We start from the raw sequence: 230686 nt of genomic DNA on the forward strand, positions 1-230686 counted from the left end.
CCCTTCCCATCCCGAACAGGACCGTGAAACAACTTTGCGCCGATGATAGTGCTGCAACCAGTGTGAAAGTAGGTTATTGTCAGGCTTGTTATTCGAAAAAACCCCTTCCGGTGACCCGGTTGGGGTTTTTTTACGTCTGGTGGTTTTGCTGGGATGAACCCCAACGGCAAGGGCTGGGGGCAGACGGGGACGCCGAGTTCCCCGTATAGCCGCTGGTGCAATCATGCTGGCTGGTGTGGGGGCTGACCCCGGGGATATTTCATGGTGTACAGACGAAAAAAAGCAGCGCTGCGCGCTGCCTTTTCATTCCAGCTTCGATCGATCAGAAGTGGTAAGCCGCTTTGATGTTCAGGAAGTTCACGCCGGTGTTCGGCTTTTTGTAGCCGCCGTTCGAGAAATGCTGGATCTTCATGCCGACTTCCCATTTATTGTTGAACACGTAGCCAACGCCGACGTGGTCGCCAAACTGGAAGTGGGTCGACAAACGGTAGGTTGCATTGTCATACAGTTTCGACAGCAAATGCACGCCGATGCCGCCTTCTGCATAGAAACCCTTTTTATCGTCGCGTTCAAAGCGGAATACCGGGGTGAAGCCGATATCGTACAGATTCTGCTTTGCACCTTCGACGTTTTGGTAGCGGTTGGCTTGCCATGCGCCAGCATTCGCGTCCCAGTAGCCGCTCAGGTGCGTACCGTTCGATTGGAACCAGCGTTGGCTCCAGTCGGAAGTGACGCCGGCGCGTACCATCTGGGTTTGCGTGCCGGTGGCGAATTCGCCGTAGACCGAGTCGATCAGCTTGTCGTCGGACGCGAAGGCGGCATGGCTGGCCAGCAAGGCAGCGCCTAGTGCCAGGGATTTTAATGCTTGATTCAGGTAGGACATATATTCTTTCATCGTAAAATTAGCCATCGGTGCGCACTAACCATCGGTAGTGCGCCGCTGATTGTAATGAAATTATCAAATATAGAAACCATTATTACTTAAGGCAATAGGATCTACAGTGACATTTTCTACAAAGATCGCCTTCTTGGGTATAGGTCTGATGGGCGAACCGATGGCGCGCCGTTTGCTGCAAGCTGGCTATTCTGTCACAGTTTGGAATCGCACGCAGAGCAAGGCCGAATCGTTGTTATCTTGTGATGCTCTACTTGCTAACACCTTGATGGATGCGGTCTCCGGGGCCGATATCGTGATCTCGATGCTGGCGGCAGGGCCTGTTGTCGAACAAGCCATCATGGCTGCCTTGCCGGCGCTGGCGGCCGATACTTTGTGGGTCGACATGAGCTCGACCAGGCAAGTTGAAGCTCAGCAATTTCATGCACTTTTGGTAGCGCAAGGCTATGGTTTTGTCGATGCGCCCGTCTCCGGTGGCGTGGCTGGCGCGCAAGCGGGAACCCTGGCCATCATGGCCGGTGGTAGCGCTGCCGATTATGCGCGCGTGGAAGCGATCCTGGCGGTGATGGGGCGGCCTACCCTGGTCGGCCCGGCCGGCAGTGGCCAGGTGGCCAAGCTGTGCAATCAGCTGATCGTAGGCGCTACCTTGAATATCGTGGCGGAAGCCTTGTTGCTGGCGCAAGCGGCGGGCGCCGATCCGGCCGCGGTGCGCACGGCAATACGCGGTGGCTTTGCTGAAAGCCGCATCCTGGAAGTGCATGGGCAGCGCATGCTTGAGCGTAACTTTGTTCCCGGTGGCCAGGTGAAAACCCAGCTCAAGGATATGCGTAATATTCTGGATGCGGCTGCCGCCGCCCAGCTCAGTCTGCCTGTCACGCAATTGGTGACGCAGCGCTATGAAGCGCTTGCCGAAAGCCACGCGCTGGCTGACCATTCGGCGGCTTTGCTGGCCCTGGAAGCATTGAATCCGGGCCAGCGTCTGGGGAGTGGCCCGGATAAACTGAGTTAGCGCATTCTAGTCTTGCGGCAAGCTCTCTTCGACCAGCTTGACCCAGAAACTGGCGCCGATCGGCAACAGATTGTCATTGAAGTCGTAGCTGCCATTGTGCAGCACGCATGGGCCCAGGCCGTGGCCGCCATCGCGGTGGTCGCCGTCGCCATTGCCGATGAAAATGTAGCAGCCAGCCTTTTCCTGCAAGAAGAAGGCGAAATCCTCCGCGCCCATGGTCGGTTCAACCTTGTCGTTGACTTTGTCGGCGCCGACCACGGCCTTCATGACTTCCACCGCAAACGCGGTTTCCTTGGCGTGGTTGACCAGCGGCGGATAGTTACGTTTGAACTTGAACTCCACTTCCGCACCAAAAGCGGCGGCCGTGTGGATGGCGATTTCGCGCATGCGCTCTTCGATGAGGTCCAGCACGGGCGTGGTAAACGTGCGCACGGTGCCGATCAGGCTGGCGTCGTCGGGAATCACATTGGTGGCGCTGCCGGCATGGATTTGCGTGATCGATAGCACCGCCGTATCGAGCGGGCTCTTGTTGCGGGTGATGACGGTTTGCCAGCTTTGTGCGATTTGCACGGCCACCATCACCGGGTCGATACCCTTGTGCGGCTGAGCCGCATGGGCGCCCTTGCCTTTGACGGTGACATAGAATTCGTTGCTGGAGGCCATCATTGGCCCTTCCACCACGCTCAGGGTACCTGTTTCAGCGCCTGGCCAGTTATGCATGCCGTAGATGGCATCCATGGGGAAGCGGGTAAACAAGCCGTCGTTGATCATTTCACGCGCGCCGGCGCCACCTTCTTCGGCTGGCTGGAACACCAGGTAGACGGTGCCGTCGAAATTGCGGTGCTGTGCCAGGTGATAAGCGGCGCCCAGCAGCATTGCCGTATGGCCGTCATGGCCGCAAGCGTGCATCTTGCCTGGATGGCGCGAGGCATGCTCAAAAGTATTAATCTCCTGCATGGGCAAGGCATCTATATCGGCACGCAGGCCGATGGCGCGCTTGGAACTGCCATTCTGGATAATGCCGACCAGACCGGTGCGCCCCAGGCCACGCACGACGGGGATGCCCCACTCCGTCAGCTTGGCGGCGACGACGTCAGAGGTACGCTGTTCTTCGTAGCACAGCTCGGGATGCGCGTGCAGGTCGCGGCGGATACGTTGCAGCTCGGATTGAAACGCTATGATAGGGTCCACCAGTTTCATCGAATTCTCCTGTGTATGCAGGCACGCAACTGTGTATGGCGCACCGGGGCTGGCATATTTGATCGAAAACATGCGCGGCCAATGGGGCATTGTAGCCCGTGTTCGCTTTTTAAATCCAGCGTGTGCAGAGTCCGCTATGAGGATATCTGCAAGCACGTGGAAATCGTTTACAGTATTACCTTCCTCTCACGTTTTTTGATTGCACCATGACCACCACCCAAGTCCGCGCCACTTGCCCGCTAGACTGTCCCGATACCTGCGCCTTGCTGGTGACGGTGACCGATGGCGTGGCCACGGCAGTCAAGGGCGATCCCGACCATCCGACCACGGCTGGCGTGCTGTGCACCAAGGTGTCGCGCTTTACGGAGCGCACCTACCATGCTGACCGCTTGCTGACCCCGCTGCGCCGGGTGGGCAAGAAAGGCGAGGGCAAGTTTGAAGCCATCAGCTGGGAAGAAGCACTGACGACCATTGCTGCGCGCCTGAAACCCATCGCAGCGCGGGCGCCGGAAGCGATCTTGCCCTACAGCTATTGCGGCACCATGGGGCTGGTGCAGGGCGAATCGATGTCGTCGCGTTTCTTTAACCAGCTCGGTGCATCGTTGCTGGACCGCACCATCTGCGCTTCGGCCGGCGCCACAGGTTACCGCTACACGGTGGGCGCCAGCATCGGCACGGACATGGAGCAGTTTCAGAACGCCAAGTTGATCATTATCTGGGGTGGCAACCCGATTGCATCGAATTTGCATTTCTGGATGCGGGCGCAGGAAGCGAAACGCAATGGCGCCACCCTGATCGCGATCGACCCATATCGTTCATTGACGGCCGAGAAATGCCACCAGCATATCGCCTTGCTGCCTGGCACCGATGCGGCGCTGGCCCTGGGCTTGATGCATGTGCTGATCGCCGAAGAACTGGTCGACCATGACTATATTGCCCAGTACACCCTGGGCTACGAACAATTGGCACAGCGCGCCGCCGAATGGCCGCCCGAACGCACGGCAGAGGTTTGCGGCATCAGCGTCGCGGAAGTGGTGGAACTGGCGCGCTTGTATGGCCAGACGGCGCGCAGCGGCGAGGGCACCGCCATCCGCACCAATTACGGCGTACAGCGCGTGCATGGCGGCGGCATGGCCGTGCGCAATATCGCTTGCCTGCCCGCATTGACGGGCGCCTGGCGCCATGCGGCCGGTGGCATACAATTATCGAGCTCGGGATCTTTCCCCATCCAGCGCAAGGCCTTGCAGCGCCCGGATTTGTTGAAAGGCACGCCACGCACCATCAATATGAGCACCATCGGTGACGATTTACTCAAGACCAGCTCGCCCAGGTTCGGCCCGCAAATCGAAGCCGTGATTGTCTATAACTCGAATCCGCTGGCTGTGGCGCCGGACTCATCCAAAGTGGCGCAAGGTTTTGCCCGCGAAGATTTATTTACGGTGGTGCTCGAACATTTTCAGACGGACACCGTTGATTACGCCGACATTGTCTTGCCGGCCACTACGCAGCTGGAACATATCGATGCGCACGCCACCTATGGCCATCTGTATATGATGGCCAATAACGCGGCTGTGGCGCCGTTGGGCGAGGCCAAGGCGAATACGGAAATTTTCCGCCTGCTGGCGCAACACATGGGTTTTGATGACCCTTGCTTCCAGGAAAGTGATGATGCGCTGGCGGCCCAGGCTTTTGATGCGGGCGATGTGCGCGCCGTGCATTTCGACTGGGAATCGCTGAAACGGACAGGCTGGCAAAAACTGGCCATGCCCGATGCGCCGTTTGCCGAAGGCGGTTTTCCCACGCCATCGGGGCGCTGCGAGTTTTATTCCGAGGCGATGGCGCAGGCGGGGCTTGATCCCTTGCCTGCCTATATTGCGCCGTATGAATCGCCGGCCAGCAATCCTGCGCTGGCGGCCCGTTATCCGTTGGCGATGATTTCGCCGCCAGCCCGCAATTTCCTGAATTCCACCTTCGTCAACGTGAAAAGCTTGCGTGCCTCGGAAGCCGAACCGCATCTCGATATCCACCCCGATGACTGCATGGCGCGCGGGATTGTGGCTGGCGACATGGTGCGCATCTTCAATGACCGTGGTTCGTTTGTGGCCAAGGCCAGGGTTACGGATAAGGCGCGTAAAGGGCTGGTGGTGGGCTTGTCCGTCTGGTGGAAAAAGCTGGCCAGTGACGGCAAGAACGCCAATGAAGTCACCAGCCAGCGCCTGACCGACATGGGCCGCGCGCCCACCTTTTACGATACGCTGGTGGAAGTGGAAAAGGCGGTGGCCTGAGATGCGCCGCGCGCTCGGTTTGCCTGTCGCGCTTGCGCTCTGCCTGAGCCTGGGCGGCTGCACGCAATTGCGCTACTACACCCAGGCGGCGCAGGGGCAATATTCCTTGTGGTCCAGCGCACGCCCCGTCGATGATTGGATGAAAGACCCTGCCACCGATCCCCGCCTGAAGGCGCGGCTGGCCAAGGCGCAGCAGATACGCCGTTTCGCCGTCGATGAACTGGGCTTGCCCGACAATGGCAGCTACAAGAATTATGCTTCGCTGCAACGGTCCTTCGTGCTGTGGAATGTGGTGGCCACGCCAGAGCTGTCGCTCAAGCCGCTGCAATGGTGTTTTCCCATTGCCGGCTGCGTCAATTACCGCGGTTATTACAGCAAGGATGATGCGTTGGCCTATGCCGAAACCTTGCGTGAACAGCATTACGATGTGCAGGTAGGGGGCGTGCCCGCGTATTCCACTCTGGGCTGGTTCGACGATCCTCTGCTATCGACCTTTATCAATTACAACGATGCCGAACTTGCGCGCATGATCTTCCATGAACTTGCGCATCAGGTCGTTTATGTGCAGGGCGATTCCGCTTTCAATGAATCGTTTGCCGTTGCCGTGGAAGAAGCGGGTGTGCAGCGCTGGCTGGCCCACGAAGGCAGTGATGCCATGCGCGACGACTACGCCCGGTATGCGGCGCGGCGCAAGGAATTCCTGGCGCTATTGCTGAAGTACCGGGGGCAACTGGAAACGGCTTACGCCAGCGATGCCAGCGATGTCGAGAAACGCGCGCGCAAGGCGCAGGTGTTTACGGGCTTGAAGGCCGAATATCAGGTTTTGAAACAAAATTGGGGCGGTTATGCCGGTTATGACCGCTGGTTCGAACAGCCTTTGAGCAATGCGCACTTGGCTTCCGTCGCTACCTACAATGATTTCTTGCCAGCCTTCGAAAAATTGCTGGAAGAAAAAAAGAACTTTCGTGCTTTTTATGCTGCAGTGCACACAATGTCTCTGTTGGACAAGCCCGAGCGTCGGCGCGTGCTGCAGCAATTGTCCAGCCCGTGACCCGTAAAGATTGTTGTATATGCCAAGCCGGCATATTGTACTAGGCCGTATTTTTCATGCTGCAACGCAGCACAAAATGCCTCTGGAATACATACTCAAATACCGTTGAAAGCGCTTGCATGGAAGCGCCGCGCCCGATAGCATCGCGTTAGTAGCATAGAGCAATTGCTCTTTAGAATGCTCAATGACTGCAGGACACTAGAATCCGCAGCAATAATCCGCGCCGGCAATGTGCGCCGGCTACACCAACGATTATTCGAGACAAGAGGCACAGGATGGACAAAATTTGGCTGAAGTCGTATCCCCCCGGCGTTCCCAGTGACATCAATCCTGATCAATACCGCTCCTTGGTGCACTTGCTGGAAGAAGCGTTTCAAAAGTATGCAGACCGTAACGCTTATGTCTGCATGGACAAATTCCTCACCTATGCCGAACTCGAACTGTATTCGCGGCAACTAGGCGCCTTTCTGCAAAGCCGGGGACTGAAAAAAGGCGCGCGGGTCGCCCTCATGATGCCCAATGTGCTGCAGTATCCGGTGGCCATTGCCGCCGTGCTGCGCGCCGGCTACACGGTGGTCAACGTCAACCCTCTTTACACGGCGCGCGAACTCGAGCACCAGCTCAACGATTCGGGCAGTGTAGCGATCATCGTGCTGGAAAATTTTGCCCATACCGTCGAGCAAGTGCTGAGCAAGACGGCCGTGAAACATATCATCGTCGCCACGATGGGGGACATGCTGGGCGGCTTGAAAGGGACGATCGTCAATTTTGTCGTACGCAATGTCAAGAAGATGGTGCCCGCGTATTCCTTGCCGAACGCCATGCGTTTTAACAGTGCTTTGTCGCTCGGCAGCCGCATGAAGCTGACGCCCGTCGACGTCACGATCAATGACGCTGCTTTCCTGCAATACACGGGTGGCACCACGGGCGTGTCGAAAGGCGCAACCTTGAGCCACCGCAACGTGATCGCCAATGTGTTGCAAACGGAAGCCTGGTCAGGCGCGGCGCTGGATCCGAACAGCAAGGAGCAACTGACCGTCGTATGCGCCTTGCCGCTGTACCATATCTTCGCGCTGACGGCGTGCGCGCTGTGGGGCACGCGCGTGGGCGCCCTGAATATTCTGATCCCGAATCCGCGTGACATTCCTGGCCTGATCAAGGAACTGGACAAGTACACATTCAACTTGCTGCCGGCGGTCAACACCCTCTACAACGCGCTGGCCAATCATCCCGATTTTGCCAAGCTCGACTTCTCGGGCTTGAAGATCGCCAATGGTGGCGGCATGGCGGTGCAGCAAGCTGTCAACGACAAGTGGCAACGCATCACGGGCGTGTCCATTATCGAAGGTTATGGCTTGTCGGAAACGTCACCCGTTGCCACCTGCAACCGCGCGGACAGCACGCAATTTACGGGCAGCATAGGTTTGCCTATCCCGTCGACCGAGATTGCCATCCTCGATGACGATGGTCAGGAAGTACCGCTGGGCCAGACGGGCGAAATCGCCATCCGTGGCCCGCAAGTCATGTCCGGTTACTGGAACCGTCCGGACGAGACGGCCAAGGTGATGACGGCCGACGGTTATTTCAAATCAGGCGATGTGGGCATCATGGATGAACGCGGCTTTGTGAAGATTGTCGACCGCAAGAAAGACATGATCCTCGTTTCCGGCTTCAATGTGTACCCGAACGAAGTGGAAGGCGTGATCGCGGCCCATCCTGGCGTACTCGAGTGCGCTTGCATCGGCGTGCCGGACGAACATTCGGGCGAGGCCGTGAAAGTGTTTGTGGTGCGCAAGGATCCCAACCTGACCGTGGCCGACTTGATGGCGTACTCCAAGGAGCAGCTCACCGGCTATAAACGGCCGAAATACATTGAATTCCGTGAGGAATTGCCGAAGACCAACGTCGGCAAGATTTTACGCAGGGCCTTGCGCGATGAACCCAAGGTGGCAGTCGCAGCATAGATCAGCAAGTGACATTGCAACAGTACCGGGTGCGCCAAAGTGGCGCCCTTTTATACAGATAAAGATGAGGCAAGATGGACAAGATTTGGTTGAAGTCGTACCCGGACAGTGTGCCGGCAGAGATTGATTGCACGCAATACCGTTCCGTGACGCATTTGCTGGAAGAGTCGTTCCAGAAATATGCTGACCGCAACGCGTTCGTTTGCATGGACAAGTTCATGACGTACCGCGAGCTGGACAAGCTATCCCTGCAAATGGGCGCCTGGCTGCAAAGCAAGGGCTTGCAACCGGGTGCGCGCGTGGCCATCATGTTGCCGAACGTCTTGCAATACCCGGTGGCAATGGCAGCGATTCTGCGTGCCGGCTATACCGTGGTCAACGTCAACCCGCTGTACACGCCGCGCGAATTGCAGCACCAGCTGACCGATTCGGGCAGCGAGGTGATCATCGTGCTGGAAAACTTTGCCACCACGGTGCAAGAGGTGTTGCCGCACACGCAAGTCAAGCATGTGATCGTTGCCACCATGGGCGACTTGCTGGGCGGTTTGAAAGGCACCATCGTCAATTTCGTCGTGCGCAAGATCAAGAAAATGGTGCCTGCGTTTTCGCTGCCGGGCGCCATCAGCTTCAACAAGATGCTGTCTGAAGGCGCCGGCATGACCTTGACGCCAGCTAACCAGGGCCACGACGATATCGTCTTCCTGCAGTACACGGGCGGCACCACGGGCGTGTCGAAAGGCGCCATGCTATTGCACCGCAACGTGATCGCCAACGTACTGCAAAACGAGGCATGGATTTCGCCCGTGATGACCCGCGAAATGCGCGCCACCTCGATGGGTTTCGTGTGCGCCTTGCCGATGTATCACATCTATTCGCTGACGGTCAGCGCGCTGATGGGCATGCGCCTGGGCGGCTTGAACTTGCTGATCCCGAACCCGCGCGACATTCCCGGTTTCGTGAAGGAATTGGCCAAGCACAAGATCGTCGTCTTCCCGGCCGTCAATACCTTGTATAACGCCCTGCTGAACAATGCCGACTTCGCCAAGCTCGATTTCTCGAGCTACAAAGTATGCAACGGCGGCGGCATGGCCCTGCAGCGTAATGTGGCCGAGCGCTGGCTGAAGGTCACTGGCTGCCCCTTGATCGAAGGTTATGGCATGTCGGAAACGTCACCGGTGGTGACGGGCAACCGCGTCGATATCACGGAATTTACGGGCACCATCGGTTTGCCTATTTCGTCGACGGAAGTGATCATCGTCAATGATGATGGCGTGGCGGTGGCGCTGGGTGAACCGGGCGAGATCGCCGTGAAAGGGCCGCAAGTGATGGCCGGTTACTGGCAGCGCCCCGATGAAACGGCCAAGTCGATGACGTCTGATGGTTTTTTCAAGACGGGCGACGTGGGTATCATGGATGAGCGCGGTTACGTGCGTATCGTCGACCGCAAGAAAGACATGATCATCGTGTCCGGCTTCAATGTGTATCCGAATGAGGTGGAAGACGTGGTGGCGTCCTGCCCTGGCGTACTCGAGTGCGCCTGCATCGGCGTGCCGGACGCCAACTCGGGTGAAGCCGTGAAAGTATTTGTCGTACGCAAGGATCCTAACCTGACGGTAGAGCAGATCCGCGAGCACTGCAAACATGAATTGACGGCCTACAAGAAACCGAAGTACATCGAGTTTCGCGATGAATTGCCGAAGACCAACGTCGGCAAGATCCTGCGCCGTCAATTGCGCGATGAAAAGAAAGCTGCTTAATTCACTGGTAATACTCTGTCCGCCACCAAACGCCTGTTTGGCTGGGCGGGCAAGCCGAAGCAGGGACGCAGCCACCACACCTTGCTGATCAGTAGCGAGGTGCCCAGCCAGTACACCATCACCGTCCCCGTCAGTATCAGCAGCGGTTCCAACACCGGGCCCAGCTTCAATGGCACCAGCCAGTAGGCCAGCAGGATGATGGCGCTCTGGTGCAGTATGTACCAGGGAAACACGGCTTGCCGCGCCCATGGCAGCCAGGCAAATGGCCGGTTCAATAGCGTATGCGACCAGCCCAGGATGGTGCAGATGGCTAGCCACATATACAGGTTGCGCATGGGCCAGGAGCCCAGCGACGCCCAGGTCAGCAAGTGTTCCGAATGGATCTTGTCAAAAAACATATATGCGGCAAACGCGCATAGTCCCAAGACCAGGGTATGCCAGCGCAGACGTGCCAGTTCCATCCACAGCCCCTTGTCATTGCCCAGCCACCAGCCATATAAAAACATCGTGAAGTAGATGGCGTGCGCGTACCAGTCATGCACCACCGCATGGGTTTCCGGATAGCGCATCCTCAATAACACCATTGCTGCCAGCGTAGGCAGGGTTGGCAAGACCAGCAGACGCCAGCCGCGTGGGCGCTGGAACATGGCTTGCATGCGGTCCAGCAGCGGCAATTACGATGTCGGTGCGTGGTGGCGCGAACTGCCGTATGAGTATCTGAAAGATGTGCGCTCTTATTTCGAGGTCTTGCTGGTGCTGGGTTTTTATCGCTTGTTACTGATGCGCTGGCAAGGCGAGGCGAGCTTGCTGGGGGAACCCGACGAAGGGCCAGCCGTGGAACCGGTGCAGCAGCCTGAACGTTTCCTGGTGCGCAAGCTGGGCAAGGATTTTTTGTTGCCAGCCTTTGAAATCGAATGGATACAGGCTTGGGGCAACTATGTAAACCTGCATGTGCGCGGGCATGATTATCCGCTGCGCTCGACCATGGCCGCCATCGAGCGGCGGCTCGACGGCAAGCGCTTCGTGCGCGTGCACCGCAGCTACATCGTCAACCTCGATTTCGTGCAAACGATCACGCCACTGGAATCGGGCGATGCACGCGCCAGCCTGCGGACGGGTGGTGAAGTGCCGGTCAGCCGGCGTTATCGCGATGCCTTGAAAAACCTGTCGATGGCTTCTTAGCCACGCTGCAAGCCTGGCTTGCCGTCGTGCACCGTAAAGCTGGCCAGGGTAGCGATGTTCGATGCGCTATCGCGCACATTGTCCAGGCCCAGGAACAGCGTCGTGGTTTTCTCTGGCGTGATGTTGAGCAACATGTAACCACGCTTGTCACTGCGCCCGTAGCGGATATGCGGGTTCATCGCCACGTACTCGGCCGTGCGCGCTTGCGGGCGCGAGCTGGACGTGATCGAGGTGCCGCAAAATTCGGTGGCGATCACGGGATTGTCGCGGCTGGCTGGCCGCATGGCGTCCTGGCTCAGTTCGGTGGCATAAAAAGTGTGTACATCGCCCGACAATACCAGCGGATTGCGCGCGCCGCTGCTCTGCAAGCTATTCAATAAATGCTGGCGCGCCATCGGATAGCCATCCCAGCCATCGGTCCAGATCCGCTCGTCGCCGGGCCGCAAAATCGGCACCTGGCTCGACTGCGCCATCAAGGTTTGCTGGGCCAGGATATTCCAATGCGCGGGAGATTTGTCCAGCCCGGCTTGCAACCAGCGCTGCTGCTCTTCGCCCAGCATGGTGCGTTCCGGTTTCAGCAGATCGGGGCAACTGCGCGTGGTGACGGAATTCGAGCCACCGCGCCCTGGCCGTGCGCAAGCGTGGTGGGCGCGGTATTGCCGGTCGTCCAATACATGGAAGCGGGCCAGGCGGCCCCAGTCATAGCGCTGGTAGATGCGCATGTCGACGAAGCCGCGCCGGCCCAGCGGCAGCAGGCGTAGCGGCATGTGTTCATAAAACGCCTGGTAGGCAGCCGCCCGGCGCTCCATGAAATTTGGCGTGAGCAATTCGTCGCGGTCATTCGCGTAATCATTGGACACTTCATGGTCGTCCCAGGTGACGATCCATGGTGCAGCTTCATGCGCACCCTGCAGGTCGAGATCGCTCTTGTATTGCGCGTAGCGGGTGCGGTATTCATCGAGGGTAAAACTTTCGTTGCTACGCACGGCCCGGGCCGGGTGTTGCAGCTGATACGGGCCCCACTCATAAATATAGTCGCCCAGAAACGCCACCAGGTCGGGTGCGGCGGCCGTAATATGCCGGTGCGCGGCATAGGCGCCAAATTCCCAGTGCTGGCAGGAAGCCACCGCCAGTTTCAAGGAGCCGGGCAGGGTATCGGGGACAGGCGCCGTGCGCGTACGGCCCACCGGGCTGACGGCGTCGCCAAGCATGAAGCGGTACCAATACCAGCGCCCGGGCGCCAGCCCACCCACGTCGACGTGCACGCTGTGCGCCAGTGTTGGCGTGGCTTGTACCGATCCTCGCGCAACGATGCGCCGAAATGCTTCATCGTCGGCTATCTCCCAGCGTACGCTCAAGGTGATGGCTGGCGTGGCGCCGACATGCAGCGGGTCGTAGCAGATGCGTGTCCAGAGCACCACGGCGTCGGGTAGGGGAGAACCGGAGGCCACGCCCAGCGCAAACGGATAGCCGGCGCCATTCAGGCGTGCCGCCGCGCTGGCGCTGGAACCGGATAGTGCGCCGCCTGCGGCCGCCAGCGCGGCGATGCGTGCCGTGCTGAGCAAAAAGATGCGGCGCTGGCTATCCACGGCAGAAGCGGGGGATTAGTGTGATAGCAGGGTTTCGATAGGCGGCACTTTGCGCGGCTTGCGGTCTGAATCGGTAGCGACGTAGGTCAGGGTGGCTTCCGTGACTTTCACCGTACACGCCTGCAAGCGGTTGCGCTCGGCATATACTTCCACGTTGACGGTGATCGAGGTATTGCCTACCTTGACGATATCGGCGTAGAAGGAGAGTAAATCGCCGACGAACACGGGGTTTTTGAAGACGAAGGAGTTGACGGCTATCGTGGCTACGCGGCCGTTGGCACGCCGCGTGGCTGGCAGCGAACCGGCGATATCGACTTGCGCCATGATCCAGCCACCGAAAACGTCGCCGTAAACATTGGCGTCCGATGGCGCGGGCATCATGCGCAGTTCAGGCATTTTGCCAGCGGGCAGCCCGGAGGCGAGGCAGTTATCGGGGCGGGCGGGGGAGGTACTCATCGTTTATTCTCATGAAAGGCTACAATTGCCCCGATTGAACCATAAAAAGCCAACCTTCGCCATGCGCCGCTCCCCGAATACCTCTCCTACTCGCCCGCCAGCTAGCGCCAGCCGCAGCGATTTTTCCACCATCAAGACCCTGCTGCCGTATCTATGGGTCTATAAATGGCGTGTCCTGCTGGCGCTGCTCTGTCTGGTGGGGGCCAAGCTGGCCAACGTGGGCGTGCCGCTGGTGCTGAAAAAACTGGTCGACGCCATGACCATCACGGCTGCCCATCCGCAGGCGCTGCTGGTGTTGCCCGTCAGCTTGCTGGTGGCGTATGGCTTGCTGCGGCTGTCGACCACCTTGTTTACGGAATTGCGCGAATTCCTGTTTGCCAGGGTTACGCAGCGCGCCGTGCGCACCATCGCGCTGCAAGTTTTCCGCCACTTGCATGCCTTGTCGCTGCGCTTTCATTTGAACCGCCAGACGGGCGGCATGACGCGCGATATCGAGCGCGGCACGCGCAGCGTCGGTTCGCTCATTTCCTACACCTTGTTCAATATCTTGCCGACCCTGGTGGAAATCACTCTGGTGCTCGGCTACCTGGTGCTGCATTACGACATCTGGTTTACCGTCATTACGGCGGTGGCGCTGGTGTCGTATATCGCGTTTACGGTGCTGGTGACGAATTGGCGCACGCATTTCCGCCGCACCATGAATGACCTCGATTCGAAGGCAAATACCAAGGCCATCGATTCGCTGATCAACTATGAAACGGTGAAGTATTTCGGCAACGAAGATTACGAGGCGCAGCGCTACGACGAAGGTTTGAAACGTTATGAAACGGCGGCCGTGAAATCGCAGACATCCTTGTCGCTGCTTAACACGGGCCAGTCGCTGATCATCGCCACGGCCGTTACCTTGATTTTGTGGCGCGCCACGGTTGGCGTGATCGCAGGCAGCATGACCCTGGGCGACCTGGTGCTGGTCAATGCCTTCATGATACAGCTGTATATTCCGCTCAATTTCCTGGGCGTGATTTACCGCGAAATCAAGCAAAGCCTGGCCGATATGGAACGTCTGTTTTCGCTGCTCGATGAAAACCGCGAAATCGCCGATGCACCCGATGCTGCGCCGTTAGTCACGCGCGGTGCAGCCGTGCGTTTCGCCCATGTTGATTTCCACTATGAAGCCAAGCGGCAAATCCTGTTCGATGTGGATTTCCAGATCGCCGCCGGGACTACCACGGCCGTGGTTGGCCACAGCGGTTCGGGCAAATCCACCCTCTCGCGCTTGCTGTTTCGCTTCTATGAAGTCGATGGCGGCAGCATCACCATCGATGGCCAGGACTTGCGCCACGTTACGCAGGATTCCTTGCGCGCCGCCATCGGCATCGTGCCGCAGGATACGGTGCTGTTCAACGACACCATCGAATACAACATCGCGTATGGCAAACCGGGCGCCAGCAAGGAAGCCATCGTGGCGGCGGCCAAGGCCGCGTCCATCCACGACTTCATCGAGAGCTTGCCTGATGGCTACAACTCGATGGTGGGCGAGCGCGGCTTGAAACTGTCGGGCGGTGAAAAACAGCGCGTGGCGATTGCCCGTACCTTGCTGAAAGACCCGGCCATTCTGATCTTCGATGAAGCCACTTCGGCGCTCGACTCCAAGGCGGAGCAGGCGATCCAGTCGCAGCTCAAGGAAATCGCCAAGGACCGCACCACGCTGGTGATTGCGCATCGCTTGTCGACGGTGGCCGACGCCCAGCAAATCCTGGTGCTCGACCATGGCCGCATCGTCGAGCGCGGCACGCATCCGCAACTGCTGGCCGCCGATGGCTTGTATGCGCAGATGTGGCAACGCCAGCAGGCGAGCCAGGATGAGGAGCAGGACGAGTTGATTGAACTGCTGTCTACCAAATAACAGTCGGAAAAATGCCACAGCAGCGGCGATGCGCATCAGCGTATCGCTGCTATTTGTCACGCAATCAAGGAAAACGGTTAGTCTTACGATAAAAATGAAATAAAATTAATGCCATTGGTGGCGTCTGCACCAGCGTTGTTTCGTACGGGGTTCACCCCGGTTTGTCCGTCCAGGAGAATGAATGAAATTAACCAGAATAGTCGCCACTGTGCTCAGCATTGGCGTCCTCAGCAGTATGTCAGCCGCTAATGCACAGGACTTGACGGGCACCTTGGCCAAGATCAAGAAAGCCGGTTCCATTACCCTCGGCGTACGTGACGGTTCCGTGCCGTTTTCCTACCTCGACGATAAACAGCAATACCAAGGGTATTCGATCGACCTGTGCATGAAGGTCGTCACGGCCCTGCAAAAACATCTGGGGCTGAGCCAGCTCAAAGTGGTGATGAATCCTGTTACTTCGGCCAACCGTATTCCCTTGATTGCCAACGGCACCGTCGACCTTGAATGCGGTTCGACGACGAATAATCTGGAACGCCAGCAGCAGGTAGCGTTTGCGCCCACCATGTTTGTGATCGGCAACCGCATCCTGTCGAAAAAGACGGCCAATATCAAGACCCTGGAAGACTTGCGCGGCAAGACCCTGGTCGCCACGGCCGGCACCTCGACCGTCAAGCAGATGACGATCTTGAACAAGGAAAAAAACCTGGGCATGAATATCGCCATCGCCAAGGACCATCCTGAATCATTTTTGATGCTGGAAACGGGGCGCGCGGTGGCCGAAGCGAATGACGACATTCTGCTGGCTTCGCAAGTGGCCAACTCGAAAAATCCCAATGATTATGAGATCACCAAAGAAGCGCTGTCGGTAGAACCGTACGGCATCATGCTGCGCAGAAACGACCCAGCCTTCAAGAAGGTGGTCGACGATGCCTTGATCCGTTTGTACAAGAGCGATGATATCAACCGCATCTACGCCAAGTGGTTTACCTCGCCGATTCCACCCAAAGGCATCAACCTGAACTTCCCCATGCCGGCGCAATTGAAGGCTGTGTTTGCCAATCCGACCGACTCCGGCGACCCGGCCGCCTATGCCGCCGTGCCGGAAGCGCAAAAGACCTCGGACAAAAAGAAAAAATAAACACGCTGCCTGCAAAACCGGGAGGCGCAAGCCTCCCGTTTCATTTGCAGGGACATCTTGCGCTGCATGAGAAGGAAAAGCATGAATTATCATTGGAATTGGCATATCTTCGGGGAGATGTCGCCCGATGGCGTGCACACCTATATGGACACCCTGTGGGCCGGCTTGACGTGGACCCTGGCCACGGCTGGCGCGGCCTGGATCATGGCGCTGATCCTCGGCATGGTGATCGGCACCGTGCGCACTTTGCCGAATAAATGGATCGTCGGCCTCGCCAATGCTTACGTCGAATTGTTCCGCAATGTGCCGCTGCTGGTGCAAATGTTTTTATGGTATTTCGTGATGCCAGAATTGTTGCCGGCGGAGCTGGGCAACTGGGTCAAGTCGCTGCCCAACGCACCGTTTGTGACGGCGGTGTTATGCCTGGGATTTTTCACGTCCTCGCGCGTGGCCGTGCAAGTGACGGCCGGCATCGAGGCGTTGCCGCGCGGGCAGAAACTGGCCGGTACGGCACTGGGCTTGACCCTGCCGCAAACCTATCGTTTCATCTTGTTGCCGATGGCGGCGCGCGTGATTTTGCCGCCCCTGACCAGCGAGTTTTTGAACATCATCAAGAACAGTTCTGTGGCGCTGACCATCGGCCTGGTGGAGCTGACGGCCAGCGCGCGCGCCATCCAGGAATTCTCGTTCCAGGTTTTCGAGGCGTTTTCGGCAGCCACCATTATCTATGTCGTCGTCAACCTGGCAGTCGTTGTGTTGATGCAGCTGATTGAAAAAAAGGTGGCGATTCCCGGTTTTGTGGTCGCGGGTAGCAGGACAGGAGGACACTGAGATGTTCGCCAATTTCGACTTCGATGTCATCTCGCGCTCGTGGGTGTATCTGTTCAAGACCGGCATGGTCTTCACCCTGCAACTGACCGTGCTGGCCATGCTGGGCGGCATCGTGCTGGGTACTGCACTGGCACTGATGCGCTTGTCCGGCAACCGTATCGTCTCGGGTGTGGCGGCCAGCTACGTCAACCTGATACGCTCGATTCCGCTGGTGCTGGTGATCTTCTGGTTTTACTTTCTGGTGCCGTATATCGCTGCCTGGATCATCGGCGCTGCCGAGCCGGTAAAAGTGGGGGCGTTTTCTTCTGCGCTGATCACCTTCATCATGTTCGAGGCGGCCTATTATTGCGAAATCATGCGTAGCGGCATACAGTCCGTATCGCGTGGTCAGGTATGGGCAGGGCAGGCGCTGGGCATGAATTACCGGCAAACCATGGCCAGTATTGTGCTGCCGCAAGCATTTCGCAATATGATCCCCGTGCTGCTGACGCAGACCATCGTGCTGTTCCAGGATGTGTCGCTGGTGTACGTGCTGTCGATTCCCGATTTCGTCGGCGCCGCTTCGAAGATCGCACAGCGCGACGGCCGCCTGGTGGAGATGTATGTGTTTGTCGCCGTCGTGTATTTCGTGCTGTGCTATGCGCTGTCGTGGCTGGTGAAACGCCTGCAGAAACGCGTGACCATCATTCGCTAAACCGGAAAGAAAGAGCAAGATGATAGAACTGAACAATGTAAGCAAATGGTATGGCCAGTTCCAGGTGCTGACCGACTGCAGCACCAACGTTGCCAAGGGCGATGTGATGGTCATTTGCGGCCCGTCCGGTTCCGGTAAATCGACCTTGATCAAGACCGTCAATGGACTGGAACCGATACAGCAGGGGCAGATCGTCGTCGATAACACCACCGTCAATGATCCGAAGACGAATCTGTCGAAACTGCGCGCGCGCATCGGCATGGTGTTCCAGAACTTTGAACTGTTTCCCCATTTGTCCATCCGTGACAACCTGACCATCGGCCAGATCAAAGTGCTGGGGCGCAGCAGCGATGAAGCCAACGCCAAGGGCTTGCAATACCTGGACCGCGTGGGTTTGCTATCGCAGCAGGACAAGTTTCCAGGCCAGCTGTCGGGCGGCCAGCAGCAGCGGGTGGCAATTGCGCGCGCGCTGGCGATGGACCCGATCGCCATGCTGTTCGATGAGCCGACCTCGGCGCTCGATCCGGAAATGATCAACGAAGTGCTCGACGTGATGGTGGGCCTGGCGCAGGATGGCATGACGATGATGGTCGTCACGCACGAAATGGGTTTTGCCCGGCGCGTGGCCAACCGCATCGTCTTCATGGACCAGGGCAAGATCATCGAAGATTGCAGCAAGGATGACTTCTTCAATACCACGCGCTCGGACCGTGCCCGTGATTTCCTGGCGAAAATTATCCACTGATTTCGCTGTCTTTCCAGCTTGAAAAACGGCCGGCGCACACCGGCCGTTTTGCCGTCTGGACCACGCTTGTGCTTGGCTTGCCGCAAGCGCAGGCCAGCTAATCGGCTTTACGCTCACTCTCTAACATTCTTTTCTTCCTTTTTATACTAATAAAGGTATAATTTATGAAGATTATCCACAAACCGCTGGTCTGGGTAGGCGCCACCAAGAAAGAATTGATGGCCTTGCCATTGGAGATACGCGCGTTTTTCGGCCACGCGCTGGATCTGGCGCAACGCGGAGACAAGCACGACAGCGCCAAGGTATTGCATGGTTTTGGCTGTGCCGGGGTGCTGGAAATCGTCGAGGACGATGCAGGTGGCACTTACCGGGCCGTCTATACGGTGAAGTTCGAGGAAGCGGTGTTCGTATTGCACTGTTTTTAAAAGAAGAGCAAGAGCGGCATTGCGACGCCCAAGCAAGAGATGGCTCTGGTGCGGGCCCGCTTGCATAGCGCACAACTGTGGATCGAGGAGTTAAGACATGAAAAAACGCATCGTTGATGGCATCGAGTTTGAACCATCCAGCGGCAACGTGTTTGCCGACCTGGGCCTGCCCGACGCTGAAAAACTGCAAATCAAGTCCGGCCTGGTGGGGGAAATCCGCAATGCCATGCGCAAACTGGAGCTGACGCAGGAAGAAGCCGCACGGCGCATGGGCATCGTGCAGCCGAAAGTGTCGGGCATGCTGCGTGGCGATTTCTCGGGTTTGTCGGAACGCAAGCTGATGGATTGTTTGAACCGTCTCGGCTACGACATCGAGATCCGCATCAAACCTGCCAAAAATGCCATCGGACACCTGAAACTGGCCCTGGTCTAGGCATCGGGGTCATGGGTACGGCGGCCCGGTGACTGGTAAAATGGCGGTATCCGCAATGACAGCCTAAGAGCAGCCGCCATGTCCACACCCGAGCAAACCCCTGACAGTATCACCATCACCCGTCCAGACGACTGGCATTTGCATTTGCGCGATGGCGCCACCATGGCCAGCGTGCTGCCGCACAGCGCGCGCCAGTTCGGCCGCGCCATCGTCATGCCTAACCTGAAGCCGCCTGTCACCACCACGGCCGACGCCATCGCCTACCGCGAGCGCATTTTGGCTGCCGTGCCGGCAGGCGTGCAGTTCGATCCGCTGATGGTGCTGTACCTGACGAACAACACCTCGCCCGATGAAATTCGCCGCGCCCAGGACAGCGGCGTGGTGCAAGCCGTGAAACTGTATCCGGCCGGTGCCACCACCAATTCCGACCTCGGCGTGACGGATTTGAAAAACTGCTACAAGGTGCTGGAAGTGATGCAGGAAGTGGGCATGCCTTTCCTGGTGCATGGCGAAGTGACGGACCCTGAAATCGATATTTTCGACCGCGAAGCCGTCTTCATCGAACGTGTGATGCGTCCGTTGCGCAGCGCCTTCCCGGCCCTGTCGGTAGTGTTCGAGCACATCACCACCAAGGACGCGGCGCAGTACGTGGCCGAGGCGGAAGGTCCGATCGCCGCTACCATCACGGCCCATCACCTGCTGTACAACCGCAACGAGATTTTCAAGGGCGGCATTCGCCCCCACTACTATTGCCTGCCTATCCTGAAGCGCGAAGAACACCGCCTTGCGCTGATGACGGCAGCCGTCAGCGGCGATGAGCGCTTCTTCCTGGGCACCGATTCGGCGCCGCATGCGCAGGGCGCCAAGGAAATGGCCTGCGGCTGTGCTGGCTGCTACACGGCCTTGCACGCGATGGAACTGTATGCCGAAGCGTTTGAACGGGCAGGCGCGCTCGATAAGCTCGAAGGTTTCGCCAGCTTCCACGGCCCGGCCTTCTACGGCCTGCCGCGCAACACGGACACCATCACCTTGAAGCGCGAAAGCTGGACCTTGCCAGCATCGCTGCCGATGGGCGACAGCCATGTCATCCCGCTCAACGCAGGCGAGCAAATCAACTGGAAGATGGTGTAAGGACCGATGCTGCCATCGATAGACTGGACCCGCCCCTGGTATGCCTCGGTGCTGCCGGCGCGGGGCCGGCTGGACCTGCAGCGCGACACGGTGATCACCGCGCTCAACCTGCAGGCGCGCGCGCTCGATTTGCGCAATCCCGCTGGCTTGCCGCTGGGCTTCGTGCCGCAAAGCGATTTGCCCGAAGGCGTGGCGTATGAAGAATTCATCGGCGCCACGGGTGGCGTGCCCACGCGCGACAATCTGCACGATTTTTTCAATGCGCTCGTATGGCTGACTTTTCCCCTTATCAAACGGCAGTTGAACGCCTTGCAGGCGGCGCAGATCGCCCTGTCCGGCGTCGGTAAATCGCGTGGACCGGCGCGCGATGGTGCCACGATTTTTGATGAAAATTCTGCCTTGCTGGTGCTGCGTGACAGCGACGCTGGCCGCGCATTGGAACAGGCTTTGCGCGGGCATGACTGGCGCAGCGCTTTTATTGACCAGCGCGACAAATTTGCAGCAGGCGGCGACGCCGAAGTCTGGCTGTTCGGTCACGCGCTGATGGAAAAACTGGTGACGCCCTACAAGGCCATCACCGCGCATACGCGCGTGGTTTTTGCTGGCGACGCCTATTTTGCACTGGACTGCGCCGCACGGCGCACCTGGCTCGATCAGCGTGTAGCGCAAGACCTCGCGCAGCAAGGTTTGAGCACGGCAGATTTTACCCCCTTGCCCGTGCTGGGCCTGCCCGGCTGGTGCGATGGGCAGGACGATGATTTTTATAACGATACGGCGGTGTTCAGGGCGAAACGCAAGTCTTGATCCGTCCAATTAAAACAAGCCGCGCAGCGGCGACAGAACCGGGGAGACAGGCATGGATAAAGTGATACGCTGGGGTATTCTTGGCACGGGCAAGATCGCTCGTGCGATGGCAGAAGGCTTGCGCGATGCGCCGGGTGCGCAACTGGTGGCGGTGGCTTCGCGCAGCAGTGATGGCGCCCAGGTTTTCGGCGCCGAATTCGATATCGAACATCGCCATGCGTCTTACCAGGCGCTGGCCGACGATGTCAACGTGGACGTGATCTACATCGCCACGCCGCACACCCAGCACGCAGAAAATGCCCTGATGTGCCTAGCCGCAGGCAAGCATGTTGTGTGCGAAAAACCGTTCACCATGCATGCGCGCCAAGCGCAAGCCGTGGTGGCGCTGGCGCGCGAGAAAAAGCTGTTTTTGATGGAAGCCATGTGGAGCCGCTTCCTGCCGGCCGCGCAGGAAGCCAAACGCATCATCGCCAGCGGCGAGATCGGTCTGGTGCACCAAATACAGGCCGATATCGGCTTTGTGGCCACCTTCCCGCCCGAACACCGCATGTTCAACCCTGACCTGGGCGGCGGCGCCTTGCTCGACGTCGGCATTTATCCCTTGTCGATGGCGGCCTTCTTTCTTGGCCCCGTGTCGCAAGTGCAGGCACTCGCTGAAATGGGCGCCACCGGCGTCGATGAGCAAGTGGTGTTTTCACTGCGTCATGCAGGCGGCGGCACTTCCTCGTGCGCCTGCAGCGTGCGTACGCTGACGCCGACGGAAATGACGATTTCCGGCTCGCTGGGCCGCGTCCGCTTGCCGAACCGTTTTTATCGGCCGGACCATTTGATCGTCGAACCGATGGATGGTGAACGCCGGGTGATCGATACGCCGTTTACCGGCAATGGTTATACGCATGAAGCCATCGAGGCCATGCGCTGCATCCGCGCCGGCCTGCTGGAAAGCCCCATCATGCCGCACGATGAGAGCGTGGCGCTGATGGCCAATCTCGACGCCATGCGCGGCCAGATCGGCCTGGTCTACAGCGCCGACCAGGCTTGAACGGAGCGATGATGACCACACTCTCTAGCCGTCCCAGCCTGAAAACAGTGTTAATCGCCAGCGGCGTCGTGCTGACACTCGCCATGGGCGTGCGCCATGGCCTGGGCTTCTGGATGCAGCCGATTTCTTTAGCCCATGGCTGGACGCGCGAAACCTATTCGCTGGCGCTTGCCATGCAAAACCTGATGTGGGGTGTATTCGGCCCGTTTGCCGGCATGGCCGCCGACCGCTACGGCACCATGCGCATCGTCATTTTCGGCGCCTTCAGCTATATGGCGGGTTTGTTGTGGATGGCGCTCGTGACCCAGCCCACCTTGTTCATCATCGGTTCGGGCGTCTTCATCGGCCTGGCCCTGGCGTGCACGGCGTTTGGCGCCATCAGCGGCATCGTCGGCCGTAGCGCGCCGCCCGAGCAGCGCTCCTGGGCTTTCGGCATTTCCTCGGCGGCCGGCTCCTTCGGCCAGTTCCTGATGATGCCGGTCGAACAGCAGCTGATTGCTGCAGTGGGCTGGCAATCCGCGTTTTACGTGCTGGCCGCGCTGGTGGTGCTGGCGATGGTGCCGATGGCGTTTTATTTGCGTGAGCCACCCGTCACGCATGGCGCCGGGCCGCAGCAAAGCGTCGCATCTGCATTTGGCGAAGCGGTCGGCAACCGCTCGTTCTGGCTGCTGCTGACCGGGTATTTCGTCTGTGGTTTCCAGCTGGTGTTCATCGGCGTGCACTTGCCCGCCTACCTGAAGGACCAGGGTTTGATCAATCCGAATATCGCCGTTACCGCGCTGGCGCTGATCGGCTTGTTCAATATTATCGGTTCCTACTATGCGGGCAAGCTCGGTGGGAAAATCGCCAAGCGCCATCTGCTGTCGGCCATTTACGTGATCCGTGCTGCCATCATTGCGCTCTTCCTGCTGGCGCCCGTGTCAGCGTGGTCGGTGTACCTGTTCGCTGCCGGCATGGGGTTGTTGTGGCTGTCGACCGTGCCGCTGACGAATGGCATCATCGCCGGCATCTTCGGCGTGAAACACCTGTCGATGCTGGCTGGCTTGGTGTTCTTTTCGCACCAGGTGGGCAGCTTCCTGGGCGCCTGGCTGGGCGGGTATCTGTATGAACAGCAAGGTAGCTACCACGTGGTCTGGATGATCACCATCGGCCTGGGTCTCCTGGCCGCGCTGATCAATCTGCCCATCGATGAACGAGCCGTCAAGCGCGGCGCGGTGGCTGCATAATGGCAAGCAGGCGCGTCTGGTTATGGCGTGTGATTGGCGCTGTACTGCTGGCCGTGATTTTCATGGCGTATCTGCGGCCGGACTTCATGTTCGACCTGGCGAACCGGCTGTGGCTGTGCATGTAAGGCGGGTCGTTCAGACCTTCAAAAACTCTTCCTTGTTGCCCAGCCAGCGCGCCAGATGCGTTTCCACCACGGCGGCGCTGGCGGGCGAGCTGTCGTGCAGCAGGTCGTGGGCCACGTCGCGCGCCTGGTCGACCAGCCATTGGTCTGTTTCCAGGTCGGCGAAGCGCAGCATGGCCTGGCCGGACTGGCGCGCGCCGAGAAATTCGCCGGGGCCGCGGATTTCCAGGTCGCGGCGGGCGATTTCAAAGCCGTCCGTGGTTTCTCGCATGGTCATCAAACGCTGGCGCGCCACGCCGCCCAGTGGTCCCTGGTATAGCAGCAAACAGACGCTGGCCGCCGAACCGCGGCCCACGCGCCCGCGCAGCTGGTGCAGCTGCGACAAGCCGAAACGCTCGGCGTGTTCGATCACCATCAGCGAGGCATTGGGTACGTCCACGCCCACCTCGATCACGGTGGTGGCCACCAGCACGTGCAAGTGGCCAGCGATGAAGGCGTCCATCACTTCCTGTTTTTCCGCCGGTTTCAGCCGGCCGTGCACCAGGCCCACCTGCAGCGCGGGCAGGGCTTCGGCCAGCATCATGTAGGTGTCGGTCGCCGTTTGCAGCTGCAGCGCTTCCGATTCTTCGATCAGCGGGCAAACCCAGTACACTTGCCTGCCTTCCAGCGCGGCCGCATACACGCGGGCGATCACTTCGTCGCGCCGGTTCTGGTCGATGGCGCGCGTGACAATCGGGCTGCGGCCGGGCGGCAGCTCGTCGATCACCGACACTTCCAGATCGGCGTAATAGGTCATGGCCAGGGTGCGCGGGATCGGCGTGGCCGACATCATCAGCTGGTGCGGCACGGCCGCGCTGTCGCCCTTGTTGCGCAGGGTCAGGCGCTGGCCCACGCCGAAGCGGTGCTGCTCGTCGACGATCACCAGGCCCAGTTTGGCGAACTGTACGTTATCCTGGATCAGCGCATGCGTGCCGATCACCAGCTGCGCTTCGCCCGATTCGATCAGGGCCAGCGCCGCCGTCTTTTCCTTTTTCTTCAGGCTGCCCGTCAGCCAGGCTACTTTCACGCCCAAGGGTTCCATCCAGGCGGCGATCTTGCGGAAATGCTGTTCTGCCAGGATTTCGGTGGGCGCCATCAGCGCGGCCTGAAAGCCGCTGTCGATCGCTTGCGTGGCCGACAGGGCCGCCACCACCGTCTTGCCGCTGCCGACATCGCCCTGCAGCAGCCGCTGCATCGGGTAGGGCTGGCGCAGGTCGGCGCGGATTTCATCGAGCACGCGTGCCTGTGCACCCGTCAGCTTGAACGGCAAGGCTGCCTGGAACGTTTGCGACAGGGCGCCGATCACGGGTAGGGCGGCCGCCCCTTTCGAGCGGCGCGCGCGCTGGGCGCGTTTCAGCGACAGTTGCTGGGCCAGCAGTTCATCGAACTTCATGCGTACCCAGGCCGGGTGCGAGCGGTCCATCAGTGCGCTTTCATCGATAGCTTGCGGCGGATAGTGCAGCAGGCGCACGGCGGCCTGGAAGGGCGACAGCTGCATCTCGCGCAGCAACTGGTCCGGTAAAGTATCTTGCCAGTCGATGCGGCGCATGGCGTCGGCGATCTCGCGCCGCAAGACGTGCTGCGACAAGCCTTCGCCCGACGGGTACACGGGCGTCAGGGCGGTCGGCAGCGGTGCTCCCTCGTTGACGACCTTGTAGGTCGGGTGCACCATTTCTGCGCCAAAGAAGCCATGTTTGAGTTCGGCCCTGGCCCGCACACGCGTGCCTTCGGCCAGTTGCTTGACCTGGCTGCCATAAAAATTCATGAAACGCAGCAGCAGATTGCCCGTTTCATCGGCGATGGTTACCAGCAATTGCTTGCGCGGCTTGAAATTGACTTCGCACTTGGTGACCACGCCTTCGACCTGCCACGATTCGCCGCCGTGCTGGCAGGCGTCGCGTATGGTGTAAACCTTGGTCTCGTCTTCATAGCGCATCGGCAAGTGCAGCACCAGGTCCATATCGGTGCGCAAGCCCAGTTTTGCCAGCCGGCTTTCCGTAGTGACCACCTTTTTGGCGGCTTTCGGCTTGGCGGCGGGCTTGGCTGCGGGGGGAAGGTCGGGCTTAGGATCGGACTTAGAATCGGGCATATGCAAGGTTTTGGCGCCGCTAGCGTAAAATAGAGGGTTGTCCGGCACATCCCTGGCGTACCGCGATCAGATGATCTTGCGGCTGATTATTGTAATGCCTGTATAGGCACACAGTATAGTGCCAGATGGTCAGTTGCGCATTTCTAATCATTTTCACGTACTTTTTGAAGCAAAACGCATGTATTCGCTCTCCGATTTCGATTTCAATTTGCCGCAAGAAAACATTGCGCAAACTCCGTTGGCCGAACGCAGTGCGTCGCGCCTCTTGCATCTGGACGGCGAGACCCTGGTGGACCGCCAGTTTGCCGACATCGTCGGCCTGCTACAGGCGGGCGACCTGCTGGTGATGAACAACACCCGCGTGCTCAAGGCGCGTTTCTTTGGCGTCAAGGAAAGCGGCGGCAAGATCGAGGCGCTGGTCGAGCGCGTGCTCGATGACCGCACTGTGCTGGCCCAGGTGCGCGCCTCGAAATCGCCGCCACCGGGCTGCCGCATCCGCCTGGCCGACGCCTTCGATGTGACGGTAGGCCAGCGCGCCGGCGAATTTTTTACCCTGCACTTCGATGCCGATGTGTTTGAACTGATCGAGGCGCATGGCCGTTTGCCGCTGCCGCCGTATATCGAGCACGATGCGGATGAATTCGATGAAACGCGTTACCAGACGGTGTTCAATAAAGTGCCGGGCGCCGTGGCTGCGCCGACGGCCGGCCTGCATTTCGACCAGGCCCTGCTCGACCAGCTGAAGGCCAAGGGCGTCAATTTCGCCTATGTGACCCTGCACGTGGGCGCCGGCACCTTCCAGCCCGTGCGCACCGAAGTGCTCAGCGAACACAAGATGCATACCGAGTGGTACACCCTGCCGCAGGAAACCGTGGACGCCGTACGTGCCGCGCAACTGGCAGACCGCGACGTGGTGGCAGTCGGTACCACCAGCCTGCGCGCGCTGGAATCGGCTTCGCAAACGGGGCAACTGGTGGCTGGCAGCGCCGATACGGCCCTGTTCATCACGCCTGGCTACGCGTTTAAAACCGTCACGCGCCTGATCACCAACTTCCATTTGCCGAAATCGACCCTGCTGATGCTGGTGTCGGCCTTTGCAGGCTACGAGCCGATCCGCAGCGCCTACGCGCATGCGATCGCACAAAACTACCGTTTCTTCAGTTATGGCGATGCGATGCTGCTGACCACGCAATCGCGTTCTCCGCTCCCGTTTCCGCTGAATTTAAACTCTATCGCTTGAACCCGACAAAATAAGAAAGAAACCGCATGCTCGAATTTACCCTACTCAAGACTGACACGAGCGGCCTGACCAATGCACGCCGTGGCACCTTGAAATTGAACCATGGCGTCGTGCAGACGCCGATCTTCATGCCAGTGGGCACTTACGGCTCCGTCAAAGCCATGTCGCCGCTGGAACTCAATGAGATCGATGCGCAGATTATTCTTGGCAACACTTTTCACCTTTGGTTGCGTCCAGGCAACACCGTCATGGAGAAATTCGGCGGCTTGCATGGTTTCATGGGCTGGAACAAGCCGATTCTGACCGATTCCGGTGGTTTCCAGGTGTTTTCGCTGGGCGCCATGCGCAAGATCACGGAAGAGGGCGTGTATTTCAATTCGCCGATCAATGGCGATAAACTGTTCTTGTCGCCAGAAGTATCGATGCAGGTGCAGCGCGTCTTGAATTCCGACATCGTCATGCAATTCGACGAATGCACGCCGTATGAGATTCAAGGCCGTCCGGCCACCATCGAAGAAGCGGCGAAATCGATGCGCATGTCCCTGCGCTGGGCGCAGCGCTCGAAAGATGAATTCCACCGTGGTGAAAATCCGAATGCGCTGTTCGGCATCGTGCAGGGCGGCATGTATGAAATGCTGCGCGACGAATCGCTGGCCAAGCTGGAAGAGATTGATTTCCCTGGCCTGGCCATCGGCGGCCTGTCCGTTGGCGAGCCGAAGGAAGACATGATGCGCATGCTGGCCCACGTCGGTCCGCGCCTGCCTGCCAACAAGCCCCATTATCTGATGGGCGTGGGCACGCCGGAAGACCTGGTGGCCGGAGTTTCGAACGGCATCGACATGTTCGATTGCGTGATGCCGACCCGCAATGCCCGTAATGGCTGGCTGTTTACCCGCTTTGGCGACATCAAGATCAAGAATGCCAAATACAAGGAAGACCAGGCGCCGCTCGATGAAACCTGCAGTTGCTACGCCTGCCGCAATTTCTCGCGTGCTTACCTGCATCACTTGCACCGCTCCAAGGAAATTCTCGGTGCGCGCTTGAATACTATCCATAATCTGCATTACTACCTGGACTTGATGCGTCAGATGCGTGAAGCGCTCGATGAAGACCGTTTCCATGCATTTACCCTGCAATTCCATGCGGAACGGGCCCGTGGCGCCTGAGTTAATAGCAAGGCAATGATAATTTAGTATCAAGTTGACGCTTGGTGAGGGCGAGAAAGCATTGCATAATGCATTTTTAGCCCCATTTAAAGCTGCCATGCCTGCAAATAAGGGTATGGCGTAATAAGCCAATGCTAGAATACAGCGCTATTTTTCAAACTGATTAGAACTGGAGTCACCGTGTTATTCATTTCCAACGCTTACGCGCAAGCCCCTACCGAAGCCCTGGGCCTCGGCGGCAACCTGACCAGCTTCCTGCCGCTGGTATTGATGTTCGTGGTCATGTATTTCCTGATGATCCGCCCACAGCAAAAACGCGCCAAAGAGCAAAGGGCAATGATGGACGCGCTGGCCAAGGGTGACGAAGTCGTGACCGCCGGCGGCTTGCTGGGCCGTGTTGTCAAGGTCGTCGACACCTATGTCACCATCGAAGTGGCCAGCGGCACCGAAGTTCTGGTGCAAAAAAGCTCGATCACCACTTTGTTGCCAAAAGGTACCCTGAAGGCACTGTAATTCTTCGCTGTCCTTACGTTTCCATTGCTATCGTAATGACTGACCAGGGCGGCCATCCGCCGCCCTACGCGACGCCTCCGACGCTCAACACTGAACGCTGAATCAATATGAATCGCTACCCTGCCTGGAAATACATCATCATTGCCGTCGCCTTGTTCCTGGGCGCACTGTACACGGCACCCAATTATTTCGGTGAATCACCGGCACTGCAAGTGACCAGTGCCAAGTCGACTGTCAAAGTGACGAGCGATCTGACGGCGCAAGTCGAGCAAATATTGACGAAAGAGAATGTCAACTCGGAAGGTGCAACCTTCGACGGCGTTGGCAACCTCGCTTCGGTGCGTGTGCGCTTCGCCGATCCCGATACCCAGTTCAAGGCCAAATCGGTATTGGAAAAAGATCTGAATACAGATCCTAGCGATCCGACCTATGTGGTCACGGTCAACTTGCAAGCCAATACCCCGAAATGGATGCAAAAACTGCATGCCTTGCCGATGTTCCTGGGCCTGGACTTGCGTGGTGGCGTGCATTTCCTGATGCAGGTCGACAGCAAAGCTGTATTGACCAAAAAAGTACAAGGCATCCAGTCCGGCGCGCGCAGCCTGTTGCGTGACAAGAATATCCGTCACGCCGGCATTGCACGCGTGGGCGACAATATTGAAATCAGCTTCCGCGACGCCGATACGCGTCTGAAAGCCAAAAACCTGCTGTCCGACCAGATGCAAGACCTGGTATTTGCCGACGCAGGCGATGGCAGCGACTTGAAACTGATCGTCAGCCTGAAACCGGCCGCCCTGAAATCGACGCTCGACGAAGGTGTGAAACAAAATATCTCGACCTTGTCCAAGCGCGTTAACGAACTGGGCGTGGCCGAACCGTTGATCCAGCAGCAAGGTGCGGACCGCATCGTGGTGCAATTGCCTGGCGTGCAAGATGTGGCCCGCGCCAAAGCCATTATCGGCCGCACGGCTACGCTGGAAGTACGCCTGGTCGATGAAACCATCGTGCCTGGTACCGAACTGTCGAGCGCGATCCCGTTCAACTCGGAATTGTTCACCGTCGGCAAGGGCGTCCCTGTGGTGCTGTCGAAAGACGTGATCCTGACGGGCGACTATATTTCCAGCGCTACGGCCAGCTTCGACCAGAACCAGCAAGCGGCCGTATCGATTGACCTGAACGGCGACGGCGGCCGCAAGATGCGTGAAGCGACCCGCGAACGCGTGGGCAAACGCATGGCCATCGTGCTGTTCGAAAAAGGCAAGCCTGAAGTCCTGTCGGTCGCGACCATTCAGCAAGAACTCGGTTCGCGCTTCCAGATCACCGGCATGGGCGGCGCTGAAAACGCCAATGAACTGGCGCTGCTGCTGCGTTCGGGCGCGCTGTCGGCACCGATGACGGTCATCGAAGAACGCACCATCGGACCGCAACTGGGCGCTGAAAACATCGCCAAGGGCTTGCATTCGACCATGTACGGCTTCCTCGCGATCGCTGTGTTCATGATCATCTACTACATGATGTTCGGCGCCTTCAGCGTGCTGGCCCTGGCTTGCAACCTGTTGCTGCTGATCGCCTTGCTGTCGATGATCCAGGTGACCCTGACCTTGCCAGGTATCGCCGCGATTGCGCTGGCGCTCGGTATGGCGATTGACGCCAACGTGCTGATTAACGAACGTATCCGCGAAGAGCTGCGTGCCGGCAGTACGCCGCAGGCCGCCATTTCGGCCGGTTTCGACCGCGCCTGGGCCACGATTCTGGATTCGAACGTGACTACCCTGATCGTCGGCGTAGCCTTGCTGGCCTTCGGTAGCGGTCCGGTGCGCGGCTTTGCCGTGGTGCACTGCCTGGGTATCCTGACCTCGATGTTCTCCGCCGTCTTCGTGTCGCGCGGCGTGGTCAACCTCTGGTATGGCCGCAAGAAAAAGCTGACCACGCTGTCGATCGGCACGGTCTGGGTGCCTGGCATCACCGGCAAGTAAGCCACCAGCCAGACTCACTCAATAGCGTCAAAGCGATAGCGTCCGGTGGCACAGCCACCGGACGCACAGAACAGAATACAGAGGATTTCATGGAATTTTTCCGGATCAAAAAAGATATTCCCTTCATGCGCCATGCGTTGATTTTCAACGTGATTTCGGCCCTTACCTTTGTTGCCGCCGTATTCTTCCTGGTGCACAAGGGCTTGCACCTGTCCGTGGAATTTAAGGGCGGCACCGTGATGGAGGTCAAGTACCCGAAAGCGGCCAACCTCGAAGGCATCCGTAACACCCTGATCGGCATGGGCTACGAAGAGCCGGGCGTGACCAGCTTCGATACGGCGCGCGACGTGATGATACGCCTGCCGGTAGAAAAAGACGTCAGCGCCGCCAACACCTCGCTGCGCGTCTTCGACGCCCTGTGCAAGGCTGAAAACGGCACCACCAAGGGTATCGATACGGTGACCGACAAAGGCGAGCACGTCGTCAAGAACGCTTGTCTGGATGCGGCCGGCAATGAATCGGTCGACCTGCAGAAAGTGGAATTCGTCGGCCCGCAAGTGGGCGAGGAACTGGCGCAAAACGGCTTGAACGCACTGGTGATGGTGATCATCGGCGTGATGATTTACCTGGCCATCCGCTTCGAGTGGAAATACGCAGTCTCCGCCATTTTCGCCAACTTGCATGACGTGGTCATCATCCTGGGCTTCTTCGCCTACTTCCAGTGGGAATTCTCGCTGACGGTGCTGGCGGCGATCCTGGCCGTGCTCGGTTACTCGGTCAACGAATCGGTGGTTATTTTTGACCGTATCCGTGAAAACTTCCGCAAGCAGCGCAAGGCAACCGTGCATGAAGTGATCGATAACGCGATCACCAGCACCATTTCGCGTACCATCATTACCCACGGCTGTACCCAGATGATGGTGCTGTCGATGCTGTTCTTCGGCGGCCAGACCCTGCATTATTTCGCCGTGGCGCTGACGATCGGTATCTGCTTCGGTATTTACTCGTCGGTGTTCGTCGCTGCTGCCATCGCCATGTGGCTGGGTGTGAAGCGCGAAGACTTGATCAAGCCGGTCAAGGAAAAAGATGAAACCGACGGCGCCGTAGTCTAAGCGCTCGAGGCCATAGCGATGCCGCCCCGCGCAAGCCGGGCGGCATTTTTTATTCAGAACACCTAACAAAATCTACTGCGCGTCGGGATAGGCGGCCTGCGATGCTCACCGCCTCGGCGGGCCCGTACTTCGTACGGCTCCGCTTCTCAGCCACCTCTGCCTTCCGCTCGCTACGATTTTTTAGGTGTTGTAAGTAATCAGGAAGCGAGCGTTTCATGAGCCGTAGCGGCCGTTTATTTCTGCTGATGGATGCCATGCGCGGCAAACGCGTGCCGGTGACGGCTGCCGCGCTGGCGCAGCAACTGGGCGTATCGGAGCGCACCATTTACCGCGATATCCAGACCCTGGCCGAATTGGGCGCGCCGCTGCAGGGCGAGGCGGGCATCGGTTATGTGCTGCGCCGGGGAGCTTTCCTGCCGCCGCTGATGTTTGGCGCCGACGAACTCGAAGCCTTGGTACTGGGCGCCCGTTGGGTGCGGCGCCAGGGCGATGCGGGGCTGGCGCAGGCCGCCAATAATGCGCTGGCCAAGATCGCCGCCGCTTCACCCAGCGATTTGCGCGACAGCATGGCGGGCACCAGCTTGTGGGTGCCGCTGGGCCGGCCCGCCGATGGCAGCGAGGTGGCCGACCGCTTTGTGCAGCCGGTCCGCGAAGCCATCCGCCACGAGCAGAAAATCACCCTCGGCTATGCCGATGAGCACGGTGCAGCCACCGAGCGCACCGTGTGGCCATTTGCCCTGGCGTATTTTGAAGGCAAGCGCTTGCTAGCTGCCTGGTGCGAATTACGCGGCGACTACCGCCACTTCCGCATCGACCGTATTGCCAGTGTGGCCAGCGTGGACAGCTGCGAGCGTTATCCCACGCGCCGCCATGCGCTCTTGAAGGTTTGGCGTGATAAATATGACATTAAGCCGGAGGATTGAAGTGACTGACAAAAACTGTCAGTCCCAGATTCTACAATGGCCTTTTCTACACAGACCGGTGTGTGCGTCATGCCTTTGTATCACCACCGCATGTCTGCCATATCTGCGCAACAGTCCCCGACGCTTACCTGGCGGGGCGTGAATGGCTGTGCGGCGATAGCTTGAGCCTGGCTGATTTTGGCGTGGCCGCGCCGTTGATGTACAGCGAGCGCCTCAACTTGCCGCTGGCGCAGTACCAGCATCTGCTGGCCTGGCAAGCAACGAAAGCGACCCCGATTCCAGCATGAATGTATGCGCTAAGTGTGCCAACGCACGGAGACGGCCGTTTGGCGCGCATAAGATAGGGCTGTCTCTTTCAGGACATCCCTAGCTTTGGACTTTACCCGCTTTCGAGCGGGTTTTTTTTGTCTTCAAATCGGAGCTTATAGGCTTGAAAGTTTGATAAGTGCGCCACATGTGGATCGCACCTTCATTCAAGCCGGAATGCCATGTTCACGCCACGCCACCCCAAACCGCTGTTGAGTACCCGCGCTATCGCCACGCAAGTCGTCCAGCAACAGCAGCGGACCAAGGCGGTGGACAAGCATGTGCTGATCGTGGAGACAGTCAAGCCGGTACCAGCGCCAGTACCGTCCAAGGATGAGCTAAAGCCAGATTAGTGCATCAGCACTTTGAGCAGCGATTGCACCTCGTCGTCCGACTCGGCCAGGATACTCGACAAGGTGGCGTCGTCGCCGATCACGCAATCGATGCTACGGGCGGCGCGGGCGGCCCGCACGGCGATGGCGGCCGGGCTTTCATTGAGGGGGGAGGCGACCGGCGCCAGGTCGTTGGCCAGCAGCAGGGTGTCGCCCAGCGATTCGGGGGGAATCGCGCGCAAGCCTTCCCATAGCGAGGTGATGGCCTGCATCACGGCTTCCGGCACTTTCAATTTGGTCAGCACGCCATGGCCGATCGCTTGTTCGCCGTGTTCGACCCAGTCATGCGGGTCGCCGTCCAGAATGCCGGGAAACTCGGCTGCGCGCGACAGCAGATAAAAGCCGCCCACTTCATGCACGATGCCGGCAAACAGCGCCGTATCCGGGTCGACTTTGGTCACACGGCGCGCGATCACTTGCGACAGCGCCGCCACGTGGGCCGTATGCTCCCACAACTGGTTGGCCTTGGCCTGCAGCAGCGGGTCGCTGATGGTGCTGCCCAGCTGGCGCACGATCAGCGAGGCCACCACCGATTGCAAGGTGCGCACGCCGAGGCGCTGCACGGCATTGCGCACGCTGGTGATTTCATTGCCCGAACGGTTGAACGCCACCGAATTGGCGATCGCCACCGTACGCGCGGCCAGCAGCGGGTCGGCCTGCACCAGCTTGGCTGCCGCCTCGATATGGCAATCGGGATCGGCCAGCGCCTGCTGTAATTTCAGCGAGGCATCCACATTGGCAGGGAAGGTCAGCTCGCCACGAGCAGCTTGTGCGGCGATGCTTGTAAAGGCGTCGAGTCTGTTCATTGAAAAAATTATACTCGCAATATTTCTTCACAGAACTTTTTAAATGTGATCTTTTCGCAAACAGCCTGTCCGCAGGCAGTAACTGCCCCGTTAACGAAAAAATGGGCATGCCGCGCTCAGCACGGGATGCCCATTTTTGCAGTATTACTATTTTTGTTGCTATTTAGTTAGCTTCGCTGAAGATTGCGTCGCAGCCTTCGACCAGTTCGTCGCTGCCTTCAAGCTCATCCGTCAGGCCCAGGTCGAACAGTTCTTCGACGGCGTTCATGAAGCTGTTGTGTTTGGTTGCACCGATCAGGCGGTAGATTTCGCCATCTTCATTGCGCACGCCGATGATCAGTTTTTCCTGGCGTACCAGTTCCGGCGTGCTGGCGTTGAGCAAGAGGTTGCCGATGATGTGTTTATCGAAATGTGCCGGTTTTTTGCCGTCGAGCAGGGTGGTTTTCAACTTGGTTTCCTTTGTCTTGTTTGAATCTGAGTCTGTTTGATACGTTGTCAGCTACGGCTATTGGCGATAGCATGTTTCAGTCCCGCCAGGGTTGTTTCCAGGCGGACAAAGTCGTCTTCTGTGTAGCCGGTAAATAAACCCTGACCTTGCTTGGTCAGCTTGGGGAAGACCTCGTTAAACAGGCTTTCACCCTCGCAGCTCAGGCGCACGAAGTATAAGCGCTTGTCGCGCGTACAGCGCTTCCTGACGACTAATCCCTTTTGCTCGAGCCGGTCGACCACACCCGTCAGCGTGCCCTTGGTGATCAGGGTTTTCTGGCCCAGTTCCTTGAAGGACATGCCGCTGGTGTTGCCCAGCGTGGCGATGATATCGAATTGTGCATGCGTCAAGCCATACCCGCGCACGAAGTCGCTCGCAAAGCGTTCGAAGTCTTGCATGCATTCGGCCAGCAGCCGGATACTTTTTAAATATCGTTCACCCATAGGCCATGATTATATCCTTCCGCCCCGTTTTTTTCCGGGACACCCGGCCGCGCGTATGACGGGTATGGCAATCAAGAACTCCGTGGTCCAAAATGGTGCGAACCCGAGTATCATAGCCGGACCCTAGCCATTGCCCCGACCTGCCCCTGCCGATGTCCTTCGCTAACCTTGCCCGTATCGGCCTCGACAAACCTTTGCGACTGTTGCTGATCCATGCCGGCGATGCCGAATCGATCACCTGGGCGGGTCTGGTGCAGCCGCTGCGCCTGTGCGCACGTGCGTTGGGGCCGGACGCGCTGCAACTCGATATCCGCACGCCGGAGCAGGTAGCCGGGCAGGGCGGCAACTGGCATATCGCGCTGCTGGTGGCCGATGAAACGGAAACGCCCTTGCGTCCTGAACTATGCCGGGCCGTGATCGAACGCTGCCGTTCGGCGCCGTTCTGGGGCGGCGTGGGCGCGGCCGTGCTGTGGCTGGCCGACGCGGGCGTGATGGATGGCGTGCGGATCGCCTTGCCCTGGGCCTTGTACGCCGACGCGGAAGCCAAGGCCGAACGGGCCATCTTGACACCGCATCTGTTCGATATCGATGGCCCCCATATCACCTGCTGCGGTGGCGCGGCCAGCATCGACTTTGCCCTGACCCTGATCGAGACCGTGTTTGGCGCCGACGTGCAGGCGCTGATCAAGGAAGCCTTGTGCGTGGACAAGGTGCGCGGCAAGGAAGAGCGCCAACGCGTAGCCTTGCAAGCGCGTTTCGGCCTGCTGCAGCCGAAATTGTCGGAAGCGGTGACCTTGATGGAAGCCAATATTGAAGAGCCCTTGTCGACGGACGACATCGCCAGTCTGGTGGGCTTGTCGCGGCGCCAGCTGGAGCGGCTGTTCAAGCAATACCTGGGCAGCCTGCCGTCGCGCTACTACCTGGAGCTGCGGCTGCAGCGTTCGCGTCAATTATTGCTCGATACACATTATTCCATCGTGCAAGTGGGACTGATGTGCGGTTTCTCGTCGGGATCGCACTTTTCCACGGCCTTTGGCACCTTGTTTGGCAATACGCCGCGCGAGGAGCGGCAAAGAAAGCTGATGCCGCCCATGTGAAGCCGTGATCAATTGTGAAAATCCTTGTCGCAGATTCAAAAGAGTTTTAGCATCCCGCTTTTTATAATGCCGTACACGCGTAGCTGTCGTAGCTGCGGGAGTACCTAACATACTGATGGGGAAATGCTATGAATGCCAAGCTTGATTCGACCGTAACCGCGCGCCCAGTCACCCGGGAAACCTTTGACCAGTTCCTGGTGCCTACCTACGCTCCCGCCGCCATGGTGCCGGTGCGTGCCGCTGGCCTGGACCTGTGGGACCAGGCCGGCAAGCATTACCTCGATTTCACTTCCGGTATCGCCGTGACCAGCCTGGGCCACTGCAATCCGGTGCTGGTCGATGCCTTGACCAAGCAAATCAACTCGCTGTGGCATTTGGGCAACGGCTACACCAATGAGCCAGTGCTGCGCCTGGCGCAAGCGCTGACGGAAGCGACCTTCGCCGACCGCGCGTTTTTCTGCAATTCCGGCGCGGAAGCCAATGAAGCAGCCCTGAAACTGGCGCGCAAATATGCGCACACCAAGTTTGGCGCGCATAAATCGCGCATCATCTCGTGCTTCAGCTCCTTCCACGGCCGCACCCTGTTCACGGTGTCCGTTGGCGGCCAGGCCAAGTACACGGAAGGCTTCGAGCCGCTGCCGCAAGAAATCAATCACATCGCCTACAACGATATCGAAGCAGCGCGCGCCGCCATCGGTGACGACGTCTGCGCGGTGATCGTCGAGCCAGTACAAGGCGAAGGCGGCGTGGTGCCTGGCAATCCAGAATTCCTCAAAGAGCTGCGCGCCCTGTGCGACAAGACCGGCGCCCTGCTGATTTTTGACGAAGTCCAGTGCGGCATGGGCCGCACCGGCGCCCTGTTCGCCTACATGGGTTATGGCGTCACGCCAGACATCCTGACGGCTGCCAAGGCCCTGGGCAATGGTTATCCTATCGGCGCCATGCTGACCACCGAAACCCTGGCGCAAACCCTGGCCGTCGGCACCCACGGCACCACCTATGGCGGTAACCCGCTGGCCGCTACCGTAGCCCTGAAAGTGCTGGAAACGATCAACACGCCAGCCTTTTTGGCCCGCGTCAAGGAAGCCAGCGTGGCCACCATCGCCATGCTGCAAGGCTTGATCACGGACTACCCGCAAGTGTTCTCGGCCGTGCGTGGCAGTGGTTTGCTGCTGGGCCTGGTTGTCAGCGATACCTATAAAGGCCGCGCGAAAGACATCCAGAAAGCCGCTGAACTGCAAGGCTTGATGGTGCTGATCGCCGGCATGGACGTGGTGCGCCTGGCGCCAGCCCTGATCGTCTCGGACGAACAGATCGCTGAAGCGGGCCGCCTGCTGCGCGCCGCCGTGGAAAGCCTGATCAAGGCGTAAGCCCTGATCCTCAAGTGATAACACCGGCCCGCAGCCTGAGTTACCTGGCTGCGGGCCGTCTTGGTTTTGCCTCAGTATCATCTGCATTGAAGGAGTATCCATGTATGTTGTCCGTCCGGTAGAAATTGCGGATATCGCAGCCCTTGAAGCGCTGGCCGCGGTAACCATGCCGGGTGTCCATACCCTGCCGAAGACGCGCGAGAAAATCGCCGCCTCCGTCGAGCGCTCCATCGCCTCGTTTGCCGCCCACGTCGACATCCCCAGCGAAGAGTCGTATCTCTTCGTGCTTGAATCCCTGCTCGACAAGAGCATTGCCGGCACGGCCGCCATCTTTGCCTCGGCCGGTTCGAACGGCACCTATTTTTCCTTCCGCAACGACGTTATCCAGCAAGTCTCGCGCGACCTCAATATCAGCCACAGCGTACATGCGCTGACACTGTGTTCCGAGTTGACGGCGTACTCGCAGCTGTCCGGTTTCTTCGTGCGCAATATGGACCAGGCAGGCCTGGAAGCGGCCTTGCTGTCGCGCGCGCGGCTGCTGTTTGCCGTCCTGGCGCCGCACCGCTTCGGCGACCGCTTTTTCGTGCCGCTGGCCGGCATCACGGATAGCGATGGCCAGTCACCATTCTGGGATGCGCTGGGCCGCAAGTTCTTCCAGATGGATTTCCTCGATGCCGAAAAAGTCATCGGCGGGGCGCGCAACCGCACCCTGATCGTCGAACTGATGCCGCATTACCCCGTGTATGTGCCGCTGCTGCCGGGCGACGCGCAAGCAGCCATGGGCCAGATCCACCCGAGCGGCGAACTGGCCTTCAATTTGCTGACAGAAGAAGGCTTTGAAGCGGACGACTATATCGATATTTTCGATGGCGGTCCTATTTTGCAGGCCCACAAGAATTCACTGCGTTCGTTTACCGGTTCGCTCACGCGCCGCGCCGTGCTGGGCGCTGCGCCCAGCCGCACGGGCTTGAAAGTGAACTATGCGATCGCTTCCGGCGCCGAGCGCAATTTCCGCGCCGTGACGTTTACGTGCGATGCGCTCGAAGCGCAGGACACGGTCGGCTTGCCGGCCGAATTGCTCGAAGCGCTGGCGGTGTCCGCCGGCGACAGCGTCATTTGCGTACGCATCTAAGGGAGACATCTTATGCTAGTAGTACGCGCCATCAACGCCAATGACCTCAATGCCCTGTACGACCTGGCCAGCCAGGTCGGCACCGGCATGACCACCCTCAAGCCAGACATGAAAATGCTGGGCGACCGCCTGGAAATCGCCTGCGCCTCGTTCGCCGAAACCATCCCTGTGCCCCAGCGCGACTATATGTTCGTGATGGAAGACACCGACACGGGCCGCCTGGCTGGCGTGTGCGCCATCAAGGGCGCGGTCGGCCTGGAAGAGCCGTTTTATAACTACCGTATCGGCACCCTGGTGCATTCCAGCCGTGAGCTCGACGTGTTTACGCGCATGGAAACGCTGTACCTGTCGAATGACCTGACGGGCAGCACCGAACTGTGTTCGCTGTTTTTGCACCCGGACTACCGCAGCGGCAACAACGGCAAGCTGCTGTCGAAAAGCCGCTTCCTGTTCATCGCCCAGTTCCCGCAGCTGTTCACGGAAAAGCTGATTGCGGAAATGCGCGGCTACCAGGCGCCGGACGGCAGCTCGCCGTTTTATGAAGGCCTGGGCCGCCACTTCTTCAAGATGGATTTCCACCACGTCGATGACTTGACCAGCCTGGGCAAAAAATCCTTCATCGCCGAACTGATGCCGCGCCAGCCCATGTACGTTGCCTACCTGCCCGACGAAGCGCAGGAAGTGATCGGCAAGGTCCATCTGAGTACGGCGCCGGCGCGCCGTCTGCTGGAACAGGAAGGCTTGCACTTCGAAGGCTATGTCGATATTTTCGACGCCGGTCCCGTGCTGCAGGCGCGCGTGTCGGAATTGCGTGCCATGCGCGACAGCATGCCTGCCGTGCTGACTGACGCTGTAGCGCTGTCTGATGATGCTGAAGCCGAACCCTATCTGGTATCGAATACCGATTTACAGGATTTCCGCATGATCGTCACGAACGCGTATCCGCACGGCGGCAAGCTGACCTTGTCCGACGATGAACTGCAGCTGCTGCGTTGCCACCATGGCGACACCGTGCGCACCTTGTCACTCAACCCGAGGAAGAATCCCCATGCCTGATCTCAATAGCACGCAATCGAACTTCATCAACGGCGCCTGGCTGCCAGGCAGCGGCCGCGAACTGGTCACCATCGACCCATCGAATGGCAAGCAGACCTGGGCCAGCCTGGAAGCGACACCAGCGCAGGTGGAACAGGCTTGCCAGGCTGCCCGCGCCGCGTTTGAAGGCTGGGCCGACACGCCGGTGGAGGAGCGCATCGCCATCTGCGTGCGCTTTCGCGACCTGCTGAAGGAACATGCCGAAGAACTGGCGCTGCTGATCTCGGAAGAAGTGGGCAAACCGCTGTGGGAATCGCGCACGGAAGTGGCTACCATGGCCAACAAGATCGATATCTCGGTGCAGTCGTACAACGCGCGCACTGGTGTCACGCAAAGCAAGATCGCCGATGGCGACGCCGTGCTGCGCCACCGCCCGCATGGCGTGTTCGGCGTGTTCGGTCCGTATAACTTCCCCGGCCACCTGCCCAATGGCCATATCGTGCCAGCCCTGATCGCCGGTAATACCGTTGTCTTCAAGCCCAGCGAATATGCGCCGCGCAGCGCCGTGAAAACGGTACAGCTGTGGCAGCAGGCCGGTCTGCCGAATGGCGTAATCAACCTCGTCAACGGCGGGCGCGACACGGGCGTAGCCCTGGGCGCGCAGCCTTTGCTGGACGGCGTGCTGTTTACCGGTTCTTGCCAGACGGGCGTCAGCCTGCACCGTCAGTTCGGCGGCCAGCCGGGCAAGATGCTGGCGCTGGAAATGGGCGGCAATAATGCGCTGGTCGTGTGGGATATCAAGGACGTGGACGCCGCCGTGCACCACGCGATCTTTTCCGCTTTCGTTTCAGCCGGCCAGCGTTGCACCTGCGCGCGCCGCCTGGTAGTACAAGACAATGCAGCCGGCGCCGCCTTTGTGGCGCGCCTGGTGGAAGTAGCGGGCAAGCTGGGCATCGGCGCTTCCGACGCCCAGCCGCAGCCGTTCATGGGCCCTGTGGTGTCAAGCGCCGTGGCTGCGCGCCTGGTGCAGGCGCAAGCCGATATGGTGGCCAAGGGCGGCGTCAGTTTGCTGACTATGCGCCAGTTGAATCCGCAGGCGGGTTTTGTCACGGCTGGCATCGTCGACGTGACCAACGCCGCCGGCATCCCTGACGAAGAGTGGTTTGGCCCCTTGCTGCAAGTGATACGCGTGGCCGATTTCAAGACTGCATTGACAGTGGCGAACGCCACCGAATTTGGCCTGGCGGCTGCCTTGCTGTCCGATGATCCCGCCCTGTGGCAAACCTTCCAGGTACGCGCCCGCGCCGGCATCATCAACTGGAACCGCCCAACCACGGGCGCGGCCAGCACGGCGCCATTTGGCGGTATCGGCAAGTCGGGCAACCACCGTCCGAGCGCCTATTACGCGGCCGATTACTGCGCTTACCCGGTCGCTTCGATCGAGAACGGCGCACTGGAAATGCCGGCCAAGCTGTCGCCCGGCCTGAATTTTTAAGCTTTAAGTTAGGTTGATAAGGAATACCCATGCACAGCACGCGCGAATACAACTTTGACGGCCTGGTCGGCCCATCGCATAACTATGCGGGACTCTCGTTCGGCAACGTGGCCTCGTTCAGCAATGTGAAAAGCGCTTCGAATCCGAAGCAGGCCGCCTTGCAGGGCCTGGCCAAGATGCGCGCGCTGGCTGCGCGCGGTTTTGCGCAAGCCTTGCTGCCGCCGCAGGACCGGCCCAATTTCCGCCTGCTGCGCAGTATCGGTTTCACGGGTAGCGACGCCGAAGTGCTGGCGCGTGCCTACAAGGAGTCGCCGGTGATCCTGGCGTGCGCGTATTCCGCTTCGCCCATGTGGACCGCCAACGCCGCCACCGTCAGCCCGTCGGCCGACACGCAGGATGGCCGCGTGCATTTTACGGCCGCCAACCTGAATAACAAATTGCACCGCGCGTTCGAGCACGGACAATCGGCCCGCAGCCTGCGCGCCATTTTCAAGGACGAACAGCACTTTGCCGTGCACGATGCGCTGCCATCGACGCCTGCCTTTGGCGACGAAGGCGCGGCCAACCATACGCGCCTTGGCGCGTCCCACGGCGCGCCATCGGTGGAACTGTTTGTGTATGGCCGCGTGGAGTTCGACCCGTCGGCGCCGTCGCCGAAACGCTATCCTGCCCGCCAGACCCTGGAAGCATCGCAAGCCGTGGCGCGTTTGCATGGCCTTGATACGAAGCGTACCGTCTACGTGCAGCAAAATCCCGACGTGATCGACCAGGGCGTATTCCATAACGACGTGATCGCCGTCGGCAATGGCAATGTGCTGTTCTACCATGAGCAGGCGTTTGCCGATGAAGAAGCCAGCCTGTCGCAGCTGCACCGCGCCGTGGCGGCCACTGGCGCCGAACTGCAGGCGCTGCGCGTGGACACGGGCCAGGTGCCGATCGCGGACGCCGTCAGCAGTTATCTGTTCAACAGCCAGCTGTTGACCAAGGACGATGGCAAGATGGCGCTGGTGATTCCGCAGGAATGCCAGGAAAACAAGGCTGTCTCGCGTTATCTGGACGGCCTGGTGGCCAGCGGCGGGCCGGTCGATGAATTGATCCATTTTGATCTGCGCCAGAGCATGCGCAATGGCGGTGGCCCAGCGTGCCTGCGCCTGCGTGTGGCGCTGACGGAAACAGAAGCGCGCGCCATGCACCAGGGCGTGATCATGACGGAAACGCTGTACCATCGCCTGGTGGCCTGGGTCGAGCAGCATTACCGCGATCACCTGGAACCGAGCGACCTGGCCGATCCACAACTGGCGCTGGAAGTGCATGCGGCGCTTGAAGAATTGACGATCATCCTCAACTTACCGGGATTGTATGATTTGTAGGCGATAGAAAAAAACAGAAGAAATCAGGGACAGACTATTCGTAGCACAGACAGAATTGGACGGGCGACCCCCGTCTCTTAACAGCGCTGCCGCCCAGCCACAAGCCCGAACGACAGCGTTGGACATTCACATGACCGTAATGGAGATGCAAGATGAATCAAACGCCACAAGATTTGCGCACACAAACGCTGGAGCTGGTGACTAAGGCCGGCAATGCGGCCGCACCGGTTGTACAACTGGTACAAGCCTGGCTCGACTCGCTCGACGCCGAAGACCTGGCCGATATCGCGCCCGAAAGCCTGGCGCCCGTACTGGTCGACGGCTTCACGCAGGCAGCGCAGCGCACCGGCAGTGGCTGCCAAATCGCGACCTTGCGCTATGCCGATGGCCGTGGCGGCACGGCGAGCGCCTTGCTGATCCTGAACCAGGACATGCCTTACCTGGTCGACTCCATCGTCATGGCCATGCGCCGCCAGCACCTGGCCGTGCGCGGCGTGATGAATACCGTGCTGCCGGTGCGCCGCGCGGCCGACGGCAAGGTGGAAGCCGTGCGCCAGGCTGGCGATCCGCTCGAATCGTATGTACTGTGTTTGCTCGATGAAGAATTGTCGCCAGAAGCCTTGGCTGCGCTGGTTGCCGCAATCGATCTGGTGGCGCGTGACGCCGCCATCGTGCGCCGCGATGCCGGCGCCATGAGCGATCGCCTGGCGTCTGTCGCCGCTGCCCAGCATGGTGAAGAAGGCGCGGAGGTGGCGGCCTTCCTGGAGTGGGCGCGCGGCGGTGGTTTCGAAGTCTTCGGTTATGCCTATTACCGCGTCAAGCCGGGCGTGCGCGAACTGGAACGCGATATCCCCAGCCGCGTCGGCGTGCTGCAGGATACAGCCCACCCCGTCTACGGCAGCTGCCTGGCGAATATTCCCGGCGATTTCGATACCCTCTCCAAGCGCGAGTCGGCGCTGTCCATCGTCAAGGCCGACGTGGCCGGTACCTTGCATCGCGACCAGCAGCTGGACTTCATCGGCGTGCGCGACACCGATGCGCAAGGAGCGATTTTGGGCGAGCATTGCTTCGTCGGCTTGTTTACCCGCGCCGGCAATTCCACCCCGCTGGCGGCGCTGCCATTTGCACGCGGCCGCGTGGCCAAGGTATTGAGCCTGGCCGGCGTGCGCCAGCAAGGCTTCCGCGCTGAAAAATTCCGTGAAATCCTTGAATCGCTGCCGCGCACCGAAGCGCTGGAAGCAGACCTCGACTGGCTGGCGCAAGTGTGCGGCGCCGTCGTCTCGCTGTACAAGCAGCCACGCACCAAGGTCTTTGCGCGCCGCGACGTGTATGCGCGCCACCTGAACGTGCTGGTTTACCTGCCGCGCGAGCGCTATAGCGCCAGTGTCGCCTCCAGCCTGGCCAAGGCCCTGCAACGCAGCTCGGGCGCGACCCACGTCAGCACGCAAACGCTGGTGGCCGACGGTCCGCTGGCGCGCGTTTACCTGATCGCCCACGCGGCGCGCTACCCGCTGGACCTGGAAACGGATATCGAACAACCGCTGCTGGGCGTGCTCGATGGCTGGCACAATGGTTTCTCTGCCGTCGCCGACGCCGTGCCCGACGTGGCGCTGCGCACCCGCTTGCGCAAACTGTGCGCCACCTTGCCGCTCGATTATGTGGCCGCCACCGCGCCCGCCGTGGCGGTGCGCGACCTCGACACCATCTTGCGCAATGGCGATCCGGCGCATATTTCGGCGCGCATCGAGACGGGCGACATCACGACTATCCGCCTGTACTCGGCCAACAGAGTGCCATCGCTGTCGACCATCTTGCCAGCGCTGCATAACGCAGGCGTGGCGATCGACCGCGAACAAACCTATTCAATTTCGTCCAGCGATGGCACGCGCTACTACGTCACCAGCCTGACGGTCGATGCCGCCAGCGCCGCCAAACTGGCGCAGCCGGAGGTCGTGGCCGTGGCGCAGGAATTGTTTGCCGCCCTGTTCAACGATAGCGCCGAAGACGGCCGCCTGAATGGCCTGGTCATCGAAGGCGGCTTGTCGACGCGCGAAGTGCAGCTGGTGCGCGCTTATACGAGCTACTGGCGCCAGACGGGCAGCCGCTTCTCGGTGCGCTACATTGCTGAAAGCCTGCGCAAGCAACCGGCCCACGTCAAGGCTTTGGTCGACGCTTTCCTGCAGCGCTTCAATCCTGCGCTGCCGGGCGAGCAGCACGCCGCTGCGCTGGCGTCGCTGGCTACCATCAAGGCTGGCCTGCCATCGATCAACCATGCAGATACCGAAGAAATCCTCGGCGCGCTGGCCGATTTGATGAGCGCCACCTTGCGTACCAACTACTTCCAGAATGATCAACAAGGCGACAAGATCATCTTCAAGTTCGACACCAGCAGCCTGGCGCTGGTGCCGGAACCGCGTCCTTACCGTGAAATCTTTGTCTTCTCGCGCCGCTTCGAAGGCGTGCACCTGCGCGGCGGCCCGGTCGCGCGTGGCGGCTTGCGCTGGTCTGACCGCATGGAAGACTACCGCACCGAAGTACTGGGTCTGGTGAAAGCCCAGATGGTGAAAAATGCCGTCATCGTGCCAGCCGGCGCCAAGGGCGGTTTTGTCTGCAAGATGATGCCGCAGGACGCCGTGCGTGAAACCATCGCGGCCGAAGGCGAAGCCGTCTACCGCCTGTTCATTTCCAGCCTGCTGGAAGTGACCGACAACCGTTCCTTGGGCAATATCGTGCCCCCAAGCGACACGGTCTGCTTCGATGAAGCCGACCCTTACCTGGTGGTGGCGGCCGACAAGGGCACGGCGACCTTCTCCGATATCGCCAACGGCATCGCCGTGCAGCGCGGTTTCTGGCTGGGCGACGCATTTGCCTCGGGTGGTTCGAACGGTTACGACCACAAGAAACTGGGCATCACGGCCAAGGGCGCATTCGAAGCGGTGAAACGCCACTTCTATGAAATGGACCACAACCTGAACACCACCCCGATCACCATGGTCGGCGTGGGCGACATGTCGGGCGACGTGTTCGGCAACGGCGTGCTGCTGTCGCGCCAGCTGAAACTGGTGGCCGCATTCGATCACCGCCATATCTTCCTTGATCCGACACCGGACGTCGCCGTCTCGTTTGCAGAACGCGCGCGCCTGTTTGCCTTGCCGCGTTCTTCGTGGGACGACTACAACAAGGAGCTGATCTCCGCTGGCGGTGGCGTGTACCCACGTTCGGCGCGCACGATCGCGCTGTCGCCGGAAATCCGCGCTGCGCTCGATATCAGCGAAACCTCGCTGGCGCCCGAAGAACTGATGCACCGCATCCTGAAGGCGCCGGTGGACCTGTTCTACAACGGTGGTATCGGTACTTATATCAAGGCGTCCACGGAAAGCCACGCGCAAGTGAAAGACCGTGCGAATGACCATATCCGCGTCAACGGCAATGAGCTGCGCGTGAAAGTGGTGGCCGAAGGCGGCAACCTCGGCGCGACCCAGGCGGGCCGTATCGAGTTCGCGCTGGCGGGCGGCCGTATCTTTACCGATGCGATCGACAACTCGGCCGGCGTGGATTGCTCGGACCATGAAGTCAACGTGAAGATCTGGCTGGACGTGGAAGTCAACGCCGGCAAGCTGTCCGAAGCGGACCGCAACCGCGAGCTGTATGCGATGACGGACGACGTGGAACGCCTGGTCTTGCGCGACAACACGCAGCAGACGCATTTGCTGGTGCGCGAACTGCAGGCGCAAAGCGAAAGCGCGGTGCAGGATGGCTACGCTGCCCTGATCGCCAGCCTGGAAGAAGAGGGCGCCCTGTCGCGCGAGCTGGAGCAGCTGCCATCGGTGGCTGAACTGGCACGCCGCAAGCTGGACAACCGTGGCTTGACCACGCCGGAACTGGCGGTGGTGATCGCCAACGTGAAGAACCGCTACAAGCGCATCCTCTCCAGCCTGCCGTTGACGGATGAAACCTGGGCCGCGCCAGTCCTCACGCCATACTTCCCATCGTTGCTGGTGGCGACCCGTTCTGCGCTCGATCACCCGCTGGCCAACGCCATTCTGGCGACCGTGCTGGCCAACGAAGTGGTCAACCGCTGCGGTCCATTGATGCTGCGCGAGCTGGCGGCAGAACATGGCGTGGAAGAGTCGTCCGTGATCCTGGCCTGGGGCCAGGCCTGGGTGGCCTTGAACCTGGCGCCCGTGTTTGATGCGCTCGATGCGGACGCCTTGACGATTCCACGCGCCGTGTCGATCAAGGTCGATGCACAAACGCGCGCGCTGCAGCAAACCATGATCGCCGGCGTGCTGGCGATTCCGGCCGAACAATTGCGTGGCGCCGGCCTGGCTGAGCTGACCCGTCTGTTTGGTGCGGAAGCCAAGCGTGACTTGCTCAAGGCCGTCGGCATCAAGTCCGAGGCTGCGCTGGTGCCAGGCTTGAACCCGGCCTTCGTGCAAGCGTGGGATGCGGTCGATGCGCTGGAAGTCGTTGCCGGTTTCCTGTTCCCTGCGCTGTCGGTGCAACGTCCGGCCTCGATGGACCTGGCGGCCTTTTTGCAAGTGGGCCTGGCCCTGCGCAGCCAGGCCGGTATCGATACCCTGGAGCGTGGTTTGAAGCTGGCTGCGTCCGGTAAATCGCAGGAACAGTTGCGCAGCTATGCGCAGCAAGCCCTGCGCCGCACCCAGCAGCGTCTGTTGACGCAGGTGCTGGCCAGTGCTGGCGCTGGTAACGCAAGCCAGGCTGTCGATGCGGTGACCGGTGCGCTGGGTTTGTCGGCGTATGTGGCGGCGACGGAGCTGGAGCAAGCGATGCTGGACGTCTGGACCTTGTCCGAGGCGGTCAATAAAGTCACGACGGAAGCGGCCGTGTAATGACGCAAGACGCTTTTGAAGGTGCACAGTCTGGCAGCTTGCCGCCGGCCGTGCAGGCGCTGGCCGAAGCAGACTTCAGCGCCGTGGCGCGGCTGTTTGCCGACGCCGGCTTCGCCGTGGCCCTGCCGGCACCGGGCATGCTGCAGGTTAAGCATGCCAGCGCCGATCTGAACCGCGCCAGCGTGGCGGTCTCGGTCGGCGTGCATGGCGACGAGACGGGGCCGATCGAAGTGCTGGCCTATTTGCTCGATGCCCTGTCGCGCGATGCGTCTGCGCTGGCCGTCGACTTGCTCGTTTGCGTGGGCAATGTCGATGCGATCCGGGCTGGCAAGCGTTTTATCGATGCCGACTTGAACCGCATGTTCCGTCCCGTGCGTGGTTCGCTGGCCAGCGCGGCGGAAGCAGCGCGTGCCGACGACATGATCGCCGCCACCAGCGCGTTTTTCAACGGGGCCGGTCCCGTACGCTGGCACCTGGATCTGCACACGGCCATACGGCCTTCCGTGTATCCCACGTTTGCCATCGTGCCAGACCTGGTGCCGGACGTGGCCAAGGCACAGCTGATCGACTGGCTGGGCCAGGCGGCCATCGGCGCCATCATCATGAATCCGCAGTCGGCTGGCACTTACAGCTATTACTCGGCCGAGCATTTTGGCGCAGCCGCCAGCACAGTGGAACTGGGCCGCGTGGGCACTTTGGGACAGAATGATTTGTCGCTGTTCGATGAAGTGTCGCGATCGCTCGATGGCTTGCTGCGCGGCGCCCCTGCGCAGCCCATCAAGGCGGCTCCCCATGTGTTCAAGGTGGCGCAGGAAATCATCAAGCATAGCGATGATTTCCGCATGGCTTTTGACCGCAACACGCAAAATTTCACCTCTTTACCGCAGCATGCGCTGATCGCCAGCGATGGTGATGTGACTTATACGGTCAAGCATGCGGAAGAGCTGGTGGTATTCCCGAATCCTGACGTGCGCGTGGGCTTGCGTGCAGGCTTGATGGTGGTGCGCGTTTCCTGATTTTCTTGCGTTTGATTGGCACATGGCGCCGGCCGGGGTAACCCGCCCGGCGCTTTTTCATGGCAAAAATGCTTTTTGGAAATAATTGTGCATCAGTCAATCGTGCGTGGTTTAGAATATTTCTCTTTTGAAAACTTCCAAATTCATCATGTTGAAACGCTTATTGACTGCACTCCTGTGCCTGACCCTTTCCAGCCTGGTGGCGGCGGCCCCGCCTGAGGAGGCCGCGCCTGCAAAGACCATGACTGCCGAGCAGTTTTTAGCGCAGCTACACTTCCAGCGCGGCAAGATTACCTTGCCTGGCGGCATAGCCACCCTCGACTTGCCTGCCAATTTCCGTTATCTGTCGCCGACGGACGCCGAGAGCGTGCTGGTCGATGCCTGGGGCAATCCACCTGGCTTCCATTCCTTGGGCATGATCGTGCCTGCCGGCATTAGCGTACTCGAGCGCGAAAGCTGGGGTGTCATTGTCACCTATGAAAAGGAAGGCCATATCAAGGATGACGATGCAGACAGCATCAAGTACGACGAGCTGCTGAAGGATATGCAGGCGTCCGTGTTGGACGGTAACGCCGAGCGCAAGAAGCAGGGCTACCCCGGCATGCAACTGGTGGGTTGGGCGGAAAAGCCCAGTTATGAGAAACAGTCGCACAAGCTGTACTGGGCCAAGGACCTGAAGATCGATAGTGGCGAACATTCGCTCAATTACAACGTGCGCGTGCTGGGCCGCGAAGGCGTACTGAATTTGAATGCGATTGCCAGTATTCAACAGATCGAGGCTATCAAGAAGGAAATGAAGCAGGTGACGGGCTTTACGGAATTTACGGAAGGCAACCGCTATACGGATTTCGACAGCAAGACAGACAAGGTGGCCGAGTATGGCCTGGCGGCACTGGTGGCTGGTGGCGTGGCCAGCAAGCTGGGATTGTTTGGCAAATTGCTGGCGCTGCTGCTGGCCTTCAAAAAGGCCTTGATACTGATTGTGGTCGGTGCGGGTGCGGCCATCGTCAAATTCTTTGGCAGCATCTTCAAGAAGAAACAGCCAGTCCAGCCTGAACAGCGTGAGCAGCCTGTACGGGAAGACAAGGTCAACCTGGACAAGTAAGCGCGCGTGCCTGTGCACATGGTGTCGGGTACACTGGCTCATCATCAATTCTGAGGAGTCAGCCATGTCCGTATCCATGTATCAGGCAACCGTCCCCGTATTTATCCGTGGCTTGCGCGTGGTATCAAACTTGCTGGAAAAGGCGCAATCGCATGTCGAAGAAGGGGGCATCGTGCCCGAGATCGTATTGGGTGCGCAGCTGGCGCCCGATATGCTGGACTTGACGGCGCAGGTGCAGCGCGCCAGCGATACCTCAAAACTGTCCATCGAGCGCCTGAGCGGCGTGGCCGCACCCAAGTTCGAAGATAACGAAGTCTCGTTCGAGCAATTGCAGGAACGGATCGCCAACACCATTGCGTATATCGAGAGTGTCAATGCAGGCCAGCTGGCCGGCAGCGCCCAGCGCGAGGTGGTGCTGAACTGGAGCGATGAAGGCAAGAAGTTCTCGGGCGACGATTACCTGCTCAGCTTTGCCTTGCCCAACTTCTATTTCCACGTATCTATCATCCACGCCATCCTGCGCAGCAATGGCGTGGCGATCGGCAAGCTGGACTTTTTAGGTCCTTACGACTGACCTTCAAAAACCGTAGCGAGCGGCAACGAGTTGTGGCTGAGAAGCGCACCCGTGCGGAGGCACGGGGAGCATCGCAGGCAGCAAATCGCGCCGCGCAGTAGGTTTTTAACGCTGCGGTTGTTGCACTTCGTTCTGCACAGCATTGCCCAGCATGCCGCCGCCGATCACACCGGCAACCGTCGCCAGCGCCTTGCCGCGGCCACCGCCGACGTGGTTGCCCAGCAAGCCACCGATGACGGCGCCAGCGCCAATGCCCACATAATTCGGTTGTGCCGGCGCTTGTGCCTGCACTGGCTGCTGCTGGCGCACCGGTTCGCGGTAGCCATTGTCATCGTTATAGACAGGGGCTTGCGCCACTTGCGTATGGTGGACTACTCTTTTGTGTACCACTGGCGCTGGTTCGGGTGCCACTTGCGCGACCACTGGCGCCGCGACAGGCGCTGGCATTGGCGCCGCCAGTGCCGAGGCGCTGGCCGGTGTCATGGCGGCCACGTCGGCAGGAATGGCTGAGGCTGGCGCGGTGGCGCTATGCGAACTAGGCAGCCAGCCGGCCATGGCGGCGACGCCGACCAGGCTGGCGACGATGACGGAAACGGCAGCGCCGGCCACCAGTGGGTGGATGCGGCTGGCGGTAGCGGTGGTGGCGACGGTGGTATTCATATGCTTTCCTCGGGTGTTGTTGTTATTGATGTGCTCAGATTAACGGTACTGTTTCCGCCAAGCTAGGTGCGCGCCTGTATCAGACGTAAGCAGGTGTAAGTTCCTGCGCTCCCACCAGCTTTGATAAAGCGCAGTAAAATCAAGCCTCCCCCATGCCGGAGTCATCCATGAGCCAGTTATTCACGCCCTACGCCCTCGGGCCCTTGCCGGTGGTCAACCGCATTGCCATCGCGCCCATGTGCCAGTATTCGGCCGAAAATGGCAACGCCACCGATTGGCATATGATCCACCTGGGCCACTTGGCGCTGTCCGGTGCGGGCTTGCTGATGACGGAAGCGACGGCTGTTTCACCGGAGGGGCGCATCTCGGCCGATGACCTGGGCTTATGGTCGGACGCCAACCAGGCTGCCTTGGGCAAAGTAGTACAGGCGATCCGCCGCCACTCGACTATGCCATTGATCGTGCAACTGGGCCATGCTGGCCGCAAGGCGTCGAGCCGCGCGCCATGGCAGGGCGGCGCTTGCGTACATTTGTCCGAGGGGGGCTGGCAAACGGTGGCGCCGTCGGCGATAGCCCATGCACCTGGCGAAACGGTGCCCATCGCGCTCGACGAAATGGGCTTGCTGCAAGTAAAGGGCGCTTTCGTTGCCGCCGCGCAGCGCGTGCAGGCGCTGGGCATCGAAGGCATCGAATTGCATGCTGCCCATGGTTATCTGCTGCATCAGTTTCTTTCACCGCTATCCAATCATCGCAGCGATGCCTATGGCGGTAGCCTGGAAAACCGCATGCGTTTCCCGCTGGAAGTGCTGGAAGCCGTGCGTGCGGCCGTGCCGGCCAGCGTGGCGGTGGGCGTACGCATTTCCGCCACCGACTGGGTAGACGGTGGCTGGGAGATCGAACAAAGTGTCCGTTTTACGCAAGAGGCCAAACGCCTGGGCGCTGATTTCATTCATGTTTCCAGCGGCGGTATTTCGCCGCAGCAGAAAATACCGCTGAGTCCTGGCTATCAGGTGGCGTTTGCCGAACGCATCAAGCGCGATGCGGGTTTGCCCACCATCAGCGTGGGCTTGATCACGGAAGCGCAGCAAGCCGAAGATATTATCGCCGGTGGCCAATCCGATATGGTGGCGCTGGCCCGCGCCATTTTGTTCGACCCGCGCTGGCCCTGGCATGCCGCTGCCCAGCTGGGTGCACAGGTGCAGGCGCCACCGCAATACTGGCGCTCGCAGCCCCGCGAATTGAAAGACCTGTTCGGCGACACGACCCTGGGCCAGCGGTGAACGGGCCAGCTCTGCTACACTAATGTTTCTTTACTTCATACTTTCAGGACGAATCGACATGCGCCATTGATACTGCCGTGCTGTGCACGGCCCAGCCCTTCCCGCCAGCACTAGCTGCTGTACGGGTTCGCTTGCCTTGTACCAGGAGTATTCATGTCTGCAGTATTACAACTCGACCGTCTTTCCCACGTCTTGCCCGATGGCAGGACTTTGTTTTCCGATCTGCAATTTACGTTTGCCCCACACCGTATCGGCCTGGTCGGCGATAACGGCGTGGGCAAGAGTGTGCTGGGCCGTTTGCTGGCGGGCCAGCATGGCGGCATGCATTATGTGCCGCAAGATCTGGCCCCTGAACATTACCCAACGGTTGCGGCCCTGGCTGGCGTAGCCACTGTGCTGGCCGCGCTGTCACGTATCGCTGACGGTTCGCTTGATCCTGACGATTACGCGCTGGTGGGCGATCGCTGGGATGCCGCGACCCGCTTGCGGCAGGCGCTCGACGAGATTGACTTGCCTCATGTCGGCCCTGATACCGCTACGGTGAATCTCAGCGGTGGCGAACGCCAGCGCATTGCCCTGCAAGGAGCATGGTTGTCGCAGGCCGATTGGCTGCTGCTTGATGAACCGAGCAACCATCTCGATGCGCAGCAGCGTGGCCGCCTGCTGGCGCAGATGGGGCGCTGGCCGCGTGGCTTGCTATTGATCAGCCACGACCGCAGCCTGCTGGTCCATGTGGACGAGATCGTTGAATTGTCGGCCCAGGGCTTGCGCAGCTACGGCGGCAATTACGATTTTTACGCGCAGCAGCGGGCGCTGGAGCAGGCCGGTTTTGCCGTTGCCTTGCAGTCGGAAAAAGCTGGCGCCCGCCGCGCCCGGCGCGAAGCGCAGCAGCAGGCGGAACGCCAGCAAAAAAGAGTGAGCCGCGGTGAGCGGGAAGGGCGGGAAGGCAATCAAAGCAAGCTGCTGCTGGACGCGAAAAAGGAAAAAAGCCAGGCTAGCCAGGGCCGGCTGCGGCTGCGCGCGCAGCAAGCAGAGCAAGAGCGCCGCATCAAAGTAATGGAGGCCAGTGCCCGCTGTGCGCCGGATGCTGAGCGCTTGCTGCTGGCGCCCGACAGTGTGGTGCCGAACGGCAAGCTGATGTTGGAGTTGTCTGATCTCGTCTTGCCGCATGGATCAACGCAGCCTTTGAACCTGATACTCAGCGGTCCGTGCCGGCTGGCCGTGAGGGGAGACAATGGCAGCGGCAAATCGACCTTGCTGCGCGTGATCGCCGGGCAACTGGCGCCAGCCAGTGGCGAGCTGCGTTGTCATGCGCGGCTGGCCTGGCTGGACCAGCATGCGGGCGGCTCTGATGGCGGCTTGAGCGCTATTGCGCGCCTGCAAGCACGCAATAGCCTCCTCAGTGAAGGTGAATTGCGCACGCGGCTGGCGCTGCTGGGTATCAACGGTGCGCGCGCCACCGTGCCCAGCCGTTTGCTCAGTGGCGGCGAGCGCATGAAAGTGGCGCTGGCGGCGGAACTGTACGCGCAGGCTCCGCCGCAACTGTTATTGCTCGATGAACCCGATAACCACCTGGACCTGGCCAGCTTGCAAGCCTTGGCCCAAATGCTGCGCTTATACCGGGGCGCCTTGCTGGTGGTGTCGCACGACCAGGCATTCTTGCAGGAATTGCTACTCGATGATGGGAGTATCCATTTATTGAAATAACAATTTAATCAAAAAATTAAGCTGTTATAAAGCAACAGTATGATGCGTGTATACGTGCTGGATACGCTTTGATTATCGGTATAATCCACTGAATAACCGAATCTATTTGTGAACTAAAACTGGCGGTTCACCAATATGATGTTATTTAGTATTGTACGGTTGTCATTTATATTGTTTCTTGGAGAAATAGCATGTCGTTTTACGAAAAACTCAAAGCCCTCAACATCGAATTGCCAGTCGTTGCCGCGCCAGCTGCCGCGTATGTGATGCATGCGCGCACGGGCAACACCGTGTTCCTGTCCGGCCACCTGGCCAAGAAGGATGGCAAGATCTGGGTCGGCCAATTGGGCAAGGACGTGACCACCGAAGAAGGCAAAGTGGCCGCCCGCGGCATCGCGATTGAATTGATCGCTACCCTGCAAGACGCTTGCGGCGGCGACCTGAACAAAGTCAAACGCATCGTCAAGGTCATGAGCCTGGTCAATTCCACCTCCACATTCACGGAACAGCACCTGGTTACCAACGGCGCTTCGGAACTGTTCGTGGAAGTGTTCGGCGACAGCGGCAAGCATGCCCGTTCCGCTTTTGGCGTAGCGCAAATCCCATTGGGTGCATGCGTTGAGATCGAACTGATCGCTGAATTGGCTGAATAAGTACATATCTGACCTGACGGTCTGACTACGCGCCGGCGATCACCCGCCGGCCAGCCGCCCATTCTCCCCTGCAAGAGCGGAACCGCCACGGGGGCGGGTGCGTCGGCGCATCGAAAAATCACGGAGACACGGTAATGAAAACGAGTGAACACAGCTTGCACCGCGGCCTGGGCGAGCGGCAGATACGCTTGATGGCGCTGGGCGCCGCGATCGGCGTGGGCCTGTTCCTGGGCTCGGGCAATGCGATCAAGATGGCCGGTCCCGGCATCATGCTGTCCTATATTATTGGTGGCGCGGTGATCTTCATGATCATGCGGGCCCTGGGTGAAATGGCCGTGCACAATCCCGTCGCTGGCTCCTTCAGCCGCTATGCGCAGGATTACCTGGGCCCTTTGCAAGGTTATCTGACGGGCTGGAACTACTGGTTCCTGTGGCTGGTCACTTGCATCGCGGAAATTACCGCAGTCGCCATTTACATGAGCATCTGGTTCCCCGGCGTGCCGCACTGGATCTGGGCCCTGGCCGCCCTGGCTTCCATGGGCGCCATCAACCTGCTGGCCGTGAAAGCCTATGGTGAATTCGAATTCTGGTTTGCCCTGATCAAGGTCGTCACCATCGTGCTGATGATCATTGGCGGCGCCGGCATGATCATCTTTGGTTTCGGCAACGGCGGCGTGGCGATCGGTATTTCCAACCTGTGGACGCACGGCGGCTTCTTCCCGAATGGCGCGCAAGGCGTGCTGATGTCCTTGCAGATGGTGATGTTTGCCTATCTGGGCGTGGAAATGATCGGCTTGACGGCTGGCGAAGCGGCCAATCCGAAAAAATCGATTCCTGACGCCATCAATTCCGTGTTCTGGCGCATCCTGATTTTTTATGTCGGCGCCTTGTTCGTGATCCTGTCCATTTACCCATGGAATGAAATCGGCACCACCGGCAGTCCTTTCGTGATGACGTTTGAACGCCTGGGTATCAAGACGGCGGCCGGTATCATCAACTTCGTCGTGCTGACGGCAGCCTTGTCGTCGTGCAATGGCGGCATCTTCAGCACGGGCCGCATGCTGTACAACCTGGCGCTGCAAGGCCAGGCGCCGAAGGCGTTTGCCGAAACCACCAGCAGCGGCGTGCCGCGCCGGGCCATCATGGTGTCCGTGCTGGCGCTGCTGGTTGGCGTGTTGCTGAACTACCTGGTGCCGGAAAAAGTGTTTGTCTGGGTCACCTCGATTTCCACCTTCGGCGCCGTCTGGACCTGGGGCGTGATCCTGGTAACGCAGATGCAGTTCCGCAAAACCTTGAGCCCGCTGGAAATCAAGAACCTGGCCTTCCGCATGCCGTTCGCGCCGTATGGTTCCTGGATTTCGCTGGCTTTCCTGGCCCTGGTGATTGGCTTGATGGCGTATTTCCCCGATACCCGCGTGGCCCTCATCATCGGCCCAGCCTGGCTGATCCTCTTGACCGTGCTGTACTACGCTCTGGGCTTGAAGCCGAAAGACTTGCGCGATGAAGTACGCGATGAGGTGCCACAAGGTTACGAGGCAGGCTGGCCGCCCGCTGATGCACCGCAGCACAAAAAATAAGCATATCTGAATAGTCATGTCCGGGCGCGCCCCTGCTTTTGCAGCGGCGCGCTTTTTCATTTCTACTCAGCAATATTGTCATCCTTTTGTTGCGCCGGCCCCGTTTGTCGTGGGCAGCCAGCGTTGTATCCATACATCAAAGTTCTGTTTGGCTGGATCGGCGAAAGCCCTATAATCGCTTAGTTTTGAAAATGGACACGATGTTTCCAGCTTTTTGGCAGACAGGGCCGGAATGCCAAATCGTGCGTTTTCAGTGGTCATGCCGATGAGCATGTCTGATGTTGTAAGTCCCATAAGAAGAAGGATGTCTAGTGAGCCAAACCCTGGTCCAGAAACTCTGCCGCACCAAGCCGATCGATACCACGGTCGACCATGGTGAAGGCCTCAGCAGCAGCGGCCTGAGCCGCTCCATCGGCCTGTTTTCCCTGACCATGATCGGCGTGGGCGCCACCATCGGCACGGGTATTTTCTTTACCATGGTGGAAGCCGTGCCCAAGGCGGGGCCATCGGTCATCCTGTCTTTCCTGATCGCCGCCGTCACGGCTGGCCTGACAGCCTTGTGCTATGCGGAACTGTCGTTTCGCATCCCGGCATCCGGTTCTTCCTACTCGTTTGCCTACGCCACCGTCGGCGAATTCCTGGCTTTCATCATGGCCGCCTGTCTGTTGCTGGAATATGGCTTGGCGGGCAGTGCGGTGGCCATCGGCTGGTCGTCCTACCTGAATAATTTCCTGCAAAACGCCTTCGGCTGGCATATTCCGGAAATGCTGCGTTCGCCGATGATCATATCCGGCCCGCATGGCGTGGAATTTAATTTCGGCCATATCAACCTGCCGCCCATCTTCCTGATCGCCATGTGTGGTTTCCTGCTGTTGCGCGGCGCCAAGGAATCGGCCCTGATGAATGCCATCATGGTTTTGATCAAACTGGCCATCCTGATCTTTTTTATTGTCATCGCGTTTTCCGGTTTCAACGCCGATAACTTCTTCCCATTTTTCAATGCCGACAATAGCAAGGGCTTTGCCGGCATGACGGGCGTGACCGCGGCGGCCGGCACCGTGTTTTTCTCGTTTATCGGCCTCGATACGGTGGCCACGGCCGGTGATGAAGTGAAAAATCCCCGGCGTAATGTGCCGCGCGGCATCCTTGGCGCTCTGCTGATCGTCACCGTGTTTTATCTGCTGGTTGCCGTAGCGGCGCTGGGCGCGCAACAGGCCAAACTGTTTGACGGCCAGGAAGCGGGCCTGGCGGTGATCTTGCAAAACGTGACCGGCCAGGCCTGGCCTGCGCTGGTCTTGTCGGCTGGCGCCGTGATTTCCGTCTTTAGCGTGACCCTGGTGACGATTTACGGCCAGACGCGCATCCTGTTCGCCATCAGCCGCGACGGCCTGATTCCGAAATCGTTCCAGAAAATTCATCCGCGCACCCTGGTGCCGGTCAGCAATACCATCATGGTGTGTCTGGTGGTGGCCGTGGTGGCCGGCACGGTCGACGCTACTTATCTGTGGGATATGGTCAGTATCGGCACCCTGACCGCCTTCATGGTGGTGTCGATTGCCGTACCCGTGCTGCGCCACAAGCAGGGCAGCAACCGCATCGAGGGCTTCAGCGTGCCGTTCGGCCCGTATGTAATCCCTGGCCTCAGCGTGCTCGCTTGCCTGTATATCATGCGCGATTTGCCGCACACCACGTTTGTGGTCTTCAGTGTGTGGATGGCCGTCACGGTCGCCATCTACTTCCTGTACAGCATACGGCACTCGCATCTGGGCAAAAAATAAATATGCTGTGTAGTTCCGAAACCGCCGCGCCTGCCGGCGGTTTTTTATTGATGACTGGAGTGATAGGATGAAAATAAGAACTTTGGCTGTATTGGGCAGTGTGTTGCTGGGCGCTACCGTACAGGCTGCGCCTGCGCAAACGCCTGTCTTGCGCGACTACCGCGCCGTGGCCTTGTCCGGCAATGGCCAGCGCATCGCCGCCATCGAAGCCAACAATGAAGTCAGCCAGCCCGGCGGCCAGCTGCAGCGCCCGCATGGCGCCATCATCGTGCGCGACGCAGCCAATGGCGCCATCGTGCAGCAATTCGACCCCTGCGCCGTTTGCTCCTACGATAAACCGAGCTGGTCGCCAGATGGCAAGCGGCTGGCCTTTATCGGCTACGATGGCAAGGTCGGCAAGGCGAGCGTGTACCTGGCCAGCCTGGAGCAGGGCCAGTCGAAAGAATTGCTGAGTGTAAAAGGCGTGGCCAGCACGGCCCGCTGGTCTCCCGATGGCAAACAGCTGGCCTTGCTGGCTACCGTGGGGGCGCGCAAGCTGGCCGGCGCGGTGGAAGCGGGCGCGCGCCAGGTGGGGGAAGTCGGTAGCGAAGATGACGCCCAGCGCATCGGCGTGGTGCCGGCTGCTGGCGGCGAGTTGCGTTTACTGTCGCCGGCCGACACCTATGTCTATGAATACAACTGGACGCCCGATGGCCGCGGTTTTGTCGCCACGAGTGCGCAAGGCAATGGCGACAGCAACTGGTGGGTTGCCAAGCTCAGCCATATCGACGCCACCACGGGCGCCTTGCGCGTGATCGCCGCGCCCGCCATGCAAATGAATGCGCCCTCGGTGTCGCAGGACGGCAAGACGGTGGCCTTCATCGGCGGCCTGATGAGCGACTTTGGTTCGGTTGGCGGCGATATCTACACAGTACCGCTGGCGGGCGGCACGCCGCGCAACCTGACGCCCGGCTATCGCGGCACCTTCAATGGTGTCGTGTGGCGCAGCAATGGTTTGCTGGCCACCGCCCTGATCGACTCACAATTGGCCGTGGTGCCGCTTGATGCACAAAGCGGCCCGGCGCAGCCAGTCTTGCTGGGCGCCATCAGCAGCGGTGCTCTTGACGGCCGCTTGTCGTTCAGCGCCGATGGCAAGCAAGCCGCCGCGGCACAGGAAGATTTTATCCATGCCTCGTATCTGGTGGCTGGTCCCTGGCAGCAACTGAAAAAAATCACCCACGATAACGAGCAGTTTGCGCCACAGGTAAGCGTACAGAATGTGGGCTGGAACAATGAAGGTTACAAAGTGCAGGGCTGGCTGCTGGGTCCGGTGAAGGTAGAGGCCGGCAAGCAATATCCGATGATCGTCAATGTGCATGGTGGCCCGGGTGCTGCAGCTTCGCCACGTTATGTGGACGCCAGTTCGCAAATCCGCGAGTTCGCGGAGAAGGGTTATTTTGTCTTCCTGCCCAATCCACGCGGCAGCTTTGGCCAGGGCCAGGCATTTACGCGCGCCAACATGGCGGACTTTGGCGGTGGCGACTGGCGCGACATCCTGACCGGTATCGATGCGGCGCAAAAAGTGGCGCCCATCGATGGCCAGCGCCTGGGGCTGATAGGCCACTCCTATGGCGGCTTCATGACCATGTGGGGCGTCACGCATAGCGAGCGCTTCAAGGCGGCCGTGGCCGGTGCCGGCGTGGCCAACTGGATCAGCTATTACGGCCAGAACGGCATCAACCAGTGGATGATTCCCTTCTTTGGCGCTTCCGCCTATGACAATCCGGAAGTCTACCGCCGCGCTTCGCCGATCGAATCGATCAAGGCAGCCAAGACACCGACCCTGATCTATGTGGGCGAGCGCGACGTGGAAACCCCGGCTGCCCAGTCGCTGGAATTCTGGCATGGCTTGCGCGCCATGGGCGTACCATCGTCGCTGTTCATCTACGACGGCGAAGGCCACGCCTTCCGCAAACCCGAGCACCAGCGCGACTTGCGCCAGCGCACTCTCGCCTGGTTTGAACGCTATTTGAAATAAATGTGTGGTTTAGCGCGACGATGTAATATGCACGATCGCAGCGCTATGGATCACGATCTTGTCCGCATCTGCCTGCAACAAGCGGATGCGGCGCTGTACCAAAGGCCAGCCCGACCATGTGCCGTCAGCACTGACCGGCGCCGGCTGGCTGGCCAGCGGTGTGCTGATACTGGCCTGCTGGTCCAGCTGTTCCAGCGCGCGCGACAGGGTAGCGCACACTTGCGTATGGCTGTGCGTCAACAAGGCATTCACCTGTGTTCCGGGCAATTCGTGCGCGTGGCGTCCCAGGATGGAGCGCAGCGCCGCTACATGGGCCACCAGCAAATAGTTTTGCACGATGAACAGGTTGATGTCTTCCACGGCCCGCTGCTTGCTGGCCGGTTCATCGAGCATGCGCACCAGCGCCGAGCTGAGCGCTGCCAGGCTATCCATCAGGCGCTTGCGCTCGATGCGGTAGGCAATATCATCGAATGTTTTTCCCTGCAATAACTCGAAACTGGCTTGCATATAGGCCAGGTTGACGTTGAGCACCTGGCGCACCAGTCTTGGCAGGCTTTGATACTCCCAGCTGGCCAGCACGAAGCTGAAGATAGTGGCCACCACCGCGCCGATGAAGGTGTCGATCAGGCGTTCCGTCACCAGGTGCGGATTGCTGGGCGCTACCAGGTGCAGCTGCAATAAAATCATCAAACTGACGGCAATCGCCGTATAGCGGTAGCGCAGATAAATGAAGGTGGGCATGGCGATGACGGCGAGGAACAGTATCGCCATCAGCACAATGTCGCTGTGGACAAAACGGATCACCAGGGCTGTCAGCACGCAGCCGATAAGGGTGCCGATGATGCGGTCGGCCCGGCGCTGGCGCGTCATGCTGAAGGTAGGCCGCAAGATGATGACGATGGTCAACACGATCCAGTAGCTGTGGGCCGCGTAGGGCAGCCAGTGGGCAATCGCCAGGCCCGCGCAGATGGCCATCGAGACGCGCAGCGCAAAGCGGAACACGGGCGATTCCATGCGCATGCTGGCAAACAGCGTAGTCAGTTCGTATTTCGGTTGCGACAGGAAGGGCGCCATGTCGGCACCGCGCCAGAAGGGCACGTGTTCGGAGACTTTCTGGCTGGCGACATGCAGTTCAGCAATCATTTTCAAGAGTGCGCGTATCTTGTTGCGCTGGGCGCGCAAGGTCGCCAGCGCTTCCTGCGCACTCTCGCCCCTGGCTTGCAGGCGGGCGATTTCCGCTTCGATCTCGGCCCATTCCTGTTCATACTGAATTTGCGCATACGAAGCGCGCTTGCGCGTGACGGCGTAAGCCACCGATTCGATATCGCGCGCGGCCTTGTAGGCCAGGTCGTGCAGCGACTTCAAGACGTCGGAGTCGGCCAGGTGCTGGCGCAGCAGCGCGTAATCGGTGTGGGTGGACAAGATCAATTCATACAGGTCCAGCATGCACACATGCACTTGCACGACGATGGCATCCTTGCTGTTCTTGTGGCTGCGCAAGATCAAGTCGCGCGACGCTTGCTGGCGGTCCGCCAATATGCTTTGGTGGCGCACCAGCTTGTTGAACTGTTCCGTCAGATTGAAGCGCGTGTCGTAGAAATCAGCCTTGATGTCGATATAGGCGGCCAGTTCAAACAGGGCTTCGGCCAGTACTTGCTGCTTGATGCGGTGGCGCAAGAACCAGGCCACGCCCATGGCGTAAGCCAGGTAAGCGAGGCCACCGAGCATGAACAGGCCCGCATGGTGCAAGGCTTGCTGCCACGTCATATGATGCTCCATCGACATGGTCATGATGAACAGGGCTGCCAGTTGCAAGGGCATCGATTTCTTGCCATATACCACCATCATGCTGGCAAAAAAGCTGACGATCACCAGCACGGCCATCAGCAGCCACGGCACTTGCGCGCATAGGCTGATCAAGAGGGTGACAGCGCTGCACAGCAATACCGAGGACAGCATTTCATTGAACTTGTGGCGCAATGGACTGGGCATGTCCATCAGGGTGGTGCACAGGGCGCCGATGCAGACCGTCATGGCGGTATCGCTGTCGCTGATGGCCAGGGTCAGCAAGGTCAGGCCGACCAGGCCGAAGGCCACCCGCAAGCCCAGGTAAAAATAGTGGCTGTAAATAAAGGTGCGTAGATTGAGTGCGTAGTGCATGGTTGACCTTGTGGGCAGGCACAAAAAGAAGCGCCGCACCGGGATCTCCGATGCAGCGCCGTGTTACCGCAAATCTGGCCCTGGTTTTACACTAGGGCAATGACTGGATAACGCCGCCATTCAGGCTCGGCGAAGCGCTGGCAATGTTCAAAGATGAAATCGAGCACGGCTTCCTGATTGCTCAGCAAGGCCGGATTAGCGGCTTTCCACTCGGCGAATTTGGCTGCCAGCGCTGGTTCGTCGCGCAGCAGTTCGGACGCCATGTCTTCGAACACATAATCGGAAAACGCTTCTTTTTTCTCCAGCACGCTATTGAAGAAGCCCCAGCGGAAGAAGCTGTCGTGCGCTTGCGGTTCCAGCGTTTCCACCGCGTAGCGGGCATTGTCCTGGTCCAGCGAAATGACGTAATCGCCAGCCTGCAAGGTGAATTGCCCTGTGCGCGCCTCGACTTCTACCTTGTCGTGGAACATATGGCCTTCATAGGCGGTGGCTCGCGTACCGACGGAAGCGATATGGTAGTAGCGCGCCGTTACCGTCTGTTCTTCGGTGATGCGGTGCATTTCAACGCCATTCCAGCGCAGGCGTTCGATCACTTCGCGCCAGGCTTGCGGCACCACATACGATTTCGGTGCTGGCACGACCACATCGGCATCGAAGCGGTTGTAATAGGCAATATCGCATTCCCACGGCTGCGAGCGGTCGTACGAGAGGCGCTGGTAGTCGCCCAGTACGCTAGGCGTGTATTTGGCGGCATAACCCTTGAAGCGGAAAGTCGACGGCTGCGCTTGATTCATTTTCCAGCTGACGGGCCAGGCTGCTTGCGTGCGGCCGGCGGCCTTGGCTTGCGCGCGCAATTGCTTGATCTGTTCGCCGTGCTGCACGGTAAACGCCATGGTGATGTCGAGCAGAGCGCGCATCGAGGCATAGCGGTCGGCAAATGGTTTGAGCATATGTGTTTCGGGCATGAAACCGATCACGTTGTGCAGGGCGGCAAAACCGGTCGAGAAGCGCGGCACTTCGAGGAATTCGGCGATGCCGTGGTCCGGGCTATCCTTGACGGGATTGACGTATGGGCAAGTCGGCCAGCCAGCTTGTTGCATCTGCGCAAAGATATGCGGCAGCATGGTGTCTTGCAGGAAGGGACCCAGGCCATTACCGAGTTTATCGGTCTGAGTGTGGATCAGGGTCATGGTGTACGGGTAGTCGGCGCCGTTCGACGTATGCGTATCGACCATCACATCAGGGTCCCAGCTGCTCAGCAGGCGGTTGAATACTTGCGCATTCAGGCTGTCGCACTTGATGAAGTCGCGGTTCAAGTCCAGGTGGCGGCTATTGCCACGGAAACCGAATTGCTCCGGCCCATCCTGGTTCACGCGCGAGGTATTGGCGCGGTTCAGGCTGCCATCGACGTTGTAGATGGGCACGAACAGCAAGACTGTCTTGCCCAGCGCCGCCAGGCGCGCCGGTTCGACGCACAGGTCGCGTACGATGGCCATGCAGGCATCGATGCCTTCCGGTTCGCCCGGATGGATGCCGTTATTGTTGAAAAAGACGGTGCGGCCTTCTCGCTTGATTTGCTCGCGGTCAAAGACGCCGTCCGCGCTGACGACGCCAGCGTGGATTGGCACGCCCGAGTCGGACAGGCCGATCTGTTCGAAATGCAGCACTTGCGGGTAGCGTGCGGCGAGTTCTTTATAGAAAGTAATGCATTCCAGCCAGGTCGTGGTCTGGTTGTGGTTACCGAGTTCGTAAGTTGTACGCAAATCTGATGGCATGGCGGTGTGATTCCGGAAGGCGTGAAAAGCGCGCTGGGTCAGCACGCCGGTAAGATGGTAATTGTAGCACCGGCCCCCGGCCTTGATGTGTGCTGGCGCTCTCTGCTGTTACTTGTGCTATGTATAGGGAATATTGACTCTGGGGGACGCCATGTGGAGCAAAGCGGTAATGGTCATGTGTTGCAGCATGCTGGCAGTGGCCGCCAGCGCCGCACCGCCAACTGGGGCCGATGGCGGCAGCGTCGTGGCGGTAGCGGACGGGGCATTGATACGCTATCGGGGCTGGCTGCTGGCGCTCGATGGCGCGCAAGCCGGTACGGCTGCCGATGTGCGCTTGCTGTCGGCCGATGGTGTGCAAGCAGCGAAGGTGGTGACGGGCAAGCTGAAGCGCGACTTGCCCGTGTGGGCGGCGGTTGAATTGGCGAAGGATGGCACACGGCTGCGTATCACCTCGTTACCCGGCTTGGGAGCCAGTCGACCTGCAGCCTTGCTGCTCGATTTTGGCGCTGGTGATTACCGCATCGTGATACCGGCCAGCAGCCTGGCGCGTCATGAACACAGTTTGCTGGCGCAACATTATCCCGGCGCCGACCTGGCCTTGCTGTTGCAAGACAGTAAGCGCGTGATGCTGCCGCTGGGCACTTCCACGCCGCAGGTGTTTGGCCAGGAGCAGGCGGCGCCCTATTTATTTTCCAAGATGAAACGTTAGGCAAAAAAAAAGCCACTCCCGCAGGAGTGGCTCAGCTTACAACCGCCCGTTGCCGGGCTTGTTGTTATTGTTGTCAGGCAATTACTCGACGCCCATTTCTTTCAGCAGATTGTCTGCGTGATCGACGTGTTTCATGTTCCACAAGATGTAGCGTAGGTCGACCTGGATCGAACGCGTGTTGGCCTTGTTGTAATCCCAGTCGGAAATGATCGAGTCCAGGGTGCCGTCGAATGCCAGGCCGATGAATTCGCCTTTCGAGTTCAGCGCTGCCGAACCGGAATTGCCGCCAGTGATGTCCAAGGTTGCCAGGTAGTCGACTGGTACGGTTTTCAGCTTGGGATCGACGTATTTACCGAAGTCCTTGGCCTTGATCGCTGCCAGTTGTTTCGCTGGTGCATTGAACTCGCCTTCGCCGGTAGCTTTTGCCACGACGCCATTGACGGTGGTAAAGGCGGTCCAGGTGGTGCCATCGGCGCCATGGTCGCGGCCGGCGACGCGGCCGAAGGTCACGCGCAAGGTGCTGTTGGCATCAGGGTAGACCGCCTGGCCCTTGCTCTTCATGTAGGCGATTTTCGCTTTCATGTAGTTGGCATAGGTTTGCTGGATCTTGCCGGCCAGTTCTTCATCTTCTGCTTCGTTTTTCAGCGAATCAGGGTACAGGGCAACAGCAGCCTGGATGAAGGTGTCGTGGCTGGCCTGGAATTCGGCTGGCGTGCGTTTCAGCCACGCTGCGCGCTCTTCCTTGTCCGCCAGTTTGCTGCCGGCATACAGTTTGTCCAGGGCAGCGGCCAGGTCGGCTTGCGACATGCCGTCCTTGATGCCGATGGCGGCGTCGAAGCTGGCGCGGCGTTGTGCTGCTGGCTCGGCGGCGTACTTGGTCAGGCTGTTCAGTACCAGCGCCTTGTCGACTTTTTCATCGTAGGTGCGCTCAACCGAAGTGATGCTCGACGTCAGGCGTGGCAGGTCGCGCGTCTGGTAGCCGGACTTGCGCTCGGTATCAGGCTTGGTGCTTTCATTGGCCAGGCGGTACAGGCTGCGCGCCGTGTTCAGCAGGCGTGGTTGCGAGTAGCCAAGGAAGAAATCGCGCTTGGTTTCAGCATCGCGCTCGGCGATCAGCTTTTCCACTTGCTCGATATCGTTCGCGTATTCAGCCTTGCGGGCCGGATTGGCATTGACCCAGGCTTTCAGCTCTTCATGTTCCTTGGTCTTGCGTGCCAGGAAGTCGCTGCCCGCGTAGGAATCGATCATGCCCTGGCGGTTTTTGTAGTAATTGTTCACGCCAGCCACTTGACCCGCGTATTTCAGGGCAACATCCTTGTTGTCCTTGGTTTCGCGCGCGATGATGGCCAGGGTTTCGCCCGATGCTTTCACGAATGCCGGGTAGTTCCAGTCAAAGGTGTAAGCCACTTCCGATGGCAGGCGGTGACGGTTGGTGCGGCCTGGGTAGCCCAGCGCCATCACGAAATCGCCTTCTTTCAAGCCGTCCTTGGCCAGTTTCAGCACGTGTTTCGGGTGGTAAGGAACGTTGTCCTTGCTGTAGTCGGCCGCTTTGCCGTCTTTGCTGACATAGGCGCGGTAGAAACCGTAGTCGCCCGTGTGGCGTGGCCACATCCAGTTATCGGTGTCGCCGCCGAATTTACCGACGCCCGCTGGTGGCGCGTGTACCAGGCGCACGTCGCGGATTTCCAGTTGCTTGATCAGGTAGAACTCCAGGCCGCCGTAGTAGGCCGATACGGTGCAGCGGAAACCGGCATCTTTTTCGCATTCTGCAACCAGGGACTTCTGGTTTTTCTCGATCGCGTCGATGCGTTCCTTGCCTTGCAGCTTGGCGACGTCGGCAGTGATGATCTTGTCGCTGACATTGGTCACGGCGGTGGTCACGAAGATGCGGCTGCCTGGGGCGGCTGGCAATTCATCAGCGTAAGTTTTTGCCAGGAAACCATTGGCCAGGTAATCGTGTTCCTTGGTCGAATTGACGGCCACGCTGTTGTAGACGCAATGGTGGTTGGTGGCAACCAGGCCTTCCGGCGAGACGAACGATGCCGAGCAGCCGCCCAGGCTGACGATCGCGCCCATCGGGAATTCGGTCAGCTTGGTCAGGGTAGCCGGGTCCAGTTTCAGGCCGGCCGCTTTCAATTCCTTGGCTACTTGTGGCAGCTGTTGTGGCATCCACATACCTTCATCGGCGTGTGCGAAGTTGCTCAGGATAGCGAGCGCAATCAGAGATTTTTTCATTCGAGTTCTGTTCTTTTACGTGTAGGGAAGTCGGAATCAGCGTGTTGCCCGCTGATAAAGACAGCGGGCGATATAGAGTATCCCCACCGAATCGTGACTAGTCAATCACATTTTCCGTATAGCATGGGAAATATTGGTATCAAATACACAATAACCATGCCTTTTTCCTGTGCAATATCACCGTGTAAAGCCGCATTTTTCCTTGCGATGGCTGTGGTATTGTCCAGACAACTTTCTTGAGCGCAATAAAAAAGCCGGGACTGAGGAAGACCCGGCCTGGTCCAGGGACATGGACTCTTAGCGAAGTTTGCCGCGGCGTAAAAGATTCACGATACCGAGCAGGATGACGGCGCCCAGGAAGGAGACCAGCAGTGAAGACAGGCTGAAATTGTCGCTATTGATGGTGCCGGTGCCAAACAATGGCGCCAATAGCCAGCCGCCCAAAAAGGCGCCCACGATGCCGACCACGATGTTCAGGAAGATGCCTTGCTGCGCATCGGTTTTCATGACCATGCTGGCCAGCCAGCCGATCACGCCGCCGATAACAATCCAGATAATGAAGTTCATATACTCCTCCGTGCAATGGTGAAGATGATGACGATGGTGAAAACGCTGATACCGGTGCTAGTCTGGTAGTGATTTGATATTGATGCCGCACGATAGGAAAATTGGGCGAAAAAAAGCCCGCCTGGCTGCGGACAGCGAAGCGGGCCTGGCGGATTTTTCTATACGCAGGAGGGTAAAACTTAGTCTGCCTTGATGGCTTCCACCTGGATCGCCAGTTTGACTTCCGGCGAGAACGCCGGCATGCCGTAGTTCAGGCCAAAGTCGCTGCGCTTGAATTGGGCCGTTGCATTGGCGCCGCATACTTCGCGCTTGAAGCGTGGGTTGACCGCGCATTTAAAACGGTCCAGCGTCAACGTCACAGGCTTGGTGACGCCCAGCAAAGTCAGTTCGCCATCAACTTCAGTCAATTGATCGCCGTTGAATTTGAACGATTTGCTCTTGTAAGTGATTTCAGGGAATTTTTCGACGTTGAACATTTCCGCTTTTTTCGCGTGCGCGTTCATCGCTTCGAGACCGAAATCGATCGAGCTGGCATCGATCACGATGTCCAGGCTACCCGTCTTGGCAGCGCGGTCCAGGGTGACGGTGCCCTTGGTCTTGTCGAACTTGCCGCGCCAGAAAGACATGCCGCCGTGGTCCGCTTCGAAGCTGGGATAGGTGTGGGTCGGGTCGATGTTATACGTATCGGCGGCCATGGCCGAACCCGCGCTGGCGGCTGCCAGCATGGCGATCATCAAGTGCTTGAATTTCATGGATATCCTAGGATTGAACAGTTTTTGGGTTGTTTTGAATCAAGTCTTACTGTGTTACCACATGGAACTTAATTGTGACCTCGTCGGCGACCATGCTGGTGTCTTTCCACTCGCCTTCGCCGATGTTGTAGGTCAGGCGCTTGATTGGCAGTACGCCGTCAAACGTGTACTTGCCGCCATCGGCTTTCACGCTCAATGGGAAGGTCACGTCGGTGGCTTTGCCCTTGATATTGAGCTTGCCCGTCACCGTCAGCTTGCCGGCGCCGGCAGCCTTGATGCTGCTCGATACAAAGGTGGCTTTCGGGAACTGCGCCGCGTTGAACCATTCCTTCTTCGCTACTTCCTTGTTGTATTCCGGATCGCCGATATCGATGCTGGCCGTTTCGATTTCTACCGTGGCCTTCGAGGCGTCTGGCGTGGCGGGGTTGTAATCGATGGCGGCAGTGAATTTCTTGAACTTCGCTTCCACCGGGACATTCATTTGCTTGAAGGTGGCCGACACGCTGCTCTTTGCAGTGTCGGCTTTCAGCAGGGTGGCGGCCGTGGCGGCGACGGACAGGCCCATCAGGGAGGCCAGTGCTACTTTATGGGTAAGTTTCATCGTGAGTTTCCTGGGTAGTCAGTAAGCAAGGTAGGGGCTGGAAATACTAAGGGTTACGGCAGCATGCGCTTGAGCACGCCGTCGCGGTCGATGAACTGGTGCTTGAGCGCTGCCAGTACGTGAGCGGCCACGGCGGCAGCCATCGTCATGTTAAGAACATAATGAATTTCTTTTAAAAGTGGCTTAAGTTCCGGGTTCGGTCCCATGAAGACGGGCAGTTGGAACAAACCCAGGTACACCACGGGCACGCCGGCGGCCAGGGTGTACACATAACCAGAAACAGGCACGGCGAAGATCAGGATATATAGCAGGATATGCATGCCATCGGCAGCTTTCTTTTGCCAGGCAACCATGCTGGCCGGATGCGGTGGCGGCACGTTGGCTTTGCGCCACAGCAAGCGGATGGCGGCAATCGCCAGCACCGTCACGCCTAGCCATTTATGCCAGGAAAAGTATTTCAGTTTCGCGGGCGTCAAGCCCGGAATGTCGGTCATGACCAGGCCCAGGGTGAACGCGCTGATGATGAGCAGGGCGGTCAGCCAGTGCAGGATGATGGCGGTGGTGGTGTAGCGTTGCATCGGTGGCTCTCTTGAAATAGTACGTGTTAGGACTAATTCGGCCTAATATACCAAAGAAAAGCAAATTGCGCTGCGTGCTGGAGATTCTACAAGAAAGATTAAAAATAAACCGCCTGGCAACAATTTATGTTGTCAGGCGGTTTGATATGACGGGGAATCAGCTAGAAATTCCCGTGAAAAGAGACTGTGTTTTAAATAGCCTTGGCCAGCTGTGCAGCTATGCCAATATAGTTCGCTGGCGTCATCGTCAGCAACACGTCTTTGGCGTCTTGCGGAATGGCCAGGCCGTTGACGAATTCCTGCAGCGCTTCCTTCGAAATGCCCTTGCCGCGGGTCAGCTCTTTAAGCTGTTCGTAAGGATTTTCGATGCCGTAGCGGCGCATTACCGTCTGTACCGGCTCGGCCAACACTTCCCAGGTGGCATCCAGATCTTGTGCCAGACGCGCATGGTTCACTTCCAGCTTGTTCAGGCCGCGCAGGCAGCTGTCATAGGCCAGCAGGGTGTAGCCGAGGCCCACGCCGATATTGCGCAGCACGGTCGAATCGGTCAGGTCGCGCTGCAAACGCGATACCGGCAGTTTTTCCGACAGGTGTTTCAGCACGGCGTTGGCCAGGCCCAGGTTGCCTTCCGAGTTTTCAAAGTCGATCGGGTTGACCTTATGCGGCATGGTCGAGGAACCGATTTCGCCTGCCTTCAGTTTTTGCTTGAAGTAGCCCAGCGAGACATAGGTCCAGATATCGCGGTTCAAGTCCAGCAAGATGGTGTTGACGCGGGCAAAGGCGTCGAACAGCTCGGCCATGTAGTCGTGCGGTTCAATCTGGATCGTGTACGGATTGAACACCAGTCCCAGGCGCTGTTCGATGACGGCTTGCGAAAACGCTGGCCAGTCAAAGTGCGGGTAGGCGGACAGATGCGCGTTGTAGTTACCCACTGCGCCATTCATCTTGCCCAGGATTTCCACTTGGGCGATGCGTTTCACGGCGCGCTGCAAGCGGGCCACCACGTTGGCAAATTCCTTGCCCAGGGTGGTCGGGCTGGCCGTCTGGCCATGGGTGCGCGACAGCATCGGCACGTCTGCATTGTCATGCGCGATTTGCGTCAGCTTGGCGATCACGCCTTGCAGCGCTGGCAGCATCACGCCATCGCGCGCCGCTTTGAGCATCATGCCGTGCGAGGTGTTGTTGATGTCTTCCGAGGTGCAGGCGAAATGGATGAATTCCGAGGCGGCTACCAGTTCCGGCACGTCCGCCACTTGTTCCTTGAGCCAGTACTCGACCGCCTTGACGTCATGGTTGGTGACCGCTTCGATAGCCTTGATGCGGGCCGCGTCGGCTTCCGAGAACTCGGCTGCCATCTTGTCGAGCAGGGCGTTCGCTTTTGCCGAGAAAGGCTGGATTTCAGCGAAACCGGCTTGCGACAGCGCTTGCAGCCAGGAGATTTCCACTTTCACGCGGTGGTGCATGAAACCGGCTTCGGACAGGATCGGGCGCAGCAAATCGGTCTTGCTGGCGTAGCGGCCGTCGAGCGGAGACAGGGCCGACAGCGTGGAGTACGGAGTAGTAGAAGTCATGAGAGCGGACGCAAGTTAAAGAAACGGTTGGTCTGTGGTGCGCAGGGGAACGGATACAGCGATGCTGCGATCGGCACCACGATAAAGCGAGATTTTACCACTGCTGGCAGCGCGTCAGCCTGCCGCCTGCGGCTTTTAGGCCCATCATGGGGCGCCCCTCGCCAAAATGCCGGCTCCCCCGATGCTATACTGATAGTTGTTCCTTCATCATAAAGTGTCCATGAAACTGATCGGTTCCCTCGCCAGCCCCTATGTCCGCAAAGTCCGCATCGTGCTGGCAGAGAAAAAGCTCGACTATGTATTCGAGCTGGAAAACGTCTGGGTGCCCGAAACGCGCATCGCCCTGGCCAATCCGCTGGGCAAAGTGCCCTGCCTGGTGATGGAAGATGGCAGCGCGCTTATCGATTCGCGCGTCATCGTCGAATATCTCGACACGCTCACGCCCGTATGCAAGCTGCTGCCGGCTGGCGGTAATGGCCGTGAACGGGCCGAAATCAAGTCTTGGGAAGCGCTGGCCGACGGCATCATGGACGCCGGCGTGCTGGTGCGCCTGGAGCGCACTTTGCGCCCACCCGAACAGCAGAGTGCAGACTGGATAACACGTCAGCTGAGCAAGGTCACCCTGGGCCTGGCGGCCATGGAGCAGCGCCTGGGCGAACACGCTTATTGCGCGGGCAAGAACTACACCCTGGGCGACGTGGCCGTGGGCTGCGCGCTGGGCTGGATCAGCTTCCGTTTTCCCGAGATCGACTGGCGCGGTGAACATCCTGGCCTGGCGCTCCTGTTCGATAAATTGTCCGAGCGCCCGTCGTTCAAGGACACGCTGCCGCAGTAAGCGGCTGCGCACCAGCACCCTCTCCATGCAAAAAAGCACCGATACCAAGGCGCAGCAGCGCTTGCAAATGGCCGACATTGCGCGCCTGGCTGGCGTGTCGACGTCGACAGTCTCGCGCGCCCTTAGCGGCAGTCCGCTGGTCAATCAAGAGACCCGCACGCGGGTGATGGAGCTGGCGCGCTCGCTCAATTACTCGATCAATATCGGTGCGCAAAACCTGCGCCTCAAGCAAAACCGCACGGTGGGCGTGGTGGTGCCGTATGACGCGGCCACGCGCCAGCATCTGTCCGACCCGTTTTTCCTTGGCATGCTGGGCAGCCTTGCTGACGCGCTGACCGAGCAGGGTTTCGACATGCTGGTGTCGCGCGTGGATGCGGAAACGCTGGACGCGGCGGCCCTGTCGTTCGACAGCGGCCGCGTGATCGGCATTATCCTGATCGGCCAGTGGCGCCACCACGACCAGTTGAACCAGCTGGCGGCGCGCCAGGTACCGATTGTTGTGTGGGGCGCGCAGCTGCCGCAACAGCTGTATTGCACGGTAGGCGGCGACAACGTGGCCGGCGGCCGCCTGGCTACTGAACATTTGCTGACGCAAGGCCGGCGCCGCATCGCTTTTTTTGGCGACATCAACCTGCCCGAAGTGGCGCAGCGCCACCAGGGGTATCTGGACGCGCTGGCCGCGCACGGTGTCGCGCGCGATGAAGACTTGTATGTGGCCGGTTCCTTTTTGCCGCAGGGCGGCACGCTGGCAGTGCAGCAATTGCTGGAGCGCGGCCTGGCCTTTGACGCCATCTTTGCCTGCAGCGATTTGCTGGCCATGAGCGCCATCAGCGCCTTGCGCCAGCACGGCTTGCCGGTACCGGAACAGGTGGCCGTGGTCGGCTACGACGATATCGAACTGGCCGCCTATTTTCACCCACCGTTAAGCACCGTGCGCCAGCCGATGCGCGCGGCCGGACGGGCACTGGTGTCATCCTTGCTGGCGCTGGTCGATGGTGCTCCGCTGGCATCGCAGCAATTGCCGACTGAACTCGTGGTGCGTGCGTCGAGCACAAGTTAGTCGTTGCAACCGATTGCAATAAATCTCAAATTTCTCCGATATTTTCATGCTGCATCGCAGCATGAAAACCTTGCCATTTCCCGCAAGCGATCATATTTTCCCTAGGTAAATTGCCGAAGTTTTGCGTAAAAACAACGCAAATCACATGTTGCGGCGCTTATATGCAATCGATTGCAATAAATTTCCATTCGTTGAATAATGGCATACCTGTTCAGCGTGTGCGCCCGGTGCGTAACGGACTGGACTGATAACAGAGGCCGCCATGATGCGGCCGCGCACAACAACGGAGACAAAGATGGACACACGTATTGCCAAACTTGGCTGCATGGCCGCGGCCGTCGCAGTCGCGATGCTGCAAATGGGCGCCGCACAGGCGCAGCAAACTACCGACACCTCTTCAGCCGCCACGCCAGCCGCCCCGGCTGCACCCGCCGATGGCCTGAACCTGGAAAGAGTCGTTGTCACCGGCACGGCCGTGGGCGCATCGAAAATGAAGTCCAGTAATTCGGTCAGCACCATGGAACTCGACACCATCCTCAACAACGCCCCCACCAGTGCAGCGGAAGTCTTGCGGGCCGTGCCAGGCTTGCGTGCCGAGTCGTCGGGCGGCGAGGGCAATGCGAATATCACGGTGCGCGGCTTGCCGATTTCAGCGGGCGGTTCGCGCTACGTGCAAATGCAGGAAGACGGCTTGCCAGTGCTGCAGTTTGGCGACTTCAATTTCGCCACGCCCGACAGCTTCGTCAAGATCGATGGCACGCTTGATCACCTGGAAGTGGTGCGCGGCGGCGCCGCCTCGACCCTGGCGACCAACTCGCCGGGCGGCATCATCAACTTCATCAGCAAGAATGGCCAGGACAAGGGCGGCAGCATCGGCATCAGCCGTGGCGTCGGCTACGATGAAACACGCGTCGACTTCGATTACGGTGGCCAGATTTTCGACCGCACCCGCTACTTTATCGGCGGCTCCTATCGTACCGGCGAAGGCATCCGCCATACGGGCGTGAACAGCGAAGATGGCGGCCAGGTGCGCGGCAATATCACGCATGAATTCGACAACGGTTTTGTGCGTGTCTCGTTCAAGCACCTGGATGACAAATCGCCGACTGCACTGCCCGTGCCGGTGCAGGTGACGAATGGCCAGATTTCCACCATCCCCGGCATCGATCCGCGCACGGCCAGCTTTTATTCGCCGTACTGGGTACCGGACGTGGTGCTGAACAAGGACAACAGCCATAGCGCCACCAATGTCAACGATGGACTGCGAGTGCGCAGTGATTCGATCGGCCTGGAATCGTCATTCAATCTGGGCAATGGCTGGAAGCTCAGCGAAAACTTCCGCACCTCGCAAAACTCGGGCCGCTTCACGGGCATCTTCGCCGGCGATAACGGCCAGGTCGGAAACTACGTTTTTGCCAGCGGACCGAACACAGGCCAGGCCTACAATGGCCGTGCGTTTTCTGCCGTGGTGTTCAACACCTCGATCGACAAGGCGGGCAATACCCTGAGCGACACCAAGCTGGCCAAGACATTCGAGGTCAGCGGCGGCAAGCTGACCACCACCGCCGGCCTGTATCTGTCGGACCAGAAGCTGGGACTGACCTGGAACTTCAACCAGTATTTAATGCAGGCGACGGGCGACAAACCTGCGCTGCTGCAAACGGCCAGCGCCACGCCAGGCCTGGAAGGCCCGGCGTTTGGCGCCTGCTGCTCGCGCGCCATCGATGTCGATTACAAGACCACTTCGCCGTATTTGAACCTGGGGTGGGAAAGCGGCCCGCTGAACTTTGACGCCAGCGTGCGCCAGGACCGCCAGCGCGCCAGCGGCACGGCCAATATGGCCACTGCCAATGCCAGCGGCGCTTTGCAGTATCAGCCTGGCACGGTGGAACGCGTCGATTATTCGCTCAACCACACTTCGTATTCGGTGGGCGGCAATTACCAGTTGCAGAAAAACCTGGCTGTATTTGCCCGCGTCAGCGAAGGCGTGGCCTTCAATGCCGACCGCATCCTGTTCGGCACGCCGCTCGACGGCACCGCGCCCGTCAACATCAACACCGTCAAGCAAATCGAAGGTGGCGTGAAATGGCGCCAGGGTCCGCTCAGCGCTTTCGTGACCGTGTTCCAGGCGAAGACCAAGGAAAGCAATTACGAAGCGACCACCCAGATCACCACTGCCAACGATTACGACGCCAAGGGCGTGGAACTGGAAACGGCGTATAGCGCCGGCGCCTTCCACATCACGGGTGGCCTGACCTACACCCATGCGCGCATCACGGGCACTGCCCCTGGCGATGAGTCGGTGATCGGCAATAGCCCACGGCGCCAGGCGCCTGTGGTGTATCAGCTGGCGCCGACCTATGAAATGGGCAACGCTACCTTCGGCGCCACCTATATCGGCACGGGCAAATCGTGGGGCGACGATGCGCATACCATCATCCTGCCCGCCTACCAGGTGCTGAACGCCTTCATCAATTACCAGATCACGCCGCAAACCCAGGTCTCGCTGAGCGCCAATAACCTGCTCGACAAGATCGGCTACACGGAAGTGGAAAGCGATGGCCATGCGGCGCGTTCGATCACGGGCCGTTCCGCCAAGATCAGCCTCAAATACACGTTTTAACCGCTGTTTTAAACCCTGTTTTACACTGGATCGTATCTATGATGTCTGACCTGACGCCGCTTGAGCGTTTGCTGGAGCACCTGCCCACCGAGTTGCGCGCCGAGGCGGCGCGCCGCTATGCGCGGCACGAGACTGTGCTGTTCGAGCGCCTGGCGCGGCTGTATGGTGGCCGCCGCGATTTTCTGCCCTGGTTTTGCGACCTGATGGAAAACCTGGGCCGCTTGCATGCGGCCCGTCCGGCGGCGCTGCTGCAGCTGGACGCCGAACGGCTGCAGCAGCCAGACTGGTTTGCCAGCCAGTCCATGCTGGGCTACAGCACGTATGTGCAGCGCTTTGGCGGCAGCCTCAATGGCGTAGCAGGGCGGATTGCCCATTTGCGTGAGTTGGGTGTGACTTATCTGCATCTGCTGCCATTCCTGCGCCCCCGTGCCGGTGAAAGCGATGGCGGTTTTGCCGTGGCCAGTTTCGATGAAGTCGATCCTGAACTTGGCAGCAATGCCGACCTGGAAGCACTGACGGCGCAACTGCGTGCAGCCGGCATCAGCCTGTGTTCAGACCTGATTTTGAACCACGTGGCTGACGACCATGCGTGGGCGCTGGGCGCAAAAAATGGCGATCCGCTGCTGCGCGAATTCTTCCACACCTACCCCGACCGCGATATGCCGGACCGCTACGAAGCGACTATGGGGCAGATATTCCCGCAGGCGGCGCCCGGCAATTTCACGTTTGATCCATCCTTGCAGCGCTGGGTCTGGACCACGTTTTACCCGTATCAATGGGATTTGAACTACGCCAATCCCGCCGTGTTCACGGCCATGATGTGCGCCATGCTGGGCCTGGCCAACCGCGGCGTGGAAGTGTTCCGCCTCGATTCCACTGCTTTCTTGTGGAAGCGCGAGGGCACCGATTGCATGAACCAGCCGGAAGCCCATTGGCTGCTGCAGGCGATGCGCGCCATCATCGACATCGTCGCGCCGGGCGTGTTGATGAAGGCCGAAGCCATCGTGGCGACGCCGAAACTGCCCGCGTATTTTGGTAGCGAGGGTAACGGTGGCGCACCTGAATGTCACATCGCTTACCACAGCAGCCTGATGGCGGCGGGCTGGGGCGCGCTGGCCGAGCAGAATACGGACTTGCTGCGCGAGGTGGTGCGCGCCACGCCGCCATTGCCGCCATCGGCATGCTGGCTCAGTTATGTGCGCTGCCACGACGACATCGGCTGGAACGTGCTGCTCAATGAAGCGGGAACCGATGGCCCGGCGCGCCTGGCACGCATCGCCAGCTTTTTCGCGGGCGCCAATGGCAGTTATGCGCGCGGAGACGCCTTCCAGAGCAGCAGCTTGGATAAGGCGCATGGCAGCAATGGCATGGCCGCTTCCTTGAGCGGCCTGGAAAGCGCGGCCGATACGCAGCAGACCGAGCTGGCGCTGCGCCGCCTGCTGCTGCTGCATGGCCTGGCCCTCAGTTTCGGCGCCTTGCCGATGCTGTATATGGGCGATGAACTGGGCATGACCAACGACTATTCCTATATCAAGCGACCCGACCGCGCGATGGATAGCCGCTGGCTGCAGCGCCCACCGTTTGACGACAGCCTGCTGGCCCTGCGCCACGACAGGGACAGCGTCACGGGACGATTATTTTCAGGCCTGCGCCAGTTGATCGCCTTGCGCAGCCGTCACGAGGCGCTGGCCGCCGATGCGCCGCGTAGCTTGCTGCCTTCCAGCGATGGCGCCGTGCTGGCACTGATGCGCGGGCCGGACTTTCTGAACCTCAGTAATTTCAGCGGCCATGATGCGGCCTTCGAGCTACCTGCAGGCCGCTGGCGCGATGGCATCAGCGGTGCTGAATTGTCTGGCAAGGTGAGTCTTCCATCATGGGCTATGCTGTGGCTTGAGCGTACCGTTTAATTTATCGGGAACCATATGAGCGCCAAGGGATATACGACGACGCTGCACAAACCGCAGTTGTCGTTCTGGCAGATCGTCAATATGAACATCGGGTTTTTCGGCATCCAGTTCAGCTTTGGCCTGCAGCAAAGCAGCATGAGCCCGATCTACAACTACCTGGGCGCCGATGCGGCCAGCTTGCCCTATCTGTGGCTGGCCGGTCCCATGACCGGCTTGCTGGTGCAGCCTATTATCGGCGCCATGAGCGACCGTACCGTGACGCGCTGGGGGCGGCGCACGCCATACTTTTTGATCGGCGCCATCCTGTGCAGCCTCGGCTTGCTGGCCATGCCTTTCAGCCCGACCCTGTGGATGGCGGCCAGCCTGCTGTGGATACTCGATGCAGCCAACAATGTGACGATGGAGCCATACCGCGCTTTCGTCAGCGACAAGCTCGATAAAAAACAGCATTCGCTCGGCTTCCTGACCCAGAGCGCTTTCACGGGCCTGGGGCAGACGCTGGCTTATCTGACACCGTCATTATTGGTCTTGTTCGGCATGAACAAGGATGCCGTCAACAGCAGCCATATACCGCACATCGTGATTGTCGCCTTCATGATAGGCGCCTTCTTTTCCATCGCCTCGGTGCTGTGGACCTTGAAGACCACGCCCGAACACCCGTTGACGCCTGGCGAGCTGCAAGAGATACGCGCGCGGCCACCAGGCTGGCGCCATATGCTGGGCGATATCGTGCTAGCCGTGCGCGAAATGCCGCCGACCATGAAGCAGCTGGCAGTCGTGAAATTGTTCCAGTGGTATGCGCTGTTTTGCTATTGGCAGTACATCACCCTGTCGCTGTCGACCACCATGTTCCACACCACCGATCCCGCTTCGCAGGGTTTTCGCGATGCGGGTTTGCTGACAGGGCAGGTGGGGGCGTTCTATAACTTCATCGCCTTTATCGCGGCCTTTGCGCTGGTGCCATTTACGCGCCGTTTCGGCCCGAAGATCATGCACAGCATCTGCCTGACGGCGGCCGGCGCGGGCATGCTATGCCTGCCGCTGATCCATAGCGAAGCGCTGCTGCTGATACCGATGGTAGGCATCGGCCTGGCCTGGGCCAGCATCATGGGTAATCCCTACATTATGCTGGCGGGCAGCATACCGCCCGAGCGCACGGGCGTGTACATGGGCATCTTCAATATGTTTATCGTGATCCCGATGATCATCCAGATCTTTACCTTGCCGCTGTATTACCACAGCTGGCTGGGCGGCAATCCGGAAAACGTGATCCGCCTGGCGGGGGCGTTGCTGCTGTGCGCCGCGGTGGCGGTGCTGTTTGTCAAGCTGAAGGCGGCAGCACAGCGGGCGTAAAAAAAACCGGCTTGAAGCCGGTTTTTTCTGTGCATCGGACAGGCGCGGGGATTATTCCTCGACAGCCATCTGGCTTTGCAGGTAGTTCTGGATGCCGACTTTGGCGATCAGGTCGATCTGCGTTTCGAGCCAGTCGATATGCTCTTCCGTGTCTTCCAGGATCATCAGGAACAGGTCGCGCGAAACATAGTCGCCTGCTTTTTCGCAGGTGGCGATGCCTTCCTTGACGGTGACGTGCGCGGCGCGTTCCAGTTTCAGATCGCATTCCAGGATTTCTGGCGTGTTTTCACCGATCAGCAGCTTGTGCAGCGCTTGCAGGTTAGGCAGGCCGTCGAGCATCAGGATGCGGTCGATCAGTTTGTCGGCGTGCTTCATCTCGCCGATCGATTCTTCGTACTCTTTCTTGCCCAGTTTTTCCAGGCCCCAGTGCTTGTACATGCGTGCATGCAGGAAGTACTGGTTGATGGCGGACAGTTCGTTGGTGAGCTGTGCGTTGAGCAAGCGGATGACTTCTTTATCGCCCTTCATGGGATTTCCTTTGTTCTGTGCTGCGTTCGATGATGAAACCGGCTGCTGTGGCGGCCGCTGCTGGGTGGCGCATGGGCTGCCTGGCGGCGCATTCCACGCCGGTCTCGCTATGCCCGCATCATAACGCAAAATCTTGCGCGTTTTTGATCTAAAACGACGATTTTCCGTCTTTTTAACGTAAATAACGTGCGAATAAAACCCATTCTCAAGTAGTTCGCCACATTTCACGAATTTAAATTTGTTAAAGAAAATGAGGGATATTCTCATTTGCGTTTATAACAACTTCCTGGCAATGTTTTGCCCTATTCACGCTGCCGATAAATGCGAATCGTTACCATTTTCTGTGTTTGCAGCAGGCTCCGCGATGCGATAATCACAGGGCGATTTTTCTACAAAGGATAGCAAGATGATGCTGCATATTCCTGGCGTGCTCACGCCAGAGCAGGTGACGCAATTTCGCCAGCGCCTGGCGCAGACGGACTGGGTCGATGGCCGCGCCAGCGTCGGTGCGCAAGGGGCGCAGGTCAAGCGCAACCGTCAGTTGGCGGAAGGTTCGCCGCTGGCGCTGGAGCTGGGCGAGACCGTCAGCCGCGCCTTGCTGGCCAACCCGCTGTTTTTTGCCGCCGTGCTGCCGCTGCGCATCCTGCCGCCATTCTTCAACAGCTATTCGGGCGGCGAACATTATGGCTTGCATATCGATGGCGCCATCCGCACGCCGAAAGGCGGCATGCAATCGATGCGCGCCGATGTCTCGTCGACCCTGTTCCTCAGCGAACCGGACGAATATGAAGGCGGCGAACTGGTGGTGGTCGATTCCTACGGCACGCATGAAGTCAAGCTGCCGGCCGGCGACCTGATCGTCTACCCGTCGAGCAGCGTGCACAAGGTGCTGCCCGTCACCAGCGGTGAACGTATCTGCTCTTTCCTGTGGACCCAAAGCATGGTGCGCGATGACTGGAAACGCTCGATGCTGTTTGAGCTGGACCAGAATATCCAGCAGGTGCGAGGCGCACATGGCGATTCGGAGGCGACGGTGGGACTGACCGGCCACTACCATAATCTCTTACGCATGTGGGCGGAGCTGTAAGGTGTAACGTGCATGGCGGCGTTGCTTAGGCTCGCCGTACATTCGTACTGTCTTCGCCGTCGCGCCTTGCCCTGCGCGTTACACGATACAGCTCAAAAATACGTAGGCAAAAAAAAGTCTGCCGGGCCCGGGGATGTAGGCTGGCAGACTTGAAACAAGCAAATCGCTTGACAAAAACAGGTACGAAAACAGGGCGTAAAAAAGCAAGCAGGGCACAATGAGGTGCAATGCTTGCGGGCTGGCTGGGCGGTTGGGCCACCAGAACTGGTGGCGGCGCTTTTAGGCTAGCTGAGCTGGAAGGTCAGGGGCAGCAGCACGTACACGGGGACGGCCTTGCCGTTTTCTATCATCGGCTTGAACAGGGCACGCTGCGCAGCCTGGCGGCCCGCTTCATCGAGGTTGTTGTAGCCGGTCGATTTGTGAATCAGGATTTGCTCGGGCAAGCCTTTTTCATTGATCAGCACGCGCAGGACCACGGTGCCGCTTTCGCCCAGGCGGCGCGACAAATTCGGGTAGATCAGTTGCGGCGGCTTGATGTATTCCACGCTGCTGACGGTGCGCGGCGCGGCCGGTGCCGGCGGCGAAGGCGCTGGTGTCGATGGCGCAGCCGGTGCGGTGGTGGCAACGGGCGCCGCTTCGGAGCGCGTCGGTTGCGGCAACGTGATGGTGGGTTCGGTCTGCGCCACGGCTACCAGCGGCAGCGGCGGGATGATGGCTTGCGGCACAGGAGCGCTCAGCTCCACTGTTTTCGGTACGGCAGGTGCGGGCGGTTGTGGCGGCGCCGGTGGCGCAACGATGCTGACGGTGGTAATCGTGGGCATGGCCGCGCTCACCACGCGGCTCAGCAGGCCGCTCTGGATTGCATAGAAACCGGCGATATGCAGGGCGAGGATAGCCGTCAGGGGCACCAGCTTGCTGCGCTTCTTGTCGAAGGTGGCAAATTGTTGCACAGCCTGCACCGTTACGGGTGGTGGCATCATCGTCATGGCGTTCATCGCTTTCTCGTTTAAGTGGTCAGGACGGCTCGCGAAATTACGGTTTCGCGCAGCACGGCAGTCGCATCCAGATGGTCTTTGAGCACTTCCCGTGCACAGGTATGGCATTTGCCACAGCAGGTGGCCACGCCCAGGTCACGCCGCAATTCGGCCATGGTGGACAGGCCAAGATCGACGGCTTGACGGATTTCACGATCAGATATGTTGTTGCAGACACATACAATCATTGATGCACCTTCTGGCTAAATAAACCTATACGGGAAGAAATTAACTCTTACTGGACTGCGTTTTGAACTGCATTCTTGCTCTCGTTTTAATGAGAATCATTATCATTTCGTTTAATTGTCTCGCAAAGAGCCGAACTTTGCAAGCGATTTGATGCAGTTTGCGCTGAAAAACAGGGTCTGGCGACGGCATGGCATGCAAGGCAGATACCGCATGTTTGCAGGCTTGCAAGGGTTTTTTGCCATGAAAAGGCGATCCTGGCCGCAAATAAAAACAATTCGCATTCATGTTTATAATGCTGGTATTGTTTTGCACGGTCGACCCCTGCATACTTCCGCGTTGGCCCGGTTGTCGGTATTCCACAACACCACAACAGGCGATGGAATACCCCTCTCTATGAACGGAATTGCCCATGACTCAAGTTCCACCCCTGATGACGCTCGATGCGCTGGCAGTCGGCCAGAGCGGCACCGTGTTACATATCACGCCCGTTGCGGCAGACCAGATGGAGGGCGGCGTCGACCTGGCCCGGCGCTTGATGGAGCTGGGCTTCGTTCCCGGCGAGCATATCCGCATGCTCAAGCGCGGCATTCCCGGTGGTGATCCGCTGGCCATCAAGGTCGGTAACGCCACTTTCGCCCTGCGCCGCTTCGAGGCAGCGCTGATTACGATTCAACCGTTGCTTCAACCGGAATAAATATGGGTGCCGTAGAAACTAGCATAGGAGCAGGTGTACAGAAGTCGCCGCAGCATCCGCAAATCGCCCTGCTGGGTAATCCGAACTGCGGCAAGACTGCCCTGTTCAACCGTTTGACGGGCGCGCGCCAGAAAGTGGCGAACTACGCCGGCGTGACCATCGAACGCAAGGAAGGCCATTTCACTTCGCCCGCCGGCAAGCCGGTGCGCGTACTCGACTTGCCAGGCGCTTACAGCCTGTCCGCCACCACCCCCGATGAAGCGATCACGCGCGACGTGGTCGGTGGCATGCGCAAGGGCGACCCCCGTCCCGACGCCATCATTTGCGTGGTCGATGCCACCAATTTGCGCCTGAACCTGCGTCTGGTACTGGAAGTCCAGCGCCTGGGTTTACCGATGCTGCTGTCGCTGAACATGACGGACGTGGCGCGCAAGCGCGGCATGGTGATCGATGCGGCCCGCCTGTCCGAGGAACTGGGCATGCCCGTGGTCGAGACGGTCGCGGTGCAGCACGATGGCGAAAAGGCCCTGCTCGCAGCGATCGACGCCATGCTGCCGCTGCCGCAAGTGGAAGCCAAGCCGCTGTCCGCCATCGACGCCGTTTCGGTCGAAGAAACCCAGCGCGAAGTGCGCCGCATCCTGTCCATCGTCAGCAATGACGTGCGCGACAGCGGCAACCTGACGGAAAAAATCGACAACGTGGTGCTGCACCCGGTGTTCGGCCCCATCATCCTGGCGATCCTGATGTTCCTGATCTTCCAGGCCGTGTTTGCCTGGGCTGCCACGCCGATGGACATGATCACGGACGGCATGGCCCGCCTGGGCGCGCTGCTGACGGCGAACATGCCTGACGGTCATTTGAAGAGCTTGCTGGTGGAAGGCGTGATCGGCGGCGCCGGCAGTGTGCTGGTGTTCCTGCCGCAGATTCTGATCCTGTTCTTCTTTATTCTCAGCCTGGAAGATTGCGGCTACCTGCCGCGCGCAGCGTTTTTGCTGGACCGTATGATGGGTGGTGTGGGCTTGTCGGGCCGCGCCTTCATCCCGCTGCTGTCGAGCTTTGCCTGCGCGATTCCCGGCGTGATGGCGGCGCGCACCATCCAGAATCCGCGCGACCGCCTGGTCACCATCATGATCGCGCCCTTGATGACGTGTTCCGCGCGCCTGCCCGTGTATGCGCTGATCATCGCCGCCTTCATTCCTGAACGCGAGGTATGGGGTTTCCTGAGCCTGCAAGGCCTGGTGCTGTTCGCACTGTACTTCGCCGGTATCGTGTCGGCCATGGCCGTGGCCTGGATCATGAAGCGCGGCATGGGCGGCACCGGCAAGCAGGCGCTGTTGCTGGAACTGCCCAGCTATCACTGGCCGCACCTGCGCAACCTGGCGGTGAGCCTGTGGGAACGTGCCAAGATCTTCCTGACGCGCGTCGGCACCATCATCCTGACCCTGATGATCATCCTGTGGTTCCTCAGCACCTTCCCTGGTGCGCCGGACCACGCCACCCATCCGCCTATCTACTACAGCATGGCCGGTATCCTGGGCCGCGGCCTGGAAGTGATCTTCGCGCCGATCGGTTTCAACTGGCAAATCTGCATTGCGCTGGTGCCGGGCATGGCCGCGCGCGAAGTGGCGGTCGGCGCCTTGGGCACCGTGTATGCGCTATCGCAAACGGGCGATTCCCTGGCCACCGCACTGAGCCCCTTGATCTCCCAATCGTGGCCGCTGTCTACCGCGCTGTCCTTGCTGGCCTGGTATGTGTTTGCACCGCAGTGCTTGTCGACCTTGTCGGTGGTCAAGCGTGAAACGGGCGGCTGGCGTTATCCGCTGATCATGGCCGGCTATATGTTTGCGCTGGCCTACGGCGCATCGTTCATTACCTACCGCGTCGCCCTCATGTTTGGAGCCTAGGAGCTAATTATGTGGCAAACCATTATTGTCGCCCTGATCGTCGCAGCCGCCTTGCTGCATTTTTCAACCAAGTATTTGCCGGCGGGTGTGCGCCGCGCCATCGTGCGTGGCCTGGTGCGCTGCGGCCTCGATGAGGCCAAGATGTCGAACCTGTTCAAGGTCGCGCCAGGCTGCGGCAGCGGTTGCGGTTCCTGCGGCTCCTGTGATACGCCGGAGCCGCCAGCGAACACGCCGCCAGCCGATGGCAGCACCAAGCGCGTCATCATGATGCAGGTGCAGCGCTAAATTGCCGGCAAGGGTAGCCACGGACGAGTCCGTGGGTTATCCTTGGTTTTTCAGTCCTGACAAGGAGTGGCAATGGCGATACTGTTGACGTTCATGTTTCTGTTTGCGATTGCCACCTGGCTGCTGGCCAAATGGCGCGGCCGGAATGGCGGCGTGTGGTTTGGCATTGGTCTGTTCCTGGGACCGTTCGCCTTGCTGGCGGTGGCGACCCTGCCGGCAGTACCCACTGCGCCACAGGCTTGATTGCTTGCCTGACTCGAAAAAAAACCCGCAACTTGCGGGTTTTTTTACGTCTGCAGGTTTTATGCTTTGCCAGCCAGTTTTTCCACTACTGGCGCCAGTGCGGCGGGGCGGCAGCCGAACGAGGCCAAACGGCCTTGCGCGCTTGGCGCCAGGTCCAGGTCGTAGGGCAGGCGGCCCGCCACCAGCCACAGCTTGTCTTGCGGCAGGGCTTCGACCAGGCGGCGCTGGCCATCGATGAACATGGCGTTATACGTCTGCAGCACGATTTGCTGCGCGCCCTGGGCAAAGGCGATGGCGGCATCGACTTCATCGCCCTGCGCTTCGGCCGACAGCGCATATTCGCGCACGTCCAGGCCCGCTTCCAGCAGCGCCGGCAGCATGGAGCTGCGCGCTTCCTTGTTGCGGCCCAGCGCCACTTCATCGATTTCGCTGCGCGAACGCACTTCCACCGTGATCAGGGTAACGGGCTTGCTGGCGTCGAGCGCACGGAACGGACCTGGCACGCGCAGCGCCGCTTTTTGCAGTTTGTGCGACAGTGCCATCGCTTCCGGCTGCATCAGCGCAGGCGGCGCCACCGGACGCTCGCGCCATTTGTGCACGGCCTGTACGCGTTTGAGTTCAGCCACGCGGACCAGCGCTTCATCGATGCGGGCGATATCGATCTCGCCCTTTTCCACCGCTTGCAGCACGGCCTCGATGGCGGCGTGCTGCTGTTCTTCACGGTGCGAAATGAGGACGATGTCAGCGCCCGCCTGCAAGGTGGCAATCGCACCCTTGGGAATGCCGATGCCTTCCGAGATGGCGGCCATTTCCAGGCAATCCGAAATCACCACGCCCTGGTAGCCCATTTCGCCGCGCAGCAAGTCGGTCAGCACGGCCTTCGACAGGGTGGCCGGCACGCTGGTATCGGCTTCGAACGCGGGGAAGACCACGTGCGCCGTCATGATGGCGTCGACGCCGCCGGCAATCGCTGCGCGGAATGGCGCCAGTTCGACTGCGTGCAAACGCTCTTTATCGTGCGGCACCAGCGCCATCGCGTAGTGCGTGTCGACGGCCGTGTCGCCGTGGCCAGGGAAGTGCTTGGCTGTCACGGCAATCCCGCTGGCGCGCTGGCCGCGCATGGCGGCCGTGCCGTATTCGATGACGGTGCCGGCATCTTCGCCATAGGCGCGCACGCCGATCACCGGGTTCAATCGGTTGTTGTTCACGTCGAGTACGGGCGCGAGCAGCATGTTGATGCCGATCTGGCGCATCTCGTCGCCGCTGACCCGGTTCATGCGTTCACAATCTGCGACGGAACCGGCCGCCTGGAAGGCCATCGCTGCCGGGATCGGCGTGACGCCCTGTTCGATGCGCATCACCATGCCGCCTTCCTGGTCGATGGAAATGAGCAGCGGCGTGTCGGACACTTCCGCATTGATTTCCTGCAGTTCGCGGCACAGGGCCGACACTTGCGCCGGCGTGTGCACATTGCGGCGGAACAGGATCACGCCGCCCACTTTCTTTTGCCGTATCAAGGCCTTGATATGGTCATTCGCCTGCAGGGCGTCGAAGCCCACCATGAATAACTGTCCTACCTTTTCCCGCAACCCCTGCTCCATGTTACTGCTCCTCCGGTCTGTGTTTTATGCTATCGGTGATGAATGTGATACTACGGTCAGTCTTGCCAGTCGCGCAGGCCCAGCAACTGCTCTCCCAGCGGACTCAATTGCGCCATATGATACTTTTTTTGTTCCCACTGGCGGGGATCGCCGTGCAGGCTGTAGCCTTCGGGCGCCAGCCGTTCGCGCCATGCGTGGATACGCCAGTCGCGCAGGGCCGTATTGTCGGGCTGCGCAGGCATCATGGAAATGTATTGTGCCAGCCTGACCTTGTCCTTCGACGTATTTTGCCGTATGCCGTGGCATAGCTTGCTATTGAAGATCAGTAAATCTCCCTTTTGCAGCGGCACCCGGACCTTCTCCAGTGCAGTCACGTCGGGCCGGTACCAGTCCCAGTTCGCAGGCTGGTCGCGCCGCCATGTTTCATAGTTGCGGAACAGTTCGGGGATGCAGATGAAGCCACCCACTTCCTCGTCCGTCTGGTCGCTGACCGACAGCACGCCTTGCACGTTTTGCGGGTCCGTATCGGGATCATAATCCCAGTGCATGAAGCTCTTGAATTCAAAGCCCGGTTCCGGCGGCAGGTTGAAATTCATGCGGTCGATCGAGACCCACAGCTTGTGCGTGCCCCACACGTCGGCAAAGGCGTCGTGGATGCGCTGCGTCTGGCGCGTGTCCCACAAATACTGGTGGTGATACAGCTCGATCATGCCCGCGTTGAAACTCAGTTCCGTCTTTTTCAACAGCGATTTCGCGGGCGGATACCAGGTCGACGGGTCGGCCGGATCGAGTTCCTCGAATTCCCACATCAGCTGTTCCAGGCGCGCGATCTTGTCCAGTTCCGCCGCCTGCTTGATGACGATATAGCCGTTGTGGCGCCAGAAGGCCCAGTCCTCTTCGGACAGCACGCGCAGGGGCCCGCCGTCGTCGCGCGTATTGAGGCGAAACGCCTGTTTGGCTACTGTCGACAGATTGCGCGTGGCGATGCTGTTCTTGTCGATATTGTCGATTGTGTTCATGTCACGTTCCTCCGTGCTGTCAGGTCATAGGCAAGAAAATGCAGGCGGTCAAAGAATATGGGATAGGCGCCGTCGTAGCGACCCAGCGACACAAAACCCTGTTTCAGGTAGACGGCCAAGGCGTCTCCCTGTTCCCATACTGCCAGCACGATGCGCGGACTGTTCTTTTCCTGCGCCAGCGCGCGCAAGCGGGCGAACAATACATGAAACAGGCCCTGTCCCCGAAACCCTTCCTCGATGGCCAGGCTGGCCACGAACAGGTCGTCGGGACGGGCATGGGCATCGATAAAGGCTTCGTACTGCGCATCCATGCTGCGCATCTCGTCGCGGTAATATGAAATGGCAGGCAGCGCGGCGTAGTCGGCGATGGTGGCTGCGTTATAAAAGCCTGCGAAGCGCTCTTCTCCATCGAGCATGGCTTCGATATGGGCCAGGTAGGGATCGATATTCTGGCGCTGCTGCAGGGCCACCAGCGGCAGTCCCAGCTTGTTGGCGTAAGAGCAGTATTCCAGGTAGCTGGTGGCGAACAGCAGGGATGCCATGCGTGCGCGCTGCGCTGCGCTGGTGGCGCCGCCAGCGATAAAATGGGTGGTCGTTGTCACTGTTGCCTCGCCCCTTCGGTATGTCCATGGCCGCGCGTCTTGCGCCAGAAATTGCCGCGCTCGATATGTTCGGCATTCTTGCTGATCAGGTAAGCGCCGAACAGGGCGTTCACCCGGTCCAGCTTTTCATCGTCGGACAGGAAGGAATAATAATGGCAGCTGGCCGGTTCCGCACGCAGCTGCGGTGCATAAGCCATGCGCGGCACCTCCTCGCTGCGGCAGATGTGCACCAGCCGCTCCAGCTCCATCGCGTCCTCCAGCTGCCAGCCGCGCGCTTCCAGGGTGGCGATGCAGGTTTCATAGCTGCGCTGCTCGTCCTGGTCCAGCGGCACGGGGGCATTGGTGAAGGCGTCGACCACCAGGCGCATGCCATGCACGCCGCTGATCATGGTTTCGGTGTGCGGCTCGTGCAGCACGGAATGGGCCTGGGCGATGGCGTCGTAGCTGACCAGGCTTTCTCCCAGGCTTTGCTTCCATACGCCATACGTGGCGTCATGCAGGGCCGTGGCGTAGCGGCGCGCCGCTTGCGGCTGCAGTCGCTTGTCAGGCACATCCGATGGCATGGCTAGCAACTGCGTGCACATCTGGCGCACGATGGCGCGCACGGAGGGATCGTTCTTTTTGGCCACCAGCACGCCGTTTTCATCGTTGATCAAATTCATCCAGCTGACCACGCAGCGCCGCAGCTTGCCGCTGCGGCCATCGCGCCGGAAATGCGTATAGTCGGGCACCTCCGGCTTGGCCAGGAAGATGGTGGCCGACTTGTAGGGCATGGTATCGACATCGACATAGATTCCGCCATATTCCTGCAGGATCAGCAGGCGGAAAAAATCGGCCAGGTTGACGAAGTAACGCTGCGCATGCAAGCTGCGCAGCAAGGGAAGCTGGGCTGGCGCCATGCGTGCGGCCAGGGCTTCCAGGCTGCAGACGCGGTGCACATGGCGGCCCGCCGCATAGTGGCCCAGCTGATAGTCGGGGCCGGTGTCGGGGGTAAAAGCCGGGTCGACGCGCAGCTGTTCGCCATCCCACACCCATAGCTTGAAGCTGTAGTGGAAGTCGTCGGCGGGCATTACGTCATCGATGGCTGCCTGCCATTGGTTGACCGCTTGCGCGGCCACCGGCGGCAGGCTGCCGCCCATCCAGATACGGTGGATCAGGCGTTCGTCCTCATCCATCTGCCGCGTGGGTATGCCCAGCAGCGAAGACGTGCGCCGGGCATCGAACAAATGAAAGTGCTGGCGCACCTGCTGCTGCAATTGGGCCAGGTGGACCCGGTAGCGCTCCTGCAGGGTGCGCAGCCAGGCATGGCCATTATGCTGGCTGACGTACTGCAGGCCGCAATACAGTTCCCACTTTTTGCAGGCGAGGAAATCGGACTTCAGGTTCTTCATCAATACTTCGTACTCGAGATCGAAATGCGGCATGCATGCTCCTCTCTGTCGGCGTCAGTAAAAAAGTCAGGCTCCGGAGGCGGCATGGGCCAGGCGCGCCTGCTGCGCTTCGTGCCGGCGCACGAATAGCTGCAAGCCGAAATAGATGCACACGGCCAGCGGCACATTGAACAGCGCGTAGGTGGAGATCGAATAGCCGTAGCGGTCGCAAGCCAGGTTGTACAGTTCCAGGCCGCCCGCGATATACACGCAGTACAACAGGCTCATGGCCGAGGAGGTCAGGCTCATTGAGACACCGGTAGCCATCAGCGACAGGCGGATCAGCGAACCGTTGAACAGGCCGAAGCCGGCGGAAAACACAAACATGCAGGCGATGAACAAATGGCCGGAATCGCGCAGCAAGCCTGCGCCCAGCAAGCCGACGATGGCCAGCGCGCCGCCCTGGCGTATCAGCCGTTCCAGTTGCAGCTTTTTGCCCAGGCGCTGGATCGCCACGCTACTGACGATAAAGCCCGTGAAGATCACGCACTGATAGACGATGTAGGTGCTGTAGGACGCCTGAATATGCTCCATGACCAGTACCGGCGACAGGCCGATCCAGGCGGTGAGCGGCGTGATCGAGATGGCGGCAATGAAGATGCCGAACATGAATTTGCGGTTGCGCACGATGGTCAGGTAGCTGTCGCGCACCTTGGCCAGTTCGAATTTGCCCGGCGAGATCAAGCCCGTAGGCATGAATTTATACAGGCCGATCCAGGCGATCGTCCCCAGCAGCAGCGACACTCCAAAGATGGCTTGCCACGGCAGCACGTGGATGATGCCGCTGCCGATCACGGGGCCGATCAGTGGTGCAAATACGGTGGTGTTCGACAAAATGGCGGTCAGCTTGACGGCGTCGCTGTCGTCGAACAGTTCATGGATCATGGCGTAGCCGATGAAGATGAAGCAGGAACCCATGCCCTGGAAAAAACGCGCGATCAGGAATTGGTTGATATTGCTGACAAAAGGAATCGCCAGGGTGGCCACCAGGAAGAGGGCATTACCGACCAGCATGACCTTGCGCTTGCCGACTTTGTCTGCGATGGGGCCGAGGAAGATCTGCAGCATGCTGCCGCCCAGGATATACAGGCTCAGCGAAAAACTGATGTTGCGGTTGGAAGCGTTGAACTCTTTGACCACTTGCAGCATGGCCGGCATGATCATGTCGTTCGACAGATAGACGGTGAGCTCGTACAAGATGAAAAACATCGCGAAGTACAGCAAATGCTTCTTTTTTTCGAACATTTTTTACCTGCAAGAGTAGTCCCAGCGATCGTCTCCCCTGCCGCACTACCCTGGAAGTGGTATTAAGGTGGCAGGATTTACCTTATATTTGGTATTTGATTGGATTCTATAATAACTCAAGTGGTTATTAGGTGGTATTAATTTTAGGCACGCGAAAACAGGCCGCCGAATGGGCCATACCAGCGTCAGGCCAGAGGGGAAATGGGAAAGAGAGCGGGAGGAGACAAGCTGGGCAGCGTGGCTGCCCAGCAACAATCAGGTGAGATTTTTCAGATGCTTCAGGCTAGCTGTTGAAACGATTCTGCCTGGGCCTTGGGCCAGTACAGGCCAAACACGGGTGGCAGCTGCGGCAACTGGCTAGGATCGAGCAACTGGCCTGCATCGAGGAAGGGCAGCAGGGCCGAGACCAGCCGCACCTGGTTGGGCGAGATGCGCCGCACTAGGTGATGCGGGCGCAGGTCTTGCGGATGCTGCAGGCCGGCGGCGGCGATCAGTTCGGCCAGCGCCTTCATGGTGTTTTGATGGAAGTGGGCTACGCGCGTGATCTTGTCGTTCACTACCAGCGCGCGCTGGCGCTGTGGATCTTGCGTGGCCACGCCCGTGGGGCAGCGGTCCGTGTGGCAGCTTTGCGACTGGATGCAGCCTAGCGCAAACATGAAACCGCGCGCCGAATTGCACCAGTCGGCGCCCAGCGCCAGCAGGCGGGCGATGTCGAAGGCGGTGATGATTTTTCCCGAGCAGCCGATCTTGATCTTGTCGCGCAAGTTGGCGCCCACTAGCGTGTTATGCACCAGTACCAGCGCTTCCTGCAGCGGCGTTCCCACGTGGTCGGTGAATTCCACAGGAGCGGCGCCCGTGCCGCCTTCGCTGCCATCGACCACGATGAAGTCAGGCGTGATACCGGTGGCCAGCATGGCCTTGACGATCCCGAAAAATTCCCAGGGATGGCCGATCGCCAGCTTGAAACCGGTCGGCTTGCCGCCCGACAGATTGCGCAGGCGCTCGATAAAATGCAGCATTTCCAGCGGCGTGGAAAACGCGCTGTGGGCTGCCGGCGAGACGCAATCCTCGCCCACCATCACGCCGCGCGTGGTGGCGATTTCTATCGTTACTTTCGGCCCTGGCAGCACGCCGCCATGACCGGGCTTGGCGCCTTGCGACATCTTCAGCTCGATCATCTTGACCTGATCGGAACTGGCGTTGGCGATGAAGCGCTCTTCGGAAAAGGTACCATCCTGGTTGCGGCAGCCGAAGTAGCCGGAACCGATTTCCCATACCAGGTCGCCGCCGTTTTCGCGGTGATAGGGGCTGATGCTGCCTTCGCCCGTATCGTGCATGAAGCCGCCGCTGCGCGCGCCGCCGTTCAGCGCCAGGATGGCGTTGGCCGACAGTGCGCCAAAGCTCATCGCCGAGATATTGAAGACGCTGGCCGAATACGGCTTGGCGCGCGGGCAGTCCGGATGGTTGCCGATCTCGATGCGGAAGTTATGGTCCGTCACCTTGGCGGGCGCGATCGAGTGGTTGATCCATTCATAGCCGGCTTCGTACACATTCATCTGCGTGCCGAAAGGCTGCTTGTCGGTCTGTTCCTTGGCGCGCTGGTAGACGATGCTGCGCTGGCTGCGCGAGAACGGCGTCGCTTCCGTATCGCTCTCAAGGAAGTACTGGCGGATTTCGGGACGGATGCTCTCGAACAGGAAGCGGAAATGGGCGAGGATGGGATAGTTGCGGCGCAGGGCGCGACGCGTTTGCAGCATGTCGCTGATGCCCAGCAGGGTCAGCGCACCGGCCAGCACGGGCAGCCAGTAATGATCGTAGAAAAACAGGGAAAGCACAAAGATGGCGGCCGTCGCAAAAAAGGTCAGGTAGCGAAATGATACAAGGTGCATGGGCACTCCGGTAAGGTCAGACTGATAATGCTGAGTGTACCGGTGATTTGCATTTCTTGCCGCCACAGCCAGGAATCAGGCCGTGGCGGATGTGCAGCTTGCTTATTGGGCGGCGCGGATGCGTGCGATGCGCTCGGCGCTGGCAGGATGGCTGGACAAATAAGGCGGCGCATCGCCCAGCTTGCCCAGGGCGACAAACACTTGCGCCAGGTGTTCCAGCGCGATGCCGTTCTGGCGCAGCATGGCGATCGCGTAGTCATCGGCTTCGCGTTCAACGTCGCGCGAATACTTCAGGTCCAGCAGCAGCGGCGGCAGGGCAGCCACCACGGTCGACACGTCGCCGAACAACAGCGCCGCACCGGCGCCGACGGCCGACGCCTGAATGATGCGCCGCGTCAGGTGGCGCTTTTGCAAATGCCCCAGTTCATGCGCCAGCACGCCCATGACAGCGTCATCATCGGGCATCAGTGCCACCATTTCATCGGTCAGCACGATATCGCCGGAAGGCAGGGCAAACGCGTTCGGACCGATTTTACTTTTGCGGAAAACGATGCGGTGTTCCGGCATGCCATCGTCTGGCACGGTCAGGCGGGCAAACCTGGCCCGCAAGGCTTGCTGGCGCGCGCCATCGAGTTCGCTGGGGGCGAATACGTGGCGGTCCAGCATATCGAGCACGCCCTGGCCCAGTTGCCGCTCCACCGATTGCGGAATTGCATACGCGACGCCCTTGGCCACCAAGGGCAGCAGATACAGATAGCTGAGCCACAGGGCCACGATGGTAGCGAGCGTGGCGAACACGGCGCCGCGCCAGCTTTGCTGCAGCCGTACCACCCAGCCGTCGCGGTGGCCCGTGTCGTGCAGCAGGCGGTTGAAGGCTGCCTGGTCGGCGATTTCCAGGTAGGCGCCATCGGGAAAACTGACCTTGCGCACGGCGTGGCTGCTGCGCTCGGACAAGCGCAGCTGGTCCAGCGGACAGCGGCGTTCGATGTCGCCCGCCAGCACCGCCACGCCATCGGCCACGGTCAGCGTCACCTGGTACAGGCGCGAGGTCTGGCCGTCGAAATAGCGGGCCGGCACGGCCCCCGCGTCGTGTTCCATGGACGTCACAGCGACAGGTCGAAGTCCAGCAGGTCGACCATGCCTTCGCCGGTGGCCGATACCTGTTCTCCGGTGGCGGCGACAAACTCGTCCAGGCTGCCTTGCGCCAGCAAGCTGGTCGCTTGCAGCCGGTATTTCAGCCAGCGCACGTGGGCGAAGGGCGTAAACAAGCCCAGGGTGATGACGATACCCACCAGGTTGGTCAGCATGATGAAGGTGCTGCGGCCCCAGGTCAGTTGCGACTGGAACTGGTGCTGCTGCAGGCGCGTGTGGTTCCAGATCAGGTTCTGGATCATGGTCAGGAACAGCGGCAGCACGATAAAGGCCCACGCATACAGGGCCGCGATGGCGCCGAAAATGCTGCCCGCCTTGGCTGCAGCGCCAGCATTGCTGGCGAAAGCGGCAAACACGCTGCCAAACACAAAGGCGATCAGCACGATGAAGCCTCCCAGCAGCAGCGCAAAGAACAGCAGATAGGTTTTGTAGAAGCTGCCGACGCTGGCGTCAAAGCTGAAGTGGCTGGTGCCGAAACGGCTTTGCGTGTGCTGGAAGCGTTTTACGCGCTGGTGCAGGAAAGGCGTCAGCAAGCCGGCCGTGAAGGTATTCAGGATGGGCAGCAGCAGGAAGTATTTATAGGCTTCCCTGGCCGTGCCGCCAAAGCCGAAGCGGATGCCGCGGTAGCTGGTGTTGTACAGCTTGAATTGCAGGCTTTTCCAGACCAGCCAGGGTAGCACGGCCATCATCAGTATCAGCATGACAAAGCCGATCAGGGGCGAAATCTGGAAGGCGATGTTGTAGCCGGCGATCAGCACCAGCGCGGTGATGCGGCCCTTGAGGATGGCGATGGGATTGCCGTGGTATTCGAAGCTGCTCCCAGCCAGGTGGGTGCTGGAATAGAAATAGCGGTTGCGGCGCACTTTGGCCCAGGCGGAATAAATGCCCAGGGTGACGATGCTTAAGAGCAGGTTGACGATCCAGATACGGAAGTATTCGCTGCCGGTAGCGCTGAAGGTGATGGCTTCGCGCTGGGTATTGTTGTTGACATCGACATCCACGGGAGTTTCCTTACTTGTTGGAAACAAATAAGATAATCCAAACTTGAAAAGTTATCAATTGTAAACTTGCCTCGATGGCCATGGTGCACTATGCCGCGCCACACTACAACCGTCCCGGCTATACTGGCTTTTCACTATTGCCGAGGCCAGCGCCATGATCGTCGTCCACCATTTGAACAATTCGCGATCGCAGCGCGTGCTGTGGCTGTTAGAAGAGCTGGGCCTCGAGTACGAGATCAAGCGCTATCAGCGTGATCCCAGGACCATGCTGGCGCCTGCCTCGCTGAAGGCCGTGCACCCGCTGGGCAAGTCACCCGTCATTACGGATGGCGCCAATACGATTGCCGAATCGGGCGCCATCATCGAATACCTGCTGGAGCGTTATGGCAATGGGCGCCTGGTGCCGCCGCCCGGTACGCCGGAAAAGCTGCGCTGGACCTACTGGCTGCATTTCGCGGAAGGCTCGGCCATGCCGCCGCTGTTGCTGAAACTGGTGTTCGACAAGGTGGAATCGTCGCCCATGCCCTTCTTCATCAAGCCGATCGCGCGCGGCATCGCGCAAAAGGTCAAGAGCAGTTTCATCCTCCCCAACATCAGCAGCCAGCTGGCGTATATGGAAGCGGAACTGGAAACAAGTACCTGGTTTGCCGGCAATGCATTCACCGCCGCCGATATCCAGATGAGTTTTCCGCTGGAAGCGGCCGCCTCGCGCGCGGGACTCGATGCGCGCCTGCCGAAACTGACGGCGTTTTTGCAGCGCATCCATGCACGTCCAGCCTATCAGCGTGCGCTGGAAAGAGGCGGCCCTTATGACTTTGCCAAATAGCCTGGGCCGCATCGTGGGACCATACGGTAAAATGAACGATTCAATCAGCACCCAACTACCGCATGGCCCGACTCCTCGCTATCGACGGCTTGAATATCGTACGCCGCGTCTACGAAGCCAGTCCTGAACCCGATTCCGACCTGAAGGCGGAGATTGCGCTGCGCCATGCGCTGTCCTCGTTCCGCACCCTGATCAACGACCACGAACCGACGCATATCCTGCCCGCCTTCGACTTTGGCGGCCCCACCTGGCGCCATGCGCTGTATGCCGGCTACCGCGAAGGTCGCCAGCCGATGCCGCAAGTGCTGCGCGATGCCTTGCCCGGCTTTTATGACACCCTGGCCAGCTTCGGCATGCATGTGGTCAGCATTCCTGAAGTCGAGGCCGACGACGTGATTGGCACTGCCGTCATGCGCTGGCTGCATCAAGGGCGCGGCGCCGCCGTCATCGCCACCACCGACAAGGATTTACATGGCTTGATCGCCCACGGCGCGCTGGTGTGGGACCACTTCAAGGGCGTCTGGCACGACCACGCCTGGGTCGAGAAAAAATTCGGCGTGCCGCCCGAACTGCTGCCCGATTTGCTGGCGCTGATGGGCGACGTGACCGACAGCATCCCCGGTGTATCGAAGATCGGCCTGAAAACAGGCGCCAAACTGTTGCGCGCCTACGGCAATATCGACGCCGTAATGGCAGGCGCCGGTATTTTGCCGGGCGCACTCGGTGAAAGCCTGCGAAATGAGCGCGAAATACTGTATCTTTCAAGAAAGTTAGTGGCGCTCAAGACCGACGTCACCCTGGGCGTCACCTGGAACAAGCTGGCCTGGGAAAAGTAACGCTGTGCGGTAACCGGCAATAACAAGCAAGGAAAGTAATCATGATGTTAAAGGCAGTCCTGATCGATAGCAGCGCCGTGGCGCGCGGCCTGCTCAATACGGTCTTGATCGATGGCGGCTACGATGTGTGCGGCCAGACGCATACCAGCGCGCTGGGGCTGGCACTATTGGTCAAGCACCGCCCGCATTTCGTGTGCATCGCGCGCGAACAGGTCGAAGATGGCAGCAATGTGGTGCAGACCATCCGCGAGCAGTATCCGAAGACGCTTATTTTCATGGTCTCGGGCGGCATCGACGCCGCCTCGTTGCAGGCGGCGCACGCGATGGGCGTGTCGGGCTTTATCGTCAAGCCCTTCATGGCCGACACGGTCTTGAAAACCGTGCGCAATACCGTCATTGCGATGGTGCGCAAACAGCAGGCGCTGGCTGCCGCCGCGCAGGCGGCAGCGCAAGCATCACAGGAATCAGGCCAGGCCGGTTGAGCTGGCGATAATCCCGCCACCCAGGCACACGTCGCCGTCGTACAGCACGGCCGACTGGCCTGGCGTCACGGCCCATTGCGCCTGGTCGAAGGCCAGGCTGAAGTGTTCCAGTCCCTCCGGTTGCAGCTGGCAGGCCACGTCGGCCTGGCGGTAGCGCGTCTTGGCAGACAGGGCGCCCGCCTGCGGCGCCACGCCGGCGATCCAGCTGGCCTGGTCGGCGGACAGCGCCGGCGACAGCAGCCACGGATGGTCATGGCCCTGCACCACGTACAGGGTGTTGTTGACGATATCCTTGCGCGCCACATACCAGGCGTCGCTGCTGCCATCGGCGTTCTGGTACGACTTTACGCCGCCGATACCGATGCCCTTGCGCTGGCCCAGGGTATAAAAACTCAGTCCCACGTGTTCGCCCACGGTCTTGCCGTCCGGCGTTTTCATCGGGCCCGGCTTGTACGACAGGTAGCGGTTCAAAAATTCGCGGAACGGGCGTTCGCCGATAAAGCAGATACCGGTTGAATCCTTTTTCTGCGCGTTCGGCAGACCCAGTTTCTCGGCGATCTTGCGCACTTCCGTTTTCGGGATTTCACCGAGCGGAAATAAAGTTTTAGACAGTTGCGCCTGGTTCAAACGGTGCAGGAAGTAGCTCTGGTCCTTGCTGGCGTCGACAGCCTTCAGCAGTTCGTAGCGGCCCGCATCCGTCGGCGACTGGCGCACGCGCGCATAGTGGCCGGTGGCGATCAGGTCGGCGCCCAGGGTCATGGCGTGGTCGAGGAAAGCCTTGAACTTGATTTCGGCGTTGCACAGCACGTCCGGGTTCGGCGTGCGGCCGGCCTGGTATTCGCGCAGGAAGTCGGCGAACACGCGGTCCTTGTATTCGGCGGCAAAGTTGACGGCTTCGATATCGACGCCGATCACGTCGGCCACGCTGGCCGCGTCGATCCAGTCCTGGCGCGTCGAGCAGTATTCGCTGTCGTCGTCGTCTTCCCAGTTTTTCATGAACAGGCCGATCACTTCATAGCCTTGTTCTTTCAGCATCCATGCCGCGACCGAGGAATCGACCCCGCCTGACATACCGATCACGACTTTCTTCTTGCTCATCTTGCTTTCCAGTGTACTTTAAATAATATTGCCATGCGCCGGTCTACGCACTATTGAACACCGACGCATGCGTATGCAGCAGCGCCAGCGGCGCGCGCCTGCCCGCCAGGTATTCGTCCACGCACTGCAGCACCAGCGGGCTGCGGTGGCGTTCCTGGCATGCGGCCAGTTCGTCGCGCGTCATCCACAAGGTGCGGATGATGCCTTCGTCCAGCGGCTGGTCGTGCTGGGCACCGGCAGTGCCGCAAAACGTGAAGCGCAGATAAGTCACATCCTCGCCCGTGCGCAGCGAGCGGTAGCGCGACATATACATGCCGACCAGCGCCGTGGGAATGAAATCGTAGGCCGCTTCTTCCAGCGTTTCGCGTATCACCGCCTGCTCCAGCGACTCGAACGGATCGAGGTGGCCGGCCGGTTGATTCAGCTTGATGCCTTCGCTGGTCTCTTCTTCAATCAGTAAAAACAGGCCGTCTCGCTCGACGATGGCGGCGACGGTGACAGAGGGTTTCCAGATTCTCGGCATGATTCCATCCTTGAAAGAGCCGACATTTTATCTTGTTCTGCGCGCGCGGTTTGAACCCGGCGTTTAGTGGCGCGGACATATTGATAAATGACAACGTTTTAGCAAATAGCGGCGGGAGGCACTGACGGGCAGGCCGGTGCTTGCACTAGCATGTGGCAGCTGGCGGCAAGGCGCCCGTTGCGCCCGTCAATATAGGCGCTCCGCGTGCTCAAAACAAGCGCGCACACATAGTAATTTGTGGTGAAATTGACACAAATTTTCTTGGCCGAAGGGAACCGCTGCCTGCCAGAACCGCTGCAGTGTTGATGCAGGAAATTAGTGCCAGATGTCTAGAAGTTGCTGGTTGATAAACGTTTTGTGTACAGGTTTCCATGTTAGATTCTACTCACTTATCACTAGCGGAGGCGTCATGAGGATAGGAATACCGGCTGAAACACGGCCAGGGGAGACGCGGGTGGCGGCAACGCCCGAGACAGTCAAGAAATTGGCAGTCAAGCATCAGATCGTTGTGCAGTCGGGAGCGGGCTTGCATGCCTCGATCCCCGATGAAGCCTACCTCGCCGCTGGTGCGCAGATAGGCACCGCGGCCGACGCCTATGGCAGCGCCATCGTGCTCAAGGTGCGCGCACCCGACGCCGGGGAACGCGCGCTGATGGCCAGCGGCACCGTATTGATCGGCATGCTGAACCCGTTCGACGCAGACAATATCGCCGCCATGGCCACGGCCGGCCTGTCCGCCTTTGCGCTGGAAGCCGTGCCGCGCATCACGCGCGCCCAGTCGATGGACGTGCTGTCGTCGCAAGCCAATATCGCCGGCTACAAGGCGGTGCTGGTGGCGGCCAATACCTACCAGCGCTTCATGCCCATGCTGATGACGGCGGCCGGCACCGTCAAGGCGGCCCGTGTGCTGATCATGGGCGTGGGCGTGGCCGGTTTGCAGGCGATCGCCACGGCCAAGCGCCTGGGCGCCGTGATCGAAGCGTCCGACGTGCGCCCGCCCGTCAAGGAACAGGTGGAGTCGCTGGGCGCCAAATTCATCGATGTACCCTTCCTCACCGATGAAGAAAAGGAAATCGCCAAGGGCAGCGGTGGTTATGCGCGCGCCATGCCGGCCGACTGGATGCGGCGCCAGGCTGAACTGGTGCACGAACGCGCAAAACAAGCTGACATCATCATCACCACCGCGCTGATCCCCGGCCGCGCCGCGCCCGTGCTGATTTCAGAAGAGACGGTAAAAGCCATGAAACCCGGTTCCGTCATCGTCGACCTGGCGGTGGAACAGGGCGGCAATTGCCCGCTGTCGGAGCTGGGCAAGACTGTGGTGAAACACGGCGTGCATATTGTCGGCCAGCCTGATCTGGCGACCCTGGTGGCAGCCGACGCCTCGGCCCTGTATGCGCGCAATGTGCTGGACTTCCTCAAGCTGATCATCGACAAGGACGATCAGCTGCTGATCGACCGCGAGGATGAAATCATCAAGGCTAGCCTGGTGTGTGCGGATAACACCATCTTAAGAAAATAATGAGTACAGGGAGAAGCGCGTCATGGAAATCAGTCACACCATCACCAATCTGATCATCTTCGTGCTGGCCATTTATGTGGGCTACCACGTCGTCTGGACCGTTACGCCGGCGCTGCATACGCCGCTGATGGCCGTCACCAACGCGATTTCCGCCATCATCATCGTCGGCGCCATGCTGGCGGCCGGCCTGACGGAAGGCTTGCTGGCGCAAGTGGCCGGCACGGTGGCCGTGGCGCTGGCCGCCGTCAATGTATTTGGCGGCTTTTTGGTCACGCAGCGCATGCTGGAAATGTTCCGCAAAAAAGAGCCGAAGGCCAAGCAGGGAGACAAGGCATGAGCGATCCCATGAGCTTCATCAGCATGAACCTGGTGACGATGATGTATCTGATCGCCTCCGTGTGCTTTATCCAGGCCTTGAAAGGCCTGTCGTCGCCATCGACGGCGCGCCGCGGCAATGCCTTTGGCATGGCGGGCATGGCGATTGCGGCGATTACCACCGTGGCCCTGATCCTGAAACTGAAGGAACAGCAAACGGGTGGCCTGGGCTTGCCGCTGGTCGTGCTGGGCATCGTGGTGGGCGGCGTGATCGGCACCTATCTGGCAAAAACCGTGGAAATGACCAAGATGCCGGAACTGGTGGCGGCCATGCATTCGCTGATCGGCCTGGCCGCAGTCTGCATCGCCGTGGCGGCCGTGTCGGAACCGTGGGCCTTCAATATCGCCCGGCATGGCGAAGCGCTGCCGCTCGGTAACCGCTTCGAGCTGTTTATCGGCACCTTTGTCGGCGCCATCACGTTTTCCGGTTCCGTGATCGCCTTCGGCAAGCTGTCGGGCAAATACAAATTCCGCCTGTTCCAGGGGGCGCCAGTCAGCTTCAAGGGGCAGCACCTGCTCAACCTGGTGCTGGCGCTGGTGATGGTCGCCCTGGGCCTGGTGTTCTGCTTTGCCGATGGTGTGCAGCCTGCGTGGACGCCGTTCATCATCATGGCCCTGATCGCCTTTGCGCTGGGTGTGTTGATCATCATCCCGATTGGCGGGGCCGACATGCCGGTGGTGGTGTCGATGCTGAACAGTTATTCGGGCTGGGCGGCGGCCGGCATCGGCTTTTCGCTGAATAACTCGATGTTGATCATCGCCGGTTCGCTGGTGGGGTCCTCGGGTGCAATCCTGTCCTACATCATGTGCAAGGCCATGAACCGTTCGTTTTTCAATGTCATCCTGGGCGGCTTTGGCGGCGATGCGCCGCAAGCGGGCAGCGGCGCGGCGCAGGAACAGCGGCCCGTGAAATCGGGTTCGGCAGACGACGCCGCCTTCATCATGGGCAATGCGGAAACCGTCATCATCGTGCCCGGCTATGGCCTGGCTGTAGCGCGCGCCCAGCATTCCCTGAAAGAGCTGGTGGAAAAGCTCACCCACAAGGGCGTCACCGTCAAGTATGCGATCCACCCGGTAGCGGGGCGCATGCCGGGCCACATGAACGTGCTGCTGGCCGAAGCCGAAGTGCCGTACGACCAGGTGTTCGAGATGGAAGACATCAATGGCGAATTTGGCCAGACCGACGTGGTGCTGGTGCTGGGCGCGAACGACGTCGTCAACCCGGCCGCCAAAGACCCGAAATCGCCGATCGCCGGCATGCCCATCCTGGAAGCGTACAAAGCCAAGAGCATCATCGTCAACAAGCGCTCGATGGCTTCCGGTTATGCAGGCCTGGACAATGAGCTGTTTTACCAGCCGAACACGATGATGGTATTTGGCGATGCGAAGAAGGTCATCGAAGATATGCTGAAAGCGGTCGAATAAGACGCCATCAGCTACAGCCAGCGGCCCGCCATCGTGCGGGCCGTTGACTTTATGCTCGATCTTTAGCGGCGGCCGTACATCATCAGTTCCGCCAGCGTCTTGCGCGCGGGGCTGACGACGTCGAGCAATCCCAGCGACAAACCCAGCAGCCCTTGCACCGGTGCCGCGCCCGTGAAGATGCGCGCCATGATGTCGGTGATGCGCACGGTCATGCTGCGGTCGGCCTGGCGCAAGCCGGCATAGCGTGCCAGGCCTGCCGGACTGCCATCTTGCGCCAGCACGCGAGCCAGCACGGCGGCGTCGCGCAAGCCCAGGTTCAAGCCCTGGCCAGCAACCGGGTGCAGGGTTTGCGCAGCATTGCCGATCGCCACCGTGCGCGTTGTGCCGCCTGCCTGGGCGTTCAGGCCCAGTGGATAAGCCAGGCGCGGCGTGGTGTGCATGAAGCGTCCCATGCGGCTGCCGAAGGCGGTGTCCAGGCGTGCCAGAAAGGCGCTATCGTCGAGCGCCAGCAATTGTTCGGCGCGCGCCGGTGGTACGCACCAGACCAGTGCATAGCCATCGTCTTGCGGCAGCAGGGCCAGCGGGCCTTCATCGGTAAAACGCTCGTAGGCGCGATGGGCGATCGGGCTGCTGGCGCGCACATGGGCGATGATGGCGCTTTGGCCGTAGTCGCGGCTGAGGCTGCGTTCCTGCTGCTGGCCGAACAGGCCACCCTCGGCCTGCACCAGCAGCTTCGTGCGCAAGCTTGATGCGGCGCCATCCTGTTCGATAGCGATGCTGACGCCATCCGCATCTTCCGCGTTGCCTGTCACCCGCGCCGGGCGCAGGCTGGCGATGCCCAGCTGCGCAGAGACGTCGGCCAGCACGCTGACCACCGCGCCATAGCGCGCCACATAACCGAGTGCTTCGACTCGATGCTCGCTGCGGTCCATCAGGCTGCGGCCGAAATGGCCGCGGCGCGAAACGTGGATCTGGTGGATCGGCGTGGCCTCGACAGGCCAGGCGCCTGCCGCTTCCAGGATCTGGCGGCTGCCGTGCGACAGGGCGATGGTGCGCGGATCGCGTTTGGCTTGTTCGATTGATTTCGCATCGAGCAGGGCGATGCCGCCGGCGCGTGATCCGTCTTGCACCAGCAGCGCGGCCAGCGCCATGCCGACCGGGCCGGCGCCGCAGATGGCGAGATCGTAATCGTAAGAGGGCGGTGTATGCATGCTACGGCTTTAATCCTGTGACATCAGTTGTTCGATTTCAGCGATGCTCTTGGGCGCCGTACTGAGAATTTCATGGCCTTGCGGCGCGACCAGCACATCGTCCTCGATGCGGATGCCGGTATGCCAGAACTGCTCGGGCACGCCGGGGCCGGGGCGCACATAGATGCCCGGTTCCACCGTCAGCACCATGCCTGGCTCCAGGGCGCGCCACGGCTTGCCGGGCGCATCGGTATCGCGGTAGGCGCCCACGTCATGCACGTCCATGCCCAGCCAGTGGCTGGTGCCGTGCATGTAGAACGGCAGATAGCTTTTATCGGCGATCACGTCTTGCACGCCGCCATGCTGCTGCCGGTCCAGCAGGCGCAAGTCCAGCATGCCTTGCGCCAGCACGTGCACGGCCGCTTCGTGGATGGCGCTTTGCGCGCTGCCGGGGCGTATCACATCGAACGCCGCCTGCTGCGCCGCCAGCACCAGCTCATACAGGGCCTTTTGCGGTCCGCTGAAGCGGCCATTGACCGGCCAGGTGCGCGTGATGTCCGAGGCATAGCCATCGAGTTCGCAGCCGGCGTCGATCAGCAGCAGGTCGCCATCGTTCAACACCGCGTTGTTGGCGCTGTAGTGCAGGATGCAGGCGTTGGCGCCGCCCGCCACGATGGACGAGTAGGCCGGGAACTGCGCGCCGTTGCGGCGAAATTCGTACAGCAGTTCCGCCTCGATCGCATATTCATGCAGGCCGGGGCGCGTGGCGCGCATGGCGCGCGCGTGGGCCGCGCTGGAAATATCTGCTGCACGCCGCATCAAGGCTTGTTCTTCGCTGTCCTTGTATAAACGCATGGCGTCGAGCATGCCGCTGATGTCATGTGCGCTGCCTGGTGCCGTGATGCCGCTGCGGGCTTTTTGCCGCACCTGTTGCAGCCATAGTTTGACTTGGGCATCGAGGCTGCCGCCGAGCGCGTAGTACAGGGCTGGCGCATCGGCCAGCAGGCGCGCCATTTCCACGTCGAGTTCCTCGATGGGAAAGGCGGCATCGAAGCCAAAGGTGAGACGTGCCGCTTCCGGTCCATGGCGGAAGCCATCCCAGATTTCACGTTCGGTATTCTTGGCGCGGCAAAACAAGATGGCCCGCGCAGGCGCCGTGGCGCTGGCGGCGACCAGGGCCAGCGCGCTGTGCGGTTCCGTAAAACCGCTGAGATAATAAAAATAGCTGTCGTGGCGATACGGGTAATCGCAATCGCTGTTGCGCGGCACTTCGGGCGCCGTGGCGATGATGGCCACGCTGCCTGGCAGCATCTGTGCCATCAGCGCTGCGCGCCGTGCCGCGTAGTTGGCCATCATGATGCGCTGGCCTTGGTTTTAGTCTCGGCTTTGACGCCGTTGAGTTCGTCCAGCTGTGCCGGCGTGCCCACATTGGTCCATTCGCCGGGATAGACTTCGCCGCCGATACGGCCCTGGTCCGCATATTTGCGCAGCAGATCGCCGAGACCGGCATGGCTGCCGGGTGCGATGCCGTCGAACATTTCGGGCCGGTAGACGCCGATATTGCCGAACGTCCATTTTGGCGTACCCGTATTGTTGATCGAATACAGGGTCAGGCCGAAGTCACCCTTGGGGTGATGGTCGGGATTGGGCACCAGATAAGTCCAGGCAATGTCGCGCTGGTCGGCCGGATACGGCGTGCCCAGCACATCCTTGTCAGCCAGCACGTCGAGCACTTGCCTGAAGTCGAAATAGGGGCAATAGATATCGCCGGAAATGGCCAGGAACGGTTCTTCCCCCAGCAAGTGGCGCGCCTGGGCGATCCCGCCGGCCGTTTCCAGCGGCGTGCTTTCCGGCGAATAGACGATATGGGCGCCAAACTGGCTGCCGTCGCCCAGCGTTTCTTCGATCAGATGGCCCAGATGCGAGTGATTGATGACGATCTCGGTAATGCCGGCGCGCACCAGGTTCAGCACATGCCAGACGATCAATGGACGCCCGCGTACTTTCAGCAGCGGTTTGGGGCAGGTATCGGTGAGCGGACGCATCCGTTCACCGCGGCCTGCGGCGAAGATCATGGCTTTCATGGTGGTACTCGTTTCTGATTCGTTTGATGAATGAGGCGCGGCTTGGGCCGCGCGGTTTGCTTAGAAGGTATAACCGACTTGCGGTGTTTTGTTCTCTAATGCATCGAGCAGGCGCACCAGCGGTTTGAGTTCCGTGTAGCGGTTGGCCGTCTTGCGCACGTAGTCGAGCACGGTTGGCAGGTCGGCCATATAGATATCCTTGCCATCGCGGTAGTTCAGGCGCGCGAACAGGCCGAGGATTTTCAGATGGCGCTGCAGGGCCGTGAATTCGAAATCGCGGTAAAAAGCGTCGATATCGGGATTCACCGGCAAACCCAGCTGCTTGGCGCGCTGCCAGTAGCGGATCACCCAATCGAGCACCAGTTCTTCATCCCACTGGATATAGGCGTCGCGCAGCAGCGAGGCGATGTCATAGGTGATCGGACCAAACACGGCATCCTGGAAATCGAGGATGCCGGGATTCGGGATGGAACCGTCGTTAATATGCATCAAGTTGCGCGAATGGTAATCGCGGTGCATGAAAACTTGCTGCTGCGACAAGATGTTCGCCGTGATGGCTTCAAACACCTTGTTCAACTGGGTTGCCTGCACGTCCGTCAGGGTGGCGCCCAGGTGCTTGCCGATAAACCATTCGGGGAACAGATTCATTTCGCGCAAGATGAAGGCGCGGTCGAATTCGGGCAGCACACCTGGTTCGCTCGCTTGCTGGATTTTCATCAAGGACTCCAGCGCTTCGGCGTATAGCACGGCAGCGTTGTCATGGTTCAGCGCGTCCAGATAGGTGGTCGTGCCCAGGTCGGACAGCAGCAGGAAACCGTTTTCCAGGTCTTGCGCAATGATTTCGGGCACGGAGACGCCAGCTTTTTTCAGCAAACCTGCCACCTTGATGAAGGCGGGCACGTTTTCGCGCTCGGGCGGCGCATCCATGGCAATCAGTGTACTTCCTGGTAAGTTGGTGGCGCCGGGCAAGACGTCCAGGCGGAAGTAGCGGCGGAAGCTGGCATCGCTGGAAGCGGGGCGGGCGGAATCGGCCGAGACGAGGTTAAGCGAGGTCAACCAGGCTTTCAACAGGGTCAGGCGAGCGTCGGTCTGGGCCGGCGCGGCAGGGGAATTGGAAGAGAATGACATTAAGCGGCCTGTGGAATCGGGTTGATGATGCAGATTCCCATATAATAAGGGATTCAAATCAAAAAATCGCCTGTCAATGGTGCTTACCCCGTCCAATTCATGAGCTGGTTTTCGGCCTCCCCCCCCTCGCAGCGCTGGGCTTTCGCCATCAGCGCGCTCGTCGCTGCTACGGCGGTGCCTGCTTACGCCCAGAAAGCCCAGCGCCCGGCCGTTCAGCGCCCGGTGCATGTGGAAGACCCGAATGCGCCCACCGTCATGACGGCGGAAAGCATGGATGGACGACCGGAAAGGGAGCTCAATCTCAACTCGGATGTGGTGATTGAGCGGGGAACCACCACAAAAATGACCTCCGATACAGCTTGTTACAAACAAGTTGAAGATGAGTTCGATGCAGACGGCAATGTCAAGCTGAAGCGTTTCGGCGACTACTACACGGGCGATGTGCTCAAGCTGAACATGGAGACGGGCAAGGGTTTCCTGCTCAATCCCACCTACCGCTTTGAAGTGGGCCATGGCCAGGGCAAGGCGGAGCGCGTCGATTTCATCAATCCCGACGAAGCCAATGTGATCGACGGTACCTACAGTACCTGCGAAGGGCCGAACCCGGACTGGTATCTGAAGTCCAGCACCCTGAACCTGGACACGGGCCGCGACGTGGGCACGGGTAGCAAGACCATCATCTATTTCAAGGGTGTACCGATTCTCGGCACGCCCGGTATTTCGTTTTCGCTGTCGGGTGCGCGCCGCTCGGGCTGGCTGGCGCCTACGCCAGGTTTTGCTTCGAAGAACGGTTTTGAGCTGACGGTACCGTATTACTTTAATATCGCGCCGAACCGCGACCTGACCTTGTATCCGAAGTACATCCAGCGGCGCGGTATCCAGCTGGGCGCCGATGCCCGTTATATGGGCGAAAGCGATGACGGTTTGCCATATCACGGCGAAACCTATGTCGAGTATTTGCCGAACGACAAGCAAACCAAGACCGACCGCTACATGATCCGTTCCTCGCATGAGCAAACGGTCGCCACGGGCTGGACCTATGGCTGGGATTTGCGCGATGCGTCGGATAATAATTACCCCAACGATTTTTCGAAAAACGTGGCTACCGCCACCGAGCGCCAGTTGCTGCGTGAATTGCGCACCGATTACCGCACCGAAGACTGGAGCCTGACGGCGCGCGTGCAGAATTATCAGGTCTTGCAAGATCCTGCTGCTGCTACCAACCCCAGCCTGCTCGTCCCGCGCCCGTATGACCGCTTGCCATCGGTCAATTTCCACGCTGGCAAATATGATGTGTGGGGCGGCTTCGACTGGTCGTTCGACAGTGAAGTGACGCGCTTCGCGCACCCGACGGAGGTGCAGGGCACACGCGTGGTCGCCGTGCCGCAAGTCAGTTTCCCCATCGTTCGTCCTGGTTATTTCATCACGCCCAAGCTGATGTTGAATGCCAGTGCGTATCAACTCGATAACAATCCAGGCTCGGCGGTGCAGTATTCAAAGACTTCGCTGACGCGCACCGTGCCGACGGTGTCGGTCGATAGCGGCCTGGTGTTTGAGCGCGACACGAATCTGTTTGGCACCAAGGGCGGTACGCAAACGCTGGAACCGCGTTTGTTCTATGTCTACACGCCTTACCGCGACCAATCGCAATTCCCGAACTTCGATACGGCCCCTGGCACGTTCGACCTGACGCAAATCTTTTCCGAAAACCGCTTCATTGGCAGCGACCGTATCGGCGACGCCAACCAGGTAACGGCGGCGGTGGTTTCGCGCTTTTTGCAGCCCGATGGCGCAGAGCGCATGCGTTTGACGTTTGGCCAGCGTTTTTACTTTGCCGACCAGCGCGTGCAGCTCGATTCCACCACGCCGGTCAACCAGACGCGTTCGGATATCTTGCTGGCGGCAACGGGCCGCGTGTCGGAGACTTGGACCGTCGACAGCCTGGTGCAGTACAATCCCTCCGAACACCAGTTGACCAGCTCGAGCTACTCGCTGCAATATCAGCCAGCCCCGAAAAAGGTGGTGAATATTGCTAATCGTTATCAAAACGGCAGTTTCCGCAATACGGACGTGTCGACCCAATGGCCGCTGACGGATCGTTTGTATGGCGTGGGCCGCATCAGTTACTCGCTGATGGACCGCCGCCTGATCGAAGCGTTGGTCGCCCTGGAATACAAGGGTGATTGCTGGGTGTTCCGCATGGGGGCACAGCGTTTCGTGACCACGGCCAATACCTCTTCGACGCCTATTTTCTTCCAGCTGGAATTGACGGGCCTGTCGAATGGCCTGGGGCTGGGTGCAAATGGCTTGGAAACATTTACCAAAACTATCCCTGGCTATCAGCCATTGAGCTCGCCTATCCGTTAAGATGGGCAGCGCTGCCGCCGCCAGTGCCCCTGGCGCTGGCGCAAACCGGTTTTTTTATTCACTTGAACTCATGAGCGCTCTACACATTATGCGTAATGCCAGTATGCACCAACTCAAAATTGCAGCGGTTTTGTTGTGCGCCGTTTCCGGCGCGACGACCAGTAGTGTCTGGGCGCAAGAGGCTGCAACCCCTGCCACACCAGCCGCTCCCGTAGCGGCGCCGGTCGCGGCGCCTGCCGTGCCGGCACCAGCGGCGCCAGCGGCTGCAGCACCCGTCAAGGGTTTCACGCCGCCTGCGTCGAGCAGCGGCCAAACCATCGATTCGATCGCTGTCGTCGTCAATGACGATGTGATTACGCGTAATGAAGTGGCAGCGCGCATCAAGAGCGTGGAACAGCGCATGAAGGCGCAGAACGTTCCTTTGCCTGACCCTGCCGACCTGCGCCGTCAATTGCTGGAACGCATGATTGTCGAGCGCGCGCAAATGCAGCTGGCCAAGGAAATGGGCGTGCGCGTGGATGACATCACCCTGGACCGCGCGATTGGCCGTATTGCTGAACAGCAAAAAATGACGGTGCAGGACTTGCGCAACCAGATGGAAAAAGAAGGCACGCCATTTGCAACGTTCCGCGAAGAAATCCGTGATGAAATCATCATGCAGCGTTTGCGCGAACATGAAGTCGATGCCAAGATCCAGATTTCCGACGCCGAAGTGGATAACTTCCTGGCCGGTGAAAAAGCCGCTGCCAGCGAACAGATCGAGATGAATCTGTCGCAGATCCTGGTGCGCATCCCGGAAAATTCGAGCCCTGAACAAATCGCTGCACGCCGCGCGCGCGCCGAAGAGGTCAGCCGTCAATTGCGTACGGGCGCCGATTTTGCCAAGATGGCAGCCACCTATTCCGACGCCAGCGATGCGCTAAGCGGCGGGGAGATCGGCTGGCGCAATAGCGACCGCCTGCCACCGCTGTTCACGGAACAGCTGTTGAAATTGAAGGCGGGCCAGATCACGCCCATCATCAAGAGCAATACCGGTTTCCATATCCTGAAACTGGTGGACCGCCGCACGGCGGCCGAAGCGCAAGCCGTGGCTGCCGTGCAGCAGACGCATGCGCGCCACATCTTGCTCAAAGTCACGCCGACCATGTCGGCCGCCGATGCCAAGCGCAAGCTGGCGGATTTCAAGGAGCGCATCGAGAACAAGACGGCCACGTTTGAAGAGCTGGCTCGCCAGTTCTCCAACGATAGCTCGGCCAGCAAGGGCGGCGATGTGGGTTGGTTGTCGCCAGGCGACACCACGCCGGAATTTGAAACAGCGATGAATGCCCTCAAACCTGGCCAGATCAGCGATCCGGTGGAATCGAGCTTTGGCTATCACTTAATCGAAGTGTTGGAACGCAAGACCGACGACGTCTCGAAAGAGAAAGAACGCAACGCTGCCCGCAATGCCTTGCGCGAGCGCAAACTGGAAGAAGCAACGGAAGACTGGGCCCGCGAAGTGCGCGACCGCGCCTACGTTGAAATTCGCCCTGACGACCAGTAAGCAAAGCAAAGGAACCGCGCGTGAGTGCCCAGCATCAATCATCTCCTGTGGCGCCCGGCGCGGCAGTACGTCCTGTTGTCAGCCCCGGCTTGCGTCCGGCGATTGCCATTACCTGTGGCGAGCCGGCCGGTGTCGGTCCTGAAATTTCGATCCGCGCCGCCTGGGCCATGCGCCATGAGGTCAATTGCATCTTGCTGGGCGACGCGGCCTTCCTGGCGCTGACGGCCAGCCTGATCGACCCGGAAATACGCCTGGCGGCGCTGTCCTTGCAAGCCGTGCGTAACAGCGGCTTGCCGCATTTCGGTCCCGGCCGCCTGGCCGTGATCGATATTCCTACCGTCAATAATGTCATCCCTGGCGTGCTCGACAAGGATAATGGCCGTGCCGTGCTGGCCACGCTGGATGCCGCCGTGGAAGGCATACAGGCGGGCTGGTTTGGCGCCATGGTCACCGCGCCGCTGCAAAAAAGCACCATCAATGACGCGGGCGTGGCTTTTTCGGGCCACACGGAATACCTGGCTGAAAAGACGGGCACCCAACAGGTGGTGATGATGCTGGCCGGCGAACCGGGCCATGGCGAGCCGACCTTGCGCGTGGCGCTGGCGACCACCCATCTGCCTTTGAAAGACGTGCCGGCAGCCATCACCCTGGACAGCCTGGCTGTGACGCTGGACATTATCCATGCCGACTTGCAACAAAAATTCGGCATCGCCGCGCCGCGCATCCTGGTCACCGGCCTGAACCCGCATGCGGGCGAGGGCGGTTACCTGGGACGCGAGGAAATCGACGTGATTGCTCCGGCGATTGCCGCGGCGAAGGCGCGCGGCATCGATGCGCGCGGACCGTATCCGGCCGATACCTTGTTCCAGCAGAAATATTTGGCTGACGCTGATTGCGTGCTGGCCATGTACCATGACCAGGGCTTGCCCGTGTTGAAATACGCCACCTTCGGGCGCGGCATCAATGTCACCTTGGGTTTGCCGCTGATACGCACCTCGGTCGATCACGGCACGGCGCTGGACCTGGCCGCACAAGGGCTGGGCCTGGCCGATTGCCACAGCATGCAGCAGGCCTTGAGCACGGCGCTGGACATGCTGCAAGCGAGTTCCCGTACCTGATCTTTCCGCTTCGTTACACCCTGCCTTACCGCATTTATAGAAAAACAGCATATGAAACACGTAGCCCGCAAACGCTTTGGCCAGAACTTCCTGCATGACCGCTTCGTCCTGGACGACATCACGGCCGCCATCGCGCCGCAAGCAGACGATGCCATGGTCGAGATCGGCCCTGGCCTGGGCGCCATGACGGAACAGTTGCTGCGCCACTTGAAGCAGATGCATGTGGTCGAGCTGGACCGCGACCTGATCGTGCGCCTGGAAAAGACGTTCAATCCAGCCAAGCTGACCATCCACTCGGGCGATGCGCTGAAATTCGACTTTGCGAAAATTCCCGTGCCGGCCGGCCAAAAGCTGCGCATCGTGGGTAACTTGCCATATAACATCTCCAGCCCGCTGCTGTTCCACCTGGCGGAGTTTGCGCCGCTGGTACTGGACCAGCATTTCATGCTGCAAAAGGAAGTGGTCGAACGCATGGTCGCCGAACCGGGCAGCAAGGCCTATGGCCGCTTGTCGGTGATGCTGCAATGGCGCTACAACATGTCGCTGCTGTTCATCGTGCCGCCGACCGCCTTCGATCCGCCGCCGAAAGTGGAATCGGCCATCGTGCGCATGATTCCTGTGGCCAAGCGTTTGCCATGCGACCAGGAAACCCTGGAAGCGGTGGTGATGAAAGCGTTTTCGCAGCGCCGCAAGGTGATCCGCAATTGCCTGGCAGGTATGTTTACGGAAGAGCAGATCATCGCTGCCGGCATCGATCCTACCCTGCGTCCGGAAACCGTGAGCCTGGAGCAGTATGTCGCGCTGGCCAATCTGCTCAAAGCACCAGTTGCCGATTAAAACCAGTGGTCGACTTGCTGTAAATCTTGCCGCAACGCTGAAAAACAGTCGTCCACATGGTGGTTGCGGCTGATTTCATTGCGCCGCATCAGGGCGATCTTGCGCTTGCAAGTGGGTTGGCGCAGCGGTGCCACGTGCAAGTCTTCGTCGTTGAGAAAGGTGGTGTACAGGCTGGGCATGATGCCGACCGCGATGCCGGCGCGCACCACGCCGTACAGCGATTCGCTGTGCACCATCTGATACAGGGTGGTGGGGTTTAAACCATGCTGGTGCAGGGCGCTGGAAGCGAATTCCCAGATACTGCCCTTGGTAAACACCACGATTTCCTGGCCCGCCAGTTGCTCCCAGCGTATTTCCTTCAGGGAAGCGAGCGCATGGCGGCCGGCCGTGACCAGCACCAGCTCGTCTTCGAACAGGCCCACCGTTTCCAGTGATGCCGAGCCCGGCACTTCGATGCCCACGCAAAAGTCCAGCTGGCCCGAGTGCAGCGCATGCAGCAAACCATCGTTGGGCATGTCCGACAGGACGATTTCCACTTCATCGCCATGCTGTTCGTTATAGCGGGCTACCACCACGGCCGTCATCGCCATGGCGGAAGGAATCGCGCCGATGCGGATACGGTGCCGCCCGCTACCGATGGCGCGCTGGATATCGGCAAAGGTATTGCTGGCCGTATTGAGCAAATGCGTGGTGTAGTCCAGCGCCAGCTTGCCTTCGCGCGTCAATTCCAGCTGGTGAGTTGTGCGATTAAACAACTTCTTTCCCAGCTGATTTTCCAACAGTTTGATCGATGCGCTCAGCGCCGGCTGGGTCACGCACAATTCTTGTGCAGCCTTGCTAAAGCTGTTTACACGGGCCAGCGTGGAAAAAGCTTGCAAATGTCGCAATGAGATTTTCTTGCTCAGTTCATGCATGCGTTTTGCTTATTAAAAAAAGTAATGGATTTATAAAAATAAACAAATTTTCTTATCCCGCAATTTACCATATTCTGGACTGGTCTTTACTTATCATGAAAGCAACAAATTTCAGATCAGTACTTGAAATGCGGTGCCGTCACCGTCGGCATCCGCGGATTCAAGCGACGTAATCATAAAAATCACAAGAACTCAAAAAAATTCAGCGGATAAACTCTCAAGGGCGGCGGCGATGAACAAATGGATGACTGGAACGATGGTGTTGGGTGGCTTGCTGGCGGCGCAAGCTGCAGCGCAGGCGCAAGAGCAAAGCAGTGTGCAAGTGTATGGTTTGCTGTCGGCCGGTATCGGCTACACCTCGGATGAAGGCGGCCATGCCTTGACGCATGCCATCAGCGGCAGCAACCAGAATCCCCGCATCGGTTTTCGCGGCCAGGAAGACCTGGGTGACGGTTTGAAAGCTTTATTTGTGCTGGAAAACGGTTTCAATGTGATGACAGGCACTTCCGCGCAAAGCGGCCGCCTGTTTGGCCGCCAGTCGTATGTCGGCTTGTCGAGCGTCGACAAGGGTACTTTGACCCTGGGCCGCCAGTATGAAGCCGTCAAGGATTACCTGGGCCCGGTGGTGATCGCCAGTAACGGCGTGCATATCGGCGACAACGACAATGGCTATAACAATCTGCGCGTGCAGAACGCCATCAAGTATGTCAGCCCGACCATCCGCAACCTGTCGTTCACGGGCCTGTATGGCTATAGCGAAAATGCAGAGAATTCCAGCCAGAACCGGGCCTACAGTGTGGGTACCGGCTACAAAGTCGATGACTTCAGCTGGGCCCTGGCCTACACCAAATTTGACTACCCGAATAATCCCGCTGCACCGGATGGCGCACTGGGCAACGATTACGCCAGCCCCCTGCTGATTTTCAACAAGAGCGCACTGAAGGGCGCGGCCGGCGTACGCAGCCAGGCGATCGCCGGCACGGGAGGCTTTTATAATGTGGGCAGGACCAAGTTTGGCTTGCTGTACACCAATGTACGCTACCACTACCTGGACCAGAGCAGTCTGACCTTGCAAAACGTGGACTTGAACATGAACCACAAGCTGACGGAAGCGCTGAACCTGGGCGCCTCGTATTTCTTTACCACCGGTAAATACGATGTGATCAACAAGTCGCCGAAATGGCATCAGGTTAACTTCCAGGCCGACTACTTCCTCTCCAAGCGCACGGACGTGGCCGTCACCTGGAGTTATCAGAAGGCGGCCGGCGACGCCACGTTTGCGCGCGTGTTCGGTTTCGGCGCATCACAAGGCAAGACGCAGAGTGTGTTGATTGTCGGCATGCGACATTATTTCTGATATCGAATCATCTTTACAGGCGCTGTCTTGTAGCGCCGCCCCTTGAAAGGACGCACCTTGAAAAAGCAACTTTTGCTGGCCTTGAGCCTCGGCCTGCTGGCCCATGCCGCCCACGCGGAAAAACGCGAGCTGGTCATTTCGGCCTATCCGATTGCCCAGCCCTTGTTCATGAAATATGTGTACGAGCCGTTCAAGGCCAAGTGCGGTTGCGAAATCAAGGTGGAAACGGGTAATAACGCCGACCGCATCGCCAAACTGGTTGCTCACCGTAACAACCCGGTGATCGACCTGGTGCTGCTGTCCGATTCCGGCATGCTGGAAGCGGCGCAAAAGGGGCTGATCCAGCCCATGGAATACAGCAAGCTGAGCAACTACGGCCAGTTGTACGATGTGGCGAAAAACCCGATCGGCGGCAATTTCGCCGTCGGCTACACCCTGTATTCGGTGGGCCTGGTGTACCGCAGCGACAAGATCGCGCCGCTGACCTCGTGGAAAGACCTGTGGCGCCCTGAACTGAAAGGCCGCGTAGCCTTCCCTGACGTGAGCACCACGCAAGGTCCGCTGATGCTGCGCATGGCCGACGCGGCCTGGGGCGGCAAGACCGACGACTACGCCACCGGCTTTGCCAAGATCGCCGGCATGAAGGGCAATGTCGTGACGTTCTCGAAAAACAGCGCGCAGCTGGCAGCGCTGTTCGCGCAAGATGAAATCTGGGCCGCACCGGTGGCCCGTTTCACCTGGTCGCAAATGCTCAAGACGGGCTTGCCCCTGAAATGGGCAATTCCCGCCGAAGGCCAGGCGGCCGGCATGAACGTGATGGGCATCGTCGCCAAATCGAAGAATGCGGACCTGGCTTACCAGCTGATGGATTTCTGGCTGTCCAAGGAAGTGCAGACCCAGCTGGCGACCAACCTGGTCGACTCGCCCGTCAACAAGGAAGTGCGTTTGTCGGTGGCGGCGGCGCAATTCAATACCTATGGTCCCGATCAAATCAGCTCGCTCAAGTTCGTCAAGCCTGACGTCATCCTGAAACAGCGTTCGAACTGGATGGAGAAGTGGAACAAGGCCATGAGCAAGTAGTGGTGACGAAGAGAGAACCGCATGTTTGCTGATCCTAAAAAACGCCTGGGCCTGTTGCTGGTCCTGCCAGCGCTGATCTTTATCGTCGTCTGCTTCCTGCTGCCGGTGCTGGCGCTGCTGGTCGACGCCTTCCGTGTCGGCGACGGCATGCAGTGGGGCTTCGACCGTTTCATCGCCTTCTTTTCGGAAGAGTTTAACCGCACCATCTTTTGGCGTACCCTGCGCATCGCCGCCATGGTGACCATTGCGTCGGTGATCCTCGGCTACCCGGCCGCGCAGGCGATCGCCAAGGTCACGCCGCGCTGGCGCGGCATGGTGGTCGGCATGATGATCTTGCCGCTGATGGTCTCGCCGATTGCCCGTACCTACGCCTGGATCGTGCTGCTGGGCCGTAACGGCGCCGTCAATGCTGCCCTGGTCAGCATGGGCTTTACCGACGAGCCTTTGCGTCTGCTGTTCAGCGAATTTGCCGTGTTTGTCGGCTTGCTGCAATTGCTGCTGCCGCTGATGCTGATGTCGCTCTCGGGCGCGCTGGAAAACCTGCCGCGCGACGTGGAACCGGCTGCCGCCACCCTGGGCGCCAATCCCTGGCAAGTGTTTTGCAAAGTCACCCTGCCGCTGACGCAGGAAGGCCTGGTGGTCGGTGGCACGCTGGTATTTACGGGTTGCGTCACGGCCTATGTCACGCCAGCCCTGCTGGGTGGCACCAAGGTGCTGATGCTCGAAACCCTGCTGTATCAAAAGGTCAGCGTGGAGAGCGACTTTGGCGCCGCCAATGTGATCGCCGTCATCCTGGTTTGCATGACCCTGCTGGTGAATGCGGTCCTCAAACGTATCTCGTCTAGCCGGAGTTCTGTATGAAGCAAAGTCTGTTATCGCGTTTGATGCTGTGGCTGGTATTCCTGTTCCTGCTGGGGCCATTCGCCATCGTGGTGCTGGCCGGTTTTTCCGGCGGCGAAACCATGGTGTTTCCGCCGCCCTCGTATTCGCTGCGCTGGATCTTTGAAGTGTGGGCTGCGCCAGACTTCCGCCGCGCCTTCCAGACCAGCCTGGAAATCGGCCTGATCGCCACCGTGGTGGCGCTGGCGCTGGGCATTCCCGTGGCGTATGCGTTTTCGCGCATGCCGCCACCGGGCATCGGTGTGATCCGCCAGGTCTTGACGTCGCCGCTGATCATTCCCGCCATCCTGGTTGGCCTGGGTTTGTTGAATCACCTGGTGCTGACGATTAATGCGCCCGTGTATCTGGGTCTGCTGATCGGCCATATCGCGCTCTTGATACCGTATGCGGTGCGGGTGGTGTATGCCAGCCTGGTCAATCTGCGCGTCGATATCGAAGATGCGGCCATCACCCTGGGCGCGTCGCGTTTGCGCACCTTCGCCATGATCGTGCTGCCGAATATCCGCAACGCCGTGATCGCGGCCTTCTTCCTGGCCTTTGTCACCTCGTTCAACCAGGTGCCTGTCTCGCTGTTCCTGACGGGCCCTGGCATCAGCACCTTGCCGATCGAGATGCTGGGCCATATGGAAAACAGCTTCGATCCATCGATCGCCGCCATCTCCACCTTGCTGGTGCTGTTCACCATGGCCTTCGTGCTGGTGACCGAGAAGGTGCTGGGCATTTCAAAATACATGTAAGGACACCATGAGTTATCTGGAACTGCACAAGCTGAACCTCGGCTACGCAAAGAACACCACCTCGGTGAAAGACCTGGACCTGAAAGTGGAGCAGGGCGAACTGATCTCGCTGCTGGGCCCCAGCGGCTGCGGCAAGACCACCACCATGCGCGCGATTGCCGGCCTGATGCCGCTGCAGTCGGGCAGCATCGTGTTGAATGGCCGCGACATCGGCAAGCTGCCGCCCAACAAGCGCAATATCGGCATGGTGTTCCAGTCGTATGCACTGTTCCCGCACCTGAATGTGTATGACAACGTGGCTTTCGGTTTGCGCTTGCGCAAGGTCGCTCCCGCCGAACTGAAGACCCGTGTCGAAGCGGTGATCGCGGCCGTGGGCCTGGCCGGTTTCGAGACGCGCCTGCCGGCGCAGATGTCCGGCGGCCAGCAGCAGCGCGTGGCGCTGGCGCGCGCCATCGTGGTCGAACCGGCCTTGCTGCTGCTCGATGAACCGCTGTCGAACCTGGACGCCAAGCTGCGCGTGCAGATGCGCGCCGAACTGCGCCGCATCCAGCGCGAACTGGGCATCACCATGCTGTACGTGACGCATGACCAGGAAGAAGCGCTGGCGCTGTCGGACCGTATCGTGGTCATGAATGGCGGGCGCATCGAGCAGCTAGACGTGCCGGAAGCGGTGTTCAATACGCCATCGTCGCGTTTCGTGGCCAACTTCATGGGCGTGGAAAACCTGTTCGATTACCGCAACGGCGCGCTATGCCACGGCGATACGCGCATGGCCTACACGGCGCCAGTGGCGTCCGGCACCACGGTACTGGGCTGGCGTCCGGACAAGGTACGCGTCTGCGCCGCCGACGATGCGGCTGGCCAGTATCCGGGCACGGTGCTGGCGCGCGGCTTCCTGGGCGATACGGTGGAATACCTGCTCGATACGCCACTGGGCCACGTCAAGGGCATCAGCACCGCCGCCAGTGCTGCCTGGCGCGAAGGCACGGCGGTCAGCTTCGCGCTGCCTGCTGACAGTGCCCTGTGCCTGCAAGCTTGATCTTCTTTTGATGCGACTGGACACTCCATGGACAAGACCCTGAAAAAGATATGGCTCGATACCGATCCCGGTTTTGACGACTGGCTGACGATGCTGCTATTGGGTAGCAATCCCGATATCGAATGGCTGGGCGTGAGCGTGGCGACTGGTAATGCACCGGTCGACATCACCTACGACAATGCCTTGCGCATCAAGGCCAATGACGGTTTGACGGTGCCCATGTACCGCGGTTGCGAGCAGCCGCTGGTGGGCGAGATCGAAACGGCGCAGCGCATCCTGGGCGACACGGGCATGCCGACCACCGGCACGCCCTTGCCGCCCGGCGCGGCCGGCGATGCGCCTGGCCATGCCGTCGATGCCCTGATCGATGCCGTGCGTGCGCATCCTGGCCAGATCACGATACTGGCGATTGCACCGATGACCAATCTGGCGACGGCGCTGTCCAAGGCGCCGGATATCGCCGGCAAGATCGTGGAAATCATTTTGATGGGCGGCTCGACCGACCAGGGCAATCACACGGCCGCCGCCGAATTCAATATTTATTCCGACCCGGAAGCGGCGGCACAAGTCTTCCAGGCCGGTATCCCGCTGCGCATGTTTGGCTTGAATTTGTGCCGCCAGCTGCTGGTGACCAACGTGGAAGTGGCGCGCCTGCGTACTATCGGCACGCCGCGCGCCCTGACCCTGGCTGGCTACCTGGAAGCCTATGTGCGCATCCGTAGCGCCGACGGTTCCGTGCCCATGCCCATGTATGACCCGGTGGTGGCCCTGTACCTGGAAGCGCCGCAGCTGTTCCAGTTCCAGCCTGCCCATGTGGCCGTCGAATTGAAGGGCGAACTGACGCGTGGCATGACGGTGTGCGAATTCCGCGTGCCGCGCCGCGCACCGATCAACACGCAGGTGGCGATGCTGGCCGATGGGCCGCAAGCCATCGAGCGATTGATGCGCCGCCTGACGGCAGTTTTGCTGTGATCCTGCTGTAAGCCCTCTACTCTTAACGAATCGAGTTTCATGAGCACCGACATCTTGCCTGCTTCCTCCCTGACCACTGCCTTGACCATTGAGCAGTTTGTCCACGCCATGCCCAAGGTGGAGCTGCATTGCCACCTGTTCGGCACGGTACGCCAGGCTACTTTCCGCGCGCTGGCCGCGAAGAGCGGCAATGTCGTCACGCCCGAGGAAATCGACGCCTTTTATACGCGCGGCGATAAACCGGTGGGCGTGCTGCGCGTGCTGCGCGCGCTCGATGCACACCTGATCATTTCGCCATCCGACCTGTATTGCCTGGCCTATGAATACCTGGAAGACGCGCACAGCCACAACGTGCGTTATGCCGAGTTTTTCTGGAACCCGACCGGCACCGTGCGCGTGTCGGGAATCCGCTACGAGTCGGCGCAAGACGCCATCGTGGCCGCCATCCGCGATGCGCAGCGCGATTTCGGCGTCATCGGCCGCTTGATCCCCAGCATAGACCGTGAAGCCAGCCCTGCTGAGGCAGTGCAGATGGTGGAATGGATGAAGGCCTACCGCGCACCGGAAGTGATCGGCATCGGCATCGATTACCGTGAAAACGACCGGCCGCCGGAACTGTTCGCCGAGGCCTACCGCCTGGCGCGCGAAGCCGGTTTCAAATGCACGGCGCACGCGGGTGAATTCGGCATGCCGTGGATGAATGTGGAAACAGCGGTCGACCTGTTGCAGGTGGATCGGGTCGACCATGGCTACACCATCGTCGACAATGCCGCGCTGGCGCAGCGCTGCGTGGAACAGGACCTGATCTTCACGGTCGTGCCCACCAATTCCTATTATCTGCGCACCCTGGCGCCGGAGCGCTGGGCGCTCGATCACCCGATCCGCACCATGGCCAGGCTGGGCCTGCGTCTGCATCCGAATTCGGATGATCCCACCCTGCACCATGTGACGCCGACGGGCGCCTGGCTGATGATGCGCGAATTCGGTTTCGGCCTGGACGATATGCGCGGCTTTATGCTCAATGGCCTCGATGCGGCCTGGATCGATGACAGCATGCGGCGCGACTGGAAAGTGGAATTTACGCGACAGTTCGATGTGCTGCGTGCGCGGGTCGCCGAATAATCAATCCTCTTCAGGCCGATGGCGGCGGTGGTGCCAGCAGCAGCGATGGAAACGCCCGCTGCGGGCACGCCTGCCGCTCGCACACCTTGCAGCCCGTGCCGATCGGCGTGGCGCCAGCCGGGTCGTGCAAATCGAGTCCCTTCGAATAAATCAGCCGGTGCGCCTGCGAGATATCGCAGCCCAGCGCCACCGCGAAGGTCTTGCCCGGCGCCCGGAAACCCGGTGATGCCGTACTGACCTGGCGCGCGATCCACAGATGGGTGCAGCCGTCCGGCATGCTGGCCACTTGCGTCAGCACCTGGCCCGGATGGCTGAAGGCGTCGTAGACGATCCACAGCGGACAGGTGCCGCCCACTCTTGAAAAGTGAAAGTCGGTGGCCGACTGGCGTTTCGAAACATTGCCCGCGCGGTCCACGCGCACGAAGAAGAACGGTAGCCCGGCCGCGTCGGGGCGCTGCATGGTGCTCAGGCGGTGGCACACGGCTTCAAACCCCACGCCAAACTGGTGCGCCAGGCGTTCGATATCGTAGGCGCGGCTTTCGGCCGCCTGCAAGAAGCGCTGATAGGGCATCAGCAAGGCGCCTGCAAAATAATTCGACAAGGCCAGGCGTGCGCTCGTTTGCGCGCCCGCGCCCGAAAAACCGGCCGCCAGCACCAGACCATCGATCAGGGCACTGTGTTCCAGCAAGCTGATTTGCGCCGCCATCTGGAAGGCGCGCTGGCCGCCCGTCAAGGTGTCGGGCAGCCACAAGATATGCTGCTGGGCATCGTAGCGGTGCTTGCGCACCATGCCCGCATCGCCATCGGATAATTGCACGCGGATGCCGTGGCGTTCCAGCAAACGGGTTTGCAGCGCATCGTGGGTGCGCTGGCCGCCAGGCAGCTCTTCGGCCACGGCTTCGGCTGCCCGGTCCAGTTCATCGATATAGTTTTGCCGTCGGTTCAGGTATTCGCGCACCTCTTCGTCGGTGGATGGCGCGGCCGAACTGGCGCCCCGGCTGCCATCGTCCAGGCGCGCGGCCAGGGTGTCGGCCCGCTCGGCCATGACCCGGTAGCGGCGCTGCAATAGCAGGATCGAGCGGGCCAGCTCGGGCATGTTTTCCACCAGCATCTTCAGTTCCGCCATCGAGGTGGGCGGCGCGTCGGGCAATTCGCCAAACACGTCGCGCACGTCGGCCACCAGGCTTGCGCTGTCGTGCTCCGAGAAGATCTGTGGATCGACCCCCAGCACGCTGCCGATGCGCAGCAAGATGGGCACCGTCAGCGGGCGCTGGTTGCGTTCCATCTGGTTCAGATAGCTGGGCGATATACCCAGGGCCTTGGCCAGCGCCACCTGCGTCATGCGCCGCTCTTCGCGCAGCCGCTGCAGGCGCACGCCCATGAAAACCTTTGCCATCGCTGTCTCTCTTCCTCGGCTTGTGGAATCTGCAAATTTACAATATTTGCAGATTAACAGATTCAGCTTTGCATTATCTCGCATTTTCACGCCTTGTTCGCACGGGGGAATGTGCGAATAATGCAAACAGACCTATCCTTAAAATCAGGAGACACCGAGTGACTACGCAAAACAATATCCCTACCGTTCCCTTATTGATCAATGGCGAGTGGGTGGAATCCAAAACCACCGTCTGGCGCGATGTCGTCAACCCGGCCACCCAGGAAGTGTTGGCCCATGTGCCGTTCGCCACGCCCGATGAAGTCAATGCCGCTATCGGTGCTGCCCAGCGCGCCTTTAAAACCTGGCGCAAGACGCCGATTGGCGCGCGCGCCCGCATCTTTTTGAAGTTGCAACAACTGATACGCGAAAACATGGCCGACCTGGCCGCGACCCTGACCATGGAACAGGGCAAGACCTTGCTCGACGCGGAAGGCGATGTGTTCCGCGGCCTGGAAGTGGTGGAGCATGCAGCCAATATCGGCACCCTGCAAATGGGCGAGTTTGCGCAAAACGTGGCCGGTGGCGTCGATACCTACAGCGTGCTGCAGCCGCTGGGCGTGTGCGCCGGCATTACGCCGTTCAATTTCCCGGCCATGATCCCGCTGTGGATGTTCCCGATGGCGATTGCCTGCGGTAACACCTTCGTGCTGAAACCCTCCGAGCAAGATCCGCTGGTGACGGAAAAGCTGGTGCGCCTGGCGATTGAGGCAGGCATTCCTGCGGGCGTGCTGAACGTGATCCACGGCGGCGAAGACGTGGTCAACGCCCTGTGCGACCATCCGGACATCAAGGCGATTTCGTTTGTCGGCTCCAGCAAGGTGGGCACGCATGTCTACCAGCGCGCCAGCCTGAACGGCAAGCGTGCGCAATGCATGATGGGCGCCAAGAACCACGCCGTGGTCTTGCCAGATGCCAACAAGGAACAAACCCTGAACCAGTTGCTGGGCGCCGGTTTTGGCGCGGCTGGCCAGCGCTGCATGGCCGCCTCGGTGGCCGTGCTGGTAGGCGAAGCACGCGACTGGTTGCCGGAACTGGCCGCCAAGGCGCAAACCCTGACGGTGGGCGCGGGCAAGGATAACCCGGACCTGGGCCCCGTGATTTCCTGCGCGGCGAAAGAGCGCGTATTTAGCCTGATCGCCAAGGGCGTGGAGCAGGGCGCGACCTTGACCCTCGATGGCCGCGACGTGAAAGTGGCGGGCTATCCGAACGGTAACTTCGTCGGCCCCACCATTCTGTCTGGCGTGAAACCGGGCATGGCCGTGTATGACCAGGAAATCTTTGGCCCTGTGCTGATCGTGGTCGAAGTCGATACCCTCGATGAAGCAATTGCCCTCGTCAACGCGAATCCGAACGGCAATGGCACGGCGCTGTTTACGCAAAGCGGCGCAGCAGCGCGCTACTTCCAGGAAGAAATTGACGTGGGCCAGGTGGGCATCAACGTGCCTATCCCCGTGCCGGTTCCCCTGTTCAGCTTTACCGGTTCGCGCGGTTCGAAACTGGGCGACCTGGGCCCGTTCGGCAAACAAGTCGTGCTGTTTTACACGCAAACGCAAACGGTCACGCAGCGATGGTTTACGGATGCGGCTTCGGTGGGCAAGGTCAATACCACCATCAGCCTCAAGTAAGGAGTTGCAACATGGACTTTGAACTGAGCGACGATCAGCGCGAGTTCCAGCAGGCGGCGCGCGCGTTTGCCGAAGGCGAGCTGGCGCCCCACGCGGCGCACTGGGATGCAGAGTCGATTTTCCCGGTGGAAACGATTGCCAAGGCGGGCGAGATGGGCTTTTGCGGCCTGTACACGCCGCAGCGCTGGGGCGGCCTGGGCTTGTCGCGCCAGGATGCGGCCATTGTCTTTGAAGAGCTGGCCGGTGGTTGCACCTCGACCACGGCCTACATCACCATCCACAATATGGCCACCTGGATGCTGTCGCGCTGGGGCCAGGAAGCCCTGTGCGACGAGTGGGTGCCAGCCCTGGCGGCGGGCCAGAAACTGGCCAGTTATTGCCTGACGGAACCGCAATCGGGGTCAGACGCGGCTTCGCTACGCACCAAAGCCGTCAAGGATGGTGACTTTTATGTACTGGACGGTACGAAAGCCTTTATTTCCGGTGCGGGCCAGACCGATATGCTGATCGTCATGGCACGCACGGGCGGCGAGGGCGCGGCTGGTATTTCCGCGTTTGCCGTGCCGGCCAACTTGCCCGGTATTGTGTATGGCAAGAAAGAAGAAAAGATGGGCTGGAATAGCCAGCCCACGCGCATCATCAGTTTTGACCAAGTGAAAGTGCCGGCGGCCAATCTGCTGGGCGCGGAAGGCGAGGGCTTTGTCATTGCCATGAAGGGCATCGATGGCGGCCGCATCAATATCGCCACGTGCTCGGTGGGAACGGCCCAGGCTGCCTTGACGCGGGCGCAAGCCTATATGAAGGAGCGCACCCAGTTCGGCCGCGAGCTGGCCCAGTTCCAGGCCTTGCAATTCAAGCTGGCCGACATGTTGACGGAACTGGTGGCGGCGCGCCAGATCGTGCGCCTGGCGGCCTGGAAGCTGGATCAGGAAAGCCCGGACGCCACCGCGTATTGCGCCATGGCCAAGCGTTTCGCCACTGACGTCGGTTTCAATGTGGCCAACGATGCGCTGCAATTGCACGGTGGCTACGGCTATATCCGCGAGTATCCGCTGGAGCGCCATGTGCGCGACACGCGCGTACATCAAATTCTGGAAGGGACCAATGAAATCATGCGCCTGATCGTCGCGCGAGCGATCTTGAAAGACGGCGCCACGGAGACCTTACGATGACTAAAACTTATAGCAATCTGCTGCTGGAGCGGCGCGAACACACGGCCCTCGTCACGCTGGACAATCCACCGGCCCACACCTGGACACTGGCCAGCCTGCGTGCCCTGAAGGAACTGGTCACTGACCTGAACGCGGACCCGGACGTGTATGCGCTGGTGATCACGGGCGGTGGTGCCAAGTTTTTCTCGGCCGGCGCCGACCTGAAAGTCTTCGCCGACGGCGACAAAACCATGGCCTTTGACATGGCGGCCGCGTTTGGCGAGGCCTTCGAGGCGCTGTCCGCGTTTCGTGGCGTCAGCATTGCCGCCATCAATGGTTATGCCATGGGCGGCGGTCTGGAATGCGCACTCGCTTGCGATATCCGTATTGCCGAAGAGCATGCGCAAATGGCCTTGCCGGAAGCGTCCGTCGGCTTGCTGCCCTGCGCGGGCGGCACGCAAAACCTGGCCTGGCTGGTGGGCGAAGGCTGGGCCAAGCGCATGATCTTGTGCGGCGAGCGTGTCGATGCGGCCAAAGCCCTGTCCATCGGCCTGGTCGAAGAAGTGGTGGCCACCGGCCAGGGCTTGACGGCCGCGCTGGCGCTGGCGGCCAAGGTGGCGCGCCAGAGTCCTGGCAGCGTGACGGCGTGCAAGACCCTGATCCAGGGCGCGCGCAGCAAACCGCTGGCGCAATCCTTGCCCGATGAACGCACTTTGTTCCTGGGCCTGTTCGATACGCAAGACCAGAAAGAGGGCGTATTGGCTTTCCTGGAAAAACGCCAGGCGGAGTGGACCAATGGTTGAGATCGTGAATAAACCCGTGCTTGATACCGTCAAGATTGAAGAACGCAACTGTCCCGGCGGCATGAAATTGGGCGTGATCACGCTCGATGCGCCGAAGTCCTTGCATGCCTTGAACCTGGACATGATACGGGCCATCGATGGCGCGCTCGTGCGCTGGGCCAACGATGAGGCTATCGCTTGCGTGGTGTTGCAATCGTCCACCGACAAGGCCTTTTGCGCGGGCGGCGACGTACGCAGCCTGCGTGCAGCGGTGGTGGAACAGCCGGGCGTGGTGCCCAATCCGCTGGCGCTGGCCTTCTTCGAGGAAGAATACCGGCTCGACCACCGCATCCATACCTATGCCAAACCGCTGCTGGTATGGGGCGGCGGCATCGTCATGGGGGGCGGCCTGGGTTTGATGGCGGGCGCCAGCCATCGCGTGGTGACGGAAAGCACGCGCATCGCCATGCCTGAAATTACGATTGGCCTGTTCCCCGATGTGGGCGGCAGCTGGTTCCTGGGCCGCATGCCAGGGCGCAGCGGCTTGTTCCTGGGCTTGACGGGCGCTCCCATGAATGCGGCCGACGCCCTGTTTGCGGGGCTCGGTGATTATTTCCTGCAACAGGAAGAGCGGGCCATGGTGCTCGAAGCGCTGATCCTGGCCCAGTGGCAAGCCTCGCCGCAGGAAAATCACCAGCAGCTCGACCGTTTGCTGCGGGGTTTCTCGGCGCCAGCCTCTTTGCTACCGGTGTCGGAAGTGCGTGCCAACTTCGATACGATTGCCGCATTGACGCAAGCGCCGACCTTGCCGGAAGTGGTGGCCGCGATTGCTGCCTACGATGGCGATGTGGCCTGGCTGCAAAAGGCCGCCCACTCGCTGGCCAAGGGCGCGCCCACGTCGGCCGCGCTGGTGTGGGCCATGCGCGAGCGCACGCGGCACCTGAGCCTGGCGCAAGTATTCCAGCTGGAATTGATCGTGGCCGTGCAATGCTGCGCCCATGCCGATTTTGCGGAAGGCGTGCGCGCCTTGCTGATCGACAAGGACAACGCGCCTGTATGGTTGCCGGCCAGCCTGGACGGCATCAGTGAGAAGTATCTGGACGAATATTTTGCCGCGCCGTGGACACAGCATCCACTGAACGACCTACATTAAAAGAACAGAGGAGAGTTAACGATGCAACATATCGCATTTATCGGCTTGGGCAATATGGGCGCACCGATGGCCCGCAACCTGGTGGCTGCCGGCTTCCATGTTTCCGTGTTCGACCTGGCGCCGGCCGCCGTGGCGGCGCTGGTGGAGGCGGGCGCCACCGCTGCCGCGTCCGCCAGTGCGGCCGTGCAGACGGCCGACGCCGTCATTACCATGCTGCCAGCCAACAAGCACGTGCAAGAGCTGTACCTGGCCGAAGGCGGTATCCTTGATAGCGCCAGGCCCGGGACTTTATTGATCGATTGCAGCACCATCGCTGCCGATGTGGCGCGCCAGGTGTCGGACGCGGCCGCCAAGCGGGGCTTTGCCATGATCGATGCGCCCGTGTCGGGTGGCACGGCGGGCGCGGCGGCCGGCACCCTGACGTTTATCGTCGGTGGCACGGAAGCAGCCTTGCAGCAGGCGCGGCCTTTGCTGGAAAAAATGGGTAAAAACATTTTTCATGCGGGCGAGGCCGGTGCGGGGCAGGTAGCTAAAATTTGCAACAACATGCTGTTGGGAATTTTGATGGCGGGCACGGCCGAGGCTTTGAACCTGGGCGTGGCGCATGGCCTCGATCCGAAAGTTTTGTCCGATATCATGGCCAAGAGCTCGGGCCGCAACTGGACGCTGGAAGTGTACAACCCGTGGCCCGGCGTGATGGATGGTACGCCCGCCTCGCGCAATTACAGCGGCGGCTTCGGCACGGCGCTGATGCTGAAAGACCTGGGGCTGGCCCAGCAGTCGGCCCTGTCGGCGGGTGCCGCGACACCCTTGGGCGGCCTGGTGCGCCAGCTGTATCAGATGCATGCCCAGTCCGGTTATGCACAGCAAGACTTTTCCAGTATCGTGCAAATGCTCAAACCCGATCTGGACAAACCAGTCTGAGCACGGTAAAGCAGACAGGCAAAAAAAAGCCCGCTGGTGAAAGCGGGCTAAATCCAATTCTTGGAAGAGTTGGAGGAGACAGATGCATTATGTTGCATTGCCACATATAACTCCAATTTATCTTCCAAATAACAGTTATCGATATTGGTGATATAACGGGCAGCATGCACATGCTGCCCGTCGTGCTTGCCACCTTATTTGCTACATTATGCCGGGTTGCAGGCGACCTTGACGGAAGTGACTGCTGCTGCACCCATGATGCCCACGCCGCTGGACAAGCCGGTCGTTGGATCAGGCAATACCGAACAGGCCAGGCCGGTCGGATTGGCGGTAACGCTGATGCCGAACGCCCGGCCATCAGGCACGGCCGTCGGCATGGTAAAGGCCAACGGGTCGGCTGCCGTATTTTTCGTCAGTGTCAGGATATCGCTGCCGTTGGACAGCTGAAGGCCGTCGACCGTCAGGCCTGTCACCGTGCCGCCCACCGTATAGACATTTTGCTGGCAGCTGACGCTGGCCTGGATGCTGACGTAATGGCCAGCCGTATCCGAACCGCCAACGACGGTGCAATTCATGTGCGCCGGCGGTGTTTGCACCACGATGTTATAGGACGCGCCGTAATCGATCTTGTTGGCAAAAGTGAAGGTGGTGGCGCCAGCGGGCACGCTGAGCGTATCGGCGCCGTTGGCCAGCACCAGGCCGCTATTGTTCAAGCCGATGATGGTGCCGCTGACATCGTAGGTGGCTTTGCCGCCGCAAGCCGCGAGGCCGACGGTAATGAGCAGCGCAAGCAGCGGGCGCAAGCAAGATGACTTCATGTATTTCTCCAATTAAATAAAGAATCGCAGCGCCAGGCTTACTTCGGCACGCAACTGGCGACGAGACTGGTGTTATTGCCTGAACCCATGGTGCCGTTCGGATTGCTGACGCTGCAAGTCAGTCCAGGTGGGTTTTGCAACACGTTCACGTTGTAAGGCGCGCCATCGCCGACGGTGCCACCAAATACGAAGGTGGTGCTGCCTGCCAGCGGGCTGCTGGTGTTCGAGCCGATGTTCAGTACCAGGCCATCGGCCGTCAATCCGGTGATGGTGCCGCCCAAGGTATATTGGTTGGTGAGGCAGCTGATGCTGGCCAGGCCCACGCTATACGCCGATGCCTTGCCGCTGCCATCGATGACCGTACAAACGGCGCCTGTTGGCTGCTGCTTGATGGTAATGTTATAGCTGTCGTCAGTATTGAGCAGTTGTGTAAAGGTAAAGCTGGTCGCGCCGGAGGAAACCGGCAGGGATTCGCTGCCATTCTGCAGAATCAGTCCATCTTTTGCCAAACCGCTGACACCGCCGGTCAGATACAGATTACCGCCGCTGCCGCCGCAGGCTGCCAGCGTGACAGCGCAAGCCGCCGCCAGCATCGAGCGCAGGTACAAATTTTTCATACATTCTCCAAACGAATTAAGTAGGGTAGCGCAATACGGACGCTGGCGCCGCATTGGAATGGCGCCTATTTTAGTCTATCTGGCAAGCCGATTGATCTCGCCTTGTATCTCCCTGTAACAATTTTTCGCGTCAAATCGTGTGTGGAGCCCGGTTCCGCCCCCATTTGTCAAGGACATCAGCACGCCATCGGCCCGATCAATGCGACAATAACCATAAGCTGCGCAGTTGCGTGCGGCACTTTTTGTGAATGATCTGATGTCTGTTGCTAATAAGAAACCTGTCGTGCCGCCTAAAGCCATCCTGTTTGACCTCGATGATACGCTGTGGCCCATCGCCCCCGTGATCGCGGCGGCGGAAGTCTTGCTGCACGACTGGCTGACTGCCCACGCGCCCAAGGTGGCGCAGCAATTTTCCATCGAGGCCATGCGCCAGCAGCGGCTGGTGTTGCTGGAGGCCCAGCCGCAACTGCATGGCAATCTGATCGAAGTGCGGCGCGCCGGTCTGCGTTCAGCCTTCGCGGCGGCCGGTGAAGATCCTGCGCTGATCGAGGCGGCGCTGCGGCATTTCATGGCCGCCCGTAACAAGGTCACGCCTTATGATGATGTGTTGCCTGGCTTGGCCTGGCTGCAGCAGCGTATGCTGGTCGGTTCCATCTCGAATGGCAATGCCGATCTTGAAATTATCGGCCTGGCGCCGCATTTTAAAATATCGATCGCTGCCGCCGATTTTGGCGTGCCCAAGCCCGATGCCACGATTTTCCTGGCGGGCTGCGAAGCGCTGGGCGTGGCGCCGCACGAGGCCGTGTATGTGGGCGACGATCTGTATTTCGATGTAACGGGTGCGCAAAATGCAGGCATGCGCGCCGTCTGGATGAATCGGCGTGGCAGTGATGCCCACCTAGCGGCCGGGGTACGGCCTGACGCGATTTGCGCTAACTTTGATGAATTGCTGCTCTGGCTACAGGGGCAACTGGAAGATTGATGACCACAGGCCGGGCGAACGTGCATAATAGCTACTTCAGGGCCTGCTACGCCGCCCTTGCCTAACGAAGCTTGGTAACTAAGCTTGTTTAAATAAACAACATCATGCAACTCGATAACCGTGCCCAAACACTGCTGAAAGCCCTGGTCGAGCGATATATCGCCGACGGCCTGCCGGTCGGTTCGCGCGCCTTGTCGAAGATTTCCGGGCTGGACCTGTCGCCGGCGACCATCCGCAACATCATGGCGGATCTGGAGGAGCTCGGCTATGTGTCCAGCCCGCATACCTCGGCCGGCCGCATTCCCACGCCGCGCGGCTATCGCATCTTTGTCGACACCTTGCTGACCGTTAAGCATCTGGACGAGCATTTGGTGGAATCGCGGCTGCAATTGCAAACGCCGCAAAAAACCATCGCCAATGCGGCGCAGATGCTGTCGTCGCTATCGCAATTTGCCGGCGTGGTACTGAGTCCGCGCCGTGAATCGGTGTTTCAGCAGATAGAATTTTTGCGCCTGTCGGAAAAACGTATCCTGCTGGTCATTGTGGGACCGGGCGGCGATGTACAAAACCGCCTGCTGTTGACGGAAGCGGACTATACGCCGGCGCAACTGGTGCAATCGGCCAACTATATCAACCAGAATTATGGCGGACTGTCGTTTGACGTGGTGCGTGTGCGCCTGCAAAGCGAATTGCGCCAGTTGCGCGACGACATGGGGTGCCTGATGCAGGCGGCCGTGGAGGCGGGCAGTGAAGTGATGGCCGACCATAGCGACGACATGGTGATCTCGGGCGAGCGCAACTTGCTCAGTGTGAGCGATCTGTCATCGAATATGCATTCGCTGCGCCAGATGTTCGATATGTTCGAGCAAAAGACGGGCTTGATGCAATTGCTCGATGTATCGAGCAAGGCGACGGGCGTGCAGATATTTATCGGCGGCGAATCGAACCTGGTGCCGATGGATGAAATGAGCGTTGTGACGGCGCCATATGAAGTCAACGGCAAGATCGTGGGGACCCTGGGCGTGATCGGTCCGACGCGCATGGCGTACGAGCGGGTCATTCCCATCGTGGATATTACGGCCAAGCTGTTATCGAACGCATTGAGCCATCACTGATCTGTATCAGCACTGCGCCGGCCGCGCCCTTGCGGGAACGGCCGGCATGCGTCAGGCTGCTTTATGCGGGCAAGCCGTCTTGATGCAGTTGCCGTAGATGGCCAAAGCGTGTTCGGCGATTTTGAAGCCGCGCTCTTCGGCGACTTTTTGCTGGCGGATTTCGATTTCTTCGTCGAAGAATTCTTCCACTCGGCCACAGTCGAGGCAGACCAGATGGTCGTGGTGGGAACCTTCGTTGAGCTCGAAAATTGCCTTGCCTGTTTCAAAATGGTTGCGGTTAAGCAAGCCAGCTTGTTCGAACTGGGTCAGGACACGGTAGACAGTTGCCAAACCGACATCCATATTGTCGGCCAGCAGAATTTTGTAGACGTCTTCTGCTGTCAGGTGGCGTACCGGGCTACTCTGGAAGATATCGAGTATCTTCAGCCGTGGCAGGGTCGCTTTCAGGCCGCTTGCCTTGAGATCACTAGGATTGTTACTCATGTTTGTTGCTCGTATGTGGGTCAGGTGCTTTATCATATAGCGTTTTAGCGGGGAGTGCCAAAATATGCATTTTTTGGCGGGCCGGTCACTCCTGGCGTTTTGTTCATCAAATTGAGGTCATTTATGCGCGTAACACCGGCTGTATTGCCATCTCCCTGGCACCGTATTTTATTTCGAGCACCAGTCGTGGCAGGCATGGTCTGTGTTGCGTTGGCAATGTCTGGCTGTGCCAGCCGCGGCATTCTGGGCGAAAAGCCTGTGCCATCCCTGAAGGAAGGCACCGAAGTCGTTCCTGATAGTGGCGCGCAAACCAACACGATTACGCCGCTGCAGAAATTCATGTGGTTTTTCTCGCCCTATCGCCCAGTCATTCAGCAAGGCAACTTTGTTTCTGAAGAAATGCTGGCCCAGCTGAAAGTGGGCATGACGCGCGACCAGGTCCGATTCATCCTCGGCACATCGCTGCTGACCGATATTTTCCATGCAGACCGCTGGGATTACCCATTCCGTTTGGCCAAGGGCAATGGCGAAACGACCAGCAGCCGCGTGGTCGTGTTCTTTGACAAGGAGGGCAAGGTAGCGCGCTTCGAAGGCGGCAATTTGCCGACCGAGAAAGAATACATCGACCGCATCGCTGGCCCGTCGCCATTCGCCAAGATCGCCAAGGCGGATGCGCCTGCCGCCGTCGTGCCATCGCCCGTGGCGCCTAGCGCCGTACCGGTACCGGCCGATGCTGCACCTGGCATTCCAGTGAGCAAGCCTGAGCCTGTGCCCGCGCCGGAAGCTACCCCTGCCCCAGCGCCGGAAGCAGCCCCTGCACCTGCGTCTACGCCGGCTGCGGAACCCACCAAATAAGTAGCAGCAAGAGAAACAAGATGACTCAACTGAAAATTGCAATCGCCGGCGCCAGTGGCCGCATGGGCCATATCCTGATCGAAGCGGTGGGCAGCGCGCCCGACGCCGTGCTGGCGGGCGCGCTCGATATCGCCGCCTCGCCCGCCGTAGGCCAGGACGCCGCTGCCTTTCTGGGCAAACCCGCTGGCGTGCTGATCGAATCGGACCTGGCCAAGGGCCTGGCCAATGCTGACTACCTGATCGACTTCACGCGTCCGGAAGGCACTTTGCAGCATCTGGCTTACTGCGCCGAACACGGTATCAAGATGATCATCGGCACTACCGGTTTCGATGCGGCAGGCAAGGCGGCGATTGCCGCTGCGGCCGAGAAAACCGCCATCATGTTCGCGCCGAATATGAGCGTGGGTGTGAACGTCACCCTGAAGCTGCTGGAACTGGCCGCAAAAAGCTTGTCAGAAGGTTATGACATTGAAATCGTCGAAGCCCATCACCGCCACAAGGTCGATGCCCCGTCGGGCACCGCCCTGCAAATGGGCGAAGTGGTGGCTGGCGCGCTGGGCCGCGACTTGAAGGAATGCGCCGTCTACGGCCGTGAAGGCGTGACCGGCGAGCGCGATCCTTCGACCATCGGCTTTGCCACTATCCGTGGCGGCGATATCGTGGGCGACCATACGGTGCTGTTTGCCGGCATCGGCGAGCGCATCGAGATCAGCCACAAATCGAGCAGCCGCGTCACCTACGCCCACGGCGCCCTGCGCGCTGCGCGTTTCCTGGCCGACAAGCCGACCGGCCTGTTCGACATGCAAGATGTGCTGGCGCTGAAAAGCTAAGGCTAACGATCATGGCGCCAGGCACAGTGAATCACTTGAGTCTGGCGCAATACTGGAACCAGGGCGACGCCGCCAGCCACTGCGTAGCCTATGTGCTGCTGGCCATGTCCCTGCTGAGCTGGTATTTGATGCTGAGCAAAGGTGTGTCTGCCTGGAAGGTGCGCCGTGGCGCCCGCCGCCTGCCTGATTTTTGGGCGGCGCCCAGCTTCGATGATGGCCTGGCCGTGCTGGCCCTGGGCGATACCGAAGCGATTTATCTGCCGCTGGCCCAAGTCCAGGCCAACAAGGGGGCAGCATCGCTGGATGCCACGCTCCCGTTTGCCGATCAATTGACCCGTTTGTTACGCGATGCCATACAGCATGCCACCGTGCGCCTGGAATGGGGCTTGACCACCCTGGCGTCGATCGGTGCCACGGCGCCATTTGTCGGCTTGCTGGGCACGGTATGGGGCATTTACCATGCGCTGGCCGCTGTGTCGCAAGGCGGAGCCTTGCGGGTCGAGCAATTGGCGGGTCCGGTCGGCGAAGCCTTGATCATGACGGCGGCTGGCTTGCTGGTGGCCATCCCTGCCGTATTGGCGTATAACGGCTTGAACCGGGTCAACCGCCTGACGCTGGCCGAACTCGACGCCTTTGCGCATGATTTGCATGCGTATGCCCTTGCACACAAGGAGGCATGATGGCTTTCGGTTCTTTCCAGCAAGGTGGGCATCACGATGCAGCGATGAGCGACATCAATGTCACGCCCATGGTCGACGTGATGCTGGTCTTGCTGGTGATTTTTATCCTGGCCGCGCCCGTGTTCACGCAAGCGCTGCAGCTGGAATTGCCGCAAGCCAATGTCTATGCTGCAGCAGTGCCTGGCGACACGGTCACCGTGGCGCTCGATGCAGACGGGCGTCTGTTCTGGAATAATCAGGCGGTGACTTCGGCAGTGCTGGAGGTCCGCCTGGCGCAGGCGGCGCGGCAGGCCACACCGCCGCAGCTGCAATTGCGCATCGATAAGCATACCCGCTATGAAGCGGTGGCCCAGCTGATGGCCGCCGCCCAGTCCCACGGGCTGCACCGGCTTGGGTTTGTCACCGATCCGGCGCCGCCTCATTTGATAGAAAAGAATTGATATGCCTACAGCCGTACTGAATGGAAAAGACATCACCGACGAAGCCAGCTTTCACGCGCAGTGCGTGCAGGTTTTCGGATTCCCCGAGTTTTATGGCAATAATATTGACGCCTGGGTCGATTGCCTCAGCTATCTGCGGGACGATGAAAACATGACGAAGTTCCGCCTGAAGCCGAGCGAAGTGCTGGAAATCGTGCTGCAGGATGCGGAAGGCATGAAAGCGCAAGTGCCTGACTTGCTGGAAGAAATCACCTTCTGCGTGGCCGGCATCAATGAGCGCTATGAAGATTACGGCGAAAAGCCTGCGCTGAAACTGGTACTGAAGTAAAAAACGCGGAACAGTTTTCACTGTTCCGCGTTTTGCTTTACACGACCTTGCGTTCCCGCAAGCCGTCGATTTCCTGATTATCCAGGCCCAGCCACTGCTGCAGCACCTCGTCCGTATGCTGGCCCAGCAACGGTGGCGGCCGCTGGTATTGCACGGGTGACGCAGACAGGCGTACCGGGTTGGCCACCAGCGCCACCGTGCCTGCCGTCGGATGCGGCATCTCCACTTTCAAGCCACGTGCGATGACTTGCGGGTCGGCAAATACCTGGTCGATGCGGTTGACGGGGCCGCAAGGTACGGCCGCCGCTTCAAACGCGGTGATCCATTCGGCCGTGGTGCGCATCACCGTGGTCTGGCGCAACAAGGGAATCAGGATAGCCCGGTGTGCCACGCGCTGCGGATTGGTGGCGAAGCGCTCATCGCTTGCCCATTCCGGGTGGCCGGCGATGGCGCAAAAGCGCGAGAATTGGCCATCGTTGCCGATCGCCAGAATCATGTCGCCATCGGCTGTCGGGAAGTCCTGGTACGGCACGATATTCGGATGGGCATTGCCCATGCGCTGAGGCACCTTGCCGCCGCACAGGAAGTTGGCGGCCTGGTTGCCCAGGGCAGCCACTTGCACGTCGAGCAAGGCCAAGTCGATATGCTGGCCCAGGCCGGAACGTTCGCGTTCGGCCAGCGCCGCCTGCACGGCCACGGTGGCGTACAAGCCCGTCATGATGTCCGTTTGCGCTACGCCCACTTTTTGCGGCCCGGCGCCCGGCTGGCCATCAGGCACGCCGGTGATGCTCATCAAGCCGCCCATGCCCTGGATCAAAAAATCATAGCCGGCGCGCGCCGCGTATGGGCCATCCTGGCCAAATCCGGTAATCGAGCAATATACCAGGCGTGGATTGAGTTCCAGCAAGCTGGCTGCATCGAGGCCATATTGCTTCAAACCACCCAGTTTAAAGTTTTCCAGCAGCACATCGGCTTCCTGTGCCAGCCTGCGCACCAGCGCCTGGCCTTCGGGTGCGGCCAGGTCGATGCATAGCGAGCGCTTGTTGCGGTTGGCGCACTGGAAATAGGCGGCTTCAAAAGTATCGCGGCCGTCTTCATCCTTCAGGTAGGGCGGGCCCCAGGTACGGGTATCGTCGCCACGGCCCGGTTGCTCGACTTTGACGACATCGGCGCCCAGGTCAGCCAGCAATTGTCCGGCCCACGGCCCGGCCAGCACGCGCGACAGGTCCAGTACGCGTAAACCTGTTAGCGGCGCGGGCCGCAGGGTGGAAGCGAGGCCCGTCATCAGTTGAAGGCGGCGATGCCGGTGATGGCGCGGCCGATGATCAGCGCGTGCACGTCGTGCGTGCCTTCATAGGTGTTGACCACTTCCAGGTTGACCAGGTGGCGGATCACGCCGAATTCGTCGGAGATGCCGTTGCCGCCCATCATGTCGCGCGCCATGCGGGCAATATCGAGCGCCTTGCCGCAGCTGTTGCGTTTCATGATGGAGGTGATTTCCACGGCGGCCGAGCCTTCATCCTTCATGCGGCCCAGGCGCAAGCAGCCTTGCAAGCCCATGGTGATTTCCGTCAGCATGTCGGCCAGTTTTTTCTGGATCAGCTGATTCGCGGCCAGCGGGCGGCCGAATTGCTGGCGGTCCATCGTGTACTGGCGTGCTTTCAGGTAGCAGTCTTCGGCGGCGCCCAGGGCGCCCCAGGCGATGCCGTAGCGAGCACTGTTCAGGCAAGTGAACGGGCCTTTCAAGCCGCGCACGTCGGGGAAGGCGTTTTCTTCAGGGCAAAACACTTCATCCATCACGATTTCACCGGTGATGCTGGTGCGCAAGCCCACCTTGCCGTGGATCTCGGGCGCGGACAAGCCCTTCCAGCCTTTTTCCAGCACGAAGCCGCGGATCGCGCCTTCGTCATCCTTGGCCCACACCACGAATACATCGGCGATCGGGCTGTTGGTGATCCACATCTTGGCGCCCGACAAGCTATAGCCGCCCGGCACCTTGCGCGCGCGCGTGACCATGCTGCCCGGATCGGAACCGTGGTTCGGTTCGGTCAAGCCGAAGCAGCCGATGAATTCGCCGGTGGCCAGTTTCGGCAGGTATTTCTGCTTGGTGGCTTCATTGCCGAAGGCATTGATGGGCACCATCACCAAGGACGATTGCACGCTCATCATCGAGCGGTAGCCCGAATCGACGCGCTCGACTTCGCGCGCGGCCAGGCCGTAGCAGACGTAGTTCAAGCCAGCGCCGCCGTATTGTTCGGGTATCGTCGTGCCCAGCAAGCCCAGTGCGCCCATTTCGCGGAAGATGGCGGCGTCGGTGCGGCCATGGCGGAACGATTCGAGCACGCGCGGGGCCAGGCTGCCCTGGCAATATTCACGCGCGGCATCGTGCACGGCGCGTTCGTCGCTCGTCAGTTGTTCGTCCAGCAGCAGGGGGGAATTCCAGTCGAATACAGCTTTGCTCATCACAGGCCTCGCAGGTGAGCGCCGATGATGGCCGGCGCAAGATTGAATGTGGCTCATGGTAGATTTTCATCGTGCCCGAGGCAAACGATTTTTTCGCACCCAGACATGCGTGTGACGCATATCTTGCGGCATACTGGTGTTTTCTTTTGCTCTCACCGCCATGTCGCGAAAAATTCCCATGCTGCAAGCCTTGCATTGTTTCGAGGCCGCCGCCCGCCACCAAAGCTATACCCATGCGGCGCGCGAACTGTCGCTGACGCAAAGCGCCGTCTCGCGCCAGATTTCATCGCTGGAAAGTTTTTTGGGCGTGCAATTATTCCAGCGTACGCGCCACGGCGTTCTGCTGACGCCGGCGGGCGCCTCGTATGCGCGCCAGATCGCCGCCCGCCTCGACGGCCTGGAGCGCGATACCCTCGATACCATGGCGCGCCAGGGCGGTGGCGGGGCTTTGCAACTGGCGTCGGTCCCGACCTTTGCCACCCGCTGGCTGATGCCGCGCCTGCCTGGCTTGGCGGAGCAGCAGCCCGATATCATTGTGCATATCGATGCCTATACGAAACCATTCATGTTTGCCGATACGGAATACGATGCGGCCCTGTATGCGGGCACGCCCGAACAGCTGGCGCGCTGGCCCGGTACGCGCGCCACTTTGCTGATGCATGAAGATATCGTGCCCGTGGCCAGCCCGCGCTTGCTGGCGCAGCGCAGCAGCTGGCAGCCGCAGGATTTGCTGGAACTGACCTTGTTACAGCAAAGCACGCGGCCCGGCGCCTGGCGCCAGTGGTTTGACGCCATGCAGGTCGATGGCGCGCTGGCCCGTTATGGCGCCCGCTATGAATTGTTTTCCATGCTGTCGATGGCAGCCGCGCAAGGCCAGGGCGTGGCCTTGCTGCCCCGCATGCTGGTGGAAACGGAGCTGGCGCGCGGCGAGTTGCTGATCGTCTGCGACCGCCCGCTGCGCGGCAAGCGCGCTTATTATCTGATTACGCCCGAAGCGGCGCATGAAAAGCTGGCTTTGCAGCAATTTCGCCTGTGGCTGCAAGGCGAGGCCGCTTAAATCACCTTGGAAGTGTCGAAATGCGGGTTGTCGATCAGGCCGATCTGGTTACCGAACGGGTCAAGCAATTCCACCGTACGGATGCCGTCGCCCACGTCCGTAATCGGGTGGTGCAGGGTGGCGCCCAATTGCAGCAGCCGCTCGGTTTCCGCTTCAATGCCGTCCACGCCCCAGTAAGTCACGCTGCCTTGCGTGCCAGGTGTGCCGCCCGGCAGCAGGCCCAGCTCAAAACCGCCGATGGCAAAGCCCACATAAAACGGTTGGTCGAAATACGGTTGCGTGTTAAACACCTGGCTGTACCAGGCTTTGCCTTGCTCCAGGTCGGGGACGGGGTAGGTGACGGTGCGCAAGCCTTTGATCATGTTTTACTCCTTTTTAGTTGACGAATTTATTAGTGCGTGATGCCATCATGCCAGCGGCGCACAAAAGACGATTGTAAAAATGGAAGGTGCTCAAAGTTGCTTGCCGGCCAGCCAGGTTTCGGGCGCGCTGTGCGCGAAATCCTGGAAGTCGTGGATCAGGTGCGACTGGTCGAAATAGCCATGTTCCAGGGCAAGCTGCGCCCAGTCCGGTGCACCATGCAGGCGCTGCAAGGTGGCATTGGCTGCGCGAAAACGGCAGATGCGGGCAAACAGCTTGGGGCTGAGGCCCACCTTGTGGCGGAATTGCAGGGCCAGGTGCTGGCGCGAGACCTTCAATTGTTCGGCCAGGCTGGCGACGCGTAGCCTGCCCTGCGTCTGTTCTATCAGTGTTATCGCCTGGCCCGTGATGCCAGCAGCGGACGGCGGCGGCCCGGAACGCAGGCGCTGCAACAGATGATCTTGCAAGATAGCAATTCGCTGGAGATCGTCGAGCGGGTCGCTCCACAGTGCGTCCGTCAGGCGCATCGCCATGTCGCGGCCCCACAGTGACTGTAAATCAGTACGGCCATCGTTCAGCTCGCACAGGGGCAGGTCAAAGAAGCTTGCCGCCGCACCGGGCTTGAAGCGGGCCGCCACCGTTTGCACCAGGCCCTGGCTGACGACGTTGATCGGCGCCGTCATCATGCCGACGGCAAAGCTGGTTTCCTGCTGGTCCTGGCACAGGATGTCGATGCAATTATCGGGCAAGACCTGGTGCCTGAGGACGGTATTGCCGGCCTGCACGCGGCAAGTCCAGACGCAGGCCAGCCACGGCCGCAAGGCGGGAAGCGGGGCATATTCCTGGTAGACGATCATGGCTGAACTGTGTGCAAAGAATAAGATTGCTACATATTACACATGGCAGGCCAAGGCCAGGACATGGTGTTTATTGGACACATGCAAAAATATGCCGGGCCGGGCAGGCGGCGCGCCGCGCTATCGGGCGGCGACAACCAGTATAATGTTCGGTTCATATTCACTATTGGCCGCACATCATGCAAGATAAATATAGTCCCGCCGACGTCGAACAAGCCGCCCAATCGCACTGGAAGGCGATCGACGCCTATAAAGCCGTCGAACACGACCCGCGTTTCCCAAAAGGCAAGTACTTTGCCTGCTCGATGCTACCTTACCCTTCGGGCAAGCTGCACATGGGTCACGTGCGCAACTATACGATCAATGATGTGATGTACCGTTACCTGCGCATGAACGGCTACAACGTGCTCATGCCGATGGGCTGGGATGCCTTCGGCATGCCGGCGGAAAACGCGGCCATGGCCAATAACGTGCCACCGGCGCAATGGACGTATTCGAATATCGCCCACATGAAGCAGCAGATGGAATCGATGGGCCTGGCCATCGACTGGTCGCGCGAAATGACCGCCTGCAAGCCTGAATACTACAAGTGGAACCAGTGGATGTTCCTCAAGATGCTGGAAAAAGGCATCATCTACAAAAAAACCGGTACCGTGAACTGGGATCCGATCGACCAGACCGTGCTGGCCAACGAACAAGTGGTCGATGGCCGCGGCTGGCGTTCGGGCGCACTGATCGAAAAGCGCGAAATCCCGATGTACTACGCGCGCATCACCGATTACGCGGAAGAGCTGCTGGCCTATGTCGATGACAAGCTGCCGGGCTGGCCCGAGCGCGTGCGCACCATGCAGACCAACTGGATCGGCAAGTCGACCGGCGTGCGTTTCGCTTTCCCGCACCAGATCAAGGATGCCGCCGGCTCGCTGATCGGCGACGGCAAGCTGTATGTCTTCACCACCCGTCCGGACACCGTGATGGGCGTGACCTTCTGCGCCGTGGCTGCCGAGCACCCGCTGGCGATCCATGCCGCACAAACCAATCCGGCACTGGCCGCGTTTAACGCCGAGTGCAAGCTCGGTTCCGTGATCGAAGCGGACATGGCGACGATGGAGAAGAAGGGCATGCCGACCGGCCTGTTCGTCACCCATCCGTTGACGGGCGCGCAAGTGGAAGTCTGGGTCGGCAATTACGTGCTGATCACCTACGGCGACGGCGCCGTGATGGGCGTGCCGGCGCACGACGAACGCGATTTCGGCTTCGCCAAGAAATACGATCTGCCGATCAAGCAAGTGATCGAGATCAAGGGCAAGGAGTTCTCGACGGACGCCTGGCAGGAATGGTATGGCGAGAAGGAAGGCGTGTGCATCGCTTCCGGCAAATACGACGGTCTGCATTTTGCATCCGCTGTGGACGCAGTCGCTGCCGACCTGGCTGAACTGGGCCTGGGCGAAAAGAAAACCACCTTCCGCCTGCGCGACTGGGGCATTTCGCGCCAGCGCTACTGGGGCACGCCGATCCCGATGATCCATTGCGCCGATTGTGGCGTGGTGCCGGTGCCGGAAAAAGACTTGCCGGTGGTGCTGCCGGAAGACTGCGTGCCGGATGGCACGGGCAACCCGCTGAACAAATATGAAGCGTTCCTGCAGTGCGATTGCCCGCAGTGCGGCAAGCCTGCGCGCCGCGAAACCGACACCATGGATACCTTCGTCGACTCGTCGTGGTACTACATGCGCTATACCTCGCCAGGCGCGAACGAGTCCATGGTCGACGAACGCAATGATTACTGGATGCCGATGGACCAGTACATCGGCGGCATCGAACACGCCGTCATGCACTTGCTGTACGCGCGTTTCTGGACCAAGATCATGCGCGATTTCGGCCTGGTCAAGTTTGACGAACCATTCGTCAACCTGCTGACGCAAGGCATGGTGCTGAACGAAACCTACTTCCGCAAGGATGCTGCCGGCAAGACCACCTGGTTCAATCCGGATGACGTGCGCCTGGCCCTGGACGACAAGGGCCGTCCGCAAAGCGCGATTCTGGTGGCCGATGGCGAACCGGTGGAAATCGGCGGTACGGAAAAAATGTCGAAGTCGAAGAACAACGGCATCGACCCGCAAGCGCAGATCGAACAGTATGGCGCCGACACGGCCCGTTTGTTCACCATGTTCGCTTCGCCGCCGGAACAAACGCTGGAGTGGTCGGGCAGTGGCGTCGAAGGCGCCAACCGCTTCCTGCGCCGCGTGTGGAACTTCGGCTATGCCAAGTCGGCCACGATCCAGGCTGCACTGGCCGCCGGCCCTGCCGCCGCGACGGGCGAAGTGCAGAAAAACCTGCGCCGCGAATTGCACAAGATCCTGCAGCAAGCCGATTACGACTTGAAGCGCATCCAGTACAACACCGTCGTATCGGCCTGCATGAAGATGCTCAATACGCTGGAATCGGCCAAGCTGGATGCTAGCCCCCAGTCGAACGCGCTGATCGCCGAAGGCTATTCGATCTTCCTGCGCCTGCTGAACCCTGTCGCGCCGCACATCACCCACGTGCTGTGGCAGGAACTCGGTTACGCTGGCGTGCACGGCGATCTGCTGAACGCCGCCTGGCCGCAAGTGGACCCGCAAGCGCTGGAGCAAGCCGAGATCGAGATGATGATCCAGGTGAACGGAAAGCTGCGTGGCTCCATCACGGTGGCCAAGGATGCGGACAAGGCCAGCATCGAAGCGGCCGCGCTGGCATGTGAAAGTGTGCAGAAGTACATCGAGACCACGCCGAAGAAAGTGATCGTCGTGCCTGGCAAATTAATCAGCATCGTGGTGTAACACTATGACGACTTCTTCTTCCGTATCGTTGTTGGGCGGGCGTGCATGGCGCGCCATGCTGGCGCTGGGCTTGACGGTCCTGCTGTCGGCTTGCGGCTTTCACCTGCGCGGCACGAATGGCAGTTTCATGCTGCCGTTCGCGACCATGCATATCTCGCTGCCTGATTCGTCGCCGCTGGCGATCGACTTGAAGCGTTATATCCGCGCCGTTGGCAGCACGGAAATCGTCGATACCAAGGATGCGGCCGACGCCGATTTCGAAGTGATCAGCGATCCGGAGAAGAATCGTACGAAAACAATTCTGACCCTGAACAGCACAGGCCAGGTAACCCAGTACCTGCTTGCGTATACGATTATTTTCCGTGTGACGGACAGGGCGGGTAACCAGTTGCTGGGTCCAACGACCATCAGCCTGGTTCGTCCGATCAACTTCAACTCGGCGCAGCTGCTGGCCCAGGAAACAGAAGAAGCGGGCCTGTACCGCGACATGCGCAACGATCTGGTGCAGCAGATCATGCGCCGCCTGGCCGCGATCAAGCCGGTGCTGCCGGCCATGTCGGTGGCGCCTGTAACACCAGTGACGCCGGTGGCTCCTGTGACGCCGGCCGTGCCGGTTGTGCAGAAGTAAGCGGAACGGGAGCAGCATGCAATTGCGGATAGAAGCGCTGGATGGGCATGTAAGCAAGCCGCTGGCGCAACTGTATGTGATCACCAGCGACGAACACTTGCTGGCGCTGGAAGCGGCCGACAAGATCCGCCGCGCCGCGCGCGCGCAAGGTTATTCCGAGCGCGATGTGCTGACGGTGGAACGCAGCTTCAAATGGGGCGAGCTGCTGGCCGCCAACCAGGAGCTGTCTTTGTTTGGCGACAAGAAGCTGATTGAACTGCGCATCCCCACCGGCAAGCCGGGCAAGGATGGCGGTGCAGCGCTGCAAAGCTATGCGAAAAATCTCAGTCCCGACAACCTGACCCTGATCACCCTGCCCAAGCTGGACTGGGCAACGCAGAAGGCAGCCTGGGTGGCCAGCCTGCAGCAGGCGGCCGTCTATATCGACATTCCCAATGTGGAAAGGGCGCAGCTGCCGGCCTGGATAGGCCAGCGCCTGGCGGCGCAGGGGCAGAGCGCCGAACGCGCCAGCATCGATTTCATCGCTGACCGGGTGGAAGGCAACCTGCTGGCGGCGCATCAGGAAATACAGAAACTGGGCTTGCTGCATGAAGCGGGCAAGCTGACGTACGAACAAGTGCAGGATGCGGTGCTCAACGTGGCCCGCTATGATGTCTTCAAGCTGTCCGAAGCCATGCTGGCCGGCGATCCGGCGCGCCTGGTGCGTATGCTCGAAGGTTTGAAGGGCGAGGGCGAGGCGCTGCCGCTGGTCTTGTGGGCGGTCTCCGAAGAAATCCGCACGCTGTTAAAATTGAAGGCGGGCATGGCGCAGGGGCGGCCACTGGGCGCCTTGCTGAAAGAGTACCGCATCTGGGGACCGCGCGAGCGCATGATGGAGCCGGCACTGCGGCGCATTTCGCTGCCCGTGCTCGATGCGGCGCTGCAGGAAGCGGCGCAGGTCGACAAGATGATCAAGGGCTTGCGCGCCAAGGGGCACGCGGGCGACGCCTGGGACGCCATGCTGCAACTGGCGCTGCGGGTCGCGCGGGGCTAGGTTTTTATAATAATACAGACAAGAGCGTGGATAAGAGCATGGACATCAATCAGTATATGCAGGACGTAGGCACGCGCGCCCGCGCCGCTTCGCGCGCCATGGCGCGTGCAGATAGCGCCACGCGCAACCGCGCCCTGACCCTGATCGCCGCTGCCATCGTGCGCGATGCTGGCCTGCTGCGCGAGGCCAACCAGCGCGACCTCGATGCTGCGGCGGCTGCCGGCTTGGCGCCGGCCATGCTGGATCGCTTGACCTTATCCAATGCGGCGATTGACACCATGGTCGAAGGCCTGACGCAGATCGCTGCGCTGGCTGACCCGATCGGCGAAATCTCGAACATGAAATACCGCCCGACGGGCATACAAGTGGGCCAGATGCGCGTGCCGCTGGGTGTTATCGGCATCATTTACGAAGCGCGCCCCAACGTAACGGTGGACGCGGCCGGCCTGTGCATCAAGAGCGGCAACGCGACCATTCTGCGCGGCGGTTCGGAAGCCATCCATTGCAACCGCGCGCTGGCCAGGCTGGTACAGGAAGGCTTGCTGGGGGCAGGCCTGCCGGCCGATGCCGTGCAAGTGATCGACACCACCGACCGCGCCGCCGTCGGCGCCTTGATCACCATGCCGCAATATGTGGACGTGATCGTGCCGCGCGGCGGCAAGGGCTTGATCGCGCGCCTGATGCAAGAGGCGACTGTGCCGATGATCAAGCATCTGGACGGCATTTGCCACGTCTACATCGACGCCAAGGCCGATCTGAAGAAGGCCTTGGACATCGGTTTCAACGCCAAGTGCCACCGCTATGGCACCTGCAACACCATGGAAACCCTGCTGGTGGCGCGCGCCATTGCGCCGCAAGTGCTGCCGCAGCTGGCCGAACTGTATCTGACCAAGCAAGTCGAGCTGCGCGCCGATCCTGAAAGCCATGCGATCCTGGCAGGCTACCCGCACCTGGTGGCTGCCACCGAAGAAGACTGGTCGACCGAATATCTGGCGGCGATCTTGTCGGTGAAGGTGGTCGACGGCATCGATGAAGCGATGGACCACATCAACCAGTACTCGTCCAAGCACACGGAAGCCATCATTACGGAAGACTACAGCGATGCGCTGCGCTTCCTGCGCGAAGTCGATTCGGCTTCCGTGATGGTGAACGCTTCCACTCGCTTTGCCGACGGCTTCGAATACGGCCTGGGCGCCGAAATCGGCATCTCGAACGACAAGCTGCATGCGCGCGGCCCGGTCGGACTGGAAGGCCTGACCTCGCTCAAATACGTGGTCTTCGGCCATGGCGAAGTGCGCAAATAGGTTACGCAAATAAGTTACGCAAATAAGTTACGCAAATAAGACATCCCGGACGGGCCAGCCGGCCCGTTACTCCTTTCGATACCTCTGATACTGGAAACACCATGCTCTGGATTAAAGCGCTGCACATCATCTTTGTGATGTCCTGGTTCGCCGGCCTGTTTTATCTGCCGCGCATTTTCGTGAACCTGGCGATGGAAACGGAAACGGTAGCCACCGAGCGCTTGCTGCTGATGGCGCGCAAGCTCTACCGTTTCATGTCCCTGCTGATGCTGCCGGCGATGGTATTTGGCCTGATCCTGCTGTGGATGCAGTATGGCGGCGAAGGCAGCTTCAAGATGCCGGGCTGGATGCACGCCAAGCTGACTTTCGTGGTGCTGTTGATCGGCTACCACCATGCTTGCGGCGCCATCCTGCGCAAGTTTGAGAAGGGCCTCAATAAACGCAGCCATACCTGGTTCCGCTACTTCAACGAAGTGCCGGTGGTGATGCTGCTGGCCGTGGTCGTGCTGGTCGTGGTCAAGCCTTTCTAACGGAGACAAAATGAGTAGCAGCCAAAATAAGACAGTGCAGTATTTTTTTGCACCCCATTCGCCATGGACTTATCTGGGCCACGCGCGCTTGATCGAAATCGCCGCCAGGACTGGCGCGCAGATCGACGTGCGGCCCTTCGACCTGGGCAAGGTCTTCAGCGTATCGGGCGGCCTGCCGCTGGCCAAGCGTGCACCGCAGCGCCAGGCCTATCGCCTGACCGAGCTGGCGCGCTGGTCGGCATTTTTGCAAGTGCCCATGAACCTGCAGCCGAAGTTTTTCCCGGTCTCGCCGGAAGCGTCGGCCAAGCTGATCATCGCTACGCGCCTGGCGCATGGCGTGGATGCTTCTTTGACGCTGGCGCATGCCATCATGCGCGGCCTGTGGGCCGAAGAGCGCAATATCGGCGATGAAGACACCCTGGTGCAGATCGCCACGGACGCGGGTTTTGACGGCCGCCAGTTGCTGAAAACTTCGGCCACCGCCAGCGTGCAGGCCGAGTACGACGCCAACACCGAAGCGGCTACCGCCGCCAGCGTCTTCGGCTCGCCGTGGTACATCGTCGATGGCGAAGGCTATTGGGGCCAGGACAGGCTCGATTTTGTTGAGCGGGCGCTGGCAATAAAGTAAATAGTGCTGGGGTCAGACCCGGCGGGTCTGACCCCAGTTTTTGTTTGTGGGTTTTAGTAAATTGTTTTTCAACGGATAAAAGGTATCCTAATTATGGCTTCATATTTTTGCCCATGCCCGCGCGGCATGGAAGCGGCGCTGGCCGAGGAACTGGGCGAGATCGCCCAGGATAGCGCAACCCTGAAGGTACACAACCAGGTACCGGGCGGCGTGCACTGCTCGGGCGATTTGCTCGATGCCTACCGCATCAACCTGCATTCGCGCATCGCTTCGCGCGTGCTGATGCGCATGGCCCATTCCGGCTACAAGACGGAAAACGACATTTATGACCTGACCCTGGCGCAGCCTTGGGAAGACTGGTTTGGCGTACATCACACCATCCGCGTCGATGTCACGGCCGTCAAATCGCCGCTGCGCAGCCTGGAATTCACCACCCTGAAGATCAAGGATGCGATCTGCGACCGCTTCCGCGACCAGTTCAACGAGCGTCCATCGGTCAACACCAAGACGCCGGATATGCGCATCGTCGGCTTCCTCGACGCGCACACCTTTACCGTTTACCTCGACACCTCGGGCGAGGCGCTGTTCAAGCGCGGCTGGCGTGAAGAGACGGGCGACGCGCCGCTGCGCGAAAACCTGGCAGCCGGCCTGCTGCGCGTGTCGGGCTGGAAGCCGGGCATGGTGCTGTTCGATCCGATGTGCGGTTCCGGCACCATCCTGGCCGAAGCTGCGCAAATGGTGCAGGGCATTCCGCCGGGCGCCGCGCGCCAGTTCGCCTTTGAAAACTTTCATGATTTTGACCCGGCGCCGTGGAACGCCATGAAGAATGCCATCAAGGCAAATCCATTGCTAGCCGAACCGACGATTTTCGGCAGCGATATCTCGGGTGACATGGTGGCCATGACGCGTCACAACCTGCGTTGCGCCGGTGTGCGTTTTGACGTGCCGCTCAAGCAGATCGAGGCGCAGGAAGTCAAACCGCCGAGCGACGTGGCCGGCATCATGCTGACCAACCCACCGTACGGCGAGCGTATCGGCGTGCGTGGCGACAGCACCATCCCGGAAGATGAATTGTCGACCTCGTTCTACTCGGCCATGGGCACTACCCTGAAGCAGCGCTTCGCCGGCTGGACGGTATTCCTGTTCACGGCCGACCTGGGCTTGCCGAAGCTGCTGCGTCTGAAGGAAGCACGCAAGACGCCATTCTTCAACGGTGCGCTGGAATGCCGCTTGTTCCGCTTTGATATGGTGGCGGGCTACAACCGCCGTGAAGAAGCAAAGCCCAAGCCACAGCAGTAAGCACTTGCCACAATAGTACACTCGCAGCAAAACCGCGCGGGCCGATCCCGGTCCGCGCCGCCACTTTGGATTTAGCATGTTTCCCACCCCGCCGGCCAATGTGCCGCCAGATCCGGTCACGCCGGTGCCGCCTCCGACTCCCAGCCATATGGCGCCGTTGAGCAGGGGGGCGCTGGCGACGATGCTGGCCGGCTTGTCGATGCTGGGACCATTGTCGATCGACACCTATCTGCCCGCCTTCAGCAATATCCAGAGCACCTTGCAGGCGTCGCCGCTGGAAGTGCAGCAGTCGCTGACGTTTTACATGCTGGCCTTTGCCGGCATGGTGCTGTGGCATGGCGCGATCTCCGATACCTTCGGCAGGCGCAACGTGATCCTCGTGTCGCTGGTGATGTTTGCCATCGGCTCGCTGGGCTGCGCCTCGGCCCATACCGTGCATTACCTGTGGTTCTTCCGTATTTTGCAGGGTGTGTCGGCAGGGGCGGGGGTGGTGATCAGCCGCGCCATCATCCGCGACCTGTATGCAGATACGGCGGCGGCGCGCCTGCTGTCGCTGGTAACGATGATTTTTTCCATCGCCCCGGCCGTCGCGCCCGTGCTGGGTGGCTGGATCGTGGTCTGGTTCGACTGGCGTACGATTTTCCTGTTCCTGGCGGCTTACACGGTGATCCTGCTGGCGTTCTGCTACTGGCGCCTGCCCGAGACGCTGCCTATGGAAAAGCGCCAGCCTTTCAATCCGCGCTTCCTGGCGTCGAGCTATGGCGAGATCCTGCGCTCACCGCTGTTTCATATCAAGGCCGGTATCGTGGCCCTCAATTTCGCCGGCCTGTTCCTGTTCATCACGGCCGCGCCGGAAATGCTGCCCAAGCAGTTGGGCCTGGCGCCGCCCCAGTTTGGCTGGATGTTCATTCCCTGCGTCAGCGGCATCTTCCTGGGTGCGCTGGCGGCCAACCGCATCGCTGGCAAGATCACGTTTGCGCGCCAGATCGGCATCGGCTTTGCCTTCCTGCTGGGTGCTTCCAGCGTCAACGTGGTATTCCACCTGTTCTTGCCGCCAGCCTTGCCATGGACGGTGCTGCCATTGTTCTTCTACACCTTCGGCATGTCGCTGGTGGGGCCGGGCGCGACCTTGCTGGCGCTCGACCTGTTCCCGCATATCCGCGGTACGGTGGCGTCGTGCCAGTCGTTTGCCAGCACCCTGCTGGGCGCGGTGGTGGCCGGCGTCATCTCGCCGCTGCTGTCCGGTTCCGTCCTGTGGCTGGCGTCGGGCCAACTGGCGTTTACGGGACTGGCTTTGGCGCTATGGATGATTTCGCGCCGCTTCCGCCACCGCTTGCTGGGCTCCGTCAAACGATAAAGGTTTTGTTGGATAACGGTGGATTTATTTCAACTTGGTTTTCTATATTGCAAGTAATGTACGGCGCTTAATGATACTATGGCTTTTTTACGGCATCCTCTCGGGCAGTAGATTTTTGGCAAGCAGGAGTGGAGGATTCCTCTGAACGTGGCCGCGCTTCGCAGCTGAGCGCTCTTCCTTTTTGAACCGGCAATGCCTGATACGATGCATCAATCCGATCAAGATATACGCAATCGCCTGCTGATTGCCCGTCTGCCGGCCATGCCGCAGATCCTCATCAAACTGATCGCTCACCTGCAGGCCGACGATGCGGGCATGCCCGAACTGGCCGCCCTGATCGCCAAGGATGCTGGAATGACCAGCAAGATCCTGGGCGTGGCCAACAGTTCGGCGTATCACCGCCTTGGCCGCAGCGTCAGCCTGGAGCAGTCGCTGGTTTCGCTGGGCACCGACATGATCAAGACCCTGGTGATCAGCGAATCGGTATTCCAGACCTTTAACAGCTTCCCCCATTCCGGCAGCACCGATCTGCGCGCCTTCTGGAAAAGCTCACTCTCGGCCGCGGTCATGGCGCGTGCGATTGCCAAGGCCATGGCTTATCCGCAGGCCGAGGAAGCCTATCTGGCGGGCCTGCTGCACAATGTGGGCCGATTGGCCCTGCTGGCCACGGCGCCCAAGGAATATGCCTACAATTTCACGGCGCGCGACGATGCGGCGCTGTGTGCGGTGGAGCAGCGCACCCTGCAAATCACGCATGCCGAAGCGGGCGCCTGGCTGATCGAACGCTGGCGCCTCGATTCCTTCCTGGCCGACAGCGTGCTGTATCACCATGAGCCGCTGGCGCGCCTGGAGGCCAGCCATCCCTTGATACGCATCGTGCGCCTGGCGCATCTGCTGTGCTGCCACGCCGACGATGCCGAATCGATCGCGCAGGCACGCCAGTTGTGCGGTGTCGAGGAAGAGGTGCTCGATGCGATTGCCAGCAGCGCCGTGCGCCAGGTGGAACAGTCGGCGCAGCACCTGGGGATCGATCTGGCCGGCGCCGACGATATCGCCACGCCGCCCGCTTATGCGCCGCCGCCCGTCGACCCGGTGCAGCAGCGCCTGTCCGAAGACGTACGCAATATGGTGCTGGTGTCCGAGGTGGGCCAGACCTTCGCCCGGCAGCAGGGCGAGACCAGCCTGTTCGAGGCGATCACGCGCTCGGCGCGCATCCTGTTCGATTTCGAGACCACCGTCATCCTGCTGGAAAACGCCACCGGCCATGCGCTGGTGGGCGTGGCGGCTGGTGAACAGCAGCAGCGCCTGGCCGGTTTTTCAGTGCCGCTGGCGAACAGCGGTCCGCTGGCCGCGTCGGCACTGGAATGCCGTTTGACCTTTTTGAAGCGCGATATGCCGGGGCTGGGCATCGTCGAAGAACAGTTGTTCCGCATTCTCGGTACCGATAGCCTGGTGTGCCTGCCTTTGGTGTCGGGCCAGCGCAGCCTGGGCGTGCTGATTGGCGGCGTGGCGGCCTGGCAGATTCCCGCCAGCCAGAAGCGCGAAGGCTTTTTGCGCGCCTACGGCAACCAGGCCGCCAGCGCACTGGAAGCGGCCGTCAGTGCACGCGGCCATGCGCGGCGCCAGCTCGATCACGTGGCTGAGGAATACCGCGAAGCGTCGCGCCGCGTGGTGCATGAAGTCAATAATCCGCTGTCGATCATCAAGAATTATTTGGGCGTACTCGATAACAAGCTGGCGAAACAGGAGCCGGTGGTGGGCGAGATGGCGATCCTGAATGAAGAGATCGACCGCGTTGGCCATTTGATCCACGGCCTGGCCGACCTGCAGCCGGTGGTGGCAAACGGCGTGAGCAATTGCGCGCGCGTGGTCGACGACGTGCTGCGCCTGTTCCGCGCCACCGACTTCCTGCCGGCGAAAATCGAGGTGCTGACGCATATGCACGATGCACCGTGCGACGTCGCGGCGGACGCCGACACCCTCAAGCAGATTTTGCTGAACCTGCTCAAGAACGCCATCGAGGCACTGCCCGATGGCGGGCGCATCGAGGTGCGCAACCGTGGCCACGTCAACCGCGACCGGCGCTTGTATCTGGAGCTGTGCGTGAGCGATAACGGTACTGGTCTCGCGCCCGAGGTGCTGGCCAATCTGTTTTCTCCCGTGCGCAGCCATAAGGATGGTGCACACCATGGCTTGGGCTTGTCCATCGTGCATGAACTGGTCACCCGCCTGCATGGCGTGATTGGCTGCCGCAGCAGCAAGTCCGGTACCTCGTTTGAAATCCTGCTGCCACTGGCGCAGAACGGTGTCATTGCCTTTCCAGGCACTGGTGCTGTTGCCGTGCCAGCACTCGGTAACACCGCCCTGTTTTCGTAACGTCCATGAACTCCACCGCTACCCCGCTCGACCTTGAGAATTGCCCGCGTATCCTGCTGGTCGACGATGAACCCCGGCTGCTCGCTTCCCTGCATGAATTGCTGAAGGACCGTGGCTATCAGCTTTACACGGCGACCTGCGGCAGCGAGGCGCTGGCGCAGCTGGCAAAATTGCGCTTCGACCTGATTCTGCTGGACTTGCGCCTGCCCGACATGAGCGGCCATGAAATCATGGACCACATCAACCGGCGCGGCATCGAGGGCGATGTGATCGTGATGAGTGGCGACGTCGGTATCGAGGCTGCCATCGGTGCGCTGAAGCGCGGTGCCTATGATTATCTGCGCAAGCCCTACAGCCATGAGGAACTGCTTAAAACGGTGGAAAATGCGCTGCAAAAGCGCAAGCTGGCGCAGGAAAACGCGCGCATCGCCTCGCAGCTGGAAACCTCGGAAAAGATGTACCGCTACCTGGTCGACAGCTCGCCCGATATCATCTATACCCTGAACCATGAAGGGCGCATCACCTTCATCAATGACCGCGTGCAGCAGATCCTGGGCTTTAGCCGCGAAGAGCTGATCGGCAGCCATTATTCCATCCTCGTGCACGATGAAGACCAGGAGCGCGCGCGTTACGCCTTCAATGAAAGGCGCCCGGACGACCGCGCTTCGCGCAATGTTGAACTGCGCCTGAAGTGCCATAGCGGCGGCGGCAGCGACCGCACTTTCAACAATACCCTGATGACGATACCGCTGACCTCGATCGGCGTGCATGGCGCCGATCACGAAGCGCGCAAGCAAGAGTATTTCGGCACCTATGGCGTGGCGCGCGACATCACTGACCGCAAGCGCGCCGAAGAAGTCATCTCTTACCAGGCTTACCACGATATCCTGACGGACCTGCCGAACCGCATGCTGTTCAAGGACCGCCTGGGCCTGGCCGTGATCCAGGCGCGCCGCAAGCTGACGGAACTGGCCGTGATGTTCATCGATCTGGACCGCTTCAAGCTGGTCAACGACACGCTGGGCCATGTGAAGGGCGATGAATTGCTGCAGCAGGTGGCGTTAAGGCTGAAGGATTGTTTGCGCCGCGGCGACACGCTGGCGCGCCAGGGCGGCGATGAATTCACCATCGTACTACCGGAATTGCGCGACCGCCAGGATGCGCGCACCATCGCCGACAAGTTCCTCGAATGCCTGCACCAGCCTTTCGACCTCGATGGCAACCAGGTGCATATCTCGGCTTCGATCGGCATCGCCATCTATCCGGGCGATGGCGAAACCATCGACGAACTTCTGCGCCATGCCGACATCGCCATGTACCAGGTCAAGGCGCTGGGCAAGAATGGCCATAGTTTTTATCACGAGTCGATGCTCGATGTGTCGCACCAGAAGATCGCGCTGGAACAAAGCCTGCGCAAGGCGCTGGAACTGAACCAGCTGGAGATGTATTACCAGCCGCAGGTGGACGTGACGACGGGCCGCATCGTCGGCGCGGAAGGCTTGATGCGCTGGAACCACCCGCAGCGCGGCTTGCTGACGGCGGGCGAATTCCTGCCGTTTGCCGAAGACAATGGCTTGATGCTGCCGATCTCGGACTGGATGCTGGGCGCGCTGTGCCGCGACCTGCTGCAGTGGAATGCCGCCGGCGGCGAATCGGTGCGCTTGTCGCTGAACCTGTCGCCGCAATATCTGGACCGTGGCGACTTTTTCGAGAAGATGCGGGGCGCTTTGATACGCTATGGCATCGCACCGGAAAAGATCGAAGTGGAAATCACCGAAAACATCTGCATCCGCAATCCGCAGTATGCGATCGAACAGTTGAACAAGCTGTGCCAGTTGGGTGTGTCGGTGGCCATCGACGATTTCGGCACCGGTTATTCTTCGCTGTCGTACCTGCACCGCTTCCCGATCCACACGATCAAGATCGACCAGTCGTTTGTGAAGGAAATCCACGACGAGCACGGGCACTATCCCGTCATCCTGGCGATCATCTCGATTGCGCGCGGGCTGGGCTTGCACCTGATTGCCGAGGGCGTGGAAACGGAAGGTCAGGCGCGCTATCTGCAGGACAAAGGCTGCACCACGATGCAGGGCTATCTGTATCACCGGCCGATTTCGCTATCGAGTTTCATGGCCGTGCTGGAAGAGCAGAACCGCCTGATCGCCGGTGCGGCACCAGCGCTGCAGCCGCCGCTGGCCATCGAAGCCTGATGTATGCCGGGAACTGAGATGGCGGAGACCGAGGCGACGTACACTGCAGACTATCTGCGCCTGAAAGGCCTGGCCGAGAAGGGCCACGCGAATGCCCAACATAGCCTGGGCTTCATGTATTTCAATGGACAGGGTATCGCGCAAAGTTATGCGCAGGCCCTGCACTGGTATGGCCTGGCGGCTGCGCAAGGGCTGGAGCACGCGCAGTACAACCTGGGCGTGATGTGCCAAAAGGGGCAAGGCGTAGTCCAGGATTTCGCGCAGGCCGCGCACTGGTACCTGAAGGCGGCCGAGCAAGGGTATGCCGCGGCCCAGTACAACCTGGGCTGGCTGTATGCCAAGGGCCAGGGCGTGGCGCAAGACAGTAGTCAGGCCATGCTCTGGTTCAGCCGCGCGGCAGAGCAGGGCGACGCGGGCGCGCAAAACAATCTCGGCATGATGTACGACAACGGCAAGGGCGTGCCGCAGGACTTTGTGCAAGCCATTAACTGGTACCGCAAGGCGGCGGAGCAGGGGTATGCGCGCGCGCAGTTTAATCTGGGGCTGCGCTATGACAATGGACAAGGCGTGCCGCAAGACCGGCAACAAGCCACCGGCTGGCTGCGCAAGGCTGCCGAGCAGGGTTATGCGCCAGCCCAGTTCAACCTGGCGCTGCGCTATGAAAATGGCGAGGTGCTGCCGCAAGACGACCGTCTCGCCATCGCATGGTACCGGCGCGCGGCAGAACAGGGCCACGCCAGTTCGCAATTCAACTTGGGCCTGATCTATGACAATGGCCGGGGCGTTCCCAGCGACAAGCAGGCGGCGCTGGACTGGTATGGCAAGGCGGCAGGCCAAGGGCATGCCGCGGCGCAGCATAACCTGGGCCTGCATCACGAGCATGGCACACAGGATTACCTGCGGGCGCTGGTGTTTTACCGCCAGGCGGCCGAGCAGGGTTTTGCGGCCGCCCAATACCAGCTGGCGCATCTGCATGCGCAGGGGCTGGGTCTGCCGGCCAATGAACAGGACGCCGTGTTCTGGTACCGCAAGGCGGCCGGTCAGGGCCATGTGCGGGCCCAGTTCGACTTGGGCCTGCGCCATGAAAATGGGCAGGGCGTACCGCAGGATTTGCGCCTGGCGCTGGAGTGGTACCGGCGCGCAGCCGAACAGGATTATGCGCCGGCACAGTATATGCAAGGCGTGCTGCACGACCGCGACGATGGTCCCGCGCCCGACAGCGTGCAGGCCTGTGCCTGTTATCGCCGGGCCGCCGCCCAAGGCCACAGCATGGCGCAGTTTTCGCTGGGCTTGCGCCACGATAATGGGCAGGATGTGCCACAGGATTATGTCGCTGCCTGCGCCTGGTATGCGCTGGCCGCGCAGCAGGGCCATGCACGCGCTCAGTTCAATCTTGGACTGATGGCCGCCAGCGGCCAGGGCGCGCCGCTCGATTTGCAGCAGGCGTATCTGTGGCTGTCGATGGCCGCCGCCGCCGGTGTGGCCGGTGCGGAAAAAGCCGTCCTGCAGATTGCGGCGCGCATGCGTGAGACGGAACTGACGCAGGCGCGCCAGCGCCTGGAAGCTTTGAGCGTTTAGCATCCCCTGAAAAATCATTGCACAAAGGCAAGCTGCGTGCCAGCTTCTTTCGTGCGTGAATACAACAGAGTTTGTTGTATATTCCCTTCCCCGTGCCCGTACCGCTTGTCCTTGAGGCAGGCGCCGAAGAAAATGCTGCAGTACGGAAGTTTTGATGTGCTAAGGTTTCAGGCGAAGAAGATTTGTCTGTTCACCGCCATTTGTTCAATTACCTTCCACAAAAGGAAAGATATGCGCCTGAACTCTCGCCTTGGTCTGCTTGTGCCCTTGTCATCCGTACTGATTTTGTGTGCAGTGCCTGCCATCGCCGCCAATCCTCTGGACGCTTTGAGTAACCAGGACGCCAGCAATGGCTTGAAAGCCGCACTGGACGCGGGCTCGGCGGCCGCCGTTGCCAAACTGGGCGTGGAAAATGGTTTTCTCAATAATGACAAGGTCAAGATCAAGCTGCCCGGCATTCTGGAGCAGGCCAAGCCCTTGCTGAAAATGACGGGACGCGGGCAGCAGCTCGATGACCTGGTGGTGTCGATGAACCGCGCCGCTGAATCGGCCGTGCCGATGGCCAAGCCCTTGCTGATCGATGCGGTCAAGTCGATGAGCGTTACCGATGCCAAAAATATACTGTCCGGCGGTGATACATCCGTCACCGATTTTTTCCGGCAAAAGACTGCCGCGCCACTGGCGGTCAAATTCCTGCCTATCGTCAAGTCGGTCACCGACAAGTCTGGCCTGTCCGGCAAATACAACAGCACCATGAGCCAGATCGGCAAGACCGGGCTGGTGCCGCAGCAGCAAGCGACGGTGGAAGGTTATGTCACCGACCGCGCGCTCGACGGCCTGTATCTGATGATCGGTGAAGAAGAAAAAGCCATCCGCCGCGATCCCCTGTCATACGGCAGCAAGATTATTGGCAAGGTGTTTGGCAGTTTGAAATAGCCGCTATCCCGGAAATCAGTTAATTAAGAAAAAGACGGTATCCACGTAATAACGATGCTTGTTGTGGCAAACACGGAACAGCGTAAGGATTTGACACTGGAAAAAATGTTAAAATCTTGCGGCACAGATTTTTTGGCGGCGTACATAAAAACCGTCAACTCATGATTATTCTTTAGCGGCGAACTTATGTGGGGCATTCATTCATGCTTTACAGTTTGCCTTTTTTTGTTTCTCTCAAGTCCCTCAGCCATGTTCTTCTCTGAGTATCTTGTTAGGAATTCCAGATGCAGGATATATTAGGTAGTCGGATTTGTTAAGCGTACTCAAAAAATCAATCAAAACAACCTGGTGTGGATGCCTGATTCTCGGCGCGCCCAGCGCGATGGCTGCCACGCCGAACCAGGGTGGGCAATCGGGCTATATCAATATGCCCAGCGCCGTAGTGGAAACCGACGGCACTTTCAGCGTAGGGTATAGCTACAACAGCCCGTATGGTCAAACATGGGTAACGTCGAGCATTTTGCCTTTCTTGCAGGTGACCGGACGTTATGTGTCGATTACGGGCATTCCGGCATTTGGTGATGGCGATCCCGCATATGGCAAAGGTTACGGCCGCTATAAGGATAAAGTGCTCGATGGTAAGTTGCGCTTGTGGGCGGAAGGCGATTGGCTGCCCTCAGTGGCCGTCGGGGAAACAGATATCTTCGGCACGGAATTGTTCAATGGACAGTATATCGTTGCCACCAAGACTTTTGGCGCGAGCAAAAATATCGAAGCGAGCCTGGGGTATGCCCGCAAGCGCCCGGATGGTCTGTTTGCCGGTGCGCGCTGGACACCGGCAAGCTTGCCACGCTGGTCGGTAGTGGCGGAGTACGACACAACGAACTATCTGCGTGACATCCGCGCCGGCGAAACCGGAGCTAACCGGCGCAGCAAGGGTCCTGCTATTGGCCTGGAGTATCGCTGGGGCTGGCTTGGTGTGCAGGCGGCGCGCAGCCGTGATCAGTTCAGCATCAATGCCTTTGTCAGCATCCCGTTTGGCGAGCGTGAGTTCATTCCCAAAATATTTGAACCTGCCTATTTTGTCGATGACAAGAATCCGCCGCCGCGCCCCAGCAAGGAGGAATGGCATCGCGATGCCGGTTATGGCGCGGACCTGGTCAATGCCTTGGTGAAACAGGATTACAAGAACGTGCGCGTCGAGCAGGAAGGCAATACTCTTGCACTGAGCCTGACCAATAGCCGTATCTCGAATCTCGGCCGCGCCGTGGGCCGGGCCGCGCGCACGGCAGTCGCGTTCACGCCAGCGGGCACCACCACCATCCGTATCACGTATACCAAGCTTGACCAGCCGATCGCTACCTATGAATTTTTCGATTTGCCCAAGCTGAACGATTATTTTGCCGGCAAGATTGACCGCCAGGCTTTTCTCGAAACCGTGCTGCTACGCTATCCGGAAAAGAGTGATGTGATTCGCGACGACCAACAAGCCTGGTTGAAGGAGTTTCTTGACCAGCCAGCGCCGCTCAAGCCTGCCGTTGTAAGCACACCGGCGGCCACTGTCGCGGCACCTGTCGTTGTACCAGTTTTGCCCGTCACTGCTGCCCAGTCACCGGTCATGGCGGGAACCCCCTCCGATCAGGTCGTTGATACTCCTGTGCCAGCGGTCGTCAAGCAGGCCAATGCCGTTAATACTGTTAACAACGATGGCAAGCTGGCTGTTGGCCTCGGCGTCGACGGCGATGTGGTCCAGGTCAAATCGCTGGACCGTGAAGCGAACCGCTTCAAGATCGCACCCAAGGTCGGTTTCTTTTTCAATGATCCAAGCGGCGCTTTCCGTTACTCGATTTCCGCCGTGGCCAATTATGATCGCCGCCTTGCCGATGGCTGGTACCTGAATGCCGCCGCCGGCCTGCAATTGCTGGAAACCGTTTCAGGAGTGAAGCAGCCCTCGAACAGCAACTTGCCGCACGTGCGCACCGATGTGGCGGAGTATCTGCGCGGCAACCGTTTTTCGCTCAGCCGTGTCTTGCTGAACAAATATGACCATCCTGCCGAAGGGGTGTATACGCGCCTGTCGGCTGGCTTGTATGAAGACATGTTCCGCGGCGCCGGTGGCCAGGCCTTGTATCTCCCGAAAGACAGCCGTTGGGCCGCCGATCTGTCCGTGGACGCCCTGCAGCAGCGCGGCTTCAAGGGCTTGCTCGATAGCCGCGACTACAAAACGGTAACGGCAATTGCTTCCTTGCATTACCGCTTACCGCATGACATTACTGTGACGGCACGTGCCGGCCGCTTCCTGGCGAAAGACACGGGGGTGCGTATGGAATTCAAGCGCCGCTTCCAGTCCGGCATCGAAGTCGGCGCCTGGTACACCCATACCAACGGCAACGATATCACTGCGCCCGGTACACCCGACAAGCCTTATCAGGATCGTGGCGTCTTCCTGTCGATACCATTGAACAGCATGTTGCCGATGGATACGCAATCGATCGCTGGCTTTGGGATTTCGCCATGGACCCGCGACGTAGGCCAGATGGTGGCTTCGCCCGGCGACTTGTACGATATGTTCGAACGCCCGCGCGCCGACATGAACAGCTACGATGGCTTGGGTAATTTTGCGGAACGTCCCGATGAGCAGAACCTGCCGGCCGTCAATCCTCCTGACCGCCCCTTTGTCAGTCCATGGCCCGCCATGCGCGCGCGCCTGGAGCAATCGGCGTCCGCCGCTCCCAGCGTCCCCGAATGGCTGCAGGCCACGGCAGTGGTTGGCGGCGTGGTACTGGCCTCGGCGCTGGCTGACAAGCCCGTCGACCGTTTTGTCAAGAAGCATCAGAATTCCAGTTCGTTCCGTAACTGGGACAAGCTCGGTAAAGCGACGCCGTATGTTCTGGTGGGCGCGGCTGGGGCTGCGCTTGCGTTTGGCGACGAGCGCTTGCAAAATATCGGGCTCATTTCCATGGAGTCGGTGGCAGCGGCAACGGGCTTGGCGTTGGTGGGGAAATATGCGATTGGCCGCTCTCGACCGGATGAAGACCGCGGTCCGTGGACCAGTGTGGGCAGTGGGCAATCCCGCTCGGATGCGTCCTTTCCATCGACCCATTCGGCGATCGCCTTTGCTGCCGTGACACCGTTTGCCAAAGAATACGATGCGCCATGGCTGTACAGCGTGGCCGCGCTCGGTTCGGCCGGGCGCGTTGCAGGCCGCAAACATTGGGTGTCCGATACGGTCGCTGGCGGCATCCTCGGTTACGCCATGGGTAGCTGGCTGTGGAGTGCGCAGCGTAACCAGAGCAAGTCGGGCCTGTCGATCAACCCGGGGCCGAAAGAAGTAAGCGTGACCTGGCAAACAAAATATTAACGTGACAGTATCCATTTTGCTGGCAGGTATGTTTCTGGCCGAATACGGTCGTATTAATATTAATTAAATGCCTGTTGCATCAAACTGAGGCGGAGTAAATCCGCCGCATCGGCCGTTGGAAAGGAAAATCTTTCTGGCGTGGCCGTGTACGCACCTGTTGATTCTTGCCGTTAACATTTTATTTTTTAATGCATGAGAATAGTCGATTTGGATTGCAGTAGCAGGCGCGAAGACTAAGGTAAAGGCACCACATATTACCGGCGTAGCACGGTCATGAATATGTAGTATTTTTCCTATAAGTATTTCTGCCGTTCGAAGAACTGCTGTAATATAGCCGACTCAAGAAACATGCCCCCTGCAGACCACTATTTACACATACAGCTTAATGTCAAAACTCACAAATTGTTTCATAGCCGTTGCTCTGGCATCGGCTTCCATGGCCGTATTTGCGCAAAGTGTCCAAACCCAGAGTGATCTGCTAGGTCAGGAACGGGTCACGGAAACGGTCGCACCAGCAGCCGCGCCTAAGCGCGTGAATATCACCAATCGGCCGGCAGCAGCCGATCAGGATGTAGAGGGTGACGCAGGCGGTGCAGCGGTCAGTACGGCGCGGCAGCGTACGGTGAGCGAGGCTGCGCGCAAGACCCGCGCGCCTGCGCCTGTGCCAAGCGAATTCCAGAAATTTGTTTTTGATAGTACCGGTACCAACTTACCGATTTTTGGCTCGGAGTTTTTTGCTAACGCGCCATCCACTTTTTCTCCTGTCGCCAATGCGCCGGTGGTGGCCGATTATGCACTCGGCCCTGGTGATGAGCTGATGATCCGTGGCTGGGGCAGTATCGATATCGATTATCGCGCCACGATTGACCGTAATGGCTTGATTTCGATTCCAAGCATCGGTTCGGTTCCTTTGGCCGGTGTGCGTGCAGGAGATGCCGAGGGTGTGATTCGCAATGCCATCGGCCAGCTATACAAAGGCGTGACGGTCAATGTCAACTTTGGGCGCTTGCGCTCGATTACCGTCTACGTGGTCGGCCAGGCCAGCCGTCCGGGCACCTACAATGTGTCGAGCCTGTCGACCCTCGTGACTGCGCTTTTCGCCAGCGGCGGCCCGAATGCCAACGGCAGCATGCGCCATGTGCAGATCAAGCGGGGCGGCAAGGTTGCCGCGGAACTGGACCTGTACTCCTTCATCGGCAAAGGCGATAAGTCGACCGACATGAAACTGCAAGACGGCGATACTATATTCATTCCGACGGCGGTGGGCCATGTTGCGCTGGTCGGCAAGGTGAATACCCCTGCCATCTACGAACTGAAAACTGCCAACGACAGCATCGAATCGTTGCTCGACTATGCCGGCGGCATGCCGGTCGTGGCCGATCCGCGCCGTGCCTTTCTGGAGCGTATTGATGCTAGCAGAAACCAGCCGCGCAGCGTCGAGCAGTTCGCCCTGAGCGGCGAGGGGCTCAAGCGTACGCTCAAGGATGGCGACGTGCTCAATGTCACCTCGATCACGCCGGATTTTTCAAACGCTGTCGTCTTGCGCGGTAATGTTGACCAGGCGGTACGCGCGCCGTTCAAGGCTGGCATGCGCATCAGCGACCTGATTCCTAACCGTCAGTACTTGATCACGCGCAATTCGATCAAGCGCCAGAACAATGCGGTGAATGCTGGGGACGAGCGCCAGACCAATGAGGCCGCTGATAATATTGCCACCCGAATTGGCGGTCTGGTCGACGAGATCAACTGGGACTACGCGGTGATCGAACGTGTCAATCGTACGGACCTGAGCGTGAGCCTGGTGCCGTTTAATCTCGGTAATGTCTTCACCAATCCAGCCGGTCCCGACAATGTCCAGCTGCAGCCTGGCGATACAGTGACGATTTTTTCACAACAGGATGTGGCCGTGCCGATGGATAAGCGCCGCATCTTTGTCCGCGTGGAAGGCGAAGTCAATGTTCCTGGCGTGTACCAAATGACGGCAGGCGAAACGCTGCAGTCGATGTTGGCCAAGGCCGGTGGCACGACCAGCAATGCGTATCTGTTCGGCACCGCTTTTTATCGCGAAGACGTGCGCCGACAGCAGGAGCTGAATCTGGAAAAACTCGTGAAACGCCTGGAAAGCCAGGCGCGTGCTGACCAGTCGCGTTCGGTCGCGAATTCCCGTTCGGTGACGGATGTACAGCTGGCGGAAGTGCGGCGCCAGACGGAAGCGACGGCAGCAGCCCAAGCCATAGCGCGTGTCAGCGAACTGAAGCCGACTGGGCGCATTAGCCTGGGACTTGATCCGCGCGACAAGCGTTTCTCGCTCTTGCCGCAGCTGAAACTGGAAAACGGCGACCGCCTGGTTATTCCTGCACAGCCTGAATTCGTCAATATCTTCGGCGCCGTCAATGTCGAGTCGTCACCGCTGTGGCGCCAGGGTGACCGCGTCAACGACTATTTGAAGAAAGCGGGACTTACCTCGGATGCAGACGAGGAAAATATCTTCCTGCTGCGGGTAGATGGCAGCGTGGTGTCGCGTGATTCGGGTAGTTGGCTGTCGGGTGGCTTTGGTGGAACCGAGGTCATGCCAGGTGACACCATCGTGGTGCCGGAGAAGTTTGACAAGGAAACGCGATGGACGAAATTCATGACCGGCGCGCGCGAGTGGACGCAGATTTTGGCCAACTTTGGACTGGGTGCCGCAGCCTTCAAAACACTGCGTGATTAATGCCTGACTGGTCTGAAATCAACATCGAACTATCCTATAAAATAAGCGGCTCACGAGTATGAATCAGATGCAACCCACGGCTTTATCGCCAAACCCGGATACGGGCGAGCGCGAATTCAGCGTTCTCGATGTCCTGATCGTTTTGGCAAAATATAAAAAGGTAATCATATGGTTGCCAGTGATTGCGGCGATTGTCTCTGCGGCAATCAGCTTTGTCTTACCGAATGTATATAAGGCGGGTGCCAAGTTGTTGCCGCCTCAGCAGTCCCAGTCCGGCGCTTCGGCCTTGTTGTCGCAGCTCGGCGGCGCAGCAGGTGCCTTGGCTGGGTCGGCGGGACTGAAAAATCCCAACGACCTGTATATCGGGATGCTCAAGAGCCGTACCGTTGCCGACAAGCTGATTGCAAAGTTTGATTTGCAAAAGGTCTACGATGTCGAGACGATGGAAAAAACGCGCAGTATACTTGAGGCTAACACGACCATCGCTGCCGGCAAAGATGGCCTGATTTCTATCGAAGTCGAAGACGAGAACAAGAAGCTGGTTGCCCAACTGGCCAATGCCTATGTCAGTGAACTGGTGTCATTGACCAAGGTGCTGGCTGTTACTGAAGCGTCACAGCGCCGGGTGTTCTTCGAGCGTCAGCTCGAGCAGTCGAAGGATAATCTGGCAAAGGCTGAAATGGCGCTGAAAAGCGCGCTCGATACGCATGGCGTGATCAGCGTTGATGCCGACAGCCGCGCCATTGTCGAAACAGTCGGTCGCTTGCGTGCCCAAATTTCTGCCAAGGATATTCAGATAAGTGCGATGCAGGCATTCGTCACGACCAACAACCCGGAGTACAAACGGGCCCAGGAAGAGCTGATCAGTCTGCGCGCCGAGTTGTCAAAGCTTGAGAATGGCCGTCCTGCCTTGGCAGGTGATGCAGCGCTCAATCCTGGCAAGCAAGTGGGGCTTGAAAATATCAAGATATTACGCGATGTTAAGTATTATCAAATGTTGTACGAACTGTTGGCGAAACAGTATGAAGCAGCGCGCCTCGATGAGGCGAAAGATTCTGCCCTGATCCAAGTGCTTGATCCTGCTATTGATCCAGAACGTAAATTCAAGCCAAAACGTTCTGTATTGATCTTGGTCTCGACCATACTCGCATTGATTGCTGCAGTTGCCTGGGCATTTATGGCAGAGACGCGGAAAAAAATTCTTGCGGATACTGACGGAAAAGCACAGTGGGAACAACTTAAAACGCTGGTTCGAGCAAAGTAAGCCAAGAGCGAGTCGTCAAATTTCGCCTGGCGCGTTAGGTGGGTATGCCAGGCGAGGAAAACTACCCTTGAAACGGATTGAAATCTCATTCGATCGCCAGTGGGTAAAAGAATGGCATCGTGCAACGGTAGAAGAACTTTGGCAGAGCCAGACCGTATTAATTTTAAACTGACTATATAAAAAATGACCAAAAGAATCGCTCTCATCACAGGTATTACCGGCCAGGATGGCGCCTATTTAACCCAGCATTTGCTGGCGCTTGACTACACCGTGTACGGTACCTTCCGCCGTACCAGTTCGACCAATTTCTGGCGCCTGGCGGAACTGGGCGTGGAAAATCATCCGGATCTGCACCTGGTGGAATTCGATCTGACTGACCAGAGCGGCGTGTTGCGCCTGGTTGATCGCGTCCAGCCAGATGAGATTTACAATCTGGCTGCTCAAAGCTTCGTCGGCGTCTCGTTCGACCAGCCTGCTACCACGGCAAATATCACTGGCCTGGGCGCGCTGTACCTGCTCGAGGCTATCCGCTTCGTCAATCCAAAAATCAAGTTCTACCAGGCTTCGACGTCTGAAATGTTTGGCAAGGTGCAAGAGATTCCACAGTTGGAAACCACGCCTTTTTATCCACGCAGCCCGTATGGCGTCGCCAAGCTGTATGCACACTGGATGACGATCAACTACCGCGAATCGTATGGCATCTTCGGCGCCAGCGGCATTTTGTTCAATCACGAGTCGCCGCTGCGCGGACGCGAATTCGTCACCCGCAAGATCACCGACAGCATTGCCAAGATCGTCCTCGGCCAGCTCGATTGCCTCGAACTGGGCAATATCGACGCCAAGCGCGATTGGGGCTTTGCCAAGGAGTATGTCGAAGGCATGCACCGGATGCTGCAGGTCGATGAACCGGATACCTTTGTTCTGGCTACCAACCGTACCGAAACCGTGCGCGATTTCGTCACGATGACGTGCAAGGCTGCCGGCATCACTTTGGCATGGCAAGGCGCAGCGGAAAACGAGTTTGCTGTCGATACCGCTACTGGCAAGACGATTGTGCGCATCAACCCGAAATTTTACCGTCCGGCTGAAGTGGAACTGCTGATTGGTGATCCGGCCAAAGCGGAACGCGTACTGGGCTGGAAGCCTGAAACGACGCTCGAAACGTTGTGCAAGCTGATGTATGACGCCGACTTTGCGCGTAACAAACAGGGCTTTTCGTTTTGAAGATCCTGCTGACAGGCGCGTCCGGTTTTACCGGACGACCGTTTGCCGAGATGGCCCGTGCTGCGGGTCATCAAGTGGTCGTGCTCGATTGTGACCTGGCCGACAAGACGGCATTGCGCCAGCAAGTGTTGGCAGCGGCGCCTGACAGCGTGGTACACCTGGCAGCGATCAGTTTTGTCGGCCAGGCCGATGAAAATGCATTCTATGCCGTCAATGTCGTCGGTACCCTGAATCTGCTCGATGCCGTGCTGGCCTTGCCACAAGCTCCGCAACGGATACTGCTGGCAAGCAGCGCGAACGTGTATGGTAACTGCGATGCGTCGCCGATCACGGAAAGCCAGCCCCCTGCGCCGATGAATCACTATGCCACCAGCAAACTGGCGATGGAGCATATGGCGCGCACCTATGGTGATCGGCTTTCGCTCCTCTTTACGCGTCCCTTCAATTACACGGGGGTAGGACAGGCAAGCCAGTTCCTGATCCCTAAGCTGGTAAATCATTTTGCGCGCCGCGCGCCTGGCATTGAGCTGGGTAATTTGCACGTCGAGCGCGAGTTTAATGATGTCGACATGGTGTGCGCAGCTTATCTGCAGTTGCTCGAGCATGGACAGCCTGGCGAAACCTACAATATTTGTTCTGGCAACGCCTATACCTTGCAGCACGTGATTGCGTTGCTGTCCCAAATTACGGGGCACCAGATTGACGTGACGGTGAACCCGGCGTTTGTCCGCGTCGGGGAGGTGCATCGCTTGTGTGGCAGCCCGGCCAAGTTGCAGGCCTTGCCGGCGCTGCAGGGTGGCCCTCTCCTCAGCCGCAGCCTGGAAGACACATTACGTCACATGCTCGCTGCGGCCGAACGTGAACATCAGGCGCTGCTAGCGGCCGCTCATAATGGCCCTCGCACCTGATCGCTTTTGTAACGGATTAGCTTCGACGCGATCGGTAGATATCGAATTTTCACGAATAATGATGTGCCGTTAAGGGCAAGGGATAATGGAAGTGAATATGAATGAGTTTTTTGTCCATCCGCTTGCTGATGTGCATACCGCCTACATCGGTGCTGGCAGCCGAATTTGGCAGTTCGTTGTTGTTCTGGCAAAGGCCCGGATTGGTCGCGACTGCAATATCTGTTCGCACTGTCTGATTGAGAGCGATGTCGTGATTGGCGATCGGGTAACGGTAAAAAGCGGGGTGCAAATCTGGAATGGCCTGCGTATTGCCAATGATGTCTTTATCGGTCCGAATGTATCGTTTAGTAATGACAAGTTTCCGAAAAGCGGTAACCGGGATTTTGAATGTCTCGAAACCGTTGTGGATGAAGGCGCTTCAATTGGCGCTGGTGCGACGATTTTGCCTGGTATTCATATCGGCGCCAACGCAACCGTTGGTGCGGGCGCCGTGGTCACTAAAAATGTTCCGGCTGGAGCCACCGTGGTTGGCAATCCCGCGCGTATTCACCAACTGAATTCATAATATGACAATTATCACAAACAAAGAATTTAACGTCGACGCCTGTTCGATCGTATCATTGCCGAAGATATCCGATCCGCGCGGTAATCTGACTTTTATCGAGGGTGGCGATCATATCCCGTTCGATATCGAGCGCGTATATTATTTGTACGATGTTCCTGGCGGCGCCGAGCGTGGGGGGCATGCGCACAAGGGCTTGCACCAGTTGATCATCGCGATGTCGGGCAGCTTCGATGTGGTGCTCGACGACGGTTTCAGCAAAAAGCGCGTACATCTGAGCCGTTCCTATAACGGGCTGTATGTATGTCCCATGATCTGGCGAGAGCTGGACAATTTTTCATCCGGTTCGGTGTGCATGGTATTGGCATCCAATCGTTACGATGAAGAAGATTATTTCCGCGATTACGGCGACTTTCTGAAAGCTGCAGGGGTACCAAAATGAATGTTCCATTTCTTGATCTGAAAGCGGCTTACCTCGAGTGCCAATCCGAAATCGATGCTGCGGTACAGCGCGTACTGCACAGCGGATATTACATAGGCGGTCCCGAGGTCGAATCGTTCGAATCCGAATTCGCACAATTTTGTGGTGCCAAAGAGTGCGTCGGACTGGCCAACGGCCTCGATGCCCTGCATTTGGCATTGCGCGCGATGGATGTGGGCCCTGGTGACGAAGTGATCGTGCCAAGCAACACTTATATCGCCACCTGGCTGGCCGTTAGCCAGTGCGGCGCGACAGTGGTTCCCGTCGAGCCAGATGCGCGTACGTTCAATATCGATCCTGCCCTGATCGAGGCGGCAATCACGCCACGTACCAAGGTCATCTTGCCAGTCCATCTGTATGGTCAGCCAGCTGACCTCGATCCGATCCTGGCGATCGCCCGCAAGCATGGGCTGCTCGTATTGGAAGATGGCGCGCAGGCGCACGGTTCACGCTACAAGGGCAAGCGGATCGGCGCGCATGGCGATGTCGTGGCATGGAGTTTTTACCCAGGCAAGAACCTGGGAGCGATTGGCGACGGCGGCGCTATCACGACCGATGATCCGGTGCTGGCTGACCGCATCCGTGTGCTGCGCAATTACGGTTCGCGTGTGAAATATGTTAATGAATACCAGGGTTATAACAGCCGCCTCGACCCCTTGCAGGCTGCCATCCTTCGCGTCAAGCTGCTTCACCTGGATGAGTGGAATGCGCGTCGCAGTGCGATTGCTGCCCACTATCTGGAGCAGCTGCGAGACAGTGGCTTGGGCTTGCCATTCGTCCCGGAGTGGGCGACCCCCGCCTGGCATCTGTTTGTTGTGACGACGCCTGCCCGCGAAGTGCTCCAGCAACAACTGGCTGCAGCCGGCGTAACCACGCTGATCCACTACCCGATCCCGCCGCATCTGCAGCAATGCTATGCTGAACTAGGCTGGCAAGCTGGCGCATTCCCGCTTGCCGAGCAGATGGCCGAACAGGTGCTGAGCTTGCCGATAGGTCCTCAGCTAGAAACTGAAGAGCTTGCTACGGTCGTGCGTGCGTTGAATCGATGAGTCTGGTTAGATCAAGTCTGTTGAACGGTATTGCCGTTGCAGTGAAGGTCGGTGCAGCAATGATCCTGAACAAGGTGCTCGCCGTGTACGTTGGTCCGTCCGGGTATGCCTTGATCGGCCAGTTTCAGAATGCACTCGCGGTTGCGCTCAGCTTGGGTGGTGGGGTGATGGGGCCGGGCGTGACCAAAGGAACCGCTCAGCATTTTGATAACCGTGCACAACAGCATACCGTGTGGCAAACCGCGATCAAGCTAACGCTGTCTGCTACTTTGCTGGCTAGTATTACTTTCATTGTGGCCAACCAGTGGTTGTCGTTCAAGCTGCTAGAACGGAGCGACATGGGGACGGTGTTCATCGGACTCGGTTTGGCGTTGCCGGCGATCGCTATGAATAATTTGTTATTGGCGATTATCAACGGTAAGAAGGACGTAGCAACTTACGTTAGTGCGAATATCATCGGCAGCCTGCTAAGTTTGCTAGTAGTTGGTGTGCTCACTTCGGTATGGGGTTTGTATGGCGCTCTATTGGCCATTGCAATCAGTCCTGCCGCTTTGCTGCTGGCAACGGGGGCACTGGTGTCGCGCCGTGAATGGTTCAAGGTGACGTTTTTGTGGGGTAAAGTCGACCGCACAACGGTGCGCGAACTATCCGGTTTTGGATTGATGGGTTTGACTTCGGCCATCATGTCACCACTCGCTTATATGTTTATTCGTAACTATTTATCGGCGACATTGGGATTGAATGCTGCCGGTTACTGGCAAGCTTCGTGGAAGATCAGTGAAATTTATCTGATGCTAGTGACGTTAACTCTGTCAATGTATTATTTGCCACGTTTGGCCGAGATCAAGGTGCGTGCTGAGCTAGGTAAAGAAATTGTCAAGGTTTACAGCTTGGTACTGCCGCTGGTCGTAATTGGCGCGATTACAATGTATTTATTGCGAGACTTCGTTATAGCGCATCTGTTTTCGCGTGATTTCGCGCCTATGCGCGACTTGTTTCTGTGGCAGCTGATAGGTGACGTAATGAAGATTGGCTCCTGGATATTGAGTTACATCATGTTGGGAAGAGCCATGGTGCGCACCTTTATCCTGACTGAGGTGCTCTTTTCCTTGTCTTTTTATGGGTTGACAGTGGTATTCGTCTCCATTTATGGCTTACAGGGTGTAGCGATGGCTTATGCCGGTAATTACCTGGTGTACTGGATAATGATGGCGTTGCTAGTTAAGAATGAAATGAAAAAAATGGAAACAACGCATGTCTAGCTTGAATTCGAATAGTGGCCGCCAACTGGCATCGGTGCTGATTCCTTTATATAACCATGCCTCTTATATCATTGACTGCCTCGATAGTGTTCTGGCGCAAGATCCAGCAAACATCGAGCTACTTTTGATCGATGATGGTTCGTCGGACGATGGCTTTTCCATCGCTCAACGTTGGAAGGGGGAGCACGGAAATCGTTTCGCCCGCATCGAATTCGAGCGCCAGGTGAACGTAGGTATTACGCAAACCTTCGACCGCCTGATGCGTAAGAGTACTGGTAGCGTGATCCTGATTGTTGCTAGTGATGATGTGCTGCTGCCTGGTTCAGTGACGAAGCGTTTGAGTTTGCTGAATCAACCTGGAGTGATGGCCGTGTTCGGCGACGCAATCCCGATTGACGCGCAAGGAAATGCGACCGGTACCAGCGCGATTGCCGAATTGGGGCAGTCAAGTTCGCGCGCCGCGTTGGTGGACTCGCGGACCTTGCCTTGGGAACTGATTTTCCGCTGGAACGTCTATGGCTCCGTTTTGATGTGTCGCCGAGAGGCTGTACTCAAGTCCGATGGTAGTTCGGTGCTCAACCTAGAAATTTTCAGTGAAGATATGCAGCTATATTATTTGCTGGGATCGCAGGGTTCACTGCGCTACCTGAATCAACCGGTAGCCAAGTACCGCGTGCATACAACGAATACATCGCATACACAAAGCAACGTCGTGAAATTAAGAAAAAATATCTATGAATCGCGTAAGCATGCCATGATCGGTATGCCGGTTTGGCGGCGTGCTGTCGTGGCCATGCAAGCCTTTACCTACCATCGCTGGGGTACCGGCTTGCGTGATCGTCTGTCGCTGCCTATGGTAGCGGTTGCCTACGTGGGTATCTTGGTTGCACGTATTACCTATGATTTTTATCGCACCCGTATATTGGGTCAGGCATATGATGTCTGAGCTGGGACAACTCCCTCCAGTAAAACAGGGCAAATTAGCACGTCGTATCAAGCAGTTTACGTCTGAACCGCTACCTTGGGCCCTCTACATGCTAGCAGTCTGGGCGTTCGCGAAATTTCGTAGTCGAATGTATGCCAGCTTACTCAAAGCGCCACATTTAAATGTCGGTCCTCGCTGCTCGATCCGCGGTACCGAGTGCATCACAATGGGAAGAGACATTTCTATTTACGGCGGGCTATGGCTCGAGGCGGTTCAGCACTACCGGCAGCAGTCGTTCTCCCCCAAGATCATTATTGGCGATAACGTGTCATTTTCGTTGGATGTGCATATTACTTGCATAGAAAGAATCGAAATCGGCAACGGCGTCCTGTTCGGTAGCCGCGTCCACGTATCCGATCACAACCATGGACGCTATGTCGGCTCTGATCAAAGCCATCCACAGCAGGCTCCGGCCGAGCGTGAGCTTGCAGCGCGGGGTCCTGTCATTATTGAAGATAATGTCTGGATTGGCGACAATGTGATTATATTGGGCCCTGTACGAATAGGCACTGGTGCAGTTGTGGGAGCCAATTCTGTGATCAGTACAGATGTTCCTGCAGCGAGCATGGTCGTCGGCGCACCAGCAAAATTAGTAAAGAAATTTGATGATGAGCTGAATGTATGGAAGAAAGTTTAACCATGTTAATCAGAACGCTATTGTCAATTTTTGCGCCACTCAATAGTGGCACAGTTCATCAGCTGTGTGGCGAGATTGGCATAGTCGTTGATATTACTCATAGTTATTCGAACGATTTTTATTTATGTATCCGCAATCAGTTGCCGTTGGGCAGAACTCGGCGTTGCGGTCATATCAAAGCCGTCTAGGCAAACAAACGATTATCCATTGACATGACAACCCTCGAATTTTCCCTGCTGGCTCTCCAGCACATGGAAGTCTATTTAGTGCTATGGCTGGCACTGTTTGTACTGTATCGGCTTTTGTTTTGGAAAATAGTCAAATCAATTTTGGATCCAATTTATTTCGCAGTCATTTTTACAAACTCGATTTGCACAGCTAATGTTCTCTTTCTGGCTATCTATAATGAAATAAAATTGTACTACACGCTTACGTATTTGTTTTCTGAAGCGGCGTTACTTCTCGGTATTCTGATTTTTGCGCGCCCCCAACAGGTATTGCCGCCGCAAATACCCTCGCCTGACTTCGTGAGACGACTTAAGTTTGGCATATTGTTCACCATGGCTATTGCCATCAGCGCAAATATGATGATTTACATTAATAATGGTATTCCATTGTTACTCGACAGCCGTAACGATGCGTCTGCCGGTGGATTTGGTGCCTTATTGCGATTGTCGCAAGTTGCCACTGCCTTGTTCGTACTTTTCTACTATATCAAGAAGAAAATTACCGGTGCCCCTAACTCGAAAAAGGAACGTTTTCTGTTTCTGATAAGTATTATCTTAGGTGCTCTCAGCGGCTATAAAGCATTCTTTTTGTTCTATATTTCTGTTTATTTTTTTACCAATGGCTACACGCTGCCGATGTCATTAAAGAAGAAAATATTTTTTGCTACTGGCGCGTTAATTGTGATGTTGTTCATGTTCTCAGTGGTACTTGAAACAACTGAAATTGGTCTTCTTGTCCCCGCACTGCTGACACGATTGCTTGCCTCCGGCGATGTGTACTATATGGCATTCGTCAAAGATACGATCGATATGTTACCTCCCCAAGGATTCTTCTATCAGCTGTTTGGATCCCTGTTGGCCTCGTTCCGTGTAGTCAGTTGGGATGTAGCTCCACTTAATTACGGCTATGCGATCAACGAGGTGGTCAACAAAAATGATTTACTGTTTGGTCCGACCTTTCGTTATAACGTCTTGTGGCTTTTGTTGACCAAAAGCCCGATACTAACAGTCATGTTGTCATTTGTGGTTGGTGCTATTATCGGTTTGCTCAATCGGGCGCTGTACCGAAGCAAGAAACTAGGGCTCTCGTTTATTATCATCGCATTTTTTTACTTTAAATCATTTTTGTTCATTCTCGGGCCAGATCATGCCATTAACGACATTGTTTTGTCTGCCACTCTTTTTATAATTATCGGCGCGATAGTATTTTTGCCTGTTTATAGGAAGCGGAACGTTCCTGTTGTAAGTGCTGTATTATAAAAATGGCTGCGTAATAGCATGAAATTAAGGTCGATATAAAAATAATGTTTCATTATGTTCATTATTTGATGTATACTTTTTGTGATCCGTAATTTTTTGGAATAATGTATGAAGAATCCTAAGTTGTCCGTTTGTATCCCGGCATATAACAGAGCAAAATATTTGAAACAGGTCTTGGATTCAGTTATTGATCAAAAAGATTATTTGTTTGAGATTGTTATTTGTGAAGATGTTTCTCCTCAGCGCCAAGAAATTGGGGAGATTGTCCAGGAATATAAGGATTTATATGGTGACTTGATTGTTTATCATGAAAATGTCACTAATTTGGGATTCGATCGTAATTTGCGGCAATTATTAAAATCTGCTAGTGGAGATTATTGCGTATTTTTGGGAAATGACGACGTCTTGTGTCCTGGCGCCTTGAAAAATTTGTCAGAGGTTATCGAACGCAATAAAGATGTTGGTGTTATTTTGCGCGGTTACGGCTGGTTTAACGGTAATCCAGAGAATGTCGTGCAAACAGTAAAATATTTCCCCGATGAGCGCTTTATGCCTGCGGGATTGGATAGTCTGTCTTTTTTCTTCCGACGGGCCTGTGTCTTGGCTGGTTTGACGATCGCACGAAAACCGGCACTGGAACTCGAGACTTCGGAATTTGATGGAACACTATTCTATCAATTGCATCTCGTTGGGAACATTATTTTGAAGCACAATGGGGTATTTACTCCGGAGATTATTACTTTGTGCCGTGCTGATGAGGCCCCTGATTTTGGTCATTCTAGTGCCGAAAAAGGAAAATATACACCAGGCGAATACACTATTGATGCACGCATCCATATGATGTCGGGTATTGTTACTATTGCGAAATCGATTGATAAAACGCATAAAGGCGCATTGGCTGGTATTTTGAGGGATATTGCAAATTATTCTTTCCCTTGGTTGTCATATCACGCAGATAAAAAATATGGAATATTCAAGAAATATTATCGTACTTTGGGTGACATGGGCTTGAAATCATTTCCTATGTTTCATGTGTATTATTATCTCATCTTGATCGTCGGTGCTGGACGGGTCGAAAAATTGATTAATTTCGCCCGAAATTCTTTGGGCTATACACCAAAGTTAGGTCACCGAAAGTAGAATGCGGATTGTTTACGTTTTATTAGATAGTCTCGACGCACTGGATATTGATGGAAGGAATGGCCATTGGCGGTGGTCTGCTTCGTGCGTCGATTTTACTTTACAACGTAGCAGTTCCTAATATCTTCAATAGCTTTTAGCCTTGCCTCCACTAATTAATTTTAAAAAATAAAATTATTTATTAATAATTTGGAAATTTTAAGTGGTGGTGTTTGCATAGTATCCATATATAATTAAAATTTCTATCAATGCAAGATGAATTCTGCCGTAAATTACGTTAATAGGTAAACCTTCTTCCTCTTGCTTGAAAGATGGATACTAAGTAATTCTCGGAAAATTATTGTGAATTTATGGTAAACAGAAGTGGATGCAAAGGCGTCCGTTGCGATGCTGTGCTGGCACTGCGAACAGCGGGCAACACTGCAGTAGGCTACTTAGGGGGGCAGTAATAATAATTATTTCTGGGGTTGCTTAGTTAGTCGGAAGCCTATCTATAGTTCTTCAGTCATGCGAGACGAGCATGTACATCTCTCGCACTGCCGCAGCGTTGATGACGGCTGAACGGTGTCGATTGACGTCATGCCGCTACACTGGCGGCAGCGGATCTCGTTTACCGGATGATCAGGTGTGCGCTGTCAAGCAAGACATCAATACCACGCCGCAACGCCACTACCTCTCGGCAACTGCATGTTTAGCGTGCTTTTTTCCGTTTTCTCTCATCTCTGCCACAAAGTCCTTGTATGGCGATATCGTGGCGAATGCACATGATTTTTTATTTAGATAATTCTGTCAGTCAAGAATCTGCGGTATGATGGCGGACCTATAATTTGGTTCCTGCGATATATTGTTCTAGGCAGACTGTTGAATGTCAAAATTTACTAATTGTTTCCGATAGTTTCTCTTATTCGGTCGCAGAAGGAATTCATGCCGGTTTCCTGTGTGCCGTGAGTGACATTTGGGTAGGCCGTGAATGGTTCGCTCCCGCCTGCCGGATGCGCTTTATTTTGCTCCGGATGATCAGGCTGGTATTACATGTCACCCTCGCTGAGGCCTGCGCTGATTTGCTCGGACGAATGGATGCGTGGCTGACCTCATCAGCTTGGCGACGACTGGCTGTATGGCCGTGACGGGTCAGGCTAGAAAAGACTACCGCGCCATGTTGTTGGAGCATCCTGAAAGACGTATTTTTCGAATGGCGCGCGGCGTCTCCTCAACAGTCTCCCGCCCCGTCTGCAATGCTACTGCAGTGTCGTGCAAATCCTAATTAATGATATGTTCTGATGATGATTCTTATATTCAATAATCCGTCCCGCTGCGATACGGGTACCTGTCCCGATTTGAGCAAGGTGTCTTCATGAGAGTCGGTATCGACGCGCGTTTCATCACGCGCCACCCGCGCCGCGGCATCGGCAACTACTCGCTGCATGTCGTTGCCGCGCTGGTCAAGCTGTACCCCGCAGTTCAGTTCTTTTTATATATCGCGATCCCGGACAGCGAAGGCATCCTGCCAAGTGGACCGAATGTTACCGTGCGCCAGCTGAAAATGCCGGCCTACCCGCTGTGGGAGCAAGTGGCCCTGCCGCGCGCGGCGCGCGAGGACCGGCTCGATATTCTGCATGGGCTGGGCAATACCGCGCCGATCTTCGTGCCGGCAAATGTGCGTATGGTGCTGTCACTGATGGATGTGATGTTTCTCCAGACCGGTGAGTTCGTGCCGAAGCCAACCAACCGCTACCAGGCATGGGGGCGTCATTACCGTCGCTTCGTGTCGCCGCGTTGCGCACGCGCGGCCGACCATGTAATCACGATTTCGGATTTTTCGCGCAAGGATATACTCGATCTGATCCCGGGCCTGGACCCGGCCCGGGTGCATGTCACGTTCCTCTCCTGCGACGCCGTTTTTCAGCATCAGCGCAGCGCGGAACCGGTCCAGCGCCCGGCCGGCGGCGGCGCGCGTCCTTACATTTTCACCCTCGGCGCCAATGATCCGCGCAAGAATACGGTGCGTCTCGTGACTGCCTACCTGGCATTGGTAAAAGAGCATGGTATCGAGCACGATCTCGTTATCAGCGGCTACGCCGGCTGGGAACAGAGCGAGGCCTACCAACTGGTCAAGGATGCCGGTGCCGCGGCGCGCGTGAAGTTCCTCGGCTTTATCGATATCCAGGAACTGGTCGCCTTGTACCGTAATGCGGAACTGTTCGTATACCCGTCGCTGTACGAAGGCTTCGGTATTCCTATTCTGGAAGCGTTTTCTTCAGGTTGCCCGGTCATTGCGTCGAATGTCACGTCGATTCCGGAAGTGGCCGGAGACGCGGCGCTGTGCGTCGATCCGCTGTCGGTCGAAGCGATCAAGACCACCATGCTGCAAGTGCTCCAGGACGACGCGCTGCGCGCAACGCTGGCACAAAAAGGCTACGCGCGCGCGCGCCAATTCACCTGGGAAGAAACTGCGCGCCAGACCTTCGCCATTTACGAGGCTTGCCTCAATAAACCTACAGTCCAATGAAGCTACTTGCCATTTCTGGCCGTATTCCTGCAATTGACAGGAATGGCGACCAAGTCATTTCGTATTTCCGCCTTAGTCACCTGGCTCGCAACAACACGGTTGAACTGATTTGTTTTGGCAGCCGCGACCAGCCAGAGGACCGGGCCGCGACGCTGGCCCTGGAGGCGCTGGGCATCGTGGTTCACCTGGTGCCATGGAACAAGTTCAGTGCGGCGCTGCAGGTATTGCAGGCCATTCCGTTTCCGGACATGCCGTTTCAGTGCGCGTATTTTCGTTCGCGTCAGTTCCAGAAGGTGTATCAGACGGTATCCGTCCGCTTTGCTCCCGAGGCGCTGTATGCGGTCATGATCCGGGTATTGCCGAATGCGCGCGGCTACCAGGGGCGGCTGTTTGTCGACATGGTCGACTCGATGGGACTGAATTTCGGCCGCCGCGCCGGTATGGAAAAGGGTGTCAAGGGCTGGCTTCTCGGCATCGAGGCGCGCCGCGTTGCCGCCTACGAGAAGCAGGTTGCTCAACGTGCGGAACACTGTTTCGTGGTGTCGGCCATCGACCAGCAGGCAATCGGCTCGGATCATGTCGGCGTCTTGCCGCTTGGTATCGATGTCACGCGCTTCAATCGTCCGGCCGCCGCAGCGACCGCACCGTTGATCGCTTTCACGGGCAATATGTTTTATCAACCGAACGTGGACGCCATGCTGTGGTTCGCCGAACACTGCTGGCCCGCGATCAAGGCCGCCGTACCTGGTGTGCGTGTGTTGGTGGTGGGCAATCGCCCGCAGCCAAGCCTGGTCGCGCTGGGCAAGGCCGATCCCGCCATCGAAGTGATGGGACGCGTGCCATCGGTCGCTGAAGTCATCAAGACCGCTGCGGTCGCCGTGGCGCCGATGCGTTCCGGTTCAGGCATGCAATTCAAGATCCTGGAAGCGATGGCGTGCGGCGTGCCGGTGGTCGCAACGACGATAGGACAGGGCGACATCGGCTGCGTGGCCGGTGTCGACATTCTGGTGCGCGATGGCGCAGCCGAGTTTGCGCAAGAGGTCATTTCACTGCTCCAGTCGGCCGCGCTGCGCGAGCAGGTCGGCAGCGCAGGCTACGCTTACGTGCAAAAAAACCATAGCTGGGACGCGATCAATCAGCGCTTCGTCCAGGCTTGCCACCTGGCTTGATCATGCAAAAAATACTGGTCACTGGGGCTAACGGTTTTGTTGGCAAAATGGTCTGCGCAGAATTGCTGGCACGTGGTTTCGAGGTCATCGCCGCGGTGCGTAAGGTGCCCGCGGACGCGGACGTGAACAGCGCTGGCTTGCGCTTTGTCGGCGTCGGCAATGTCGATGCCGACACCGACTGGGATACGGCTTTGGCGGGCTGCTCAGGCGTGATCCACCTGGCTGCGCGGGCGCACATTCTGAACGACGATGTGGCTGATCCGCTGGCAGCATTTCGTGCGACCAACGTGGCCGGCACCCTGCAATTGGCGCGCAGTGCTGCGCGCGCCGGTGTGGCGCGGTTTGTCTTTGTCAGTTCGGTGGGCGTGAATGGCAACCAGAACCAGCGGCCGTTTACCGAAAACGATACGCCGTTGCCGGCCGAACCCTATGCCGTCTCGAAGCTTGAAGCTGAACTGGCTTTGCAGGCCGATGCGGCCAACTGCGCCATGGAACTGGTGATCGTGCGTCCTCCGCTCGTGTATGGTCCCGGCTGCCCTGGTAACTTCCTGCGTCTGCTGAAAGTGTTATCGAGCCGGATTCCAATGCCCTTTGGCGCGATGCGCAACAAGCGTAGCTTCATCGGCATCTGGAACCTGGCCGATTTTCTTGCCACCTGCCTGGTACACGAGAAGGCGGCCGGCCAGGTATTCCTGATTTCCGACCTGGAAGACGTCACGCTGCCTGACCTGTTGCGCGGACTGGCGCGCGGCATGGGCAGTAGTGCAGCGTTGTTTTCAGTCCCCCCCAGTTGGCTGGCGAAACTGGCCGGCATGGCAGGCAGGAGCGCCACGTTCGACAAGCTGGGTGGGGCCTTGACTATCGACGCCAGCCGCGCTCGTACCGTACTGGGCTGGACGCCACCAGTCAGCCTGGCCGAAGGATTGCAGCGCACGGGGCGCTGGTATGCGGAACGATAAAGCGCTGCTCTGTGCCGATGCAGTGCTGGCAGGAAAAACTGTTGTGCGAAAATGTGTCATATTTCTGTCGGCGCAACACCGGTATCAAAAGCCGTAGGGAAAGGTTAAAATACTAACTCGCCATTGTATCGTTGTGATGGCGATAGCGAATGGCATGGTACCGAAAAGGCAATATACCTGATGAAGCGTTTTCTCGATTTTTCCCTGGGGCTGCTGGCCTCGCTCCTGTTTTTCATCCCCTTCCTGATTTTGATCGTGCTGGTCAAGCTGACGTCAAAAGGACCAGCTTTGTACTGGTCGAACCGGGTCGGACGCTACAATCACCTGTTCTCCATGCCCAAGCTGCGCACCATGCGGGTCGACACCCCGGTCGTAGCCACGCACCTGTTGACTAACCCCGACCAGTTCCTGACGCCGATTGGCGGCTTCCTGCGCAAGTCCAGCCTCGATGAGATTCCTCAGTTGTGGTGTATCTTGCGCGGCGACATGAGCATCGTTGGCCCAAGGCCAGCGTTGTTTAACCAGCAAAACCTGATCGACATGCGTACCGAGAAGGGCGTGCACGAGATTCGCCCGGGCCTGACAGGCTGGGCCCAGATCAATGGCCGCGATGAGCTGCCAATCGATCAAAAGGTCAAGCTTGACCTCGATTACCTGCAACGCCAGTCGCTGGCATTCGATATCAAGGTCATCGCGCTGACGGTATTAAAAGTGGTGCGCCGGGACGGCATCACCCATTAAGTTCAGCAGGGAAGTATTACAACGACGCGGCCGGTTCGAAAGAATCCGGCCGCGTTGTCTTTGGTGACTGTGTTTGTGAGGCGAGGCGGGCAGCAAGTTGCGTAGCGCATTGCTGTGTGCCTCGATGTACTACCGCAAATGGCGTGATACTGCCGACCTGACGGTGGTCGGCAGCGCTTGACGCGGCAGTGGTCAGGCCGTTACTTCGGCATCCGATGGCGGGACCAGGTTGGCTGGCATGGTCGTAAGTAATATCTTCCACAGGTGATCATCGATATCCGACGACGGTGTGAACTCGGGAACGATTGCTCGCAATTGATCGCGGATGGCTTCATGGTCGCCCTGTTCGCATGCCTGATCGAGCTGCTTGAGCATTTGCTCCAGGATCGGCCAGGCAATCTCCGCCTCTTGGGCGCGCATGATGAGCGGGTGCTCGGTACCGGTGACATTATCTCCGATGAGCAATTCTTCATACAGCTTCTCGCCCGGCCGCAAGCCAACATAACGAATTTCAATGCCGCCTTTGCCTCCGTCACTGCGTACTTCATGCCCGCTCAGATAAATCATTTTCTTGGCCAGGTCGGCAATTTTGACTGGTTCGCCCATATCCAGAACGAACACGTCGCCGCCACGGCCCATGGCGCCAGCTTGCAGCACCAGTTGCGCCGCTTCGGGAATAGTCATGAAATAGCGGGTAATTTCCGCATGTGTCAGCGTAACCGGACCACCTGCTGCAATCTGGCGCCGGAACAGCGGCACGACTGAACCGGACGAGCCCAGCACATTACCAAACCGCACCATGCAAAAGCGCATCTGTGTATGCTGGCGCGAGAATGCCTGCAAGATCAATTCGGCCAGGCGCTTGGTGGAACCCATCACATTGGTTGGCCGTACCGCCTTGTCGGTGGAAATCAGGACAAAGCGTTTTACTTTGGCAGCGACTGCCGCGCGCGCAAGACTGAGTGTGCCGAAGGCATTATTGCGGATGCCTTCGATCGGATTTTGTTCTACCAGCGGTACATGCTTGTAGGCCGCCGCGTGATACACGGTTTCCACCTTGAACTGCTTGAAAATGTTTTCGCATTTTTTCGTGTCGAGCACGGATCCCAGGAATGGAATCAGCTCGACATCGATGCCGTTGGCCAAGGCGATGGCCCGTAGTTCCTGGTCGATGGCATACAAGCCGTATTCGGACAATTCAATGAGTACCAAGCGGCTTGGCGCCTGCATCACGATCTGGCGGCACAGCTCTGAACCAATCGAGCCACCGGCGCCGCTCACCGCTACTGATTTTCCGGTGATGCATACCGACAGCAGCGCACCGTTGGGGGCGACCGGATCGCGGCTGAGCAAGTCTTCAATTTCGATCTCGCGCACGTCTTCCACTCGCAACGAGCCTTTGACCAAGTTCTGAATGGGCGGCGTGACCTTGATCTTGATCTTCAGCGGCGTGAGACGGTCGATGATGGCACGCTGCTCGGCATGGCTAAGCGCAGGCATGGCCAGCAGTACTGCGCCGATCTGGTATTTTTGCAGGATAGCTTCGAGGTGGGTGGGGCACCACACCTTGATCCCGGCTATGCTGGCACCATGCAGTTGGACGTTGTCGTCCAAGAAGATGATTGGAAGATATTCGCTACTCAGACGCAGGGCATTGGCTAGCTGAATGCCGGCCCCGCCTGCACCGTAGATCGCAACACGCATGCGCTGCGGTCCGCGCTGGTCGCCGAGGAAAAACCCGCGTGCCGTGAAGCGGCTGACCAGTAGATAAATGATCAGCAAGGCGGTAAAGATCAGATACGGGATCACGGAAAAAGTGAGATTGGGCAGTACGAGGCTCAGGAGTGCTACGGCAATGACCGACAGGATCGCCCAGGTCGTTATAGTCAGGACAATCTGATGGTCGATGTAGCGGATAACGGCACGGTACAAGCCCATGCGTATAAAGATCGGGATCGAAATGATCGGTGCGGCAATTATTAGCACCGCATAGGCAGCGAGCGACGCAACATCCAATGTGTGCAAATGTAGCGCAAGAGCAGCAATAAAAGTCAATGGGATGCAAACAGCATCAGCTGCCACTGCGACTACTTGTTTATGGAAGCGCGAGAGATTCAGAAATTTCGTTTTCATCGATTAATTCAAGCGTAAGGTGAAGCGATGAACAATCATAAAATGTAACATGACGTTCTCTTGTCCGAGATAAATCGGCAAATGTGTATGTTGTGATTTTTTTGGAAGCTATTTCCAATGTATCTCACTTTGATTTCCCGTCATGTATGCGGGATTATTGAAAATAACAACTTCTTCTATCCACAATCATAAGTCTTTGGCGCGGCGTAGTGGAAAAACAATGAAAACAGTTGCGCTATGTTTTTATCCTGGGCGCGACAGCGGCTTCTTGTGCTGTGAAAATAGTGTAGCGTCCGGCGTAGAATGATCTGGCGCAGATTGCATTACTTTCAAGCCCCGGCCAATTTCATCGCGCACATTGCGCGATGAAATTGGCCGGTGTATGTATGGCAATACGGGTTTAACCCTGGCACAGTCTTAGTGCCTCTTCCCATTGCGGCAACTGGCAAAAAGTATTAATCAAGTGTTGTGAGGACAGCAGCGAATTAATCGGGCGCTTCGCTGGTACCGGATAGTCTTGTGCCAGGATCGCTTTTAACTGTGGTTTTTTTGTAATAGACGCATGCGCCATAATCGCCTCGGTGAAGCCAAACCAGGTGGTTTGCCCTTGAGCGCTCAAATGGTAAATACCAGCGCGTTGTTGCAGCCATGCATAGGGATCCTGCGCTGTCAGGCTTTGCGCGACGATGTGGGCTGTGGTATCGGCGATGGTACGGCTCCACGTCGGTGCTCCATGTTGGTCGGAAACGATACTGAGCGTATCGCGCTCTTGGGCCAGGCGACGCATGGTGAGCAAGAAATTTTTTCCATGCATACTGTAGACCCAGCTAGTGCGCAGAATCAGGTGTGCGATTCCTGTGGCCGCGATCGCCTGTTCACCGGCGAGCTTGCTGCGACCATAGACGTTGATGGGACAGGTTGGATCATCTTCGGTATATGGCGTTTCTTTCGTGCCATCAAATACATAATCGGTACTGTAGTGAATCATGGCAGCGCCTAGTTTACTGGCTTCCTCTGCCAACACGCCAGGCGCTTCCCCATTGATACGCATCGCTAGCTCGACTTCAGTCTCCGCCTTATCGACTGCGGTGTAGGCGGCTGGATTGACGATCAGCGTTGGTTTGATGCGGCGGACCACATCGCGTACCTGATCTAGATCGGCCAGGTCCATCTGGCTGCGGTCAACGGCAATGATCTCGCCCAAACCTTGCAAGCTGCGCTCGAGTTCGTAGCCAACCTGGCCGGTTTTTCCTGTAATTAAAATACGCGTCATGAAGTAATCTCGATAGTGATGAGTACGGCACTGCGTTGCCGTGCCACAGGTATGAATCAGGCGAAGACGTCGGCGTCGGCCAGCAGTGTTCCGAGCTTGTCTTTGCCCGATAGCAGCGGCTCGCTGTCCAAAGGCCATTCGATGCCGATCGCCGGATCGTTCCACAGGACGCAACGCTCAAATTCCGGCGCCCAGTAATCGGTGGTCTTGTAAAGGAACTCGGCGCTGTCGCTCGTTACCACGAAGCCGTGAGCAAAACCTTCCGGTACCCACAACTGACGTTTGTTAGCGGCCGACAGCACGACACCGACCCATTTTCCAAAAGTTGGTGAGCTTTTACGCAGGTCAACGACGACGTCGAATACTTCGCCAGCGGTGACACGCACCAGTTTTCCTTGTGGTTGCTGGATCTGATAGTGCAGACCACGCAATACCCCCTTGGCGGACTTGGAATGGTTATCCTGAATAAATTCGCGTGTCACGCCGGTCAGTTCGGTAAAGCGTTTTTTGTTGAAGCTCTCGTAGAAAAAACCGCGATCGTCACCAAATACGGTTGGCTCGAGTATTAACACGTCAGGTATGGCTGTGGTCTGAATTTGCATGGTGTATTCGTAGGGTATGAACTGGGTGGAAGGCGCGCGGCGCCTTAGAATATCTTGTCGTCGAGTAAATGCAGCAGATATTGTCCATAGGCATTCTTCTTCAACGGCTGGGCCAGTTGCGCCAGTTTTTCGGCGTCAATGTAGCCCTTGCGATAGGCGATCTCTTCCGGACAAGCCACTTTAAGCCCCTGGCGGTTTTCGATCGTGGCGATGAATTGACCTGCTTCCAGCAGCGATTCATGTGTGCCGGTATCGAGCCAGGCCATGCCGCGGCCCATCAGTTCAACATTGAGTTCGTCGCGCTCCAGGTAGACACGATTGACGTCGGTAATTTCCAGCTCGCCACGCGGCGAAGGTGCGATGCCTGCGGCGATCTCACATACCTGGTTGTCATAAAAGTACAGACCGGTGACGGCGTAGTTCGATTTTGGCTTGAGCGGCTTTTCTTCGATGCTGATGGCGCGCCGCTGTTCATCGAAGTCGACGACGCCATAGCGTTCCGGATCGTGTACGTGATAAGCGAACACGGTGGAGCCAGTGGTGCGCGCTGTTGCTTCGCACAATTGCGCCTCAAAGTTGTGGCCATAATAAATGTTGTCGCCCAAGATCAGTGCCGAGGGCGCGTCACCGACGAACTCCTTGCCGATGATGAATGCCTGTGCCAGGCCATCAGGGCTCGGTTGCACGGCATAAGTCAGGTGAATACCCCACTGGCTGCCATCGCCCAGCAATTCTTTGAAGCGTGGCGTATCCTGGGGTGTCGAGATGATCAAGATATCGCGTATGCCGGCCAGCATCAGTGTGGTTAGCGGATAGTAAATCATCGGCTTGTCATATACCGGCAGCAGTTGCTTCGACACCGCCATGGTGACCGGGTACAGGCGCGTACCGGAGCCGCCGGCCAGGATAATGCCCTTGCGTTCGATAGTGCTGGTCATCAGATTGCATCCTTGGTTGTATCGCGCGTCGCGTAATTTTTTTCTACCCACTTCAGGTACTCGCCCGACTGTACTTCGTGTACCCAGGCCTGGTTATCGAGGTACCACTGGACTGTCTTGCGTATGCCGGTCTGGAACGTTTCAGCCGGCTTCCAGCCCAGCTCGCGTTCGATCTTGCGTGCATCGATGGCATAGCGGCGGTCATGGCCAGGCCGGTCCTGGACGTAGGTGATCTGATCACGATAGCTTCCCGCAGCTTTCGGATCGAGTGAGTCGAGAATGTCGCACAAGGTGTGTACGACTTCCAGGTTTGTCATTTCGTTCCAGCCACCTACGTTGTAGACCTCACCCAGTCTGCCGGCTTCCAGCACGCGCCGAATGGCCGAGCAATGGTCGCCCACATACAGCCAGTCGCGTACCTGCATGCCATCGCCATAGATCGGCAGCGGCTTGCCGGCGCGGGCGTTGCTGATGATAAGGGGAATCAGTTTTTCCGGAAAATGGAAAGAACCGTAGTTGTTCGAGCAGTTGGTGGTAAGTACCGGCATGCCATAGGTATGGAAATACGCGCGCACCAAGTGGTCGGACGCTGCTTTCGATGCCGAATAGGGGCTGTTCGGTGCATATGGCGTGGTTTCGGTGAATGGCGGATCGTGCGGCCCCAGCGTGCCATAGACTTCATCGGTCGAGACGTGCAGGAAACGGAACCCATCCTTGTGATCGCCGCTCAGTCCGGACCAGTAGGCGCGTGCTGCTTCGAGCAGACTGAAGGTGCCGTTGACATTGGTTGAAATAAATTCGCCGGGGCTGTGGATCGAACGATCGACATGGCTTTCCGCAGCAAAATGCACGATGGCGCGTGGCTGGTGTTCTGCCAACAAGCGCGCGATATGGGCGGTATCGCAAATATCGCCACGCACGAAGATGTGACGCGGATCTTGTTCCAGGCTCGCGAGATTGCTGAGATTGCCAGCGTAGGTTAGTTTGTCGAGGGTAATGACGGGTTCATCATTAAGCGCCAGCCAGTCGCGTACAAAATTGGACCCGATGAATCCGGCGCCGCCAGTAACTAAAATCATGTTGTTATCCTTTTCTTGCTTTGGAAATTATTAAATATTCTGACGACGTTGTGTTAATGCGCGCCATCTTTTTTGAGATGACTTTCCTGGTTTTCTGCGGGCTGCCCATGTCATTAAAAAAGCGATCAGGTGCTGACCTATCATGCTTCAAGAGAGAGCCGCTATTGTAGCTGTCGCTGTAGTCTTGCCCCACCGCGACTGTCTTGAGCTGTAACATTTCATCCAAGTCAGTCTTGCACAGAAAATAGCCGATTGTGCACGGATCATTTTTAACTGAAACGTCAATATGGGTGCCAAGGGATATGCCAACGCGATACCCCTTTGGCAGGTCTGTTTAAACCCGGCCGTAACGGTCTTCAAACCGCACGATATCATCCTCGCCCAGGTAGCTGCCCGACTGGATTTCAATCAGTTCCAGCGGCACCTTGCCCGGATTGGCCAGCGAGTGCACCACGCCAAGCGGAATATAAGTGGACTGGTTTTCAGTCAGTAAATATTCCTTGTCGCCATTTGTGATCTGGGCAGTACCGGAGACGACAATCCAGTGCTCGGCGCGGTGATGGTGCATCTGCAGCGACAGCTTGGCGCCTGGTTTGACAGTGATGCGCTTGACCTGGAAACGGTCCCCATTACCGATCGAGTCATACGAACCCCAAGGGCGGAACACTTCACGGTGCATGGTGGCTTCGTTGCGCTGCTGATTGATCAGTTGCGCAACCAGCGTTTTGGTATGTTGTGCCTGGTCGGCATCCATGACCAATACAGCATCGGCAGTTTCCACGATAACGGTATTGCGCATGCCTATGGCGGTAACCAGGCGGCTATTGCCATGGACTAGGCAATCGTTGCAATCTTGCATCAAGACATCGCCTTGTGCGCTATTGTTACTGGCATCTTTTTCCGCGACGTCGAAGACGGCCGCCCACGATCCGATATCATTCCAACCCGCATTCAACGCGATGGTGGCGGCATGACCGGTGCGTTCCATCACTGCATAATCGACAGCGATATCGGGGCTGGCGGCATAGGCATCGTGATCCAGGCGGATGAAATCGAGGTCGCTCTTGGCTTTTGCCAGCGCATCGCGGCAAGCAGCGACGACCGCAGGGTGAAAACGTTCAAGTTCTTCCAGATAGCGGCTGGCGCGGAACAAGAACATGCCGCTGTTCCATAAATAGTCGCCACTGGCGATATATTGTTCGGCAAGCGCCAGTGCCGGTTTCTCCACGAATTCAATGATGCGATGGACTTGGCCTGCTTCACGCCCTTCGGCGCGGATATAGCCGTAGCCGGTCTCGGGGCCGGTAGGCGTAATGCCGAAGGTGAGCAGGCTGCCTTCCTCGGCGGCTTTGCGTGCCAGGCTGACTGCCTGGTGGAAGGCCGCGGTATCGAGAATTACATGGTCGGCAGGCAAGACCAGCAGGACCGGATCTTCGCCCTTTTCCATGGCCTGCAAGGCCGCCGTAGCGATCGCTGGCGCCGTATTGCGACGCATCGGTTCGAGCAGCATGCGGGCATCGTTCAAGCCGATTTCGCGCAACTGCTCAGCGACGATGAAGCGTGACGACTCATTGCATACCAACAAGGCGGGTGCTAATCCCTGAATACCGCTGAGCCGCTGCAGGGTTTGTTGCAACATGCTGTCGTTGCCAGAAAGACGTAGAAACTGCTTGGGAAAAGCATCGCGGGAAAGAGGCCACAAGCGTGTGCCGGAACCGCCACAGAGAACAACAGGGATAAGTGGAATATTCATCTAAGCATCAATTCGAATTTAATTATTGGGCAGCGAGATATCAGTTTTTCGCAAAGCGTCAGTGTCGTACTTTATTTTCATTATTCGGGAAGTACGAAAAGTTTTTTGATACTTACTATATTTAAGAAGGCAACATTATAGTGAGATATAAGAAACCATATTTCTCTTTTCTTCATGAATCCCAGTACTGGCGGTGTGCTTGATTGCGCGGCTAATGGGGCTCGCTGAGCGGAAAAGGTACTTGGAAATCGAACCCATGCTGTACTGGTCGTCGCGCATCGTCGTAACGACGGCACATTCCTGGGGCGGGAGGTGCAGCAGATTTTGAGTATGGCGACACCTTGCAGGAGCCGGTGCCGCACCTGGAGTTAGAAAATGCTTCTCATGTTCTATCATTGCATATCAACTTTGTTGCCCAGTCCCTTTATTATTGTAGTTTCTACTGCTGGCCGATTGCCCAGGCTGCGGCCAGTTTCAACTGGAAAAGCAACACACGCATGCTGTATTGCGGCTCAGGATGGATACCGCCCGGTGGCGCTGTCCTGGCGATCCTGAGGCCGTGTGCAGAGATGGATGCAAGTGATCGATCAGATGCTCAAGGGCCGAGTTGAACAGCTTTGCGGCCAGTACCAAACCGCCATCAAGCAGCAGGAGCGCCGAAGGTGGGGACATGGACGGCACGATGATAACTGTCACGGCGGCAAGACATTGCAGGCAAAAACACTTTCCAATGGAAGGCTGCGGCGTGTCCATGCAGGAAGCATCCCATGCGTTCTGCCCAAGGCTGCTGTTTTCATCCGCTGGCAAATATTGGCACTTGCTGTGTCACTGGCATGGCGTTGAGTCTGATTAAAATGCACAATGAACAGTGAAGCCTGAGTGTTATGCCTGGCTTCTGCAGAGAAGAAAGAACGCTGCATTTTTAAACGGTTCAAAAAATAAAAGCCCGTTTTCAATGAATTGAAAAGGGCTTTTATTGTAATACGTATGCTGCCATCTTTTCATCTAAAGACTTTAACTCCAGTCCTGTGAACAGGCTGGAGCCAGACTTATATGTTGCTGCCTAAGCAGCAATCAATTAATGATGAGTAGTAGTAGCGTGGGTAGTGGTCGAATCCGAGCTTGCTGCACCGGCCACAACCGCAACGGCTGCGCCGATTGCGATCAAGGTGCTAACGCTCAGGCCAGCAACGGTGGTGCCAGCTGCCGCGCCTGCAGCAGCGGTACCAGTTGCTGGTGCTGCGGTTGCTGGTGCTGGGGCCGATTGGGCCATAGCTTGTGCGCAAGCGAAGGACAGGATTGCCGAAGCGATCAGAACTTTTTTCATGAGGTATCCTTTGGAGTTGAACAGGGGGAATATTGAAACGTATGAAACTTATGAAACTAGTACATGATTGTAACAACATTTCTCATGTTAGTCTGTGCTGCACAGTTCATAAGAAGAATTATCAACAATAATTCTGATGTATGTTAAAGCATTTTTTACCGTTTTTCACAAATATGTTGTTCTCTATTAACAAATTACCTGAAATGCTATTTATTTCAGCGGATGTTGCATGCTGCGTCCGTTATGGCTGCCGCGTCGTAGGAGAGGCAGCCAGTTTGCCAAGTGTATTCTACCGCGCGTAAAATACAGGCTACGCGGGTGTAGCTCAATGGTAGAGCAGAAGCTTCCCAAGCCCCTCCACCTCGTCAAGAGGCACTGTTCATGCGGCTCTGAAGCGCATGGGTCTGCGATCACACCAAAACGCCACCTTAATCAACAAGTTACGCGCCATCACATTTTCGACCCCACATTGAGTCGAAAAAGCTGCTGATACGCTTGGATGGCAGTCCGCAAATCTGACTGACTGTCTGTGCGAGGTGCTGTCACTTTGTTTGAACAGCAACACCGGTGGCCCAGCTTTTTTGTTGCCTAAACAACAGGTCCTGCGAATCCTTGCATCAAAAAGTCATACGAGACAGTGCGCTGTCGGCCCGAAGCGCACTGTCACGCGTTCATGGTGAAGATATTGGATATCACCTTTATGACAGGATCAGGCATCAACGATTGCTATAGGCTCATTGCCGTCCCTAAGATGCCGCAAAATCCGTTTGAGTAAACGTGTCGCCTCCTTTAGTTCGCTAACATCAATCTGCTCGCGCCCATGAACGGCTTTGTTTCGGACCATCCGTATCCGATCAATCTCGCGTCTCATCTCAGGTTCAATCCCAACGAACCGTTCTAGAACAGAGCGATTCGTAATGAACTGTGGACCTTCCATCCCTTGACTCTTCAAAGCAGCTGATATGTGCTGTTCTAGCTCAATCCATTTGCGCATAAACGCGCCAAGTACCGCTTCCTCGTGTTTAAGTGGCTCAGCATTCGAACCTAACACTTTGGGGTCATGCTCGTACTTACGTCGGACGCCCGCATAGACACGATACCGCGTCGGATCAGATTCCAGGATTTGGTCGACAAGCTGGTCCGAGATCGTTCGCTTCTCGACGTCAGGATGGATGGCGGAGATAAACGGTCGAACATGCTCCGGTGTGTTTAACTCAAGCCGTACTAGTAGTTCATAAAGCGCGTCTACTCGTCCAAGCGCGGACTCGTTCACTTCAGCTTGGAGGATCGGGGCAGCACACCTCTGCAGGAATGCTGCAAGCTCGTAGTGGCTAGTAAACGGTGTACCTTCACGCGCAACCCGCGAAGCGATTGCTCTTTGCAACCGCTCTAGCGCGATCTCCCCAGCTAAAACGAGGCCGTTGAGTTCGTCTAGAATCGCATATTCATCTTCGGAAAGCGAGCCTTGGAGCGGCTTATAAACAAGATCATGTTCAACCTCGGACCATGCATGCATGAGCACAGAGGCAACCTGAATTTCTATCACTGCGTCGGAATAGCGCTTCTGTGGGGTCTGAAGATAGTGATCTCGAAGCCGAACTCGGTAATGAGTTGCCCAATAGCCAGAAAATCGTTTTTCGTAAGTCGGCGTAGATGATGCTTGCGGAAATTTCTTTGGTTTACCAGCGATGTCGAAGTTTGCCTGAATAACCTTATCAACTTCCTCACGCGCGCCGGGAAAGTAGAGCGCAACTCGCACCCCTGCGAAGTCAACAATGTCGTCGTAGATATCTTGGGTGTTCTTGTAGTTCTTCGACTTATCCCTCTGCCTAAGCTTCTGCTCAAGACGATCAGGGCGCTTTGCCCGGTAAGTCACCATCGCTTGAATTCCGCTCGACGCCAGCGCGCTGTCGAGCTGTCCATGGGCAAGGCGTGCGGCTTGGTCGAAGAAGTCGAATTCGCGCCGGTATCGTTCTATGAAACGGTCAATCAGGTCCATCGGATCAGTTCCTTATTTTGCTGCTGTCGAAAAAATGAAGGGTGCGTCCGTTCTTGCCGACGCACCCCCTTTCGATTGCCGTCCTAGGCGGCACTTACGCCACTGACTAGTCCAGCGAGATTTTGATTGCAAATTTTCTAACAGCTTGTATCAATCTGAGCTAGTACATTTGGGACTCTTCAGGCTATTCCGACAGCCAACCATCAATCAGATCGCGGATATCCGATATCATGCTTTTCACATCTGCCGCAGAAAATTCATCGTGTTTGCCATGAGCTGCGCTATTGCCAACGGCCGATAGGGCCACAATCTTCTTTTGCTTTAAGGAGCTGTAGACCGCGGCTTTTGCTAGGTCATCGTTCATCTTTGCCAACCTCTGGCGAGGGATCTTCGGGTTTTGCCGTTCACAAAGGTCTGCTATTGCCGTCTCTAAAACGGTTCTAGCAATCACAGCCGCCGCGATATAGTAGCCGCTACTTAGCAGCTCACTTGCCTGTTCCAGCTCATTGTCGAATACATCAGCTTGAACCAATGATCTGAAAGAAGTGAGATATCCGCCTTCGTAGTCATCTCTGACAGCATTAAACACGGCGCCCAGTCTTTGCATCAGGCTAACAGGACCCTCCATTGTTTGAGGCTTTTCACTCGCAACAAACTCCTTCAAATGAAGTGAGTTTTCTCCACAAGCCATAGAAATCAAGCTTCGGGCTTTGACTCTCCATTCATGAGCCAGACCACTATCCAGAGTGTCATGATTGGATTGTGTGAAGGAATTATAAACAGAACCTTTGGTAGCAAGAACAGCGTCAAATTGTTCCTTCAACTGCTGAAAGCGAACCGCATATTTCTTGACAGTCATTGATTTTCCTAATCCGAGGGGGTAGCAAACAGAACGACTGCTTCTGGCAGAACCAGTCATATAGGAAGTATAGCTTCTTGTTCAGATGGCAACCATGCATTTGTATGCATTGCATTAAATTTTATTTTCTCTGCACCGCCGCGTTGTCCGAATTCCTTTTTGCATGGATGGTTCCCGTATCAAAAATAACGTGGAACCAGCATGGACCTATATCAGAAAAATTACATCAAGCTGCTGCAACTTCTTCCTGGACTGCATGAGATGATCGGGCCTGCAAAGCTCACAGTGGTGGGCCATACCGATGTGCATGTAGAGGTGATCGAGCGCCACAAGCATCGTCTGGTACTGCGCATGAGCCACTACCTCCAGCGACTGCATGGTGCAGCGATACCTGACCCTGATATGACCATCGAAGTGTTTCCTCTGGCAGAGACCGTTGGCGCGCTGACGTACATTGATTGCTTCGGCTCTCGCAAGGTGTTCTGCCTCGAAATGATGGCCTTCAGCCCACTTGCAAAAGCGGAACTGAACAATTTCCTGGGACAGTGGCTAACGAAGATGATTGCTGAGGGCCGAAGTTAGCCGAAGTCTGAACTGCGGGAAAATGCTACATAGCAATGGCTATAATCAGTCAAAATGCTGTTATAGTTTTTAAATTTTTTTAGGCGCTAATGAGCATCCCGCAGGTTACAGTTCCACGTGATAAAAAAACTCTTGAGTTTTTCATTAATAGAGCACTGCTCATCAATCTCGCGCATGTGTATCAGCAACTGGTGCCCGGAAAGACTGTTGATGACTTCTATCGGTCAGTGTTACTTCCACTGGTTGCAGAAAGAGTTTTCGGTGATGAACTACTAAAAAAGGCGTATGAGCATGAAGGCATTCATGACTACGAAATATTTATGATCTCGTGTGGATATTTGGCTGAGGCGAAAATCGCGCTTATTAAAGGAGATCGTCGTCGTGCTTGGTCATGCGCGATGGACTCTATGTCCTTTTGCAGTAGTGCCAAAAATGCTGCCAGCTATGTACGCGATCTTGATGGGACGATAAATGCCCAAGTTGATCAGATTTTGTCACAGAATGCTTCGAACTCAGCCAAACACCGAACTGAACCCTACAAAGACGTTGGCGCAGAAGCGGTGCGCATTATTAAGCAGCGCTGCGAAGCAGGCGAGCGTTGGGATTCTATTAATGCCGCAGCAAGAGAAATTTGTTCCGCTATGGGAGAGCTTGCGATATCTAAAGGCGTGCCGTTTTACGCGCAAGATGGGGGAATCAAGACTTTGAGTAAATACCTCGCTGATGCACCAGATCTTGTACCTTACTTCACGAAAAAACGCGGCCGTCCTAAAAAAAATTCGGCTTAATTTCCGACTGCGCGCTGAGCTGCTTTTTTATCTTAATTTTATGTTTTACCATACTGTCACAGAGTCCTCGATAAGGATTCAGTTCCCGGCATGTATGTGCCTAATCACATTTTGGAGTTATAAAATGAGCACTAATGATGCGCAAGCACCAAGCATCGGAGATTTGCTGAAAAATATCGGCGATGCTTTCGAAACACAACAAAATCGTTTCAATCGCGCAGTTTTTCAATCACAACCACCAAAACAGCAAGATGAAATCTTGCAGAACGGCTACAACAATGGCATGTCTGTTAAGACCCTTGGGAAGATGACTGGGGTTCCAGCAAGTACGATCTACAGCAAAATCAAGGCTAAGTAGCTCCACCGGACCTTGATGTATGCGTTTCAAAGTGAAAAAAGTATGCGTTTCAAAGTGAAAACGGCCTTGGGATACAAGGCCGTTTTCATGTGCAAGTAACAATAATAATGTGACCAATTGTGTAGTTTTTGTGACAACTTGAAGCTATGTGACGGCATGACCTCCAAGCAATATTTGGAGCACGACCTTGACCGTATATAGCTGTCACGCCGAGAACCGTCTGATCAATCCAGCTTCGCTTTGATCAGTTGGTAATAAGTGCTGGCACCCGCTGCGCTCAACTTGGCTTCGGCCACGAACTGTTCAACGATCTGCTTGCGGGTCATCTCTTTTTGCTTCGACATGCGCACGTAGATGGCGGATGCGATTTCCATCTTCGTCGGCGCCTTCGGCTTCTTCTCGGCCTTGGGCGTAGTTGACACGCCGGTATCGGGTTTTCCTTCGCTTCCCGTCGTATCCGCCGTCGGCGTCGATGAAATCGGCGTAGCGGCGTTTTTAATCGGTCCAGTCACGCTGGGCGACGCACTAGCCGTTGTTGTTTGCACCGTAGTGGCAGCGTTCGATGGCATTGCCGGTTGCTGGCTGTTCGTTGTCTTCGGCAGCTCGGTTGAAGTAATCTTTGCATTCATGATGTAGGTTCTCACTTGTTTAAGGAGCCTTTACCATCAACAATTTTCACCGGCTAGGCAACGACCAGCTTGCAGGCCAAAACCTGTTCACCTCGTCACGATCCACTGATGCCAACATCCGCTGTGACAGCAATTTTCGGTGGGCAGCCACCTCATTTCCCATCACACCCGCTGGGCTATCCGCTTAAGGCCCGCATGAATACAGGGCTGCGAGAGCTACGTCAGAAGCTTTGCTGGCTTATAACGGATGCAACCGCCCTTATAGCCTCACACCTATTGATGTCAAATATGCAACTTCCAAAGATCCATGTTTTGATTGCGCCTGAGCTACCACAACTGGCTGTTGCCCGGACAACACACCATTCCTGTCACTAACAAAAATCAATACCTGTTGTCCCGAACATTGGCCGGTACAGAGTTTGGTAGTAAACGATGCAGTCTATGTACAACAGATTAATACTATCACTAACAAAAAATTATATATGTTATACGCATGCATGGTAACTGGGCTACGTGAAACTCTACCACGTAAATTTACGTACAACAGATTAATTCAATCACTAACAAAAAATAATATATGTTATACGCTTGACCCAGCATAGGATAAATTTTATTGGTTAATAGAAGTATGTTTCGGGAATAATATTGGTTAATACCAATAACACCCTTTCACCCTGATGTGTGGCACACACATCAGGGTGAAAGGGTGTTCGTTGCCTCCTGTAGGGAGGCAAGTGCCCATGCTTTTTAGTTTATTATCAGTATCTATTCGAGCTTACGTAACTGCTTCTTAGCATATTTCACTACTTCCTCAAGTGTGGAATAATTAATTGCATGATACCTTACACGTTTTCCATTCAAATCGTAATTTTTTGGTTTATTTCGCGAAATTCCAAGAAGATTTAAAAATATGCCAAGCTGTGTCATTGGCTTTTTATCCAAATCATTTCGTACATCGATCTTGAGTATTGTCTCGATTTCTCCGCGTTTTGAGTTACAAATTTTCTTGAATTCGATTAAATCCTCGTGGCAAATAAGTTTATCTTTAATGAATTTTCCTTCAGCGTCGCACAATTTTGCAGCAATAAATAATTCCTTCAGCAGTATTTTTCTCGTGTAATTAAAATTTCTGTCTGCAGAAAAATTTTGCTGCTGAGGCTTGTCATGATTTATTGATTGGTCCTCATTGCTCAAATATGCGGCCATCATTCTTACTTTTGACTGATATCTTGTTTCATCATCTAATTCAACTAGCGCTGGCGAAATATCTTCATCGTAAAATTTTTCAATCCAGTAACGAGAAATCTTCGCTTCCATGAGTGCTGTCCTACTGCTAAAATTTTTCAAACGTTTTTCTTCTTTGTCAGTAATTTTTTCAGCGTTACATATCATTTCACATCGTAGTCGTGCAATTTCTTCTTTTGATTTTTTGAACGCATCGCTTCCTATTTGAGCCTCTCTTGTATCGGTTTTCACCTCTGTGACATTCCATCCATTATAAGTTTTAAGATCGATAAAATGTTTCCTGATACTATTTTTAGACGCACGGCTTAAAGCGAGTACCTCTGCATATAATGACAACAGAGAGTCGTCCATATCATATATCTTATTATTTTTTTCGTCGTACCCAATCAAGTAGTCTGTAAATTCCCCGTTTTCGACTATATTTCTTTTTATTACATCTGGCTCAATTTCAAAGGAAAACTTTTCATGCGAAATCCAGACTTTTACGAATCCTGGATGTCTTACACGGCAGAGTTGCTGATCGATATCGAAATGTGTATTGATACGTGGCATGAAGAAGCCAAATACTCCATCTATCAAAACCTCGTCATTAGGGAACGTAATATCGATTCCTGTTCAGAGAGACGGCGATGAAATTACAACATCAAATTTTGTAATTTCTGTTTTGATGTTAGCAACGAAGTGTCTTATTTCGTTGCTTTGAGAATTATCTTTTGTTATCAATTGAATTTTAACTTCGCGCATTGCTGTGTCTTCAATTGCTTTCGCAATCTGATCTGCTTTTCTTTTTGAGTTGCATGTCACGTAGAATTTTCCGCCAGTGTTAACTGAAGAAATCAATTCAGATAGCAATTGGTTTTCGCTATTGTAAATCTCAATATCTCTACCACTTTGCTTATGGCGGTTCACATAAAATCTTGTTGGCATTTCACCGTTTCGTGAAGCAGCAATCACTGACAATGTTAAGTAGCTCAAATCGGCGTCGCATGCTATCACTGTACTGGCATTTTTTAAGTATCTTTCGGTTTTAAGAAAACACTCACGACGTTGTCTTTTAAGCGTATCGGCCGTCAGGTGTGAAAAAACTTGTTCGGATTCATCAATAATAATAACGTCAAATTTATGAAAATTGAGATCCAGCTTTTTTGGAACGCTATCTAAGCAAATTGCATAATATTTTGAAACAGTAATTCTCTCGCCATACTTATCTTCCTGATCAAGGTAGCATGTCAGTCCCAGATCAGCAGCGAGTGCCGCAATTAATGATTGACGATGGCCTATCAATAATACCGATTTTTCTAGCACCTTACATTGCTGTACGATTTTTGATAATTGAAATGACTTACCGGATCCCTTTGGGCTACGCACTAAAATAATTCCGTCCGTTAATTCAATATCGGTCAAACGTTTTTCATTTCCCGATCTTATTGTCCGGTCATCGTTTGATAAAAATTCTTTAGGTGCATCGTCCCCGTACATGTTAGAAGGATCTTCGTGGTACTCGATAAAATTCAGGTCTGCATCTATCTGATAGAAGTCAAAATTTTGTAAGTGACGCTGTGAGATTGATTTTTCCCAAAATGTTTCGTTGCATACGGTACAATGTACACCTGTGATATTATTTCTAGATTCAGTGATAAATGCACTCGGATGCTTGTCGATGTGGAATGGGCAATGTACTCGTGTAGGCCGCGGCAACGTTTTTACCTGCTCGAAACTACCCTCAGCAGTTTTTACAATGTGATCCACGTCGAGCTGGCGACTAGATCGAATCGCGCTCGTTCCAGCGTTTGTTTCATCACCTGACTCTGCATTGACCTTTTTAATTTTTCCGTTTTCGATTAAATCATCCAAAATATCATTAGGCAAAGTGTTGCCTAAGATAAATTGCTGACGGCCTTTGCTGCCAAAAAATATTCGACACACATCTTTGCAAGAGTGATCACCCCCGAATTTCCTTATCAACCCGATGAAGGCTGCTCTCATTTCTTGAGCGTCAGTGATTACCCGATTCAGTTCAAATACAATACGAAAACGATTATATGTATCGGTGTGGCTCCACGTAACATAAATTAATGCTGCATATCTTTTTACCCATTCGTTTTCTAATGCTTCTGCAAGAGTCGTACCACTGTCGATATCTACTGCAAGATAGCCTGCACAAATAAAGTTTTCCGATTTTCTGCTACCTTCATGCTGCGCACAAAAAGAGTGCCCCATATTAATATGATGAGCAAGCTCTTCGAGGCTAATATCAACATTGCTAAATTCGTTAGCCAATGACCAAAAGGCAGCTGAGTCTCCATTTTCTGGCTTGTAGTCAATTTTTTCGTTAATGGCAATTTTCATGTAATATCTATAATTTTAAGTTTTTACTTATGCGGCATTGTTGAGTGTCCCTTCAGTGCAGTCTTCCCTACGCCAACGCTGACAGTGAGACTAAGAATGAATACACGCCTTCACAGCTGAGTTTGATGTATTCATTCAGTAGCTCACTTTGCCTATGCCTTTAGTTGATCGATGTGTGCTGGACGAGCGATTCGTTCAATTCATCAAGCACTTTGCACATAACATCGAGTTGGCTGCCGCTATTGACATCAATGCTGCCGCCAAGCTTCTTGTTGATCTTCGGACCACCTAACCCGTTTGCCGTCAACACACCCGAAATGCGGATGTGCATAGGTGCAATGCCTTGGCTGTAGAGTGTCTTCGATACGTTGTTCCACATTTGTTCGAGTTCCTGCCACGAGTTATCGTCAATGTTGGTAGGACGTTTTACGCGGCTCATCAGCGCAGACAGGTTAATTCCCTCTTCAGCCTTGCGGATATTCTTCAAGGTTGGATGCTGTTCAAGATCATCGGCCGTGAAGAACACAGCACCGTTATTGCAAAAAGTACTCAGTGTCTTCGTTGTTACCTCGTTCGGATTGTCAAAGCGAACCTCGAACGTGCCCTTGTAGCGCTGACCGCATTTAGCATTGACTGCCGCGCTTACCTGCGATTCGATTTCGCAGCGGGTCACAGCGAATTTGTTGGCGAGTTGGTAACGCTGTTCATGCTTGGTCATCGATGGTATTGGCAGTGAATCAGCCACTGCCGTGACAGGCTGCAAATCGGTATTGGCGATGCCTGCCACTCCTGGCATATCATGTGGTTGGACTTGCGGTGTGGGCGTCGTCGTGCCAACGTCATCGTTTGCTTCTACTTGCTGGATAGCTTGGTTTTCCATGTGAACTGTCTTTCATATAGTCTGCAAAAAGCAGCTTGATTAAGATTGATTGCCCTACGTGCTTATAGCCACACGTATAGGCAGGGGGACTTAAAAAACCGGCCGGTCAAGAAGTAAAGCTAGTGTATCGGGGGCGTAAGCTTTCGTATATTTGCATCCATTTTTTTAATTTTGATTGTATATAGACATAATTTAGGAGTTCTGAATGGACGAGCAGGTGTACCAACTGTGGTACGAATATTTGAAACGTTCCGTCCTTTATAAAGAATGTTGCTCAAAAGGTGGAGTGGGGGAGTTCAAGCAACACCTGAAGGATGTGTATAGTCATTTCGGTGACGTACACGCGCTGTCTTGGGAAGAATGGTGGCCTACACATCAATTTTTATTTTCAGATATCGAGCCGATGTTTGTGATTAATGAAATTGAAACGAAGGCGGATTTTGATTACATGTTCGATGATTATGCAGATGATCTACTGGGCCTTGTTGTAAATGTTTATGCGCCGAAAGAAGTTATTCTGGCTGAGATTGATAAGGTTCTAAAGCGTCGTATTAGTGAAAGCTTAGAACAAGAGCATCAGCAATCATTAAAAACCAATCCGAACGCTAAGAAGAAAAAACGACATTCAAACTTAGCTCTAGATTTGTACCATCTTTATGGTTTAAATCCTATTCCGAGCAATAAAGAAATTGATGTTTTAAAGAGAAGATTGAAGGTTTATGACGTTCACAAAAATTATCCATCTATCACTCTTGCAGAACTCGGAGGCGCTGAGAAATTAGATAATTCTATATTGGAACAAATGAGCTATGAAGAAAGGAAAGATTACGCTGCAAACAATATTGTGATAGCTAATTCGATAGCAAGAGATGTGTATTTTGCAAAAATTATCATAGAAAATACCGAACGCGGGCTATTCCCCAATATCGCTAAGCCGGAGTCCGATGTCTGTGATGAAGCGGTTTCTACCAGTGAGGTACTGGGTTTATAGGAGGTAATCTATTTAAAATTAGGTGATACCTACAACGTTTCATTGCATAAAATATCACTTTAATGCGAGGATTACACCTGCCAATTTACATGGTATTTTGCTGGATTTCCTGTATCTAACTTTGTAACTCCTTGATGAGCGTTTTAAGCTGTTTTGGAGGGTTTTCAATTACAGGCCTTGTGGGGCGTTACAAATGTTAGGTATGCCTCAGTATGAAGCCGAGCTTTGTAAGGCCGCCAGAGTGTTTCTGATGCATTGTCTTATTGATATCTTTTTTTGGTGTGCTTGTAGCTAATTTGAGTGATGATAGATATATTTTATTATAAATTATTCGGGTGAAATACCTCCGTTGAGCTGTCTGCATAAATAGCTGATGATGTAGTTGTCTATATTAATTCAGCGGAGAGTATTTTGGGATTGCACAAAAGAAATAACAGTAGTAATTGGTATTACGCATTTCAGGCACAGAATAAGAAATACGTGGGCAGTACAGGCACGGGAAATAAAACTAAAGCGTTGCAGGTCGAGCGTGAGATGCGCAACAAAATCCATAGCGAAACTTACCTCGGCGAAGCAGAAGAAATCTCGTTGCGTGATGCTGTGAGCAAGTACTTGGAGCCGCGCAAGCAGTTCTCATACTATCGGGGCATGGAGTCGATCTCGCGCAAGATGTTCGGCAGCAAACGCGATCCGAAAACCAAGAATGAAAATCCTTGCTACGGGCTTCCCGCAACCCTCTTTTTACATGAGATCCAGACCAAGCACATTGAGCGCTTGGTGGCCAAACGGAAGGCCGAAGGTGACAAGCCTGCGACGATCAAGCATGAGATCGGGTTGATTAGCTCAACGCTGCGCGAGATGCAACGACTGGGTTACAAAACGAATCGCGACGTGGTGTTTCCGCAGCTGAAGACGTCATATCGCCTGCGCTATCTGGATTCCAACGATGAGGCTGCATTGCTGCGTGAACTCGACCCGAACACGGTGAGAAGCGGCGTTAAAACGCTGGAAGCACGCACACCAGAAATGCAGCGCAATATTCAAGATAACTACGACCTGGTGATCATGCTCCTTGATACTGGCTGTCGATATTCCGAAGCTGCGAACCTGCCATGGACGGCTGTTAATTTGGAGGCCGGAACCTTAAACATCTATCGCAGCAAGGTTAACAATGAAGACGTGCTGTTCATGACGGATCGGCTGCGCGAGGTCGTACAGCGTCGTCATGCTGATCGTCGGCAAGATGCCCGCTACGTCTTTGAAAACAAATCGGGCACAGCACGCGGCTATGCCGCACAGGCGATCAAGAAGGCGATGGATCGTGCAGGAATGAACGACCCTGATGTGGTGAGGGAGAAGGGCGGAAAGGTCACAATGCACACGCTGCGCCACTCGTATGCCAGCAAGCTTGTAAAGAACGGCGTCAGTTTGTTTGAAGTCTCAGTTCTGCTGGGGCACAGCGATCCGAAGATGACGCAACGCTATGCTCACCTGGCCCCGAACGATGCCAGTAAGAAGGCCGTCGGCATCATTAATGCACTGCAGGGTTAGTTGAAGTCGTGCGGCAAAAAAGTACGATTTTTGCCGCCTTACTTTTTCGTAAGACGCCGCATATTTGCAAGCGTTACCTCGACAAATCTTCATCAATTCCCCTCAATTTAGCTGCCAATGACTGTAGGGGGTAAAAGGGTTTTTTGCCCAGTGATGATGCATCGTCCTTCAAGTCACTGCTCTATAAATACCCCGTTCACTTAACTAGGTAAGCCTATGCCCCAATTTTTGCAAAATATCGATCAAATCGCACGTGCCAAGCAGCGTGACGTGTTGTGTCTGGAGTTTTTTAGTCATGTTGGCGACTATTCCGCGAATCCAATGCGTGAAAAAATCCTCGCTTGGCTTGATCAAAAAGTCATCGCATACCGTGAATGTGGCGGCTACGCCAGCGAGACACGCATGGAGTCGTATAGAGGGCAGATCTACATTGACTTGCCTTATGACTTACAGGACCCGGTTTACTTGGCATTGGAAGCGTATCTGGAAGACGCAGATAGCACGATGCGTTGGGAGGGGGTAAGGTTCACACTCTACACGCTGGGCTACTGCATGAAAAATGCTCACCATGACGCACCTGGGTTTTGGGATCAATGGGCAGATGCGTTCTAGCTTTACTGTGTCTTAGCTACTACGCTGTAAGTTGAGAGATCACGCTGTTAGCGCAATCCTCATTGTCAATGTCTAATTGTTTCTGCCAAGCAGTTTGGACATTCGTAAACTCTTGCAGGGCCAGAAGTCACGTACGCGATCACGGGCAATATGATTAGCCAGAACGGCCACATGGGATAGCTGTTAGCGATGAAAATTACAGCAACTATCAAGGCGATGATGAAGAAGATGAATAAACCGTTTACGAAGCCTTCGGCCAGTGCATACCGAGACAGTCCCGCAGGACCTATGTAGCTACATGTATGGCAAGCAATTAATTCATGTTCAGAGTGCTTGAGCAAATTTGTTCTTATTGATTCCTGGGAATTTTGAATATTGTGTTGATTGTCATGTGTGTTCAACTGATCACCTCTATTGATAATCGTATGCCATTCAGTTGTGACAAGTCATACCGAAATCTGGCATGGGCGTAAGACGGCCCCATCTAAAACGGCAGTGTATAGTAACTTTGCGTTACTTTGCAAACTATATAGTTCTGTAGAGTTACTTTCATAGTAGGTAGCTTCCGGCATCATGGAAAACACCAATGAAAAGCTCAGGCAACAGTTCAGCGAGCGGCTGAAGAAGGAATTAACTCGTGTGGGTCTGCCTATCGCTAGTCCTACGCAGATTGCGCAAGAGTTCAATACACTTTACCCAGCCAATAAGATCGCGGCGCAAACTGTGCGTAAATGGTTGCTTGCCGATGCGATACCTACCCAAGCGAAGTTGATGAACCTGGCGGAGTGGCTAGAGGTTTCAGCTGAATGGCTGCGTTTTGGCACCGGCAAGCGGCGAGCTGCCAAGGCCACTGAAAAAGCTGATGAAAGTGAAGTGGGTGTTGTGGTGGTCGGCAAGAATCAAGCGGCTATCGTGCCGGTGGTGGAGCTTCTTGCAAAACTGTCGCCGAAGAACATCCGTATGGTGGAGAGCATTGTTCGGTGTGTTCTTACTAGCCAGGAAAATGGCTCGTAGCGGGATGATCGGTTAGGCACGCAGATCAATTAGCAACAGGTTACGTTGAGGTTCTCGGCGTTCAGCATTGACGGTATTAGCACCATCAATGATCGAAAGCCCAGCATGACCAATAAAAAGCCCATCATTCGCAAGACTGCTTCAGCTCATCAACCCACGGAACTGGACGGTGCCAGGCTGAGCAATATGGCTCAGCAGCCCGAACCCTCTGACGTCCATGATGATGCCTCCCTTCAAGCGATCATCGAACTGATTACAAAGCTATCGCCATCCAACGTGGATCTTGTCACAAAGATTATCCGTGCCATTGTTGATCAGCTGACGCCTGAAAACTAAGGCCCTATAAATCAATTGCCATGGCTGCTATTGCAGCCTCTGCTGCCCACCGTTCTGTTATCATCGTCGGCAATTTTATCTTTGTGCTGATACGATAAGCGGACGAATTCTATGATTGAACTGAACCACACTGGCCTGGCATTTGATGAGCAAGAACTGATCGATACCATTAAAGCATCTGACAGAAGTTATATCGTGCAGGGCCAAAGAGTCGTGAAACTGGGAAATCACCCCAAGGAAAATTCGTTCGACGTATGGTTACGTAAGCGCTTTCCGAAAAAACGGGATACCAAGCTTGCTGACAATTATGTGATCGAGGCTCTACTAGAGACAGGCAAGTTTATTGCTACCAGGGAGATATGTCCTGACAGCGGACGGCTGTGCAAGGCAATACGTCTTGTCTGACTGAACGCAGAGATTTATCTCACGATTTCAGGTCGTGCCGTACAAACGACTAGAAACGTTTCTACGGCGTGGAACGGATTAAGATGCAGCGACGCGCCGAGTCAAATAAAAATCGATTCTAGGCGTTTTAAAATCGTTTTCTAACATATATGAGGCTATATGCTAGGTGATAAAAATTTACACCTCGGATTCATACTGTAGCCCGTGATTCGTAGGGAGGATATCTAGGATTTTCTTTACGGCGTCTTCAGTACGAAGTCCCCACTGTTTGCTCATCGAGTACGTATGATCATCGACATGGAACAATTCGGCGTCATCGCAGAAGTAGCGTGCTGCTGATCTCCCTGAAGCAGTGGCCATGAGCGCAACTCCAGATAATCTCCCAGGTGCTGAAATGAACATGTTTGCTTGTCGCCAAGGAACAGCATCTAGAATCTCTATCGGCTTGACTCCAAGCTTGATTGCTTCGGCAACTATTTTGTATATGAGCCGTCTTTTTGGTAAATTGGCAAAAGTTTCCCCCTGAGACGTTTGCAATCGATATCGGGTAAGATCACGGCCACTGGTGGCCAAGGCTTCTTGGGCAACTAACTTTTCGCGAATTGCAATTTGAAAAGCAGCTGTCTCAGGCAATGGAATTACCTGCTCAATGTCCAGTAAGACTCGGCCCTGGAACGAATGTGGGCGCATCTTGACACACACTACATCAAGTCCCTGAGCATTCAACCACAAAACAGTTGACGTGATCTCTTTGGAAAAATTGGCAGATGCCAAGATGATGCGTACCTTGTTGCTAAATGCTACTGGTCCGTCAGCAATATCAAGGAATTCGCGAATGATGATCTCAGCAGAAGCGGGAAGTAGTCCACGCGACTCTCTGAACTTTTGATGTGCATCTACAGCTTGTTCAAATGTGAGAGTGGAAACCATTGCCGCGTATCGCAAGGCCTGAAGCTCCATGTGTCCACCATCCTCGGTCCGCTTTAGTTCAATGACAACAAGGCTGCCATCACGGTTCAAGCCGAGCAGGTCAATCCGCCTACGAGAGTCTATCCACTCCCCAAACTCTTCTGCGAGAATAAGCGTATCTGGCGATATAACATCGATATGCTCCCGTAACACCCTCTGGACGTCTTCGCGCTCACGAAGGCCGAGGGAGGCATAGGTTACGGTAGGGATTTCAGCTATCAAATCTGAAGAAAGTTCGTAGAGTGGCATTATGAGAATTTTCTTGCGAAATGTTGCGCTCTACGAAAATTCGTGGAGCGCATAGGTGTTCAAAAGAGTGTGTAGGCTGCAGAGCAGCCTTCATCTTACTTGATCAAGAACTGATTTTTATCCTTACCTTCCAGCCACCTTGGCGGACGGCCACGACCGGTCCAGGTCTCGCCAGTAGCATCATCACGATACTTCACTGCGACTGTACTTGGAGCTTTGACCGTTTTCGTTTTAGTCTCCCTGAGGTCGTCGATGCTCAGACCATACTGCTTCATGATGCCAGCGATTTGTGCTTTTGCACCTGCGAGTTCGTTCTTACGTGCTTCTTCCGCAAGCAACTGCAGTTCTGCGATCTTCGCGGTGTACTCTTGATACGTGGTCATGTGTTTCCCTTGTGGTTTTGGTGGCGGATCATACTTTACCTTAGTTCATCGAAAAAATTGATGCTACAGCGCGTTGGATTTAACGAGACGCTCTGCCGACGATTGTTACGACAACATCCCCTGTTCAAGGTTACAGCGACTAAGGCAGCTAAAAAAACGGCTACAACTCACAGCACACTGCTGCAGACATCGACTTAGATCTGGGAAAAGTCTATAATCCCAGATATGCGTACACTTAAGCCTCAAACACAAGCCCAACTCTCTGCCTTCTCCTCAATGGATGATGAGGTTAGCGTGCCGAAATATACCGAAATCCCACTACATACGGGAACCACCGATGACGCCTTTGATTATTTAGGAAAACTCGATTTAGCTTTTACACATGACGATACCCGTTTTCTTGGGCATGATCTTCATCCATACCCCGCGAAATTCATTCCACAACTTCCTGGCACGTTTGTCTCGTTGCTTAGCTCAAGAGGCGAACTTGTTTTTGACCCATTCGGCGGTAGCGGTACTACTGCTTTAGAGGCCATCCGCCTTGGCAGACGCGCGGTTAGCGTTGATGCAAATCCAATGGCTGCGTTGATAGGGAAGGTCAAGACCGCGCGGGTTGCACCTGAGTCAGCTGCCGAACTCCACTTGCTCCATGGAGCAATGAGAGCACTGCTGGATTCATTGCCATCAGACCCTAGCGAACTGGTCGCCAAGTACAGCGTTCATGCGCCAAAAATTGCAAATTGCGAAAAGTGGTTTGCTGATGCGGCATTTGGTGAACTTGCCCATATCAAATTTCGTATAAAGCAACTGAAGAGTGAAACTGCATCAAACATTGCATTGCTAGCATTGTCCCGTACAGTTCTCTCAGCCTCGTTTCAAGATTCTGAAACTCGCTATAAGAGCGTTCCGCGCGAAGTTGCCGTTGGCGAGACGACTAAACGTTACATTAAAGAATTTGAATCTGTGATGCGATCGGTCGCTAGGAATGCCCCAGCAACACGTTATGGAATTTCTAGCTTCGTCACTGGGGATGTTAGGCGCTTGAACTCTAACGATATAGCTGATAACTCAGTTGATCTCGTGATGACCTCGCCCCCCTATGGAAATGCAACCGATTATCACCTATATCATCGTTTTCGTTTGCTCTGGTTGGGGTTTGACCCGATTGCGTTGGGTAAGGTTGAAATCGGATCGCATCTAAAACATCAACGTGAAGATAGCGGATTTGAGAGCTATTTCGCTGATATGCTGCAAGCTCTTTCCGGAATTGGTCGTGTGTTGAAGCATGGTAGATATGCAGTTCTAGTTATTGGTGACTCCGTTTATAAAGGAGAAACGTTCGATACCGCGCGTCTTCTTGCTGATAGGGCAGTAGAGTTTGGTTTTGAATCAAGCCATATAATTCAAAGATCTTTGCATAAAACAAAACGTTCGTTTTCATCTGCCGGCCGACGTGCTGCCGAAGAATCAATACTGATTCTTAGAAAAGTATCACATCCAACTCATATTTTACTTCAGCCTCCACCCTATAAACTATGGCCGTATGAAAAGTTGTTGCGAGAGGGGGAAAGCAGAGCAGAAGCAATAAATGGGAAATGGGATGTAGAGATTAAAAAAATATCAAATATAGAAGAACTTCTTCATATAAGGAATTTGGTTTTCACACATCAGATTCAGTATCCGGATGGTCGGAAGGAGCCTACATGGCAAGCCATATTAGAAAATGGGATGGCTTCGAATATTGGCGCTCGTAAAGATCCAAAGTATGTCACCCATGGTATACATGCGTATAAGGGGAAATTCTATCCTCAACTTGCAAAGGGTTTAATCAACCAATTAGCATTACTTCCCGGCGCGAAAATATTAGATCCATTTTGTGGAAGTGGGACTACTCTTTTGGAAGGACATCTGAATGGATATGCTACCTACGGATGCGATTTGAACCCGCTTGCAGCACAAATAGCACGGGCAAAAACCTCAGTTGTCGAAGTCGATCCAGACCTTCTTACTGAAGTTGTATCGGCAGTATTAGATTCCATTGAATCAGCTCCAGAGAATTTTTCTAATGAGCTCGATCAGTTCCCAGCGGAGTGCCTTGAAGAAATCCAAAGATGGTTTGCTGATCCGGTAGCACGTAAGTTGAATTGGCTTTTAGCGATCATAAGGAACGGTAGTCACGGAAGTGCACGCGATTTTCTTGAGGTTGTTTTCAGCAGTATTGTGCGCGATGTTTCTCAACAAGAGCCTACAGATTTGCGAATTCGCTATCGTAAGGTCTTACTGGAAGATGTGGATGTTTTTGCGCTGTACAAGGAGCAGTTGTCAATTCAGTTTGGGCGAATCGAGAAATTTTGGAAAGTACGAGGATACGCGCCGAATCAGTTTCTTAGCTCGCGTGTAGTTTACGGTGACAATCGACTTAAGGAAACCTACGACTTAATGGGCTTGGGTGATGAATCTATTGATTTGGTGTTGACCAGTCCACCGTATGCCATGGCATTGCCATACATTGATACGGATCGGTTATCGTTGTTGGTCTTGTTCGGGATGAGTGGCGCCGAGCGGCGCCCTATAGAACAGACTCTTACAGGTAGCCGCGAACTGAATGTATCGACCCGTAGGGCTCTTGAGACAGACTTTCTTGAGCGGAATGATCTTCCACTGGAATGCCGAGATTTTATCCGTGGTCTACAAAACTCAATCGAAGCATCAACCGATTCTGGATTTAGAAAACGAAACATGCCTGCTTTAATGCACCGCTTCTTGAAGGATATGGATGGTGTTCTGGAGCAGCTATATCGTTTGTGTAAACCCGGCGCTGAGGCAATGATTGTAATTGGCGATAGTAAAATGACAGTAGACGGTTTAGAAGTTCGTATTCCGTCCACTGATTTAATAGAAATTATCGCATCGTCCAGAGGCTTTACGGCATTGAAGAGAATTGACATTTCAGTAACAACGGAAAATCTTTTACACATCAAGAACGCGATTACCGAAAACGTCGTACTTAGATTGCGAAAGTAGTTATTCGGTTAATTGATAATTTCTGTATTAGAACCATCCAAACTTACGCGGTTTCTTGCCCCCTCCTGGCATCGTTTGATTACATATAGCTAACCAATTATTGTAATCAGGGCTATCTGGCGTATAGATTTGAATTTCATAATCGACGCCAGCCTCATCGGAGGGGGTCATTATCATCATTGAGTATGATGGAACGTGTGCGACTAAAGGTGAGGCTGTTACGCGAATCTCACTTTTTTTTGTATAAAATACAGTGTTCAATGCATATTTTTTATCTATATGTAATATCTTGTTGCCTTTTCCATAGACAATAATGTTGCAAATTGGGTCTGGAAAACGCTGTGGGTAACTGGGATTTTTCTTTATTTTCGGCGTAGTTTTCCCAGTGAAAGGCATTCCGAAGAAAGCGGGATTTTGCGTCGCAGCTTTCTTGCTAAGAAAAATTTCACCATTATCATGGGGTGTAATTTGCATCGCTATTCCAATGACAGGTACTAATGGCTTAGTAACATCGACAGTGGCAGCTTGCGCGGTTATAGCTTCAGCTTTTGCTGCCAGCTCCTTCTTCTTAAGCGGCTTTCCAAATACAATATTTACTGGCAGGCTACTAATTGGTTTAACCGGTAGACGGGGAAGCTTAGCTTGAGCTTGTGCGATTTTATACTTGCCGCTGGACGCTCCTCCTGCGCCCTTCTTTGTTTCATCTAATAGCAAGTCTTCAAGGGTCAGTTGCGAAAGCTGCGCGGTGGTTAGTACTTGAGTTGCTGAGCAAGTGCCAGGCAGAAGTGATGTAAACATCGCATGAACCTGGTTGAACATCTTCTCTTCGTCCGGCAATTCAAAGTGTAACTCTACTGCGGCTTCAAAATTCAGCTCCATCCCACCCATGGTAAAGTTATTAGAGCCAATAAATGCAATTGCTTTGGTCTTGCCACGGAACCAGTAGATTTTTGGGTGAAAACTGTTGCCTCTGTGCTGCGTATAAAATACGCTGTCCAGGTGTTCAACCGCGAATTCGAGAGCTTGAACGCTGGTGCCGCAATGATCAATACCAAAGATTCCTACACTGGATTTTCCTGCTGCCCTCCACTGTTGTAATAGCTCTTGAATACGGTAAAAAGGTCCCACCTTTGCGAAGGCCACGACAAAACCGAATTCATGGAGTGCAGGGTCAGCTAGGCAACGTTTGATGTCATCGAGCAATCGACGTGAACCGAGCGGCTGGTCGAGTGGAGCTATCAGCGAAAAATTTGGCATTGGCAACCTTTTCAATTAAGGTGGCCATTATATCAAGCTGTTGCTCACAGGAACCGTTTGTGAATTATATTGTGGTGAATGCCCGATAGGCCATCACACCTCGGTGAAATCGGCCATCGCATTTTCGATCACAGCAACCATGCTGCAGCGTTGCCAACAGCTTGGAAACCCGCGTAGAATGCAGGCTACGCGGGTGTAGCTCAATGGTAGAGCAGAAGCTTCCCAAGCTTACGACGAGGGTTCGATTCCCTTCACCCGCTCCAGTCTCCTGACGTTTCCCCGCCTGCTTACTCCCTGATCTGTTGATAATTCTGCGGATAATTCGCCTGGAATTCCTGCGCCCTGGTTGCCCACACATCATCGTAAGAGAACGAGAAGTTTTGCCAGAACGGGTCGTTGCGGGGGATCGCGCTGTTGGCGTTGTTCAGGATTTCGCCGTCATTGCGCGTCTTGAAGCTGGCGCTGCCGAAGTTGGAGCCTTCCAGGGTCAGACGGTAGTTGCGGTTGGCCTGGTAGCGTGTCCATTCATCGTTGTCCCAGGATGGCAGTGCGCTGTAGTGGCTGATGATATCCGGTGCATAGAATTCGCCCCAGTTGCCGAGGAATTCGACATGTGCCTTGTCCTGGGCGTTGGCGAAACGGAAGGCGTGCGTGCCGGCGCCGTCCTTGTGGTAGACGACCATCGGATGTCCTGATTGGTTCAGGATCTCGTTCAGGCGCTTGGTGGTGAATTTGCCGTGGGCGCTGACGCTGGTGTGGGAAATAAAATCGCCCTGGCCATTGATTTTGCCGGTCCACACGATGACGGTTTCCACGTCATGGCGGTGGCCGCCCAGGAAGGTCAGGCCGACCGCCTGGTCTTTTTCGAAGTACAGCTCATAAAAGTGCGCGCAACGTTCGACCTTGTTGCCGCCTTCGTCCGTTGCCTTGCACAATTGACGGTGTATCGTGTTGGCATACACGCCCCAATGGCTATATTGGCAGTTGCCCGACAGCGAGGCGGTGGCGTTGCGGCCGGGATTCTGGCGCAAGTTCGCATTGCGGTCGAAGGGCGTCGCCGGATAACAGCCATCGGAGTCGAAATCGAATACGGGATGGAAGTTGCGTACTTGTTTTTCATTGTATTTCGTAATCGCCGTATCCCAGCGTGGAAGCTCATCGGCCCGTACCTCCAGGGCATGCAGCGCCAGTAGCGATAGCGGAATGGCCGCCAAGGTGGTTTTTAGAAACTTGGGAAGCTTGAAACTCTTGTCATCGAACGTCTGGTTCATCATATTTCCTCTTATGTAAGTGAAGTGCTGCGACCCGTAGCGCAGGCGTAAAAGCAAGTGAAATAATTCCCATGGGAAACAATATCGGCTTGATATTACAATACATATATGACAATCTGTTGACATTCATGAACTTATAAGTGCTGGAAACCATGGCGGGAAAATGCAATGCAGGCTGCGCGCCATGTTTTCAATGGGGAACTGAGGCGGTTTGGGCGATAGCGCGGCTGTTATAATGCAGCCTGCGCCTTGGGGCGCCTCGACCAGGCTGCTGCGCATGATGGCGCCAAGCAAGCTGACGGTTTGCCGAGGTGTGTCCCGCACGGCTTTTTCTTATCCTGTACGTTTTCTTCATTTCCATGTCTTCTGATACCCCAGCTAACGGCCCGGCGCGGCCGATGATGTACGATCCGACCGAACACCGCATCCGCAGTTTCGTTACCCGCGCAGGGCGCTTGTCCGTCGCGCAGGCGCGCGCGCTTGAAACGCTGGGGCCGCAATTCCTGCTGCCGTTTGCCAAGGAATCGATGGATTTTGAACAGGTATTTGGCCGCAAGGCGCCCGTGATCCTGGAAATCGGCTTTGGCATGGGCGCGACGACCGCGCATATCGCCAAGGCCATGCCGGAAAAGGATTTCATCGGCGTGGAAGTGCATACGCCCGGCGTGGGCAGCCTGCTGAAACTGATCGGCGAAGAATCGCTGACGAATCTGCGCCTGCTGCAGCACGATGCCGTGGAAGTGCTCACGCATATGATTCCTGCCAACTCGCTGGCCGGTATCCACGTATTCTTCCCCGATCCATGGCACAAGGCGCGCCATAACAAGCGCCGCCTGATCCAGTCACCGTTCGTCAAGCCATTGACCGATCGCCTGGCGCCGGGCGGCTATCTGCACTGCGCCACCGACTGGGAAGACTATGCGGTACAAATGCTGGAGGTATTAAGCGCCGAGCCGCAACTGCAAAACAGCGCCGAAGCCTACGCCCCACAGCCAGCCTACCGCCCGCTGACCAAGTTTGAAAACCGCGGCCTGAAACTGGGCCACGGCGTGTGGGATCTGGTATTTATCAAAAAATAATCCGGCAGCACAAAGCAAGCACCCATAAAAAATCCCGCTTCACGATAAAGTGAGCGGGATTTTTTTTGCAGCTAGTTATTCACCAACTGGCAAATGGCGCCTGAAAAATGCCCAGGGTTAGGCGCGGCCCCGAAGACAGTACGTCAGTACGGCGAGGGGCAGGCAACAACGCTCTGGGCTTTTTCTCAGGCAGCCATTAAGGGTACAGGCCGCGTACTTCGCGCGCCTGGAGCACGCGCGTGCATGCCAGGATAAACGTGGCGGTGCGCATCGATACTTTCTTCTCTTGCGACACTTGCCATACCGCGTCGAACGCTTCGCGCATGATGCGGGTCAGGCGGCTGTTGATTTCTTCTTCGGTCCAGAAGAAGCTCGAGAAGTTTTGCGCCCACTCAAAGTAGCTGACGGTCACGCCGCCGGCGTTGGCCAGCACGTCTGGCACGATCAATACGCCACGCTCGGTCAGGATGTCGTCCGCTGCTGGCAGGGTCGGGCCGTTGGCGCCTTCCAGGATGATCTTGGCGCGGATTTTTTGTGCGCGTTCGGCAGTGATCTGCTGTTCCAGCGCGGCTGGAATCAGGATGTCGCTGTCGATGCCCCAGAAATCTTCGCGTGGCAGGAATGCCTCGGCGCCAGGGAAGCCTTCAACGCTGCCTGCTTCGGCCACGTGGGCCAGCAAGCGTGGGATGTCCAGGCCGCCGGCGTGTACCACAGTGGTTTTGTGGTCTTGCACGGCGACGATTTTTGCACCAGCTTCAGCAAACATGCGTGCAGCCACGCCGCCCACGTTGCCGAAACCTTGCACGATCACTTTCGCGCCTTCGATTGCCATGCCGACCTTGACGGCGGCATCGCAACCGACCACGTACACGCCACGGCCGGTCGCATCGCGGCGACCCAGGCTGCCGCCCAGCGAGATCGGTTTACCGGTGACCACACCGGTCGACATATTGCCGCCGATCATGGCGTAGCTGTCCATCATCCACGCCATGACTTGTTCATTGGTGTTGACGTCCGGCGCCGGAATATCCTTGTTCGGGCCGATGATCATGCTGATTTCGCTCGTGTAGCGGCGGGTCAGGCGTTGCAGTTCGCCTTTCGACAGAGTCTTCGGATCGACACGGATACCGCCTTTGGCGCCGCCGTATGGCACGTTGACTGCTGCATTCTTGACCGTCATCCAGGCCGACAGCGCCATCACTTCCGACAGGGTCACGTCCTGGTGGAAGCGCACGCCGCCTTTACCAGGGCCGCGCGACAGATTGTGCTGCACGCGGTAGCCTTCGTAGTGGGCGATGGTGCCGTCATCGCGCTCGATAGGCACGTCGACCGTCAGGATGCGCTTGGGACGCTTCAGCGTTTCTACCCAGCGCGACAGGTTGCCCAGGTAAGGCGTAACGCGGTCGATCTGCTCGAGGTAGACGCCCCATGGGCCCAGGTCTTCAGGATTCAGGTAGGAAGGAAGTGCGTGCTTGCTGGTCATGCTAAAAAGCTCCTGGACAATACGAATACGTTTAGAGGCGCAGCAAGGATGTAGCTGCGCGCAGCGGAACCGCATCGTAGGCGAACACCTCATGCCCCGGCCAATGCTTTGTGCGCATCCGGTTATGCATTTATTGCATAGTTGTCAGAGCTTTGGAACTGAAGGCGTGGCGGCGCGTGATTTGCGGCGGCGTGGCTTGCCGTCCTGCGACTGCACCAGGTATTGCCACAGGCTTTCCACGATAGGCTTGCCAGGGCGCAGGCTTGACGGGCGTTCGCGGTAGAGACGGATTTCCAGCTCGATTTCCCATCCCGGTTCGCCGCCGTCGGCGCGCGCCAGGTGCTTGTATTTGACGTCGCGCATGACGGCCGATTCAGGCAAAAAGGCAATGCCGCGTCCTTCCAGCGCCATCATCTTCAAGCCTTCGGCCATATCCGTTTCGTAGCAGGTGTCGAGAAACAGCGGTGTCTTGGCGTCGGCCACCAGCAATTCCACCATGCGCCCCAGATAGGCGTTACTGGTGTAGGACAGGAAGGGTAGCGGATCACGGGCGGTGCCGGGCAAGACGAAGTCCGGCACCCGGTCCTGGCCGCAGCGGGCATAGGCGCGCAGGGTTTCGCGGCCCATCACCAGCATGTCGTAGCGTCCCGGATCGAGTTGCACCGGCTGGCGCGGATGGTGGTAGCACAGCAGCAGGTCGCAGCCGCCATCGACCAGCTGCAGCACCGCATCGTGCACGTTCAGGGCCATCAAACGGCTGTTGATCGGCGCAAAACCTTCTTCCAGTTCGGTCAGCCATTTCGGCATGAAGGTCAGCGACAGCGTATGCGGCACGGCGAAATCGACGCTGGTTTGGGTAGCTGCGCGCTTGCCGCGCAACAGCGCCCGCACGCCATTGATCTGCCCCAGCATTTCCAGCGCCTGCTCGTAAAACACGGCGCCAGCTGGCGTCAATCGCGTGGGATACGAGGTGCGGTCCACCAGGTCGATACCGAGCCAGTTTTCCAGCGACTGGATGCGGCGCGAGAAGGCCGGTTGGGTGACATGGCGCAGGGCCGCCGAGCGGCTGAAATTATGCGTTTCAGCGAGTGAAATGAAGTCTTCTAGCCATTTGGTTTCCATCGCGTGATGGTACGCCGCCTGGGGACTAAAAGCAAAGCTGGCGCTGTAGTTTCAGCGTGCCAGGCCGCAGGCGCGTAGTTTGCTGCGGTCCAGTTGCCCATCCCATGCAGCGATCGCCAGGCAGGCCACGCCATTGCCGGTCAAATTGCCCAAGGGCCGGCATTTCAGCAAACGCTCGATGCCGACGATGAACAGCAGGCTGGAAGCGGGAATTTCCGGTACCGCGACCAGGGTTGCCGCCAGCGCGACAAAGGCGGAACCGGCGACCCCGCTGGCACCCTTGGAGGTGATCATCGCCAGCGCCACGATGGATAGCAAATGGGTCGGGCTGAGCGTGATGTCCAGCGCTTGTGCCAGGAACACCAGCGCCAGGCCCAGGTAGATATTGCTGCCGTTCAGATTGAAGGAATAACCGGCCGGTATCACCAGGCCGGTCACCGGCGCGGGGCAGCCCGCGCGCGCCATTTTTTCCATCAGGGGCGCCATCGCCGTGATCGAGGATGCGGTGCCGAACACGATCAATAATTCTTCCTTGATGTAGGCGATAAAACGCAGCACGGAAAAACCGCAAGCACGGCAGATTGTACCCAGCACCAGCAGCACGAATACTGCCGTCGCCAGGTACAGCGCGGCCAGCAGTTTGAGCAGCGGCGTGACCGACACCAGGCCGTATTTTCCCACCGACCAGGAGACTGCACCGAAGGCCGCCAACGGCGCTGCCTTCAGCACGACTTTGAGCGCAGCCAGCAAGGCCTGGGCCGCCCGTTCGCATAATTGGGTGGAACCTTGGCCGCGCTGCCCCAGCAGCGCCAGCACGGTGCCGCAGGCCAGCGCCAGCATCAGCGCCTGCAGCAAGGGGCTGTGGGTGAGCGCATCGCCGATGGCGGCAGCCAGTGCCGGCGGCTGTGCGGCGCGTGCCGGCATGTCGGCATCGATATGGAAACCCCTGCCTGGCCGCAGCAGCAGCGCGGCGGCGATGCCCGTCATCAGTGACAGGGCCGACAAGGCTTCGAAATACAGCAGCGCCTTGATGCCGATACGCCCCAGTTGTTTCAGCTTGCCGATGCCGGCGATGCCGCCGCTGACGGTAAGGAAAATCAGCGGCACCACCATCACCTTGATGATGGTGATGAAGATGGTGCCCAATGGGTGCATGGCGACCGCCAGCGGTGGCTTCCACAGGCCGAACAGGATACCGCAGGCAATCGCCGCCAGAATCAGGAAAAACGGGCTGCGCAGCGTCGCCAGCTTCATGCAGCGTCACCTGCCAGCACGCGCCGCGTCAAGTCCATGAAGTGGCGCGCGGCCGGTGAAATATCGTGTTCGCGGCTGGCCAGGGTCAGCGGTGCGCTGAGACCCGGACCGGCATCGGCGATCTTGCAATACACCACGCTGTCGGCATGAAAACCCTTCATTGACGCGGGCACGGCCGACACGCCGGCACCGGCCGCGACCAGGCTGATATTGGTCAGCATGCGTTCGACTTCGATCACCTTCGATGGCGTGAAACCGGCCCGCAAACAGGCATCCATCAGGTTCGAATACATGCCCGGCGCACCATGCCGGCGCACCAGGATGAACGGCTCATTTTTCAAGCTGGCCAGCGCCACGGTCGGTGCATTCTTGCCGCGCTTGAGCGGTAGCGCGTGGTGGCCGCTAGGCAGTACCAGCAGCATTTCCTCTTCCTGCAAATGGGCGAACAGCACGCCCGGCGGACGGCTGACAGGCAGGCGCAAAAAGGCCACGTTGACTTTGCCGGCCGCCACCGCCTCGCTCAATTGCGCCGCATTGTCTTCAGTGAAATCGAGGCTGACATCGGGCCAAGCGGCGCGGTAGGCGCGCACGATTTTCGGGATCAAGGGGTGGGCCGCGGCAGAACTGGTAAAGCCGATCGACAGCTTGCCAGCCGCGCCGCGCGCCGCCTGTGCGGCCCGCGCTGTACCTTGCTGCAAACCGTCGAGCGTAGCGTGCGCCTCCTTCAAGAAAGCATGGCCGCCGGCCGTCAGTTCGGCGCCTTTCGGGTGGCGCCGGAACAGCTCAAAACCCAGTTCGTTTTCCAGTGCGCGTATCTGCAGACTCAAAGGCGGCTGCTGCATGCCCAGCCGTTCTGCTGCGCGCGTGAAATGGCCTTCTTCGGCGACGACGACGAAGTAACGCAAGTGTCTCAGTTCCATGATGGTCTCTTGGGGTGATACCCCATCGTTATATTTTTTTAGTATGGGAATGCGTGAGTCAAGATATTTTACATTAGGTTTAAAACTCCCTACCATGTTTATCAAAGACTATCGGAGACCTGCATGAAACGTATTTTTGGTATGGCACTTGGCGTGACATTGAGCCTGAGTGCATCAGTGGCCACGGCGCAAACGGCGGCTTCCTGCCCGGCCGGCCTGGACCCGGTGGCGCAGTGCTACAAGGGGCAAGATGCGAACGGTGCTTTTTACTGGATCGCGATGCCGAAACAGTGGAACCACACCCTGATCATGCACAGCCACGGTGGTCCACGCCTGTCGGCCATCACGCAAGAGAGCAATATCGAAGACTTGCAGCGCTTTGCCGTGACGGTGCGCCAGGGTTATGCCTGGGCCGGTTCGACCTATCGCCGCCCCGGTTACGGCGTGCGCATGGCGGCCGAGGATACTGAAAACCTGCGCCAGATTTTCGTGGCCCGCTTCGGCCAGCCTGCGCGCAGCATCTTGCATGGCCAGTCCTGGGGCGGCAATGTGGCGGCCAAGGGCATCGAGTTGTATGGCAAGCAGTATGACGGCATGGTGCTGACCAATGGCATGCTGGGTGGCGGCAGTCTCAATTATCTGCACCGCGCTGATCTGCGCGCCGTCTACCAGTATTACTGCGGCAATCACCCGCGCCCGGACGAGCCGCAATATCCATTGTGGATGGGCTTGCCGCTTGACTCGACAATGAAATCGAAGGAGCTGGCGGCGAGGGTCAATGAATGCACCGGCGTGGCCTTGCCAGCGGCCAGCCGCACAGCGCAGCAGCAGCGCAATCTGGACGATATCCTGGGCGTGATCCGCATCCCTGAACGCACCCTGGTGTCGCACCTGAACTGGGCGACATTCACCTTCCGCGATCTGGTTCAGCGCGTGCTGGGCGGGCGCAATCCTTTCTCGAACCGGGGCGTGGTGTATCACGGTTCGCATGACGATGCGGCGCTCAATCGCGGCGTGCAGCGCTTCGACGCCGACCCGCAGGCGGTAGCGGATCTGGCCCACGATTCCGACATGGCTGGCACCTTGAATGTACCGGCTATCAGCCTGCATGCAATCGACGATCCGACGGCGCTGGTCGAGTATGAAAGCGAATACCGCAATCTGCTGCGGCAGGCTGGCCACGGCGACAAGCTGGTGCAGGTATTCAGCGACGAGCACGATCACAGCAAGCTGGCCGACGCCGAGTATGCGGCGGTGTTCGACAGCTTGTCGGCGTGGATCGACAAGGGCAAGAAACCGACGCCGGACAGTATCGCGGCGGACTGCGTCAAACAGTCGCAGCAGTTTGGTGGCGGCTGCCATATCAAGACCGGTTTTGTTCCTCAATCCCTTTTTTCGAGAGTCAACCCACGCAAATAAAGCGTCATAAACCGTTGCACGAAAGGGCCAGCCATAGGCCCTCGGCAGCACCATAAAAAAACAGGAGACAACATGAAATATGCAATCATCGGCATCGCCCTGCTGGGCGGTATGCCTGGCCTCGTGCTGGCCCAATCGAACGTGGAAATCTACGGTTCGGTCGACGCCGGCCTGCGCAACAAGACCAACGTCAACCAGGCTGGCGACAGTGTCGTGACGATGGGATCGAACGGCACTTTCCGCTCCAACCGGCTCGGCTTCAAGGGCAGCGAAGATTTGGGTGGTGGCCTGAAGGCCAACTTCCTGCTGGAGTCGGGTTTTAATACGGCCACCGGCGCCTTGAACAACACCACCGGCGCGCTGTTCCAGCGCGAAGCGCGCGTCGGCCTGGAAAACGCCTGGGGCGCCATCGACCTGGGCCGCCAATACACGGTGGCCTATAAAACCATCCTCGCTTTCGACCCCTTCGTCTATCGCTACCCAAGCATCACCTATGCGTTGTCGTCGACGGCCGGCACACGCCATAGCAATGATGTGCAATACACGGGCCGCTTCAATGAATTCACGGTGCGTGCCGAGTATGCAGCCGGCGAAGTGGCAGGCGATAACAGCAGCGGTACGGCCAAGGCTGTCGGCACGGTGTATTCGCGTGGTCCGTTGAAGCTGGGCGCCTCGTACACGAAGTCCAAGGAAAACGTGGGAACTACCGCGGTGCCTGTGTACAAGGATTACAGCCATGTCGCGGTGGGCGGCGCCTACGCGTTCGGGCCGGTCACGCTGTCGCTCGGTTATGCCGATGAAAAGCAGGCCACCATCATACCCCGTGACGACCGTGCCACCTGGCGCTGGACAGGCCTCAGCTATCAAGTCAGCCAGCGCTTCAACGTGACGGGCGCATGGTATGGCAACAAGGTGCATAACCGCAAGGCCAGCGCCACCGTGGCCGCTGGCGACGGCAAGAAGGATTTGTACATGCTGGGTCTGCGTTACGACCTGTCGAAACGTACCGTGCTATACGCCGAGATCGACCGCAACAAGTTTGACGGCGGCTTTGCCACCGGCGGCACGACGCGCTTGAACCAGCGCAGCCAGACGGGTACTTCAGCCGGCATCATGCACATGTTTTAAGGGGATAGTAGTCAGTTGCGGCGCCTGATGCAGATCAGGCGCCGTTTTTTATTCTGCCGTCTGGTATAACGAAGCGGGCAAGCCGAAAAACGATGGGCTGCCCAGTGTGGTGCCGTCCAGGCTGTTGCCGGCGTTCAGTGCCTGGCTGACAGCGGCCAGCACGGAGCTGCGGTCGGCGATGTTTTTGAGGTAATGACGTGGGCCGTTATGGATGATGTGACTGGCAATGTCGACCGCGACGATGAAGATAGGCTCCTGCTGCAAAGGGAATGCCAGCCACGCGCCCGACTCGTCCTGTGCCGAAAAAGTATCGGGCAAGCTCAGGTTTTCCGCGCCACTCAGATGCGCAGCGACCATCATGCCGAATGCTTCGGGAATCACGTCAGCCAGGCGGCGTACCGTGATTTCCTCGCTTACCAGAGCGCGTAGCTGCGCTTCTTCGGCCTCGCTGGCATCCTCGTTCTCACCGAGGATTTCCACAGCCTGGTAGATCAGGCTGGGGGATAGTGACTCCATCAAATCATCTCCAGAATCATGGCCACGATCTCGTCGCCATACGAAGCCAGCTTTTTCTCGCCTACGCCGCTCACGCCGCGCATCTGTTCCAGCGAAGTCGGCTTGGCCTTGGCGATTTCGCGCAGGGTGGCGTCGACAAAGATCACATACGCCGGCACATTGTGGGTACGCGCCGTCTCCACCCTCCACCAGCGCAGCTTGTCGAAGATGGCTTGTTCGCTGGCTGACAAATCAGTCTCCACGTAGCCCTTCGCCACGCTGGTACTGCGCTTGGTGGTTTTCACCGGTTTCTGGTACTGGCGCAGCTGCACCTTCTGGCCGCCCTTGAGCACGGGGCGCGAGGCGTCCGTCAGTTTCAGCGAGCTGTATTGTTCATGGTCAACCGAGACCAGGCCCAGGGCGATGGCCTGGCGCAAAATCGCTTTCCATTCCGCTTCGCCCAGGTCGGCGCCGATGCCGAAAACGGATAATGAATCGTGGTGCCAGGTCTTGATGCGTTCGGATTCCACGCCGCGCAGCACGTCGATCACGTGGCCGCCCGCAAAGCGCTGGTCGACGCGGTAAATCGCCGACAGCAGTTTTTGTACAGGCACCGTGCCATCGAAGGAAATGGGCGGCACCAGGCAGGTATCGCAATTACCGCAGGGCGTGGCGGGCTGGCCAAAGTATTCGAGCAAGCGCATGCGGCGGCAGCTTAAGGTTTCGCACAAGCCCAGCATGGCGTCCAGTTTCACGCCCAGTACGCGCTTGAAGGTTTCGTCGGCTTCCGATTCATCGATCATGCGCCGCTGCAGCACCACGTCCTGCAGGCCGTACGCCATCCAGGCATTGGCGGCCATGCCGTCGCGGCCGGCGCGCCCCGTCTCCTGGTAATAGCCCTCGATGCTTTTTGGCAGATCCAGGTGGGCCACGAAGCGCACATCGGGTTTGTCGATACCCATGCCGAAGGCGATGGTGGCGACCATGACGATGTTTTCCTCGCGCAGGAAGCGCGCCTGGTTGGCACTGCGCTTGGCGTACTCCATGCCGGCGTGATAGGGCAGGGCACGGATGCCGTTTTCGTTCAGGAAGTCGGCTGTCTCTTCGACCTTTTTGCGCGACAGGCAATACACGATGCCGCAGTCTCCTGGGTGTTCGGTGTTGATGAAGTCGAGCAGCTGCTTGCGGCCGTTGGCCTTTTCCACTATCTGATAGCGGATATTCGGGCGGTCGAACGAGGAGACGAACTGGCGCGCGTCGTCGAGCTGCAGACGCATGGCGATTTCGGCGCGCGTTTGCGGATCGGCGGTGGCCGTCAGGGCGATGCGCGGCACGTCCGGGAATTGCTCGTGCAGCACCGACAGCTTGATGTATTCCGGGCGGAAGTCGTGGCCCCACTGGGCTACGCAATGCGCCTCGTCGATGGCGAACAGGGAAATTTTCGAGGCCTGGAACAGGTCCAGGCAGCGCTGCGTCATCAGTCGTTCGGGCGCCACATACACCACGTCGATCTGGCCGGTGCGCACCAGACGCTCAATGCGGCTGGCTTCTTCGTAGGTTTGCGTGGAATTCAAAAAGGCGGCGCGTACGCCGACTTCTTCCAAAGCGTCGACCTGGTCCTGCATCAGCGCGATCAGCGGTGAGACGACCACGCCGACGCCATCGCGCAGCAGCGCGGGGATCTGGTAGCACAGCGACTTGCCGCCGCCGGTAGGCATCAGTACCAGTGCGTCGCCGCCATGGCTGACATGGTCGACAATGTCAGCCTGCTGGCCACGGAAGGCAGGGTAGCCAAAAACGGTTTGCAGCAAATGCAGCGCGCGCTCGTTAAGATCTTGATTCATAGTGCCTTATTCTGCCCGCAAAAACGGGCCGACATGGCCACGGCATATTGATCAAGGCCATGGCGATATCTGAACTATCCGAACTGAATGGGTATACATGACAGGGAGGGGTCACCGCGCAACGTTTGCATGTTGCGCGGGGTCGAAGCTTACCACGAGAGAGCCTCGCGGTCGTGGTTCAGGCGCTGGCTGGCGCGGTTTTTTACCGTCGCCGCCAGTCAGGGGATGGCTCAGGCAGCCGATTTGGACGCTGTGACCAGGCGCGAGCTGGCGGCAACCAGCAGCAGGGCGGCGCCCAGGATGGTAAAGGAAATGTTCAGGCTTGTCGCATGGGCCACGAAACCGATCACGGCCGGACCGGCCAGGATGCCCGCATAACCGATGGTGGTGATGGCGGCCACGGCCAGACTGGGCGGCATGGCTTTCTGGCTGCCGGCGGCGGTAAACAAGATCGGCACGATATTGGCGGCGCCCAGGCCGATCAAGACAAAACCGACCAGCGCCACGTTGGCGACTGGCGCGATCACTGCCAGGAAGAAGCCGCTGGCTGCGCACAGGCCACCGAGGGTGAGTACCCGCTTGCCGCCAAAGCGGCGCACCACCTTGTCGCCGGTGAAGCGGCCCAGGGTCATGGCGATGGCGAAGGCTGCATAGCCCAGGCCGCCTTGTGCTTCGGCCATGCCGCGCGTGGTGGTCAGGAACAGGGCGCTCCAGTCGAGGATGGCGCCTTCGGCCAGGAAGACGATAAAGCACATCAGGCCGATCAGGATCACGGCGCCATGCGGTAGGACGAACAGCGGCGTTTTTTCACCGGGGGTCGATACCGTCGGCAGCAGATGCGTTTGCGCCGCGGCCAGGATGGCGCACAGCAGCACCATCATCACCACGCACGATAATGCTGGCGTCAGGCCCAGCCATAACAGCAGGGCCATGAAGCCGGCGCCGGCAAAACCGCCCACGCTGAACAAGGCGTGGAAGCCCGACATCATCGAACCGCCATTGGCTTTTTCGATAAACACGGCCTGGATATTCATGGCCACGTCAAAAGTGCCCATGGCGGCGCCGAACAGCAGCAGCACCAGGCCCAGCTCGATGGGAGTATTGGCCAATGCCAGGCCCGGCAGGATCGCGATGAACAGCACGCCAGCGGCGAGGATGACTTTGCGGCAGCCAAAGCGGGCCGCCAGCACGCCTGTAAACGGCATGGCGCACAGGGAGCCGCCGCCCAGGCACAGCAGTAAAAAGCCCAGGGTGGCTTCATCCATGCCCAGGCGTGACTTGGCATAAGGCACGAGTGGAGCCCAGGCGGCCATGCCGAAGCCGGCCGCAAAGAAGACCAGGCGCGTGGCGCGTTGTTGCAGGGTACCGGTAAGTTGCATGACGGACTTTTCAGTGAGAGGGTTAGAGATGACTTGCAGATTACTTGCGCGCGCGCAGGACGTGCACGCCCAGCCGTTCAAACGCATCCGCGTGCACCGCATCGGCGTCCGCTTCCAGTACCAGATGCTGCAGCAGGCCGGTGGCCAGCACGCCAAACGGCGCGGCCGTGCCCAGCTTGTCGCTGGTGGCAGCCACCACCACGGCCTTGCTGGCGCCGGCGATGCTGCGCTTGAACTCGGCTTCGTCATAGTTGAATGCCGTCACGCCCGCGTCCACATCGGCGCCGCAAGCACCGAGGAAACACAGGTCGGGACGCATGCGCTCGACCGTGCGCAACGCTTGCGGACCCAGGCTGGCGCCGGCGCGGCGGTCGACTCTGCCGCCAGCGATGATCAGTTCAATCTCGTTGCGTTCCATCAGTGCCATGGCGATCGACGGGGCATTGGTGATGACAGTGAGTGCTAACTTTGGTAGCGCGCTGGCAATTGCCAGATTGGTCGATCCAGCGTCGATAAACAGCACTTGTCCCGCGCGCACCAGCGTAACGGCCGCCTGCGCCAGGCTGGCCTTGCGTTCGGGGGCTTCATGCTTGCGCTGGCTCAGGGTGCCGCCATCGGGTGACAACGGCAGGGCGCCGCCATACACGCGCTGGCACAGCCCGGCAGCGGCCATTTCGCGCAGGTCGCGCCGTATCGTGTCTTCCGACACATCGAGCTGGCGCGCCAGATCGAGCGCCAGCACGCGGCCATCGGCCAACAACTGTTGCTGGATCAGGGTCTGGCGTTGTTTGAGAAGCAGGGTAGAAGTCATGATTTATATAAACGTGCACGAATGAGTGTAAATATACGCAAACGTGCATATCGAGTCAAGCGTGATGACCTTCCTGTCCAAATTTTTTCATACGAAGATAAATTACTGCTAGAGTTGTGAGATTGGAATGACTGTCGAGAGAGCATCATGTTTTTAAATATCGCTACCGCGAAAAACTTGTTGTTTCGCGCCGTGCGCCGAGGTGGATGGGGCGTGCTCGGCTTGCTGGTGGTACTCAATACCATGCACTGGCAGCGCAACGGCACGCTTGGTCTGGGCGACGTGCGCGATTCCCTGATCGCACTGGCGGCCTATACGGCGGTGGGGCTGTTGATAGAATACCAGCGCATGCGCGAGGAAGCGTCTTCTGGAAAGTGGCGCTGATCAGCCGCGCCAGCGCGTGTTTATTGATGGGCGCCCCGCCATATAATGGCAGCCATGGAAACACTATCGACTTCGCCCAATCAACGTTTTGCGTTGAAAGCTCATGCGTGGGAAGCGGCCAATTCGCAGTGGGTGCTGAGCCCGCAGCTATGGGACGTGCAGCGCGATGCTGCCTTGTTTGTCTTCAGGGAACCGCGCTGGTCGGTGGATGCCGATCACTGGATTTCCGATACCAAGGTGCGCTTATCCTTGAGGAAATATCCTGGCAATCATCGGCCGGAAAGCATCAAGGTCGAGCTCGATTGTGCCAGTCTGGCAGCGACCATACTTCCCGCCACCAGCACCAGCTTGGCGGAGCTCGAAACCGTGCTGGAGCGCATGCTGCCCGGCCTTTGACGCATCAAACTGGCGCCGTCAACCGCTCCAGCTCCCCTAGCCAGTGCACCGCATATTCCCGGCTGTCGCCACACATTTCCTCGGACGGTTGCAAGCCGCCGCAAAATGCTGGCCGCGCTGCCTGGCCGAAGATTAGGCAGCGGTTGTCATCGGCCAATTGCACGCAGCGTACGCCGGCGGGCTTTCCATTCGGCATGCCGGGAATGGGGCTGGTGATGGAGGGCGCGGTGCAGCAGGCGCCGCAGGACGGGCGGCATGCCAGGGTGGCGGATGGCGGCATCGGGTTTATCAGGAAAGCGGGTGAGGGGCCGATAGTATAACAAGCCGCGCCGCTTTTTTGACTGATGAGCGTCAGCGCGGCAGCTGGCCTTCACTGCATGCGCGCCGTTCGGTGAGGACGACGCACAGGCGCACGGTCGCCCATAGAGCTAGGCAGAAGGCGATCAGCGCCAGGACCAGCCGGGCAAGCAGGCCCACGCTGCCTGCCAGATGGAAGATACCCACCGCGAATACCAGTGCGGTGAAGGGCAGCAAGTACAGGAAACACATGGGGCGGCGCAATGCCGCCCAGGCGTTCACGGCCACGAAGGCAGCCGTCAGCAACAGCCAGGTAATGAGGAAGGTCATGCTGATTCCGGCGCTGCTCAAGCAGGCTTAGCGCACGATGCTGACGCGCGTGCCCGACAGTGTTTTCTTGCCCGGATCACCGTGCACGCTGATGCGGCCCGAGCCAGAGGCGCGTGCGTTGACTTCTTTCAGGCTGGTGGCGTCGATGTTGCCGGAGCCGTTGCTGGCCAGGTAGGCGATGTCGCTGTTCAAGGTCGCCAGATTGAGATTGCCCGAACCGTTCAGGTTGGCATCCAGGCGCTGCACGGCGCCGCTGACGCTGATGCTGCCCGAACCATTCACGGCGATGTTGACGCGCTCGCCATGCACATTGCCCAGGTTGATGCGGCCGGAGCCATTGACGACGGCGTCGCTATTGCCACTGCTCAGTGCCGTTGCATTGATGGCGCCCGAGCCGTAGTTGGCGATATCGAGGCGCGCTACCGTGCCTGACAATTCGCTTTTCAGGGAGCCGCGCTGCACCAGGCTCAAGTCCTGGCCATTCAAGCCGGTGGCGACCAGGTGGCCTGGGCCGGAAACACTGATTTTGTTCAATTGCGGTGTGGTGTAGACGATGGTGATGCCATTGCTGCTACGCAGGCTCTTGTCGCTCCAGATGCGCAGGGTGTCGCCGTTGACATTGCTATGAATCAGCGGCTGCAGATTGCTGTCCGCTTCGATTGCCAGCGATGGCGCCGGGCCCACGCGCACTTCAATCCTGAGGTCGGTGCGCGTCATCATATCGATGTCTAGTCCATTCACACTGCTGACGGGACGTTCGTCGCGGATGGTTTGCTGGTTGCCTGCCGTACTGCCTGCATCACTGCTGTAGCGGATCTCGCCATCGTTGGGAGTGATGATGATGCAGCCGCTCAGGGCGGCGGCGCAGCACAGGGCCAGCAAAGTACGCATGGTAAATCCTTTATTTATGATTGTTTTTGGTCTTCACAGATAAAAAAGCCGGCTGCAGCTTTGCTGCTGCCGTGCTGTCGATGAGAATGTAGCAAAGCTGATATGCCTGCTGAGTAGAAATGCGATGAACTGCGAAAAACGGGGGGTGAATTGCAGATCCGCCCGTTTTTTTGATATTTTTTAGCAACCTTTTACCAGTATCCCAGCAGCTTCCACCAGCTCGTGCCGATCACGGCAAAGATCAGCAGTTCGACCAGGCACATCACGAAGCCCACGCGCCACCAGGCGCCCATGGTCACGTAACCGCTGCCAAAGATGATGGGCGAAGTGCCCGTGGCGTAATGGGTCAGAGTCATCATGATGGCCGAGCCGGCCGTCATCATCAGCATGAAGGGCACCATGTATTCGGGCGGTATCAGCTGCGCGCCCACCGTCAGGAAGGCCAGCAGCATGGCGCTGATATGGGCGGTGGTGCTGGCAAAGAAATAGTGGGAAAACACGAACACCAGCACCAGTACCGAGGCAATCGGCAGCCAGTCCATGCCGCTCGATACAATCGCGCCCTTCATGCCGGCCGAGAACCAGGCGATCACGCCCGTCTTGTTCAACTGTTCGGCCATCATCACCAGTGCGCCAAACCACACCAGGGTGTCCCAGGCGCTTTTTTCGGAAAGCACGTCGTCCCAGTCTATCGTGCCAGTAATGATCAGCACGAACAAGCCCACAAAAGCCACTACCGTGGGGTCGAGCGAGAAAGCGTGGCCGAACAGCATGGCGGGCACATTGGCCCACAGCACCAGCAACAGGCCGAAAGTGCCCAGCATGACTTTTTCCGAGGGCGACAGCGGCCCCATCTGTGTCAGTTCCTTTTTCGCGTAATCGACGGCGTTTGGCGTGGCCTTCAGTTCCGGCGGCGACAGCCAATAGATGATTAATGGCATTACCAGCAGGCACACCAGGCCCGGCAGCAGCATGCACAGGGCCCAGGTGGTCCAGCTCAAGTGAAAGCTCTGGTTGCTGACCTTGGCGACATAATCGACCACCAGCGGGTTCGGTGCGGTGGCTGTCAAAAACATGGCCGAGGTGATGGGGTTGGCGTGATAGTTGACCAGCGCCAGGTAAGTACCGACCTTGCCTTGCGTGCCCTTGGCCGGGTCGGAGTCAAAGGCATTGGCGATCGATTTCATGATCGGGTGCACGATGCCGCCGCCGCGCGCGGTATTGCTGGGTGTAAACGGCGCCAGCACCAGCTCGCAGATGCTCAAGCCATAACCGATGCCGATGGTGCGTTTGCCCAGCAGTGAAATGAACATCAGGCCGATGCGGCTGCCCAGCCCCGTTTTCTTCAAGCCCCGCGAAATCAGGATGGCCACCACGATCAGCCAGATCAGCGGATTGGAAAAACTGCTGAGGGCGTCCGTGATGGCGCCCTTCGAGGAAGTCGAGGTCACTTGCGACAGGGACACGATCACGATGGCCATCATGGCCATCACGCCGATCGGCATCACCTTCAAAATAATCGCCACGATGGTGGTGAGAAAAATTGCCACCAGCGACCAGGCCTTGGGTGTCAATCCATCCGGGGTGGGCAGCAGTAACAGCGTTATCAGTACTATCGTGGAAATTATGGCTGGCACCAGCCGGAATGGCACGGCTTCCTTGAAATGCCGCAACATTTCGCTGATCGTCTTGTACATCATTCATCCTTTCAAATGGCAGCCGCGATGGCTGCTGGTCCCCGTAAGCATTCTTTCGGGCAACATCATAAAGGATGATAATGCAAACTTGATAAGTCCAGGGGCACGATAGGCAAGGACTTGAAAAGAACTTTGCCCAGGTCAAATTTCTATCAGGGCAGCGGCAGATAATCGGTTGATTGCGTCACTGGTTCCCATTGGTCGAGTTCGGCGCTCAGCGCATCGATACGGGCGCGTACCAGTTTCAAGGCGTCGCTGCCGAGCAGCAGATGCCGCGGCGCCTGTTCCTCCTCCACTATCTTCAGCAAGACTTGCGCCGCCTTCTCGGGAGCGCCGGCCTGCACGCCGCTCTTGGCCTTGCGCGCATCGCGGATGGGATCAAACAAGGCGTCATAGTCGGCGATGTGACGATGCGCCCGCACCATCGAGCGCCCGGCCCAGTCGGTACGGAAGGAACCGGGCGCCATCGCGATCACCCGCACGCCGAATGGCGCCACTTCCTGCGCCAGCGATGCGCTGATGCCTTCCAGTGCAAACTTGCTGCCACTGTAATAGGCAATCCCCGGTAGTGCGGCAATGCCCGCCATCGACGTGACGTTCACGATACAGCCGCTGCGGCGTTTCCGCATCTGCGGCAAGACCGCCTTGATCATCGCCACTGCGCCAAACACATTGACATCGAATTGGCGCTGCAAGTCTTCCAGCGGCGATTCTTCAAGCGTGCCTTCATGCCCATAGCCCGCGTTGTTGACCAGCACATCGATCAGACCGGTGGCTTGCACCGCTTGCGCTACTGCTGGTTCGATGGCCGCAAAGTCGCTGATATCGAGCACGATGGCATGGGCATGTCCGTCGCTCAGCTCCTCGAACTGCGCGACATCGGCTTCCTTGCGCACGGTGCCAATCACGGTATGTCCCGCGGCCAATGCTGCCTGGGCAAACGCCAGGCCCAGACCGGAACTGACGCCGGTGATCAGCCAGGTGCGGCGTGCATTATGAAGATTCTGGTTTTCCATGGCAGTCATTCTTTCGTTTATTCGATGGCGTGCACGGCTGTCTTGTTCAGCAGCAGATAATTCAGGCCGGCGCCGGCCAGCAGCAGTGCGCTGGTCAGGAAAAATACCGAACGCATGCCTGCCGTGCCGCCCAGGGCGCCACCGAGCAATGGCCCCAGCACCTGGCCTGCGTATTGTGACGATTGCGAATAACCGAGCACCTTGCCGAGCGCTTTTTCCGGCACCGACTGGCGGATGACTTTGGCGATCGATGGCAGCAAGCCGGCCAGCGCCATACCCATCAGGAAACGCAGGCCCACCAGTTGCCACCATTGCGTGACAAACGCTTGCGGTATCAGCAAGGCGCCGGCTGCCAGCAGGCAATAAATAATCACTTTTCCGCCGCCGATACGGTCAGCCAGGCGGCCCAGGCGTGCCGCCATCAGCAGGCTCCCGAAGGCGGAAGCAGCCATCACCACACCGGCGAACAGCACTACCTGGCTGCGGTCGACACCGATTTCGCGCAAATAAACGGTGATGATCGGTTCGATCGACATATTCGAAAACAGCACCAGCATGGCGGTGCCGAACATGGGTGCCACCACCAGCCATAGCGCGCCGCCCAGCCTGACCGGTTCGGCGCGCACTGCGGTCGATGGCGCGGGCTGGAAGTCTTCGCGAACAAACACAATCGTCACCAGCGCGGCCACCGCGATCACGCCGCCACCGAGGAAAAAAGTCTGGCGTATGCCGATCAGCCCGGGCAGCAAGCCGCCGATCAAGGGTCCGATCAAGCCGCCGGACAAGGCGCCGGTCGACAATATGCCCAGCGCCCAGCCGGCCTGCTCGCGCGGCGTCTGGGTGGCCACCAGCACCGTGGCGGAAGAAGCGTAGCCGCCGATCAAGCCCGCAGCCAGGCGCAGCAGCACCAGTTGCCAGACATTATGCGCCAGGCCGATCAAGGGCATCAGCAGCGCCATGCCGACGGCTGCGCGTATCAGCATGGGCCGGCGGCCGTAGCGGTCGCTCAGATAGCCCCATAGCGGCGCCGTGAGGCCGGTGCCGAGGAAGGTCGCGCCGAAGGCGATGCCCGACCATTCGACGATAGCGGCATTGCCATGCACGCCCAGTTGCTCGACATAAATCGGCAGGAAGGGCAGCAATAAAGTCAGGCTGACCAGGGTGGTAAAGGAACCAAACACGCAGATCGCCAGATTGCGCCGCCAATAGCGGGCATTACGCTGCGCGTAACTGTCGCTGTCCGTTTTTGCCAGGGGACTGCTGGCGCTGGTGCTCATGATCGACTCCGTCTATGGTTACCGTTTAGTGCAGACTTACCACTTGCCGTTATGGGCGCCGCCGTCAACGCGCAGCACTTCGCCCGTGACTTGTTTTGCTTCGGTCAGGTAGACCACCGCGTCGGCAATTTCGGCTACGCTGGAAATCGTGCCCAGCGGGTGCAGCGATTTCAGGAAGTCGTGCGGTATGCCCTTCAGCAGCGGTGTGTCGACCGAGCCCGGCGCCACCACGTTGACGCGGATGCCGTCCTTGGCGAACTCCGACGCCAGGCTGCGGCTGACGGCGTCCATGCCGCCCTTGGTCATCATTGGCACGGCGGCGGTCAGCGCAGTGTTGGGTGCATCGACCAGGGTGCTGCTGATGCCGACGATGCTGCCGCCGCGCTGCTGGACCTGCATCTGCCTGATCACCAACTGGCTGACGTACAGATAGCCTTCCAGGTTGGTGCGCACCAGCGCGTTGAAATCTTCCTGGGTGTAGTCGAGGAAAGGCTTGGCGATGAAAATGCCGGCGTTGTTGACCAGGCCGTCAATGCCACCGAATTTTTGCACGGCGGTATCGACAACCCTGGTTGCGGTGGCGGCGTCGGCGATATCGCCGTCAACCAGCGCCAGTCTGTCGGATGGCGCGAAAGCGCCGCTCTGGCTGATGCTGCGCGAAGTGGCGACCACGTTGTAGCCGCGGTTCAGAAATGCTTCGACAACGCCTGCACCGATGCCTTGCGAGGCGCCGGTGACGATGATGGTTTTTTGCTGCTGGGTCATGATGAACTCCAAGTAAGTGATCGCTGAAGTCCGATCCATGCTGATCGGATGAGCTCACTGTACGCCGGAGACGAGGTGGGATAAATACCGATGGGGGATCATTAGTAGTTACATCGTGTTATCAATACGGAGCAATTACGACCGCAACTCACGGATGCCCTTGCCTATCCTGCGCCGCAGCAAGGTGCGCAAGATCACGCCGTCCGCATAGCCAACCTGTTCGGCGATGCGGTCAACGGTCAGCTTGCTGGTCTTGAGCAGGTGCACGGCACGTTCCACCCGCAGATCCTGGATGTACTCGACGGGTGTCTTGCCAAACACGGCATTGAGGTGCCGGGTCAGGGTGCGCTTGCTGGTCGCCAGGGCGTCGGCGACCGTATCGAGCGAGATCGCCGTACCCAGGTGTTCACGCACCCATCGGTCGAAACGCTCGACCAGCGGGGCGGCATGGGCAATGTGGTCGGAAATCGCATACACGCTCTGCGACAGCCGCGTGTCGTAGACCAGGTATTTGGCCACCAGCGTTGCCAGCTCGGGGTTGCTGTTCCGTATCAAACACAGTGCCAGGTCGAGGTGGCTGAGTGCCGCCCCGGCTGTCAGCGCGCCGCCGCTGGGAACAAGGATGCGATGGGCATCGAGGTGCACTTGCGGATAACGTTGCCGGAACAAGGCAGAGAGCCACCAGGTGGTGGTGGCGGCGCGGCCGTCGAGCAAGCCGCTTTCCGCCAGCACGAAGGTGCCCGTACAGGCCGCAGCAACCCTGGCGCCTCCACGATGCCAGCGACGCAAGGCCGCCATGGCGTCGATCACATCGTCACGGCCAAGCACCGGTACCAGTGTATCGGCGTTCATGTGGTTGAGCGCCGGCAAGATGACCCAGTCCGGCGCAGGCGCATCGCCGATGGCGCAGACAGGCACTTGCATGCCCAGCGCCGTGCGTACTTCAGCCCGCACGCCCACCACGCTAATCTCGAAAGGCTCTGCCGCGATGCCCGTCGCCTGCGCCAGGGCGTTGGCTATGCTCAAGCTGTCGAACATCGTGGCCAGGCCCGTATCGAATACCCCTTCGAGGGCAAGAATAAAAATCCGATGGCAGGATCGATACCGTTATTGTCGATCGGGACAATATGCGCCCGCATGCCGGGATCGTATAGTCCTCCTTGCCGCATGCAGTGTGCCTGCGCTGATCGCAGTCCAATCGTATTTACAAGTTGTTATTAAAATGACCTTATCGTCCATTCAAGTTTCTATTACTCTGTTCAAGTTTCTATTCCGACCGTTGGACGACACATCCCTTTGCACCAGCGAATCATGCAAATCAACTACTTAGAACTCTAAACGACACATCGCTTTGCACGGGACGACACAACAGCTTGCACTATGCACGGCAAGCGACATATCCCCTTGCACTGACGTAATCTGGGGCCTGATTGGCCTGCATCCGACGCGATCTCGAGCCGAGCCGAGCCGGTGACTGGCGCATAGATTTCTGGCGCAAATGGTGGAGACAGTTCGCCGCTTCGGCGCCAACAAATG

The 230686-nt window shown here is 57.8% G+C and carries 204 protein-coding genes, 1 tRNA gene and 1 pseudogene; 128 read left to right on the plus strand and 78 right to left on the minus strand.

Going from position 1 to position 230686, the window contains the following annotated elements; translation table 11 throughout:
* Window positions 1-322: 322 nt before the first annotated feature.
* Window positions 323-883, minus strand: a complete 561-nt coding sequence (locus HDE75_RS22905) for an acyloxyacyl hydrolase (RefSeq protein ID WP_183681624.1) — start codon at window positions 881-883, stop codon at window positions 323-325.
* Between the two features lie 136 nt (window positions 884-1019).
* On the opposite strand from HDE75_RS22905, the gene HDE75_RS22910 reads away from it, so the two are divergent.
* A complete protein-coding gene (locus tag HDE75_RS22910; protein ID WP_311735160.1) occupies window positions 1020-1904 on the plus strand; it encodes an NAD(P)-dependent oxidoreductase in 885 nt (294 codons plus the stop codon).
* Window positions 1905-1910: 6 nt separating this feature from the next.
* Here the strand turns inward: HDE75_RS22910 and HDE75_RS22915 are convergent, their stop codons facing one another.
* Window positions 1911-3104 carry a M20 aminoacylase family protein gene (locus HDE75_RS22915; protein WP_183681620.1) on the minus strand — a complete coding sequence of 398 codons (1194 nt, stop codon included), beginning with the start codon at window positions 3102-3104 and terminating at the stop codon, window positions 1911-1913.
* Between the two features lie 206 nt (window positions 3105-3310).
* On the opposite strand from HDE75_RS22915, the gene HDE75_RS22920 reads away from it, so the two are divergent.
* The 4 genes from HDE75_RS22920 (at window position 3311) to HDE75_RS22935 (ending at window position 10161) form a co-directional block, all read left to right on the plus strand.
* The gene (locus HDE75_RS22920; protein WP_183681617.1) at window positions 3311-5389 is read left to right on the plus strand and encodes a molybdopterin-containing oxidoreductase family protein; all 2079 of its coding nucleotides are present in this window, start codon (window positions 3311-3313) and stop codon (window positions 5387-5389) included.
* A 1-nt stretch (window position 5390) separates the two neighbouring features.
* Entirely contained in the window at window positions 5391-6440 is a 1050-nt protein-coding gene (locus HDE75_RS22925; protein ID WP_183681614.1) for an aminopeptidase, read from the plus strand.
* Window positions 6441-6715: 275 nt separating this feature from the next.
* Complete coding sequence (locus tag HDE75_RS22930; protein WP_183681611.1) at window positions 6716-8404, plus strand: long-chain-fatty-acid--CoA ligase; 1689 nt, start codon at window positions 6716-6718, stop codon at window positions 8402-8404.
* Window positions 8405-8478: 74 nt separating this feature from the next.
* Window positions 8479-10161, plus strand: a complete 1683-nt coding sequence (locus tag HDE75_RS22935) for a long-chain-fatty-acid--CoA ligase (protein WP_183681608.1) — start codon at window positions 8479-8481, stop codon at window positions 10159-10161.
* Here HDE75_RS22935 and HDE75_RS22940 read toward each other — a convergent pair.
* Window positions 10158-10817 (minus strand): hypothetical protein, encoded by a 660-nt coding sequence (locus tag HDE75_RS22940; RefSeq protein ID WP_183681606.1) that lies wholly within the window; start codon window positions 10815-10817, stop codon window positions 10158-10160. The two genes, HDE75_RS22935 and HDE75_RS22940, sit on opposite strands and share 4 nt — an antisense overlap.
* Here HDE75_RS22940 and HDE75_RS22945 point away from each other — a divergent pair.
* On the plus strand, window positions 10816-11343 hold the full coding sequence (locus HDE75_RS22945) for a LytR/AlgR family response regulator transcription factor (protein ID WP_260174315.1): 528 nt from the start codon (window positions 10816-10818) through the stop codon (window positions 11341-11343). The two genes, HDE75_RS22940 and HDE75_RS22945, sit on opposite strands and share 2 nt — an antisense overlap.
* On the opposite strand, the gene HDE75_RS22950 is transcribed toward HDE75_RS22945, so the two are convergent.
* Both HDE75_RS22950 and HDE75_RS22955 read right to left on the minus strand, forming a co-directional pair.
* Window positions 11340-12932, minus strand: a complete 1593-nt coding sequence (locus tag HDE75_RS22950) for an alkaline phosphatase D family protein (protein ID WP_183681603.1) — start codon at window positions 12930-12932, stop codon at window positions 11340-11342. The genes HDE75_RS22945 and HDE75_RS22950 overlap by 4 nt on opposite strands.
* A 15-nt stretch (window positions 12933-12947) precedes the next feature.
* Window positions 12948-13388 carry an acyl-CoA thioesterase gene (locus HDE75_RS22955; protein WP_183681598.1) on the minus strand — a complete coding sequence of 147 codons (441 nt, stop codon included), beginning with the start codon at window positions 13386-13388 and terminating at the stop codon, window positions 12948-12950.
* A 61-nt stretch (window positions 13389-13449) separates the two neighbouring features.
* Here HDE75_RS22955 and HDE75_RS22960 point away from each other — a divergent pair, with 61 nt between their 5' ends.
* The 11 genes and pseudogenes from HDE75_RS22960 (at window position 13450) to HDE75_RS23010 (ending at window position 23763) form a co-directional block, all read left to right on the plus strand.
* Complete coding sequence (locus HDE75_RS22960) at window positions 13450-15294, plus strand: ABCB family ABC transporter ATP-binding protein/permease (protein WP_183681596.1); 1845 nt, start codon at window positions 13450-13452, stop codon at window positions 15292-15294.
* A gap of 181 nt (window positions 15295-15475) precedes the next feature.
* Window positions 15476-16432 (plus strand): amino acid ABC transporter substrate-binding protein, encoded by a 957-nt coding sequence (locus HDE75_RS22965; RefSeq protein WP_183681593.1) that lies wholly within the window; start codon window positions 15476-15478, stop codon window positions 16430-16432.
* 81 nt (window positions 16433-16513) lie between these two features.
* Window positions 16514-17263 (plus strand): amino acid ABC transporter permease, encoded by a 750-nt coding sequence (locus HDE75_RS22970; protein WP_183681591.1) that lies wholly within the window; start codon window positions 16514-16516, stop codon window positions 17261-17263.
* Between the two features lies 1 nt (window position 17264).
* Entirely contained in the window at window positions 17265-17957 is a 693-nt protein-coding gene (locus HDE75_RS22975; RefSeq protein ID WP_183681588.1) for an amino acid ABC transporter permease, read from the plus strand.
* Between the two features lie 19 nt (window positions 17958-17976).
* Window positions 17977-18702, plus strand: coding sequence for an amino acid ABC transporter ATP-binding protein (locus HDE75_RS22980; RefSeq protein ID WP_183681585.1), 726 nt, complete (start codon window positions 17977-17979; stop codon window positions 18700-18702).
* Between the two features lie 164 nt (window positions 18703-18866).
* Window positions 18867-19244: pseudogene (locus HDE75_RS22985) on the plus strand (type II toxin-antitoxin system RelE/ParE family toxin).
* Window positions 19225-19560, plus strand: a complete 336-nt coding sequence (locus HDE75_RS22990; protein ID WP_183681583.1) for a helix-turn-helix domain-containing protein — start codon at window positions 19225-19227, stop codon at window positions 19558-19560. Before HDE75_RS22985 ends, HDE75_RS22990 begins: the two are co-directional and overlap by 20 nt.
* Before the next feature lie 78 nt (window positions 19561-19638).
* Window positions 19639-20691 (plus strand): dihydroorotase, encoded by a 1053-nt coding sequence (pyrC, locus tag HDE75_RS22995; RefSeq protein WP_183681580.1) that lies wholly within the window; start codon window positions 19639-19641, stop codon window positions 20689-20691.
* 6 nt (window positions 20692-20697) lie between these two features.
* Window positions 20698-21495 (plus strand): DUF3025 domain-containing protein, encoded by a 798-nt coding sequence (locus tag HDE75_RS23000; RefSeq protein WP_183681577.1) that lies wholly within the window; start codon window positions 20698-20700, stop codon window positions 21493-21495.
* Between the two features lie 52 nt (window positions 21496-21547).
* The gene (locus HDE75_RS23005; protein ID WP_183681574.1) at window positions 21548-22537 is read left to right on the plus strand and encodes a Gfo/Idh/MocA family protein; all 990 of its coding nucleotides are present in this window, start codon (window positions 21548-21550) and stop codon (window positions 22535-22537) included.
* Between the two features lie 11 nt (window positions 22538-22548).
* Window positions 22549-23763 (plus strand): MFS transporter, encoded by a 1215-nt coding sequence (locus HDE75_RS23010; protein WP_183681571.1) that lies wholly within the window; start codon window positions 22549-22551, stop codon window positions 23761-23763.
* A gap of 135 nt (window positions 23764-23898) precedes the next feature.
* Here HDE75_RS23010 and recG read toward each other — a convergent pair whose 3' ends face one another.
* Window positions 23899-26013: an ATP-dependent DNA helicase RecG gene (gene recG, locus HDE75_RS23015; RefSeq protein ID WP_183681568.1), complete on the minus strand. Its 2115-nt coding sequence runs from the start codon at window positions 26011-26013 to the stop codon at window positions 23899-23901.
* A 178-nt stretch (window positions 26014-26191) separates the two neighbouring features.
* Between recG and queA the strand changes: the two genes are divergently transcribed.
* From queA to HDE75_RS23055, 8 genes are all read left to right on the plus strand, one after another.
* The gene (gene queA, locus HDE75_RS23020) at window positions 26192-27253 is read left to right on the plus strand and encodes a tRNA preQ1(34) S-adenosylmethionine ribosyltransferase-isomerase QueA (protein WP_183681565.1); all 1062 of its coding nucleotides are present in this window, start codon (window positions 26192-26194) and stop codon (window positions 27251-27253) included.
* Window positions 27254-27279: 26 nt separating this feature from the next.
* Window positions 27280-28419: a tRNA guanosine(34) transglycosylase Tgt gene (gene tgt, locus HDE75_RS23025; RefSeq protein ID WP_183681562.1), complete on the plus strand. Its 1140-nt coding sequence runs from the start codon at window positions 27280-27282 to the stop codon at window positions 28417-28419.
* A 180-nt stretch (window positions 28420-28599) separates the two neighbouring features.
* On the plus strand, window positions 28600-28932 hold the full coding sequence (gene yajC / locus HDE75_RS23030; RefSeq protein ID WP_183681559.1) for a preprotein translocase subunit YajC: 333 nt from the start codon (window positions 28600-28602) through the stop codon (window positions 28930-28932).
* A 107-nt stretch (window positions 28933-29039) separates the two neighbouring features.
* Window positions 29040-30908: a protein translocase subunit SecD gene (secD, locus tag HDE75_RS23035; RefSeq protein ID WP_183681556.1), complete on the plus strand. Its 1869-nt coding sequence runs from the start codon at window positions 29040-29042 to the stop codon at window positions 30906-30908.
* Between the two features lie 89 nt (window positions 30909-30997).
* Window positions 30998-32020 carry a protein translocase subunit SecF gene (gene secF, locus HDE75_RS23040; RefSeq protein WP_183681552.1) on the plus strand — a complete coding sequence of 341 codons (1023 nt, stop codon included), beginning with the start codon at window positions 30998-31000 and terminating at the stop codon, window positions 32018-32020.
* Between the two features lie 215 nt (window positions 32021-32235).
* Window positions 32236-32943: a helix-turn-helix transcriptional regulator gene (locus HDE75_RS23045; protein WP_183681549.1), complete on the plus strand. Its 708-nt coding sequence runs from the start codon at window positions 32236-32238 to the stop codon at window positions 32941-32943.
* 62 nt (window positions 32944-33005) lie between these two features.
* Window positions 33006-33230 (plus strand): glutathione binding-like protein, encoded by a 225-nt coding sequence (locus HDE75_RS26855; RefSeq protein ID WP_311735158.1) that lies wholly within the window; start codon window positions 33006-33008, stop codon window positions 33228-33230.
* A 201-nt stretch (window positions 33231-33431) separates the two neighbouring features.
* Window positions 33432-33602 (plus strand): hypothetical protein, encoded by a 171-nt coding sequence (locus HDE75_RS23055; RefSeq protein WP_183681547.1) that lies wholly within the window; start codon window positions 33432-33434, stop codon window positions 33600-33602.
* On the opposite strand, the gene HDE75_RS23060 is transcribed toward HDE75_RS23055, so the two are convergent.
* From HDE75_RS23060 to HDE75_RS23070, 3 genes are all read right to left on the minus strand, one after another.
* Window positions 33599-34447: an HDOD domain-containing protein gene (locus tag HDE75_RS23060; RefSeq protein WP_183681544.1), complete on the minus strand. Its 849-nt coding sequence runs from the start codon at window positions 34445-34447 to the stop codon at window positions 33599-33601. The genes HDE75_RS23055 and HDE75_RS23060 overlap by 4 nt on opposite strands.
* Before the next feature lie 163 nt (window positions 34448-34610).
* Entirely contained in the window at window positions 34611-34895 is a 285-nt protein-coding gene (locus HDE75_RS23065) for a hypothetical protein (protein WP_183681541.1), read from the minus strand.
* A gap of 47 nt (window positions 34896-34942) precedes the next feature.
* Window positions 34943-35332, minus strand: coding sequence for a MarR family winged helix-turn-helix transcriptional regulator (locus HDE75_RS23070; protein ID WP_260174313.1), 390 nt, complete (start codon window positions 35330-35332; stop codon window positions 34943-34945).
* A 197-nt stretch (window positions 35333-35529) separates the two neighbouring features.
* Here HDE75_RS23070 and HDE75_RS23075 point away from each other — a divergent pair, with 197 nt between their 5' ends.
* The 10 genes from HDE75_RS23075 (at window position 35530) to HDE75_RS23120 (ending at window position 50424) form a co-directional block, all read left to right on the plus strand.
* Window positions 35530-36474: a GlxA family transcriptional regulator gene (locus HDE75_RS23075; protein ID WP_183681535.1), complete on the plus strand. Its 945-nt coding sequence runs from the start codon at window positions 35530-35532 to the stop codon at window positions 36472-36474.
* Window positions 36475-36602: 128 nt separating this feature from the next.
* A complete protein-coding gene (gene astC / locus HDE75_RS23080; protein ID WP_183681532.1) occupies window positions 36603-37844 on the plus strand; it encodes an acetylornithine/succinylornithine family transaminase in 1242 nt (413 codons plus the stop codon).
* A gap of 100 nt (window positions 37845-37944) precedes the next feature.
* Window positions 37945-38976, plus strand: coding sequence for an arginine N-succinyltransferase (locus HDE75_RS23085; protein WP_183681529.1), 1032 nt, complete (start codon window positions 37945-37947; stop codon window positions 38974-38976).
* A 12-nt stretch (window positions 38977-38988) separates the two neighbouring features.
* Window positions 38989-40032 carry an arginine N-succinyltransferase gene (gene astA, locus HDE75_RS23090; protein ID WP_183681526.1) on the plus strand — a complete coding sequence of 348 codons (1044 nt, stop codon included), beginning with the start codon at window positions 38989-38991 and terminating at the stop codon, window positions 40030-40032.
* Entirely contained in the window at window positions 40025-41506 is a 1482-nt protein-coding gene (astD, locus tag HDE75_RS23095) for a succinylglutamate-semialdehyde dehydrogenase (protein ID WP_183681523.1), read from the plus strand. Before astA ends, astD begins: the two co-directional genes overlap by 8 nt.
* A gap of 29 nt (window positions 41507-41535) precedes the next feature.
* Entirely contained in the window at window positions 41536-42876 is a 1341-nt protein-coding gene (gene astB, locus HDE75_RS23100; protein WP_183681520.1) for an N-succinylarginine dihydrolase, read from the plus strand.
* A 152-nt stretch (window positions 42877-43028) separates the two neighbouring features.
* Complete coding sequence (locus tag HDE75_RS23105; protein WP_183681517.1) at window positions 43029-47729, plus strand: NAD-glutamate dehydrogenase domain-containing protein; 4701 nt, start codon at window positions 43029-43031, stop codon at window positions 47727-47729.
* The gene (locus tag HDE75_RS23110) at window positions 47729-48745 is read left to right on the plus strand and encodes a succinylglutamate desuccinylase (protein ID WP_183681514.1); all 1017 of its coding nucleotides are present in this window, start codon (window positions 47729-47731) and stop codon (window positions 48743-48745) included. Before HDE75_RS23105 ends, HDE75_RS23110 begins: the two co-directional genes overlap by 1 nt.
* A 163-nt stretch (window positions 48746-48908) precedes the next feature.
* On the plus strand, window positions 48909-49850 hold the full coding sequence (locus HDE75_RS23115; protein WP_260174312.1) for a DUF2167 domain-containing protein: 942 nt from the start codon (window positions 48909-48911) through the stop codon (window positions 49848-49850).
* 64 nt (window positions 49851-49914) lie between these two features.
* Window positions 49915-50424, plus strand: a complete 510-nt coding sequence (locus HDE75_RS23120; protein WP_183681511.1) for a DUF1993 domain-containing protein — start codon at window positions 49915-49917, stop codon at window positions 50422-50424.
* A 105-nt stretch (window positions 50425-50529) separates the two neighbouring features.
* Here HDE75_RS23120 and HDE75_RS23125 read toward each other — a convergent pair whose 3' ends face one another.
* Window positions 50530-51084, minus strand: coding sequence for a glycine zipper 2TM domain-containing protein (locus tag HDE75_RS23125; protein WP_183681509.1), 555 nt, complete (start codon window positions 51082-51084; stop codon window positions 50530-50532).
* Between the two features lie 167 nt (window positions 51085-51251).
* Here HDE75_RS23125 and HDE75_RS23130 point away from each other — a divergent pair, with 167 nt between their 5' ends.
* The 6 genes from HDE75_RS23130 to HDE75_RS23155 all read left to right on the plus strand — a co-directional run bounded on the left by HDE75_RS23130 (window position 51252) and on the right by HDE75_RS23155 (window position 60096).
* Window positions 51252-52364: an NADH:flavin oxidoreductase/NADH oxidase gene (locus HDE75_RS23130; RefSeq protein ID WP_183681506.1), complete on the plus strand. Its 1113-nt coding sequence runs from the start codon at window positions 51252-51254 to the stop codon at window positions 52362-52364.
* A gap of 153 nt (window positions 52365-52517) precedes the next feature.
* Complete coding sequence (locus HDE75_RS23135) at window positions 52518-54071, plus strand: ATP-binding cassette domain-containing protein (RefSeq protein ID WP_183681503.1); 1554 nt, start codon at window positions 52518-52520, stop codon at window positions 54069-54071.
* A 191-nt stretch (window positions 54072-54262) separates the two neighbouring features.
* Window positions 54263-54724 (plus strand): RidA family protein, encoded by a 462-nt coding sequence (locus tag HDE75_RS23140; RefSeq protein ID WP_183681500.1) that lies wholly within the window; start codon window positions 54263-54265, stop codon window positions 54722-54724.
* A 134-nt stretch (window positions 54725-54858) separates the two neighbouring features.
* Entirely contained in the window at window positions 54859-56301 is a 1443-nt protein-coding gene (locus HDE75_RS23145; RefSeq protein WP_183681497.1) for an amino acid permease, read from the plus strand.
* Between the two features lie 311 nt (window positions 56302-56612).
* Window positions 56613-58079, plus strand: coding sequence for an amino acid permease (locus HDE75_RS23150; RefSeq protein WP_183681494.1), 1467 nt, complete (start codon window positions 56613-56615; stop codon window positions 58077-58079).
* A gap of 67 nt (window positions 58080-58146) precedes the next feature.
* Window positions 58147-60096: an alpha/beta hydrolase family protein gene (locus tag HDE75_RS23155; RefSeq protein ID WP_183681491.1), complete on the plus strand. Its 1950-nt coding sequence runs from the start codon at window positions 58147-58149 to the stop codon at window positions 60094-60096.
* A gap of 9 nt (window positions 60097-60105) precedes the next feature.
* Here HDE75_RS23155 and HDE75_RS23160 read toward each other — a convergent pair whose 3' ends face one another.
* Window positions 60106-62256 carry an FUSC family protein gene (locus HDE75_RS23160; RefSeq protein ID WP_183681488.1) on the minus strand — a complete coding sequence of 717 codons (2151 nt, stop codon included), beginning with the start codon at window positions 62254-62256 and terminating at the stop codon, window positions 60106-60108.
* An 86-nt stretch (window positions 62257-62342) separates the two neighbouring features.
* Complete coding sequence (locus HDE75_RS23165; protein WP_183681485.1) at window positions 62343-64031, minus strand: M14 family zinc carboxypeptidase; 1689 nt, start codon at window positions 64029-64031, stop codon at window positions 62343-62345.
* 151 nt (window positions 64032-64182) lie between these two features.
* Between HDE75_RS23165 and HDE75_RS23170 the strand changes: the two genes are divergently transcribed.
* Window positions 64183-64740 carry a hypothetical protein gene (locus HDE75_RS23170; RefSeq protein WP_183681482.1) on the plus strand — a complete coding sequence of 186 codons (558 nt, stop codon included), beginning with the start codon at window positions 64183-64185 and terminating at the stop codon, window positions 64738-64740.
* Window positions 64741-64821: 81 nt separating this feature from the next.
* Here the strand turns inward: HDE75_RS23170 and HDE75_RS23175 are convergent, their stop codons facing one another.
* The 6 genes from HDE75_RS23175 to purB form a co-directional block, all read right to left on the minus strand.
* Entirely contained in the window at window positions 64822-66975 is a 2154-nt protein-coding gene (locus HDE75_RS23175; protein ID WP_183681479.1) for a S46 family peptidase, read from the minus strand.
* Between the two features lie 297 nt (window positions 66976-67272).
* Window positions 67273-67542: a GlsB/YeaQ/YmgE family stress response membrane protein gene (locus HDE75_RS23180; protein ID WP_183681476.1), complete on the minus strand. Its 270-nt coding sequence runs from the start codon at window positions 67540-67542 to the stop codon at window positions 67273-67275.
* A gap of 179 nt (window positions 67543-67721) precedes the next feature.
* Window positions 67722-68294, minus strand: coding sequence for a YceI family protein (locus tag HDE75_RS23185; RefSeq protein WP_183681473.1), 573 nt, complete (start codon window positions 68292-68294; stop codon window positions 67722-67724).
* 46 nt (window positions 68295-68340) lie between these two features.
* Window positions 68341-68895, minus strand: a complete 555-nt coding sequence (locus HDE75_RS23190) for a YceI family protein (protein WP_183681472.1) — start codon at window positions 68893-68895, stop codon at window positions 68341-68343.
* A gap of 53 nt (window positions 68896-68948) precedes the next feature.
* Complete coding sequence (locus tag HDE75_RS23195; protein WP_183681470.1) at window positions 68949-69473, minus strand: cytochrome b; 525 nt, start codon at window positions 69471-69473, stop codon at window positions 68949-68951.
* A gap of 191 nt (window positions 69474-69664) precedes the next feature.
* Entirely contained in the window at window positions 69665-71044 is a 1380-nt protein-coding gene (gene purB / locus HDE75_RS23200; protein ID WP_183681467.1) for an adenylosuccinate lyase, read from the minus strand.
* A gap of 220 nt (window positions 71045-71264) precedes the next feature.
* Between purB and HDE75_RS23205 the strand changes: the two genes are divergently transcribed.
* The 5 genes from HDE75_RS23205 to HDE75_RS23225 all read left to right on the plus strand — a co-directional run bounded on the left by HDE75_RS23205 (window position 71265) and on the right by HDE75_RS23225 (window position 78822).
* Window positions 71265-71879 (plus strand): glutathione S-transferase N-terminal domain-containing protein, encoded by a 615-nt coding sequence (locus HDE75_RS23205; RefSeq protein ID WP_183681464.1) that lies wholly within the window; start codon window positions 71265-71267, stop codon window positions 71877-71879.
* A 25-nt stretch (window positions 71880-71904) separates the two neighbouring features.
* Window positions 71905-72939: a LacI family DNA-binding transcriptional regulator gene (locus tag HDE75_RS23210; protein WP_183681461.1), complete on the plus strand. Its 1035-nt coding sequence runs from the start codon at window positions 71905-71907 to the stop codon at window positions 72937-72939.
* A 295-nt stretch (window positions 72940-73234) separates the two neighbouring features.
* Entirely contained in the window at window positions 73235-75562 is a 2328-nt protein-coding gene (locus tag HDE75_RS23215; protein ID WP_183681458.1) for a TonB-dependent receptor, read from the plus strand.
* A 38-nt stretch (window positions 75563-75600) separates the two neighbouring features.
* The gene (locus HDE75_RS23220) at window positions 75601-77469 is read left to right on the plus strand and encodes an alpha-amylase family protein (protein WP_260174310.1); all 1869 of its coding nucleotides are present in this window, start codon (window positions 75601-75603) and stop codon (window positions 77467-77469) included.
* Between the two features lie 15 nt (window positions 77470-77484).
* A complete protein-coding gene (locus HDE75_RS23225; protein ID WP_183681455.1) occupies window positions 77485-78822 on the plus strand; it encodes an MFS transporter in 1338 nt (445 codons plus the stop codon).
* Between the two features lie 51 nt (window positions 78823-78873).
* Here HDE75_RS23225 and bfr read toward each other — a convergent pair whose 3' ends face one another.
* Complete coding sequence (gene bfr, locus HDE75_RS23230; protein ID WP_183681453.1) at window positions 78874-79350, minus strand: bacterioferritin; 477 nt, start codon at window positions 79348-79350, stop codon at window positions 78874-78876.
* Window positions 79351-79756: 406 nt separating this feature from the next.
* Between bfr and HDE75_RS23235 the strand changes: the two genes are divergently transcribed.
* Window positions 79757-80437, plus strand: a complete 681-nt coding sequence (locus HDE75_RS23235) for a Fe2+-dependent dioxygenase (RefSeq protein ID WP_183681450.1) — start codon at window positions 79757-79759, stop codon at window positions 80435-80437.
* A gap of 284 nt (window positions 80438-80721) precedes the next feature.
* Here HDE75_RS23235 and HDE75_RS23240 read toward each other — a convergent pair whose 3' ends face one another.
* Complete coding sequence (locus HDE75_RS23240; RefSeq protein ID WP_260174308.1) at window positions 80722-81432, minus strand: energy transducer TonB; 711 nt, start codon at window positions 81430-81432, stop codon at window positions 80722-80724.
* 11 nt (window positions 81433-81443) lie between these two features.
* Window positions 81444-81659 carry a (2Fe-2S)-binding protein gene (locus HDE75_RS23245; RefSeq protein ID WP_183681447.1) on the minus strand — a complete coding sequence of 72 codons (216 nt, stop codon included), beginning with the start codon at window positions 81657-81659 and terminating at the stop codon, window positions 81444-81446.
* Window positions 81660-82069: 410 nt separating this feature from the next.
* On the opposite strand from HDE75_RS23245, the gene HDE75_RS23250 reads away from it, so the two are divergent.
* The 4 genes from HDE75_RS23250 (at window position 82070) to HDE75_RS23265 (ending at window position 84786) form a co-directional block, all read left to right on the plus strand.
* Window positions 82070-82354: a FeoA family protein gene (locus HDE75_RS23250; RefSeq protein WP_183681445.1), complete on the plus strand. Its 285-nt coding sequence runs from the start codon at window positions 82070-82072 to the stop codon at window positions 82352-82354.
* 2 nt (window positions 82355-82356) lie between these two features.
* Window positions 82357-84258: a ferrous iron transporter B gene (gene feoB / locus HDE75_RS23255; protein WP_183681442.1), complete on the plus strand. Its 1902-nt coding sequence runs from the start codon at window positions 82357-82359 to the stop codon at window positions 84256-84258.
* Window positions 84259-84267: 9 nt separating this feature from the next.
* Window positions 84268-84543, plus strand: coding sequence for a hypothetical protein (locus tag HDE75_RS23260; RefSeq protein WP_183681438.1), 276 nt, complete (start codon window positions 84268-84270; stop codon window positions 84541-84543).
* Window positions 84544-84615: 72 nt separating this feature from the next.
* Window positions 84616-84786, plus strand: a complete 171-nt coding sequence (locus tag HDE75_RS23265; protein WP_183681436.1) for a hypothetical protein — start codon at window positions 84616-84618, stop codon at window positions 84784-84786.
* Between the two features lie 59 nt (window positions 84787-84845).
* Here HDE75_RS23265 and nagZ read toward each other — a convergent pair whose 3' ends face one another.
* The 8 genes from nagZ to HDE75_RS23305 form a co-directional block, all read right to left on the minus strand.
* The gene (nagZ, locus tag HDE75_RS23270) at window positions 84846-86387 is read right to left on the minus strand and encodes a beta-N-acetylhexosaminidase (protein ID WP_183681433.1); all 1542 of its coding nucleotides are present in this window, start codon (window positions 86385-86387) and stop codon (window positions 84846-84848) included.
* A 56-nt stretch (window positions 86388-86443) separates the two neighbouring features.
* A complete protein-coding gene (locus HDE75_RS23275; protein ID WP_183681430.1) occupies window positions 86444-87406 on the minus strand; it encodes a phytanoyl-CoA dioxygenase family protein in 963 nt (320 codons plus the stop codon).
* Complete coding sequence (locus HDE75_RS26985; RefSeq protein ID WP_183681427.1) at window positions 87403-88008, minus strand: GNAT family N-acetyltransferase; 606 nt, start codon at window positions 88006-88008, stop codon at window positions 87403-87405. The genes HDE75_RS23275 and HDE75_RS26985 overlap by 4 nt, the downstream gene beginning before the upstream one ends.
* A complete protein-coding gene (locus tag HDE75_RS23285) occupies window positions 88005-89432 on the minus strand; it encodes a glycosyltransferase (RefSeq protein ID WP_183681424.1) in 1428 nt (475 codons plus the stop codon). Before HDE75_RS23285 ends, HDE75_RS26985 begins: the two co-directional genes overlap by 4 nt.
* Window positions 89433-89465: 33 nt before the next feature.
* Entirely contained in the window at window positions 89466-90683 is a 1218-nt protein-coding gene (locus tag HDE75_RS23290) for an MFS transporter (protein ID WP_183681421.1), read from the minus strand.
* Window positions 90684-90961: 278 nt separating this feature from the next.
* Window positions 90962-92572: an FMN-binding glutamate synthase family protein gene (locus HDE75_RS23295; protein ID WP_183681417.1), complete on the minus strand. Its 1611-nt coding sequence runs from the start codon at window positions 92570-92572 to the stop codon at window positions 90962-90964.
* A gap of 102 nt (window positions 92573-92674) precedes the next feature.
* Window positions 92675-93670, minus strand: a complete 996-nt coding sequence (locus HDE75_RS23300) for a M48 family metallopeptidase (RefSeq protein ID WP_183681414.1) — start codon at window positions 93668-93670, stop codon at window positions 92675-92677.
* A 5-nt stretch (window positions 93671-93675) separates the two neighbouring features.
* Complete coding sequence (locus tag HDE75_RS23305; RefSeq protein ID WP_311735157.1) at window positions 93676-94725, minus strand: YjgN family protein; 1050 nt, start codon at window positions 94723-94725, stop codon at window positions 93676-93678.
* Window positions 94726-94879: 154 nt separating this feature from the next.
* Here HDE75_RS23305 and HDE75_RS23310 point away from each other — a divergent pair, with 154 nt between their 5' ends.
* The 3 genes from HDE75_RS23310 to HDE75_RS23320 all read left to right on the plus strand — a co-directional run bounded on the left by HDE75_RS23310 (window position 94880) and on the right by HDE75_RS23320 (window position 96869).
* Complete coding sequence (locus HDE75_RS23310; RefSeq protein ID WP_183681407.1) at window positions 94880-95551, plus strand: glutathione S-transferase; 672 nt, start codon at window positions 94880-94882, stop codon at window positions 95549-95551.
* A gap of 62 nt (window positions 95552-95613) precedes the next feature.
* Window positions 95614-96387, plus strand: coding sequence for a 5'-3' exonuclease (locus HDE75_RS23315; protein ID WP_183681404.1), 774 nt, complete (start codon window positions 95614-95616; stop codon window positions 96385-96387).
* A gap of 44 nt (window positions 96388-96431) precedes the next feature.
* The gene (locus tag HDE75_RS23320; protein WP_183681660.1) at window positions 96432-96869 is read left to right on the plus strand and encodes a response regulator; all 438 of its coding nucleotides are present in this window, start codon (window positions 96432-96434) and stop codon (window positions 96867-96869) included.
* On the opposite strand, the gene mnmA is transcribed toward HDE75_RS23320, so the two are convergent.
* Complete coding sequence (mnmA, locus tag HDE75_RS23325; protein ID WP_183681401.1) at window positions 96852-97967, minus strand: tRNA 2-thiouridine(34) synthase MnmA; 1116 nt, start codon at window positions 97965-97967, stop codon at window positions 96852-96854. The genes HDE75_RS23320 and mnmA overlap by 18 nt on opposite strands.
* Before the next feature lie 43 nt (window positions 97968-98010).
* Window positions 98011-98490 (minus strand): NUDIX hydrolase, encoded by a 480-nt coding sequence (locus HDE75_RS23330; RefSeq protein WP_183681398.1) that lies wholly within the window; start codon window positions 98488-98490, stop codon window positions 98011-98013.
* 409 nt (window positions 98491-98899) lie between these two features.
* Between HDE75_RS23330 and HDE75_RS23335 the strand changes: the two genes are divergently transcribed.
* Genes HDE75_RS23335 through HDE75_RS23345 form a run of 3 tightly spaced genes read left to right on the plus strand, consistent with a single transcriptional unit; the run spans window position 98900 to window position 101812 of the window.
* Window positions 98900-100012 carry a Re/Si-specific NAD(P)(+) transhydrogenase subunit alpha gene (locus tag HDE75_RS23335; protein ID WP_183681395.1) on the plus strand — a complete coding sequence of 371 codons (1113 nt, stop codon included), beginning with the start codon at window positions 98900-98902 and terminating at the stop codon, window positions 100010-100012.
* Between the two features lie 22 nt (window positions 100013-100034).
* A complete protein-coding gene (locus HDE75_RS23340) occupies window positions 100035-100349 on the plus strand; it encodes an NAD(P) transhydrogenase subunit alpha part 2 (protein WP_183681392.1) in 315 nt (104 codons plus the stop codon).
* An 8-nt stretch (window positions 100350-100357) separates the two neighbouring features.
* Window positions 100358-101812 (plus strand): NAD(P)(+) transhydrogenase (Re/Si-specific) subunit beta, encoded by a 1455-nt coding sequence (locus tag HDE75_RS23345; RefSeq protein ID WP_183681656.1) that lies wholly within the window; start codon window positions 100358-100360, stop codon window positions 101810-101812.
* 62 nt (window positions 101813-101874) lie between these two features.
* Here the strand turns inward: HDE75_RS23345 and HDE75_RS23350 are convergent, their stop codons facing one another.
* From HDE75_RS23350 to HDE75_RS23365, 4 genes are read right to left on the minus strand one after another with little or no spacing between them, the layout of a single operon-like run.
* Window positions 101875-103023, minus strand: a complete 1149-nt coding sequence (locus HDE75_RS23350) for a UbiH/UbiF/VisC/COQ6 family ubiquinone biosynthesis hydroxylase (protein ID WP_183681389.1) — start codon at window positions 103021-103023, stop codon at window positions 101875-101877.
* Window positions 103024-103032: 9 nt separating this feature from the next.
* Entirely contained in the window at window positions 103033-104355 is a 1323-nt protein-coding gene (locus HDE75_RS23355; protein WP_183681653.1) for an aminopeptidase P N-terminal domain-containing protein, read from the minus strand.
* The gene (gene murU, locus HDE75_RS23360; protein WP_183681387.1) at window positions 104355-105086 is read right to left on the minus strand and encodes an N-acetylmuramate alpha-1-phosphate uridylyltransferase MurU; all 732 of its coding nucleotides are present in this window, start codon (window positions 105084-105086) and stop codon (window positions 104355-104357) included. Before murU ends, HDE75_RS23355 begins: the two co-directional genes overlap by 1 nt.
* Window positions 105087-105146: 60 nt before the next feature.
* On the minus strand, window positions 105147-106214 hold the full coding sequence (locus tag HDE75_RS23365; protein WP_183681385.1) for an aminoglycoside phosphotransferase family protein: 1068 nt from the start codon (window positions 106212-106214) through the stop codon (window positions 105147-105149).
* A 99-nt stretch (window positions 106215-106313) separates the two neighbouring features.
* On the opposite strand from HDE75_RS23365, the gene HDE75_RS23370 reads away from it, so the two are divergent.
* The 4 genes from HDE75_RS23370 to rsmA all read left to right on the plus strand — a co-directional run bounded on the left by HDE75_RS23370 (window position 106314) and on the right by rsmA (window position 112079).
* Complete coding sequence (locus HDE75_RS23370; protein WP_183681381.1) at window positions 106314-108581, plus strand: LPS-assembly protein LptD; 2268 nt, start codon at window positions 106314-106316, stop codon at window positions 108579-108581.
* A 103-nt stretch (window positions 108582-108684) separates the two neighbouring features.
* On the plus strand, window positions 108685-110124 hold the full coding sequence (locus HDE75_RS23375) for a peptidylprolyl isomerase (protein WP_183681379.1): 1440 nt from the start codon (window positions 108685-108687) through the stop codon (window positions 110122-110124).
* Window positions 110125-110171: 47 nt separating this feature from the next.
* Window positions 110172-111242 (plus strand): 4-hydroxythreonine-4-phosphate dehydrogenase PdxA, encoded by a 1071-nt coding sequence (gene pdxA / locus HDE75_RS23380; RefSeq protein WP_183681650.1) that lies wholly within the window; start codon window positions 110172-110174, stop codon window positions 111240-111242.
* Window positions 111243-111293: 51 nt separating this feature from the next.
* Window positions 111294-112079: a 16S rRNA (adenine(1518)-N(6)/adenine(1519)-N(6))-dimethyltransferase RsmA gene (rsmA, locus tag HDE75_RS23385; RefSeq protein ID WP_183681375.1), complete on the plus strand. Its 786-nt coding sequence runs from the start codon at window positions 111294-111296 to the stop codon at window positions 112077-112079.
* On the opposite strand, the gene HDE75_RS23390 is transcribed toward rsmA, so the two are convergent.
* Window positions 112076-112993, minus strand: coding sequence for a LysR family transcriptional regulator (locus HDE75_RS23390; protein WP_183681372.1), 918 nt, complete (start codon window positions 112991-112993; stop codon window positions 112076-112078). The two genes, rsmA and HDE75_RS23390, sit on opposite strands and share 4 nt — an antisense overlap.
* Window positions 112994-113225: 232 nt before the next feature.
* Here HDE75_RS23390 and HDE75_RS23395 point away from each other — a divergent pair, with 232 nt between their 5' ends.
* The 7 genes from HDE75_RS23395 to HDE75_RS23425 are packed head-to-tail and all read left to right on the plus strand — an operon-like array spanning window position 113226 to window position 120200.
* Entirely contained in the window at window positions 113226-114350 is a 1125-nt protein-coding gene (locus HDE75_RS23395) for a porin (protein WP_260178641.1), read from the plus strand.
* A 57-nt stretch (window positions 114351-114407) separates the two neighbouring features.
* Complete coding sequence (locus HDE75_RS23400; protein ID WP_260174307.1) at window positions 114408-115430, plus strand: ABC transporter substrate-binding protein; 1023 nt, start codon at window positions 114408-114410, stop codon at window positions 115428-115430.
* 21 nt (window positions 115431-115451) lie between these two features.
* Complete coding sequence (locus tag HDE75_RS23405; RefSeq protein WP_183681366.1) at window positions 115452-116291, plus strand: ABC transporter permease; 840 nt, start codon at window positions 115452-115454, stop codon at window positions 116289-116291.
* Window positions 116288-117067 carry an ABC transporter permease gene (locus HDE75_RS23410; protein ID WP_183681364.1) on the plus strand — a complete coding sequence of 260 codons (780 nt, stop codon included), beginning with the start codon at window positions 116288-116290 and terminating at the stop codon, window positions 117065-117067. Before HDE75_RS23405 ends, HDE75_RS23410 begins: the two co-directional genes overlap by 4 nt.
* A 7-nt stretch (window positions 117068-117074) precedes the next feature.
* Window positions 117075-118106, plus strand: coding sequence for an ABC transporter ATP-binding protein (locus HDE75_RS23415; protein ID WP_183681361.1), 1032 nt, complete (start codon window positions 117075-117077; stop codon window positions 118104-118106).
* A gap of 27 nt (window positions 118107-118133) precedes the next feature.
* On the plus strand, window positions 118134-119078 hold the full coding sequence (locus HDE75_RS23420; RefSeq protein ID WP_260174306.1) for a nucleoside hydrolase: 945 nt from the start codon (window positions 118134-118136) through the stop codon (window positions 119076-119078).
* 39 nt (window positions 119079-119117) lie between these two features.
* The gene (locus tag HDE75_RS23425) at window positions 119118-120200 is read left to right on the plus strand and encodes an adenosine deaminase family protein (protein ID WP_183681358.1); all 1083 of its coding nucleotides are present in this window, start codon (window positions 119118-119120) and stop codon (window positions 120198-120200) included.
* A gap of 10 nt (window positions 120201-120210) precedes the next feature.
* On the opposite strand, the gene HDE75_RS23430 is transcribed toward HDE75_RS23425, so the two are convergent.
* Window positions 120211-121596 carry a short-chain fatty acyl-CoA regulator family protein gene (locus HDE75_RS23430; protein WP_183681355.1) on the minus strand — a complete coding sequence of 462 codons (1386 nt, stop codon included), beginning with the start codon at window positions 121594-121596 and terminating at the stop codon, window positions 120211-120213.
* A gap of 158 nt (window positions 121597-121754) precedes the next feature.
* Between HDE75_RS23430 and HDE75_RS23435 the strand changes: the two genes are divergently transcribed.
* The 5 genes from HDE75_RS23435 to mmsB are packed head-to-tail and all read left to right on the plus strand — an operon-like array spanning window position 121755 to window position 127273.
* Window positions 121755-123263, plus strand: a complete 1509-nt coding sequence (locus tag HDE75_RS23435; RefSeq protein ID WP_183681352.1) for a CoA-acylating methylmalonate-semialdehyde dehydrogenase — start codon at window positions 121755-121757, stop codon at window positions 123261-123263.
* Window positions 123264-123274: 11 nt separating this feature from the next.
* Complete coding sequence (locus tag HDE75_RS23440; protein WP_183681349.1) at window positions 123275-124435, plus strand: acyl-CoA dehydrogenase family protein; 1161 nt, start codon at window positions 123275-123277, stop codon at window positions 124433-124435.
* Window positions 124432-125217, plus strand: a complete 786-nt coding sequence (locus HDE75_RS23445; RefSeq protein ID WP_183681346.1) for an enoyl-CoA hydratase — start codon at window positions 124432-124434, stop codon at window positions 125215-125217. Before HDE75_RS23440 ends, HDE75_RS23445 begins: the two co-directional genes overlap by 4 nt.
* Window positions 125210-126349, plus strand: a complete 1140-nt coding sequence (locus HDE75_RS23450) for an enoyl-CoA hydratase/isomerase family protein (RefSeq protein WP_260174305.1) — start codon at window positions 125210-125212, stop codon at window positions 126347-126349. The genes HDE75_RS23445 and HDE75_RS23450 overlap by 8 nt, the downstream gene beginning before the upstream one ends.
* Window positions 126350-126370: 21 nt before the next feature.
* A complete protein-coding gene (gene mmsB, locus HDE75_RS23455; RefSeq protein ID WP_183681343.1) occupies window positions 126371-127273 on the plus strand; it encodes a 3-hydroxyisobutyrate dehydrogenase in 903 nt (300 codons plus the stop codon).
* A gap of 206 nt (window positions 127274-127479) precedes the next feature.
* Here mmsB and HDE75_RS23460 read toward each other — a convergent pair whose 3' ends face one another.
* A complete protein-coding gene (locus HDE75_RS23460) occupies window positions 127480-128091 on the minus strand; it encodes a hypothetical protein (protein ID WP_183681340.1) in 612 nt (203 codons plus the stop codon).
* Between the two features lie 38 nt (window positions 128092-128129).
* On the minus strand, window positions 128130-128708 hold the full coding sequence (locus HDE75_RS23465; protein ID WP_183681337.1) for a hypothetical protein: 579 nt from the start codon (window positions 128706-128708) through the stop codon (window positions 128130-128132).
* 256 nt (window positions 128709-128964) lie between these two features.
* On the opposite strand from HDE75_RS23465, the gene HDE75_RS23470 reads away from it, so the two are divergent.
* Together HDE75_RS23470 and hrcA are read left to right on the plus strand one after the other, a co-directional pair.
* Window positions 128965-129690, plus strand: a complete 726-nt coding sequence (locus tag HDE75_RS23470; protein ID WP_183681334.1) for an HAD family hydrolase — start codon at window positions 128965-128967, stop codon at window positions 129688-129690.
* A gap of 104 nt (window positions 129691-129794) precedes the next feature.
* Complete coding sequence (hrcA, locus tag HDE75_RS23475) at window positions 129795-130805, plus strand: heat-inducible transcriptional repressor HrcA (protein ID WP_183681330.1); 1011 nt, start codon at window positions 129795-129797, stop codon at window positions 130803-130805.
* 51 nt (window positions 130806-130856) lie between these two features.
* On the opposite strand, the gene fur is transcribed toward hrcA, so the two are convergent.
* A complete protein-coding gene (gene fur / locus HDE75_RS23480; protein ID WP_096238086.1) occupies window positions 130857-131288 on the minus strand; it encodes a ferric iron uptake transcriptional regulator in 432 nt (143 codons plus the stop codon).
* A 195-nt stretch (window positions 131289-131483) separates the two neighbouring features.
* Between fur and HDE75_RS23485 the strand changes: the two genes are divergently transcribed.
* Genes HDE75_RS23485 through HDE75_RS23505 form a run of 5 tightly spaced genes read left to right on the plus strand, consistent with a single transcriptional unit; the run spans window position 131484 to window position 134421 of the window.
* Window positions 131484-132143 carry an outer membrane protein assembly factor BamE gene (locus HDE75_RS23485; RefSeq protein WP_260174317.1) on the plus strand — a complete coding sequence of 220 codons (660 nt, stop codon included), beginning with the start codon at window positions 131484-131486 and terminating at the stop codon, window positions 132141-132143.
* Window positions 132144-132163: 20 nt separating this feature from the next.
* On the plus strand, window positions 132164-132973 hold the full coding sequence (gene dapB, locus HDE75_RS23490; RefSeq protein WP_183681324.1) for a 4-hydroxy-tetrahydrodipicolinate reductase: 810 nt from the start codon (window positions 132164-132166) through the stop codon (window positions 132971-132973).
* Window positions 132974-132984: 11 nt separating this feature from the next.
* Window positions 132985-133653: a MotA/TolQ/ExbB proton channel family protein gene (locus HDE75_RS23495; protein WP_183681321.1), complete on the plus strand. Its 669-nt coding sequence runs from the start codon at window positions 132985-132987 to the stop codon at window positions 133651-133653.
* Complete coding sequence (locus HDE75_RS23500) at window positions 133653-134093, plus strand: ExbD/TolR family protein (RefSeq protein ID WP_183681319.1); 441 nt, start codon at window positions 133653-133655, stop codon at window positions 134091-134093. Before HDE75_RS23495 ends, HDE75_RS23500 begins: the two co-directional genes overlap by 1 nt.
* A gap of 1 nt (window position 134094) precedes the next feature.
* A complete protein-coding gene (locus HDE75_RS23505) occupies window positions 134095-134421 on the plus strand; it encodes a barstar family protein (protein ID WP_183681316.1) in 327 nt (108 codons plus the stop codon).
* Between the two features lie 37 nt (window positions 134422-134458).
* Here the strand turns inward: HDE75_RS23505 and HDE75_RS23510 are convergent, their stop codons facing one another.
* Both HDE75_RS23510 and HDE75_RS23515 read right to left on the minus strand, forming a co-directional pair.
* On the minus strand, window positions 134459-135706 hold the full coding sequence (locus tag HDE75_RS23510; RefSeq protein ID WP_183681315.1) for a CaiB/BaiF CoA transferase family protein: 1248 nt from the start codon (window positions 135704-135706) through the stop codon (window positions 134459-134461).
* Window positions 135706-136884, minus strand: coding sequence for an acyl-CoA dehydrogenase (locus HDE75_RS23515; protein WP_183681311.1), 1179 nt, complete (start codon window positions 136882-136884; stop codon window positions 135706-135708). The genes HDE75_RS23510 and HDE75_RS23515 overlap by 1 nt, the downstream gene beginning before the upstream one ends.
* Window positions 136885-137044: 160 nt before the next feature.
* On the opposite strand from HDE75_RS23515, the gene HDE75_RS23520 reads away from it, so the two are divergent.
* Window positions 137045-137941, plus strand: a complete 897-nt coding sequence (locus HDE75_RS23520; RefSeq protein ID WP_183681309.1) for a LysR substrate-binding domain-containing protein — start codon at window positions 137045-137047, stop codon at window positions 137939-137941.
* Here the strand turns inward: HDE75_RS23520 and HDE75_RS23525 are convergent.
* Together HDE75_RS23525 and HDE75_RS23530 are read right to left on the minus strand one after the other, a co-directional pair.
* Window positions 137938-138303, minus strand: coding sequence for a VOC family protein (locus HDE75_RS23525; RefSeq protein WP_183681306.1), 366 nt, complete (start codon window positions 138301-138303; stop codon window positions 137938-137940). The two genes, HDE75_RS23520 and HDE75_RS23525, sit on opposite strands and share 4 nt — an antisense overlap.
* 90 nt (window positions 138304-138393) lie before the next feature.
* A complete protein-coding gene (locus HDE75_RS23530; RefSeq protein WP_221291977.1) occupies window positions 138394-139158 on the minus strand; it encodes an AraC family transcriptional regulator in 765 nt (254 codons plus the stop codon).
* A 179-nt stretch (window positions 139159-139337) separates the two neighbouring features.
* Here HDE75_RS23530 and leuS point away from each other — a divergent pair, with 179 nt between their 5' ends.
* From leuS to HDE75_RS23675, 29 genes are all read left to right on the plus strand, one after another.
* Window positions 139338-141977: a leucine--tRNA ligase gene (gene leuS, locus HDE75_RS23535; protein ID WP_183681302.1), complete on the plus strand. Its 2640-nt coding sequence runs from the start codon at window positions 139338-139340 to the stop codon at window positions 141975-141977.
* A 4-nt stretch (window positions 141978-141981) separates the two neighbouring features.
* A complete protein-coding gene (locus tag HDE75_RS23540; RefSeq protein WP_183681299.1) occupies window positions 141982-142605 on the plus strand; it encodes an LPS-assembly lipoprotein LptE in 624 nt (207 codons plus the stop codon).
* Window positions 142606-142621: 16 nt separating this feature from the next.
* On the plus strand, window positions 142622-143638 hold the full coding sequence (gene holA / locus HDE75_RS23545) for a DNA polymerase III subunit delta (RefSeq protein WP_183681297.1): 1017 nt from the start codon (window positions 142622-142624) through the stop codon (window positions 143636-143638).
* A gap of 38 nt (window positions 143639-143676) precedes the next feature.
* Window positions 143677-144942: a glutamate-5-semialdehyde dehydrogenase gene (locus HDE75_RS23550; protein WP_183681295.1), complete on the plus strand. Its 1266-nt coding sequence runs from the start codon at window positions 143677-143679 to the stop codon at window positions 144940-144942.
* 101 nt (window positions 144943-145043) lie between these two features.
* Window positions 145044-145472 (plus strand): CopD family protein, encoded by a 429-nt coding sequence (locus HDE75_RS23555; RefSeq protein ID WP_183681293.1) that lies wholly within the window; start codon window positions 145044-145046, stop codon window positions 145470-145472.
* A 10-nt stretch (window positions 145473-145482) separates the two neighbouring features.
* Window positions 145483-146100, plus strand: coding sequence for a 2-hydroxychromene-2-carboxylate isomerase (locus HDE75_RS23560; RefSeq protein WP_183681291.1), 618 nt, complete (start codon window positions 145483-145485; stop codon window positions 146098-146100).
* A 93-nt stretch (window positions 146101-146193) separates the two neighbouring features.
* Window positions 146194-147399 (plus strand): THUMP domain-containing class I SAM-dependent RNA methyltransferase, encoded by a 1206-nt coding sequence (locus HDE75_RS23565; protein WP_409254933.1) that lies wholly within the window; start codon window positions 146194-146196, stop codon window positions 147397-147399.
* 76 nt (window positions 147400-147475) lie between these two features.
* On the plus strand, window positions 147476-148756 hold the full coding sequence (locus HDE75_RS23570; RefSeq protein ID WP_221291978.1) for a multidrug effflux MFS transporter: 1281 nt from the start codon (window positions 147476-147478) through the stop codon (window positions 148754-148756).
* 204 nt (window positions 148757-148960) lie between these two features.
* Window positions 148961-151132: an HDOD domain-containing protein gene (locus HDE75_RS23575; protein WP_183681290.1), complete on the plus strand. Its 2172-nt coding sequence runs from the start codon at window positions 148961-148963 to the stop codon at window positions 151130-151132.
* Between the two features lie 5 nt (window positions 151133-151137).
* Window positions 151138-153342, plus strand: a complete 2205-nt coding sequence (locus tag HDE75_RS23580) for an EAL domain-containing response regulator (RefSeq protein WP_183681288.1) — start codon at window positions 151138-151140, stop codon at window positions 153340-153342.
* A gap of 18 nt (window positions 153343-153360) precedes the next feature.
* Window positions 153361-154920, plus strand: coding sequence for an SEL1-like repeat protein (locus tag HDE75_RS23585; protein ID WP_260174304.1), 1560 nt, complete (start codon window positions 153361-153363; stop codon window positions 154918-154920).
* A gap of 231 nt (window positions 154921-155151) precedes the next feature.
* A complete protein-coding gene (locus HDE75_RS23590; protein WP_183681284.1) occupies window positions 155152-155856 on the plus strand; it encodes a DUF4197 domain-containing protein in 705 nt (234 codons plus the stop codon).
* A 382-nt stretch (window positions 155857-156238) separates the two neighbouring features.
* Window positions 156239-159217, plus strand: coding sequence for a YjbH domain-containing protein (locus tag HDE75_RS23595; protein WP_183681282.1), 2979 nt, complete (start codon window positions 156239-156241; stop codon window positions 159215-159217).
* Between the two features lie 532 nt (window positions 159218-159749).
* Complete coding sequence (locus HDE75_RS23600; protein ID WP_311735156.1) at window positions 159750-161930, plus strand: polysaccharide biosynthesis/export family protein; 2181 nt, start codon at window positions 159750-159752, stop codon at window positions 161928-161930.
* 58 nt (window positions 161931-161988) lie between these two features.
* Entirely contained in the window at window positions 161989-163194 is a 1206-nt protein-coding gene (locus tag HDE75_RS23605; protein ID WP_183681278.1) for a GumC family protein, read from the plus strand.
* A 183-nt stretch (window positions 163195-163377) separates the two neighbouring features.
* Window positions 163378-164418 carry a GDP-mannose 4,6-dehydratase gene (gene gmd / locus HDE75_RS23610; RefSeq protein ID WP_183681276.1) on the plus strand — a complete coding sequence of 347 codons (1041 nt, stop codon included), beginning with the start codon at window positions 163378-163380 and terminating at the stop codon, window positions 164416-164418.
* Window positions 164415-165326 carry a GDP-mannose 4,6-dehydratase gene (locus HDE75_RS23615; protein WP_183681274.1) on the plus strand — a complete coding sequence of 304 codons (912 nt, stop codon included), beginning with the start codon at window positions 164415-164417 and terminating at the stop codon, window positions 165324-165326. Before gmd ends, HDE75_RS23615 begins: the two co-directional genes overlap by 4 nt.
* A gap of 97 nt (window positions 165327-165423) precedes the next feature.
* Window positions 165424-165891, plus strand: coding sequence for an acyltransferase (locus tag HDE75_RS26990; RefSeq protein ID WP_221291980.1), 468 nt, complete (start codon window positions 165424-165426; stop codon window positions 165889-165891).
* Window position 165892: 1 nt separating this feature from the next.
* On the plus strand, window positions 165893-166330 hold the full coding sequence (locus HDE75_RS23625) for a sugar 3,4-ketoisomerase (RefSeq protein ID WP_183681270.1): 438 nt from the start codon (window positions 165893-165895) through the stop codon (window positions 166328-166330).
* Window positions 166327-167418 (plus strand): DegT/DnrJ/EryC1/StrS family aminotransferase, encoded by a 1092-nt coding sequence (locus HDE75_RS23630; RefSeq protein WP_183681268.1) that lies wholly within the window; start codon window positions 166327-166329, stop codon window positions 167416-167418. The genes HDE75_RS23625 and HDE75_RS23630 overlap by 4 nt, the downstream gene beginning before the upstream one ends.
* A gap of 20 nt (window positions 167419-167438) precedes the next feature.
* Window positions 167439-168680, plus strand: a complete 1242-nt coding sequence (locus tag HDE75_RS23635; protein WP_183681266.1) for an O-antigen translocase — start codon at window positions 167439-167441, stop codon at window positions 168678-168680.
* Complete coding sequence (locus HDE75_RS23640) at window positions 168673-169626, plus strand: glycosyltransferase (RefSeq protein WP_183681264.1); 954 nt, start codon at window positions 168673-168675, stop codon at window positions 169624-169626. Before HDE75_RS23635 ends, HDE75_RS23640 begins: the two co-directional genes overlap by 8 nt.
* A complete protein-coding gene (locus HDE75_RS23645; RefSeq protein ID WP_183681262.1) occupies window positions 169616-170302 on the plus strand; it encodes an acyltransferase in 687 nt (228 codons plus the stop codon). The genes HDE75_RS23640 and HDE75_RS23645 overlap by 11 nt, the downstream gene beginning before the upstream one ends.
* A 212-nt stretch (window positions 170303-170514) precedes the next feature.
* A complete protein-coding gene (locus tag HDE75_RS23650) occupies window positions 170515-171789 on the plus strand; it encodes a hypothetical protein (RefSeq protein WP_183681260.1) in 1275 nt (424 codons plus the stop codon).
* Between the two features lie 108 nt (window positions 171790-171897).
* The gene (locus tag HDE75_RS23655; RefSeq protein ID WP_183681258.1) at window positions 171898-172929 is read left to right on the plus strand and encodes a glycosyltransferase family 2 protein; all 1032 of its coding nucleotides are present in this window, start codon (window positions 171898-171900) and stop codon (window positions 172927-172929) included.
* 1354 nt (window positions 172930-174283) lie between these two features.
* On the plus strand, window positions 174284-175438 hold the full coding sequence (locus HDE75_RS23660) for a glycosyltransferase family 4 protein (RefSeq protein ID WP_183681257.1): 1155 nt from the start codon (window positions 174284-174286) through the stop codon (window positions 175436-175438).
* Window positions 175435-176607, plus strand: coding sequence for a glycosyltransferase (locus HDE75_RS23665; protein WP_183681255.1), 1173 nt, complete (start codon window positions 175435-175437; stop codon window positions 176605-176607). The genes HDE75_RS23660 and HDE75_RS23665 overlap by 4 nt, the downstream gene beginning before the upstream one ends.
* Window positions 176608-176609: 2 nt before the next feature.
* On the plus strand, window positions 176610-177566 hold the full coding sequence (locus tag HDE75_RS23670; protein WP_183681253.1) for an NAD-dependent epimerase/dehydratase family protein: 957 nt from the start codon (window positions 176610-176612) through the stop codon (window positions 177564-177566).
* A gap of 180 nt (window positions 177567-177746) precedes the next feature.
* Window positions 177747-178307, plus strand: a complete 561-nt coding sequence (locus HDE75_RS23675) for a sugar transferase (RefSeq protein ID WP_183681250.1) — start codon at window positions 177747-177749, stop codon at window positions 178305-178307.
* A gap of 192 nt (window positions 178308-178499) precedes the next feature.
* Here HDE75_RS23675 and HDE75_RS23680 read toward each other — a convergent pair whose 3' ends face one another.
* The 7 genes from HDE75_RS23680 to HDE75_RS27045 form a co-directional block, all read right to left on the minus strand.
* On the minus strand, window positions 178500-180440 hold the full coding sequence (locus tag HDE75_RS23680; protein WP_183681248.1) for a polysaccharide biosynthesis protein: 1941 nt from the start codon (window positions 180438-180440) through the stop codon (window positions 178500-178502).
* Between the two features lie 400 nt (window positions 180441-180840).
* A complete protein-coding gene (gene rfbD, locus HDE75_RS23685; protein ID WP_183681246.1) occupies window positions 180841-181713 on the minus strand; it encodes a dTDP-4-dehydrorhamnose reductase in 873 nt (290 codons plus the stop codon).
* Between the two features lie 56 nt (window positions 181714-181769).
* Window positions 181770-182315 carry a dTDP-4-dehydrorhamnose 3,5-epimerase gene (gene rfbC / locus HDE75_RS23690; protein WP_183681244.1) on the minus strand — a complete coding sequence of 182 codons (546 nt, stop codon included), beginning with the start codon at window positions 182313-182315 and terminating at the stop codon, window positions 181770-181772.
* A 44-nt stretch (window positions 182316-182359) separates the two neighbouring features.
* Window positions 182360-183253, minus strand: coding sequence for a glucose-1-phosphate thymidylyltransferase RfbA (gene rfbA, locus HDE75_RS23695; RefSeq protein ID WP_183681242.1), 894 nt, complete (start codon window positions 183251-183253; stop codon window positions 182360-182362).
* Window positions 183253-184332, minus strand: coding sequence for a dTDP-glucose 4,6-dehydratase (gene rfbB / locus HDE75_RS23700; protein WP_183681240.1), 1080 nt, complete (start codon window positions 184330-184332; stop codon window positions 183253-183255). Before rfbB ends, rfbA begins: the two co-directional genes overlap by 1 nt.
* A 334-nt stretch (window positions 184333-184666) precedes the next feature.
* On the minus strand, window positions 184667-186079 hold the full coding sequence (locus tag HDE75_RS23705; RefSeq protein ID WP_409254935.1) for a mannose-1-phosphate guanylyltransferase/mannose-6-phosphate isomerase: 1413 nt from the start codon (window positions 186077-186079) through the stop codon (window positions 184667-184669).
* A 480-nt stretch (window positions 186080-186559) separates the two neighbouring features.
* Complete coding sequence (locus HDE75_RS27045) at window positions 186560-186757, minus strand: diacylglycerol kinase (protein WP_409254934.1); 198 nt, start codon at window positions 186755-186757, stop codon at window positions 186560-186562.
* On the opposite strand from HDE75_RS27045, the gene HDE75_RS26875 reads away from it, so the two are divergent.
* Complete coding sequence (locus tag HDE75_RS26875; RefSeq protein ID WP_260174302.1) at window positions 186659-186928, plus strand: hypothetical protein; 270 nt, start codon at window positions 186659-186661, stop codon at window positions 186926-186928. The two genes, HDE75_RS27045 and HDE75_RS26875, sit on opposite strands and share 99 nt — an antisense overlap.
* A gap of 235 nt (window positions 186929-187163) precedes the next feature.
* Here HDE75_RS26875 and HDE75_RS23715 read toward each other — a convergent pair whose 3' ends face one another.
* From HDE75_RS23715 to HDE75_RS23725, 3 genes are all read right to left on the minus strand, one after another.
* On the minus strand, window positions 187164-187412 hold the full coding sequence (locus HDE75_RS23715) for a hypothetical protein (RefSeq protein WP_183681234.1): 249 nt from the start codon (window positions 187410-187412) through the stop codon (window positions 187164-187166).
* Between the two features lie 709 nt (window positions 187413-188121).
* Window positions 188122-189411, minus strand: coding sequence for a RelA/SpoT domain-containing protein (locus HDE75_RS23720; RefSeq protein ID WP_183681232.1), 1290 nt, complete (start codon window positions 189409-189411; stop codon window positions 188122-188124).
* A gap of 184 nt (window positions 189412-189595) precedes the next feature.
* Entirely contained in the window at window positions 189596-190270 is a 675-nt protein-coding gene (locus HDE75_RS23725; protein ID WP_183681230.1) for a DUF4145 domain-containing protein, read from the minus strand.
* Between the two features lie 201 nt (window positions 190271-190471).
* On the opposite strand from HDE75_RS23725, the gene HDE75_RS23730 reads away from it, so the two are divergent.
* From HDE75_RS23730 to HDE75_RS23740, 3 genes are all read left to right on the plus strand, one after another.
* Window positions 190472-190852 carry a DUF1249 domain-containing protein gene (locus HDE75_RS23730; protein ID WP_183681228.1) on the plus strand — a complete coding sequence of 127 codons (381 nt, stop codon included), beginning with the start codon at window positions 190472-190474 and terminating at the stop codon, window positions 190850-190852.
* A gap of 89 nt (window positions 190853-190941) precedes the next feature.
* Window positions 190942-191640 (plus strand): hypothetical protein, encoded by a 699-nt coding sequence (locus HDE75_RS23735; RefSeq protein WP_183681226.1) that lies wholly within the window; start codon window positions 190942-190944, stop codon window positions 191638-191640.
* A gap of 124 nt (window positions 191641-191764) precedes the next feature.
* Complete coding sequence (locus HDE75_RS23740) at window positions 191765-191998, plus strand: hypothetical protein (RefSeq protein WP_183681225.1); 234 nt, start codon at window positions 191765-191767, stop codon at window positions 191996-191998.
* Window positions 191999-192222: 224 nt separating this feature from the next.
* Here the strand turns inward: HDE75_RS23740 and HDE75_RS23745 are convergent, their stop codons facing one another.
* From HDE75_RS23745 to HDE75_RS23760, 4 genes are all read right to left on the minus strand, one after another.
* Window positions 192223-192627 (minus strand): hypothetical protein, encoded by a 405-nt coding sequence (locus HDE75_RS23745; protein ID WP_183681676.1) that lies wholly within the window; start codon window positions 192625-192627, stop codon window positions 192223-192225.
* A 765-nt stretch (window positions 192628-193392) separates the two neighbouring features.
* Entirely contained in the window at window positions 193393-194424 is a 1032-nt protein-coding gene (locus tag HDE75_RS23750; protein ID WP_183681222.1) for a hypothetical protein, read from the minus strand.
* A 63-nt stretch (window positions 194425-194487) separates the two neighbouring features.
* Window positions 194488-196221 carry a hypothetical protein gene (locus HDE75_RS23755; protein ID WP_183681220.1) on the minus strand — a complete coding sequence of 578 codons (1734 nt, stop codon included), beginning with the start codon at window positions 196219-196221 and terminating at the stop codon, window positions 194488-194490.
* Between the two features lie 160 nt (window positions 196222-196381).
* Window positions 196382-197101: a hypothetical protein gene (locus HDE75_RS23760; protein WP_183681218.1), complete on the minus strand. Its 720-nt coding sequence runs from the start codon at window positions 197099-197101 to the stop codon at window positions 196382-196384.
* A 205-nt stretch (window positions 197102-197306) separates the two neighbouring features.
* Between HDE75_RS23760 and HDE75_RS23765 the strand changes: the two genes are divergently transcribed.
* The 6 genes from HDE75_RS23765 (at window position 197307) to HDE75_RS23790 (ending at window position 202010) form a co-directional block, all read left to right on the plus strand.
* Window positions 197307-198092: a hypothetical protein gene (locus HDE75_RS23765; protein ID WP_183681216.1), complete on the plus strand. Its 786-nt coding sequence runs from the start codon at window positions 197307-197309 to the stop codon at window positions 198090-198092.
* 411 nt (window positions 198093-198503) lie between these two features.
* The gene (locus HDE75_RS23770) at window positions 198504-199643 is read left to right on the plus strand and encodes a tyrosine-type recombinase/integrase (RefSeq protein ID WP_183681214.1); all 1140 of its coding nucleotides are present in this window, start codon (window positions 198504-198506) and stop codon (window positions 199641-199643) included.
* Between the two features lie 216 nt (window positions 199644-199859).
* Window positions 199860-200255: a hypothetical protein gene (locus tag HDE75_RS23775; RefSeq protein WP_183681212.1), complete on the plus strand. Its 396-nt coding sequence runs from the start codon at window positions 199860-199862 to the stop codon at window positions 200253-200255.
* Window positions 200256-200828: 573 nt separating this feature from the next.
* Window positions 200829-201269, plus strand: coding sequence for a hypothetical protein (locus tag HDE75_RS23780; protein WP_183681210.1), 441 nt, complete (start codon window positions 200829-200831; stop codon window positions 201267-201269).
* Window positions 201270-201374: 105 nt separating this feature from the next.
* Window positions 201375-201605, plus strand: coding sequence for a hypothetical protein (locus HDE75_RS23785; protein ID WP_183681207.1), 231 nt, complete (start codon window positions 201375-201377; stop codon window positions 201603-201605).
* Window positions 201606-201716: 111 nt separating this feature from the next.
* On the plus strand, window positions 201717-202010 hold the full coding sequence (locus tag HDE75_RS23790; RefSeq protein ID WP_183681205.1) for a hypothetical protein: 294 nt from the start codon (window positions 201717-201719) through the stop codon (window positions 202008-202010).
* A gap of 177 nt (window positions 202011-202187) precedes the next feature.
* On the opposite strand, the gene HDE75_RS23795 is transcribed toward HDE75_RS23790, so the two are convergent.
* Together HDE75_RS23795 and HDE75_RS23800 are read right to left on the minus strand one after the other, a co-directional pair.
* The gene (locus tag HDE75_RS23795; protein ID WP_183681203.1) at window positions 202188-203228 is read right to left on the minus strand and encodes a PDDEXK family nuclease; all 1041 of its coding nucleotides are present in this window, start codon (window positions 203226-203228) and stop codon (window positions 202188-202190) included.
* Window positions 203229-203323: 95 nt separating this feature from the next.
* The gene (locus HDE75_RS23800) at window positions 203324-203611 is read right to left on the minus strand and encodes an H-NS histone family protein (protein ID WP_183681201.1); all 288 of its coding nucleotides are present in this window, start codon (window positions 203609-203611) and stop codon (window positions 203324-203326) included.
* 225 nt (window positions 203612-203836) lie between these two features.
* On the opposite strand from HDE75_RS23800, the gene HDE75_RS23805 reads away from it, so the two are divergent.
* On the plus strand, window positions 203837-206635 hold the full coding sequence (locus tag HDE75_RS23805) for a DNA methyltransferase (protein ID WP_183681199.1): 2799 nt from the start codon (window positions 203837-203839) through the stop codon (window positions 206633-206635).
* 27 nt (window positions 206636-206662) lie between these two features.
* Here the strand turns inward: HDE75_RS23805 and HDE75_RS23810 are convergent, their stop codons facing one another.
* Window positions 206663-207892 (minus strand): phospholipase D family protein, encoded by a 1230-nt coding sequence (locus tag HDE75_RS23810; protein ID WP_183681197.1) that lies wholly within the window; start codon window positions 207890-207892, stop codon window positions 206663-206665.
* A gap of 189 nt (window positions 207893-208081) precedes the next feature.
* On the opposite strand from HDE75_RS23810, the gene HDE75_RS23815 reads away from it, so the two are divergent.
* A tRNA-Gly gene (locus HDE75_RS23815) sits at window positions 208082-208155 on the plus strand.
* Window positions 208156-208179: 24 nt separating this feature from the next.
* On the opposite strand, the gene HDE75_RS23820 is transcribed toward HDE75_RS23815, so the two are convergent.
* Entirely contained in the window at window positions 208180-209166 is a 987-nt protein-coding gene (locus HDE75_RS23820) for an NPP1 family protein (protein WP_183681195.1), read from the minus strand.
* 395 nt (window positions 209167-209561) lie between these two features.
* Between HDE75_RS23820 and trmB the strand changes: the two genes are divergently transcribed.
* Entirely contained in the window at window positions 209562-210242 is a 681-nt protein-coding gene (trmB, locus tag HDE75_RS23825) for a tRNA (guanosine(46)-N7)-methyltransferase TrmB (protein WP_183681629.1), read from the plus strand.
* 196 nt (window positions 210243-210438) lie between these two features.
* On the opposite strand, the gene HDE75_RS23830 is transcribed toward trmB, so the two are convergent.
* From HDE75_RS23830 to HDE75_RS23845, 4 genes are all read right to left on the minus strand, one after another.
* On the minus strand, window positions 210439-211725 hold the full coding sequence (locus HDE75_RS23830; protein ID WP_183681193.1) for a Glu/Leu/Phe/Val family dehydrogenase: 1287 nt from the start codon (window positions 211723-211725) through the stop codon (window positions 210439-210441).
* Between the two features lie 144 nt (window positions 211726-211869).
* A complete protein-coding gene (locus HDE75_RS23835; protein WP_183681191.1) occupies window positions 211870-212847 on the minus strand; it encodes a LysR family transcriptional regulator in 978 nt (325 codons plus the stop codon).
* A gap of 51 nt (window positions 212848-212898) precedes the next feature.
* Window positions 212899-214101: a cation:dicarboxylate symporter family transporter gene (locus HDE75_RS23840; RefSeq protein WP_183681189.1), complete on the minus strand. Its 1203-nt coding sequence runs from the start codon at window positions 214099-214101 to the stop codon at window positions 212899-212901.
* Complete coding sequence (locus tag HDE75_RS23845; protein ID WP_183681187.1) at window positions 214098-215021, minus strand: LysR family transcriptional regulator; 924 nt, start codon at window positions 215019-215021, stop codon at window positions 214098-214100. Before HDE75_RS23845 ends, HDE75_RS23840 begins: the two co-directional genes overlap by 4 nt.
* Before the next feature lie 123 nt (window positions 215022-215144).
* Here HDE75_RS23845 and HDE75_RS23850 point away from each other — a divergent pair, with 123 nt between their 5' ends.
* Together HDE75_RS23850 and HDE75_RS23855 are read left to right on the plus strand one after the other, a co-directional pair.
* On the plus strand, window positions 215145-216440 hold the full coding sequence (locus HDE75_RS23850; protein WP_183681185.1) for a hypothetical protein: 1296 nt from the start codon (window positions 215145-215147) through the stop codon (window positions 216438-216440).
* Window positions 216441-216512: 72 nt separating this feature from the next.
* Window positions 216513-217568: a porin gene (locus HDE75_RS23855; RefSeq protein ID WP_183681184.1), complete on the plus strand. Its 1056-nt coding sequence runs from the start codon at window positions 216513-216515 to the stop codon at window positions 217566-217568.
* Between the two features lie 48 nt (window positions 217569-217616).
* On the opposite strand, the gene HDE75_RS23860 is transcribed toward HDE75_RS23855, so the two are convergent.
* From HDE75_RS23860 to HDE75_RS23875, 4 genes are all read right to left on the minus strand, one after another.
* Window positions 217617-218084, minus strand: a complete 468-nt coding sequence (locus tag HDE75_RS23860) for a hypothetical protein (RefSeq protein WP_183681182.1) — start codon at window positions 218082-218084, stop codon at window positions 217617-217619.
* The gene (gene recQ / locus HDE75_RS23865; RefSeq protein ID WP_183681180.1) at window positions 218084-219907 is read right to left on the minus strand and encodes a DNA helicase RecQ; all 1824 of its coding nucleotides are present in this window, start codon (window positions 219905-219907) and stop codon (window positions 218084-218086) included. Before recQ ends, HDE75_RS23860 begins: the two co-directional genes overlap by 1 nt.
* 230 nt (window positions 219908-220137) lie before the next feature.
* The gene (locus HDE75_RS23870) at window positions 220138-221286 is read right to left on the minus strand and encodes an MFS transporter (RefSeq protein WP_183681177.1); all 1149 of its coding nucleotides are present in this window, start codon (window positions 221284-221286) and stop codon (window positions 220138-220140) included.
* 40 nt (window positions 221287-221326) lie between these two features.
* Complete coding sequence (locus HDE75_RS23875; protein ID WP_183681175.1) at window positions 221327-222097, minus strand: DeoR/GlpR family DNA-binding transcription regulator; 771 nt, start codon at window positions 222095-222097, stop codon at window positions 221327-221329.
* Between the two features lie 147 nt (window positions 222098-222244).
* On the opposite strand from HDE75_RS23875, the gene HDE75_RS23880 reads away from it, so the two are divergent.
* On the plus strand, window positions 222245-222481 hold the full coding sequence (locus tag HDE75_RS23880) for a hypothetical protein (RefSeq protein WP_183681173.1): 237 nt from the start codon (window positions 222245-222247) through the stop codon (window positions 222479-222481).
* 54 nt (window positions 222482-222535) lie between these two features.
* Window positions 222536-222877, plus strand: coding sequence for a hypothetical protein (locus HDE75_RS23885; RefSeq protein ID WP_183681171.1), 342 nt, complete (start codon window positions 222536-222538; stop codon window positions 222875-222877).
* A 4-nt stretch (window positions 222878-222881) separates the two neighbouring features.
* Here HDE75_RS23885 and HDE75_RS23890 read toward each other — a convergent pair whose 3' ends face one another.
* From HDE75_RS23890 to HDE75_RS23925, 8 genes are all read right to left on the minus strand, one after another.
* Window positions 222882-223157, minus strand: a complete 276-nt coding sequence (locus HDE75_RS23890) for a YkgJ family cysteine cluster protein (protein ID WP_183681169.1) — start codon at window positions 223155-223157, stop codon at window positions 222882-222884.
* 71 nt (window positions 223158-223228) lie between these two features.
* Window positions 223229-223504 carry a hypothetical protein gene (locus HDE75_RS23895; RefSeq protein WP_183681167.1) on the minus strand — a complete coding sequence of 92 codons (276 nt, stop codon included), beginning with the start codon at window positions 223502-223504 and terminating at the stop codon, window positions 223229-223231.
* A gap of 27 nt (window positions 223505-223531) precedes the next feature.
* Window positions 223532-224395 (minus strand): GIN domain-containing protein, encoded by an 864-nt coding sequence (locus HDE75_RS23900; RefSeq protein ID WP_183681164.1) that lies wholly within the window; start codon window positions 224393-224395, stop codon window positions 223532-223534.
* 191 nt (window positions 224396-224586) lie between these two features.
* Complete coding sequence (locus HDE75_RS23905) at window positions 224587-226092, minus strand: DASS family sodium-coupled anion symporter (RefSeq protein WP_183681626.1); 1506 nt, start codon at window positions 226090-226092, stop codon at window positions 224587-224589.
* A gap of 152 nt (window positions 226093-226244) precedes the next feature.
* Window positions 226245-227108, minus strand: coding sequence for an oxidoreductase (locus HDE75_RS23910; RefSeq protein WP_183681162.1), 864 nt, complete (start codon window positions 227106-227108; stop codon window positions 226245-226247).
* A gap of 17 nt (window positions 227109-227125) precedes the next feature.
* A complete protein-coding gene (locus tag HDE75_RS23915) occupies window positions 227126-228385 on the minus strand; it encodes an MFS transporter (RefSeq protein WP_183681160.1) in 1260 nt (419 codons plus the stop codon).
* Window positions 228386-228421: 36 nt separating this feature from the next.
* Complete coding sequence (locus tag HDE75_RS23920; RefSeq protein ID WP_183681158.1) at window positions 228422-229150, minus strand: SDR family NAD(P)-dependent oxidoreductase; 729 nt, start codon at window positions 229148-229150, stop codon at window positions 228422-228424.
* Between the two features lie 135 nt (window positions 229151-229285).
* The gene (locus HDE75_RS23925; RefSeq protein WP_260174300.1) at window positions 229286-230188 is read right to left on the minus strand and encodes a GlxA family transcriptional regulator; all 903 of its coding nucleotides are present in this window, start codon (window positions 230186-230188) and stop codon (window positions 229286-229288) included.
* Window positions 230189-230686 lie beyond the last annotated feature (498 nt).

This window comes from Janthinobacterium silvisoli, assembly GCF_014200725.1.
In the GTDB taxonomy this organism is placed as follows: domain Bacteria; phylum Pseudomonadota; class Gammaproteobacteria; order Burkholderiales; family Burkholderiaceae_D; genus Janthinobacterium.

Bases quoted from the DNA above. Each gene is read 5' to 3' on its own strand.
- HDE75_RS23365 (WP_183681385.1), bottom strand. From the start codon at position 106,214: ATGTCATTCTCTTCCAATTCCCCTGCCGCGCCGGCCCAGACCGACGCT.
- HDE75_RS23680 (WP_183681248.1), bottom strand. From the start codon at position 180,440: ATGAAAACGAAATTTCTGAATCTCTCGCGCTTCCATAAACAAGTAGTC.
- HDE75_RS23515 (WP_183681311.1), bottom strand. From the start codon at position 136,884: ATGAGCAAAGCTGTATTCGACTGGAATTCCCCCCTGCTGCTGGACGAA.
- HDE75_RS23005 (WP_183681574.1), top strand. From the start codon at position 21,548: ATGGATAAAGTGATACGCTGGGGTATTCTTGGCACGGGCAAGATCGCT.
- astA (WP_183681526.1), top strand. From the start codon at position 38,989: ATGCTAGTAGTACGCGCCATCAACGCCAATGACCTCAATGCCCTGTAC.
- HDE75_RS23870 (WP_183681177.1), bottom strand. From the start codon at position 221,286: ATGCAACTTACCGGTACCCTGCAACAACGCGCCACGCGCCTGGTCTTC.
- HDE75_RS23895 (WP_183681167.1), bottom strand. From the start codon at position 223,504: ATGACCTTCCTCATTACCTGGCTGTTGCTGACGGCTGCCTTCGTGGCC.
- HDE75_RS23755 (WP_183681220.1), bottom strand. From the start codon at position 196,221: ATGAAAATTGCCATTAACGAAAAAATTGACTACAAGCCAGAAAATGGA.
- HDE75_RS23175 (WP_183681479.1), bottom strand. From the start codon at position 66,975: ATGAAAAAATCTCTGATTGCGCTCGCTATCCTGAGCAACTTCGCACAC.
- HDE75_RS23560 (WP_183681291.1), top strand. From the start codon at position 145,483: ATGAGTAGCAGCCAAAATAAGACAGTGCAGTATTTTTTTGCACCCCAT.
- HDE75_RS23415 (WP_183681361.1), top strand. From the start codon at position 117,075: ATGAGTTATCTGGAACTGCACAAGCTGAACCTCGGCTACGCAAAGAAC.
- HDE75_RS23730 (WP_183681228.1), top strand. From the start codon at position 190,472: ATGGACCTATATCAGAAAAATTACATCAAGCTGCTGCAACTTCTTCCT.
- HDE75_RS23505 (WP_183681316.1), top strand. From the start codon at position 134,095: ATGCCTACAGCCGTACTGAATGGAAAAGACATCACCGACGAAGCCAGC.
- HDE75_RS23195 (WP_183681470.1), bottom strand. From the start codon at position 69,473: ATGCAACGCTACACCACCACCGCCATCATCCTGCACTGGCTGACCGCC.
- rfbA (WP_183681242.1), bottom strand. From the start codon at position 183,253: ATGACCAGCACTATCGAACGCAAGGGCATTATCCTGGCCGGCGGCTCC.
- HDE75_RS23830 (WP_183681193.1), bottom strand. From the start codon at position 211,725: ATGACCAGCAAGCACGCACTTCCTTCCTACCTGAATCCTGAAGACCTG.
- HDE75_RS23820 (WP_183681195.1), bottom strand. From the start codon at position 209,166: ATGATGAACCAGACGTTCGATGACAAGAGTTTCAAGCTTCCCAAGTTT.
- HDE75_RS23220 (WP_260174310.1), top strand. From the start codon at position 75,601: ATGATGTCTGACCTGACGCCGCTTGAGCGTTTGCTGGAGCACCTGCCC.
- HDE75_RS23405 (WP_183681366.1), top strand. From the start codon at position 115,452: ATGTTTGCTGATCCTAAAAAACGCCTGGGCCTGTTGCTGGTCCTGCCA.
- HDE75_RS23630 (WP_183681268.1), top strand. From the start codon at position 166,327: ATGAATGTTCCATTTCTTGATCTGAAAGCGGCTTACCTCGAGTGCCAA.
- pyrC (WP_183681580.1), top strand. From the start codon at position 19,639: ATGTCCACACCCGAGCAAACCCCTGACAGTATCACCATCACCCGTCCA.
- HDE75_RS23885 (WP_183681171.1), top strand. From the start codon at position 222,536: ATGGAAACACTATCGACTTCGCCCAATCAACGTTTTGCGTTGAAAGCT.
- HDE75_RS23530 (WP_221291977.1), bottom strand. From the start codon at position 139,158: ATGATCGTCTACCAGGAATATGCCCCGCTTCCCGCCTTGCGGCCGTGG.
- HDE75_RS23390 (WP_183681372.1), bottom strand. From the start codon at position 112,993: ATGCATGAACTGAGCAAGAAAATCTCATTGCGACATTTGCAAGCTTTT.
- HDE75_RS23790 (WP_183681205.1), top strand. From the start codon at position 201,717: ATGATTGAACTGAACCACACTGGCCTGGCATTTGATGAGCAAGAACTG.
- HDE75_RS23860 (WP_183681182.1), bottom strand. From the start codon at position 218,084: ATGGAGTCACTATCCCCCAGCCTGATCTACCAGGCTGTGGAAATCCTC.
- feoB (WP_183681442.1), top strand. From the start codon at position 82,357: ATGGGTGCCGTAGAAACTAGCATAGGAGCAGGTGTACAGAAGTCGCCG.
- HDE75_RS23335 (WP_183681395.1), top strand. From the start codon at position 98,900: ATGAGGATAGGAATACCGGCTGAAACACGGCCAGGGGAGACGCGGGTG.
- HDE75_RS23550 (WP_183681295.1), top strand. From the start codon at position 143,677: ATGGACATCAATCAGTATATGCAGGACGTAGGCACGCGCGCCCGCGCC.
- HDE75_RS26990 (WP_221291980.1), top strand. From the start codon at position 165,424: ATGAATGAGTTTTTTGTCCATCCGCTTGCTGATGTGCATACCGCCTAC.
- rfbC (WP_183681244.1), bottom strand. From the start codon at position 182,315: ATGCAAATTCAGACCACAGCCATACCTGACGTGTTAATACTCGAGCCA.
- HDE75_RS23395 (WP_260178641.1), top strand. From the start codon at position 113,226: ATGAACAAATGGATGACTGGAACGATGGTGTTGGGTGGCTTGCTGGCG.
- HDE75_RS23780 (WP_183681210.1), top strand. From the start codon at position 200,829: ATGGAAAACACCAATGAAAAGCTCAGGCAACAGTTCAGCGAGCGGCTG.
- tgt (WP_183681562.1), top strand. From the start codon at position 27,280: ATGCTCGAATTTACCCTACTCAAGACTGACACGAGCGGCCTGACCAAT.
- hrcA (WP_183681330.1), top strand. From the start codon at position 129,795: ATGCAACTCGATAACCGTGCCCAAACACTGCTGAAAGCCCTGGTCGAG.
- HDE75_RS23215 (WP_183681458.1), top strand. From the start codon at position 73,235: ATGGACACACGTATTGCCAAACTTGGCTGCATGGCCGCGGCCGTCGCA.
- HDE75_RS26875 (WP_260174302.1), top strand. From the start codon at position 186,659: ATGCAAGTGATCGATCAGATGCTCAAGGGCCGAGTTGAACAGCTTTGC.
- HDE75_RS23225 (WP_183681455.1), top strand. From the start codon at position 77,485: ATGAGCGCCAAGGGATATACGACGACGCTGCACAAACCGCAGTTGTCG.
- HDE75_RS23625 (WP_183681270.1), top strand. From the start codon at position 165,893: ATGACAATTATCACAAACAAAGAATTTAACGTCGACGCCTGTTCGATC.
- HDE75_RS23345 (WP_183681656.1), top strand. From the start codon at position 100,358: ATGAGCTTCATCAGCATGAACCTGGTGACGATGATGTATCTGATCGCC.
- HDE75_RS23640 (WP_183681264.1), top strand. From the start codon at position 168,673: ATGTCTAGCTTGAATTCGAATAGTGGCCGCCAACTGGCATCGGTGCTG.
- HDE75_RS23265 (WP_183681436.1), top strand. From the start codon at position 84,616: ATGGCGATACTGTTGACGTTCATGTTTCTGTTTGCGATTGCCACCTGG.
- HDE75_RS23140 (WP_183681500.1), top strand. From the start codon at position 54,263: ATGTCGTTTTACGAAAAACTCAAAGCCCTCAACATCGAATTGCCAGTC.
- HDE75_RS23315 (WP_183681404.1), top strand. From the start codon at position 95,614: ATGGCCCGACTCCTCGCTATCGACGGCTTGAATATCGTACGCCGCGTC.
- HDE75_RS22930 (WP_183681611.1), top strand. From the start codon at position 6,716: ATGGACAAAATTTGGCTGAAGTCGTATCCCCCCGGCGTTCCCAGTGAC.
- HDE75_RS23245 (WP_183681447.1), bottom strand. From the start codon at position 81,659: ATGATTGTATGTGTCTGCAACAACATATCTGATCGTGAAATCCGTCAA.
- HDE75_RS23570 (WP_221291978.1), top strand. From the start codon at position 147,476: ATGTTTCCCACCCCGCCGGCCAATGTGCCGCCAGATCCGGTCACGCCG.
- HDE75_RS23085 (WP_183681529.1), top strand. From the start codon at position 37,945: ATGTATGTTGTCCGTCCGGTAGAAATTGCGGATATCGCAGCCCTTGAA.
- HDE75_RS23075 (WP_183681535.1), top strand. From the start codon at position 35,530: ATGTCCTTCGCTAACCTTGCCCGTATCGGCCTCGACAAACCTTTGCGA.
- HDE75_RS23205 (WP_183681464.1), top strand. From the start codon at position 71,265: ATGAAACTGATCGGTTCCCTCGCCAGCCCCTATGTCCGCAAAGTCCGC.
- HDE75_RS23495 (WP_183681321.1), top strand. From the start codon at position 132,985: ATGGCGCCAGGCACAGTGAATCACTTGAGTCTGGCGCAATACTGGAAC.
- rsmA (WP_183681375.1), top strand. From the start codon at position 111,294: ATGAAACACGTAGCCCGCAAACGCTTTGGCCAGAACTTCCTGCATGAC.
- HDE75_RS23715 (WP_183681234.1), bottom strand. From the start codon at position 187,412: ATGAAAAAAGTTCTGATCGCTTCGGCAATCCTGTCCTTCGCTTGCGCA.
- HDE75_RS27045 (WP_409254934.1), bottom strand. From the start codon at position 186,757: ATGTCCCCACCTTCGGCGCTCCTGCTGCTTGATGGCGGTTTGGTACTG.
- HDE75_RS23585 (WP_260174304.1), top strand. From the start codon at position 153,361: ATGGCGGAGACCGAGGCGACGTACACTGCAGACTATCTGCGCCTGAAA.
- HDE75_RS23670 (WP_183681253.1), top strand. From the start codon at position 176,610: ATGCAAAAAATACTGGTCACTGGGGCTAACGGTTTTGTTGGCAAAATG.
- HDE75_RS23370 (WP_183681381.1), top strand. From the start codon at position 106,314: ATGAGCTGGTTTTCGGCCTCCCCCCCCTCGCAGCGCTGGGCTTTCGCC.
- HDE75_RS23555 (WP_183681293.1), top strand. From the start codon at position 145,044: ATGCTCTGGATTAAAGCGCTGCACATCATCTTTGTGATGTCCTGGTTC.
- HDE75_RS23045 (WP_183681549.1), top strand. From the start codon at position 32,236: ATGAGCCGTAGCGGCCGTTTATTTCTGCTGATGGATGCCATGCGCGGC.
- purB (WP_183681467.1), bottom strand. From the start codon at position 71,044: ATGACTTCTACTACTCCGTACTCCACGCTGTCGGCCCTGTCTCCGCTC.
- HDE75_RS23410 (WP_183681364.1), top strand. From the start codon at position 116,288: ATGAAGCAAAGTCTGTTATCGCGTTTGATGCTGTGGCTGGTATTCCTG.
- fur (WP_096238086.1), bottom strand. From the start codon at position 131,288: ATGAGTAACAATCCTAGTGATCTCAAGGCAAGCGGCCTGAAAGCGACC.
- HDE75_RS23785 (WP_183681207.1), top strand. From the start codon at position 201,375: ATGACCAATAAAAAGCCCATCATTCGCAAGACTGCTTCAGCTCATCAA.
- HDE75_RS23375 (WP_183681379.1), top strand. From the start codon at position 108,685: ATGCACCAACTCAAAATTGCAGCGGTTTTGTTGTGCGCCGTTTCCGGC.
- HDE75_RS23800 (WP_183681201.1), bottom strand. From the start codon at position 203,611: ATGACCACGTATCAAGAGTACACCGCGAAGATCGCAGAACTGCAGTTG.
- HDE75_RS23120 (WP_183681511.1), top strand. From the start codon at position 49,915: ATGTCCGTATCCATGTATCAGGCAACCGTCCCCGTATTTATCCGTGGC.
- HDE75_RS23290 (WP_183681421.1), bottom strand. From the start codon at position 90,683: ATGTTCGAAAAAAAGAAGCATTTGCTGTACTTCGCGATGTTTTTCATC.
- HDE75_RS23510 (WP_183681315.1), bottom strand. From the start codon at position 135,706: ATGACGGGCCTCGCTTCCACCCTGCGGCCCGCGCCGCTAACAGGTTTA.
- HDE75_RS23500 (WP_183681319.1), top strand. From the start codon at position 133,653: ATGGCTTTCGGTTCTTTCCAGCAAGGTGGGCATCACGATGCAGCGATG.
- HDE75_RS23190 (WP_183681472.1), bottom strand. From the start codon at position 68,895: ATGAAACTTACCCATAAAGTAGCACTGGCCTCCCTGATGGGCCTGTCC.
- HDE75_RS23450 (WP_260174305.1), top strand. From the start codon at position 125,210: ATGGTTGAGATCGTGAATAAACCCGTGCTTGATACCGTCAAGATTGAA.
- HDE75_RS23810 (WP_183681197.1), bottom strand. From the start codon at position 207,892: ATGCCAAATTTTTCGCTGATAGCTCCACTCGACCAGCCGCTCGGTTCA.
- HDE75_RS23650 (WP_183681260.1), top strand. From the start codon at position 170,515: ATGACAACCCTCGAATTTTCCCTGCTGGCTCTCCAGCACATGGAAGTC.
- HDE75_RS22960 (WP_183681596.1), top strand. From the start codon at position 13,450: ATGCGCCGCTCCCCGAATACCTCTCCTACTCGCCCGCCAGCTAGCGCC.
- HDE75_RS23795 (WP_183681203.1), bottom strand. From the start codon at position 203,228: ATGCCACTCTACGAACTTTCTTCAGATTTGATAGCTGAAATCCCTACC.
- HDE75_RS23285 (WP_183681424.1), bottom strand. From the start codon at position 89,432: ATGCCGCATTTCGATCTCGAGTACGAAGTATTGATGAAGAACCTGAAG.
- secD (WP_183681556.1), top strand. From the start codon at position 29,040: ATGAATCGCTACCCTGCCTGGAAATACATCATCATTGCCGTCGCCTTG.
- HDE75_RS23355 (WP_183681653.1), bottom strand. From the start codon at position 104,355: ATGGCCAACTACGCGGCACGGCGCGCAGCGCTGATGGCACAGATGCTG.
- HDE75_RS22915 (WP_183681620.1), bottom strand. From the start codon at position 3,104: ATGAAACTGGTGGACCCTATCATAGCGTTTCAATCCGAGCTGCAACGT.
- HDE75_RS23445 (WP_183681346.1), top strand. From the start codon at position 124,432: ATGACTAAAACTTATAGCAATCTGCTGCTGGAGCGGCGCGAACACACG.
- HDE75_RS23210 (WP_183681461.1), top strand. From the start codon at position 71,905: ATGCAAAAAAGCACCGATACCAAGGCGCAGCAGCGCTTGCAAATGGCC.
- HDE75_RS23055 (WP_183681547.1), top strand. From the start codon at position 33,432: ATGTTCACGCCACGCCACCCCAAACCGCTGTTGAGTACCCGCGCTATC.
- HDE75_RS23060 (WP_183681544.1), bottom strand. From the start codon at position 34,447: ATGAACAGACTCGACGCCTTTACAAGCATCGCCGCACAAGCTGCTCGT.
- HDE75_RS23520 (WP_183681309.1), top strand. From the start codon at position 137,045: ATGTCGCGAAAAATTCCCATGCTGCAAGCCTTGCATTGTTTCGAGGCC.
- HDE75_RS23155 (WP_183681491.1), top strand. From the start codon at position 58,147: ATGAAAATAAGAACTTTGGCTGTATTGGGCAGTGTGTTGCTGGGCGCT.
- HDE75_RS23725 (WP_183681230.1), bottom strand. From the start codon at position 190,270: ATGACTGTCAAGAAATATGCGGTTCGCTTTCAGCAGTTGAAGGAACAA.
- HDE75_RS23575 (WP_183681290.1), top strand. From the start codon at position 148,961: ATGCATCAATCCGATCAAGATATACGCAATCGCCTGCTGATTGCCCGT.
- bfr (WP_183681453.1), bottom strand. From the start codon at position 79,350: ATGAAGGGCGATAAAGAAGTCATCCGCTTGCTCAACGCACAGCTCACC.
- HDE75_RS23925 (WP_260174300.1), bottom strand. From the start codon at position 230,188: ATGTTCGACAGCTTGAGCATAGCCAACGCCCTGGCGCAGGCGACGGGC.
- HDE75_RS23440 (WP_183681349.1), top strand. From the start codon at position 123,275: ATGGACTTTGAACTGAGCGACGATCAGCGCGAGTTCCAGCAGGCGGCG.
- astD (WP_183681523.1), top strand. From the start codon at position 40,025: ATGCCTGATCTCAATAGCACGCAATCGAACTTCATCAACGGCGCCTGG.
- HDE75_RS23900 (WP_183681164.1), bottom strand. From the start codon at position 224,395: ATGCGTACTTTGCTGGCCCTGTGCTGCGCCGCCGCCCTGAGCGGCTGC.
- HDE75_RS23165 (WP_183681485.1), bottom strand. From the start codon at position 64,031: ATGCCATCAGATTTGCGTACAACTTACGAACTCGGTAACCACAACCAG.
- HDE75_RS23250 (WP_183681445.1), top strand. From the start codon at position 82,070: ATGACTCAAGTTCCACCCCTGATGACGCTCGATGCGCTGGCAGTCGGC.
- holA (WP_183681297.1), top strand. From the start codon at position 142,622: ATGCAATTGCGGATAGAAGCGCTGGATGGGCATGTAAGCAAGCCGCTG.
- recG (WP_183681568.1), bottom strand. From the start codon at position 26,013: ATGCCCGATTCTAAGTCCGATCCTAAGCCCGACCTTCCCCCCGCAGCC.
- HDE75_RS23105 (WP_183681517.1), top strand. From the start codon at position 43,029: ATGAATCAAACGCCACAAGATTTGCGCACACAAACGCTGGAGCTGGTG.
- HDE75_RS23675 (WP_183681250.1), top strand. From the start codon at position 177,747: ATGAAGCGTTTTCTCGATTTTTCCCTGGGGCTGCTGGCCTCGCTCCTG.
- HDE75_RS23235 (WP_183681450.1), top strand. From the start codon at position 79,757: ATGATGCTGCATATTCCTGGCGTGCTCACGCCAGAGCAGGTGACGCAA.
- HDE75_RS23595 (WP_183681282.1), top strand. From the start codon at position 156,239: ATGGCTGCCACGCCGAACCAGGGTGGGCAATCGGGCTATATCAATATG.
- HDE75_RS23745 (WP_183681676.1), bottom strand. From the start codon at position 192,627: ATGAATGCAAAGATTACTTCAACCGAGCTGCCGAAGACAACGAACAGC.
- HDE75_RS23590 (WP_183681284.1), top strand. From the start codon at position 155,152: ATGCGCCTGAACTCTCGCCTTGGTCTGCTTGTGCCCTTGTCATCCGTA.
- HDE75_RS23880 (WP_183681173.1), top strand. From the start codon at position 222,245: ATGTTTTTAAATATCGCTACCGCGAAAAACTTGTTGTTTCGCGCCGTG.
- HDE75_RS23765 (WP_183681216.1), top strand. From the start codon at position 197,307: ATGGACGAGCAGGTGTACCAACTGTGGTACGAATATTTGAAACGTTCC.
- recQ (WP_183681180.1), bottom strand. From the start codon at position 219,907: ATGAATCAAGATCTTAACGAGCGCGCGCTGCATTTGCTGCAAACCGTT.
- HDE75_RS23470 (WP_183681334.1), top strand. From the start codon at position 128,965: ATGTCTGTTGCTAATAAGAAACCTGTCGTGCCGCCTAAAGCCATCCTG.
- HDE75_RS23655 (WP_183681258.1), top strand. From the start codon at position 171,898: ATGAAGAATCCTAAGTTGTCCGTTTGTATCCCGGCATATAACAGAGCA.
- HDE75_RS23340 (WP_183681392.1), top strand. From the start codon at position 100,035: ATGGAAATCAGTCACACCATCACCAATCTGATCATCTTCGTGCTGGCC.
- HDE75_RS23580 (WP_183681288.1), top strand. From the start codon at position 151,138: ATGAACTCCACCGCTACCCCGCTCGACCTTGAGAATTGCCCGCGTATC.
- HDE75_RS23300 (WP_183681414.1), bottom strand. From the start codon at position 93,670: ATGGAACACGACGCGGGGGCCGTGCCGGCCCGCTATTTCGACGGCCAG.
- astB (WP_183681520.1), top strand. From the start codon at position 41,536: ATGCACAGCACGCGCGAATACAACTTTGACGGCCTGGTCGGCCCATCG.
- HDE75_RS23840 (WP_183681189.1), bottom strand. From the start codon at position 214,101: ATGAAGCTGGCGACGCTGCGCAGCCCGTTTTTCCTGATTCTGGCGGCG.
- leuS (WP_183681302.1), top strand. From the start codon at position 139,338: ATGCAAGATAAATATAGTCCCGCCGACGTCGAACAAGCCGCCCAATCG.
- HDE75_RS23070 (WP_260174313.1), bottom strand. From the start codon at position 35,332: ATGCAAGACTTCGAACGCTTTGCGAGCGACTTCGTGCGCGGGTATGGC.
- HDE75_RS23605 (WP_183681278.1), top strand. From the start codon at position 161,989: ATGAATCAGATGCAACCCACGGCTTTATCGCCAAACCCGGATACGGGC.
- HDE75_RS23720 (WP_183681232.1), bottom strand. From the start codon at position 189,411: ATGGACCTGATTGACCGTTTCATAGAACGATACCGGCGCGAATTCGAC.
- HDE75_RS23850 (WP_183681185.1), top strand. From the start codon at position 215,145: ATGAAACGTATTTTTGGTATGGCACTTGGCGTGACATTGAGCCTGAGT.
- HDE75_RS23465 (WP_183681337.1), bottom strand. From the start codon at position 128,708: ATGAAAAATTTGTACCTGCGCTCGATGCTGGCGGCGGCTTGCGCTGTC.
- HDE75_RS23130 (WP_183681506.1), top strand. From the start codon at position 51,252: ATGAGCCAGTTATTCACGCCCTACGCCCTCGGGCCCTTGCCGGTGGTC.
- HDE75_RS23240 (WP_260174308.1), bottom strand. From the start codon at position 81,432: ATGAACGCCATGACGATGATGCCACCACCCGTAACGGTGCAGGCTGTG.
- HDE75_RS23910 (WP_183681162.1), bottom strand. From the start codon at position 227,108: ATGGAAAACCAGAATCTTCATAATGCACGCCGCACCTGGCTGATCACC.
- queA (WP_183681565.1), top strand. From the start codon at position 26,192: ATGTATTCGCTCTCCGATTTCGATTTCAATTTGCCGCAAGAAAACATT.
- HDE75_RS23010 (WP_183681571.1), top strand. From the start codon at position 22,549: ATGACCACACTCTCTAGCCGTCCCAGCCTGAAAACAGTGTTAATCGCC.
- HDE75_RS23890 (WP_183681169.1), bottom strand. From the start codon at position 223,157: ATGCCGCCATCCGCCACCCTGGCATGCCGCCCGTCCTGCGGCGCCTGC.
- HDE75_RS23135 (WP_183681503.1), top strand. From the start codon at position 52,518: ATGTCTGCAGTATTACAACTCGACCGTCTTTCCCACGTCTTGCCCGAT.
- HDE75_RS23660 (WP_183681257.1), top strand. From the start codon at position 174,284: ATGAGAGTCGGTATCGACGCGCGTTTCATCACGCGCCACCCGCGCCGC.
- HDE75_RS23775 (WP_183681212.1), top strand. From the start codon at position 199,860: ATGCCCCAATTTTTGCAAAATATCGATCAAATCGCACGTGCCAAGCAG.
- HDE75_RS23145 (WP_183681497.1), top strand. From the start codon at position 54,859: ATGAAAACGAGTGAACACAGCTTGCACCGCGGCCTGGGCGAGCGGCAG.
- HDE75_RS23525 (WP_183681306.1), bottom strand. From the start codon at position 138,303: ATGATCAAAGGCTTGCGCACCGTCACCTACCCCGTCCCCGACCTGGAG.
- HDE75_RS23835 (WP_183681191.1), bottom strand. From the start codon at position 212,847: ATGGAAACCAAATGGCTAGAAGACTTCATTTCACTCGCTGAAACGCAT.
- HDE75_RS22940 (WP_183681606.1), bottom strand. From the start codon at position 10,817: ATGCAAGCCATGTTCCAGCGCCCACGCGGCTGGCGTCTGCTGGTCTTG.
- HDE75_RS23665 (WP_183681255.1), top strand. From the start codon at position 175,435: ATGAAGCTACTTGCCATTTCTGGCCGTATTCCTGCAATTGACAGGAAT.
- secF (WP_183681552.1), top strand. From the start codon at position 30,998: ATGGAATTTTTCCGGATCAAAAAAGATATTCCCTTCATGCGCCATGCG.
- HDE75_RS23000 (WP_183681577.1), top strand. From the start codon at position 20,698: ATGCTGCCATCGATAGACTGGACCCGCCCCTGGTATGCCTCGGTGCTG.
- HDE75_RS23735 (WP_183681226.1), top strand. From the start codon at position 190,942: ATGAGCATCCCGCAGGTTACAGTTCCACGTGATAAAAAAACTCTTGAG.
- gmd (WP_183681276.1), top strand. From the start codon at position 163,378: ATGACCAAAAGAATCGCTCTCATCACAGGTATTACCGGCCAGGATGGC.
- mmsB (WP_183681343.1), top strand. From the start codon at position 126,371: ATGCAACATATCGCATTTATCGGCTTGGGCAATATGGGCGCACCGATG.
- HDE75_RS23915 (WP_183681160.1), bottom strand. From the start codon at position 228,385: ATGAGCACCAGCGCCAGCAGTCCCCTGGCAAAAACGGACAGCGACAGT.
- rfbB (WP_183681240.1), bottom strand. From the start codon at position 184,332: ATGATTTTAGTTACTGGCGGCGCCGGATTCATCGGGTCCAATTTTGTA.
- dapB (WP_183681324.1), top strand. From the start codon at position 132,164: ATGACTCAACTGAAAATTGCAATCGCCGGCGCCAGTGGCCGCATGGGC.
- HDE75_RS23540 (WP_183681299.1), top strand. From the start codon at position 141,982: ATGACGACTTCTTCTTCCGTATCGTTGTTGGGCGGGCGTGCATGGCGC.
- rfbD (WP_183681246.1), bottom strand. From the start codon at position 181,713: ATGACGCGTATTTTAATTACAGGAAAAACCGGCCAGGTTGGCTACGAA.
- HDE75_RS22970 (WP_183681591.1), top strand. From the start codon at position 16,514: ATGAATTATCATTGGAATTGGCATATCTTCGGGGAGATGTCGCCCGAT.
- HDE75_RS23875 (WP_183681175.1), bottom strand. From the start codon at position 222,097: ATGACTTCTACCCTGCTTCTCAAACAACGCCAGACCCTGATCCAGCAA.
- HDE75_RS23855 (WP_183681184.1), top strand. From the start codon at position 216,513: ATGAAATATGCAATCATCGGCATCGCCCTGCTGGGCGGTATGCCTGGC.
- HDE75_RS23110 (WP_183681514.1), top strand. From the start codon at position 47,729: ATGACGCAAGACGCTTTTGAAGGTGCACAGTCTGGCAGCTTGCCGCCG.
- HDE75_RS23180 (WP_183681476.1), bottom strand. From the start codon at position 67,542: ATGAACTTCATTATCTGGATTGTTATCGGCGGCGTGATCGGCTGGCTG.
- nagZ (WP_183681433.1), bottom strand. From the start codon at position 86,387: ATGGAGCAGGGGTTGCGGGAAAAGGTAGGACAGTTATTCATGGTGGGC.
- HDE75_RS23275 (WP_183681430.1), bottom strand. From the start codon at position 87,406: ATGAACACAATCGACAATATCGACAAGAACAGCATCGCCACGCGCAAT.
- HDE75_RS23460 (WP_183681340.1), bottom strand. From the start codon at position 128,091: ATGAAGTCATCTTGCTTGCGCCCGCTGCTTGCGCTGCTCATTACCGTC.
- HDE75_RS23260 (WP_183681438.1), top strand. From the start codon at position 84,268: ATGTGGCAAACCATTATTGTCGCCCTGATCGTCGCAGCCGCCTTGCTG.
- HDE75_RS23295 (WP_183681417.1), bottom strand. From the start codon at position 92,572: ATGCACCTTGTATCATTTCGCTACCTGACCTTTTTTGCGACGGCCGCC.
- HDE75_RS23805 (WP_183681199.1), top strand. From the start codon at position 203,837: ATGCGTACACTTAAGCCTCAAACACAAGCCCAACTCTCTGCCTTCTCC.
- HDE75_RS23185 (WP_183681473.1), bottom strand. From the start codon at position 68,294: ATGAAATTCAAGCACTTGATGATCGCCATGCTGGCAGCCGCCAGCGCG.
- HDE75_RS22975 (WP_183681588.1), top strand. From the start codon at position 17,265: ATGTTCGCCAATTTCGACTTCGATGTCATCTCGCGCTCGTGGGTGTAT.
- HDE75_RS23760 (WP_183681218.1), bottom strand. From the start codon at position 197,101: ATGGAAAACCAAGCTATCCAGCAAGTAGAAGCAAACGATGACGTTGGC.
- HDE75_RS22955 (WP_183681598.1), bottom strand. From the start codon at position 13,388: ATGAGTACCTCCCCCGCCCGCCCCGATAACTGCCTCGCCTCCGGGCTG.
- HDE75_RS23350 (WP_183681389.1), bottom strand. From the start codon at position 103,023: ATGCATACACCGCCCTCTTACGATTACGATCTCGCCATCTGCGGCGCC.
- HDE75_RS23310 (WP_183681407.1), top strand. From the start codon at position 94,880: ATGATCGTCGTCCACCATTTGAACAATTCGCGATCGCAGCGCGTGCTG.
- HDE75_RS23430 (WP_183681355.1), bottom strand. From the start codon at position 121,596: ATGGCAAAGGTTTTCATGGGCGTGCGCCTGCAGCGGCTGCGCGAAGAG.
- murU (WP_183681387.1), bottom strand. From the start codon at position 105,086: ATGAAAGCCATGATCTTCGCCGCAGGCCGCGGTGAACGGATGCGTCCG.
- mnmA (WP_183681401.1), bottom strand. From the start codon at position 97,967: ATGAGCAAGAAGAAAGTCGTGATCGGTATGTCAGGCGGGGTCGATTCC.
- HDE75_RS22905 (WP_183681624.1), bottom strand. From the start codon at position 883: ATGTCCTACCTGAATCAAGCATTAAAATCCCTGGCACTAGGCGCTGCC.
- HDE75_RS23740 (WP_183681225.1), top strand. From the start codon at position 191,765: ATGAGCACTAATGATGCGCAAGCACCAAGCATCGGAGATTTGCTGAAA.
- HDE75_RS22935 (WP_183681608.1), top strand. From the start codon at position 8,479: ATGGACAAGATTTGGTTGAAGTCGTACCCGGACAGTGTGCCGGCAGAG.
- HDE75_RS23750 (WP_183681222.1), bottom strand. From the start codon at position 194,424: ATGCCACGTATCAATACACATTTCGATATCGATCAGCAACTCTGCCGT.
- HDE75_RS23920 (WP_183681158.1), bottom strand. From the start codon at position 229,150: ATGACCCAGCAGCAAAAAACCATCATCGTCACCGGCGCCTCGCAAGGC.
- HDE75_RS23170 (WP_183681482.1), top strand. From the start codon at position 64,183: ATGTGGAGCAAAGCGGTAATGGTCATGTGTTGCAGCATGCTGGCAGTG.
- HDE75_RS23160 (WP_183681488.1), bottom strand. From the start codon at position 62,256: ATGCACTACGCACTCAATCTACGCACCTTTATTTACAGCCACTATTTT.
- HDE75_RS23320 (WP_183681660.1), top strand. From the start codon at position 96,432: ATGTTAAAGGCAGTCCTGATCGATAGCAGCGCCGTGGCGCGCGGCCTG.
- HDE75_RS22925 (WP_183681614.1), top strand. From the start codon at position 5,391: ATGCGCCGCGCGCTCGGTTTGCCTGTCGCGCTTGCGCTCTGCCTGAGC.
- HDE75_RS23565 (WP_409254933.1), top strand. From the start codon at position 146,194: ATGGCTTCATATTTTTGCCCATGCCCGCGCGGCATGGAAGCGGCGCTG.
- trmB (WP_183681629.1), top strand. From the start codon at position 209,562: ATGATGTACGATCCGACCGAACACCGCATCCGCAGTTTCGTTACCCGC.
- HDE75_RS22920 (WP_183681617.1), top strand. From the start codon at position 3,311: ATGACCACCACCCAAGTCCGCGCCACTTGCCCGCTAGACTGTCCCGAT.
- HDE75_RS22965 (WP_183681593.1), top strand. From the start codon at position 15,476: ATGAAATTAACCAGAATAGTCGCCACTGTGCTCAGCATTGGCGTCCTC.
- HDE75_RS23905 (WP_183681626.1), bottom strand. From the start codon at position 226,092: ATGTACAAGACGATCAGCGAAATGTTGCGGCATTTCAAGGAAGCCGTG.
- HDE75_RS22980 (WP_183681585.1), top strand. From the start codon at position 17,977: ATGATAGAACTGAACAATGTAAGCAAATGGTATGGCCAGTTCCAGGTG.
- HDE75_RS23485 (WP_260174317.1), top strand. From the start codon at position 131,484: ATGGTCTGTGTTGCGTTGGCAATGTCTGGCTGTGCCAGCCGCGGCATT.
- HDE75_RS23420 (WP_260174306.1), top strand. From the start codon at position 118,134: ATGGACAAGACCCTGAAAAAGATATGGCTCGATACCGATCCCGGTTTT.
- HDE75_RS23845 (WP_183681187.1), bottom strand. From the start codon at position 215,021: ATGGAACTGAGACACTTGCGTTACTTCGTCGTCGTCGCCGAAGAAGGC.
- HDE75_RS23125 (WP_183681509.1), bottom strand. From the start codon at position 51,084: ATGAATACCACCGTCGCCACCACCGCTACCGCCAGCCGCATCCACCCA.
- HDE75_RS22945 (WP_260174315.1), top strand. From the start codon at position 10,816: ATGCGGTCCAGCAGCGGCAATTACGATGTCGGTGCGTGGTGGCGCGAA.
- HDE75_RS22990 (WP_183681583.1), top strand. From the start codon at position 19,225: ATGAAAAAACGCATCGTTGATGGCATCGAGTTTGAACCATCCAGCGGC.
- HDE75_RS23330 (WP_183681398.1), bottom strand. From the start codon at position 98,490: ATGCCGAGAATCTGGAAACCCTCTGTCACCGTCGCCGCCATCGTCGAG.
- HDE75_RS23645 (WP_183681262.1), top strand. From the start codon at position 169,616: ATGATGTCTGAGCTGGGACAACTCCCTCCAGTAAAACAGGGCAAATTA.
- HDE75_RS23425 (WP_183681358.1), top strand. From the start codon at position 119,118: ATGAGCACCGACATCTTGCCTGCTTCCTCCCTGACCACTGCCTTGACC.
- astC (WP_183681532.1), top strand. From the start codon at position 36,603: ATGAATGCCAAGCTTGATTCGACCGTAACCGCGCGCCCAGTCACCCGG.